Genomic DNA, 230,686 nt, shown 5'->3' on the forward strand with positions numbered 1-230,686 from the left:
ACCGGTGTCTGCCGGCTTCTCTGCTGCCGCCGGTGCCGGGCGCGGAGCGCCGGGCTTGGGCCCCGACGACGGTCGGGCACCGGGCTTTGCGCCGTCGGAGCGGCCACCCTTGGGAGCGCCGTCCTTGGCGGGGAACGATTCGCGGAGTCGACGGGCCACCGGGGCCTCGACGGTCGACGACGCGGATTTGACGAACTCGCCCTGATCCTTGAGTCGCTCGAGCACCTGCTTGCTCGTCACGCCCAGTTCTTTGGCCAGTTCATGCACGCGGGCCTTGCCTGCCACTGCTCTCCTCACTTGGAGGTCGAGCGGGGCTGCCCGCGCGACCTCGGTTTACGTCCGAAACGTGCTCATCGTGGGAACTTCACGGTGTGCTCATGTCTTCTGCTACCTGTTCTGGCCCGGGGACGGGCCTTCTCTGTCGGTGATCTCGCCGATCAACTCGGTGAGGTCGTCGGGCCGGACGGTCAGACCGGCGACCCGTAGTGCCGTCGCGAATGCCCTGCGCCGCACGGCCGCTGTCACGCATTCGGAGAGCGGGTGCAGCCAGGCACCTCGTCCCGGCATGGTTGTCGCGAGATCGACCACGATCGCCGGTCCGGAATCGCCGCCGACGGCGACCACCCGAACCAGTTCTGAAGCCTGTGCTCGCTGCCGACACCCGATACACATCCGGATCGGACCCGACGTCGCCGTGCCCTCTGTTCCAGAGGATTCGCCGTTGGTCGGAGCCGTACCGTTCCGGGTGGTCGACAGCTTTCGCTGAACCATCGATCAGTCTAGCGCGCCGGTGGCCCCGGACGACAACCGGCTGCTCACCCGGCGTGCCCGTCGGGATCGGCCTCGACGACCGCCGGCTCCTCGACGTCCGGCTGGGCGTCGGATCGGATGTCGATCCGCCACCCGGTCAGACGTGCCGCGAGACGCGCGTTCTGCCCCTCCTTGCCGATGGCGAGGGAGAGTTGGTAGTCGGGGACGACCACCCGCGCGGCCTTGGTCGCGGCGTCGACCACGGTCACCGACACGACCTTGGCGGGTGAGAGCGCATTGCCCACGAACACCGCGGGGTCGGTGTCGTAGTCGATGATGTCGATCTTCTCGCCCGCGAGTTCACTCATGACGTTGCGCACCCGCTGCCCCATCGGGCCGATGCAGGCGCCCTTGGCGTTGAGTCCGCCGACTCCGGTGTGGACCGCGATCTTGGAGCGGTGGCCGGCCTCACGCGCGACCGCGACGATCTCGACCGAACCGTCTTCGATCTCGGGCACCTCGAGGGAGAACAGTTTGCGCACCAGATTCGGGTGGGTCCGCGACAGCGTGATCTGCGGACCGCGCGCGCCACGTGCCACGCCGACCACATAGCACTTGATGCGGTCGCCGTGGGTGTAGCTCTCGCCCGGCACCTGCTCGGCGGGAGGGATGATGCCCTCTGCACTGTTGGCGTCGCTGCCGATCTGGACCACGATCATCCCGCGGGCATTGGCCCGAGCGTCCTGCTGCACCACTCCGCCGACGATCTCGCCCTCGTGGGTGACCAGGTCGCCGAAGTTCTTCTCGTTCTCTGCGTCGCGCAGACGCTGCAGGATCACCTGTCGTGCGGTCGTCGCAGCGATGCGGCCGAAGCCTTCCGGGGTGTCGTCGTACTCGTGCACGACCTCCCCGGTGTCGTCGACCTCCTGCGCCATCACGCGCACGGCACCGGTCTTGCGATTGACGTCGATGCGGGCGTGCGGGGCGAATCCGTCGGTGTGTCGGTAGGCGGTGATGAGGGCTGTCTCGATCGCGGTGATGACCGTGTCGATCGAGATCCCCTTGTCGGCCTCGATCATCCGCAGTGCGTTGATGTCGATGTTCATCTGGCGATGCTCCTATTCACTTGTCGACTCGTATTCTCTTGTCCCGCCGACTGTGTCATCACATCGGCGGAGTGGCCGCAGCGGCCATGATCGGTGGCGACCTCGGTCACTGTGCCGACTCCCGTCGGCGCGCGATCTCGTCGGCGTCCAGGCCGCATCGTTCGAGTTCGGCCGCACCGGGGCGACCGAACTCGATCTGCACGACCGCCGTGGCGATCGTGTCGAGGGCGATGTCGCGTTCGGAGATCCGCCCCTTGTCGGCGATCACGACGCGCACCTGCCCGTCGTCGACCTGCCCGACGCGACCGACGATCTGGCGAGCGCCGTCGTCGACGAGATCGATCGCTACGCGACGCCCCTGCGCCCGCCGCCAGTGCCGCGCGCGGGTCAGCGGCCGGTCGATACCCGGAGACGTCACCTCGAGGGTGTACGGCTCCTCGCCCAACGCATCGTCGGCGTCGAGCACCTCGGAGATCTCACGACTAAGGTCGGCCAGGACGTCCAGGTCGCCGCCACCGTCGCGGTCCACCACCACGGTCACGTCTCGTCGCTCTCCCGTACCGCTCAGCACCACGTCCTCGAGGTCGAAGCCGCGTGCCTCCACCACGGGGGCGACGAGGTCACTGACCTGCTCGGAACCGATGGGCATGTCGCTCTCCTCGTCTTCAGTTGTCCGGACACCCGTCGCCGGGCTGGCCCCTCGGGGATTGTCGAAGTTCTGGGCATACAGCCTAGAGGATCCGCGGACCCGTCCGCGCCACCGCGAATCCCCGCGCGTGCCCGCTCCGCCAGACGACTGGCATCATGGCTCGGGTGATCTCACCCCGCACCCCACTCGTGGACCGTCGGACGGTGCTCCAGGGCGGGCTCGTCGTGGCGACCGGCGTTCTCGGGTTGTCGCTCACCGGATGTGACAGTGGTCCCAGTGCCGAGCAGATCGCCGCCGAAGCACTTCTCCCCCTCGCCGACGCCGCACTGGCCGACGAGGAGACGGCCCGGACCCTCGGCCCCACGCTGCCCGAGTACTCCGCGGCACTGGGCGTGGTCGCCGAGCAGCGGGCACTACACGCCCGCTCTCTGCGTGAGGAGATCACCCGCCTCGATCAGGATGTGGCGGCACGGATCTCCGCGCCGGCATCGGCGTCTCCGACAGCGTCAGCACCGTCCGACACGAACGCGTCTCCGATCGACCTGGACGGATTCCGAACACGCCTGCGCGCCAACGCAGATGCCGCGGGTAGGGTCGCTGTCGACCTCGACGGCTACCGTGCCGGTCTGACCGGTTCGATCAGCGCGTCGGTGACCACACTGGTGGAGGTACAACTCGCATGAGTCCCACGACCGACGCGGTGGGGACGGCAGTCGACGCCGAGAACGCGGCGATCTTCACCTACGGGGTCACCACCGCGTTCACCACCGGGGCCACCCGGGCCCGCGTCGCCGAGTACATCGCCTCGCACCGCGCTCGCCGTGACGAGTTGAACCAGACACTGGTGAGTGCCGGAGCAGCCCAGCGGGATCCCGCACCCGGGTACACACTGCCGGTGTCCGTCGATGATGCACCGACGGCTCGGCGGGCAGCCCTCGCCGCCGAGACCGACTGCGCGGAGGCGTATCGCGCGATGCTGGAGACGGCCGACACACCTCAGGTCCGCAGACTGGCGCTCGACGGTCTGCGTGAGACCGCGGGACGCGCAGCGCAGTGGCGCCGCACGCTCGGGGTGCGGCCCACCACGGTCGCCTTTCCTGGCTCACCCCAGTGATCGTCGGGCTACCGCTCGGTCGGCCCGACACCGGTCAGCGAGTCGGGTCCGACTCGAGAGCTCCGGTCTCACCGGCGTCGACCGCAGCACCGACCCGGTCCACACCTGTCTGCACCAGACGGCCGTAGTCGTCGTCGGCGAGGACGCCCAGACGCTCTCTGGCCTGTGTCAGGTGCCGACGGGCAGTCTCGACGGCTCCGAGCCGCCGATGGTCGTCGGCGAGGTTGAGGTAGAGCGACGGATAGAAGCCGGCGACCCGGAGATCGTCGTGGTGATCACGCACCCGCGAATCGGTCAGCGAGTCCGCCGCGTCCAGTGCTCGCACATTCCACACCAGGGAGTCCGCGGGATGGTCCTGGAGGTCGGCGAGATGGTGCGCGACCGTGCAGCGGTGGAGCGCGTCGCCGTCCGGCCCGATCCGGGTCCAGATGTCGGTCAACGATGTTGCTGCGGAGTCGGTGTCGCCGGATCGGCCGACGGTCACCGCCTCCATGATCGCGGTCATCACCTGGTCTGCTCGGGATCGGTCGGTCATCGTGTGGTCCTCTCGTCGGAACGCGTGCGGTAGTGGTCAGTTGCTGTGCCCGATGGGCATGACGACGGTGGTGAGGTCGCCGGAATCGGCGGATGTGATCGTCAACGGTTGTGCGGCACCTCGGAATTCGAGCAGGACCTCGGCACCGGCCGTGGACACGAGTCCGGGGTGAACAGTGGTGATGTCGAACCAGATGTCGAGCGACGCACCGCTGGTCCGCGCTGACAATCGGTGCGCTGTCGCCGGGACAGAGTCACCCGCGACCACCAGTGTCGCTTCGTCCGTCCGCATCTGGATTCGCTCGGAGTCGATCGCCTCGACGGCGCGGACGAGCCGGGCCGCCTCCACGATCACGCTGGTCGTGACCGGCGCGAGGTCCGCCACCATCGCGCGGTAGTCGGGGAACGCGACATCGAGCAGACGGCAATCGAGTACCGCGCCGTTCGCGACACACAGTCGTGCCCGACGTTCGGCCACGCGTAGCTCGACACGTGCACTGCGTCGGAGCTGGGCGAGACCTGTCCGGAGATCCTCTGCGGCAAGTGTTCCCGACCAGGACCGGTGCACGCGATCCAGCACGGCCACAGTGCGGATGGCCAGGCGATAGCGGTCGGTTGCGGCCACCGTGATCTCGTCGTCGGCGACCGTCATGTGTACGGCGTCGAGCACCGGCAGTCCCTGGTCCCGGACGGTGGCCGATGCGACCTGATCCATCGCCGCGGCGAGCGCCGGGCCGCTGATCGTGACGACAGCGGTCTCGGCGAAGCCGTTCAGCGATTCGATGATGTCCGCCGACCTGACCCGCATCGCGAGGGTCGATTGTTCGACATCTCGGACATGCGCCTCGACGAGGCCGGCCGCGGTGACCGTCTCGGCGTCGAGGACCGCACGGGAATCGACGAGCGACACGCCGATCTCACGGAGTCGCCGCAGCAGGACTCCACGCTCGGTCTGGTCGGCGTCGTAGAACCGGTAGCCGGTGGCGTCATCGACGCGCACCGGCGTCAACAGGCCCGACTCGCCATAGAAGCGCAGTGCGCTGGGCGTCAACCCGGTCCGGCGCGCGAAGGCGCCGATGGGCATCTCGTCGTGGTCGCGCTCCTCGGATTCGCTCACCCCTTCATCGTGGACGTTCGAGCAGGGTGAAGGTCAACAGATGGCCGACGCTCAGGTGCCGCGGGCGGGCGCCGCACTGTGGGGGCTACGCCGTCAGGCGGCGCCGCAGAGGATGTCGAGCACCGGTTGCAGGCGGGTCACACCGTTGCTACCCAGGAAATGACCGGCGCCGGGGACCACACACACGGGTGCGCCCAGTGCCTCCGCGAACTCCTCGCTCTGCGCGGTGGACACGATCGGGTCGTCGTCGGAACGCATCACATGGGTGTGAACGGTCGCCGCTGCCACCGTCCGGAGGTCGACGTCGGTGAGGAAGGCGTCCAGACCGTCGGCGGTGAACGCGTCGAGGTCGGGCAGCCCCGACTCGGCGAGGGGGTCGGCGAACGGCGCGACGGCGACGAAGACACCGAGCCGGGCAGCCGGCACCGACCTCGCCAGCCGGAGGATCGCCTGCGCGGCGGTCACGCAACCCAGGCTGTGTGCGACCACCGCGGTCCGTTCGTCCAGATCGCCGATCGCTCGGGCGACGAGCGGGATCCAGGTCGCGGCATCGGGTCGGCTCGATGCCGGCAACTCGACGCGGTCGACGCGGTCGAGTCTGTCGGCCAACCAGGGAAACCAATGGTCGTCGATGCCGGCGCCGAAACCGTGGACGATGACGGTGCGCTCGATCTGCAGGCGGTCGGGATCGCGGTGGGTGTCTTCGGACGGCGTCATGCTCACGGGAACCGACACTAGGCGGTGACGCTAACGTGAAGGTCAACCCAGTGCCGAGCCATGGAGTCACAGGTCATGCAGATCACCGAGTTCGCCGATCGGGCCGGCGTGAGCCCCCGCGCGCTGCGTCACTACGAGGAGCAGGGGCTCCTCGCCCCGGATCGCACATCGTCGGGCTACCGCGTATACGCCGATGACGACCTGGTGACGGTGGCGCGTATCCGCATGATGATCGAGGCCGGACTCGGGACCGCGATCATCCGCCGGTACCTCGACTGCGTGCGTAGCGGTGTCGACGGCCTGGAGATCGAGATGTGCCCCGAGCTGCGTCGGGAGCTGGACGGCCTGGCCGCACGTCTCGACGACGAGGAAGCGGGCCTACACCGCCGCCGGAAGGCGCTCGAGCGGTTCTCGTCCGCGCCGCGACGCGTCGATCACACTCCCGTCTCCGTCGTGCGCTCCTGAGTCGCGGCCGCGTATCCGCCTTTCTGCGAACTCATTTCGCTCGCGCGACCTCAGCCGAGGTCGCGGAGACGAAGCGAGGTCGCGCCGACGGTCCGACAGCGCGTCCGGGCGTCAGCTCCGAACGGCGGCGACGACCTGGGCGACCGCGTCGCCGACGGGTACCTCGATCGCCTCGCCGCTGAAGCGGTCGCGGATCTCGACGGTTCCCGCGGCATAGCCGCGCCCGACGACGACCACCGTCGGCACACCCAGCAGCTCGGCGTCCTTGAACTTCACCCCCGGCGAGGCCTTTCGATCATCCAGGACCACGTCGAGTCCGGCCGAGTCGAGCTCCGCGGCGAGATCGTTGGCCCCGGTGACGGCGGCGTCGTCCTTGTTCGCGATCACCAGGTGAACGTCGAAGGGCGACACCGACTTCGGCCAGCGAAGCCCTTTGTCGTCGTGATGCTGCTCGGCGAGCACGGCGACGAGACGCGAGACGCCGACACCGTAGGAACCCATGGTGAGCCGGACCGGCTTGCCACTCTCCCCCAGCACGTCGACCTCGAAAGCCTCGGTGTACTTCTGACCGAGCTGGAAGATGTGGCCGATCTCGATTCCGCGCGCGGCGACCAGCGGCCCCTTGCCGTCCGGCGACGGATCACCGTCGACGACCTCAGCGGCCTCGATGGTCCCGTCCGGGGTGAAGTCGCGACCCGCGACCAGTCCGACTACGTGCCGACCCTGCTCGTCTGCGCCGGTTATCCACGACGTGCCGTCGGCCACCCGGGGATCCACCAGATAGCGAGCACCGTTGGCGGCCAGCGCCTTCGGTCCGATGTAGCCCTTGACCAGGAACGGGTTGGCAGCGAAGTCGGCGTCGGTCAGCAACTCGACCTCGGCCGGCTCCAACGACGCCTCGAGGCGCTTGAAATCGACCTCACGGCTACCCGGGACGCCGATGCCGGTGATCTGCCATTCGCCCCCCGGCTCACGCACCTTCACCAGCACGTTCTTCAGCGTGTCGGCCGCATCGTAGCTGCCGTCGAGGGTGGCGTTGGCCCAGGCGACCAGGGTCTCGATGGTCGGGGTGTCGGGGGTCTCGTGGACCACGGCCTCCGGCAGGTCGTCGAACGGCACCGGCTCGGGCGCAGGGGTCACGACCGCCTCGACGTTGGCGGCGTACCCGGACTCGATGCAGCGCACGTAGGTGTCCTCGCCCACCTCACTCTCGGCCAGGAATTCTTCCGATGCGCTGCCGCCCATCGCGCCGGACGTCGCCGCAACGATGACGTAGGCGACCTGCAGCCTGTCGAAGATGCGCTGGTAGGCCTCGCGATGTGCGTCGTAGGAGGCCTTCAGGCCGTCGTCGTCGAGGTCGAAGGAATACGAGTCCTTCATGACGAATTCGCGGCCGCGGAGGATTCCGGCGCGTGGCCGCTCCTCGTCGCGGTACTTCGTCTGGATCTGGTAGAGCGTGACCGGCAGATCCTTGTATGACGAGTACTCGCTCTTGACCAGCAACGAGAACAACTCCTCGTGCGTCGGACCGAGCAGCATGTCCACGCCCTTGCGGTCCTTGATCCGGAAGAGCGCGTCGCCGTATTCGGTCCATCGGCCGGTGGTGTCGTACGGCTCGCGCGGCAACAGGGCGGGCAGCAGGATCTCCTGACCGCCGATGGCGTTCATCTCCTCGCGCACGACCTTCTCGACCGCCTTGAGGACCCGCAGACCGAGCGGCAGCCAGGAGTACACGCCCGGCGCGGCTCGACGCACGTATCCGGCACGCACCAGTAACTTGTGGCTGGGCACCTCTGCGTCGGCCGGGTCGTCACGCAGCGTGCGCAGGAACAGGGTCGACATCCGAGTGATCACGAGAGGTCAGCTTAGTTGCCGCACCGTGGCGGGACACCAACGGCGTCGCCGACAACGGCGGACGGCCGCTCGAGTCGCCTGCCGAGTGGTCGATAGGGTGTGGCGGTGCTCGTTCTGCTGCCGCCTTCCGAGACCAAGGCCGACGGAGGTCGAGGTGCTCCGCTCGATCTCGACACACTCGCCTTCGGCGAACTCACGCCGATCCGCAAACAGGTCGCCGATGCAGTCGTAACGCTCGCCGCGGACCTCGACGCGAGCCGGGCAGCGCTCGGACTCGGACTCGGTCAGCTCGCCGAGATCGACCGCAACGCCGAACTCTGGGTCTCCCCCACGATGCCGGCGATACGTCGCTACACCGGCGTGCTCTACGACGCCCTCGACTTCACCTCGCTGACGCGCTCGGCCAAGGTCAAGGCCGGGGATCGACTCGCCATCGGGTCGGCGATGTTCGGCGTGGTGTCGGCGACCGACCTGATCCCCGCCTACCGTCTGTCCGGTGGCAGCAAACTTCCTGACCTGCCGACGCTCACCTCGCTGTGGAAGCCCGCGCTCACGCCCGCGCTGGCCGATCTCGACGATTTCATCGTCGACCTTCGCTCAGGCATCTACCAGCAGCTCGGCCCGGTACCCGGTGCCGTCACCGCCGGCGTGGTCAGCGAGGCACCTGACGGTTCACGAAAAGTCGTGAGTCACTTCAACAAGCATCACAAGGGCTTGATGGCTCGCGAGCTGGTGCAGACTCGTCGACGGGTGCGTGACATCAACGGTGTCGCGGCTGTGCTCGCCGATGCCGGGCAACGTGTGGAGATCACCTCACCCACCGAGATCGTGGTGGTCACCGACCAACCGGCGCCCGCACGTCGCTGACTGCGACCGCATCGGCACTACCCGACGGCGGGCGGATGAGCCGTCACTGCGGTCGGCGCGCGGTGTCCTCGACATCGAGAGTGGCGTTGGCCGCCTCCTGCGCGGCCTGCCCCTCGGCGACCTCTTCCGGCGTGAATCGCATGAACACGACCACGACCGCGGCCAGCACCGCGATCACGGCACACGAAGCGAATGCGAGGCCGTAGCCCTCCGCCAACGCGCTCAACTGCGCGTCGTTCATGTTCTCGACCGGGCCGGTGGTTCCGCCCGCGGACAGGGTGCGGGAGGTGACGAGCGCACCGACCGCCACCAGCCCGACGGCGCCGCCGAGGTTCTGTGCCACCTGGGCCAGCGCGGTCAGCGGCCCGATCTCGGTCGGCGCCACGCCCGCGACGACCGACAGCGTCAACGGGATCACGGCCAACCCCACACCGAAGCCGATCACGACGACCGGTAACCCGATGCTCGGGAAGTAGGCGGGTGAGGTCGTGGCGATCGACGCAGCGAACAGGCAACCGACCAGCAACACCGCACCACCGGCCAGGACCAGCCAGCGCGGTTGGATCATCAACGCGAGCTTGGAGGCGATGGCCGCGGCGATGCCCAGTCCGAAGGCGAACGGCACGACGGCCAACCCGCTCTGGATCGGCGAGTACTTGAGGATGCCCTGCAGGTACTGCGAGATGAACACCGCCATACACATCATGATCGCGCTGGCGAGCAGGATCGAGACGAGTGCAGCGACGCGATTCTTGTTGTCGAAGAGCACGAACGGGAGGATCGGATTGCTCGCGCGACGCTCGACCGCGACGAATGCGATCAGCGCGAGACCACCGAGCACGAAGGCGCTGATCACGAGGGGGCTGGCCCAGCCGTTCGGACCTTCGTTGACACCGAGGACCAGCAGCGTCGCACCTGCCGTCCCGAGCACTGCGCCCGGGATGTCGAGTGCCATCCGTTCACCCTGGGACTCCCTCAGCGCGGCGAAGGCGCCGAGCACCACGACCACGCCGATCGGCACGTTGATCAGGAACACCAGTCGCCAGGACACCTCGGTGAGGACGCCACCGAGGATCAGTCCGGCAACCGATCCGACACCGGTCATCGCGGCGTAGACGGCAAACGCCTGGCTACGGGCCTTGCCGGGAGCGAAGGTCGTCGCGACCAATGCCATCGCGGTCGGGGCGGCGATGGCGGCCGACGCACCCTGCAGGGCGCGGCCGATCACCAGACTGGCCTCGTTCCAGGCCAGACCGCACAGCAGAGAGGTGAGTGTGAAGGCGACGACACCGACGATGAACATGCGCTTGCGCCCGAACGTGTCCCCCAGTCGTCCGCCGAGGAGCATGAGCCCGCCGAACGCGAGAACGTAGGCACTGATGATCCAGTTGGCCCCGGATTCCGACAGTTCGAGGGCACCCCGGATGCGCGGAAGCGCCAGAGCCGCCACCGTGCCGTCGAGCACCAGCAGCAACTGCATGCCACTGATGACGAAGATCGCCGGCCCGAAGACCCGCTGCTGACCGCCGATGATCCCCTGCGCCGCGTCCGACGCTCCCGAAGTGGCCATAGGCAGCGACGGTACCGCCCACCGTTGCGAAGATGCCAATCTTCGTTGTCGAACCGGTGATGTCGATCCGGGTGAGCGACGGGTCGGTGTCAGGGCTGGTGAGCACGCTCGGCGTCGCTGAACCCGGCGACGTCGCCGATGACGACGATGGCCGGTGGCCGCAGGTTCTCCGCGGCCGCCACCTGCGCGGCCGAACCCAGGTCGGTCCGCAGGACGCGCTGGGTGGGCAGCGATCCGTTCTCGATCATCGCGACCGGGGTGTCGGCCGGGCGGCCACCGTCGAGCAGCGCCGACGTGAAGACGTCGACCCGTTCCACGGCCATCATCAGCACCAAGGTGCCACGCAGTCGGCCCAATGCCGGCCAGTCGATGAGCGAGTCGGGATGGTCGGGCGGGACGTGTCCGGAAGCGATGACGACCTCGTGGGTGACACCGCGGTGGGTGACCGGCACGCCCGCGGCGGCCGGGGCCGCGATGGCGCTGGTGACGCCGGGGACGACCGTGACCGGGACCCCGGCCTCGACACAGGCCTGCAGTTCCTCGAAACCGCGGCCGTAGACATACGGGTCGCCGCCCTTGAGGCGTACGACGAACTTGCCCTCCTGCGCGCGGTCGACGAGGACCTGGTTGATGGCCTCCTGCTTCATCGCTCGGCCGTAGGGGACCTTTGCGGCATCGATGATCTCGACCTGCGGACCGAGTGCAGCGAGCAGTTCCGGCGGCGCGAGGCGATCGGCGACCACCACGTCGGCGTCGGCCAGCAGACGCTGGCCCCGCACGGTGATCAGGTCGGGATCGCCGGGACCGCCACCGACGAGCGCGACTCCCGCCGCTCGGGGCGCGTCGTCCTCGACGGTCAGCGAACCGTCGGCGAGTGCCTTGCCGATCGCGGCGCGCATCGCTGCCGAGATGCGGTGGTCACCACTCGCGAGGACGCCGTACTGGACGTCACGATGACGTCCCGACGCCGGCGTGACCGCGGTACCGAACCGCGCGTCGTCGGCACGGACACAGAAGGTGTGTCGACGTTCGGCCTCGGCCACCACCGCCGCATTGACCTCGGGATCGTCGGTGCAGGCCATCGCGTACCAGGCGCCGTCGAGGTCACCGTCCCGGTATGCCCGTCGCGACACGGTGATCCCGGGAAACGACTCGACCGCAGGGGTCGGGTCGACTGCGATCACGTAGACGTCGGCGCCCGACGCCACCAGGTTCGGGAGTCGCCGTTGCGCGACGGAGCCCCCGCCGACGACCACCACTCGACGACCGTCGAGGTCGAGACCGACCAGGTAGTGACCGCGTGCCGCGGACGGCACCGATCGTGGATCGGGCTCGACGGGTTCGGTCGCCGGTGGCACATCGGACATGACCAACGAGCCTACCGAGCCTGCGGCATCGTGCAGGGTTCGGACGCCGGATGCTCGTTCCGTCGCACTGCACGAGCGCGTCAGAGCGCGAGATCGCCGGATCGTCGGACGCGGTCCCACATGTCGGCGACCGGCACACCGGCGCGGTGCGCGGCCGCCCGGACCGCGTCCGCGAGCAGCATCGACGCCGCATACTCGCCGACCGTCGGGTCAGCGGTGTGGGCACGGATCTCGTTCCACCAGCTGATGTTCCCGCATCCGGCGGCCTCGGCCATCGAGATGGCGGTGTCGAACCCCGGTAGTCGGGCGGCAGCCGACTGCCGAGCCTCCACACCGTGCTCACCTGCCCCCGTCAGGTCAGCCTGTGCGTTTCCGGCGGCCTCCCACACCACGGTCATCGGAGTCCCCCGTTGCGTTCGCCGCCGACGCCACGGGCGCGCTGACGGGCGAGCGCTCGCTCGCGCGACTCCTCGAACCGCACGACCGCGGCCGCCATGTCCTCGAGGTATGCGGCGAGTTCCTCGCGATGCTGCTCCCCCGTGGGCCCGAAGTCGTCGCGCTCGAAGATCCGCCACTTGCGCAGCACCGGCATCACCACCTCCGAGAGGTGTTGCGGTAGATCGTAGATCCCGCCCTTCGCGATGAGCACCGCGTTACGTCGGAAGTTCGGCATGGTGGCGCCCGGCATCTGGAAGTTGGCGACGATCGCATGGATGGCCGCCATGGCCTGATCGGGTACGAGGTCGAGGGCTCCGGCCACGATGTTCCGATAGAAGAGCATGTGCAGGTTCTCGTCGGCCGCGACCCGCTGAAGCATCCGATCGGCGATCGGATCACCACACGCCTTGCCGGTGTTGCGGTGACTGACCCGGGTCGCGAGTTCCTGGAAACTCACATAGGCGACCGCGCAGAGCATGTCGAGGCTGTGGTCACGCTGCCCGTCGTCGTCCGGCAGTGGGTCGAAGCCGGAAGTCATGTGCGCCATCCGCAGACGTTCGAGTTCCACCGGGTCGACCCCACGGGTCACCACCAGGTAGTCGCGCATCACCGTCGAATGCCGCATCTCCTCGGCGGTCCATCGACCGACCCAGAAGCCCCACGCGTCGTCGAGACTGAAGTTGTCGGCTATCACCCGGTGATACGACGGCAGATTGTCCTCGGTGAGCAGGTTCGTGATCATCGCGGCTCTCGCCGTCTCCGACAGTCGCGACTCGGCGGGGTCCCAGTCGTGTCCACCGAGGGCCGCGAAGTTGCGGCCGTCGTCCCACGGCACGTAGTCGTGCGGATGCCAGTCCTTGGTCATCCGCATGTGGCGGTCGACCTCGGTCTCGCACACCGGTAACAGTTCGGTCAGCAGATCCGACCCCGACATCGAGGGCAGCTCGGCATGTGGATCGACGAGCATCGTCATGGGTCTCTCCTGCTCAGAGGGTGTGAAGGTGATCTGAGTCCACTGTCGCCCCGGTCGTGTGCCTGCGGCATGGGCCGAAGGTCCCGATCTTGCGGGACGACGGTCACGTCCGCTGCGTGGCCGGCCCGGGCGGCGGTAGCGTTCGCGTCATGAGCTCCACCCAGCCCCCGACCGACCGGCCCGTCCGGGTATTCCTCGTCGACGACCACGAACTCGTACGCCGAGGACTCCGGGATCTGCTGGGCACGGCATCCGACGTCGAGGTGATCGGAGAGGCGGCGTCGGTCGCGGAGGCAGCGGTCGGAATCGGGGCGTCGGTCCCCGATGTGGCGGTTCTCGACGTCCGGCTCCCCGACGGCAACGGGGTCGAACTGTGCCGCGACGTGCGGGCGGCGCACCCAGAGGTGCGGTGTCTGATGTTGACCAGCTACGCAGACGACGAGGCCCTACTCGCCGCGGTACTCGCGGGTGCATCCGGATTCGTTCTCAAGCAGATCCTCGGCCAGGATCTCGTCGCTGCAGTCAGAACAGTCGGGCACGGCGGCTCTCTGCTCGACGATCGGAGCACTCGTGCGCTCCTGGATCGTCTGCGGGACAGCCAGAATCCGCGCACCGACCCCCTGGCGGAGCTGACCGACCAGGAGCGGCAGGTCTTCGAACTCATCGGCGAGGGGCTCACCAACCGACAGATCGCCGCGCGGATGTTTTTGGCGGAGAAAACGATCAAGAACTACGTGTCCCGCGTGCTGTCCAAACTCGACATGCAACGCCGCACCCAGGTCGCGGTTCTCGCCACCGAGCTGCGCGACGACCGGCGCTGAGCCGAGCGCGACTGCAGAGCGCGTGATCTTGTTCCCGTGCGTCAGTCGGCGGGTCCCCAACGCGCAAAGAGAGCCGGTTCGAGTTCTTCGGGATCGAGCCCCGTGATCGCCTGCCGCAGACCGATTGTGACGACCCTACGACGCTTTGTTTCGCGGTACCAGATCCGTACCGCTCATGCGCGCGAATGCAGATCGAGTCGTCATCGACGTGCAGTTCAAGCCGACAGCGATAACCGGCGCTGAACCCAGCACCTGCGCACAGCTAACCCGTCAACGGAATCGTCCAGGTGAGGGTGGTGCCCGACGGCCCGCGCCCACCTCGGGGCGTGGTCACCACGGTGAACGTGCCGTCGCACTGTTCTGCGCGCCGCGTGAGGTTGTCGAGGCCGCGATAGGTCACGTCGGGAGCGATCCCGACACCGTCGTCGCTGATCTCGATCACCAGTACGTCATCCGCGCTCACCGACACCTCGATGCGATCGGCGTCGGCATGCCGGAGCGCATTGCTCAGCCCCTCGCGGAGCACCGCGTCGACATGCGGACCGACCGAGGCGGGCACGAGCGTGTCGACCGGTCCTGCGAAAGCGACACCCGGCGCCGTCGGGGCATGGACGGCCAACTCGGCGACGATGTCGAGGACCCGGCGGCGCAGGGTTGCGGAGTCGGATCGGTCGGCGTCGGTCTGCAGGTCGAAGATCGACGTCCGGATCTGGGCGATCGTCCGATCGAGATCGCCTATGACCTGCTGCAGCCTCTCGGCGGCAGGTTCACCGATCGCTCCCGGCTCGGAGGCGGCCAGCACCGACTGGATCGACATCCCGACGGCGAACAACCGCTGGATCACGTGATCGTGCAGGTCGCGCGCGATCCGGTGGCGGTCCTCACCACGCTCCAGATCACGTGCGAGCTGCTGTTGTTCGGCGTAGGCGACGGCGAGTGAGGCCACCTCCGCGACACCCGCCAGCCCGGCGACGTCCTCGTCGTCCCAGCTGCGACGATCGCGGTGGGTCACCACGATCGCGCCGAAGGTTCCCGATGCCCGCTGCAGCGGGACGATCGTCGCCCATTCGGCCGACCTCCGGACGAGGATTTGGGGCACGCTGTCCGCGGGGACCACGGTCTGTCGGGTGATGCCCGGCAACGACAGGGGCTCCGCCGGCGCGGGCGGATCTCCGGTGTGCGCGCGGACCCGCAGATGATCGGGATCGCCGGTCAGGAGCATCACATCGACTGCGGACGTCAGCTCAGCGACGTCGATGCAGAGACGAGACACGGTGTCGTCCAACGAGATACCTGCGAGCGGCTCGGACCCGCGCCGGGCGAGTACCTGCATCCACCGATGCCGCGTGCGCGCACGCTCGAACAGCCGCGCGTTGTCGACCGCGATCCCCGCGGCGACGGCCAGCACACCGACCAGGGCCTCGTCCGATTCGCTGAACTCGACCCCGCCCCGCTTCTCGGTCAGGTAGATGCTGCCGAAGACATCGCCACGCACGATGATCGGAGCGCCCAGGAACGTCGTCATCGGCGGATGCCCCGCTGGGAAGCCCACCGATGCGGGATGCGCCGACAACTCCGGGATACGTTGCACCCGTGGCTGTTCGATGAGTTCACCGAGCACACCCCGCCCCACCGGGAGGTGACCCATCCGCGCGCGCTGCGCAGGTGTGATGCCGATGTGGACGAACGCGCTGAGGCCACCGTTGCGGCCACGGACCCCGAGAGCGCCGTACCGGGCGTCGAGGACACCCGCCGCCACCTCCACGATGCGTTGCAGCGCGTCGTCGAGTTCGAGGCCCTGCCCGACCACCAGGACCGCCTCGAGCAGGTCGGCAAGCACGGCCGGGTCCTCGACGCCGCGGGTCCGTAGGGCCGCGAGCGCCGAATGCAGATTTCGGGTGGTCATCGCCGGGTCGAGTCGACCGACGGAACCGGCGGTTCCGACGCCCGACCGGCAACGCGACCCCGTGCGACCTCGCGCGCCCGACGGACCAGCCGCAGGATCGCCCCCGGATGGGCTGCCGGATGAAGATGGAGATACGACGCGTGGACGCCCTCGGATACCGCCCCGTGTGTGCCCGACCGACCGGCATTGTCGCGCCACGCCCATGCCGGATTCGTGGGACCCCCTGACGCCGAGGGTGCCGGCTCGACCGTGCTGCGGTGGAACTCGTGACCTGTCGCCCGGGTTCCGACGTCGAACTCGACCGAGCCGGTGACCGCCACCGCGTCGCGATAACCGAGTGTCAGCGTCGAGCCGAACCGCCCGACGAGCGGGAGCACCCCGGTCATCTGGTGTCCGTCCAGTTCTCTGGTGAGATACAGCAGGCCTGCGCATTCGGCGTAGATCGGTCGTCCGCCCATCGCATGGGCCGAGATGTCCGCCCGCAGTCGGTCGTTCGCCGACAGTTCGGCTGCGTGCTCCTCTGGGAAGCCTCCACCGATCACCACGGCCCCCGTGTCCGGCGGCAGACGATCGGTCAGCGGATCGAATCCGACGACCGTGGCACCGGCTGCGGTCAGCAACTCGACGTGTTCGGCGTAGCCGAAGGTGAACGCGGCACCTCCTGCGACGGCCACCAGCGGCTCGCCGTCCTGCACCGATCCCGCTGTCGCGCCGACCGTTTCGACAGGTTCGCCGACGGCGTCCGCGGCCGACCATGCGGGTCCGTCCGGATGCCGCCGCCCGCGGGCAGCCGCGACGATGGCATCGAGGTCGAGGACGCCACCCACGGTGGCCGTCATCGCGTCCACGGCGCGGATGGCATCGGTGCTGCGTTCCGCGGCCGGGATCAGACCGAGATGGCGTGACGGGACCGTCAACGCCGGGTCACGCCGCAAGACGCCGAGGACCGGCAGACCCACCCGTGCGCAGGATTCCCGGAGCACCGACTCGTGACGCGGTGAACCGACCCGGTTGAGGATCACGCCGACTATCCGCACCGACGATTCGTAGGACAGGAAACCGTGTAGGAGTGCGGCGATGGACTGACTGTGGCCCGCGGCGTCGACGACCAGGACCACCGGTGCACCGAGCAGCCGGGCGACGTGAGCAGTCGATCCGAGACCGATGGGATCGGCATCGGGACCGCCGGCAGCGGGGTCGGCGTCGACGATCCGGCCGTCGAACAGTCCCATCACGCCCTCGACGACGGCGATGTCCGCGCCTGTCGAGCCGTGGGCGAACAGCGGTCGGATCAGGTCCTCGCCCACCAGGTTCGGGTCCAGGTTGCGGCCCACCCGACCGGCGGCGACGGCGTGATAACCGGGATCGATGTAGTCGGGACCGACCTTGAAGGGCGCCACACGATGCCCCGCCGAGCGCAGCGCGCCGATGAGACCGGTCGTCACCGTGGTCTTGCCGCTGCCCGACGAGGGCGCGGCGATGACCACGGTCGGGATGCCGCTCACCGCGATCTCATCCACGGGTTCGCACGTCTCGTCCCCATCGAGACGACATCGTTCGGCGTCACCACTCGATGCCCTTCTGACCCTTGCGGCCGGCATCCATCGGGTGGGCGACCTTGCGCATTTCGGTGACGAGGTCGGCCGCGGCGATCAGCTCGGACGGCGCTCGGCGCCCGGTGATGACGACATGTTGGCGGCCGGGACGGTCCCGCAGGGTCGCGACGACCTCGGCGGTGTCGACCCACCCCCAGTCCAACGGGTAGGTGAACTCGTCCAGAACGTAGAAGTCGTGTTGCTCGTCGGCGATCCGCCGACTGATCTCCGCCCACCCGGCTTGCGCCGCGGCGGCGTGGTCGTCGGCATGTTCGGCGTTGGCCCGCAACCACGACCAGCCCTGCCCCATCTTGTGCCATTCGACCGGGGCGCCGTTGCCGGTCTGCCGGTGGACCTCGTCCAGGGAGAGCATGACCGACTCCTCCCCCACCTTCCACTTGGCACTCTTGACGAACTGGAACACCGCCACCCGGAGCCCGGCGTTCCAGGCCCGCATCGCCATGCCGAACGCCGCCGTCGACTTGCCCTTGCCGTCACCGGTGTGGACTGCGAGCACCGGCTGATTGCGCCGCTGGCGGGTGGTCAACCCATCGGCGGGAACATTGTCCGGAACACCTTGCGGCACTGTCTCTCCTGCGGTTGTCGGCGACGGTCAGGCTGCGCGCCGCGGATCGGCGAGCGTGGCCGCCGACAGCTGCTCCATCGGCAGGCACGGCGCACCCAGTCGTGCGGCGAGCTCACCGGCCAGTCCGAGCCGGATCATGCCCTGCTCGCAGTCGACGACCACCGCATCCACGCCACGACGCCGCAGCGCGTCCGCGGCGTCGGCCGCACGTCGTGCGGGATCGGAACCGGCGGTGGCCCGACCGTCGGTGAGAATCACCAGCAGCGGACGCCGGGCAGGATCGCTGCGACGCGATCGTTCGATGAGATCGTGTGCGGCGACCAGCCCTTCGGCGAGCGGGGTCCGCCCACCGGTGCGGACGTCGGCGAGACGTCGGACGGCCACGTCGACCGACTTGGTCGGCGGCACGGCGACCTCCGCATCCGCGCCACGGGCACTGATCACGGCGACGCGATCGCGACGCGTATAGGAATCGCGCAGCAAGTCCACACAGATCTCGCTCACCGCGGCGAGCCGACGTCGTGCGGTCATCGAGCCGCTCAGGTCGACCAGGAACACGACGAGGTTCTGTTCCTGCGAGATCCGTTGCGCCGAGCGCAGATCCGGAATCGTCACCGCGACACCGGGGATGGTCGCGACATCGGTTGTCCGACCGGCAGCGGTCAGGACCGTCCCGAAGAGGTGCACCGGTCGGCCACGCTCGAAGGCGATCGCGTGCGTCGTCTGTCCGCGGCGGCTCCGTGCCGGCGATCGGCGACCGGGATCCCCGTCGCCGATGCCCGATACCCGGAGACGGCGGACGCGTCGCGCGGCACCCGATTCCGTCCGCCCGAACCGAGCACCGGGTACCGGCCCGGGCACGGCCTTCTCGTCGCCCTGTGCCGGGACCTCGCCGTCGGTCGCCGCGCCGGCGGCCTCGGACCGTGATCGGTCCGGCTGCGTCGCCTCGGACCGCTGATCTTCCGGAGCACGAGTCGCGTCCGGCTCGACGCCTCCCCCTGGACTGCCGTCGGGGCCGCCATCGTCCGGGCCCCCGTCATCCGGCCCGTCACCATCGGGGCCTTCGCCGTCCGGTCCCGCGTCGTCGGGGCCGCCGCCCTCAGGACCGTCGTCCGCGGAGGAGTCACCGGCCGAATCCGATTCCGCATCGGGAGTACTCTGCGCCGCTTCTTCGCCCGCGGCCATCGCCTCGTCGATCTGCTCGTCGGTGAGCCCGGAATCGTCGAACGGATTGCGTCGCCGACGATGAGGGAGGGCCAATTCCACCGCGACCCGCACATCGTCCGCCGAGATCTCGTCGGCCCCGCGCCACGCCGCATGGGCGGAAGCCGCTCGCGCGACGACGATGTCGCCGCGTAGTCCGTCGACGTCCAGATGTGCACAGACACCGGCGATCCGGCGGAGCTCCCGGACCGGGAGGCTCACGGCCGCGACGGCGTCCCGGGCCGCTGCTATCCGCTCGCGCAGGTCGACCTCGCCGGCAGCGTGCGCGGCGACGAAGCCCACCGGATCGGTGTCGAAGGCGATGCGCTGCGAGACGATGGAGACCCGCTCGTCGACGTCGCGTGCGGCGGAGACGTCCACGGCCAGTCCGAAACGGTCGAGCAGCTGCGGACGCAGTTCGCCTTCCTCGGGATTCATGGTGCCGACCAGGACGAAGTCGGCGGCCTGGGTGTGTGACACCCCGTCACGTTCGATGGTCACCCGACCACTCGCCGCGGCATCCAGCAGGACGTCGACGAGATGGTCGGCGAGCAGGTTGACCTCGTCGATGTACAGCACGCCGCCGTCCGCGCGGGCCAACAGACCGGGCGTGAACTCCGCGCGCCCGTCACGCAGGACGGCGGTGAGGTCGAGCGAGCCGATGACCCGGTCCTCGGTCGCACCGATCGGCAACTCGACCACACGTCCACGAGTGGACGACGGGTCTGCCGAGGTGCTGTCGTCCGGATCGACGAGCAGGGAGCCGAGACCACGGACGATCGTCGACTTCGCGGTGCCCTTCTCGCCTCGGATCAGCACTCCTCCGATGCCGGGCGAGATCGCGGAGAGGATGAGGGCGAGCTTCAACTGCTGCTGTCCGACGACAGCGCTGAACGGATAGCGGACGTCGGTCATCGCGTGGGTCCACCGCGTCGCATGGACACGTGCGGGATGCCGTCCTCCAGGTACTCGCCGCCATCGCTGCGGAAACCGAACTTGGCGTACATGTCCGTGAGGTACGCCTGCGCCTCGACCCGGCACTCACCGTCGCCGACCTCGGCGAGGGCTGCCTCCATCAACCGCTTGGTCAGTCCTTGACCGCGCGCGGACCGTTCGGTGCACACGCGACCTATCCGGAAGACCGTGGCCGACGAGCCGGGCTCGGCGTCCTCCAGCAGGCGCAGGGTCGCCAGGACCACCCCGTCGGCATCGGAGATCCAGAAGTGCCGGGTCGTCGACTCCAGATCGCGGCCGTCGAGTTCCGGGTACGGGCAGGCCTGCTCGACGACGAAGATGTCGACACGCAGGCGGAGGAGCTCGTAGACGGTCGCCGCATCGAGGTCGGCGGCCCAGCTGCGGTGCAGCTGACCAACCGAAGTCATGCTGTCGTGACTATCACACTGCCGACGCGGGTGCCAGATCCGCGGTGGTCGGCTGGACGGCCGAATGGTCACGGACGAGGTCGAGGCTGCGGTTGGTCCAGTCCCAGAGCTCGCGGAACAGATCGGGCTCGTCATTGAGCTTGCGACCGAACGACGGGATCAGCTCGGTGAGCTTCGACGACCATCCGGCGTACTCCTGCGGGAAGCACTTCTCGAGCACCTGCAGCATCGCGGGTACCGCGGTGGAGGCACCCGGCGACGCACCGAGCAGACCGGCGATCGTCCCGTCGGCAGCCGCGACGACCGCGGTACCGAACTCGAGCGAGCCGCCCACGCCGGTCTTCCGGATCACCTGCACCCGCTGGCCCGCGGTGATGAGCTCCCAGTCGCTGCCGAGCGCGCGCGGCACGAACTCCGAGAGTGTGGTCACGCGATCGGCGCGACTCGCGGCCAACTCGCTGATCAGATACTTGAGCAGCCCGAACTCCTGCGGCGCGATCGACAGCATCGGCAGGAGGTTGCCGGGCTTGACCGAGAACGGGAGATCGGTGACCTTGCCCGACTTGAGGAACTTGGGCGACCAGCCGGCGTACGGGCCGAACAGCAGGCCCGACTCGTGGTTGATTACGCGGGTGTCGAGGTGCGGCACCGACATCGGCGGCGCGCCGACTGCCGCCTGACCGTAGACCTTTGCCTGGTGTTCGCCGATCAGATCGGGGTTGGTGCACCGGAAGAACTCGCCGCTGACCGGGAATCCACCGAAGCCCTTGGCCTCCTTGATCCCCGACTTCTGCAGCAGGTGCAGCGCGCCGCCACCGGCACCGACGAACACGAACTTCGCATGGACGGTGAGCTTCTCCGCGGTGCGCTGGTTGCGGATCTTGACGATCCAGCTGCCGTCGGACTGCTTCGACAGGTTGGTGACCGAGTGGCCGAACCAGATGTCGCCGCCCTGGCCGACGAAGTTGAGCAACTGCTGCGTCAGCGCGCCGAAGTCGACGTCGGTGCCCTGGGTGTACCAATTGAGAGCGACGGGGTCGGAGAAGTCGCGACCGGCCGACATCAGGGGCAGACGCTCGGAGAACTCACCCGGGTCGGTGATGTACTCCATCCCTTCGAACAAGGTCTCTCGGGAGAGCTTGTCGTAGCGCTTGCGGAGGTAGTCGACCCCGGCGTCACCGTGGGTGAAGCTGACGTGCGGGATGGGGTTGATGAACTCGGACGGGTCGTCGAGGATGCCCTTGTCGACACTGTGCGCCCAGAACTGTCGCGACACCTGGAACTGTTCGTTGATGGTGATCGCCTTGTCGATGTTGACGTCACCGTCGGCCGTCTTCGGCGTGTAGTTCAACTCGCACAAGGCGGAGTGGCCGGTTCCCGCGTTGTTCCACGGGTCGCTGCTCTCGGCAGCGGCGGCATCGAGACGCTCGAACAAGCTGATCGACCAGTCGGGCTGCAACTGGCGCAGCAGAGCGCCCAGGGTGGCGCTCATGATGCCTGCGCCCACCAACGCCACGTCTGTCTTGATCACCGATTGAGACACGTAGAGCTCCACTTCAGGCTGGTCGGACGAACCTCGTCCCTCGTGTTCCACATTCTCCCTCATCGCACACCTGCATCAGGCATCGCCTCCGCCAAGTGTGCGCTGGGCGACAGTGCCACACCGACGGTCGAGTTCGGTCGACTGGGGCATCGCGATGCTCTCTAGAGTGGACGCGTGACCTCTTCAGCTGGGCAGGGCGCCGCCGACGGCGACCCGGGCCGACCCGACTGGCAACCGGACCGCTACCTCGAGACCTACGAGATGCTCACCCTCCCGCTGGCGCCCGACCCGGACGGCGAGGACCCGATCACCGCGACCCTGGTGCGCAAACGCGGATCGTTGACCGCCGGACGAGACGGGACCCCGCGGGCCGTGCTCTACGTGCACGGCTTCACCGACTACTTCTTCCACGAACCGCTCGCCGACTTCTTCCACGACCGCGGCTACGCGTTCTACGCGCTGGATCTGCGAAAGTGCGGCCGCTCGCTGCTGGCGGCGCACACTGCACACTTCGCGACCGACCTCGCCGTGTACGACGAAGAGCTCGGCCAGGCACTCGACGTGATCGTGGACGAGGTCGGCGGCGCATCGGGCGATCCCGACATCCTGGTGGCCGGACACTCGACCGGTGGCCTCATCACCACCCTGTGGCTGGATCGACTGCGATCAGCCGACCCGACCCGCCACGGCCGGGTGCGCGGGCTGCTCCTCAACAGTCCGTGGTTCGACCTCCAAGGCGATCGCGCGCTGCGGATGCCGCCGGCGAGTGCGCTGATCGAGACCCTCCGGCGGGTCCGTCCGTCGACGGTGATCCCCCAGGAGTTGTCGAGCGCCTACGGCGAGAGCCTGCACGACAGCGCCAACGGTGAATGGGACTACGACCTGGCGGTGAAGCCGCTGGGCGGATTCCCGGTCACCTTCGGCTTCCTGGGGGCGGTCCGGCGCGGCCACGCGCAGCTGCACCGCGGACTCGACGTCGGGATGCCGTCGCTGGTGCTGCGCTCGGACAAGACGGTCTTCGATCGCAGCTACCGCTCAACGCCCGACAACTCCGACGTCGTCCTCGACGTCCGGCAGATCGCCAGATGGAGTGGATGTGTCGGCGGCCGGGTGTCGGTCGTGCCGATCACCGACGCCCGACACGACGTGTTCCTGTCGGTTCCAAATGCCCGTGAGCAGGCCTACCGCGAGGTTGACCGCTGGTTGCGCCACACCGATGCCGAGCACGACAGCCCGGCGCAGGAGGTCTCGTCATGAGCCGCACCACCCATCAGGTCGATCTCGCCATCATCGGAAGCGGTAGCGGCAACTCGATCCCGGACGAGCGGTTCGACGACCGCAGCATCGCGATCTTCGAGGAGAGCACCTACGGCGGGACGTGCCTGAATGTCGGGTGCATTCCGACGAAGATGTTCGTCTACGCCGCCGAAGTGGCCGAAAAAGTCTCCGAGGCAGGCCGATACGGAGTCGACGCGACCCTGAACGGGGTGGACTGGCCCGCGATTGTCGGTCGCGTGTTCGGCCGCATCGACCCGATCTCGGCCGGCGGCCGCGAGTACCGCGTGGATCGCTGCCCGAACATCACCGTCTTCGAGTCCCATGTCGAGTTCGACGGACGCGACGCCGCGACCGGCCGATACCGCCTGGTGACCGCCGATGCCGAGGTGCTGGCGATCGAGGTGGTTCTGGCCGCCGGTTCGCGGTCGATCATCCCGCCCGACATCGCCTCCGGCGCAGCACCGTTCCACACCAGCGACGATGTGATGCGGCTGCCCGAACTGCCGGCCCGGATCACCATCGTCGGCGGCGGCTACATTGCAGCCGAGTTCGCGCACGTCTTCGGGTCCCTCGGGTCCGAGGTGACACTCGTCGTCCGCGGCCCGGCCCTGCTGCGCCATCACGACGAGGAGGTGTCACGCCGGTTCACCGAGTTGGCCCGTAAGAAGTGGAACGTCCGTCTGGACACCGAGGTGACCGCCACCAGCACGCTGGCAGACGGCACCGTGCGCCTCGGCCTGGACGACGGCACCACCCTCGACACCGACGCTCTGCTGGTGGCGACCGGACGCAAGCCAAACGGCGATCGGCTGAACCTGGGGTCGGTCGGCATCCACCTCGACGAACACGGTGCCGTCACCTGTGACGTCCACGGCCGCACACAGGCCGAACGGATCTGGACACTCGGTGACGTGAGCTCGCCGTACCAGCTCAAGCACGTCGCGAACCACGAGCAGCGCGTCGTCCAGGCCAACCTCGTGAAGGGTTGGGACGCAGATGATCTGGAGTCCTTCGATCATCGCTACGTACCGTCGGCGGTGTTCACCCACCCCCAGATCGCCACCGTCGGTCTGACGGAGGCCCAGGCCCGGGATGCGGGCACCCGCGTCACCGTGAAGGTGCAGGAGTACGGCGACGTCGCCTACGGCTGGGCCATGGAGGACACCACCGGCTTCTGCAAGATCGTGGCCGACGCCGACACCGGACTCATCGTCGGTGCACACATCATGGGTCCGCAGGCACCGACCGTCATCCAGCCCGTCATCCAGGCACTGTCGTTCGGTCAGACCGCGCGCGAGGTGGCCCGAGGACAGTACTGGATCCACCCCGGGATGCCGGAGGTCCTGGAGAACGCCTTGCTCGGCCTCGAATTCGACTGACCGGGGACGGAGCGGCGGCGATCCCGCCGCCGCTCAGAAGACGGCGGACCGCAACGAGATCTCACTGGCGAGAGCTGCGGCCGCCCGCTGCGGGATCCAATGGTCGACACCGTCCAGCTCGCAGAACCGGTAGTCGCCGTACACATATCGGCTGCTGAGCTCGGCCTGCTCCCGCCCCAGTGCGGCGTCGGCATTGCTCCACACCAGCGTCGTGGGCACCTCGATCGGCGGGCACGCCAGGTTCTTCTTGATGTCACCGGCGAAATTCGCTCGATACCAATTGAGGGCCGCGGTCAGCGCGCCAGGCTCTTTCAGGGGTTCCAGTTCTGCGGCGCTGACGCCTGCGTTGCGCAGCAGCGCTGCGTCGTCGGCGAGGAGGCGGTCCTCGGCTCCCTCGCTGAGGAAGTCCAGGATGTACGAGGACCGCTCTCGCTGATCGCCTGCCGCCAACGCCGCCTGCATCGCGGTCGGGTGGCCGGTGCTCGCGACCACGAGGCCGGTGAAGCGACCGAGATGCTTGCCGGCCAGATGCCAGGCGACGATGCCGCCCCAGTCGTGTCCGACCAGGAGTGCGTAGTGGATCTGCAGCGCGTCGAGCACGCCGATCACGTCGGCCACCAGGTGATCGAGCGTGTACTGGTCGACCTCTGTCGGACGCGCGCCGGCGCTGTAACCGCGCTGGTCGATGACCAGCGTCCGCAACCCGGCCTCGTGCAGCCGGGGCACGACCTCGTCGTAGCAGGAACTGTTGACGGGGAATCCGTGCAGCAGCACCACCCAGGGAGCGCCCGCCTGCCCGCCGATCCGGACGTCGAATGTGTGTTCCCCGACGGTGACCGCCCGCTGTTCAGTGTCCACGACGCCCAGCTTAGGTGAGACGGAGCCGGTACCGACGCGAGTGCGCGACGCGTCAGACCAACCGGTGGGTGATGACCGGCACGTCGGCGGCCACCCCCGTGCACACCACCTCGGCGAGCGCCTCGAGGTCCACGTGGGCCGTGACGAGATCGGCCATCAGGTCCACCTGTGCCGCCCGCACATCGTCGAATCGGATACCTGAATCCGCGATGAAGCCGCTGGTACCGACGGTGGCGGCGACCCACGTGAGAACCGAGCGCCGGAAATCATCGGATGCCAACAGACCGTGCCAATGGGTGCCACGGATCGCGCCACATGCGGCGCCTTCCGGGCCGGTCACATCGTCGGCGACCCACGGTGACTCGGTCGACTCCTCGACGCGGCCGTGATGGATCTCGTATCCGGTCACCCGGTGGCCGCCGGCCACGCCGTGAGCCGATCGGAGGACCTTCTCCGCATCGAACCGGACCCGAAGGTCGAGCAGACCGAGCCCGTCGACCGTGCCCACTGCGGACTCCACCGCGTCCTCGATGGACCGACCGAGCATCTGGAAGCCACCGCAGATCGCGATGATCGGCCGGCCTGCCTCGGCTCGGGCGACCACAGCATCGGCGAGTCCTCGACGTCGGAGCCAGTCGAGGTCGGCGACGGTCGCACGCGTTCCGGGGAGTACGACGAGGTCGGCCGCGGCCACCGCCGCCGGATCGTCCACCCACGTCACGTCGACGCCTGGTTCGCAGGCGAGCGCCTCGACGTCGGTGGAGTTCGAGATCCGCGGGAGCCGGATCGCGGCCACCGTGAGTCGCGGCCCCACCGCTCCCGCTCCCGCCGGTGGTCCGACGCGGCGACCGACCGGAACCGCAAGTGAGTCCTCGGCGTCGATCCAGAGCCCGTCGGCGAACGGGACCACACCGAGGGTCGGGCGTCCCGTGAGTTCGGCCAGGCGTCGGGTCCCCGGCTCGAGGATCGTCGGGTCACCGCGGAACTTGTTGATCACGTACCCGGCGATCCGACGCTGGTCGGCGTGATCGAGTATCGCGGTGGTCCCGAACAGGTGGGCCAGCGAACCCCCGCGGTCGATGTCGGTGACGAGAACCACCGGCAGGTCTGCCGCCTGCGCCAGCCCGAGATTCGCGATGTCGGTGTCGCGCAGATTGATCTCGGCGACCGAGCCGGCCCCCTCGCAGATGACGACATCGAACTCCTCGCGGAGAGCGGTGAGTTCGTCGGCGACCACCCCGGCCAGCGCCGACCGTCGTTCTAGGTAGTCTCGCGCCCCCACATCGCCGGCGGGACGACCGCGGACCACAACATGTGAACGACGATCTCCCCCGGGTTTGAGCAACACCGGATTGAACCGGGTGGAGGGCTCGAGACCGCAGGCATAGGCCTGGAGGGCCTGCGCACGTCCGATCTCGCCGCCGTCGGGGGTGACCACGGAGTTGTTGGACATGTTCTGCGCCTTGAACGGGGCCACGCGAACGCCTGCGCGGGCGAACGCCCGGCACAGTCCGGCCACGATCAGGCTCTTGCCCGCATCCGAACCGGTCCCCCCGACCAGCACGGCACCGCGCACATCACGCATCGGGTCGCGATCTCGTCCCTCGGCCGGTCGCGGCACAGGTTCTCCGGCCGTCAGGAGCCGGTGGGCAGCGTCAGGATCTCGGCACCGTCGTCGGTCACGACCAGCGTGTGCTCGAACTGTGCCGTCCACCGCTTGTCTGTGGTCGCCACCGTCCAACCGTCGTCCCAGATCTCGTAGCCGAGTCCGCCCAGGTTGATCATCGGCTCGATGGTGAAGACCATGCCCGGCTCCAGCACGGTGGTGACGTTCGGCTGGTCGTAGTGGAGCACCACCAGACCGTTGTGGAAGGTCTCGCCGATCCCGTGTCCGGTGAAATCGCGGACCACGTTGTACCCGAAGCGATTCGCGTACGCCTCGATGACGCGTCCCACCACGTTCAGCTCACGGCCCGGCCGCACCGCCTTGATCGCTCGGAGGGTCGCGGTGTGGGTGCGTTCGACCAGATCGGCGGCCTCGGAGTCCACGTCACCGGCGAGGAATGTCGCGTTCGTGTCGCCGTGTGCGCCGTCGATGTAGGCGGTCACGTCGATGTTGACGATGTCGCCGTCCTCGACGACAGTCGAGTCAGGGATGCCGTGGCAGATCACCTCGTTCAGCGAGGTGCAGCACGACTTGGGAAATCCCTTGTAGCCCAGCGTCGACGGATACGCACCGTGGTCGATCATGTACTCGTGTGCGATCCGGTCAAGTTCGTCGGTCGTCACGCCGGGCGCCACCGCCCGTCCGGCCTCGGCCAGCGCGTCGGCCGCGATCCGACTGGCGACCCGGACCTTCTCGATGGTCTCCGGGGTCTGCACCCACGGCTCCGACCCCTCGTTGACGGTCGCCTTCCAGGCGTATTCGGGACGCTCGATGGAATCGGGCACCGGACGTGTCGGCGACACGGTGCCGGGCCGGAGAGCAGCACGGACTGTCATGCCCTCCACTGTATGCCCGCCGCGCCCGCCGTCCCCCGCAGCCCGTGACCGTGCCGACCCGACCCTCGGGACTCATCGCGGGTCGACGAGGCCGCACAGATACGACGACTAAGGTGACACTGAGTTGCCGGAGAACTCGCACATCGGGACGGCACCCGCAGGAACGGAGGACCGGTGACACGCTTGCGACCGAGGGCGCGACTGCTGGGGCTGGTGGCGGGGGTACTCGCACTCGCGCTGATCGGAACCGGGTGCAGCACCGCCCCGATCGAGCAGCCCGGCGCCTCGTCGGCAGCCGCGTCACATCTCCGCGACGGCCCGTCGACCGCTGAACTCGATCGGCCCGACATCGTCCCGGTGACCTCGAATCCTGCGATCACCCTGCCCGCGACCGTGCCGTCGGTCGGTCAGCCGGACGTGACCGTGAGCGACGCGAGTCGGATCATCGCCGTCGACCGCAACGGGTCGCTGGGCACCATCGTCTTCTCTCTCGGGCTCGGCCCGAAGGTCGTCGGCCGCGACACCTCGACAGCCTTCCCGGCGGCGCGCTCCCTGCCGCTGGTCACCGACCGAGGTCACACGTTGAACGCCGAATCGGTGCTCGCGCTCCGACCGACGGTCGTCCTGGTGGACGAACAGACGATCCCCCCGCAGGCAGTCGACCAGATCCGCGCCTCCGACATCCCGGTGGTCGAGTTCTCGTCGAAGCGGACCATCGCAACGACACCTGCGCTGATCCGGTCGGTGGCAGCAGCCCTCGGGGTCCGGCCCGCAGGTGACGCCCTCGCGCAGCGGACCCTCGGCGAGATCGACGCAGCGAAGAAGCAGGTGCCCTCGCCATCTGGCGACCCCACCATCGCCTTCGTCTACATCCGCGGCCCGCGCCTGACACTGCTGGCCGGACCGAACTCGGGCGCCGACGATCTCATCGCCGCACTGGGTGGCCGCGATGCAGGGACCGCCGCCGGGTTGTCGGGAGCGTTCACCGCGATCAGCGCCGAGGCCATGGTGCGGGCAGACCCCGACGTGCTGTTGGTCATGACCGAAGGCGCCGAGTCGGTCGGCGGCATCGATGGAGTACTCGCGTTGCCCGGTATCGCCGAGACACAGGCCGGTCGGCATCGCCGGGTGGTCCAGATGGACCAGACCGAGGTCCTCGCATTCGGCCCTGACGTCGGACTCGTTCTCGGCGCGCTGGCGCGGTCGATCTACACATGACCACGATCGAACCGACTGCGCGACCGGCCACCCGCCGCCCGCCGCGACCGCGGCGAGCACGGGCCGCCCTCGTGGTGACGGTGATGCTCGCGCTCACCTTGCTCGTCGTGATCGCCTCCGCCGCACTCGGGCGCGTGGAGATCCCGCCGATCGAGGTGCTGGGCAGTCTCGCCCACCACTTCGGACTCGACGTCGGCCCGCTGCCCTCCCACCCGCAGGGCGAACACACGCTGTGGGTCATCCGGTTTCCGCGGATCGTGCTCGGACTCCTGGTGGGAGCGGCACTGGGCGCCGCGGGCTGCCTTCTCCAAGGCGTGCTCGCCAACCCATTGGCCGAGCCGGGCGTGATCGGGGTCTCGTCCGGCGCCGCCGTCGGCGCGTGCCTGATGATCGTCATCGGCGGTGTCGGCGTGAACGGTTGGGCTCTCGCCGGAGCCGCCTTTGTCTTCGGACTGATCACCGCCGCCGCCGTGTACGTGCTCTCCCTCCGGGACGGCGCATCATCGGCGATCATGTTGGTACTCACGGGTATCGCGGTCAACGCGTTCGCGCTGGGCATCATCGCGTATCTGACCTTCGTGGCCACCACGGCCGCGCGCGAGCAGATCGTCTTCTGGCAGTTGGGTTCACTCGCCGGCGCCACCTGGGGCGCGGTCTGGATCGTCCTACCGCTGGTGATCGCGGGAGTCGCCGCGGCGATGGTCCTCATCCACAAACTCGACCTCCTCGCGCTGGGCGAGATCCAGGCCGCCTCACTGGGAGTCAACGTCGAAACGGTACGGCGTCAGGTGATCGTCCTGGTGGCGATCCTCACGGCCGCCGCGGTCGCGTTCACCGGGATCATCATGTTCGTCGGCTTGGTGGTCCCCCACCTGATGCGGCTGATCGTCGGTCCCCGGCACTCGATCCTGCTGCCCACCAGCATCATCGGCGGTGCCATCGTGATCGCCGGCGCCGACCTCGCCGCCCGGACGGTGATGGGTGACGCCGATCTCCCGCTCGGGGTCTTCACCTCGCTGATCGGCGGCCCGGCCTTCTTCGTCCTGCTGCGACGCAGCCGACATGCCGGAGCCGGCTGGTGAGTGCCGCCGACGATCATAAGGGCATCTCCGCCGACGACATCCACGTCACACTCGGTGGTCGAGAAGTGGTCTCGGGTGTCTCGCTTAACGTTCCGCCGGGGACGCTGACGGCGTTGGTCGGTCCGAACGGGTGCGGGAAGACCACACTGCTGTCGGTGATCGCGGGTCTGCGTACGCCGGCATCCGGAGCGGTCACGATCGACGGCACTCCCCTCGCAGCGATGTCGTCGCGGCGCCTGGCTCGGCACCGGTCGGTGGTGACACAGCAGAACCGTTCCGACACACCGTTCACCGTCTACGAGGTCGTGGAGATGGGGCGCTACCCCTGGTTGCGGACACCGGCGGCCGCCGACTCGCCCGCCGTGATCGAAGCCGCCATCGCCGCATGCGATCTGGCGGAGATCGTCGATCGACCGTTCGCGCAGCTGTCGGGTGGTCAGCAGGCCCGGGTCTCGTTGGCGCGGGCGATCGCCCAGGACACGCCGGTGATGGTCCTCGACGAACCGACCGCGGCGCTCGACATCCATCACCAGGAAGCGGTCCTCGACATCCTGCGCCGCCATCGCGAGCGAGGACGTGCGATTCTCCTGGTGGTGCACGATCTCTCACTGGCTGCGGCCTACTCCGATCGGGTGGCACTGATGAAGGACGGACGTCTGCTCGCGGAGGGGCCCACGCGCGAGGTGTTCACCGCCGATCGGCTGTCGGCGACCTACGACCATCCGGTCGAGATCTGGGATCACCCCGACAGTGGTCAGCCGGTCGTCATCCCACGCCGGCGGTGAATCGACGCCCGACGCTCATTTGCGCTTGACCACCGCCGCGATGCCCGCGATGGTCAGCAGGATCCCGAACACCAGCGTCAGCCACAGGCCGATGCCGACCTTGAATCCGAAGAACTCGATGTCGCCGACATCGCTGATGTCGACGGCGGCGATGGCGATCACGATGAGTCCTGCGACGATCGCCACGATGCCTGCGATCAGGTGAAGGACCGATTGCTTGCGGATGATCGCGCTGGCTGCGGCGACACCTCCGGCGATCAGCGCGAGGACGAGCGTGATGATGCCGTCGGTCGCGCCGGTGTCCGACGTCCCGACCCCGTTGACCGTCACCGGACCGGTGACCCATGGCAGGAACGCCGAGATCAGGACCAGCACCGAGATGCCGACGATCGCCCAGGAGATGATCCCGACGATGGACGACACCGGCCCGGTGACACCCGCAGGTGCGCCGAAACCGCTCGCCGCGCCGTAGGGCTGTTGCTGCCCCGGCTGGCCGTATGCGGGAGTGCCGTATGGGGATCCGGGGGCCTGACCGTAGTGGTTCGCGCCGTAGGGATCCCCTTGCGCAGGCGCGCCGTATCCGGGTGCGCCCTGACCGGGGGTTCCATGAGCGCCGCCACTTGTCGGGGGCTGGCCCGGCTGTCCGTATTGCGGCGATCCGTAACCGGGGGCGCCGTATTGGGGTTGCCCCGGCTGGGCCTGACCGGGTTGGGACTGACCGGGTTGGGAGTGCTGACCGGGCTGGGCTCCGTAGTTCGGCGCTCCGGGCTGTTGGCTCTGCGGCGGGCCCTGAGGCTGGCCGTACCCGGGCGCACCCGGCGGCGGCGCGGGTTGACCGGGGCGATTGTAGGGATCTGGTTGCGTCATGGTGACCTCGTCACTGGATGCCGATGAGTAAAGCAACCATAAACTCCCGCCCGCCCGTGCACATCGAAATGTCTGCCGATTGATGCACGACGAGGGAATCGTCGCCGGGAGCCTACAAGCGTCGGCGGAACGAGGTGTGCGGGCGCAGGCGATGTCTCGGTCGGATTTCTGACACCTGAGCGGGTCTCGGTCGGGTATGTGCACACTCGGGTCCGCACACGTGTCAGTTGTCCGAGTACGAAGCTGTGCGGTCCAGTCGCGTCCCGAGCGGTCGGTGTCCTTCGCGATCGAATGCGCGGCTCGAGCAGCTCAGGGTGCTGCCGGGATGCCGTATCCGGGTGGCAGACCCGCGAAGAAGTCGCGCGTCACGGCGACCGCGTTGTTCGAGTCACCACCGCCGACGACGAGCGTCGCGAACGCCATGTCACCGCGATATCCGGCGAACCACGCATGCGAGCCGCCGGCGAACTCGGCCTCACCGGTCTTGCCGAGCACGTCGCCCTGTCCGGCGATGACGGTCGCCGTACCGCCCGTGACCACCGCACGCATCATCGGACGCAGCTGCGTCACGACCTCCGGGGGCAGCGCGGGGGTCGGGCCTGCGACGGTGGTCTTCTTGCCGAGGATCAGTTGGGGCACCGGCGCCTTGCCGTTGGCCACCGTTGCCGCGACCAAGGACAGCCCGAGCGGGCTCACCAGCACCTTGCCCTGACCGAAGCCGTCCTCGCTGCGCGCCACCAGCTCGGCGTCGATCGGAACCGAGCCGGACACGGCATCGATCCCCGGGATGGTGTACTGCTGGCCGACTCCCATCGCCGCAGCGGTGTGCGCGAGATCGGACGGCCCCATCCGGCTGGCCAGGCTGGCGAACGTGGTGTTGCACGAGTTGGCGAACGCCTCGAGCATCGGCACGGTCCCCAGCGAGAAGCGGTTGTAGTTGGGGACGAGCCGGGGGCCGATCTCGATCTCACCGGGACACGGCACCAGGGTGTCGGGGTGAGCGAGGTTGCGCGAGATCGCCGCCGCCGCGGTCACCATCTTGAAGGTCGATCCCGGCGGGTACAGGCCGGTGGTCGCGATGGGCCCCTGCCGATCGGCTGCGGGATTCTGTGCCACACCGAGGATTTTCCCCGTCGAGGGTTGGACCACCACCATCGCGATCTGGAATCTGTTGGTGGCGTCCACGGCCCGCTGCGCGGCGTTCTGCACCGCGCGCGACAAGCTCAACGAGACTGCCGGAGCCGGGTCCGGGTCATGGTCGGCGAGGACGTCGGCGTCGAGACCGTTCGGGTTCACCGTGACCACTCGCCAGCCCGAACGACCGTCGACCTCCGAGTTGACCACCTTCTTCACCTGCTGCAGCAGGGCGGGTGCGAAGGTCGGGTCCTTGGGCACCAGCTCGGCCTGTTCGTTGGTGACCACGCCGGGGATGGCGAGTTGATCGCGGAGCTGGTCGAAGTCGCGCTCGCTGATCCGCGTGATCGGATAGGGCGAATCGGTCGCGGTGGCCCCCTCGGCGATCGCCTGCGCGGAGAGTTTCGGGTCGTATCGACGGAGAACGTCGACGAGCCGGGTCACCGAATCGGCCACCGACCCCGACTCCGCTGCCTTGCGGGCGTCGAAGTTGATGCCGATCACCGAACCGTTGACCATGACCTCGGAGCCATCGGACTCGTTCACCGTGGCGCGAGGCGCTGCGAGACTGCGGAGCGAGAGCCGCTGGTTGGCACCGAGGTCGGGGTGGATGTCGGTGGTGGTCCAGCGGACCGCCCAGCCGGTGTCGGATCGCCCCAGCCGGATGGTGGCCGGATAGCTCCACTCCCGATCGCGCGGCAGACCCCATTTGTAGATGACGTCGATCTCGGCTGTGTCGCCGGTGACCCGTGCGCGCCCGGTGGAGGCCGACAACGTGGTCGCCGACAACCCGTCCCACGCCGCGGTGAGCCCTGTCTTCGCGTCGGACGGCGAATCGGTCAACGCAGCTGCGGCACCCATGTCCCGAGAGCCGAAAGCGGAGAGGAACTGCTCGACGGCAGTGCGTGGGCCGTCATCGACTGTCGAGCAGCCAGAAATCCCGATCGCGATCGCGGCCGCTGTCGTCACACCGACCACGCTGATCGCTCGCCGCCTCAACTGTCTCATCAGTGGCGATCATAGAACGGCGGCCGGCCTTCCGAAGTGCGCCACGCGCAGGGGTTTCGGTGAAAACTGCACGAGATCGCCGACGATGCGCGCCGCGAAAGCTGTTCCCGCAATGGCGCTCAGTCGACGAGCACGGTCGCGAATCGACCCACCTCGACGAAACCGGCTGTGCGGTAGGCGGCGCGTGCCGACGCGTTGAAATGGTTCACGTACAGGCTCGGCGTCCGTCCCTGCGCGAGGATCGCCGCAGCGACGGCGGCGGTCCCGCGGGTCCCCAGGCCCTCGCCACGCCGGGCGGGCGATACCCACACACCCTGGATCTGGCCGACACGTCGTGACAATGAACCGATCTCGGCCTTGAAGACGACCTCATCGCCGTCGAATCGGGCGAACACCCGCTCGGCGGAGATCAGTGACGACAGGCGACGCCGGTACGAACGGCCTCCGTCACCGGCACACGGGTCCACCCCGACCTCACCGATGAACATGTCGATCGCCGCAGGAAGGTAGGCGTCGAGATCATCGTGGGTGACCAGGCGGACGCGAGGATCGGGGGCGACCGCCGGCGGCCCGGACAGCGCCAGCAGCGGCTGATCGGCACGGACCTCACGCGCCGGCCCCCACGCGGCGGCGGCCCGATCCCAGAACGCACAGACGAGATCCGACCGTCCGACGATCGACGAACAGACCCGCGGCCCGGACGTCGCCCGGTCGGCGAAGTAGTCCATGTCGGCGAGCGAGCCGGTCAACGGGATCAGATTCGCACCGGAGAAACACAAGGAGGTCGACGGGTGGTCGGCGGTCCACAACTCACCGCCGAGCAGTCGGGGGTTGACGCCGTGCGTCTCGAAACGAGCAGCCACCATGCACATCGCCACCGGATCGGAGCCGAGGACGCGCTCTACCGCCGCGGCGTCGCGCGCGCCGAGTGGCTTGTCGCCCAACAGCTTCAGCATGAGCTGCTCCTCGATCCCACGGAGATTGTCACCGTCTGCAGCCGTCGGTGGCCACAGTCCGCGGGCGTCAGCCGACGGTCACCACCGGCGACCCCACTGCCGTGCCCTCTCCAGTTTCACCCGAGTCGTCCGCAATCCGCAGCGCTTCCTCGATCAGAGTCTCGACGATCTGCGCCTCAGGCACGGTCTTGATGACCTCTCCCTTGACGAAGATCTGCCCCTTGCCGTTGCCGGAGGCGACTCCGAGGTCGGCCTCGCGGGCTTCACCGGGACCGTTCACGACACAGCCCATGACCGCGACACGGAGCGGGACCTCCATGCCCTCGAGTCCGGCGGTGACCTCGTCGGCGAGCTTGTACACGTCGACCTGGGCGCGACCGCAAGACGGGCAGGACACGATCTCCAACTTCCGCGGGCGCAGGTTCAGCGACTGCAGGATCTGGTCGCCGACTTTGATCTCCTCGGCCGGAGGCGCCGACAACGAGACCCGGATGGTGTCTCCGATGCCCTGGGAGAGCAACGCTCCGAACGCGACCGACGACTTGATGGTGCCCTGGAATGCCGGGCCTGCCTCGGTGACCCCGAGGTGCAGCGGGTAGTCGCATTGCGCGGCGAGTTGGCGATACGCCTCGACCATGATCACCGGGTCGTTGTGTTTCACCGAGATCTTGATGTCGCCGAACCCGTGCTCCTCGAACAGGCTCGCCTCCCACAGCGCGGACTCGACCAGCGCCTCGGGGGTGGCCTTGCCGTACTTTTTGAGCAGCCGTGGATCCAGCGATCCGGCGTTGACGCCGATCCGGATCGGGATGCCGGCGTCCTTGGCGGCGAGCGCGACCTCCTTGACCCGACCGTCGAATTCCTTGATGTTGCCCGGGTTCACCCGGACGGCGGCACAGCCGGCGTCGATCGCGGCGAAGATGTACTTCGGCTGGAAGTGGATGTCGGCGATCACCGGGATCTTGCTCTTCTTCGCGATGATCGGCAGCGCCTCGGCGTCCTCGGGACGGGGGCACGCGACGCGCACGATGTCGCAGCCGGACGCGGTCAGCTCGGCGATCTGCTGGAGTGTCGCGTTGATGTCGTGGGTCTTGGTCGTCGTCATCGACTGGACCGAGATCGGGTGGTCGCTGCCGACGCCCACCGAACCGACCTGGATCTGGCGGGTCGTGCGGCGCGGTGCAAGCACCGGCGGCGGACCCGCGGGCATGCCGAGACCGACCGACACGCCGGCCGGACTGGGGCCTGCGGATGTCTGCGGGGCGTTCATCTCTTCACCTCGGTGTTCTGGGGCTGGACGGGAATCAGAAGATCTTGATGGGGTTCACGATGTCGGCGGTCAGGGTGAGGACCATGAAGCCGCCGAGCACGATGACCACCGCGTAGGTGACGGGCATCAGCTTCATGTAATCGACCGGGCCCGCGGCGGCGCGTCCGAACATCCGGCACAGCGCGTTACGAAGCCTCTCGTAGAGCGCGATGGCCATGTGCCCGCCATCCAAGGGTAGTAGCGGCACGAGGTTGAACAGTCCCAAGAAGAAGTTGACGCTGATCAACAGCAGGATGAACGAGTCCCAGTAGCCGCGCTCGACGGCCTCCCCGCCGAGCACCGATGCACCATAGACGCTCACCGGGGTGTCGGCCGCACGCTCACCACCGGTCACGGCGGTCCACAGCGCGCCGATCTTGCTGGGCAGCGAGAGCAGCGCGTTCCAGGTCTCCTGGGCGAGATGGCCGGTGAAGACGACCGCACCCGGGATGATGTCGAGGCCGTCGTAGTGCAGCACCGACGGCGGCGCGTCGTAGGTGATACCGACCATCTTGTAGTTCTCGGTCGCCGATGTTCCGTCGCTCTTGGTCTCGGTGACGCTCACGGGCTCGGGGGTCATCGTCAGGTCGAGCCGCTGCTCGCCGCGCTGGACCGTCAGGACGATGGGACCGGTGCTCTCACGGATGATCGGGGTCAGATCGGAAGCCTGCCCGACCGACTGGCCGTTGGCGGCCACGATGGTGTCACCGGGCTGGATACCCGCCCTGCCGGCGGGTCCGGTGCCCGAACACGGCGACTTGGTCTGACCGTCGGCCGAGCTGTAGGTGATCGACGACGAGACACAGTCGATCTGCGCGACTTTGGCCGGGGTGGGCGGTGCGGCGATGTTGGGAAGCCCCCAGACCAGGCCCGCGACGACGATCAGGACGAATCCGAGGATGAAGTTCTGGGCCGGACCGGCGAAGAGCACGACCAGCCGCTTCCAGGTGACCTGCTTGTACATCGCGCGCTCACGCTCGTCGGCCGTCAGCTCCTCGTAGGGCGTCATCCCGGCGATGTCGCAGAACCCGCCGAGCGGCAGTGCCTTCACGCCGTACTCGGTCTCACCGCGCCGGGTGGACCACAGCGTCGGCCCGAAGCCGACGAAGTAGCGGCGGACCTTCATGCCGGTCGCCTGTGCGGCCCACATGTGGCCACACTCGTGCCACGCGACCGACAACAGCAGCGCCGCGGCGAAAAGTGCGACACCGATCGCGAAACTCACGTACTCACTCCGTCCGCATGGGCCGCGACCAGCGAGGCCGCACGATCACGGGCCCACCGGTCGGCGGCGAAGACCTCTTCCACAGTACCCGGCGTCGTGCGCCACTGATCTGCCTCGGCGAGCACGTCGGCGATGATGCCCACTATCCGCGGGAAGGGGATGGCACCTGCGAAGAAGCCGTCGGCGGCCGCCTCGTTGGCGGCGTTGTAGACCGCCGTCAGACTGCCGCCCGCGGTGCCGGCCGCGCGCGCCAGCTCGATTGCCGGGAAGACCTGGTCGTCCACGGGCTCGAAGGTCCATTGCGCGGAGGTCGAGAAGTCGCAGGCGGTGGATGCGCCGGGTACGCGGTCGGGCCACCCCAGCGCCAGTGCGATGGGTAACTTCATCGACGGCGGTGAGGCTTTCGCCACGGTCGCGCCGTCGACGAACGTCACCATCGAGTGGACGATCGACTGGGGGTGCACGGTCACGTCGATGTGGTCGTAGGCGACGTCGAACAACAGGTGCGCCTCGATCACCTCCAGCGCCTTGTTCACCAGGGTCGCCGAGTTGAGGGTGATGAGCGGTCCCATCGACCACGTCGGGTGCTTACCCGCCTGTTCCGGGGTCACATGCTCGATCTGCTCGGCCGTCCAGCCGCGGAACGGACCGCCCGATGCAGTGAGGACCAGTCGGTCGACCTCGTCGGGGGTCCCCGAGCGCAGGCACTGCGCGATGGCCGAGTGCTCTGAGTCGACCGGGACGATCTGACCTGGCGCAGCGGCGTCGAGGACCAGCGCTCCCCCGGCGACCAGGGACTCCTTGTTGGCCAGGGCCAGACGCGCGCCGGACTCCAGCACCGCCAGGCTGGGCCGCAACCCGATCGACCCGACCACCGCGTTGAGGACCACGTCGGCGTCGGCCTCACCGATCAGTGCGCAGATCGCGTCCGGCCCACCGAGGACCGCACCGTCCAGACGGCGTCCCAGTACATCAGCGGCAGCGGCGTCGGCGACCGCGATGCGCGATGCAGGGACCGACCAGGTGCGGGCCTGCCTCTCGAGCACGTCGAGGTTGCCACCGCCGGCGGCCAGACCGACGAGCTCGAACCGCTCGGGATGTTCGGCGATGACCTCGAGGGCCTGGACCCCGATCGAGCCGGTCGACCCGAGGATGAGCACACGTGTCGTCACCGGTTCATTGTGGACCACCCGGCCGTCGGCGGACCGACGCCCCGATCCGCCGCGCCGCGGTCGTCGATGCCCGACACCACGTGTCGGGGCGATCGGTACGTCGCGTCGCGCGCATCCCGCCCGGTGCCGCCGACCCGCGCACGGGTTCGGGTTATGCTGATCCCGAACTACTACCGACTGTCAGACTTCTGACGTCCGCGCAGTGAGGAGCCATCGTGGCAAGCACCGAGGTCGAGCACCATGACGAGGTCGACACCGGATGGGTGCGCGAGCCCGCGGATGCACCGTCGGCGCGCTTCGGATGGCACGGCCAGGGCCGCAAGACCTTCGCGATCGCCGGCTGGTTCTGCGTTCTCGCCCTGCTCGGGATGCTGATCGGCAACCACATCGGCCATGTCGAGGACCTCTACCTCATCGGCGGCGCGATCGTGCTCGCCTACTTCCTGCTCAAGAACACGCTGCCCAAGCGCGGCAAGTGGCAGCACCGCTGAGGTGACCGCTGCGGCCGTGTCCGCAGCGAAGCACACCGCGGCCGAGGGCCGCAGCGACTCGATCCACCCGTGATCTCGCGGGTGGATTCGTCGTCTCACGGGCCCATCGTCATCACAGGTGTCCGAGTCGGGTGTTCCGCGACCCATTCTGCGCGCGCGCATTCCGACGTGCTCAGCCTGCGACGCGGGACAGGGCCCCATCGATCTGATCGGAGATCGCGCTCCGGAGGTCGTACCGTCCGGAGAAATCTGCCCAGTCCCGGATCATCGCCTGAATGGTGGGAACGTGGTCCAACTCGGTCGGATCGATCGATTCGAACCAGGACCGTTCGTCGGCAGCGCGTGCGGCAAGCGTGTGCTGCCACTGCAGTTCGGATGCGACCAGGTACCACACCGACCGCCATAGGCTCACCGCGGCGAGCTCGTCCAGTCCCGCTTCTGTGCCCGCGGTCAGGAACTGGTCTGCAAGAACGAGCGCGGGGGTCCCGATGTTGGTGCCCTGTCGCAGGATCGCGACGATCCAGGGGATCTCCCCCAGCTTCACGTACATGTCGACGGCGATGCCGACCATCCGATCACGAGGTTCGCCCGCCGGCGCCTGCCAGGGAATCCGGGAGGCGATCTCCGACAACGCCATCGACAGCAGCGCCGATTTGTTCGGGACGTAGTGGTACAGCGTCATCGGCTTGGACCCCAGTGCGGTGGCGAGCCGACGCATGCTGAGCCCGTCGACCCCGTCGCGCTCGAGGATCTCCACGGCGGTGTCGACGATCGTTGCGCGGTCGAGTGCGGGCACGGGAGGCATCCACCCATCATGCGGCACGTCACATCGGGTTGGCAGACGGGGTGTCGTACGCGTACGGTTTCGTACGCGTACGAATGCGAAAGGATCCGCATGACCACCACCGACATCTCGGCCGTCGCAGCACGGCGGGGCGCTCTGCTGACGACCGTCTTCGTCCTACAGTTCCTGGTCGCACTCGACATGTCGTTGCTCAACATCGCGCTGCCGGCCATCAGATCCGATCTCGGTTTCAGTGCCGCCGGCCTGCAATGGGTTGTCACGGCGTATCTGCTCACCTTTGCCGGATTCATGTTGCTCGGTGGACGCCTCGGCGACCTGTGGGGGCGCCGACCGGTGATCCTGGCAGGCCTGACGGTCTTCGGGATCGCCAGCATCGTCGGCGGATGTGCCACCACGCCATGGGTTCTCGTCACTGCACGCGCAGCTCAGGGCATCGCCGGGGCAATGCTCGCGCCGGTGTCGCTGGCGCTGGTCAGCGGCATCGAGGAACCCGCTGCGAAGAAGAAGGCGATGGGGATCTGGGGCGGTGCCGGTGCAGCGGGCGGCGCGGTCGGAGTCGTTCTCAGTGGCATCCTGACCGACTGGTTCAGCTGGCGCGCAGTGCTCTTCGTGAACCTTCCGATCGTCGCGATCGCCGTGGTCGCATGTCTTGCGGGGGTCGCATCCACCCGCCGTCGCACCGACGTGACCCTCGACATCTGGGGCGCCGCCCTCGTCACCACGGGTGTGGCGGCGCTCGTCTACGCAGTCACCTCCAGCACCGACAACGGGTGGTCCGCCCCGTCAACCATCATCGGGATCACCGTGGGCATCGTCCTGATCGCGGCCTTCGTCGTCGTCGAGCGGACGATCACACATCCGTTGATGCCGATGCGAGTGCTCGGGACGCGGAGCATAGTGGGCGCCAACGTCTTCGGATTCATGCTGTCCGCCGGCCAGCTGGCCGCGTTCTACTTCTGTTCGCTGTACATCCAGACCATCTGGGGTGTCGAACCCGTCATCGCAGGGGTGCTGTTCTTGCCGTTCTGCGCGTTCATCGTCCTCGGCATCATCATCGCCGGGAAACTCTCCGCCGCAATCGGGACGCGGGCGACCCTGACGCTGCTCGGGATCGTCGGTGCGGTCGGCCTGGCGCTGTTCGCCACGATGTCCTCGGAGTTCGACTTCTGGTTGGGAATCATCCTGCCCTCGATCTTCGCCGCCATCGGCATCGGCGGCTCACTCATGCTCATCGGCAGCGCCGGTACCAGCGGCGTCGCCCCAGCCGATGCCGGGGCAGCGTCAGGGGTGCTCAACAGTTCCCGACAGTTGGGTGGGTCGATCGGCCTGGCGGTCCTGGTCACCATCGCCGCCGCGTGCACCGACATTCGCACCGGCTATCAAGCGGCCTTCGCCGCCGGGGCGGCGCTTCTGGTGGTCGGGAGTCTGGCGGCGTGGCTGATCCTGCCACGGGTCTCCTCCACCGCGACGACAGCAACGGCAACGGGCTGAGTCAACCGCCGAGCACCGAGCGAGGCAGCGCCGTCAAACGAGTGGTGTCAGCGCTCCTCGGCGGCCAACTGGCCACACGCCGCGGCGATCTCCTGACCGCGGGTGTCGCGGACCGTGCACGAGACACCGGTCGCCTGGACCCGTCGGACGAACTCGCGTTCCACCGGCTTCGGGCTGGCATCCCACTCCGATCCCGGAGTCGGGTTGAGCGGGATCAGGTTGACGTGGACGAGGGAGCCCAGGGCTCGACGGAGCTTCTGCCCCAACATGTCCGCCCGCCACGGTTGGTCGTTGACGTCACGGATCAACGCGTACTCGATCGACACGCGACGTCCCGTGGTGTCGGCGTAATAGCGCGCCGCGTCGAGGACCTCCTGCACCGACCAACGGTTGTTCACCGGGACCAAGGTGTCCCGCAACTCGTCGTCGGGGGTGTGCAGTGACACCGCCAGGGTGACCGCCAGCCCTTCGTCCGCGAGGCGCCGGATGGCCGGTGCCAGTCCGACCGTCGACACGGTCACCGACCGAGCCGAGATGCCGAGACCGTCGGGAACCGGCGACGTGATCTGGCGCACGGCGTCGACCACCCGCTTGTAGTTGGCCAGCGGCTCTCCCATACCCATGAAGACCACATTGGACAGACGTCCCGGCGCACCGAACTCGCCGTCGCGGAGTACGCGGGCAGCGGCCCGCACCTGATCGACGATCTCGCCGGTCGAGAGGTTCCGATCGAGACCGCCCTGACCGGTCGCACAGAACGGGCACGCCATCCCACACCCTGCCTGGCTCGAGATGCACAGCGTCGCGCGGTCGGGGTAGCGCATCAGGACACTCTCCAAGAGAGTGCCGTCATGCAGTCGCCACAAGGTCTTCCGGGTGTCGCCGTCGTCGGCGGCGATGTGGCGCACCGGCGTGAGCAACGGCGGGAAGAGTCGAGCGCCGAGTTCGTCCCGCACCGAGGCGGGCACATCGCTCATCTCCGCGACGTCGCTGTTGAGTCGGCCGAAGTACTGCCGCGCCAGCTGATTCGCCCGGAACTTGGGCAGACCGAGTTCGGCGAGCGCGGCGATCCGCGCCTCCGCGTCGAGGTCTGCGAAGTGGGTCGGTGGACGGCCGCGTTTCGGCGCGTCGAACACCAGGGGCAATGACGGCATCAGACCATTGTGGCATGTCATGATGGCGTCATGACCACACCGGAACCGCAGCCGCACGACGCCACGGCCTCGCCCGTCGATCCCGCCGGCGCACCGGAGCACGATCCAGAGCACCGCAAGTTGCTCGCCGAGCGGAACGCCCTCCGCACCAAGGTCCGCGACATCGAGCACACGCGTACCCGCGCGACGTTCTTCGGACTCGTCATCGGTGCGTTGCTGATGATCCTGCTGCTGGTCTTCATCCTGCAGAACCTGCGGTCCGAGCAGATCATGCTCATCTTCTGGGAGGTCAACCTACCGCTCGGCGTCAGCCTGCTCATCGCGGCGATCGCCGGCGCGCTGATCACCGCGTTGGTCGGCGGCCTCCGGATGCTGCAGATGAGCCGCGCGCTGAAGAGGGCACGCAAATAGTCGCGCCCCGCTCCAGCGGTTCGCACCGGTCCGTCGGACCGGCCGTCACAGGAGGGCGGTCAGCACCGCCCACACGATGAGCGCCGACGGCAGCAGCGAGTCGAGCCGGTCCATGATGCCGCCGTGGCCGGGCAGCAGACTGCCCATGTCCTTGATGCCGAGATCGCGCTTCACCTGGGACTCGACCAGGTCGCCCAACGTGGCGCACACGACCAGGACCGGGCCGAGGATCGCGCCGATCCACCAGTGACTGCCGAGCAGGAACACGACGCAGCAGATCGCGCCGGTGGTTCCGACCACCAGCGAGCCGACCAGCCCCTCCCAGGACTTCTTCGGGCTGATCGCCGGGGCCATCGGATGCTTGCCGAAGAGGACTCCCGCGGCGTAACCGCCGACGTCCGAGCACACCACGACGACCATCAGCGTGGCGACGCGCGCGGCGCCGTGATCCTGGACCACCATGTGCGCACCGAATGATGCCAACAGCGGCAACCACGCCAACACCAGAACCGTCGCGGCCAGGTTGCGGAGATAGTTCTCCGGCGCGTTGCTGATCCCCTGCGCCAACAACTTCCAGACCATGGCCACCAGGACCGTCGCCGCGAAGGCGACCAGCACACCGGTCTGCCCCCACGGCCAGCTGGACCAGATGATCGCCTGTCCGCCGACGAGCAAGGGCCATAGCGCGATGTCGTAGCCACCGTCGCGCAAACGCTTGGCGACCTCCCAGGTCGCCACGGCGAAGGAGACCGCGACGACGGCGTACCAGACGGTCGGGACGAAGATCAGGATCAGGATGATGCCGATACCCAGCGAGCCACCGACGCCGATCGCGGCCGGCAGGTCACGCCCGGCGCGGGACTTCTTGGGTTCCGGCGACTTCTTGGCTTCCGGCGTTGCGGCGGCGCCGGCGCCGGACGAGGGGGCGGCAGGGGTCGACGAATCCCCCGGCTCGTCTGCCGGGGTCCGATCTGGGGGCGAATCGGTGGTCATCGTGTCCGAGGGTCGGGTGGGGTGCCGATCGGCACTCACACCTCGAGCAATTCGTTCTCTTTGTGCTTGACCAGCTCGTCGACCTGCGCGACATAGGTCGCCGTGGTCTTGTCCAGATCCTTCTCGGCCCGCGAGACCTCGTCCTCACCTGCCTCGCCGTCCTTCTGGATGCGCTTGAGTTCGTCGGCTGCCTTGCGCCGCACGTTGCGGATCGAGACCTTGGCGTCCTCGCCCTTGGACTTGGCCTGCTTGACCAGCTCCTTACGGCGATCCTCGGTCAGCTGAGGGATCGCGACACGGATGATGGTGCCGTCGTTGGTGGGGTTCACGCCCAGGTCCGAGTTGCGGATCGCGGTCTCGATGTCGCGGAGGCTGGAGGCCTCGTACGGCTTGATGACGACGAGACGCGCCTCAGGGGTGTTGATACTCGCGACCTGCGTGATCGGGGTCAGTGCGCCGTAATACTCGATGTGCACCTTGTTGAACATCGCCGGGTTCGCCCGGCCGGTGCGGATGGAGCCCATGTCGTCACGGGCGACGCCCACCGCCTTCTCCATCTTCTCTTCGGCATCGAGCAACGCGTCGTCGATCATGTTCGTCCTGTTTTCTCTCGCTCGCGAATGTGTGGTGCTGCGCTCCGAGGACACGCCGTCGGTCGGGCCGCTCGACCCCCGATGGCACGCGACCCTCGACCGTCAGGCGGTCATGTGCTGACCAGGGTGCCGATCTGCTCACCCGCGACCGCGCGGGCGATGTTGCCGTTCCTCAGGAGATTGAACACCAGCATGGGCATCTTGTTGTCCATACAGAGGCTGAACGCGGTCGCGTCGGCGACCTTGAGTTGTTTCTCCAGCACCTGCTGATGCGTGATCTCACGGAAGAGGGTCGCGTTCGGGTCGAGTCGCGGGTCGGCGCTGTAGACACCGTCGACGGCCTTCGCCATGAGTACGACCTCGGCCTTGATCTCGAGTGCGCGCTGGGCGGCGGTGGTGTCGGTCGAGAAGTACGGCATGCCCATGCCGGCGCCGAAGATGACGACGCGCCCCTTCTCGAGATGACGCTGTGCGCGCAACGGCAGGTACGGCTCGGCGACCTGACCCATCGTGATCGCCGTCTGCACCCGGGTGGAGACTCCGCGCTTCTCCAGGAAGTCTTGCAGCGCAAGGCAGTTCATCACGGTACCGAGCATTCCCATGTAGTCCGACCGCGCACGGTCGAGACCGTGTTGCTGCAGTTCGGCGCCGCGGAAGAAGTTACCACCACCGATCACGACCGCCACCTGGACACCGGTGGCGACCACCTCGGCGATCTGGTCGGCGACCGTCGCGACCACGTCGGGGTCCAGTCCGACACCACCGCCGCCGAACATCTCCCCGCCCAGCTTGAGGAGCACCCGGTGGAAGCCGGACCGGCTGGGTTGTTGCGTCTCGGGGGTTTCGCTCATCAACATCCTCATCCGTCGGTTCAGCCAACATCCTATGTCCCCGGGTGACCGGTCGATGGCAGCACATCACCGATCGCTTCCGAAGCGCAATGATGAGCCGCGTGTGCGAGCGCGGCACCGAGGCCCCGAGGGCCGATACGGCGACGAACCGAGCAGATACCTCAGTTGCTGGCGATGCGTACCGGGTCGACCAGCATCGAGTTCATCGCGGGCCGGTCCTCGACCGCCGGATACGAACGACGGAGTTGGTGACCGCCGTCCTCCATCACGAATTGGGTCAGCGGACTTCCGGAGTCCTCGATGCCCAGTCGGTCGAGCAATGTCGCGACGATCTGTCGGGACATCACGCCGAGTTCGTGAATCGGGCGGTTGCGGTGACGGCGGACCCCGAGGTTCACCTGGCCGATGGCGTCGATGCCGTGGCGTTTCACGGTGTCGACGACCAGACCGATCTCGACTCCGTAGCCGGAGGCGAACGGGACCGATGTCAGCAGCTCGCGCGTGCCCGCGTACTCCCCCGCGAGCGGCTGGATGACCCCGGAGAGATCGGGTCGCAGGGCCGCGACCAACGGACGGACCACCAACTCGGTCACGCGACCGCCTCCCGACGGCTCCACACCGGAGGTGCCGGTGAACGGTCTGCGGTAGTAACCCTTGACCAGGTGCAGGTCCGGATTGCTCAGCAGCGGACCGACCAGGTTCGGGACGTACATCGGGTCGGGGTCGATGAGGTCGCTGTCGACGAACACGATGATGTCGCCGGTCGTCGCGGCGAGTGAACGCCAGAGGACCTCACCCTTGCCGGGCCGGATGTCGACGCCGGGGAGCGCCGTCTCCCGGGTCTCGACCCGCGCACCCGCGGCGATCGCCTCGTCGATGGTGGCATCGGTCGAACCGGAATCGACCACGACGATCTCGTCGATCAGCGATCCAGACAGTGGTGCGATGCTCTCGACCACGGATCGGACGGTTGCTTCTTCGTTCAGCGCGGGGAGCACCACCGAGATGGTGCGCCCGCGCTTGGATGAGACGAGTTCGTCGATCGTCCAATCGGGACGATCCCAGGTGTTCGTCTCGAGCCAGGTCGCTGAGTCGGGCATCGACGCGATGGTCATGGAGCTACCTCCGTGATCTCGATGGGCCGGCCAGACCGCTGGACGTCGACGCTGTTGGGTCACCCCGCGAGCACCGCCCGGAACTGCGGCCAGGCCCGGTGCAATTCGTCCTGCCAGTAGGGCCACGCATGCGTGCCGCCCTGATACAGATGGAATGTCGCAGGCACCCCCTGCTGCGCCATCTTGCGCTGCAGGCTGCGGGTGCACTCGTTGGTCGCCTTCTCGATCACCGCTCCCACGGCGATCTGCTCGACCAGCTTGCTCCGGTTCCCCTCGATCCCGGGACCGTTGATGGTGTCGTAGCGACCGGGGTCGCCCGAACCGTTGGAGATGTAGATCGACTTACCGCGGAACTTCTCGACCTGCAGGTACGGATCGTTCGCCCGCCATTCGGGGTCGCTCGGCGGGCCCCACATGTTGACCGTGTTGCCGCCCCCGCGACCCTCCACGACCAGACGAACGGCAGCTTGCCCGGCCGGGTCGCTGGTCTGCGCGCACCCACTGAACGATCCGATGGCCTGATAGAGCTTCGGCGCACGGAGCGACAGCTGGAACACCGAAGTACCGGCCATCGAGATCCCCGCGATCGCATTGCGGCCGGTGGTCTCGAACCGACGGTTCACCACTGCCGGCAGTTCCTTGGTCAGGAACGTGGCCCACTTCTGCACACCGAGGTGTGGATCCGGTCGGCGCCAGTCGGTGAAGTAGCTCGCCGCACCACCGATCGGCACGACGACGTTCACGTTCTCCTTGGCGAAGAACGAGCGGATGTCGGTCTGGTCGAACCAACTGCTCCCACCGTCGCCACCGGCTGCGCCGTTGAGGAGATACAGAGTGGGCGCCGACGCCCCACCGGGCGCCGGGATCACCTTGACCGGGATCACGGTCCGCATCGACGAGGACCGCACGTTGAGATCGATCTCATGTTGTGTCACAACATGTTCGGAGACGATGCGGGCCGTCGGTGCAGCCTCTGCGCGCGCTGGTGCGAGCACGGTGGCGACAATGCCCACCACCGCCAGGAATCCCGCTCCCGTCGCCACGCGGACACCACGGCGACACCGCCGGTCGACAGCCGATCCCGGCACAGCCCAATCCATCCCACACTCCCCCATGCAGCCTGTCACCCCGGTCCCCGGATGGTCGGAGTCTGCCGTACGACGCAACCGCTTGTCCACCGTCCCGGCCGAGACCAAGTTGGACTATCGTCCAACTGAATCTATTCGCGAACAACGGTTTTCGATCACTAAACGGGTCCAATGACTGTTGCGCCACAACAGAAGTTACCGTACGGTAGCTTCCGCTGCGTGAACTGCCACGCATCCACGCGGTGAATGTCGGGGGGAGGTTCCGCTCGGCGTAACAGAGCGAAACGAGGTGGATTCATGGTCAGTTTCGGTCTCATCGACGAGTGGACCCCGCGCACCGGACGGCTGACGAGCTGGACCCTGTCGGACGACGCCAAGAAGGCGGGCGCACAGGCACCTGCTCATCCCGTGCCGGCCTCGCATCAGCAGGAGGAGTACCTCCGCGCAGCGCTCCGCAATCGTTCGGCAGGCTTCCGCTTCTCGCGACTGTGCTTGCAGGCGTTCGACTTTCAGGCTCCCCTCAATCATGAGGCGATGAGCACCGCGGTCACCCGGTTCCTGCGTCGGCACGACACGTTCACGTCCTGGTTCTCGGTGGAGAACGACGGGGCGATTGTGCGGCACGTCGTCGACCCCGAGATCATCGAGGTCAGCTACACCGAACACGGTGAGATGTCGACGCCTGCTCAGATCCGCGAACACGTACAGGACGAGACCCCCGGACCGTTCGAATGGAACTGCTTCACCTTCGGCGCGATCGAGTGGGAAGGCGGGTTCACGCTCTACAGTGCTGTAGATCACCTCGACACCGACGGCATCTCGCAGGCACTGACATGCGTCGAGTTGATGACGCTCTACATGAATGCCGCCTTCGGCCTCGACGGCGCACTGCCCGAGGTCGGCAGCTACATCGACTACTGCGGGCGTGAGCGCGGCATCTCCCGCGAGCTCACCCGGGAATCGGACGAGGTCCAGCGGTGGATCGAGCTGCTGTCGGAGCACGGCGGTCATCTCCCCCGCTTCCCGCTGCCACTCGGCAAGGAGTCCGAGGGACACACGCGTAGTGCGCACCTGTCACAGCAGGTGTTCGACGAGGCCGCGATGCAGCGGTTCGAGGACGTCTGCAAGGCCAACGGCTCGAATGTGACCGCCGGCCTGCTCACCGTCGCCGCACTCGTGTACGCGGAATTCACCGGCGAATCGGGCTACCTCGGCATGACGCCGAAGAGCACCCGGCGCCCCGGCCCCGAGCTGAGCTCGGTCGGTTGGTTCACCAGCCTGATCCCGGTACCGGTCACCGTCGATTCCGACACATCGTTCACCTCTGCCGTCAGCGAGGCGGCCCAGAGCTACGACGCAGGCAAGAAGCTCACCGATGTCTCGCTGCACCGTGTGCTGCAACTCGCACGTCCCGAGGACGGGCTGGACATCACCCCCGGCTGGTCGGTGCCGATGGTGTCGTTCGTCGACGTCCGGCGACTGCCGGGTGTGGACATGTTCGATGCGATCAACGGCTGCCTCTACGGCAACCGCGGGAGCAGCGAGGAGGTCTTCATGTGGATCAACCGCTTCAAGGACGTCACCTCGCTGACCTACCTATACCCCGACACCGAGGCCGGTCACACCGCACTTCGTGAGTACACCGACAAGTTCGTGGAGATCATCACGGCTGTCGCCGAGCAGGGCGATTACGCACCGGCGGTACCCGCTCTCACCCGATGACCGCCCCCGGCCCGACGGCCGACGACGTCCGGATCCCTTCAGGGGAGCCGGACGTCCGGTCGTCGCGCGCGGTGTGGGTGGCCCTTGCGGGCTGCCTGCTGGGCGTGTTCATGCAGATGCTGGACACGACGATCGTCAACATCGCACTGCCGGATCTGACGGTCGATCTCGGTGCGTCGACGGCGGAGCAGCTCTTCGTCCTCAGCGTCTACACCCTCGCCTTCGCCTGTTCGCTGCTCACCGCGGCGACCCTCGGTGGACGGTACGGACGACGACGGATCTTCGTGCTGGCGATGGTGGCCTTCACCATCACCTCCGTGCTGTGCGGCCTCGCGCAGACCCCGGCGGAGCTGATCGTCTTCCGCGCCACCCAAGGCGTCAGCGCCGCCTTCATGTCGGCACAGACCCTCGCGCTCATCGCCGGGCTGTTCCCGAAGTCGCGTCATCCGCTCGTGTTCGGGATCTACGGTGCGATCGCCGGGCTCGCCGCGATGCTGGGACCGGTACTCGGCGGCCTGCTGGTCACCGCCGACGTGTGGGGATGGGGCTGGCGGACGATCTTCTTCGTCAACGTGCCGCTGGCCGTCATCGCGACGGCAGCGGCGTGGCGACGACTCCCCCAGCTGCGAGATGACGATCCCGCCCGACCCGATCTGGTCGGCGTGGCGCTCTCGACATCGGGCTTGTTCCTACTTCTCTATCCACTCGCCGTCGGCCGGGAGCAGGGATGGCCGGTCCATCTGTGGGTGATGATGGCCGTGGCGGTGGTGTTGTTCGCCGCCTTCATCGTCGTCGAGCGTCGTCTGCTCGCACGGGGCGGGAGTCCTCTCCTGCGCACCGATCTGTTCGCGTCGCGGCGATTCGCCATCGGCCTGACGTTGTCGCTGCTGTTCTTCAGTGTGTTCGCGGGCTTCTTCTTCACGGTGTCGATCTCCGCGCAGTTCGGACTCGGCTATTCGGCTCTGCGGACGGGGCTGCTCGCGCTGCCGTTCGCGCTCGGCGCAGCGGTCGGTTCGGTGGTCTCACCGATCATCGTCCAGCGTCTCGCCGCACCGCGCACGTTGTGCCTGGCAGTGCTGACCGTGTCGGTAGGGTTCACCTGGCTGGGTTTCGCCCTCGCACCGGAGACCGGGACGATGTCGATCCCCGCTGTGATCGCGCCGCTGGTGGTCGGTGGGCTCGGTACCGGGATGTTCGTCGCACCGCTGCAGACCACCATCCTGTCGGACACCTCCGAGGAGAACATCGGTTCGGCATCGGGATGCGTTCCGACGGTTCAGCAGATCGGCGCCTCCATCGGCCTGGCCGTGGTGACCATCTTCTTCTTCGGCCAGGTGTCGGCGGAGGCGCACGACGCCGTGCCCCGCACGAAGGTGGAACTGTCCACGGCACTGGAGAACTCGACCGTCGAACCGCTGTTCCGCACGAGCGTCGCGGATCGGTTCGCCGACTGTGCAACCGCCCAGCTGACTTCACCGCATCCCGATCGACCGGCGCCCGGATGTGAGACCTCGTCGTCAGGTCAGACAGGCATAGCAGCACGCGTCGTGGAGCAGTCCCGTGACGACCTCGCGGTCGCCGGCCGTTCGGTTGCGGCACGGACGTTCCTCGGCGGGTTCCAGCACACCTCGTGGGCGCTGGCGGGCATCGGCGTCGTGATCGCTGCGCTGGCACTGGCATTGGGCTGGAACGGTCCCCGACGCCGCTGATCGGTCCGTCGACCGTGCGCCCCGATCCGCCGACCGTGCGCCCCGATCCGTCGATCGTGCGCTTCTCGACGTCGGCCGTTCATGGGTCACGGTGCGACGACGCACGGTCGATCGATTCGACTGCACGGTCGACGATTTCGAGCGCACGGTGGAAACGATCGATGGCTGACTCGGCTCGTGCGCCAGAGATCGCTTGTCCGACAACGGGTAGTGACGGACGCGAAACGGCCCCGCACCGCCTGCGTGGTACGGGGCCGTTCGTGACTGTTCGTCGTCAGATCAGGACTGACCGACCTCGAACCGAGTGAACCCGTTCACGGTCACGCCTGCCTCCTCGAGGATCGCCTTGACGGTCTTCTTGGAGTCCTGCACCGACGGCTGGTCGATGAGGACGACGTCCTTGAAGAAGCCGTTCACGCGGCCTTCGACGATCTTCGGCAGCGCCTGCTCCGGCTTGCCCTCTTCCTTCGCGGTCTGCTCGGCGATCCGACGCTCGTTCTCGACCACGTCGGCCGGCACCTCGTCGCGAGTGGTGTAGCGCGCCTTGAGTGCAGCGACCTGCATCGCGGCACCACGAGCGGCCTCGGCCGCGGCGTCGCCCTCACCCGTGTACGACACCAGCACGCCGACTGCCGGGGGCAGATCCGACGCACGCTTGTGCAGGTAGACGGCGACCGGTCCGTCGTAGTAGGCAACCCGACGCAGCTCGAGCTTCTCGCCGATCTTGGCCGAGAGCGCCTGAACCGCCTCGTCCACGGTGCCGTCGCCGAGGGCGGCGGCCTTGAGGACGTCGAGGTCGTTGGTCTTGGCTGCGACCGCAGCGTCGACGACCTTCTCGGCCAACTCTTGGAACTCGGCGTTCTTGGCGACGAAGTCCGTCTCGGAGTTCAGCTCGACGAGGACGCCGTCGCGCGCGGCGACGAGACCCTCGGCGGTCGAACGCTCGGCACGCTTGCCGACGTCCTTGGCGCCCTTGATCCGGAGCTCCTCGACTGCCTTGTCGAAGTCACCGTCGTTGTTGGCGAGGGCGTTCTTGCAGTCCAGCATTCCAGCGCCGGTGAGCTCACGAAGTCGCTTCACATCGGCAGCGGTGTAGTTCGCCATTCTCGGCGAGCCTCCTTCAGCGGGTTGTTGAGATGTCGGTGCGCGGTCGGCTACTGAGCCGGGTTGGCACCGGCGTCGGCGGGTGCGGTGGCCTGGGTGAGGAGCTCCTGCTCCCACTCCGCGAGCGGCTCGCCGCTGCCCGACTCCGGCTTGGCGTCGTCACCGGACTGGCCGGCACGTGCCTGCACGCCCTCGGCGACGGCCGAGGCCACCACGCGGGTCAGCAGTGCGGCACTGCGGATGGCGTCGTCGTTACCCGGGATCGGGTAGTCGACGAGGTCCGGATCGCAATTGGTGTCGAGGATGGCGATCACCGGGATGTTCAGCTTGCGCGCCTCACCCACAGCAATGTGCTCCTTGTTGGTGTCCACCACCCAAATGGCAGAAGGCACCTTGGCCATATCGCGGATACCGCCGAGTGTCCGCTCGAGCTTGTTCTTCTCGCGGGTCAGCATCAAGATCTCTTTCTTGGTGCGACCTTCGAAGCCACCGGTCTGCTCCATGGTCTCCAGCTCCTTCAGGCGCTGGAGGCGCTTGTGGACGGTGGAGAAGTTGGTGAGCATGCCACCCAGCCAGCGCTGGTTGACGTAGGGCATCCCGACGCGAGTCGCCTCACCGGCGATCGACTCCTGGGCCTGCTTCTTGGTGCCGACGAAGAGGATGGTGCCACCGTGGGCGACCGTCTCCTTGACGAACTCGTAGGCCTTGTCGATGTAGGTCAGCGTCTGCTGCAGGTCGATGATGTAGATGCCGTTGCGGTCGGTGAAGATGAACCGCTTCATCTTCGGGTTCCACCGCCGGGTCTGATGCCCGAAATGAGCGCCGCTGTCCAGCAGCTGCTTCATGGTCACGACTGCCATGTCGTCACTATCCTTTGTCGCAGTTGTCACCGGCATCGGTCGACGCCGGTCCTGGCACCCGTCACCACGTGGACCCGGTCTCCCGGGACCGCCACGCGGTGGTTGTGAAGTCGTCCTCTCCGCTCGGCGGAGTCGGCCTCGTACGGGCGCGCGAAGTCACTTCATCGCAGGGATGAAGTGCGTCGGCCAGTTTACGCCGGTCACAGGGGCAAAAACAAAATCGCCCCACACCGCGGGCGTCGGGAGCCGTCGAGCCCATCGCGGCGTCTGATCCTCATGGACATCCCCCGGCCTGTGCGGCTCGGACACTGGCTGCGCGTCGCAGCCCTCGAGATCGCGGTGACGATCGCCTTGTGTTGGGTACTGCCGGCCACGGTCGCATATGCCGCGCCCAGCGGGTTCGTCGCGCCCCTCGCGCCGACACCTACCGTGGTGACCGCCTTCGATCTGCCCGAGAAACGCTGGCAGTCGGGCCACCGCGGGGTCGACCTCGCCGGGCTTCCCGGAGTCGTCGTGCTCGCAGCCGGAGCCGGCACCATCCGATTCGCCGGCGAGGTCGCCGGCCGCCTGCTGGTGTCCATCAGTCATCCCGACGGACTCATCACGACCTACGAGCCGGTCCGACCGACCGTTCGCGTCGGCGACCCGGTGAGCAGGGGCGACCCGATCGGGACACTCGAGGCCGGACACCCGGGGTGCCCGGCCACGGCATGTCTGCACTGGGGTGCTCGCAGAGGTGCCGGACGGTCGGCAGCGTATCTCGATCCCCTCGCCCTACTCGGGGTCGTGCGGGTGCGCCTCAAGCCGATCGGTACGGGCCTGTGAACGCGATATGGCGCGGGAGCATCCCCTCATGCCCGGGGGTGCGCCTGGCGGTGAACCGCGCGGAGCCGCTCGACGCTGACGTGCGTGTAGATCTGCGTCGTCGCGAGCGACGAATGTCCGAGGAGCTCCTGCACGACCCTCAGGTCGGCGCCGCCCTCCAACAGATGGGTGGCGGCACTGTGACGAAGTCCGTGCGGCCCCATGTCCGGACCACCCGCCGCCGCCACCGCCGCGTGGACGACACGTCGAGCCATCCGTTGGTCGAGCCGTCCGCCCCGGGCTCCGAGCAAAAGAGCGTCACCCGACCTCGGAGTCGCGAGCTCACCACGTCCCGACCGCAGCCAGTCGTCGATCGCGCGCGCCGCCGGGGCGCCGTACGGGACCGACCGCTCCTTGTCTCCCTTGCCGACGACCCGCAACACCCGTCGGCCGCCATCGACATCGCCGACGTCGAGACCACAGAGCTCTCCCACGCGGATTCCGCTGGCGTACAACACCTCCAGGATGACGCGATCACGCAGCGCGATCGGATCATCGGAATCCACATGCGCCACAGACGCCACCGTCGACGTCGCCTGCTCGGGGGCAAGGACCGCCGGGAGCGTTCGGTGCGCCTTCGGTGCCTGCAATCGCGTGGCCGGGTTGACGCCGATACGACCATCACGGGCGGCCCACGCACAGAACGTCTTCGCCGACGACACCTGGCGCGCGACCGTCGTCCGGGCAGCGCCCTTCCGGGTCTGGGCCGCCAACCACGCTCGCAGGATGGCCAGATCGAGGTCGGCGATCGCGACCTGCCGAGCCCCTGCGAACGCGATCAGCTGCCTGACGTCACCGACATATGCGCGGATGGTGTGTTCACTGAGTCCACGCTCGTACCGCAGATGTGCGGTGAAGTCGTCGACGGCGCCCCCGTCGACCCCGTGGTCGCTCATCCGCCGAGCACACCGCCCATGACCGTCCGATGCAAGTGTCCACGCTGGGTGCCACCCCGATCGTTGCGATCAGAGACCGGCGCCGGCCTTCTCCTCGGCCTGACGAAGGTCGGACTTCCACTGGCGGAAGCCCTCCTCGGTCCGACCACGGCGCCAATAGCCGGAGATGGATGCGTTGCCCGCACTCACCCCGCGTTCCTTTCGAACGTATCGCCGCAGGTTGTGCATGACTGCCTGCGCTTCACCGTGGATGAACACCTGCGGCTCGCCGTCGAGCCACTCGGCCGAACGCACGGCCCCGACCAGGGGCGCGTTGTCGCCCGCACGGTCCTCGCCGACCTCGTCGGACCCGCCTCCGCGGTGCACCCAGACGATCTCCGCGGCCGGCGGCGCAACCAGCTCGATCTCGTCATCGGGTCCGGCGACTTCGATGAACACCTTTGCGACTGAGTCCACAGGCAAGGCCTCCAGCGCAGCGGCCACCGCGGGCAGCCCCGACTCGTCTGCCGCGAGCAGATGCCACGGAGCGTCGGCGCGTGGACGATAACCACTGCCCGGACCGAGGAACCGAACCTCGGTACCCGGCTCGACGGTCGCCGCCCACGGGCCCGCGATCCCTTCGGTGCCGTGCACGACGAAGTCGATCGCGAGTTCCTTGCGCTCGGCGTCGACTCGACGCACCGTGTAGGTGCGGAGGACCGGCTGCTGATCGGCGGGCAACGTCTCGCGGATGTGTTGCAGGTCGAACGGTTCGGGATACACGACTCCGGGAACGCCGAAGACGAGTTTCACGTACATGTCCGTGTCGTGGTCACCGACTCCGGTGCCGCCTGCGGGCGTGAAGTCGTCGAAGCCGTCTCCGCCGAGATGGACCCGGACGAAATGGGGACTCAGACGTTCGGTGCGCAGCACCGTCATCGTGTTCAACTGCTTGGCCATGGGCACTCCTTCCGTGTTCCACGGTACGCCTGCTCCTTAGGGCAACCTAAGTCGGCCGATCTGAGTCTCGCGCTCTGATGCCCAGGTGACACCGCTCGCCATCGTCGCGCACCAACCGTCCGACCGTTCTGGTCGACCAGTCGACTGCAATCTCTTTAATCCGGACCTTAAGATCGCTAAACTTCCGCGAATCGGGGTCGGGCCAGCAGGGAAAGGGTGGGGTATGCCGAACGCTTCGTCGTCGCGACGTGGTTCCCGACTCACCGTCGACGACTGGTTGGCAGCAGCTATGGAGTTGCTCGTCACGGAGGGGGTCGCGGCGATCAAGATCTCGCGCCTGTGCCAGCACCTCGGTGTGACCAAGGGCAGCTTCTACTGGCACTTCGCCGACATCGGCAGTCTGATGACCGCACTCGCCGAGCACTGCCGCCGCGCACAGGAGTCGGCGATGCAGACGCTCAGTGAGCTCGCCGACCTGCCGCCCGTCGACCGCATCGACGCAATGTCTCGCCTCGTGACCGACGACCGTCGCTGGAAGGTCGAGGCGGCGGTCCGGGCGTGGGCGGCGACCGACGAGACCATCGCGGAATCGGTGGCCGCGCTGGATCAGCGGGTGTTCGACGTCGCGTACCAGGCAATGATCGACCTGGGATTCTCGGAGACGGAGGCGCACGCCAGAGCCACCACTGCGCTCTACGCCGGCATCGGATTCCTGCACGGCCGCCGACAGCACGGAGTGCTGGCCGACGCCGACATCCGGATCTTCGTCGAGATGCTCACGCGGCGCTAGCCTCCCGGCACAACGGAGACGTCGCCTCGCTCGAACACGATGCGGATCAGCCGATCTCGTCCTCACGCAAACCCCAGGGCTGACCGTAGCCACCGTGCGACTCATCCGCCTGCATGAGCTCGAGAAACGGTTCCGACGGAAATGCCTCCGGTCCGAGAACGCCTGTGCCCGACCAGATCCCCTTTGCGAGCAGTTCGAGCGCGATGACGGGGCCGAGTGCGGTCTGCCACACCACACACTGCGTGCCGTAGTTCGCCATCGTCCATTCGTTGTCGCTGACGTGGTAGAGGTACACGCGGCGAGGGCGGCCGTCCTTGGTGCCGGTGACGAGCAGCCCGGCGCAGGTCTTACCCGTCATCACGGGTCCGATCGTCGCGGGGTCGGGCAGCGCAGCTGCCACCACGTCCCGCGGGGACACCCGGACCGGGCCGTCCGGCGACCTCACGGTCAACGGTGCGGTCGAGTCGAGTCCGAGCGTGTTGAGCGTCTTGAGGACTCCGATGAACTCGTCACCGAGTCCGTACTTGAACGTCACCCGCCGGGCGTCACACCACCGCGGCATCAGCAGCACTTCTTCGTGCTCGACGTTGACGCATTCAACCGGTCCGATACCTTCCGGAAAGTCGAAGACCTCGGGTTCGGAGAACGGCGGTGTGGTGAAGAATCCCCGGTCTTTCTCCCAGATCACCGGCGGGTTCAGGCATTCTTCGATGGTTGTCCAGATGCTGAATGACGGCGCGAAGATCTCGTCACCGTCCTGGTCGCGCACGACGAGGTTCGCACCGTCGCGGGTGCCGAGCTCGTCCACCTCGTCGAAGAGGTTGTCACAGGCGTAGCGCGCGAACACATCCGAGAGTCCGGGCTCCACACCCATGCCGACCAGGGCGAGCCGACCCGCCTGCTCCCACTCGGTGGCGCGGTCGAACTGCTCGTCGCCGAGCTTGACACCGGTCCGGGCGTAGGGCTCGGTCGGGTGACGCTCCGACAGACTCATCGCCATGTCGAGGTAGTCGGCGCCGGCGGCGATGGCTCCGGCGAAGATCGCCGGCACGAACTTCGGCTCGACCGCGTTCATCACGTGCGTAGCACCGTGTTCGACCACTGCGTCGCGCACGGAGTCCGAGTCGGAGGCGTCGATCGATGCGGCCGAGAACCGGCCGCTCACATCGGCGCCGTGCGCCGTGGCAATCGCGGCGACCGTTCGCTCCGCGCGGGTGACGTCGTAGTCGGTGACCACGAGGTGCTCGAAGAAGGTTCGGCGAGCGGCGATCTTGGCGATCGCATCACCGACCCCGCCGGCACCGACGAGCAGGATTCTCATTCGCCGAGACTAGCGACGGCGGCCGTGAACTGCGATGTATTCGGACAAAGAGGTCGTCACGGCAGGCGCCATCCACCGCTGTCCCCGACCACCACTCCGAGTACGTCCATCTCGGCCAGCGCCCGTCGTGCCTGCGCTGGGTCCATCCCGGCAGAGAACCCGATCTCCTCGATCGTCACGACACCTCGTGCAGGAATCGCGTCCCGGACCCGCCGTTGGTCTGCGCTCAATCTGTCGAGTCCGCGAACCGGACGGGGCAACTCGTCCCCGCGGCCGTCGGGGGCCGCCATCGCGACGATGTCGGCGGCGCACGTCACGAGGGTCGCGAGTTGGTCGGCGATCATGCGGTGACAGCCCACGGACGTCGCCGACGTCACCGGCCCGGGTACGGCTCCCAGCGGGCGTCCCAGCTTGCGTGCCCACGCGGCGGTGTTGGCCGCTCCCGATCGGCGACCCGCCTCGACCACCACCACCGCCTGTGAGAGTGCGGCGACCAGTCGATTCCGCGTCAGGAAGCGGTGTTTGGCCGCTGTTGTGCCCGGCGCGTACTCGCTGACCACCACCCCGGTCTCGGCGATCTCGGACAGCAGTCGGGAGTGCGCGGCCGGGTAGTCGCGGTCGATGCCGCAGGCGAGGACGGCGACGGTCGCGCCGCCTGCTGCCAGCGCCGCCCGGTGCGCTGAGCCGTCGATACCGAATGCCCCACCGGAGATCACGGTCCAGCCGTCCAGGACGAGTCCGGCCGCCAGTCGGCTGGTCACGTGCTCGCCGTAGGCCGACGCCGCACGAGAACCGACGAGTGCCGTCGACGCGGCGCACACATCGTCCAGGCGAGCCGGCCCACGCGCCCAGAGCGCGAGCGGTTCGCCACCACGGACTGCGGTGTCGGACTGTTCGAGAGCCAACAGCGACCATGCGGGCCACTCCGGATCGTCGGGCGTGATCAATCTGGCGCCGACCCGCGCTGCGGCGTCGAGGTCTGCGGCACCCGAGACCACTTCCCATCGGCCACTCGACGCGTCGAGCGCCGACTCGTGTCCGGCCGGCACCCTGCGCCTACCGATGGCCTGCGCTGCCTCGATCACTCCGATGGCGGCTATCAGCGCGCGGACGGCTGCAGACGGCGGCTCGGCGACACCGGACAGGTACGCCCACGCACGCTGCTCCTCCGTCGACGATGTCATCAGACGTCGCCCGATCGCCACGGTACCGAGTACTCGATCATCCGTTGGTCCCCCGATCCCGGTACAGAAGTGCTTGCGCTACATCGGATTCGTCCGGACTGTCGGCACCCCGGAGGTCGGCCATCGTCCAGGCGAGTCGTAGAGCGCGATCCGCCCCGCGAGCCGTCACCCGACCGTCTCGCAAGAACAGTTCCACCGGACGCAGCGCGGTCGGCGGCAGTCGGAACCTCTGTCGCAGCGCCGATCCGGGCACCTCGGCATTCGAGAGCCATCCGTTTCCCCGCCATCGCTCGATCGCCGCGTTTCGTGCACGGATCACCCGTGTCCGGATGTCGGCGCTGCTCTCCTCGGCCGACTCCATCAGCGCGGCGTTACCTGGTGGATTCATACGCACCCGGATGTCGATTCGATCCATCAGCGGGCCTGACAACTTGCCGAGGTAGCGACGTCGGACGACGGCGGTGCAGATGCAGTCGACGTCGTGGGCGGGAGCGCACGGGCAGGGGTTGGCGGCGAGGATCAGTTGGAATCTCGCCGGATAGGTCGCGACGCCGTCACGTCGGGTCACCCGGACTTCCCCTTCCTCGAGTGGTTGGCGCAGGGAGTCCAGCACTTTCGCGCTCATCTCGGGACACTCGTCGAGGAAGAGGACTCCGCGGTGGGCCCGCGAGACCGCGCCGGGACGGGCCATTCCCGTGCCACCACCGAGCAGCGCCGTAGTGGTGGTGCTGTGATGCGGTGCGATGAACGGCGCCTCGACGATCAACGGATGCCGCGGCGGCAGGGTGCCTGCGATCGAGTGGATCGCGGTGACCTCGAGCGACTCCTCGGCGGACAGCGACGGCAGGATGCCCGGCAACCGTCGCGCGAGCATCGTCTTACCGATGCCCGGCGACCCGGTCATCATCACGTGATGCGCACCCGCGGCGGCGATCTCGAGTGCATGCTTCGCCTCGGTCTGACCGACGACATCACACATGTCGGCGAAGGTCGGCGCGATCGCCTCGGCGTCGTTCTCGCCGACGGTGTCGAGGACGTGTTCGCCGGCCAACCAGCGCACGACCTCGCCCAGCGACAGCGCTCCCCCGATCTGCACATCGGACACCAGTGTCGCCTCGGCGACGTTCGCGAGAGGGACGACGACATGGGTGAATCCCGCGCGTCGGGCCTCGATCACTGCCGGCAGGACTCCCCTCACCGGGCGGAGTCGACCGTCGAGTGCGAGCTCACCCAGGAAGACGGTCCGCGGCAACATCGTCGTCGCCACCTGCTCGGTCGCCGCGAGGATGGAGAGCGCCATGCCGAGGTCGTGGCCGGACCCGGACTTCGGCAGATCGGCGGGAGCGAGGGCGACGGTGACCTTCATGTCGGGGAACTTGAACTCGCAGTTGCTGATCGCCGCCCGCACGCGGTCTCGTGCCTCACGTAGCGATCCATCCGCGCTACCGCTGACGGCGAAGCCGGGGAGCCCCTGACCGACATTGGCCTGGATCTCGACGATGCTGGCCTCGAAGGCGCTGAGTCCGACGGTGTGGACTCGTCCCATGGACATGGTGCCCGCCGCTCAGGCGAAGACGCCGGTATGGTGTCGGATCTCGGCGCGCGCGACATCGTCGGGAGTCGCGGAGTCGAGTTGTACTGCGACGACGTCGAATCGGATCTGACTCCAGCCGCGCTCCTGTTCCGACAGCCAGATCTGTGCGAGTCGACGCATTCGCGTCAGCTTGGTCGGCGTCACCGCGAGGGTCGGATCGCTGTACATCTGGCTGGCCCGCGTCTTGACCTCCACGATGACCAGGGTCGATCCGTCGGCTGCGATGATGTCGAGTTCGCCGTATCGGTTGCGCCAGTTGCGATGGAGGACCGTCCACCCGAGGCCCGTCAGATGGTCGGCGGCCAGGTCTTCACCCAGGCGTCCGATGTGAGCCCGCCGTGTCTGCGGCCGGTTGGTGTCCGTCATGCGGCCAGCCTGCTGGACGAATCGAGTTCGCGGGGTGGCGAGTTCGTCAGCTGTGGACAGAAGTCGGCTGTGGACAGTCGAGTTGACGGACGTCGATCAGTCTGCGGTGGGGCGCTGGACCTGTGGGGTCTCGGACTGAACGGGCTGGGTCTCGGTGGACTCAGACTCCGCAGCGGTCTCGGCCGGGGCCGGCGGCGCCCAGTCGCCGATCACCGGCGGACCGACCAGCGGCAGCGATCCGACGATCTCGACACCGTTGTCGCGGGTGTGGAGGTAGCTCGCCGGCTTGTGCTGCTCGTCATCGCCCTTGCGGGGACGCGCCCCACCGCCGTGCGGTGCGGGTCCGGCGCCCGAGGAGCGTGTCGGGGGGCCGCCGACAGGTGTCGACGATCCGGCTGTGCCCGGGGTGTTCGGCAACGAGCCCATGAGTCGGCGAGAGAGCGGCGTCTGTCCCGCAGGTGAGCCACCCACGCCGCCGGCGCCACCGCCGGCTGCGCGGCCGCCTCCTCCTGCTCCGCTCGACTGTCCCGTGCCGGCTCCGGGCAGGACGCCGCCCGGGAACTGTTGCTCGTTGCCCGCCGGATTAGCATTGCCGCCACGCTGTAGACCACCGGGACCGTCGCCGCTGCGGCCGGAGGTCGGCGACTCCCCCAGCGAGAGAGGCTTGTCGGGCGAGCCGCCGGCGAGGTTCGCGTTGGGCCGCCCCGACGTCGGGCCGGCGGCCGGAGTCACAGACGTCGGCGTACCGCCGCTGCCCGGATAGTCACCGGCATCGCTGACGCCGCCCGCCTGGGCCCGACCGGCCGCGTTGGAGGGGCCACTGCCGCCCCCGCCACCGTCGCCGCCGAACCCCGACATCGGCGACGAGATCTCCTGGGTTGCGTACTGCTCAGGCTGCGGGACCGAGCCGGCGGCGGCACTCATGGGCGGGTTATAGGTGCTGGTCATCCGCTCGCTCGCGCGTTGAATGGCCTGCGGAGCCTTTTCCGGTTCGTTGTCTATCTCGTCCTGCAGCGATTGCAAGAAAGGTGCTTGCGCGATTGCGGCACCTGCAGTCGCGATTCCCTGACCGAGCGCGCTGAGAGCTTCGGTCGCTATCGCAGTCTGGTTGACGATGTCGCGCGCAATCTGACGCGCTCGCTCTTCACTGGCACTGGCCGCTCGCCCCTGCATTCCGTCTTGACCGAAGTACATCAGCGTTGCGGCCGCGTCGTTGGCAGCGTTGATCGCGTTCATGAGCGCCTGCGCGTCGGCCGCGGCGCTCTCTGGCTTCATGGTTGCCAGCATCGAAAGGATCTGTCTGATCGGTCGATCCCAACTGGTCGATCCGCCGCCAGCACCGTCAGTGGACTGTCCCGCGCTGGTCTGCGCTTCGCGCGCGCCATCATCTGGCGGCATCAGCTCTCCCCCTCGAGACGGCGCTTCACTGCGAGCCGACGACGGCTCGCAGGTCGAACCGCTACCATACTTCGGAACTGTCCTACGCTGGGTTTGCGGGCGGGACTGTGCACAACGGTCGGGGGAACCAAGTCTTAGTCCCCCGCGTCTGACGAGTGTGGGGAGCTTGAGATGACCGGACCTGGAATCGGTGCCAGCGAGCACATAGGTGACGGACCCCGTGGGGCAGATTGGTTCCCGACCAACAAGCCACCCAATCTCGATGATTGGGGGAAGGGTGCGCCAGGCGGGCGAGTCGTTTCGACCTCGGAGGACTGGAAGACCCGCGCGAAGGTGGCAACAGACGCCGCGCAAGCGATCCGAGAAAGCATAGACCTCGCGCGCGGCATTCTCGGAACCAACTTCTTCGGGGCCGGATGTCCAGAAGGGGTCAATCTACAGGCGAAGCTAAGAGCAGCCCTCCTGGACAGTGGAGGGTGGGCTCAGAATCTGTCTCTACAGTTCACCGCACTTGAGAAGCTGTCGCAGACCGCCTCACAAACAGGTGAAGAATTCTCGGCGACCGATCAATCCGCTTCCAGACCTCTTACCAAGTGAAAGAGTTAGGCCGGGGGAATGCCGCTTCGGCAGCATTGGCGATCATTTTCGTAATCGCAGCTACGGCATGCGGAGTCGAAGTCACCGGGCAACCTCAGCCGCAATCTTCGGCCTTACGCCTGGAGCCAAGGCAGACTGATGACCAAGGACGAACCTTGCCATTTCGAACAAATTTCAAGCATCGCTGGAACTCTTCGAATAACGGTTCGACCTACGAACCGTGTACGTCGGTTACCAACGTTGTTCAATCAAAACTCGGCTTTATTCCGAACTCCGCTCGCGACTCTGCAACCGTCGACGGCCAAACTGCTCGCGGATGCCGCTGGCGCTATCCCGACTCTGCGTGGACAATCTCACAAGCGGTCGGCAACAGTCCAAGCCTCAGCAGCTACAAAGCACTCAACAGCACAGCCATCGATTGGCTAGCGGACATAGTTATTGACGGAAGACCGGTGGGCGTCGCAACTGACCCCAGCGCCGGCTGCACAACATATGTGCAGTCGGGAGGCGCCGGGGTTGTGACAGTTGCGAGTTATATTCGACTTCCGACAATACCAACGTCACAGATCTGCGGGCGAGCAATTAGCCTTACCGCGGCGACCATTTCTCAGATTCCAAGATAAGAATATAAATTGCCAAAGTCTGACAACGCGACCGCTCAGAATCAGGCAAAAAGACAGTATTTCCCACGGCTCGGATGATAATGCTTGCTTAACTTACGTCCAATCCCAAATCACTGGCCCGCCAAAATTTTGCGAAGATCATTCGACGACCACTGTCAACCTTGGAGCATAATTGCAGTTACGCGATTGGTTTGACAGTTCTCATGCGACCGCGAATTCCACAGTAAAGCCTGACATCCGTTTACCCTAAATGGCGGGCAGTCTCCGAATATGTAGCAGTTAGTCGCGAAATCCGCGTTGTGGTGTCTCGGGTCATCGCTGACACTTGTGTCTCGGGTCATCGCTGACAGTCATGCTGCCGGAAGTGGTTGTCGTTTGCCATGGGTGCCGGGGATTCGGCGTTGGCCTTGGTATCGGCGGGTGGGGTCGGCGTCGAATTCCCGGACGATGGTGGTGCCGCTGAAGATGACGATGTGGTTGTCGTCGCAGATGGCGTCGAGGGTGTGTCCCGCCCCATTGGTTGCCGACCTGGACGAAGTAGGGGCCGACGGTGATTTTGCCTTGTGTGGGGTTGACCTGTTGGTGGGTGGTGAACACCGGCGCCGGCAGTGGCCGGTCGACTGGTCGGGCGGGTTCGGTGGCGTCGAATGTTTCGGCCGGAGTTGCACCGTGTAGCGCCCGGTGTGGTCGATGGTGGTTGTAGTGACTGCGGAATCGGTCGAGCATCTCGTTGAGGTCGTCGAGGGTCGCTGGTGCGGGCTGGGTGTTCAGCCAGCGTTTGAGGGTTTGCCAGAACCGCTCGATCTTGCCGCAGGTCTGCGGGTGATCTGGGCGGGAGTTGATGGTGCGGGTACCCACCGCGCGGAGGTTCTTTTCCAGCGGTGTTTCGAATCCACGATGCTTGCCGGTGTAAACGAATCCGTTGTCGGTCAACGACATTGATGGGACTCCGCACTCGTCGATCGCGGCGAGCATCACCTGCCACACCAGTGTGGTGGTGCCATCACCAATGTCGGCGGCCAACGCGCACAGGTACCGGGAGTGGTCATCGATGGTGCCCGCGATCGCTACCGAGGTGCCATCGGCGAGATGCCATTCGGTCCAGTCCGACTGCCACAACTCGTTGGGGCGGTCGTAGTAGAACCGCCGAATCGAGGACTTCGGCCGTTTGCCCGGCTCGGCAACGATCAGCCCGTGACGGTGCAGAATTCGCCACACGGTAGAGCGTGAGGACCCCCTCACGCTGCAACGTCCACACGATCGACTGCGGGCCGTGATCGCAGCCTGCCGACTGCAAACGCCTGCGCGTGGCGACCGCCAGCGCCTCGACCTCATCGCCACTACGCCCCGGCGCTGTGTGCGGCCGTCGAGAGCGTGGCTCGAGCCCGGCCAACCCCTCAGCGGCGAAACGACGCCGCCACTTGTAGAACGTCTGCCGACTGACGTGGTGCTCCCGACAGAACTGGGCCACATTCTCAACCCCACCCGCCAACGCCGTAGCTGCACGAACGTCCATCGCCGTCACCTTCTGGGCCATGAACCATGCTGGCCACGCCCCCACCCAGGTGTCAGCGAAGACCCGAGACATCACCTGTCAGCGATGACCGGAGACACCACAACGCGGAAACCGCGACAAACTGCTACAAAATCGCGCGGGGCGGGCGGGGTCGCGCGAGCAGACACCTACCCCAACGGCCCGTCTTCGGGGAGCCGGAGCTCCGACTTCTCGAGTTCCTCGATGTTGACGTCCTTGAAGGTGATCACCCGGACCTGCTTGACGAAGCGGGCCGGACGGTACATGTCCCACACCCAGGCGTCACTCATGCGAAGCTCGAAGTAGACCTCGCCGTCGGCGTTGCGGGGCACCATCTCGACTGCGTTCGCCAGGTAGAAGCGCCGTTCGGTCTCCACCACGTAGGTGAACTGACCGACAATGTCCTTGTACTCGCGGTACAGGGAGAGTTCCATCTCGGTTTCGTACTTTTCGAGATCCTCAGCACTCATCTTGTAAGCCTATCGTGGTCGGTTCGGGGCTGGTCAGCACGCGCGCGCGGACGTTCCGGTACGACATGCGGTGCTGACGAGAGGGGCCGATGCGGTCGATGCAGGACATGTGGCGGGCGGTGCTGTAGCCCTTGTGGATGGCGAAGTCGTACCCGGGCAGCTCGGAGTCCATCGCGACCATGATGCGGTCTCGGGTGACCTTCGCGATGATGCTCGCCGCAGCGATGCAGGCCGCGGCGCCGTCACCGCCGATCACCGGGAGCGACGGGGCGGTCAGGCCGGGTACCGCGAACCCGTCGGACAGCACATAGCCGGGTGTCACGTCGAGGCCCGCGATGGCCCGGCGCATCCCCTCGATATTCGCCACGTGGATGCCGATGCGGTCGATCTCGCCGGCATCGATCACGATCGCACACCAGCTCTGCGCGTAGCGGGTGACCGCCTTGTAGAGGGTTTCCCGCGTCGCCTCCGACAGTCGCTTGGAATCGTCCAGGTCGGCGAGAGAGGTGAGCTGGGTCGGCTTGAGCACACAGGCGGCGACCACAAGCGGGCCCGCACAGGCACCACGTCCGGCCTCGTCGACGCCGGCAACCGGACCGAGACCGCTACGGTGCAAAGCGAATTCGAAGGTCCGTAGGCTCGCCGCCCTCCGGATGGGAAATCTCGGTGGCCACCGTCCCATCAGCACTCCCCCATCACTGCTGCGGGTTGCCCGAGGACACACCACCGATCCGCGAGAAGGGATAGATGACGGCGCGGACCTTGCCGCGGATGTCGCTGACGGGAACCGTACCGCGGTACTGGTCCTCCATGTGGAAGCGCGAATCCGCCGAGTTGGCGCGGTTGTCGCCCATCACCCAGACGTTGCCGTCGGGTACCTTCACCGGACCGAAGTCGGGGCCGTAGCAGCTCGCCACGCCACCGTTCTCGTCGGCGGCGGCCTCATTGCCCGCCGCGACGTCCTGCGACTGGAGGTTCTTGTCGATGTACGGCTCGACCAGTGGCTTGCCGTTCACCTTCACCCCGACGTTCTCGGAGTCGCGGCACTCGACGGTCTGCCCGCCGGTCGCGATCACGCGCTTGACGAGGTCGTTCTCGTCCGGCGGAGCGAAGCCGAACCACGACATCGCGTCCTGCAGGCGATGCACGACGGGGTTGTTCGAGCGAGGCGACATCCATCCGCCGTCCCACGACTCGCTGGGTGCGCGGAACACCACGACATCACCGGGTGTCGGGTCACCGAACCGGTAGCTGATCTTGTCGATCACGATGCGGTCGTTGGTGCATCCGCTGCAGCCGGTGAGCGTCGGCTCCATCGACTCCGACGGGATGACGTACTGGCGTCCGACAAAGGTCTGCAGCAACCAGGTCAGCAGCAGGACGCAGCCGACGATGATGACGACCTCACGCAGCAGGGAGCCACGCTTCTCCGGCTTGTCGTCCTTGGTTCGCCAAGGACGTTCGTCGGGGTGGTCGTCGTCGGAATCCCAGCCGTAGTCGGCGGGATCCGACGAACGGTGTCCACCCGAATCCGGGTCGCTGTCCGCGCGGTGAGTGTCGGCCACGTCGTCAGGGTAGACGCGTCAGCGCTTTTCCTTGATCTTCGCGGCCTTGCCACGCAGATCACGCAGGTAGTAGAGCTTCGCGCGACGCACGTCACCGCGGGTGACGACATCGACCTTCGCGATGTTCGGGCTGTGCACCGGGAAGGTGCGCTCCACGCCGACGCCGAAGGACACCTTGCGGACGGTGAAGGTCTCGCGCACGCCGCCACCCTGGCGACGGATCACGACACCCTTGAACACCTGCACGCGCTCCTTGGAGCCCTCGATGACCTTGACGTGGACGTCGAGGGTGTCACCGGGACCGAAGTCGGGGATGTCGTCGCGCAGCGACTGCTTGTCGAGGAAGTCGAGAGTGTTCATCGTTGGATGGTCCAATCTGGCGGTCGCGTGAACAGAGGAACCTGGCGGCCCGCACCACCGACCATCGAGATGGTCATGCGTGGGGTTCGACCGGTTCGTGCTCCGAGTCATCGGTTGTGCGCAAAGGACGTGGTCGAGAGAGACCGGCGTCGTCAGGCAACCCGACCATTGTGCCAGACAGACCCCGCCGCGGAGAAATCGTGGGTGGCGCCGGAGCAGGCCGGACGACCTCGTCGAGCCGGTCCTCGGTCGCCGCCCGGACGTGCGGCAGAACATCGGGCCGACCTGCGATGAGGTCCTGCACGAAGATCTTGGCCTGGACGAGAGGCCGGCGCAGTCGACGCTCGCGTCGGATGGCGCGTTCCATCTTCCCGGGACGCCGAACGTATCGCCAGCGCGCCCACGGCGAGGTCGGCCGCGCGAGGCGCAGCATCCCGACGATCAGCAGCGGCCACGCGAAGATCCCGATGAGCCCGGTCCACACCTTGCCCTTGAGGACCACGATCGCCGCGAGCAGGAAGTTCACGCCGGCGGCGACGACATCGACGATGACGGTGTGCTCCACCCGCAGGTCGCGCAGGGCATCGAAGTACAGGTCGAGAGGTCGGAAGCCCAGCAGGATCATCCCGGTGGCGGCGACGGCGACGAACACCGCGTCGACCGACGCCCGCCCCTCTTGACTCCAGTAGACGTCGCGCAGGTAGAAGATCAGGGCGAACTCGTCGAGGATCAGCGCGGCACCGACCCCGAACAGACCGGCGAGCACCGACATCGCGGTCTGGTCGCCGTTGATGGAGAAGGCGATCAGGCCCAGCCCGGACGAGAGCGTCAGGACGACACCGAACACCACGTGATGGATGTGGGTGTCGCCCGCAGTGACGTTCGAGAACCACCACCTCACGTCGGCCCGGATGAGCCGGACACTGACCCGGATCACGACGAAGCCGACGATGAGGCCGCAGAAGAAGACGAGCAGCGGGAGCAGACCGCGGTCGATGATGTCGTGTGACATCCAGTCCGAGGCACGCTGCGTCAACCAATGGGGCACATGGACCAGGCTAACCAGCGGGAACGGCCGTCACCGGCAGTTGCGACCGGACACCCTCGCCCGACTCAGCCCGCGTACTGGGTGACCACCCCGACCACACCGCTCTCGCCGCGGAGGGCGACGGTCGCCTCGTACGCGACCTCGCGCACGACGTCGCGACGATCGAGGGACGCCCCGCCGGTGGTCGCGCCGATCGCATACGCGAGGCAGCTGAGTGCCCGCGCCTGGAAGAAGGCCCGGTCACGGGCAGGTTCGTCGCCTCGGCGTGCGGCCGCGAACGCCCGATGTTCGGCCTGGGTGACCGCGGTCGCCATCTCGAGTCGCGTCGATCCCGACACCCGGCCGTGTTCGCGGAGAGCGGTCAGAGCTCGCGTCAAATCCGGATCGTCTCCCAGCCCGGTCGCCGTCATCGCGCTGATGGTCAGCAAGTAGACGCAGGCGTCGATGTCGGGATCGGGAACCCTGTCGACCAGCCCGGCGAGCTCGTACGACAGTGACTCGATGCGGTGCGTCATCGTCACTGATCTCCGGGATCACTGGCGTCCCACGACCACGCCGGATCGGACAGGTCGTCGGGTGCCAGGAGTTCGGCGTCGGTCTGTCCCAATGCCGCGATGGTCTCGGGTGCCATCGGGGTCGCCGCCGCGAAGGCCAGCGGCTCGACGCCGGACCTGGCCATCTGATCGGCGATGGCGAGCTCCGCGGACCGGCCGTTGCCGGCCAGGAACTCCGAGTCCCGCAGCGACAGCCCTTCGCGGAGATAGGGATACGGATCACTCGTCCCGACGATGACCACTCGTGCACCATCGGACAACTCTCCGAGGCCGACCGCCATCCGCACCCAGCCTGCCAACGACGGTGGGATGGACGACTGCAACTGCGCCGCCCGACGCTCCAGCCACTGCACGTCACCGGCGGCGATGCCGTCGGGCGTGTGCGCGTCAGTCGCCGACAGCGACGACGCCAGTGCTCCGACCCCTGCGGCAGCACCCCCCAGCGCGGCGAAGGGCATCATCCCGGCGCTCGCGGCAGGAGGAGGCATCGCGGAGTTCTGATCGTGGCCGTGCCGACCGTCGTCGGCCGACTGCTCGGTGTATTCGTCGCCTGCGGCAGTCAGTGCCAGGCGACCTCCGCTGGCGGCCATCACGCGTGCGGAGTCGTCACCGAGGAGTCCGAGCACCTCGCCGCGGAGCCGGTCGCGGTCGGCGATCGCTGCCATCACCGCGGTCTGTTCGTGTGCGAGACCGCTTGTGGCCGCGTACCTCTCGACCGCTTCGACCAGTGCCCACCCGGATGAGAGCGATCGTTGGGCCGCCGACGTGGCCGAGGTCGTCACCCTGTCGGCGTGATCGAGCATCGCTTGATGTGTCTGCCCCGCCCCGTCGGCGCCCCGCTGCGCGTGGCCGACGGCGGCCACCGCCTCCGACAATCGGGTCAGCAGCGTGCGGAGCCTACCGGCGGCCTCCATCAGCGCCCCGACATCGGCAGTCGGCCAGACGTCGGGCGCCAACGAGTCGGCGATGCGGCGCAAGCTGTCGAGATCTGTCCCGGCGATCGGGGTACTCACGTGTGCCAGACCTCCCCCGCGCGCGTGTCCCCGTCGAGCAGTTCGGCCCGCCCGTGGCGAAGCGCAGCCGAGTGCGCGGCGATCTCGTCGCGCGCCGAGCGGAGTCCGTCACCGGTGGCCTGCAGCAACGGCGCCACCGTCGCCCGGAACGCGTCGGCGGCCGGACCGACACCGATCGCGACGTCCACCTGCGCCGCGAGCCGGTCGAAGTCCTCGTGGAGTGCCGACACGACATCCGCGGCTGCCATCCAGCGTCCGGCGACGGAGTCGGCCGTCGCCGCGTCGAAGCGCACCCGGTCGGCACCGTCGGCAGCGTGATCGCTCATCGGTGTCCCCGTTCGTCGTCAGACCAGCCACCCGGCGTCGCCGCGGATGGTCGCGCCGCATCCGACGCGTCCATCCCGACCACGTCGTCGTAGCCCGGTACAGGTTGGACGGCCGCGGTGAGGAGTTCGTTCCGCGTGGCACGCAGTCGATCGTCGGCGTCGGACACCAGGGCCGTGATCGCAGCGGAGAGTTGGTCGGCCCGGTACCGCCGCAGCGCCGCGGGTTCGATGGCCAGATCGACGAGCAGGCCGCGAGCGTTGACCTCGACGGTGATGAGACGGTCGGTGCTGGTCGCGCGGGCCGTTAGCCCGGACACCGCAGTCGCGACGCGATCGAGTTCGGCCCGCTGACGCGCGAGCTCGTCGAGCATCTCCGCCCATCGTCCGGCCACGAGTCCCCCTCCCCGATCGCTCGAGGAGATCCTAACCGCCGTCGGGGTCGGCGGGAGCCGACGATGCCGGTGCGTCCGGTCGATCGAGGAGGTCCGGTCGCCTCTCGCGCGTACGTTCCAGTCCCTGTTCGTGCCGCCACCGCGCGATCTTCGCGTGGTCGCCGCTGCGCAGGACGTCGGGCACCGACAGATCGCGCCATGTGATCGGGCGGGTGTAGCTCGGACCTTCGAGCAGGCCGTCGGAGAACGAATCCTCTTGATGGGAACGAGGATTGCCGAGCACCCCGTCCAGGAGGCGGACGGTGGCCTCGATCATCGCCATAGCGGCGACCTCACCGCCGATCAGCACGAAGTCGCCGAGGGAGACCTCTTCGACCCGCACACGCCGGGCGGCATCGTCGAACACACGTTGATCGATCCCCTCGTAGCGGCCGCAGGCGAACACGAGATGATCCAGCCTGCTCCACCGCTGCGCTGTCGCCTGCGTGAACGGCACACCGGCCGGGCTCGGGACGACCAACGTCGCCTCATCCGGGCAGACGTCGTCCAGACACGGCCCCCAGACGTCGGGGCGCATCACCATCCCCGGCCCGCCGCCGTACGGCGAGTCGTCCACACTCCGGTGCACGTCACGCGTCCAGTCGCGGAGGTCGTGGACGTCGACGGAGATACGGCCGTTCTCGATCGCCTTGCCCAGCAACGCGACTCGCAACGGCACGAGGTACTCGGGGAAGATCGTGACGATGTCGAGTCGCACGGCGTCAGTTCTCCACGTCCAGCAGACCGTCCGGTGGGTCGATCTCGATGAGTTCCCGACCGACCGTCGGGACGATCTCCCGGACGAACGGGATCAGCACCTCTCGGCCGTCGGGGGTGCGGACGGCGAGGATCTCGCCCCCCGGCAGATGAAGCACCGACTCGACGGTTCCGACGGATTCGCCGCCGACCGTCGACACGGGAACGCCTTCGAGTTCATGGTCGTAGAACTCGTCCGGGTCGGTGCCCGAGTCGACGTCGGCGCTGTCGATGAGGAACAGCGTGCCCCGGAGCGCGTCGGCCGCCGAGCGATCGGCGACCTCCTCCAGTGACAGCAACAGCCGCCCGGAGTGCTCCCGGGCGGCTGTCACCGTCAATGTCTGTTCGCCTGCGCCCTTGGGCAGCCGACCGCGCAGCGACGATCCGGGCGCGAAACGCGCTTCGGGATCGTCGGTGCGGACGTCCACGACCACCTCGCCCCGGATTCCGTGTGACTTGACCACACGGCCGACCACGAGATCCATCGCGGGACCCGTGTCAGCGGTCGGTGTCGACGATGTCCACGCGGACACCCCGTCCACCGATACCGGTGACCAGGGTGCGCAGCGCGGTGGCGGTGCGACCGTTACGGCCGATCACCTTGCCGAGGTCCTCGGGGTTCACGTGGACCTCGACGAGCCGTCCGCGACGACCGGTGATCAGTTCCACCTGGACGTCGTCGGGGTTGGCGACGATTCCACGGACGAGATGTTCGACCGCGTCGGCGACGACTGCGCTCACGCGTCGGCCTTGGCGTCACCCTCGGCGGCCGGCGCGTCGGCGGCGGGTGCCTCGTCGGCCTTCTTGGCGGCCTTCTTCTTCGGGGTGGTGGCCTCGGCGACGGGCTCGCTGTCGGCAGCCGCCAGGGCCGCGTTGAAGAGATCCAGCTTGCTGGTCTTGGGCTCCTTGACCTTCAGGGTGCCCTCGGCGCCCGGCAGGCCCTTGAACTTCTGCCAGTCACCGGTCACCTTGAGGATCGCCGCGACCGGCTCGGTCGGCTGTGCACCGACGTTCAGCCAGTACTGGGCACGCTCGGAGTCGACCTCGATCAGGCTCGGCTCTTCCTTCGGGTGGTACTTGCCGATGGTCTCGATCACCCGGCCGTTGCGGCGGGTCCGAGCGTCGGCGACGACGATGCGGTACTGCGGGTTGCGGATCTTGCCGAGCCGCGTGAGCTTGATCTTGACAGCCATGTCTACAGTCTTTCCCTCTGTGGTCACTGCGCAATTCAGCGACCCGCCAGGTACGGCGAGCCCGGTTTTGCGATCTGTTCCGGTGTGACCGTCGGTCGGCCGTGGCCGGGTCCGACGAACCAGCGAGCCATTCTGCCAGATGGGGTCGAGGAACTCTAAATCCCCGAGATCTGCGACGACGCAGCGGATGAACGCGATGAGGTCGGACCAGGATCGAGAGGGACCCGAGAAGTTGTAGGGCTCGGCATGTGGTTACCCACCCCGCGAAAGGTAACCACATGCCGCGCGCACCCCGGCCCCACGACAACTCGCTACGCTTCGGCCGGTCGCGGTCCTCCCCTGACCCGGCGTTCCCGGCGGCATGGCGGCTGTTCGCCGTGAGAATCGGCGAGCCCGTGCAACGCTGTTGCTACATTACCTACGGGTAAGTTGTGGGACCAGATCACCAAAAGTGGGGTTGGTCACAGCACGTAACGCCCGGCACACACCACCGCGCGCGGGCGCCGCAGAGTCTGCAGATCGCGGGTCGGATCGTCGTCGAGGACCAGGAAGTCGGCCCGGTCGCCGTCGTCGAGGATGCCCGCACCGAGCCAGCTTCGAGGCCCATATGTGGCGGCCAGCAAGGCATCCCGCGCCGGGAAGCCGGCGGCAACCATCGCGGCGATCTCGTCCACGATGCGCCCGTGTTCGATGAAGCCGCCTGCATCGGTACCTGCGAACATCGTCACCCCGGCCTCGCGAGCGGCCGCGAACACGGCCGGCGCGCTGCGGTGCAGGGCACGCATGTGCGCCTGATATGTCGGGAAGCGGTCGGCACCGTCGGCGATACCGGGAAAGTTCTCCACCTGGATGAACGTGGGCACCAGTGCGATGGACTTCGCGACCATCGCGTCGATCAGGTCGTCGGTGAGTCCGGTGCCGTGCTCGATGCAGTCGAACCCGGCCGCGATGATGTCGGGCAGGGCGTCGGTGCCGAACACATGTGCCGTGATCCGGCCACCTTCTGCGTGCGCAGCGTGCACCGCCGCGTCCAACTGGTCCCGAGTCCACAGCGGTGCCAGGTCACCGACCTCGCGGTCGATCCAGTCGCCGACCAGCTTGACCCAGCCGTCGCCTGCCCTGGCCTGCCGGGTGACCTCGGCGGCCAGGTCGTCGGGGTCGTCGAGTTCGATGCCGTAGCCACGGAGGTACCGCTTGGTCCGGGCGATGTGCTTACCCGCGCGCACGAAGACCGGCCCGGTCGGATCGTCGTCGAGAGGGTGGGTGTCCAGGGGCGACCCGACCTCGCGGATGAGCAACGCGCCGGCGCGGACGTCCGCCTGCGCGAACGCCCGTGCCTGTTCGATGGTGACGCCGAGTCCCGGGGCGATCCCGACATGATTGTGTGCGTCGACGAGGCCGGGAACGATCCAGCCCCCGTCGGTCTCGGTGACCGCACCGGGTACCGACTCGCGTCGGATCACCCCGTTGTCGACCCACAGTTCGATCGGCTCACCCGTGAACGGGTCACGACCACAATGGTGCGCCACTCCGCCGGTAGCGCTCGGGGACCTCGAATCCGTCGACACCGTCGCCGACCACCTTCCGCGTCAGGACGCGGAGTTCCACCTCCGCGCCGGGGACGCTTCGATCGCGTCCGCGTGGACAGACGGGGCGGACCGATGGCGCCCCGCACGGCGCATCGTCAGTCGGTGCGCTTTTTCGGCTGGAACTGCGAGACGTCGATGCCCTCGAGCCCCGGGGGCAGCTGATCGAGCCCGGCGGGCATGCCCGACAGGTCCGGGAACCCGGCGGGCAGACCACCGGGGAAACCTCCCCGTGCGCCCTTCGGCGGAGTCGGGCCGCGGCCCTTCCCCTTGCCCTTCTTCCCCTTGCCCTTCTTGCGGTTGTTCTTGCGGTTGGTCACGCCGCCCATGCCCATCCGCCCCGACATCTGGGCCATCATCTTGCGGGCGTCGTAGAAGCGGTCGACGAGCTGGTTGACCTCGCTGACCGCAACGCCCGAACCGTTGGCGATGCGCAGCCGTCGCGAGGCGTTGATGATCTTGGGGTTGTCGCGCTCGGCGGGTGTCATGCCGCGGATGATGGCCTGCACGCGGTCGAGCTGTTTGTCGTCGACCTGCGACAGCGCATCCTTCATCTGACCGGCGCCCGGGAGCATCCCGAGGATGTTGCCGATGGGACCCATCTTGCGGATCATCAGCATCTGCTCGAGGAAGTCCTCGAGGGTCAGCTCACCCTGGGTGATCTTGGCGGCGGTGGCCTCGGCCTGCTGCGCGTCCCAATGCTGCTCCGCCTGCTCGATCAGGCTGAGGACGTCGCCCATGCCGAGGATCCGGCTGGCCATCCGGTCCGGGTGGAAGACGTCGAAATCCTCGAGCTTCTCGCCCGACGACGCGAACATGATCGGCCGACCGGTGATCTCCCGCACCGACAGCGCCGCGCCGCCCCGGGCGTCACCGTCCAGCTTGGTGAGGACCACACCGGTGAAGCCGACGCCCTCCTGGAAGGCCTCGGCGGTCGACACCGCGTCCTGACCGATCATCGCGTCGACCACGAACAGCACCTCGTCGGGCTGCGTGGCGTCGCGGATGTCGGAGGCCTGACGCATCAGTTCCTCGTCGATGCCCAGTCGTCCGGCGGTGTCGATGATGACCACGTCGTGTTGCAGACGCCGCGCTTCCTCGACGCCGGCCCGAGCGACCTCGACCGGGTCGCCGGAGCTGATCCCGAGTTCACCCTCGCCACCGACGCTGGTGCCCGCGTGCGGCGCGAATACCGGGACCCCGGCTCGCTCGCCGACGATCTGCAGCTGCGACACCGCACCAGGGCGCTGCAGGTCGCAGGCCACCAGGATCGGGGTGTGCCCCTGCTGCGAGAACCAGTTGCCGAGCTTCCCGGCGAGGGTCGTCTTACCGGCACCCTGCAGGCCGGCGAGCATGACGATCGTCGGCGGGTTCTTCGCGAACTGCACACGACGGGTCTCTCCGCCGAGGATCCCGACGAGCTCCTCGTTGACGATCTTGACGACCTGTTGGGCCGGGTTGAGGGCCGCCGACACCTCGGCGCCCTTGGACCGTTCCTTGATGCGGGCGATGAAGGTCCGCACCACGGGCAGGGACACATCGGCCTCGAGCAGGGCCAGCCGGATCTCCCGGCTGGTGCGGTCGATGTCGGCATCGGACAGACGACCCTTGCCGCGCAGGTCCTTCAGCGCACCGGTCAACCGGTCGGAGAGGGAATCGAACATTCACCCAGTCTTCCACGTTCGCGCACGGGTTCTCGCGTGCGGTGCCCGGCCGACGAGAATCTCCACGGGCCGGTGTCAGCTGATCGGGACGCCTGGCCGACCGGTACCGGTCTGCCCCTCGGTACCGCCCGGCCCCGATCCCGTCTCGCTGACGGGTTGCGGAGGCGGACAGACGGCCGTCACGGCATCGGCCAACGCAGCCCTCGCCTCAGGGGAGTCATCCGGGATGAACAGCGAGAACGTGTCGACCACGGTGCTGCCGAGAGTCGACACCTTCGCCCAGCGGACGTCGGCGCCACGGCGCTCGATGACCGAGCTCACCCGACTGAGCAGGCCGAGCCGATCGTCGGTACGCAACTCCATGAGGACGTCGTCGCCGCCGGTCTCCACCCAGATGACCCGTGGCGGGGCAACCGCGTACAGCGCGGGGACCGCGTTCTTCGGATGACCGGCGCCGTCGGTCTCCGGATCGGTGGAGCCGGCCGCCGCCGCGGCACCCAGGACCGATCCGGGACTCGACTCGATCGAGGCGATGGTCGGGATCGGTGACTCACGCTCGCGCACCTCGAGGCGAGCCAGCACGTCGATCCGTCCCTCGACCGCCGCGATCAACTGCTGTCGCATCAGCCCATCCTCCGGCGGGGTACCGAACACCGGTACGACGACGAACGTGTTGACCGCACTCCCGGCGTGGCTCTGGACGGTGGCCGAATGCGACCGCAGCCCGTTCAGCGCGAGCACACCCGCCATCTGCGAGAGCAGACCCGGCTGGTCCGGCGCGACCATGATGACCCGATAGGTGTGCAAACCGTCGGTCGGTTCGAGGCGCACGGCGAAGCCACCGCCCTCGGCCAGGGACACCTGGGCGTCGGTCAACGGCTCCGGCGTCGCGAGCCCGGCCCCGTCGATGAGACGCATACATCTCCGGACCAGGTCGCTGATCAGCGACGCCTTCCACTCCCCCCAGACACCCGGTCCGGTCGCGAGTGAGTCGGCCTCGGCCAGCGCCGCCAGCAACTCCAGGAGGTTCCGGTTGTGTCCGAGGGTCTCCACCACGCCCTGCGCGGTCGCCGGGTCGTCGAGGTCACGACGGGTCGCGACGGTGGGCAGCAACAGGTGATGACGCACCATCTCCGAGAGCACGGTGACGTCTTGCGGCCACAACCCGATCCGGCTGCCGACCTGGATGGCGAGTTCGGCCCCGACGATGCTGTGATCGGCGCCGCGGCCCTTGCCCAGGTCGTGAATGAGCGCGCCCAGCACCAACAGGTCGGGCCGGGCCACCCGGGTGGTCATCGACCCCGCGTGTGCGGTGGTCTCGACGAGGTGCCGGTCGACGGTCCAGGTGTGGATCGGGTCGCGGGGCGGGAGATCGCGCACCGCGCCCCACTCGGGGAGCAGACGCCCCCAGAGTCCGGTGCGGTCGAGTGCCTCGATCGGGTCGACCATGTGGTGTCCGGAACCGAGCAGGACCAGCAGATCGCTCAACGCCTCGGCCGGCCAGGGTTCACGCAGTTCGGGGGCATAGTCTCCCAGCCGACTCAACGTCGACGCGCTGATCGGCAGTCCGGTGCGGGCCGACGACGACGCGACCCGCAGGATCAGACCGGGATCCTTGCTGGGGATGGCGTTGCGCGCCAACACGATCTCACCGTTGTGCTCGACCACACCCTCGTCCAGCGGACGTCGGATGGGTGACCGTCGGAGTTTGGCGAGTCCGCGGCGGGGCAACGAGTTGCCCGCGGTCCGCAGTCCGACGTCGATGGAGTAGCTGACCGTGCGCGCAGCGTCGCTGATCACGCGGGCGAGATCGAATCGATCGCCGATACGCAGCGCCGCACCGATCTCGTCGGCGTCCTGCGCGCGGACCTGTTCGCGCGGCCGGCCGGCGATCCGATGCAACTCGGTGCGGATGTCGAGCAGTCGGCCGTAGGCTGCCTGCGGACCGGCTCCGCCGGGTGAGTCCGGTCGCAGGCTCGCCATGCCGTCGGACAGTTGCGCGATGGACAGCGCCCCCAGAAGCTGCACGTCGCGGAGTCCCCCGCGACCGTTCTTCAGGTCGGGTTCAGCCCTGTGCGCGATGTCGCCCGCGCGCCGCCAGCGGTCCTGCGCGTGCGACACGACCTCGGGGAAGCGGGTGCGGATCTCGGTGCGCCACTGCTGCCGGACGCCGCCGATCAGGAGCGACGAGAGATCGTCGTCGCCGGCGATGTGCCGTGCCTCGAGGAGTCCGAGGGCGGCGGTGACGTCGGAGCTCGCGACCTGGAGCGCCTGGGGCACCGTCCGCACCGAATGGTCGAGCGGGATGTTGGCGTCCCACAGCGGATACCAGAGTCCGTCGGCGACCTCGGCGACCCGATCGGGTGCCAGGTCGTCGTGCAGGAGGATGAGATCGAGATCGGAGTACGGCAGCAGTTCGCTGCGTCCGAGGCCGCCGACGGCGACGATGGCGAATCCGCTGCGTGAACGGATTCCGAGTTCGGCACCCTTGCTGGTGAGCCAGAACTCATGGAGGTCGACGAGCACCTGCCGCAGTCCGGCGGCGTCGAGCTTGCCGGACCGGCTCGACTGCAGCAATTGTCGGCGCGCTTGGGCGAGATCGGTTGCGGCCACTGCACTTCCGTCGGGGATCGGGTGGGATGAAGGGCGCGGCCCCGCGCCTGACTTGCCGTCAGACGCGGGGCCGTGCTGGGTGTTCAGAAAGGGCACGTGCAGCCGCTACAGTGCGTCGGCGCCGCGCTCACCGGTGCGGACCCGGACGACGGACTCGACCGCCGACACCCACACCTTGCCGTCTCCGATCTTGCCGGTCCGTGCCGCCTCGACGATGACGTCGACGACCTTGTCCACGGCCGCGTCGTCGACGACGACCTCGACCCGTACCTTCGGCACGAAGTCGACGGAGTACTCGGCGCCGCGGTAGACCTCGGTGTGGCCCTTCTGTCGGCCGTACCCCTGGACCTCGCTCACGGTCATGCCCAGGATCCCGGCCTGCTCGAGTCCCGCCTTCACGTCCTCAAGCGTGAACGGCTTGACGATTGCGGTGATCAGCTTCATCAGTTATCCCTCTCCACAGAGATCAGCGTAGTGGTCGACGTGCGGCTCATGCCGGTTCATACGCGGTCTCCGCGTGCTCGGCCTCGTCGATGCCGTTGTGCTCGTCCTCGGTACTGATACGCCAGCCGAGCGGCTTGAGGGCGAAGGCGATGACCGCGGTGAGGACACCGGTGAAGACGAGAGCGAACGCTGCGATCACGATCTGGACCACGAGCTGCTTGTAGTCGCCGCCCCAGAACAGGCCCACGTCCTTGGCGAGCAGGCCGACACCGATGGTGCCCCAGAGGCCCGCGACCAGGTGGACACCGACGACGTCGAGCGAGTCGTCGTAGCCGAACTTGTTCTTCAGTCCGATCGCCAGTGCCGACAGGACGCCTGCGATGACACCCAGGATCAGCGAGCCGACCGGGGTGAGAGCACCACATGCGGGGGTGATCGCGACCAGACCGGCAACGATGCCCGATGCGGCGCCGACGCTGGTGGCGTGCTTGTCGCGGATCTTCTCCACCGCGAGCCAGCCGATGGTCGCGGCAGCGGTGGCCGCCGTCGTGTTGACCCACACGAGACCCGCGGTGTTGTCGGCGGCGAGTTCGGAGCCCGCGTTGAAGCCGAACCATCCGAACCACAGCAGGGCCGCGCCCAGCATGACGAACGGGATGTTGTGCGGACGGTAGGCGGTGCGACCGAAGCCCGCACGCGAACCGACGATGAGCGCGAGGACCAGAGCGGCCACACCGGCGTTGATGTGCACCACTGTGCCGCCGGCGAAGTCGATCGGTGCGACGTTGGCCTTACCGTCGGTGGTGCCGAACATCCATGCGGCAAAACCGTTCTCGCCGCCGCCCATGATGCCGCCGCCGCCGACGAGTCCGCCCCACACCATGTGTGCGAGCGGGAAGTACACGACGGTCGACCAGATGACCGTGAACACGATCCACGTCGAGAACTTGACGCGCTCGGCGAGCGCGCCGCTGATCAGTGCGACCGTGATGACCGCGAATGTCAACTGGAAGCCCAGGAAGACGAACGCCGGGATCGTGAGGCCGGCGGTGACGACCTTGTCCTCACCCATCGTCGCCGACAGCTGGTCGGAACCGAACAGCGAGAACGGATTCGCGAAGATCCCCGCGATGTCGTCGTTGCCGGTGATCCCGTCGCTGAACGACATCGAGAAGCCCCAGAGCACGTAGACCACGCTGATCGCGGCCAGCGAGCCGAAGGACATCATCATCATGTTCAGGACCGACTTGCCCCGAGACAAACCCCCGTAGAAGAAGGCGAGACCCGGGGTCATCAGCAGGACCAGTCCCGCGGCGGCGAGCATCCACGCCGTGTTGCCGGGGTCGGCTACGCCGAACACCTCTTCTGGCAGTGCCAAAACCACTGTACGAAACCTCCTCGCAGTGCGCCGACGGCTCGGCGTCTGCAAAGACAATGTCGGTCAACGGTTTCAGCAGTGGTGCCCTGGTGTTTCTTCCGTGTGAACCGCTGGGCGATTGAGATTTCGTGGATGTAACGGCCCAGGTCGCGATTTCCGACCCTCACCGACGGGAGACGTGCGCTGTGAACCGATCGTCACAAGAGCGCGTCGACGAATGCCTCCGGCTCGAATGGTGCCAGATCATCGGCCCCCTCGCCGAGACCGACGAGTTTCACGGGTACACCGAGCTCGTTCTGCACGTGGAAGACGATGCCGCCCTTGGCGGTGCCGTCGAGTTTGGTCAGCACCACACCGGTGATGTCGACGACCTCGGCGAAGACGCGCGCCTGGGCGAGACCGTTCTGCCCGACGGTGGCGTCCAGGACGAGGAGAACCTCGTCGACCGGAGCCTTCTTCTCGACCACCCGCTTGACCTTGCCGAGCTCGTCCATCAGCCCGGTCTTGGTGTGCAGCCGGCCCGCGGTGTCGATCATCACGACGTCGACGCCGTCCTCGACTCCCCGGGCGACCGCGTCGAAGGCCACCGATGCCGGGTCGGCTTTCTCCTTGCCGCGGACCACGGCGGCGCCGACGCGCTCGCCCCAGGTCTGCAGCTGATCGGCGGCGGCTGCGCGGAAGGTGTCGGCCGCGCCCAGCAGCACCCGCCGACCGTCGGCGACCAGCACGCGGGCGAGCTTGCCGGTGGTGGTGGTCTTACCGGTGCCGTTCACACCGACGACGAGCACCACGGCGGGGCTGCCGGCATGCGGGAGAGCCCGGATCGAGCGATCGAGCTCGGGATGGAGCTGGTCCACGAGCACCCGCTTGAGGAGCGCGCGCGCCTGGTCGGCGGTGCGGATGTTCGACGTCGCGAGCTCGGTGCGTAGTCGCTCGACCACGGCTGTGGTCGCCGACGTACCCAGATCGGCCAGGACCAGCGTGTCCTCGATCTCCTCCCAGCTGTCCTCGTCGAGATCGCCCGCACCCAGCAGGCCGAGCACACCCTTGCCGATGGCGCCCTGGGATCGCGACAGACGCCCACGCAGACGTCCGAGGCGACCGGCGGTGGGAGCGATCTCCTCGCGAGACGTGGTCGGCGCGTCAGTGGACTCGTCGACGGTCGGGGCCTGCTCGGTGGGTACCGGGGTGGTCACCGGGGGTTTGATGACCTCGGTGGCGTCCGACACCTCGTCGGTGGTCGGCACGGTGTCGGTCGCCGGTGGCTCCACGGTCGGGGCCGGAGCGGCGGTGTCCGGGGCCGGAGCGGCAGTGTCCGGGGCCGGCGCGGCAGTGTCTCCGAGGGCCGCATCCGAGGTGGGCGTCTCGAGCGGGGCCGCGTCGGGCAGGGAGACGTCGGTGATCCCGCGCTGGGCCGAATCCCGCGGTACCGCTGCGTCGTCACCGACACCCGGCTGTCCGTCGACCTCGGTGCGTTCCGGGGTCGGGGTGATCGGTCCGGTGCCACGGCTGTCGGTGGGTCGGTCGACGGTCGCGGTGTCGCCCTGGCTGAAGGAGAACCCCGACCCCGCGCGATATCCACCGGATCGGTCGACCTCGCGTGTGGTGGTCCCCTCGACGGTCGGGGTCGTGTCGTCGGTGAGCGAGATGCGTCGTCGGCGCGCGACGATCAGCCCGGCCACGACGATCGCGAGCAGTACGACCACCGCGACGACGATCCCGATGATGATTCCGGTGTTCACTCAGATGTCCTTCGTCAGTAGGCGGGTGAAGATGCCGCTGGGATCGACAGGGACCGTGATCCCCGGTCCGCGGGCCTGCCTCGAGTCAATCAGAGAACAGTTGCTCGGCGGCGTCGGGCGTGGTCGCACCGATCCCCTTGGCGACCGGGATGTCGACACCGCGGAGGCGCTGGGAGATGACCGTGGTGATGCCGTCGCCGCGCATGCTGACGCCGTAGAGCGCGTCGGCCACCTCCATGGTCGGCTTCTGGTGGGTGATGACGATCAACTGCGAACGCTCGCGGAGCTGCTCGAACAGACTGATCAGCCTGCGCAGGTTGGTGTCGTCCAACGCCGCCTCGACCTCGTCCATCACGTAGAACGGCGACGGCCGGGCACGGAAGATCGCGACCAGCATGGCCACCGCGGTCAACGACTTCTCACCGCCGGACAGCAGCGACAAGCGCTTCACCTTCTTGCCCGGCGGGCGGGCCTCGACCTCGATGCCGGTGGTCAGCATGTCGTTGGGCTCGGTGAGCACCAGCCGGCCCTCGCCACCGGGGAACAGCGTCGAGAACACCTGCGAGAACTCGCGCTCGACATCGGCGTAGGCCTCGGTGAAGACCTGCAGGATGCGTGCGTCGACCTCGTCGACGACGTCGAGCAGGTCGCGACGCGCCGCCTTGACGTCCTCGAGCTGGGCAGAGAGGAAATTGTAGCGCTCCTCCAGGGCTGCGAACTCCTCGAGTGCCAGCGGGTTGACCTTGCCGAGCGTGGTCAGGTCCTTCTGCGCTTTCTTGGCGCGGGCCTCCTGGGTCGCACGGTCGAACGGCATCGGCGCGGGCGCGACCACCAACTCGCCGCGGGAGCGCGCGTCCTCGTACTCCGCGATCTCCAGCGCCGACGGCGGCATCGGCACATCGGGTCCGTACTCCGCCACGAGATCGTCGGGAGCGATCGAATACGACTCCAGGATCTGCTCCTCGAGCTGCTCGATGCGCAACGCCGCCTGGGCCCTGGCCATCTCGTCACGGTGGACGGAATCCTTCAGGGCGTTCAGCTGCGAGGTGAGTTCGGTGACGACCGTCTTGAGCTCGTCGAGTTGGGAGCTGCGCGAGACACGGATGGCCTCGAATTCGTCGCGGCCCGCCTGTGCGGTCGCGACGGTGTCCGCGAGACGACCGGCGATCTCCGACCCCGCACGCGCCACGGCCTCGGCCACCGACGCGGCGTGACGGCGTTGCTGATCCTGGCGGCGGGCGCGCTCACGCGCCTCGCGCTCGCGCTCGGCCGCACGACGCAACGAGTCGGCCCGGCCCCGGACGGACGCGAGCCGTTCCTCGGCGGTGCGCAACGCCAGGCGTGCCTCCATCTCCACCGCGCGGGTCTCCGCGACAGCGGTCGCGGCGGCAGAACGGTCGGTGTCGTCGGAGCCGGAGTCGGGCGAGACGGTCGAGTCGTCGTTGGCCAGACGGAGCCGCTCCTCGAGTTCGGCCAGCGATGCCAGCGTCTCCGTGCGTCCCTCCTCGGCCTTCTCGCGTTGCCGGGTCAGCCGCTCGGCCTCCCCGCGCGCAGCACGGAGTTCCTGGCCGAGACGGGCCATCTGCTCCAGTGCGCCACCGAGATTGGCGTCGGACTCGTGCAGCGCTGCCAGCGCCTCCTCAGCGGCCTCACGGCGTGCCTGTTGATCGGTGAGCGCACCATCGAGGGCTGCCTCGATCTCCTCGACCCGACGCCGCGCGGTGGCGAGGTCACCGGTCGCGGCGTCGATGGCCGACTGGACCTCCAGCGTCGACGGTCGGTGCGACGAACCGCCCTCCACCGACGCAGGCCCGATGCGGTCGCCGTCGCGGGTCACCGACCGCAGGCTGTGGTCGCGGGCGAGATCGAGACCGGTGTGCGGATCGTCGACGAGCACGGTATCGGCGAGTACGAGGTCGACGGCACCGCGGATCGACGGCGGGCAGGTCACCACCGACGATGCCCAGCGTGCGCCGTCCGGGAGGTCGACCTGCGGCGTGGTCGCGGTGTCGGGGAGACCACCGAGGATCAGGCTCGCCCGTCCTCCGTCACCGCTCTTCAGCGCCTCCAGGGCACGTACGGCGGCCAACGAGTCGACGGTGGCGATCGCGTCCACGGCCGGTCCGAGCGCGCCCGCGATCGCAGTCTCGTATCCGTTCTCGACGGTCAGCAGCTCCGACATCGGCGCGAGCAGACCGTCGGGGGCGTTGTCGAGCAGCCAGGCCCCGCCGTCGTTGCGTTCCAAGCCCACCGACAGCGCCTCGATCCGTGCGGTGAGCGACGCGATCCGCTGCTCGGCCTCACGCTCTTCGGTCTGCAGCGACGCGACGCGCTCGTTGGAGACGTTGAGTGCCGTGACGCTGCGTTCGTGGTGGTCGTCGAGGCCCTTCTCGGCTGCTTCGAGCTCGCCCAGACTTGCCGCGGTCGCGTCCTGATCGGCCTGCGCCTTGGCTGCTCGTTCGGTGCTGGCGGCGATGGCCGCGGTGATCCGGGCCGCCTCGGCGTCGACCGACTCTGCCCGCGTCCGCAGGTTGTCGACCTGGCCTTCGAGTCGGGCCAGTCCTTCGCGGCGGTCGGCGATCGCACGGACCGCGGCCATGTGGGCCTGCTCGGCAGCGGCGGCGACGGCCTCACGCTCGGACAATTCGTCCTGCGCTCCGGCGAGCCGCTCGGCCGCCTCGCCGACGCCTTCGGTCAGCTCGGCTTCGAGTTCGGCCGCCTCGAGTGCCTGCTCCTCGAGCTCCTCGGGGTCGGTGCCACCGGCCTCGGTCGTCGGCTCGGACAGGTAGCGACTGCGTTCGGCGGCGATCCGACAGGTCGCGTCGACCCGCTCGGCCAGCGCCGACAGTCGGTACCAGGCCTGGTTGGCAGCCGCGGCCGCCGGAGTGACCTCGGCGAGACCCTGCTCGTGCTCGGCCAGTTCGGCGGTCACGCGGTCGAGTTCCGCACCGACCTCGTCCTGCCGGCGGCGGACCTCGTCCTCGACTGCCGAGTGCTCTGCCATCTCCGACTGTCGGATGACCAGATCGTCGGCCGCCAGCCGCAACCGGGCATCGCGCAGGTCCGCCTGCACGGTCTGCGCGCGACGTGCCACCTCGGCCTGCCTGCCGAGCGGTTTGAGCTGCCGCCGCAGTTCGCCGGTGAGGTCGGTCAGTCGGGCGAGATTGGCCTGCATCGCATCGAGCTTGCGGACGGCCTTCTCTTTGCGCTTGCGGTGTTTGAGGACACCCGCGGCCTCTTCGATGAACGCGCGACGGTCCTCGGGACGGGATTCGAGGATCGCGGCCAATCGCCCCTGCCCGACGATGACGTGCATCTCACGCCCGATACCGGAGTCGCTCAACAGCTCCTGGACGTCCATCAGCCGGCAGGAGGTGCCGTTGATCTCGTACTCACCCGCGCCGTCGCGGAACATGCGGCGCGTGACGGAGACCTCGGAGTACTCGATCGGGAGGGCCCCGTCGCTGTTGTCGATGGTGAGCGTCACCTCGGCGCGGCCGAGGGGCGGTCGGCCGGATGTGCCGGCGAAGATGACGTCTTCCATCTTGCCGCCGCGCAGCGCCTTGGCGCCCTGCTCCCCCATCACCCAGGTGAGGGCGTCGACGACGTTCGACTTACCCGAGCCGTTGGGACCCACCACACATGTGATGCCGGGTTCGAATCGCAGCGTCGTGGCCGACGCAAACGACTTGAAACCCTTGAGGGTCAGGCTCTTGAGGTGCACGACGGTACAGAATACTCACCATCTCGACCGGATCGGTCGATACCACGGGCGGGACGCGGTCAGCGCTCGACGAAACCGCTGAGATCGCCCCGCGCAGAGTCGAACCGCTCCACCACGAGATCCACGTGGCCGGGTGTGTCGCCCGATCGCAGCGCGTCCAGAAGACGCTGAGCCGACACCTGGTCGCCTTCCGCGACGACCAGGACCCGACCGTCCTGCTGGTTCGCCGCATAACCCACCAGGCCGAGCTCGAGCGCACGCGACCTCGTCCACCAGCGGAATCCGACACCCTGCACCCGACCGTGCACATGCGCGGTCAGTCGGACGGGGTCGGCATCGCTCATTCGGTGTCGATCGTCAGGTTGACGGTGGTGCCCGCCTTCAGCGTGCGCCCCACGGTGCAGACCGCGTCGATGGCGCGCTCGACGACGACCAGCAGCCGCTGCGCCGCCTCCGGGTCCAGCTCGGACAGGTCGACCTCGAGGATCTCGTTCAGCTCGGGATAGCGCTCGTTCTCGCGGTCGGCCGCCCCGTTCACCCGCACGGTCGCGTCGTAGTCGTCGCCGAGACGGCGGGCCAGCGGACGATCCGACGACATGCCGGTGCACGCCGCGAGCGCGATCTTGAGCAGCTCTCCCGGGGTGAAGACACCCTCGACGTCTTCCGAGCCGACGAGCACCTCCGCGCCCCGCGAGCTCTTCCCGGTATAGCGGCGCACTCCGGTCCGCTCCACCCAGAGCTCGGTCGCGGGCGTGGCGTGCACGGTGGCGGATTGCTCGGTGGTGGCGCTGTGGGTCTCGGTCATGGGCGCTGGACGTCCCTTCTGTTCTGCGGGACACCGGGGTCGGTGTCGATCATGCGGTGGAAACGCGGACGGCGGGCGAATCCTTCCGCTGACACCGCGGGCAATAGTACGAGCTGCGGTTCATGAACTGATCCCGACGCATGATCTGGCCACAGCGTCGACACGGCTGCCCGGCGCGTCCGTAGGCGTTCAGGGACCGTTCGAAGTAGCCCGACTGCCCGTTGACGTTCACGTACAGCGCGTCGAACGACGTGCCGCCGACATCCAGGGCCGAGCGCATCACAGCACTCGCCGCGTCGATCAGCTCACCGAGTTTGCGTGCGCTGATGTTCTCGGCGACCCGGGTGCCGTGCAGCCGGGCTCGCCACAGCGCCTCGTCGGCGTAGATGTTGCCGACGCCGGAGATCACCGTCTGGTCCAGCAGGACCCGTTTGATCTCACTGTGTTTGGTGCGCATCCGGGCGACCACCGCCGCACGGTCGAAAGAATCGTCGAAGGGGTCCGGCGCGATGTGGACGATCGACGCAGGCAGGTCGGGTCCGCCCGCCGGATCGTCCGCGTACTCGTCGACGTGCCAGCCGCCGAAGGTGCGCTGGTCGACGAACCGGAGCTCGTTGCCGTCGTCGAGTCCGGCCCGGATCCGCAGGTGGGTGTGATCGGGTGCACCGGCGGTCGCGATCAGCATCTGTCCACTCATGCCCAGGTGAACGACCACCGGTGCGGTGTCGTCGCGGTCTCCGGTGTCGAGCCACAGGTACTTGCCGCGGCGCCGGACCCCGGTGATCTCCTTGCCACGCAGGCGGCCGACCAGGTCGACGGGTCCGCCCTCGTGGCGACGGACAGCGCGCGGGTGCAGCACGTCGACGCCGGTGATCGTGCGACCGACGATGTGGGTTGCCAGGCCATGACGAACCGTCTCGACCTCGGGTAGCTCAGGCACGACGGGGTCCCGTCACGAAGTGGCGGTGCGGTCGGAGAGTGCCTTCCACGCGTGCGCTGCAGCCTTCTGCTCGGCCTCTTTCTTGGTCCGACCGACACCGGTCCCGAGTTCTTCCCCCGCGATCACCGCGGTGGCCGTGAACTCCTTGTCGTGGTCGGGTCCGGTCGAGGCGATCTGATACTGCGGCGGGCCCTGTCCCTGTTCGGCGGACAGTTCCTGTAGCGACGTCTTCCAGTCCAGACCAGCGCCCAACAATCCAGCGCGATCGATGATCGGGTCGAAGAGACCGAGGACCACTCGCTGCGAGACGGCCAGTCCGTGGTCGAGGAAGACGGCGCCGAACAGCGATTCCAGGCCGTCGGCGAGGATGCTGGCCTTGTCGCGACCACCGGTCATCTCCTCGCCACGTCCCAGCAGCAGATGCTGGCCGAGACCGCCGGGACCCAGGTCGCGCGCGACGTCGGCGAGCGCGTGCATGTTCACCACGCTCGCACGGATCTTCGCCAACTCACCCTCGGGACGGTCGGGGTACGAGAGATACAGACGCTCGGTGATGACCACGCCGAGGACGGAGTCGCCGAGGAATTCGAGTCGTTCGTTCGTCGGCAGACCACCGTTCTCGTAGGCATACGAGCGATGGGTGAGCGCCAGGGTGAGCAGCTCGGGGGTGATGTCGACACCGAGCGCACGCACCAGTTCCGAGCGCGGAGCCGGCGCGTCCGCAGCGGGGGCGACGCCGTCCACGGGCTGGTCGGTCACGCAGGTTCCCGCCCGTCCGGTCCGTCGGCCGGCGGGGTCTCGTCGAGCGTCGCGAACTTGTCGGCCAGTCCGGCCCACCGCGGGTCGATGATGTCGTGACCGTGGCCGGGCTCGGCGGCCGCCAGACGGACACCACACACCTGGCACAGGCCGGGGCAGTCCGTGGTGCACAGCGGCGACATCGGCAGCTCCAGGCTCACGGCGTCGATGATCGACTGTTCGAGATCGAGTTTCTCGTCGACGATGCGATGCACCTCGTCGGAGTCCGTGGTCTGCTCGGTGGCGCTGTCGGGGTAGGCGAACAGCTCGGTGAGGAAGACGGTCACCGTGCCGTCGACCGGGTCGAGGCATCGGGAGCACTGCCCGGCGGTCTCGCCGCTCACCGTGCCGGTGACCAGCACGCCTTCGCTCACCGATTCCAGGCGGAGGTCGAGGTCGACGTCGGAACCGGCGGGGATGCCGACCATCTCGACGCCGAGGCGTTCCGGCGAGACCAGCGTCCGGTGGACCTCGGTCATGGTCCCGGCGCGACGGCCGAGCCTGCGCACGTCCAGCACGAAGGGTTCACGGGGCACCAAATGCGCCTGACCGCCCGTGGGAGAGCCGGCTCCAGAACGCGCATCCGCTTCGGTCACGGGTTGTTCAGCCACAAGCTCACGATACGCCCGAGATGCCGGGTCACGGACATCGCGACACCGCGCGCCCCGACACCGGCGCGTCAGCCTCGTCCGCGCACCTCACGACCTGCGCGGTCGACGCGCGCACAGGCCGCGAGACACGTTGTCGGCCGCGGCGTCGGAGACGACTCAGACCGCGAGTGGCGAGCCCTCGCCACGGTCGTACGCGGCACGATCGGCGGTGGCGCGATCACGTCCGGCGCGATGCGGGCCCGCGTCGTCGACGCCGCGCGGGTACTCGACGTAGTCGTGCATCCCGGCTCCTGTGCGCAGCTGGTGACGGCCCCGGTTGACCGAACGCAAAGTTCCGGTGAGGATCTCCTCGAATTCCGCCAACTTCTCGTCGACGTAGACGTCGCAGTCACCGCGGAGGCGGTCGGCCTCGGCGTGGGCCGCATCGATGATGCGCTCTGCTTCCGACTTGGACGCCGCGACGACCTCGGCTTCCGAGACGAGACGCTGCTGCTCGGCGATGCCGTCGGCGACCGACTTGTCATAGGTGTTGTTCGCGGCGTCGATCGTGCGCTGCGCCTCGGCACGCGCCCGGCCGGTCACAGCCTCGAACTCGCGGGCCGCGCTGGTGTTCAGGCGATGCGCCTCACCGGTGGCGTCCTCGACGAGCGAGGCGCCATGCGCCGACGCCTCGTCGACCATGCGGTCTGCCTGGGCCTTCGCCTCGGCCAGGATGCGGTCGGCCTCGGCGCGTGCGTGCGAGATCACCGATTCCGACTCCGAGTCGGCCTTGGAGATCGCGTTCTCGGCATGGTCGCGTGCGTTGCCGATCAGCGAGTCACGCTGATCGAGGACGTCCTGCGCGTCGTCGAGTTCACCAGGGATCGAGTCCTTGATGTCGTCGAGCAGTTCCAGCACGTCCCCGCGCGGAACAACGCAGCCCGCGGTCATCGGGACGCTGCGCGCCTCCTCGACGATCGCGGCGAGTTCGTCGAGCGCTTCAAATACCCGGTACACAGCTACTCCGATCCGGCGCTTGCCATTGATCCAGAACGGCCACGACGGCGCGACCGCTGATATCGATGTGACTATTGTGCCGAATGTTGCAAATGTGACGTGGGAGGCTGGCGTGGCGTGTCGGCTCAGATCGAGCGCTCGCCGGCCAGTCGGGCGAGAACCGCGGAGTGGATCACCGGGGACAGGAAGGGTGACACCTCACCGTCCAACTTCGCCACCTCTTTCACCAGCGAGCTCGAGACGTGCGCGAACCGCGGGTCGGTCAGCAGGAACACCGTCTCGACGTCGGCGAGTTCTCGGTTCATCTGCGCCATCGGCACCTCATAGTCGAAGTCCACAGCCGACCGGAGGCCTTTGACCACCGTGTCGATCGACTCCTGGCGCAGATAGTCGACGAGCAGACCGGTCCACCGGTCGACACGGACGTTCGACAGATCGGCGCAGTCCTCCCGGATGAGGTCGATGCGCTCATCGACGGAGAAGAGGCCCCGCTTGTTGGGGTTGACCACCACGGTGATCACCAGTTCGTCGAAACGCGCAGCCGCGCGCTCGACCACATAGCGGTGACCGAGGGTGAACGGATCGAAGGAGCCGGGGCACACAGCAGAGGTCATGGCATGAAACTACTGGGCAACCCCGGAAGCGCGGCCGAGCACGGTGACCCTGGTGTCGCCGTAGACCTTCTCCACCAGCACCGCCAGGTCGCCCGGCACCGCGACTGCAGGCGTCCGTGCACTTCGTTCCACCACGACGATCCCGTCGGCACCCAACCACCGACCGGCGACCACCTCGAGCTCAGCGGCCAGGACCTGCCCGTCGAGGTCGTACGGCGGGTCGACGAACACGACGTCGAAGATCTGGGCATCGCCGGCGAGATGGTCGGCGACGCGACGGGTGACGACCGATCCGACGTCCTGCGCACCCACGGTCGCCAGGTTCTTGGCGATCACCGCCGTGGCCCGACGACGCGCGTCCACCAGCGCCGCCGATGCCGCACCACGCGACAACGCCTCGATCCCCAACGCACCGGAACCCGCATAGAGATCCAGAACCCGCGCTCCGTCGAGATCGATCCGCGACTCCAGGATGTTGAACACGGCCTCGCGCACGCGATCGGATGTGGGCCGGGTGCCGTCGTCGGGGACGGCCAGCCGGCGGCCCCCGTGACGGCCGGCGATGATCCTTGTCATGGCGTCGATTCTGCGCCATCGCGGCCCAACAAGATGCACCAGACCTCGAGTCGGTGCAATACTTTGTGATCCACTTCACAAACAGTGCCTGATCAGGGGCAAGGCAGGTGTTTCGGGGACCTATTTCTGCTGGTACATGACATCGCCGACACGCGTTGTTAACTTCGAATGCGTCATGAGCCCGTCAAAAACAAGCACGGCCCAATCCACAACAACTCTCGCAATCGACTACCGGCAGCCGACCGTCGACGACGGCACCCGGCTGTGGGAAATCGCTTCTGACTCACAGGTTCTCGATGTCAACTCGAGCTACTCATATGTGCTCTGGTGCCACGACTTCGCGAACACCTCGATCGTCGCCGAAGTAGACGGTCGGGCAGTCGGATTCGTCACCGGATACCGTCGCCAGACGGACCCGTCCACCATCATGGTGTGGCAGGTCGCCGTCGATGACGCGTATCGCGGTCACGGGATCGCAGCGACGATGCTGCACCGTCTGCTCGATCGCACCCAGCGTCTCGGAGTGGTCGCGATGCACACCACCATCAGTCCGGACAACGTTGCGTCGCAACGACTCTTCGGCTCTGTCGCCTCCGCTCGCGGACTTCGTTTCGAGCGACGCGACCTGTTCGCCGTCGGAGATTTCCCGGACGCTCACGAGCCCGAGGACCTGTACATGCTCGAGCCCGAGCTCCAGGAGCCCTGAGCCCGAATCGCAGGCCGACGCGTGCAACACGCGCCATCGTCGCGGATCTAGAGGGTCTATCCCCCGTTGACGAATGATGCCTCACGGCAGCCCGTTTCGCTCTTGTCGAACTCTCTCGCGAGTCCGCGCAGCGATTTCCCCATGTCAGACATTCTCGAAAGATGAAGGAAGCACCATGCAACTTCTCGATCAGACCGTCGACGACTCTGTCTTCACCACTCACGAGTCCGAGGTCCGTAGCTACTGCCGCAGCTGGCCCACCGTCTTCACGCGTGCCCGCGGCTCGTACATCACCGACCAGAGCGGCCGCGAGTACCTCGACTTCTTCGCCGGTGCCGGGTCACTGAACTACGGCCACAACAACCCGGTGCTGAAGTCGGCACTCCTCGAGTACATCGAGAACGACGGCATCACCCATGGCCTCGACATGGCGACAGTTGCCAAGGGCAAGTTCCTGGAGGCCTTCCACGGCAAGATCCTGTCGCCGCGCGGACTGGACTACAAGGTCCAGTTCCCCGGCCCGACCGGAACCAACGCCGTCGAGTCCGCCCTCAAGCTGGCCCGAAAGGTCACCGGCCGCGAGTCGATCATCAGCTTCACCAACGCGTTCCACGGCATGACCCTGGGATCGCTGTCGGTGACCGGCAACTCGATGAAGCGTGCGGGCGCGGGCATCCCGCTGGTCCACGCGACCCCGATGCCGTTCGACAACTACATGGGCGGCGTGGTCGAGGACTTCAGCTGGTTCGAGCGTGTGCTCGACGACTCCGGTTCGGGACTGAACCGCCCCGCCGCCGTCATCGTCGAGACCGTCCAGGGTGAGGGTGGCGTGAACGTCGCCCGCGCCGAGTGGCTGCGGGCGCTCGAGGAGCTGTGCCGTCGTCGGGACATCCTGCTGATCGTCGACGACGTGCAGATGGGTTGTGGCCGAACGGGCAAGTTCTTCTCCTTCGAGGAGGCGGGCATCAAGCCGGACATCGTCACGCTGTCCAAATCGATCAGCGGGTACGGCCTGCCGTTCGCCCTGATGCTGATGCGGCCGGAACTCGACGTCTGGTCGCCGGGAGAGCACAACGGCACCTTCCGAGGCAACAACCCCGCCTTCGTGACCGCGACCAAGACGATCGAGCACTACTGGTCGGATGACGCGCTGGAGAAGGACACCTACGCCAAGGGCGACCGCATCGCGAAGGTCTTCGGAGACATCTCCGATCGCTTCGACGGCGTCTCCCACCGTGGCCGCGGCATGGTGCAGGGCCTCGTCTTCGAGGACTCCACCGCTGCCGGAAAGGTCTGCGCGGAGGCGTTCGAGGCGGGGCTGCTCGCCGAGACCTCGGGACCGTCGGATGAGGTCGTGAAGCTCCTGCCGCCGCTGACCATCAGCACCGACGACCTGGATCGCGGGCTGACCATTCTGACCGAGTCGACCGAGAAGGTGATCGGATGATCGTACGTACCACTGACGAGATCTCGGGGACCGAGCGCGAGGTCAAGGATCCAAAGGGCAACTGGGTCTCCAAGCGCATCGTCCTCGGCGGTGACGGAGTCGGTTTCTCCTACCACGAGACCGTCATCGACGCCGGTTCGGTCAACGAGTTCCACTACGCCAACCACATCGAAGCGGTGTGGCTGATCGAGGGCACGGGAACCCTCACCGATCGTGAGACCGGTGAGAAGTACCCCCTCGCCCCGGGCACGATGTATCTGCTGAACGGGCATGAGCGTCACACAGTCGAGGCCGACACCCAGCTGCGGATGTTCTGCGTGTTCAACCCCCCAGTCGTGGGCACCGAGGTTCATGACGAGAACGGTGTCTACCCGTTGGTGGCAGTTCCGCACCCGACCGGCAAGCACAGCAGCGAGAGCGGTGCCGACCCGGTCGACGCGACAAACTGACGCCGACATCCGGCTCGGCCGGGGCCTAACCTGGAGGGGATGCATACGCGACCTCAACAGGCTTGGGCCCCGGCCGAACCAACTCCCATCGACGATGACCTCGCCGAGCAGTTCACCCGCATGCGGGCGCTGCTCGGCGAGCGTCGTCTGGTGGCCCTGACCGGCGCGGGTATCTCGACCGATTCCGGAATCCCGGACTACCGCAGCCCCGGCGCCCCGGTCCGTACGCCGATGACCCTGGAGATGTTCCTCTCCTCCCCGGACTTCCGCCGGCACTACTGGGCGCGCAACCACCTCGGCTGGCGCCACATGGACGCCGCACGGCCCAACGACGCACATCGTGCGCTCACCGCACTGCAGCGCGAGGGACGTCTGCTGTCGGTCATCACCCAGAACGTGGACATGCTCCACACCAAGGCCGGAACCCGTCGGGTCAACGAGCTGCACGGCTGCTATGGGCGGGTGCGATGCCTGTCGTGCGACTGGCGGATCTCCCGACATCGCCTGGCCGAACTCCTGGACGACCTGAATCCGGGATTCGCCGAGCGCGTGCGCGGCGCCGGAGCCATCGAGGTCGCACCCGACGCCGACGCGATCTTGTCCGACACGGCCGACTTCCGGATGATCGACTGCCCGGATTGCGGCGGGATCGTCAAACCCGACATCGTGTACTTCGGCGAGTCGGTCCCGAGACATCGTGTGGCAGAGGCGTACTCGATGGTCGAGGAGGCCGAGGCACTACTGGTGGTCGGTTCGTCGCTGAGCGTGATGTCCGGGCTCCGGTTCGTCCGGCACGCGCACCGCATCGGCACGCCGGTCGTCATCGTCAACCGCGGCATTACCCGCGGCGACGACCGTGCGACGTTGAAGGTGGATCACCTGGCCGGGGTCGTACTGCCGATGCTGGCCGATTCGATCGGCAAGGGCGTCAGCTCGGCACTCGCGCACTGAACCGGAGCGCTCCCGGGGTCGTGTCGACCGAGACGTCGGTGAACCCGGCCTCGCTCAGACGGTCCGGCAGCGTGGCAGGCGGCATGGGGTTGTAGGTGTCCCCGATGTGCATCGCCGCGAACGGGAGCGTCGGCGAACCGTCGCCGCCGACGAAGACACCACCCGGTTCGAGCACGCGGAACGCCTCGGCGAACAGCGCATCCTGCAGCGCCGGGGTCGGCACGTGATGAAGCATCGCCATCGACACGACCGAGGAGAACCCGCGCGATGCCAGGCCGGTGTCGGTGCCGTCCCCCTCGATGACCCGGACACCGCCCGTGGAGGCGAAGCGTTTGCGCAGATGGTCGGCGTAGTCGGGATCGATCTCGACGGCGGTGACAGAACCTGCCCGCTCGTTGAGGTAATCGGTGTTGGCCCCGAATCCCGGACCGATCTCCACCGTCGAACGGCCCAGGTCTGCGTCGCCGAGCGCCCATGGGAGGAGCACCCGACGACTGAAGACCGACCACCCGGCCGAGCGGCAGCACCACTTGTGGAGCAGGTTCATCGACATGGACTTAGGGTAACCTAACCAGTCGGTGCTGTGCACCGTGCCACCTTGTCGGGGGACATTCTGGTGGTGCCCCGTCTCCGTCGACCGTGCGCTCGAAAACGTCGACCGTGCGCGCGAAAACGTCAATCGTGCGCCTCATTCCGTCCACCGTGCAGGCTCCTCCGTTGACCGTGCGCCCGAATTCGTCCATCGTGCGCGCGGCCGCACCGTCGACGCACTCCAGCGCACGATCGACGCATGCGAGTGCACGATCGACGTTCCCGAGCGCACGGTCGACGAGGTGTGGCGCGACCGGGTAATGTTGTCGGGCAATCAGATTCATGCACAGCGTTCAGTCACCCATCAACGGCCCACCACGACCGCACACCAACAACCGCCACCACCCCGACCGCGCACTCACACGCGCCCGACCACCTGACCCGGAGTGAACCGACATTCCCGAGCGAAAGCGAGAGAACGCGTCGACCGTGCGCGGCAGAACGTCGACCGTGCATACGCTGCCGGCAATTCGCCGATCAGGGGTCGTTGTGGACGCACGATGAACGATTTCCAGCGCACGGTCAACGCTGGCGCGGCGGGAGTTCGCCGCTTCAGACGGTGACGAGATCGTCGGCGTGGATCACCGGGCGCCGGAGGTCGGCCGGCAGGTCGGAGGTCGACCGCCCGACCATCGAGCGGACGTCGTCGGCCTCGTAGGCCACGACGCCGCGCGCATGGACCCGACCGTCGGCATCGACCACCTCGACCACGTCGCCGTCGAAGAACCGACCGTCGACACCGATCACGCCGGCGGCCAGCAACGAGCGTCGGCGACGGGCCACCGCGTCGACGGCACCGGCGTCGAGCACGATGCGCCCTCGCGCATCGGCCGCGTGACGCACCCAGAATCGTCGCGCGGAGAGCCGCTCGGATCTGGCCGCGAAGACGGTGCCGACCGCGGCCGCGGTGAGTGCCTGCGCCGCGTCAGAGGCTGCGGCCAGCAGGACCGGTACGCCGGCATCCGCCGACAGTCGGGCGGCGGCGAGCTTGGAGGCCATCCCCCCGGTGCCCAGCGCTCCCCCCGAGCCGGCGATCACGCCGTCGAGGTCCTCCGGCCCCGCGACCTCCGGGATGAGTCGGGCCGGACGTCCATCGGGGCCCGGGCGGCGCGGATCGCCGTCGTAGAGTCCGTCGACGTCCGACAACAACACGAGTGCGTCCGCCCCGGCGAGGTGGGCGACGAGCGCCGCGAGTCGGTCGTTGTCACCGAACCGGATCTCGGTGGTCGCCACCGTGTCGTTCTCGTTGACCACTGCCACCGCACCGAGCGATCGCAGACGGTCGAGTGTCCGTTGCGCATTGGCGTGATGCGCACGATTCGAGATGTCGTCGGCCGTGAGCAGCACCTGCCCGACGGTCCGTCCGTACCGCGCGAACGACGTGCCCCAGGCGTGCGCCAACGCCAGCTGCCCGACACTCGCCGCGGCCTGCTTGGTCGCCAGATCCACCGGACGCTTCTTCAGCCCGAGCGGCGCGATGCCCGCACCGATCGCACCGGATGACACCACGATGACATCCGTCCCGGCACGCATCCGAGCCTCGAGGGCATCGGCCAGTCGATCGAGACGGCCGGTGTCGAGGCCGTCGGCCAGGTCGGTCAGAGCCGACGACCCGATCTTGACGACGATGCTGCGTGCGCCCGCGATTCGCTCGCGGACATCGCTCACGACTGATCCTCGTCGAATTCGTCCTCGTGGAGACCTCGACGCAGGCGACGTGCTTCCTTCCGTTCGGCCGCGCCGATGCGATCGGAGCGATCGAGCCGGATGTCGGTGCCACGACCGGTCACCGGGACCTCGTCGCCCATCGGAGTGGTCGGCTCCCAGTCGAAGGTCACGGCGCCGATGGTCACGGGCGCACCTGGCTCGGCCCCCTGTCGCACCAACTCGTCCTCGACGCCGAGTCGGTTGAGTCGGTCGGCCAGGTAGCCGACGGCCTCGTCGTTGTCGAACTGGGTCTGCGCGATCCAGCGCTCCGGACGCGTGCCGCGGACGATGAAGCCGCCGGGTGATGCCGGGTCGGCGATCACGGTGAAGCCCGCGTCGTCCACGGCCTTCGGTCGGATCACCGGTCGACGCGCCTGCGGCTTGGGGTGCTGCTCGCGATAGTCACGCACCATCCGCGCCAGCGCGAAGGTGAGCTCACGAAGTCCTTCGTGGCTGACCGCAGAGATGCGGTGCACGGGCCAACCACGCTCTGCCACTTCGGCTTCCACGAGGTCGGCGAGGTCCGCGGCATCGGGGACGTCGATCTTGTTCAGGATGACCACGCGCGGCCGCTCGGCCAGGTCGCCCAGACCGTGGTCGGCGGTCAGCGCCGGCTGGTACGCCGCCAGTTCTGCCTCGAGCGCATCGATGTCGGAGATGGGGTCGCGTCCGGGTTCCAGTGTCGCGCAGTCGACGACGTGCGCGAGAACGGCGCAACGCTCGAGGTGGCGGAGGAACTCCAGTCCGAGACCGCGACCGGTGGAGGCGCCGGGAATGAGCCCGGGGACGTCGGCGATGGTGAACACCTCGCCCTCGGTCTGCACGACACCGAGATTGGGGACGAGGGTGGTGAACGGATAGTCGGCGATCTTGGGCTTGGCCGCCGAGAGCACCGACACGAGAGACGATTTGCCCGCCGACGGGAAGCCGACCAACCCGACGTCGGCGACCGATTTCAGTTCCAGGACCAGGTCCCGGGCCTGGCCTTCTTCGCCGAGCAGAGCGAACCCGGGAGCCTTGCGCGCCTTGGATGCCAGTGCCGCGTTGCCGAGCCCGCCACGGCCGCCCTGGGCCGCCTCGAAGGTCGTGCCGTCACCGACCAGGTCGGCGAGGATGCGACCGTCGGCGTCGAGGACCACCGTGCCGTCGGGAACCTTCAGCACCAGGTCCTCGCCGGTGGCGCCGTCGCGGTTGCCGCCCTGTCCGGGGCGCCCGTTGCCGGCCTTGGCGTGCGGACGGAAGTGGAAGTCGAGCAGCGTGTGCACCTGGGGGTCGACGACGAGGCGCACGCCACCGCCGTTACCGCCGTCACCACCGTCGGGTCCGCCAAGCGGTTTGAACTTCTCACGATGAACGGAGCTGCAACCGTGCCCGCCGTTGCCGGCCGCGACATGGATGGTCACGCGATCGACGAAGCGGGACATGGGAACTCCTCAGAGCGGGCCGGGCCGGATCAGCCGACCGTCGGCGGTGCAGTTGTTCTGTGTGCGAGTGGCGTGCGCGGAGACCTCGACATCACGCCACGTGGGGGAAAACGAACAGGGCGGGCCGGGTACGTGATGACCCTGGCCCGCCCTGTGTCGAGAGCTGTTGTCGGCGTCCGCTCGGGTCAGACCTGAGCGGTTTCCGGCACGATGTTGACGGTCTTGCGACCACGCTTGCTGCCGAACTCGACGGCACCGGCAGCGAGGGCGAACAGGGTGTCGTCGCCACCACGGCCGACGTTGACGCCCGGGTGGAAGTGGGTGCCGCGCTGACGGACGAGGATCTCGCCCGCGCTGACCTGCTGACCGCCGAAACGCTTCACACCCAGTCGCTGGGCATTGGAATCACGACCGTTGCGCGAACTGGACGCGCCCTTCTTGTGTGCCATCTCTGGAGTCCTCCTGTGACGTCTCGGGCCCGAGGCCTACTTGATACCGGTGACCTTGAGGACCGTCAGCTTCTGACGATGACCCTGGCGCTTGTGGTAGCCGGTCTTGTTCTTGAACTTGTGGATGCGGATCTTCGGGCCCTTGACGTGCTCGACGACCTCACCGGTCACCGACACCTTGGCCAGCTTGTCGGCGTCGGTGGTGAGCTTCGCGCCGTCGACCACCAGCGCCACCGGCAGGCTGACGGTGGTGCCGGGAGCGCCGTCGATCTTCTCGACCTTCACCAAGTCGCCCTCAGCGACCTTGTACTGCTTACCGCCGGTCTTGACGATCGCGTACGTTGCCATCGAAGCTGTCCTCTTACTCGTCTGTCGGGCTCGCGACGCGGGCGAACCGCACCGAAGCGTGTTGGTGGTGTCTGGCGTGTGCCGTCAGGCGTCCCGATACCGAGCCGGGCTGCCTCCGTGTCGCACCAGAGGGCCTGCCTGCGGGGCTCGACATGTGATCTCCGGACCCCGTCGGGCGGGATCGAGCATGTCGGACCCTTCGCGGAAGGCGACCTGTCAAGGTTACGGGACCGCCGTCTGTCCGGTCAAACCGGCGGACTCCCCCGCGACCTGCGGCAAGACCGATCGGAGCGACCCGGACCGTGCGGCCCGAGATCACTCGTCGACGGGCGGCCCCGCCGGACGTCCGGCGGCTCGGCGTCGAGGTCGCCGACGTACGGCCACCGCAGGTTCGGATGCCGGTGCCCCGATCGGACCCGACGTGGTCACCGGCGCCGAGTCGTCCGCCGACGTCGCGTCCGCGGTGACGATGACCGGGTCCGGCGCAGCCGTCGGCGCGGCGGCCCGACGGACGACCCGGCGGCGACGTCGTGCGCCGATCGCAGCGCCCGCCTCGTCGGCGGCAGCCGCGGTCGATGCCCCGTCCGTGACGGAGGAGGTGGCGGCCTCCGCATCGCTCGAGTCGTCCGCTGCCTGGTCGACAGCGGTCGCGTCAGAACCCGACTCGTCGGCGACACCCGCGTCGGCATCGCTCTCGGCGGTATCGCTCTCGCCGATGTCGCGCTCGTCGAGCTGCTCGTCGGTGGATCCGGCGGCTGCGTCGACTGCGGTCACGGCATCGTCATCGGGTGACGATTCCGAGTCGTCCGGCGTCGACTCCGCATCCGCACCGGCGGCCTGTTCCGTTGCGGTACCCGATGCAGCCTCGTCGGTCGCGGTCCGGGATTCCGGTGCACCTGCGCGCCGACGGCGCCGACGGCCCGCACTCCGGCGACCCGATGTCTCGACCTCAGACGAGTCGATGGTGCCGGCGGCGTTCTGCGCACTGTCGGCAGCAGACACGTCCTCGGTGGTCGTGGTGTCGGCGGCAGATGTCGCAGCGCCGTCACCCGATGCCGTGGACGCCTCGTCGGAGGCCCCCGCCGCAGCGTCGGCATCGTCGTCGTGCGTGTGTGCGGCCATCGCTCGGAACATCGGGTGCTCGGCCGGGTTGTGCGCTGCCGGCTTCGACTCGGGCGCGGTCTCACCCTTGCGGCGCCCACGTCGCGAACGCTTGGAGCCCGCCCCATCCGACTTGCCGGAGTCGTCCGAGCGGACCTCGACCGGACTCGAGTGGACGATGATCCCGCGTCCACCACACGTGGTGCACGTCGTCGAGAACGCCTCCAGCAGTCCGGTTCCCAGCCGCTTGCGGGTCATCTGCACCAGCCCCAGCGAGGTCACCTCGGACACCTGGTGGCGGGTGCGGTCACGGGCCAGCGCCTCGGTCAGGCGACGCAGCACCAGATCGCGGTTGGACTCGAGGACCATGTCGATGAAGTCGACGATGATCATGCCGCCGATGTCGCGCAGACGTGTCTGCCGGACGATCTCCTCGGCTGCCTCGAGGTTGTTGCGCGTGACGGTCTCCTCGAGGTTGCCGCCCGAACCGGTGAACTTGCCGGTGTTGACGTCGACGACCGTCATCGCCTCGGTGTGCTCGATGATGAGCGTGCCGCCGGAAGGCAACCAGACCTTGCGGTCGAGCGCCTTGGTGAGCTGCTCGTCGACGCGGTGCACGACGAACGAGTCCGGCGCATCCGCGTGGGCCTTCTGGAACTGCTCGACACGCTCCATCAGATCGGGTGCCACCGAGCTGACATAGCCCTCGACGAGCCGCCAGGCCTTCGGCCCCTCGACCACCAGCTTCTTGAAGTCCTCGTTGAAGAGGTCGCGGACCACACGGACCAACAGGTCGGGCTCTTCGTAGAGCGCTTGCGGCGCCGACGACCCCTTCTTGGTCTTCTGCACCGCTTCGTCGATGGTCTTCCATTGCGACTCGAGACGCGCGATGTCGGCGCCGAGCTCCTCGGCGCTGACGCCCTCGGATGCAGTGCGGATGATGACGCCTGCGCCCTCGGGGACGAGCTTGCCCAGGATCTGCTTGAGGCGCTTGCGCTCCACATCGGGCAACTTGCGGCTGATGCCGGTCGAGGAGCCACCCGGCACGTAGACCAGGTAACGGCCGGCCAGCGAGATCTGGGTCGTCAGACGGGCGCCCTTGTGCCCGACCGGATCCTTGCTGACCTGGACCAAGACGTTGTCGCCCGGCTTCAGGGCCTGCTCGATCTTGCGCGATCCGCCGTCGAGACCGGCTGCGTCCCAGTTGACCTCGCCGGCGTAGAGCACACCGTTGCGCCCGCGACCGATGTCGACGAAGGCGGCCTCCATACCGGGAAGTACGTTCTGCACGCGTCCGAGATAGATGTTGCCGACCATCGATGACGACGTGGCCGTGGTGACGAAGTGCTCGACCAGCACGCCGTCCTCGAGTACCGCGACCTGGGTGTAGTCCTCGACGACCTTGTGCTCGTGGTTGCCGTCGTCGTCGGTGATCACGGTGTTGGCGGAGCGTTCGCGCACCACCATCACGCGGTCGACGGCCTCCCGGCGGGCCAGGAACTCCGACTCGCTCAGGATCGGCGGTCGACGACGACCGGCGTCGCGGCCGTCACGACGTCGCTGACGCTTCGCCTCCAGACGGGTGGACCCCGAGATGCCCTGCACCTCGTCGCGCGCACGCTTGCTCCGCGGTTCACGCTCGTGGACGACCGTGTTCGGCGGATCGTCGGGTGAGGAGTCCTCGGAATCGCCGCCGCCCTTACGACGACGCCGCCGTCGACGACGCTTGGACGTCGAACCGTCCTCACCGGAATCGTCGGAGTCTGCGGACTCGTCACCGGTATCGCCATCGGTGTCGTCGTCGCCGTCCTGATCGGCGTTCTGCTTGGCCTTCTTGCCCTTCTTGCCCGAGGGACGTCCGGAGCGGCCGCCACGACTCGTGTCGGATCCCTTGTCCTCGGACTCGGCGTCCTTCTGCGTGCCGGAGCCGGAGTCCTGAGTGCCGGAGTCCTGAGTGCCCGAGTCCTGAGTGCCGAAGTTCTCGGTGTTCGGGTCGTTCGCGCCGGAGCCCTTGTCCTGACCTGCGTCCGTCGTGGCCCGCCCGGCATCGGACGACTCGTCGCCGCTGTCGGTGTCGTCGCCGTTCTGATCGCCGCGGCCACGGCCCCGGCCGCGGCGTCCCCGACGACGTCGGCGCGACGATCCGCGACCCGAATCGTCGTTGTCGTTGTCGTTGTCACCGGCGGCGCTGCCCGAGTCGGTGTCGGAGCGCTCATCGGCCACGTCGGCCGACTGGTCGTCGGATTCCCGTGCCGACGAGCCTGCCGACTTTGCGGCAGGGGCCGCGAACGGATCGACCGGAGTCGGCTGCAGGAACAGCGGGCCGGAGGCAACCGAGTCCGAGCCACCGACCACCGGTTGGTCATATTGCGAGGAGGCGGCCGAGAACAGGCTCGGGGTCTCGGTCCGGCGCTGCGCGCTCTCCTCCGATGCTGCCGTCTCTGGTGCTGCCGTCTCGGCAGCGGCAGGCTTGTCGCCGTCCTCGGTCGGCGCGGCACTCTCGGGGACGCCGCCCGCGGCGGGCGCGGACGGTTGTGTGTCACCGTCAGCGAGGTCGGACGCCGCGGACTCCGCAGCCGGTTCCGGCGCGGGGGCCGCTGACTCCACCTGGGCCGGCGCGGGCACCGCCGGGTCGTCGACTTCGGGTTCGGCAACGGTCGGCTCGTCGGCCGGTTCCGGCTGCGCTCCGACCGCGGTCTCCGCAGTCGCGGTCGCTCCGACGGCGCTGTCGGCGGCGACAGGATCGGCGACGACGGTCTCGTCGACCTCGACGTGTGCGCGCACACGATCGGCCACGGCCTGCGCGACCTCACGGTCGATACTCGACTGTGGGCTGCGTGTCTCCTGGCCCAACTCGGCCAGGTGCGCCAGAACCTGTCGGCTCGTCAGGCCCAGTGTTCGGGCCAGGGCGTGCACACGAAGTCTGCTGGGAAATTCATCCGCCGGGGTGGACGCATCGTTCGCGTCAGCCGGCGACCCGTTCTCGGTCACTCAGTCTCCTCGGACCCCCGGGCGCGTCGTCGGACGACGCGGCCACGCGGGGGCGTTTCTGTATGTGCCGGTCACGCGGACCGGTGTTGTGTGGTCTTCACGCCTTCGTCGCGAGTCGGTGTTGCCGCGTCGCGAATCGGCGTCTTGCGGTGATGCCCGATCCCACACCGCCGTCGCACGCCATCCGGGTACAGGCTCGTGGCCTGCGGTCTCGTCGTCCGGAGACGATTCGACACCGGATGGGGAGGCGGGTATCGGTACCGGCAACACGGTGTTGTGCACGCGGGTCACTGGTGCTGATGCTGGGCCGTCATCGGTGTCACCGGCGGCAAAGCGTGTCGCCGACAACTTTCCAAGTATCCCACACAGGGGGAGACGTCCCGCACACTATGAAGGTTTGACCCGCGTAGGCCCTGGTCAGGGCCTACGCGGGCATGTCAGAAGGTGGTCAGGCGCGCAGGTCGGGGAACCAGAGGGCGATCTCACGCTCCGCCGATTCCGGTGAGTCCGAACCGTGCACCAGATTGTTCTGGGTGCTCAGCGCGAAGTCCCCACGGATCGTTCCCGGGACGGCCTTCTCGACCGGGTCGGTACCACCGGCGATCTGGCGGAACGCCGCCACGGCGCGGGGTCCCTCGAGCACAGCCGCGACGAGCGGGCCCGACGTGATGAACTCCAGCAGCGAGGGATAGAAGGGCTTGCCCTCGTGTTCGGCGTAGTGACCGCGGGCGACCTCCTCGGTCGCCTGCTTCAGTTCGAGTGCGACAAGCGTGAGCCCCTTGCTCTCGACACGGCTGATGATGTCACCGACCAGGGCACGGGCGACGCCGTCGGGCTTGATGAGTACGAGTGTCCGTTCAGTCACGAGCACACTGTATCGACTCGACGGCAGTCCCCCGGGGTCCGATCAGGAGCAGAAGCGGCCTTCGACCGGGAAGAAGCCGTAATTGAACAGGTTGCCCGACCGCGATCGCGGGTCGACGACCACCTGTAGGCAGCCCCCCGGGGATGCGAGCGCCCCCTGGAGTGCGAGGTCGAACTGCTTGGCGAGGGCCAGGTTCGCGGGACGGTACTGGGCGGGCACCGGGAGGGAGGCGATTCCCTCGGCCGCCCGTTGCGACGCTGCGCGCTGGGTGACCGCATGTGTCGCCTGGAAGCTGATCTCGCTACCGCTGACCGGTACCGGTGCCCCGGCTTCCGGGACCTCGACGACGGCAGCGGGAGCCGGTTGCGGCGCCTTCTGAGGAGGCACCGCGGTGGCGACTCCGGCCGCGACACATGAACCGGCCGCGGTCACGACGATCGCGGTTCCCATCCGGCGTGTCAGGGCGGAGATGCTGGTCGGAGTCGAGATACGCACGGACAGAGATCCTCACTTCATCGGATGTGGTCGCCGGACGGCACGGACTCCCACGGAAGAAGCCACCGCCCCCCGACGAACGGGCCCCCGACATTCTGACAAGCCGATGCGCCGGTCGGTGGGAATTGGCGGTAACGGTCCCACAACACCTCTTGTGACGACCGAATCGAGGGTCGACGTTGTCGAATTGAACCCGGAATCGGCGAACGCCCCGATCAGATGCGTCGCCTCACTCCTCGATCGGTTCCTGACCTGCCAGCATGCCCCGTTCGATGCGCTTCTCGACATCTCGCTTCACATACACGATGTAGATCCACACGCAGCCGAAGATCACTCCGATGACAGCGATCGACCAGTGGAAGAAGCCGCCGAGGATCACCAGGACCTGGAGGCCCAGATCGATCTGCAATGCCTGCGGACGCTTCTGCACCCCGCAGGCGAGTATCAGCGCGATGAAGAGCAGTCCGAGGTAGCCGCCCGACATCCAGGTCACCCCGCCGGCGATCTTTGCCACGATCGGAAAGGCGAGGCCGACGACGATGGCTTCCAGGATGAGGATTCCCGACATCACGCCGCGGAGTCCCTTCCACGGGTCCGTGGCCGGCTCGGTGAATCGTCGGGGCTCGGTCATGAGGGCTCCTTGCCGAACAGGGTCCGACCGGCGCCCGCGGTGACCACCGATCCGGTGATCACCACGCCGGCACCGGCGACAGGCTCACCGTCGGACTCCTCGGCCAACGCGATGGCCTCGGTGACGGCGTCGGGCAGGAACGGCGTGACGAGCACCCGGTCCTCGCCGAAGATGGTGCGCGCGATCTCGGCCAGTCGTTCTGAATCGATGGCGCGCGGAGATCCGTTGTCGGTGATCACGACGTGGTCCAGCACAGGCTCCAACGCCTCCAGGAATCCGTCGGCATCCTTGTCGCCGAGCATCGCGATGACGCCGACGAGCCGTCGGAAGTCGAATTCCTCCGACAGCGCCTGCGCCAGAGCCGCTGCGCCGTGCGGATTGTGGGCTGCGTCGACGAACACGGTCGGCGCACTGCGTACCCGCTCCAGCCGACCGGGACTGGACACCGCCGCGAATCCCGCACGGACCGCGTCGATCTCGAGCTGCCGTCCGGGACCGGAGCCGAAGAACGCCTCCACGGCCGCCAACGCCAGGGAGGCGTTCGCGGCCTGATGCGCGCCGTGCAGTGGCAAGAAGATCTCGTCGTACGTGCCGCCCAACCCCTGCAGGGTCAGCAACTGTCCGCCGACGGCGGTGACGGATTCGATGACCGCGAACTCCGAGTTCTGCCGCGCGACAACGGCCCCGGACTCGACGGTCTGGCGCAGCAGGACGTCCATCGCCTCCGGTTCCTGCATGCCGATGACCGTGACCGGATCGACCGGTGAGAGATCGTCGGGCTCGGCCTTCTTGATGATCCCCGCCTTCTCCCCCGCGATCGCGGTGAGCGTGTCGCCCAGATAGTCGGCGTGGTCCATCGCGATCGGTGTGATCACCGTGACCCCGGCGTCGATGACGTTGGTCGCATCCCAGCGACCGCCCATGCCGGTCTCCACCACCGCGACGTCGACGGGCGCCTCCGCGAACACCGCATAGGCCATGGCCGTCAGCACCTCGAACTTGCTCATCCGCGGTCCACCCGCAGCGGTCGACGAATCGTCGACCATGGTGATGAACGGCTCGAGTTCACGGTAGGTGTCGACGTACGTGCGCGGACTGATCGGTACACCGTCGACCGAGATGCGTTCGGTGACCGTCTGCAGGTGGGGGCTGGTGATCCGACCGGTCCGCCGATGCAGGCTGGTCAGCAGCGCGTCGATGATGCGCGCCACCGACGTCTTGCCGTTGGTCCCGGCGATGTGTATCGCCGGATAGCTGCGCTGTGGGGACCCCAGCAGATCCATGAGTGCTGCGATCCGGGTGAGTGACGGCTCAATCCGGGTCTCCGGCCACCGGGTGTCCAGTTCGGCCTCGACCTCGACGAGTTCGGCCAGCGCCATCCGGGCGTCGGTCGCATCGCCGGTGATGTGCCCGGGTCCCGGCTCCTCGGCGTCGAGATCATCCTCGTCGAGTGCATCGGCCGGGATCTGGGCGTCGTCGGCACCGAATGCGAGCGCCCCGAGATCCACCGGTTCCGAGGCCGCCTGTTCGTCGGCCAGGTGCGCGAGGTCGATCTCGTCCAGCTCGACCGCACCGGGATCGGTGTCGTCCGCGCCACGCCGCCGCGCCGCCGACCGTCCCTCGTCCACGAACTCGGGATGTACGGCGTCCGGATCCTCGAACTGGTCAGGCTCGTACTCGTCCTCTCGACTCACGATCCTCCCAGCGCGGCGAGCTTGGCGCCCAGCCGTTCGACCTCTTCGGCGGCCAGTTCCCGGCGCGCGCGGATCTTGGCGACGACCTGGTCAGGAGCCTTGGACAGGAACTGGTCGTTGCCCAGCTTCGCCGACGTCTGCGCCAGTTCCTTCTCGGCCGCCGCGAGATCTTTGCCGACGCGTTTGCGCTCGGCTTCGACGTCGACGGTGCCCGAGGTGTCGATCCGCACGGTCACCGTCGCCGACGACAGACGGACGTCGATGGTCGCGGTCACGGTGAAGTCGTCGCCCGTCGGATCGAGGCGCGCGAGGGCGTCCAGATGGGGGCGCGACTCGGTGAGCCCGGCGGCGTCGAGGCCGTCGAGATCGGCAGCGACGCGCTGCCCCGGCCGCAGTCCCTGGTCGCTGCGGAATCGCCGGATCTCGGTGATGAGGCGTTGTAGATCGTCGACATGCCGTGCGGCGTCGGCGTCACGCTCGGCGCCCGACACCGTCGGCCACGGTGCGACCACCACCGACTCCTCGTGGGTGAGAGTCGTCCACAACACCTCGGTGACGAACGGGATGACCGGGGACAACGTGCGCAACAGGCCGTCGAGAACGGTTCCCAGGACCAGCGCAGTACTCTCCGACCGCACCGGATCATCTTCGGCGAACTGGACTTTCGCGAGTTCGAGATACCAGTCGCAGACCTCGTCCCACGCGAAGTGGTATAGCGACTCGCACGCCTTGGAGAACTCGTAGGCCTCGAAGCCTGCATCGGCCTCGGCGAGCACCTCGTCGAGTCGGTCGAGGATCCAGCGGTCCACCACGGTGAGGGAGGCACGGTCGGGCAGCTCGCCGACTCGTGCGCCGTTGAGCAGGGCGAACTTGGTCGCGTTGTAGAGCTTGGTCGCGAAGTTCCGCGACGACTGCGCATGGTCTTCGCCGACCGAGATGTCGCTGCCCGGGTTGGCTCCGCGGGCGAGGGTGAACCGCAGCGCGTCGGCGCCGAACCGCTCGACCCAGTCCAACGGATCGATCCCGTTGCCCTTCGACTTCGACATCTTGCGGCCGTGTTCGTCGCGCACCAGTCCGTGCAGGAAGAGATTGGTGAAGGGCACGGCGTTGCCGGGACCGAGATCCTTGCCGACGTAGGTGCCGAACATCATCATCCGCGCGACCCAGAAGAACAGGATGTCGTAGCCGGTCACCAGGACCGATGTGGGATAGAACTTCTCGAGGTCCTCGGTGCGCTCGGGCCAGCCGAGCGTGGAGAAGGGCCACAGACCCGAGGAGAACCAGGTGTCGAGGACGTCGGTCTCCTGGACGTACCCCTCGGGGGCGGTCTCGTCCGGTCCCGGGCACACGACCTCGCCGTCGGGGCCGTACCAGATCGGGATGCGATGGCCCCACCACAGCTGTCGCGAAATGCACCAGTCATGCATGTCGTCGACCCACGCGAACCAGCGCGACTCCATCGACTTCGGATGGATCACGGTGTCGCCGTTGCGGACCGCGTCACCCGCGCTGCGGGCGAGCGTGCTGACATCGATCCACCACTGCATCGACAGGCGCGGCTCGATCGGCTCACCGGTGCGCTCGGAGTGGCCGACGCTGTGCAGATACGGCCGGACCTCCTTGACGATGCGTCCCTGCTCGGCGAGCGCCTCGCGGACCTTGACGCGGGCCTCGAACCGGTCCATCCCGTCGAACTGCGTTCCGGTGTCGGCGATCCGGGCCTCGGCGTCCATGATCGTCGGCATCGGCAGCTCGTGGCGCTGCCCGATCGCGAAGTCGTTGGGATCGTGCGCGGGCGTGATCTTGACCGCGCCGCTGCCGAACTCGGGGTCGACGTAGTCGTCGGCGACGATCGGGATCCGCCGGTCCACGAACGGGTGCTCCAGCTCGGTGCCGATCAGGTGGCGGTATCGGTCGTCGTCGGGATGCACCGCGATCGCCGTGTCGCCCAACATCGTCTCGAGTCGGGTGGTGGCGACCACGATGTGCGGTTCGGCGTCGTCGAGAGAGCCGTAGCGGAAGCTGATGAGCTCGCCTTCGACGTCGGCGTAGGTCACCTCGATGTCGCTGATCGCCGTCTTCAGCACCGGCGACCAGTTGACCAGACGCTCGGCCTGGTAGATCAGGCCGTCGTCGAACATCTGCTTGAACACGGTGTGGACGGCACGGGAGAGCCCCTCGTCCATGGTGAACCGCTCGCGGCTCCAGTCGACGCTGTCTCCGAGCCGACGCATCTGACCACCGATCGTGCCGCTGATCTCGGCCTTCTCGGCCCACACCCGCTCGATGAACTTCTCGCGGCCGATGTCGTCGCGTGTGACGCCCTCGGCCGCGAGCTTGCGCTCGACCATGGTCTGCATCGCGATGGCCGCGTGGTCCATGCCGGGGAGCCACAGCACCTCGTGACCCTGCATACGACGTCGGCGACTCAGTGCATCCATCAGGACGTGTTCGTAGGCATGGCCCATGTGCAGCGAACCGTTGACGTTCGGCGGCGGGATCACGATGGAGAACGGCGGCTTCTCGCTGGACGCGTCAGCCGTGAAATAGCCCGCATCGACCCAGCCCTGATAGATCTCGGCCTCGTGCTCGGCCGGATCCCAGGACTTGGGGAGCTCGGTCGTCTGATCGGGGTTGGTCACCCCTCGATCTTAGGTAACCGCTATGCAACCGGCGAAAACGGTGGTCAGACCCGCAGGCGATGCACGTCCTCCGGCGCGTTGACGTTGGTCAGCCAGTCGAGGTCGCTGACGGTCACCCGATGGGTGCACACGGTCTCCAACGCGCCCAGCAGGCGCCGCTCGCCCGCCGCCACCAGCTCGTGGAGTCTGGGGGCGACCGCGGTCCGATACACACCGGCCAGCGGGTGATCCCGGGACGCATCGTGCGCGATCACCACGTCGGTGGACGGCGTGACCCCGTGAACGAGTTCGTCGATCAGCTCGGTGCCGATCAACGGCATGTCGGTGGCGCATACGAAGGCCAGTTCGGCACCGGCCGCGCCGGCCGCAGACAGGCCTGCCGCCAAGGCACCCAGCGGTCCCGTGTCGGGGACCTCGTCGGTGACCCACCGGGCGGCGGGGCCGCCGGAGCCGTAGAGCAGCCGATAGGCCGGCGACGACTCCGCGGCGACCACGAACACCTGCTCGCACCGCTCCCCGACCACCGACACGATCCGGCCGAGCATCGGTTGACCGTCCCAGTCGAGTGCTGCCTTGTCGCTTCCCATGCGGACCGACTGACCACCGGCCATCACGATCCCGGCGAGTGCTGATTCGTTGCTCTGTTCCGACATGGCACCAGTCTGTGCGACACGGCCCCGGGTTGGGAGCAAGATGGACATATGACGCACTCAGACCATGGGCACGACCACTCGATCGCCGAGCCGGAGGACGTCCACATCGGTCACGTCAAGCACTACGCCGCCGGGGTCCCGGCCGTCGCGGTGGCTCTCAAACGAGGCTTCGAACAGATGGGACCCGTTCGCACGACCCGCGCTCTGCTGAAGCTCAACCAGCGCGAGGGCTTCGATTGCCCGGGATGTGCATGGCCGGAGACACCCGGGCACCGCAAGCATGCCGAGTTCTGCGAGAACGGCGCCAAGGCCGTCGCCGAGGAGGCGACCACGCGTCAGGTCGGCCCGGACTTCTTCGCCGACCACGCGGTGGCCGACCTGCGGACCCGGTCGTCGTACTGGCTGTCTCAGCAGGGACGACTCACCCATCCGATGTATCTCGCTCCCGGCGACACCCACTACCGCCCGGTCGACTGGGACGAGGCCAATCGGCTCATCGCGGCCGAATTCGCGGCGATGACCACCCCCGACGAGGCGGTCTTCTACACCTCGGGGCGGACCAGCAACGAAGCCGCATTCCTCTACCAGCTCTTCGCCCGCAGCGTGGGCACCAACAACCTGCCCGACTGCTCCAACATGTGCCACGAATCGTCGGGCACCGCACTCGGTGACGCGATCGGAATCGGCAAAGGATCGGTCACCGTCCCCGACCTCGAGGTCGCCGATCTCATCATCATCGCCGGCCAGAACCCGGGCACCAATCACCCACGGATGTTGTCGACGCTGGAGAAGGCCAAGCACAACGGTGCGCGCATCGTCGCGGTCAACCCGCTCCCGGAGGCCGGTCTGATGCGGTTCAAGGACCCGCAGAAGGTCGGTGGGGTGGTCGGCCAGGGGACGCGCCTCGCCGACGACTTCCTGCAGATCCGCCTCGGCGGCGACATGGCGTTGTTCCGCGGTGTAGCCAAGCTGCTCCTCGATGCCGAGAACGCCTCTCCGGGAACGGTCTTCGATCACGACTTCCTGACCGCCCACTGCGCCGGACTCGACGAGTACCTCGACGTGCTCGCCGATGTCGACCTCGACGAGATCGTCACGGCCACCGGTCTGTCCCGGGCTCAGATCGAGGACCTGGCGACCGCGATCGCCACCTCGGATCGCGTGGTCCTGTGCTGGGCGATGGGACTCACACAGCATCGCCACGCGGTGGCGACGATCGCCGAGGGCACCAATGTCCTGCTGCTGCGCGGCATGATCGGCAAGCCCGGCGCAGGTCTGTGTCCGGTGCGCGGACACTCCAACGTCCAGGGTGACCGCACCATGGGCATCTGGGAGAAGATGCCGGAGTCGTTCCTCTCGGCACTCGACCGGGAATTCGGCATCGACAGTCCCCGCGACCACGGCCACGACACGGTGGCGTCGATCGAGGCGATGCAGCGCGGCGAGATCCGGCTGTTCGTGGCGATGGGCGGCAATTTCGTCTCGGCCGCACCGGATTCGGCCGCCACCGCCGCTGCGCTCGCGTCCTGCGCACTGACGGTCAACGTGAGCACCAAACTGAACGAGTCGCATCTGGCGACCGGCCGCGCCGCTCTCATCCTGCCGACCCTCGGTCGCACCGACCGCGACGTGACCGGCGGTGTCCGACAGCAGGTCTCGGTCGAGGACTCGATGTCGGTGGTTCACCTGTCCCGCGGATCGCTGAAGCCGGCGTCGACGGAGCTGCGCAGTGAGGTCGCCATCATCTGCGACCTGGCGACGGCAGTGCTCGGCACTTCTCACTCCGTCGACTGGCAGCGGTTACGCGGTGACTACGACGCGGTCCGAGACCACATCTCGCGGGTCGTCCCCGGATTCGAGGACTTCAACATCCGCGTGCGCCAATCGGACGGGTTCGTGCTTCCTCACCCGCCCCGGGACCGTCGGGAGTTCACCACCGCGAACGGCAAGGCGAATCTGTCCGCCGAACCACTCGACTGGGTCCGGACTCCGCCCGGACGTCTGGTTCTGCAGACCCTGCGCAGCCACGACCAGTACAACACCACGATCTACGGTCACGATGACCGATACCGGGGCATCTCGGGCGATCGACGGGTGGTGATGGTCAACGCGGCCGACATCGCCGCCCTGGGGTTCCTGGACCGGCAGCGGGTCGACATCATCTCCGAGTTCGACGGTCCGCGGGGCCGGGAGGAGCGGCGGGTCGACGGGTTCACGATCGTCGCCTACGACACCCCGACCGGCAACGCGGCCGCCTACTACCCGGAGACCAACCCGTTGGTTCCCCTGGGGGCCGTCGCGGCCCGGTCGAACACCCCGGTGTCCAAGGCGATCATCGTCCGCTTGGAACCCGCGGTCGACTGAACCGTCGCGGTCGGCCGATCACACCGACCGACGGCGAACGCGCACCCGCCCGGGGATGGGCGGATGCGCGTTCGCGATCGAGAACTGGGTGCGTCAGGCGCTCTTGTCGCGTCGCTCGTCGCGACGGTCCTTGCGCGGGACGATCGTCGGCAACACGTTGTCGCTGACGGTCTCCCCTGTCACGACGACCTTGGCGACGTCGTCACGGCTCGGGATGTCGTACATCACCGGGAGCAGGACTTCTTCCATGATGGCGCGCAAACCACGGGCACCGGTGCCACGATGGATCGCCTGGTCGGCGACCGCCTCGAGCGCGTCCTTGGTGAACTCGAGTTCGACATTGTCCATCTCGAAGAGCTTGGTGTACTGCTTCACCAGGGCGTTCTTCGGCTCGGACAGGATGCTCACAAGCGATTCCTTGTCCAGGTTGGTCACCGACGCGATCATCGGCAGTCGGCCGATGAACTCGGGGATCAGACCGAACTTGATCAGGTCCTCGGGCATCACCTCGGCGAAGTGGTCGACGACGTCCACCTCTTCCTTGCTGGCGACGTCGTTGCCGAAGCCGATTCCACGCTTGCCCACGCGATCAGAGACGATCTTCTCCAGCCCTGCAAAGGCGCCCGCCACGATGAACAGGACGTTCGTCGTGTCGATCTGGATGAACTCCTGGTGCGGGTGCTTACGTCCGCCCTGAGGCGGCACCGACGCCTGCGTTCCCTCGAGGATCTTCAGCAGCGCCTGCTGGACACCCTCACCGGACACGTCACGGGTGATCGAGGGGTTCTCGCTCTTGCGGGCGATCTTGTCGACCTCGTCGATGTAGATGATGCCGGTCTCGGCGCGCTTGACGTCGTAGTCGGCGGCCTGGATCAGCTTCAGCAGGATGTTCTCGACGTCCTCACCGACATAGCCGGCCTCGGTCAGCGCAGTGGCGTCGGCGATCGCGAAGGGCACGTTCAGCATCTTCGCCAACGTCTGCGCGAGGTAGGTCTTGCCACAGCCGGTCGGGCCGAGCATCAGGATGTTCGACTTGGCGAGCTCGACGGTCTCACCGGTCCGCGAGTCCTTCTTCTCCCCCGCCTGGATGCGCTTGTAGTGGTTGTAGACGGCGACCGCGAGGGTGCGCTTGGCGGTGTCCTGCCCGATGACGTAATTTTCGAGGAAGTCACGGATCTCGGCGGGCTTGGGCAGCTCGTCGAGCTTGACGTCGCCGGTCTCGGCGAGCTCCTCTTCGATGATCTCGTTGCACAGGTCGATGCACTCGTCGCAGATGTAGACCCCGGGGCCGGCGATGAGCTTCTTCACCTGCTTCTGGCTCTTGCCGCAGAAGGAGCACTTCAGCAGGTCGCCACCATCTCCGATACGTGCCATCGCGTGCTGTACCTACTTCCTAGTCGCCGGATCTGCCGAGTCGCCCGTTTCCTGACTCCTCGACCGTTCGATCTGCCGTCACCACCCCGGCCGCCCGCCGACCACGGGTGGCCGACCAACACCCGGATCGCCCAATAATCCGACGGTACCCGGGTGCCGCCCGATCTTCGACCGATAAGCCCAAATGTCGCGCGGCAGTTTCGTGCAACAGATCAGGGGTCAAGGATGACGGTTCCGGGCCCGCAACCGACGCAAGCGCGCTCGGCGTGTTCGGGCTCGGACACCGCCATCGGACGTCATGCCTTGCGGAAGGACTTCTTCCGGTATTCGAAGACCTCGTCCACGATTCCGTACTCCTTCGCGGCCTCGGCGGTGAGGATGTTGTCGCGGTCGGTGTCCTTCCGGATCTTCGCCGGCTCCTGACCGGTGTGGCGCGCGAGGATCTCGTCGAGACGGTTGCGGATGCGCTCGATCTCGGCGGCCTGGATCTCGAGATCGGAGACCTGCCCCTGATAGGCGCCACCGGTGCGGGGCTGGTGGATCAGGATGGTCGCGTTCGGCAGCGCCGCACGCTTGCCCGGGGTACCGCCGGCGAGCAGGATCGCTGCCGCCGAGGCCGCCTCGCCGAGGCAGACGGTCACGATGTCGCTGTGTACGTACTGCATCGTGTCGTAGATGGCCAGCATGTCGGGCACGCTGCCACCGGGCGAGTTGATGTACATGGTGATGTCGCGGTCGGGGTCCTGGGACTCCAACACCAGCAGCTGCGCCATCACGTCGTTGGCGACCGTCTGGTCGATCGGCGTCCCCACGAAGACGATGCGCTCCTCGAACAGCTTCGCGTAGGGGTCGTACTGACGCTGTCCGTTCGGCGTGTGCTCGATGAACTGCGGGAGGATGTAGCGCGCCTCGATGCTGCGCAGGGCGAGGGCCGATGCCGGGATTCCGGCGGCGACCTCGGGTGCCGTTCCGGCGGGAAGGGAAGTGCTCATCTGCTGCTCCGTGGGGTTGTGGGAACGTTCCGACGATCCGAGGTTGCTCACGGTCGGCTGATCACGTGGTCGACCAGGCCGTAGTCCTTGGCCTCCGATGCGGTGAACCACTTGTCGCGATCGGCGTCCGCCTCGATCTTCTCCAGGGGCTGCCCGCTGAACTCGGCGTTGAGCCGGTTCATCTCCTTCTTGGTGGCCGCGAACTGCTCGGCCTGGATCGCGATGTCGGCAGCCGTGCCACCGATGCCCGCCGAGGGCTGGTGCATCATGATCCGCGCGTGCGGCAGCGCATGCCGCTTGCCCTTTGCACCGGCGGCGAGCAGGAACTGCCCCATCGAGGCCGCCATACCCATCGCGTAGGTGGCGACATCGCACTCGGCGAGCTGCATGGTGTCGAAGATCGCCATGCCCGCGGTGACCGAACCACCCGGGGAGTTGATGTAGAGGTTGATGTCGCGAGTCGGGTCCTCGGCCGTGAGCAACAGGATCTGCGCGCACAGACGATTGGCGATGTCGTCGTCGACCTGGGTGCCGAGGAAGATGATGCGCTCGCGGAGAAGGCGCTCGAACACCGAGTCGGTCAGGTTCAGCCCGGCCACACCCGAACTCATCGTGGGTGTGTGGATGGTCGGCTCACTCACGGTTCCTACCTTTGCCTGTCGTGTTGACTGCATGTCGTGCTCTTGGGTGCGACCGTGATCGTGACGATCCGGTCGGCCACCGAGGTGCTGCCTCGTCCGGCAGCGATCATCGGTTGGTGATGTCCTCACCGACACTAACCAATGCCGGTGTCACCGCAGTCCCGATGACACCCCGCTTCGCTGAGAGCAGAACAGCCGGGCCGGGACTCCGGCACCGGCTGTCGGCTCGTCGGATCGCGGGTCTCGGCGACCCGCGGTCCGCGAAGGGGATCGTCAGTCGCCGGTCTCGTCGGTGGCCTCGGCCTCGCCGAAGAACTCGGCGGTGTCGACGGTGGCCCCCGACGAGTCGGTGACGCTCACGTCACCGACGATGCTCGCGAGCGCCTTGCCGCGGCGGACGTCGGCGTACACGGCGCCGACCTGTCCGGCGTTCTGCAACTGCTGGATGAACTCCTGCGGCTGCATGCCGTAGCGCTGCGCCTGGAAGAGGATCTGCTGGGTCAGCTCGTCCTGGCCGACCTCGGTCTCCTGCTGATCGGCGATCGCGTCGAGCAGGAGCTGGGTGCGCACCGACTTCTCGGCTTCCTCGCGGGCCTCGGCGTCCCACTCCTCGCGGGTCTTGCCCTGTGCCTCGAGGAACTTGGCGAGCTGCTCGTCGTCGTGACCGAGTGCGTGGATGATCTGGTGCTGCTGGCCCTCGATCTCGCCCTCGACGACCTTCTCCGGCAGCGGGATCTCGACGGTCTCGAGCAGCTTCTCGAGGACGGCGTCGCGGATCGCGTTGGCCTGCTCGACCTTCTTCGACTGCGCGACCCGCTCGGCGAGGCTCTCCTTGAGCTCGGCGACCGTGTCGAACTCGCTCGCCAGCTGCGCGAACTCGTCGTCGACCTCGGGCAGCTCGCGCTCCTTGACCGAGTGCACGGTCACCGAGACGTCCGCATCCTCACCGGCATGGTCGCCTGCGACGAGTTTGGTGGTGAACACCTTGCTCTCACCGGACTTCAGACCCACGAGTGCCTCGTCGAGGCCGTCGATCAGCTGACCGGAACCGACCTCGTGCGACAGGCCCTCGGTCGAGGCCTCCTCGACCGGCTGGCCGTCGATGGTCGCGCTCAGGTCGATCGACACGTGGTCGCCGTCCTGGGCACCGCGATCGACCCCGACCAAGGTGCCGAAACGCGCGCGCAGACCCTCGAGCTGCTCGTCGACGGCCGCTTCGTCGGCCTCGATGGCGTCGACCTCGACGGCCAACGTCGAGTAGTCGGGCAGCGTGACGTCGGGACGGACGTCGACCTCCGCGGTGAAGGTGATCGACTCACCGTAGGACAGCTCGGCCAGATCGATCTCGGGCTGGCCGATCGCCTTGATGTCGGCCTCGGTGACGGCCTCGGAGTACTTGCCCGGCAATGCGTCGTTGACGACCTGCGCGAGCACCGAGTCGCGGCCGACGCGGGCCTCGATGAGCTTGGCGGGCGCCTTGCCCGGACGGAAGCCCGGGATCCGGATCTGCTGGGCCAGCGACTTGTAGGCCCGGTCGAAGTCTCCGGACAGCTCCTCGAAGGGGACTTCCACATTGAGCTTCACTCGGGTCGGGCTCAGCTGCTCGACGGTGCTCTTCACGCCTCGTGCTCCTTATATCTGGGGGATCGGGTCCGAAAGTCTCCGGTCGTCTGCGGGACTTCTCGGGGTCGCCGGACGAGTCGGGATGACAGGATTTGAACCTGCGACCCTCCGCTCCCAAAGCGGATGCGCTACCAAGCTGCGCCACATCCCGTGGACCCGCCGCACGCTGCGCCACAGGGGCACACGGTCGCAGAGCAGGGCCAACGCCACATAGTACGTGGCTGCGTCGGCGTCACCCAACCGGGTACTCGACGCCCCCGATGCGCACTCGACGCGTCCGCCGAGCCCCGTCCACCGGGTCGCACCGGGCGATTTCTCCGATTGTCGGACCACCGGGTACAGTTCCGTGCTGCACGCGGAAAACCGATCTCACCGACCGGCTCGGCGCACACGCGGGTGTAGCTCAATGGTAGAGCCCTAGTCTTCCAAACTAGCTACGCGGGTTCGATTCCCGTCACCCGCTCCACAGGGTCAGCAGGCGTCACGCCGGCTGACCCTTTTGTGGTCTGCACGCCGCCGGGCGCGCCGGGGATTCGGAATCGCCTCCGCAACGACTGTGATCCACGCCACATCCGGCGTACCGTGGACCTCATGTCCACCAGCCTGTCCAAGAGCACCCGCAAGTGCCCCACCTGCGGCGCGAACCTGTACGTGCGCAAGGACGTCGCGGTCGCAGCCGCCGACGGTCCCGGGCGCGTCGACATCATGCTCGTCTGCCGCGACGAGTCGTGCGCCCAACCGGTGCGGCACCTCCGCACCGACCACCCCCTGCCCGCCTGAGCCGGGGGCACGGCGAGAGCGACCGACCCGCCATCCGGGCGCCGGCAGGACGACCTCTGCTCGTCCGCCAGGCGACCATGCGCCCTACGCCCTGGGAAGCAGCACGTTCGGATGAACATCCGATGACCTGCACAAGGTTCCCGGATCTGCATCGGTGGGTCGAAGTTGACACCACGGCGGGATGCCTCATCATATAAGCCGGGTTGGGAGGCTCATCCGCGCTCGTCTTCGAGCGCAGCCAGAACTGGGGGGTTGTGGTGTCGGTTCGACGTCCGCACATGAATCTGTCCACGGTACGGTCCACTACCGGCGTGCGCCGGCCGTGGCGACGTGCCGTCGTCGGCACAGCGATCGTCTCGCTGGTCGCCGGCCTCATCTCGGCCGCCGCGGGTACCGCGAGCGCCGACAACGTATCGCTGCCGACGCCGCTGCGCGATCGGTTCTACGATGCGCCGCGCAATCTCGACAAGCTCGAGAACGGCGACATCATCCGCGCACGGAACAAGCCGAATCCGCCGGCATTCGTCGGTGTCCGCACCTATCAGGTCGCCTTCCGGTCGACCGACTCGCAGGACAAGCCGATCGTCGGCGTGACGACGCTGCTGGTGCCGACCACCAAGAAGCCGAACGGACCGCTGCTGTCGTTCGAGCACATCGTCAACGCCACCGGGCTGCAATGCGCACCGTCGCAGGCGCTGTGGACCGAGGACCCGAACCTCGCGATCCGCGAGGCGCCGGCCCTCAACGTCGTCCTGCAGCAGGGCTGGACCATCGCGATCCCCGACCACCTCGGGCCGCGAAGTGCTTACGGCGCTGCGAAGTTGGGCGGCAAGGTCACGCTCGACGGCATCCGTGCCGCGCAGAAGTTCGCGCCCGCGGGCGTACGCAAGAGCAAGGTCGGCCTGGCCGGCTACTCCGGTGGCGGCATGGCCGCGGCCTGGGCCGCCGCGTTGGCCCCGAAGTACGCACCGGATGTGAACCTGGTGGGTGCCGCCTACGGAGGCGCCCCGATGAACCTCATCAAGATGGCCGAGGGGCTGGGTTACAACAATCCCCATCCCGCATTCGGCCTGGCCTTCGCCGCGGCGATCGGATTCTCCCGCGAGTACCCGAAGGAGATCCCGATCCAGAAGTACCTGTCCGGCCTCGGCCGGCAGATGTACCGCGAGCTGCGCAACGCATGCACCAACGACATCCTGCGAGTGGGCGCCGGACACAGCGCCAAGCAGGTGGCACTGGGCGGCGAGCAGATCTTCGAGAACAAAGAAGCCCGCCGGGTCGTGTCCGAGAACAGCCTGTCACTGTACCCGGGCATCCCGCGCGTGCCGATCTTCGAATGGCACAGCCCGACCGACGTGCTGATCCCGGTCTCGTCCATCACGTACACCATCAACCGGTACTGCCGGGCGGGTGCACGGGTGCAGACCCTGCTGACGCCGTCGCCGGACCATCTCAGCGCGGCGACCATCGGCGTGCTGCCGGCCCTGAACTTCCTCACGGACCGGTTCGAGGGACGTCCGGCACCCAGCAACTGCTGATCCGACGCACACCGACGACCACATCTGCTGCGAGATGGCACACCGTTCTTGATGGGCGGTTTGCCATCTCGCAGTTTTTTGTGACGCGACTCACAACGAGTTCACCACCACCCGCCACCTCGGCGTTAATGCCGACCGGTGAGACACCCGGCGAGAGTTGTCCGTTTGTTCGATCGCCGGTCTTTGGAGCGAAGGCAACGGTTGTGTAACGATGGTCGAGCGCATTCCGGGGGATGCGCATCGATTCATCAACTGCAAAGGTACGAACTCCTGTGCTGACAACTAAGCCCTCACGCCGCACGCGGCGTGGACCGGCACGTCTCCTCGCCACCATCTTCGGCGTCGTCGCCGTGATGGTGTCGCTGCCGTCCCTCGCGTCGGCCGCGCCGGTCACGGTCATCCCCGGCCTGCCTCCCGTCGAGGTGCCGCCGATCCCCGGTCTGCCCACTCCCCCGTCTCAGACGCCGTCGACGCCTTCGCCGACGCCGACTCCGGAGACCACCAAGGAGAAGCCTGCCGGCCCGCAGATCCCGAACGTGAAGACGTCGACCGGCTGGATCGCCCTCGCTGACGATCACACCCACCAGATCACCTGGTGGCACAACGGCAAGTACGCGCGGACGATGCCGATCTCGATGGGCTCGGACAACCACCCGACCCCCAACGGCGTGTACCACACCAAGGAGAAGTACCGCGACATGTACATGGACTCGTCCACGTACGGCGTCCCGGTCGACTCCCCCAACGGGTACCGCACGTACGTCGAGTACGCGACGCGGATGTCCTGGGACGGCATCTTCATCCACGCCGCACCGTGGTCGGTTGCCCAGCAGGGTCGCAGCAATGCGAGCCACGGCTGCATCAACGTCAACACCGAGAACGGCAAGTGGGTGTACGACAACATCCCGCGGGACACCCCGATCGTGGTGCGCAACACAATCGGCCCCAAGTACGTGCCCGGTAGCTGACACCAGCTTCTGACGACACCGATCGTCACGACGAAGCCCCGGACGGTTCTCCGTCCGGGGCTTCGTCGCTGTCAGGGGCGCCCTGTGCCGCGCTCGCGGGTGCCTGGTCCGGAGCCTTCGGTTCGGCGCCTCATGGGGCGGCCGTCTGCGGTCGGTCGACTCGGTGCCGGTCGGCACGGGGCGGGGTACTCGACCGACCGGTGATCAGGTGGACGGGACCGGGGCGGCCGAGTCCAGGTCGAGTGCGTTCCCGGTGGCCCGAACACGCGCGATCGCCCGCATCTTGTTCACCGCGTCGAGCGCCGCGACCTTGTATCCCTCGGCCAGCGTCGGGTAGTTGAACACCGCGTCCACCAGATAGTCCACCGACCCGCCGAGACCCATCACGGTCTGGCCGATGTGGACCAGTTCGGCAGCGTTGCTGCCGAAGGCGTGTACTCCGAGCAGCGTTCGGTCCTCGGCGTGGACGAGCAGCTTCAGCAGACCGTACGAGTCGCCCATGATGGCGCCTCGGGCGAGTTCGCGATAGCGGGCGACGCCGACCTCGAACGGGATGTTGTCCGCGGTCAGCTGATCCTCGGTCCGGCCGACGAAGCTGATCTCCGGGATCGCGTAGATACCGATGGGTTGCAGATCGACATCGGTGGCGCCGACCGGCTCGCCGAATGCGTGGTACGCCGCGCGACGTCCCTGTTCCATGGATGTCGCGGCCAGTGCCGGGAACCCGATGATGTCGCCGACGGCATAGATGTGGTCGACCTCCGTGCGGAAATGTTCGTCCACCGACAACCGGCCACGTCGGTCAGCGGTGAGGCCGGCCGCACTGACATCGAGCTCGTCCGAAACCCCCTGCCGCCCGGCGGAATACAGCACGGTGTCGGCGGGAATCCGTTTGCCGGAGGCGAGAAGCGTCAGCGTGCCCGACGGATGGCTCTCGACGGTCTCCACCGTCTCGCCGAAGCGGAAGGTCACCCCCCGTTCGCGGAGTTGGTACTGCAACGACTCGATGATCTCGCGATCGCAGAAGTCGAGCATCGACGGCCGCTGCTCGATCACCGTCACCTTCGACCCCAGCGCGGCGAACATCGACGCGTACTCGATACCGATGACGCCTGCACCGACCACCACCATCGATGCGGGCACCCGATCCATGCCCAGGATCTGGTCCGAGTCGACGACGGTGGCTCCGTCGAAGTCGACTGTCGACGGCCGAGCCGGACGGGTTCCGACCGCGATCACGAACTTGTCGGCGCTGATGTGCTTGAGGTCGCCGGTCGCATCCTCGATAACGATCTCCTCCGGGGCGACGAATCGCGCGCTCCCGATCAGCAGTGCAACCGAGTTACGTGCCAGCTGACTCTGGATGACGTCGATCTCCTTGCCGACGACATGCATGGTGCGAGCCGAGAGGTCGGTCACCGTGATGTCGCTCTTCAGGCGATACGACTGCCCGTACAGCTCGCGCTGATTGAGACCGGTGAGGTAGAGGACCGCCTCCCGCAGGGTCTTCGACGGGATGGTTCCCGTGTTGATGCAGACCCCGCCGACCATGTCGCGTCGCTCGACTACCGCCGCACGCTTCCCGAGTTTGGCCGCGGCGATCGCGGCCTTCTGTCCCGCCGGACCCGAACCGATCACGACGATGTCGTAGTGCTCCATGAGGATGTCTCCGATCAGAGAAGGTCCGCCCGAAAGGCCGCCGGTCGACCACCCCGGACGAACGGCATCCTCAGTGTCACCCAGGCCGGTGTCGCGCACGACTCGAAGCGTGGGTCACGGAGTCGATGCACCGAGGTCGCCCACCGACGGTCACACGCCGTTCACCTGGTCGCGCATCGACAGATCATCGACCAGACACCCGCTTGGCCGTCGGACCGAGGAGCCGCCTGGCGGGAGCAGATTGCTGCCCGCTCACACGCCACTTCGCGCCGCGCCATGACCGACTCCGGCCTAAGTTCGACAGCAGTGACGACCACACACTGTGATCCCGAGCAACGAGGTGTCGACATGGGACTGATCGCGATAGAAGAGCATTGGAATCACCCCGCTCTCACTGACGCGGTGCGCGCACTGCCTCTCGATGTCGGGGACCCGAGCATCGTGCTGGACGAGATGGGCGACAACCTCGAACGACTCGACGACATCGACGCGCGGCGGATCGACTACATGGACGCGCAGGGCGTCGAGATGCAGATCCTCTCGCTGGCTCCGCCCGGGGCGCATCCGCTGCCGAGAGAATCGGCCGTGCGGTTGAGTGCGATGGCGAACGATCTCGCTGCCGAATCGGTTCGTCGGCATCCCACGCGCTTCCGTGCACTGGCCTGCCTGCCCACCGCTGACCCGGCAGCCGCAGTGGCCGAACTCGAGCGAACGGTGGCGCAGGGATTCGTCGGGGCGATGGTGTACGGCCGCACCCGCGGGATCCCGTTCGACGACCGAGGATTCGACGATCTCTGTGCAGCGGCCGCTCATTTGCGCGCACCGATCTTCATCCATCCGCAGATACCGCCTGCCGTAGTGCGGACCGCGAGCTACTCAGGATTCGACGAGGTGACGGATCTGGGACTCGCCACGTTCGGTTGGGGCTGGCATCTCGAGGCAGCCCAGGCCGCGCTACGGCTGATCGTCGCGGGGACCTTCGATCGTCACCCCGATCTCCAGGTCATCCTCGGGCACTGGGGCGAACTGCTCCTGTTCTGGCGCAGCCGGATCGCCGGCCTGAGTCGGGTCGCAGGTCTCGAACGCCCGATGGACGACTACCTGCGCTCCAACATCCACGTCACCTGTTCTGGCATGCTCGATCCGGTGCTCCTGCGACACGTCCTCGATGTCACCACCCCGGATCGGTTGATGTTCTCGACCGACTATCCGTTCCAGCGTCCGACCCGCGACGACATCGCCGGTTTCCTGGCCTGCTTCGACGATCCCGCCGCACGTGAACTGTTCGTCGAGGGAAATGCTCGCCGCCTCTTCGGCATCAGCGTGCCCCCGGCCTCCGACTGACGAGCACGCGGCGCGACAGCCGATTCAGGCCCGACAGTAGCTCTTCGGGTGTGGCGCTTCGGCTGTGGCTCTTCGCCTGAGCCGGCCGGCTCAGGCAGCCAACCGGAAGGAGGCAGCGGATGTCGAGAAGGTCGCCTGGACCTGGATCCAGTGCGCGAGCACCTCGCAGCCAGTGGTCCCGGCATCCGTGACGGAGTCGGCGCGGTACTGCTCGACCGCGTAGGAGATGTGGCGTCCGCCTCCACGATTGCGCCAGCGGACGGTCCGCCAGGCCAGGACCGGCGGCAGATACCCGAGGACCTCACGCAGCGCTGACCGCAGTCGCCGCAGATCGCGACGCCACTGCCGCGGGCTGATCGCCGTTCGATGGGCGTTCTGGAAGTCGTTGCGGAACAGCGTCAGCACCATCGCGATCAACCAGTGTCCGAGCGCGGCGAAGGACAACGACCCGGTGAGATCGGCGATGTCGCGGATGAACGAGTCCGGCCGGGCATCACAGATCACGTCGCCGGGCACACCGATCCAGTGGACGGGGAGATCGTCCGGTAGATCGAGGCCGGGACCCGCGACTCCCCAACCGCTGCAACCGTCGACGGCGCCGGCAGGTTGGTGGGGGTCTGCGACGAGACCGACGGCGAGGATGTCGTCGACCCGCGCGTCGCCCTCGGCCACCAGCTGATGGATCGCGGTCCGGACCACCACCGCGCCTTGGGAGTAGGCGATCAACGCGATCGGACCGGGCGTCTCGGCCAAGGCCGCTCGCAGCCGCCGAGTGCCCTCGGCGACGCTGAGCGCGTAACTCATGCCACCCGGTCGAGGTGACGGGCCGTAACTGGCCGGGTAGCCGACCCACCGTGACCGGAACCGGTCGTCGAGGTCACGAGTGACCGCCGAGAGCATCCCGGTGACATGACGTCGACGATCCGCGCTCCAGGACTCGCCGGTGCCGCCGACCGCGAGCACGGTGATGACCTGCCTGCAGTCGGTACCCGACGAGGTGTCCTCGGTCGTGCGGTCGTCGTCCATGTCCCCAGGATGCGCCCGCGAGGTGAGAGCAGCACCGGTGCGACGCTGAGAGTTCACTGAGGTTGTCGCTTGGTCGCCACTGGTACGGTCGGCGGCCCGGGGCGGGACGGCCGCTCAGGTCTGGCAGACCGGGCACCAGTAGAGGTTGCGGCCTTCGAGGTCGGCCTGCCGGACCGTGGTCCCGCAGGTCCGGCACTCGTCACCGGCCCGGCGGTACACGTAGGTGCGGGGACGGTCGCGGGCATAGGAGCCGGGTCCGTGGTCGTCCTCGGGCCGGATGACGTGGATTCGGCCGCGGCGTACACCTATTCGCATCAGGGCGACCAGATCCGCCCACACCTCGTCGAACTCGTCGCGCGTCATCCGATCGCCGCGTCGATACGGATCGATACCGGCCCGGAACAGCACCTCGGCCCGGTACACGTTGCCGACACCTGCGATGACCTTCTGGTCCATCAGCAGCGACCCGATCGGTCGTTTCGACCGCGAGATGGCCTTCCAGGCGACGTCGGGATCGGCGTCGCGACGGAGTGGATCGGGTCCGAGCCGGGAGACGAGCGCCTCGAGATCAGCCGGGGTGAAGATCTCACACGCGGTCGGACCGCGCAGGTCCACCCCGGCGTCGGTTCCTTCGATACGCATCCGCACCTGACCGACGGGGGCCGGCATCGGCATCGGCACCTCGGTGAACGCCCCGTAGAGACCGAGATGCACATGGACGATCCGCTCGGACCGTGCCGGTCCGTATCGGTGGACGAGGTGCTTGCCCCACGCCTCTGCCGTGCGGAGCACCAGGCCGTCGATCTCGGCGGCGCCGTCGGCGAATCGGCCTTGAGGGCTGCTGACCCGCACCGTCTCGCCGCCGAAGATCCGCTGGTGTCGGCGGGCGAGCCGGTGGAGGGTATGCCCTTCGGGCACTGCTACGACCTACCGGTCAGGCCTGTTCCGGCAGTGCCGGGGCATCGCCGGTGCGCTCGTACTCGGCCAGGATGTCGATACGGCGCTGGTGACGGGCCTCGTCGGACCACGGCGTGGTGACAAAGGCATCGACGATCGCGAACGCTTCTTCGGGAGTGTGCATCCGGCCCCCGATGCCGATGAGCTGCGCGTTGTTGTGCTGACGAGCGAGCTGGGCGGTCTCGACGCTCCAGGCGAGGGCGCACCGCGCCCCGGGCACCTTGTTGGCGGCGATCTGCTCGCCGTTGCCGCTGCCGCCGAGCACGATCCCGAGGCTTCCGGGGTCGGCGACGGTGCGGCGAGCGGCCTCGATGCAGAAGGCCGGGTAGTCGTCGGCTGCGTCGTAGACGTGCGCCCCGACATCGACGACATCGTGGCCACCGGCCTTGAGGTGGTCGGCGATCTGGTTCTTCAATTCGAATCCGGCATGGTCGGCACCGAGGTAGACACGCATGGCGCCACTATAGATTGGACGCGTGGACGCCCGATCGCCGATACCGAATGTGCCCGGGGTCGCGGACCCGACCGGCCCCGCCCCCGACCAGCATGACGCCGTGGCCGGCCGTCACTGGCTGACGCCGGCACGGTTCGCCCAGGACCCCCATCGACACCCGTGGGAGATCCCCCTGTTGATCCTGGTCATCGCGATCACGGTGTTCGGGTACGTCGTGGTCATCGCGCTGGTCGCGTTCGGCGGTCTCAACCAGTTGTTCCTGGGGGTCCTGTTCGGGCCGCTGCTACTGCTGTTCATCCGCGGTGTCACGTACGCGACTCCGCGGACCAGTGGCGTACAGATGACGCCGAGTCAGTTCCCGGCCGGTCATCGGATGGTCGTCGAGGCGGCCGCGCGGTACGGACTCGAGTACGTCCCCGACGCCTACGTGGTGCTCGGCAACGGCCAGATCAACGCCTTCGCCTCCGGACACGGGTTCCGGCGGTACGTGGTCGTCTACTCGGATCTGTTCGAGATCGGTGGCGAGGCACGCGATCCCGACGCGCTGAGGTTCATCATCTCGCACGAGATCGGCCACATCGCCGCAGGTCACACGTCCTACTGGCGGCAACTCACCACGACGGTCGGGATGTACGTACCGCTCCTCGGCTCGGCATTGTCGCGGTCTCAGGAGTACACCGCCGACAACTTCGGCTACTACTCCCAGCCGTCGGGTTCGAGGGGCGCGATCGGGGTGTTGTCCGCCGGCAAGTACATGCTGTCGGCGATCGATTTCGATCAGTTCGCCGACCGCGCCACGCATGAGCGGGGCTTCTTCGTCTTCGTCGTCAACGCGCTGGCGACCCACCCCGTCCTGACGTGGCGGGCGGCAGCCCTGCGTGACCGCACCCGCGCGGGCGCGATGTTCCTGCGTCCCAAGCAGATCGTGCGCGGAGTCGGCAGCGGCAACGTGGTACCTATTCCGCCGCCACCGCATCCGGTCACCACCGCCCAGGGCAGCCTGCCGAACGGACTGGAGATGCCTCCCAAGTTCTGACGGCGCGCTCGACCATCCGGCGTCCGGGCGCCTCTCGACGGTCACCGCTGCCCGACGATGTCGGCCGCCCGGCGGTTCCGGGCGGCCGACGATCACCATCTCTTCGGTTGCAGGTCAGTCGAACTGCGGATCCTCGTTGCGACTGCGCTTGAGCTCGAAGAAGTGCGGGTACGACGACAACGCGACCGCACCGTCCCACACGGTTCCCGCCGTCTCGCCGCGCGGGATGCGAGACAGCACCGGACCGAAGAAGGCGACACCGTTGACGTGGATCGTCGGCGTGCCGACGTCGTCACCGACCTTGTCCATGCCCTCGTGATGACTCTTCCGGATCGCCTCGTCGAACTCCTCGGAGTCGGCTGCTGCCGCCAGTGACGGATCGAGATCCAGCTCGGCGAGTGACTCGCTGATCACCTGGTCGAGATCTTTGATGCCCTGGTTGTGGATACGCGTCCCGAACGCCGCATAGAGCGGGGCCAGGATCTCGTCACCCTTCGCAGCGGCTGCGGCGGCGATCACCCGGACCGGACGCCACGCCTGGGCCAGACCCTTGCGGTAGTCCTCGGGGATGTCTTTGCCCTCGTTGAGCACCGCGAGGCTCATGATGTGGAAGTTGACGTCGATGTCCCGGACCTGCTCGGCCTCCAGGATCCAGCGCGACGTGATCCAACACCAGGGGCACAGCGGGTCGAACCAGAAGTCCACGCGATCTCGTCGGGCCATCTCAACTGTCCTCTCGTCGGGGCCACGCGGCTGTGTGTTCGCCGGCCGCGCGATGGTCTGTTCGTCACCGTACCGCCGGACGACGGCGATGCGGTCCGCTGAGTACAACCGGCCGATGCCGCGGACATTCCCGCCGACGCCGAAGTGGATAAGCTGGCGCCGGACACCCGCCGATCGGCGGACACCATGGCAAACGAGAGGCGGGAAGACGCGACCGTGACTGCTCCCAATCTGACCCGAGACCAGGCCCGCGAACGTGCAGCCCTCATCGACGTCGAGTCCTACGTCATCGACCTGGACCTCACCGACGGAGCAGGCCACCCGGGGACCGACACCTTCCGATCGACCACGACGATCACCTTCACCGCCACCGCCGGGTCGCAGACTTTCGTCGACCTCGTCGCTCCGCGCGTGCATTCGGCAACCCTCAACGGAACCGAACTCGATGTCTCGACCTTCGACGAGTCGGTCGGTATCCCACTCCCCGACCTCGCCGAGCGCAACGAGCTCACGGTCGTCGCCGACGCCGCGTACTCGAACACCGGCGAGGGCCTCCACCGCTTCGTCGACCCCACCGACGACGCCGTGTATCTGTACTCGCAGTTCGAGACCGCCGACGCGAAGCGGATGTTCGCGTGCTTCGATCAGCCCGATCTCAAGTCGACCTACACGCTGACCGTCACGGCACCGACCGACTGGAAGGTCATCTCCAACTCGCCGGTCGTCAACGACCTGGCTGCCGAACCCGGTGTGCACCGCTTCCGCGAGACCCCGGTGCTGAGCACCTACCTCGTCGCACTCATCGCCGGGCCGTACGCCGAGTGGACGGACGCCTACACCGACGACCACGGCACCATCCCGCTCGGGATCTATTGCCGCGCATCGTTGGCCGAGCACATGGACGCCGATCGGCTGTTCACCGAGACCAAGCAGGGCTTCGGGTTCTATCACCAGAACTTCGGCGTCCCGTACGCCTTCGGCAAGTACGACCAGCTGTTCGTCCCCGAGTTCAACGCGGGCGCCATGGAGAACGCCGGGGCCGTGACCTTCCTCGAGGACTACGTGTTCCGTTCCCGGGTCACCAAGGCGCAGTACGAGCGTCGGGCCGAGACCGTGCTGCACGAGATGGCCCACATGTGGTTCGGCGACCTCGTCACCATGCAGTGGTGGGATGACCTGTGGCTCAACGAGTCCTTCGCGACCTTCGCCTCGGTCCTCTGCCAGTCCGAGGCCACCGAGTACACGAGCGCGTGGACGACCTTCGCCAACGTCGAGAAGTCATGGGCTTACCGCCAGGACCAGTTGCCGTCGACCCACCCGGTGGCCGCCGACATCCCCGACATCGCCGCTGTCGAGGTGAACTTCGACGGGATCACCTACGCCAAGGGCGCCTCGGTGCTCAAGCAGTTGGTGGCCTACGTCGGCCTCGAGCCCTTCCTGGCCGGTCTGCGCGACTACTTCGCCGCTCACAGCTTCGGCAACGCCACCTTCGGCGATCTCCTGTCGGCACTGGAGAAGGCATCCGGCCGGGATCTGTCCGACTGGGGCGATCAGTGGCTGAAGACCACCGGCATCAACGTGATCCGTCCGCACTTCGAGCTCGCCGAGGACGGCACGTTCACATCGTTCGACATCCTGCAGGACGGCGCTGCCCCCGGGGCCGGGGAGACGCGCGTCCATCGACTCCGCGTGGGTGTCTACGCCGACAACGGTTCGGGCGCCATCGAACTCGCGCACAGCGTGGAGCTCGACATCGAGGGCGAGCGCACCGAGGTGCCGGATCTGGTCGGTGTACACCGTGGCGACATCGTGGTGCTCAACGACGGCGATCTGACCTACGCATCGGTCCGACTCGATCCCGACTCACTGGCCACCGCGACCGCCCGCATCGGCGACATCACCGATCCGCTCCCGCGGACACTCATCTGGTCCGCGGCCTGGGAGATGACCCGTCAGGCCGAACTGCGCGCCCGTGACTTCGTCGAACTCGTCGCGCGCGGGATCGCCGCGGAGGCCGAGATCGGCGTGGTGCAGCGGGTGCTGATGCAGGCCACCACGGCGTTGGACGCCTACGCCGACCCCGAGTGGGCCACGACGACCGGTTGGCCGCAGTTCAGCGCCCGACTACTGGAACTGGCACGCGCGGCCGACGCGGGTTCGGACCATCAGCTCGCGTTCGTCAACACCCTGTTGGCCGGACGTCTCGCGGAGGCGGAGATCGCCGTCGTCACCGCGCTGCACGAGGGCTCCGACCCCGCCGACGTCGGGTTGCCGGGACTCACGGTCGACACCGATCTCCGCTGGAAGTTGGTGACCGCGTTGGCAACTGCGGGCAGCATCGACACCGACCCGTCCTCGACGCCGGTGATCGATGCCGAGGCGCAGCGGGACGCCACCTCCACCGGCGCGCGTATCGCCGCCGCGGCGCGTGCATCACGTCCGCTCCCCGAGGCCAAGGCCGACGCGTGGGCGCAGGCCGTGGACGACGACTCGCTGTCGAACATCTACACCCGCGCGGTGGTGGGGGGATTCGCCCGATCCGGACAGGGACACTTGCTCGATCCGTACCTGCAGAAGTATTTCGATGCGGTGCAGGGTGTCTGGGATCGTCGTTCCAGCGAGGTCGCGCAGACCGTCGTCATCGGTCTCTACCCGAGCTGGGCGATCAGCGAGGAGGGGCTGGCCGCGGCCGACCGTTTCCTCGCCGAGGACCATCCCTCGGCGCTGGCCCGACTGATCTCCGAGGGACGCGACTCGGTCGCGCGTTCCCTCCGGGCGCGGACGTTCGACGCTTCCGAGAGCTGACGCGGATTCCCTCAGGCGCGGGGACGATTCAGCGTCTCCGCCATCGGTAACGCACCTGCGGCCGGCCGGCCGAACCGTATTCGGTCGTCCGGTCGAGGGTGCCGTCGTCGGCGAGCCGCTCCAGGTATCGCCAGGCCGTCACACGCGAGGTGCCGACCTCGACCGCGACCTCCGATGCGGTACGGCCGGTTGCGCTGTCCCGCACCGCCCGTGCGACGGCGTCCTCCGTCTCGGGTGCGGCCCCTTTCTTGGCCGATCGCCGGATGTCGGCGGTCCGGAGTTCCGCCAGGGCACGATCGACGTCACGTTGACTGACCGCGTCGGTGCCCGCCGGTAACGCGTCCCGGTACCGCAGGTACTGCTCGATCTTCTCGCGGAAGGCCGCATAGGTGAACGGTTTGATCAGGTAGAGCAGGACGCCGCGGGACATCGCGCTGCGCACGGTCGCCAGATCCCGTTGCGCGGTGATCGCGATGATGTCGGGGTCGGGTCGTGTCCCGGAGAGAGCCGACGCGAGGTCGACACCGCGGGCGTCGGGCAGTCCGAGGTCGAGCAGGACCAGATCGACGGGATCGTCGCCCGCAGCGGCGGTCGTGACGACGCGCAGGGCCTCCTGCGCGGTACCCACGGCATCGACGACCTCGAATCCCCCGACGCGCTCGAGATAGGCCCGGTGGGCCTCGGCGATCAGCGGCTCGTCCTCGACGATCAGTACCCGGATCACCGTGGACTCCCCTGTCTGGTGTCCGGCGCCGGAACGGTCACCGTGATCACCGAGCCGTAGCTGTTCTCGGCGGTCAGGGTACCGCCGTGGCGTGCGACCACCTGCGCCACCAGGGCGAGCCCCAGCCCTCGCCCCGACCGGTCGCCGCCTCCTTTCGTCGACCACCCCCGCTCGAGGGCGCGGGTGAACAGTTCGCGGTCCATTCCTGGGCCACTGTCGGCCACCACGATCCGCAGCTCGCCAGGATGGCCGACCACGGTCACCTCGACCCAGGGGTCGGTCGGATCGCATGCGTCCATGGCGTTGTCGATCAGATTGCCCACCACCGTGATCACCTCCCCCGGTGTGAGCCCGTGCGTGGCGGCATCGTTCATCTGCGAGTCCTCGGTGAGGCTCAGCGAGACGCCCCGTTCCACCGCCTGCGCCGTCTTGCCGAGCAGCAGTGCCACCAGCGTTGGCTCCGACACCGCCTGCGTCATCCGGTCGACCAGATGCTGCGACAGTTCGAGTTCCGTGGTGGCGAGGCGGACCGCGTCGTCGCCGCGGCCCATCTCCACCAGTCCGACGATGGTGTGCAGGCGATTGGCGGTCTCGTGCGCCTGCGAGCGCAAGGTCTCGGCGAAGCGCGTCATGGAGTCGAGTTCGCCCATCGCTGCCGAGAGTTCGGTCCGGTCGCGGATGGTCACCACCGCCGACCGCGGCCGGTCCGGCACCGGTGATCGGTTGACCACGAGGATGCGGCCGTGCACGGCGTACAGGGTGTCGTCGATCGTGTCCGATCCGTCGGTCACGAACTCGGGAAGCGCGGCGTGGTCGGTGCGCCGATCGTCGTCGCTCGACCGGTCGGATGCGTCCAGGGCCAACAGGCGACGGGCTTCGTCGTTGATCATCACCGCCCGACCGGCCTCGGTCACGATGAGCCCCTCGCGGACGGCATGCAGCACGGCGTCGTGGTGTTCGTACATCACCCGTAACTCGTCCGGCGCCAAGCCACCGGTCTGGCGGATCAGACGACGTCGGAGGAACCAGAGACCCAGCAACGCCGTGCCCAGCGCCGCCGCCGCGATCGCGGCGATGAGCGGCAGCTGTGACCACCATCCATCGGAAAGTGATCGCTGTGTGATCCCGGCGGCCACCAACCCGACCACGCGACCGTCGGCCGCCCGCACCGGGGCCACCGTCCGGATCGAGGGTCCCAGGGTGCCGGTGTAGGTCTCGGTGAACACCTGGCCGCGCAACGCGGTGTCGACGTTGCCGATGTAGGGCTTGCCGATGAGAGTCGGGTCGGTGTGGGTGAAGCGAGTGCGGTCCGGCGCCATGATCGTGATGAAGGCGATGCCGGTGGTCGCCCGGACCTGCTCGGTCACCGGCTGCAGCACGGCCGCCGGATCGGGCGACGTCACGGCGGCGATGGTGGAAGGCGCGTCGGCCAGGCTCACCGCCACCGCGGTCACCTCGTTCCTGGCCGCACGATCGCCGTCGACGCGCGCGTCGACGGCCGCGAGCACGCTGCCCGCCACCACGATCGCGGCCACCACGGTCAACGCCAGAGCCACCGCCTGGCCGGCCAGCGTGCGCGGCACCGGACGCATCCGTGCTCCTCTCCCACGCCTCTGAACGAAATGAACTCAACCGTGACCCAGGTCACTAGTGTCGTCCACAATCCCTATCACCGCCTCCATGGCACACGACGAGAGGATGCTCGATGAACTTCCGACATCGGTCCGGCGACGAAACGTCTGCAGACGCGTCGTCGACGGACGGATCGACCGCCGCGACCCCTGATCGCCCGACGCCCGACGGCTCGTCGACCGACGACACTCGGAGGCGTCGGGACCGCACGCACTGGCTCTACATCGCGGTCATCGTGGCCGTCGTCGCCGGCGTGATCGTCGGCCTCGTCGCACCCGGCGTCGGCAAGGATCTCGCCGTGCTCGGCACCATGTTCATCAGCCTGATCAAGATGATGATCGCCCCGGTCATCTTCTGCACGATCGTGCTCGGCATCGGATCGGTCCGCAAGGCCGCGACCGTCGGCAAGGTGGGTGGCCTCGCCTTCGTCTACTTCTTGGTGATGTCGACGGTCGCCCTCGCGATCGGTCTGGTCGTCGGCAACGTGATCAAACCCGGTGACGGACTGAACATCACGTCGACTGCCGGTAAGGGCGCCGCGCTCGCCGACGAGGCCCACGAGGCCGGCGGCACACTCGACTTCATCCAGGGCATCATCCCGACATCGCTGGTGTCAGCGCTGACCGAGGGCAGTGTTCTGCAGGCTCTCTTCGTCGCGCTGCTGGTCGGCTTCGCGATCCAGGCGATGGGACGCACGGGAGAGCCGATCCTGACCGCGGTCTCGTACTTTCAGAAGCTGGTCTTCAAGATCCTCGCGATGGTGCTCTGGGTTGCGCCGATCGGTGCCTTCGGCGCGATCGCGAACGTCGTCGGTCAGACGGGATGGGCTGCGGTCCAACAGTTGCTGACGTTGATGCTGGCCTTCTACCTCACCTGCCTGGTGTTCGTCTTCGGCGTCCTCGGGGTGCTGCTGCGGACCATCGCCGGCGTCTCGATCTTCCGCCTGGTCCGCTACCTCGCTCGGGAGTACCTGCTGATCTTCGCGACGTCGTCGTCGGAGTCCGCGCTGCCCCGCCTCATCGCGAAGATGGAGCACCTGGGCGTGGAGAAGACGACGGTCGGCGTCGTCGTGCCGACGGGCTACTCGTTCAACCTCGACGGCACCGCCATCTACCTGACGATGGCGTCCATCTTCATCGCCGACGCCATGGGCGACCCGTTGTCGATCCCCGAGCAGATCGGTCTCCTCGCGTTCATGATCATCGCGTCCAAGGGCGCGGCAGGTGTGAGTGGTGCCGGTCTGGCGACTCTGGCCGGCGGTCTCCAGGCACACCGTCCGGAGATGCTCGACGGCGTCGGGTTGATCGTGGGCATCGACCGATTCATGTCGGAAGCCCGTGCGGTGACCAACTTCTCGGGCAACGCCGTGGCCACGCTGCTGGTCGGCTCCTGGACGCACACCGTCGACAACGGTCGTGTCGAGAAGGTCCTCTCGGGTGACGAGCCGTTCAACGAACAGGACATGGTCGACGACTCGGCGGTCGACGACCCGGCGACCGTCCGCGATCGCAGCCTCGCGTCGCACTGATCGACCCACAGCACGACGCCCGCACACCGAAAGGGTGTGCGGGCGTCGTGTCGTCGAGCAGGGAGCGGTCGCTCGAGGGCCGCGGATCGCTCGGATGAGCAGCGGGCCTACGTCCGAGCGGCCGCGGTGGAGACCACCCGCAGCGCGGCGATGAGGCCGTCGATGAGGTCGTCCTGGCGGAAGCTGGTCACCGCGGCGGTCACGCCGAGTTGGGCCACGCGGTCGTTGACGCGGTCGGCCACCGCCGACCCCGAGACGACCACGATGTCGCGGGTGTTGGGCGACACCGCGATCAGAGCCGCGTGCGCGGGCTCCGGAGCCTTGGCCAGGATCGCGCGGGCATCGGCGACGGCGTCGGTGCCGAGCTCACCGATGTAGACCGAGAAGCGGACGAGCGCCTTCTCGCTGGCCTCCTTCAGCGCATCGTCGAGCCCGATGAGCTCTTCGCGCGTGAACGGCGGCGTCGACGGGGCCTGCTCCGGATACCGTGCAGCCGACACACGGCCACTGTTGGTGATCACGGTGCCGACCGGGAGATCGGCGGGCGCGCTCGCGCGGCTGGGGGTCACGTTGTGACCGTGGGCCTCCGCGGCGGCGTCGGACTGGGTCACCTCACCACTTGCCACTGGCGGAGCCTCCTTCGACATCGGTCGGGGCGAAATGATGCCCGACTGTCATCGGCACGATCTCGGTGGCGCTGAACAGCAGCGGACCCGAGTCCCACTGCTGATCGAGGGTGTAGCGACCCGGCTTCGGGTACTTCACGCCCCAGGCGAAGGCCATCGCGACGACACAGGCCACCACGGAGATCACCGTGAGGATCGTGACCGGCACGCCGATGGCGACGATCAGGCTGTCCATGTCACCCTTTCGATCGGACTGCTACTCAGGCTGCGCGACCGGCCGCAGACGCACTCGGCGACGCTGGTCGTGAGAACAATCTAGCCCACCGACACGCCCCCGGAGTAGCCGGGACCTACAGCGCGTCGTAGACGCGTAGGAGACGTCGGGACATGCCCGACCCCGGCTCACTGCGGGTCGCGCGAGCGGTCGTGCTCAGGCGGCGTCGATGTACTGGGCCCACGACGGGTCGATCTCCTTGACCGTCGCCAGCAACCGCCAATGCCGCCCCTTGGGAGGACTCAGTTGAGTACGGAGAGTCCAGCCGAGCTCGCTCAACAGATGGTCGGCCTTGCGATGGTTGCAACTGGCGCAGCATGCGACGCAGTTCTCCCAGCTGTGACCGCCACCGCGACTCCGCGGGATGACGTGGTCGATGGTCGTCGCCTTGCTGCTGCAATAACCGCAGCGGAACCGGTCGCGGTGCATCAGCGCAGCCCTCGTCATCGGCACGACGGCCCGGTACGGCACCTTCACGAAGGTCCGCAGACGGATGACGGACGGCACCGGAAGGGTCGTCGTGGCCGAGTGGACCACCGGGACGGCCGCGTCCGCGTGCACCACGTCGGCCCGTTCGCGGAGGATCAGCACTATCGCCCGACGGATGGAGATGGCGGTCAACGGCTCGTAAGTGGCGTTGAGAAGCAGAACACGGCGGCGTCCCCACAGGACCGGGGTGCGCCCTCCACCCGCGGCGTCGGCGTGGTCGCGGCGGACACAGGGCAACGAGGTCACCGGTGAGTTCTGCTGTGCACTACGCGTCATACTGCCTCCCGCTCGCGGCCGGACGAGGTCAAGTGGATCACGGAATGCCACCGATTGCACGACAATTCTCAGTGTCGCCGCAGGTCATTTGTGTGAACAGCCGGTGGCAGTCCACCACCGCCCGACGTCGACTGCCCTCGGTTGAGACCGACCGGGGATGTCAGGACAATGGAGGTCGTGAGTGTGCCCGCCGGTCCGCAGCCCAACGACCCGACGACGCCGTCGACCTTCTACGACGAGGTCGGCGGTGCGGAGACCTTCCGTCGACTCACCGCTCGGTTCTACGAGGAGGTCGCCCACGACGAGGTGGTCCGCCCGCTGTATCCCGAGGAGGATCTCGGCCCGGCGGAACGTCGGATGCGGATGTTCCTGGAGCAGTACTGGGGCGGTCCGCGCACGTACTCCGACGAACGCGGTCACCCACGCCTGCGGATGAGACACAACCCGTTCCGCATCGGCCCACTCGAGCGGGACGCCTGGTTGCGGTGCATGCACACGGCGATCGCATCCATCGATGAGCAGACGCTCGACGCACCGCACCGCCGTGCACTCGTGGACTACATGGAGATGGCGGCCCAGTCGATGGTCAACTCACCGGTCTGAACGACCGTTCGCCGACGCTCGGCCCGCCTCCACAACACCTGTGTCACAAGTGTCCCGCGAACGGCGTGTCGGTATCCGACGCGCCGATGTGACCTGGATTTCTCGCCGAAAACACAGGTAGGGCACAATGACCACGGTGAGCGACGAGACATCAGATGTTGTCAACGCCGAGCCGGACCCCGACGGCGATGACCAGGCAGTTCTCACACCCGCCGGCGGTACCGACGACGCATCGGACACCGCGACGGCCGGGGGCAAGACGCCAGAGGTCACCGCTGCCGACGATGCACACCACACCGCATCCGCCGACGACGCGCCGAATGGACCGGTGGTCGCCGCGGCAGCGGTCGACGAGGCCGGCGACCACAGCGACTCCGACGACAGCGACGCCCAGGGCGCAGCGGACGAGGTGACCGTCTCCGACGAGGAGGTCGACGTACCGCTGGCCGTCGGCTCCCGCGTCGAGAGCACGCTCCATCCCGCCGACGCTGACCTGGCCGTCACGGACCCCGACGAGAACGTGGCTGCTGCGGTGGCGACAGAGGCCTCGGGCGGCGAGCCCGGCGCGACCGAGCCGGTCGAGCCTGCAGCAGCCGACCCGACCGCGGCCGCTGTGTCCGCGGACGAAGCGGACACCGGTGCGGAGGTCGAGGCCGCATCGGTGTCTGCGGACATCCCGGCACCGGCCGATGCAGGTCAACTCGACCCCGACGACGACGAGTGGTGGCGGTCGGCGATCTTCTACCAGATCTACCCGCGGTCGTTCTCCGACCTCGACGGCGACGGAGTCGGCGAACTCGCCGGCGTCATCGACAAACTCGGGTACCTGGAACTGCTCGGCGTGGACGCCCTCTGGCTGAGCCCGATCATGCGCTCGCCGATGGCCGATCACGGGTATGACGTCTCCGATCCGCGTGACATCGATCCGCTGTTCGGCGACCTGGCGACCTTCGACACATTGATCGCCGAGGCCCACGAGCGCGAGATCCGCGTGACGATGGACCTGGTCCCGAACCACACCTCGGACCAGCACGCCTGGTTCCAGGCGGCTCTGGCCGCGGAGCCGGGTAGTCGTGAGCGGGCGCGCTACATCTTCCGCGATGGTCGGGGAGCCGACGGCGCCGAGCCACCCAACAACTGGACCAGCATCTTCGGCGGTCCCGCGTGGACTCGCGTCACCGAGGCCGATGGTCAGCCCGGCCAGTGGTACCTGCACATCTTCGCCGCCGAGCAGCCCGATCTCGACTGGGAGAACCCCGAGGTCTTCGACGACCTCGCGCGCACGCTGCGGTTCTGGTTGGACCGTGGCGTCGACGGCTTCCGCATCGACGTCGCCCACGGGATGGCCAAGCCCGAGGGCCTGCCGGACATGAACCTCGAAGGCGTCGGACTGCTGGTCAACCGGGACGACGATCCCCGTTTCAACAATCCGGCTGTGCACGAGATCCACCGTCGCATCCGCAAGGTGCTCGACGAGTACCCGGGAGCTGCGAACGTCGGCGAGATCTGGGTCGAGGACAACACCAGGTTCGCCGAATATGTGCGTGCGGACGAGTTGCACCTGGGATTCAACTTCCGGCTCGCCAAGGCCGCATTCGAGCCCGAGGCGATCCGCGCCGCCATCGAGAACTCACTGGACGCGGTGATCTCGGTGCACGGAACACCGACGTGGACTCTGTCCAACCACGACGTCGAGCGTGAGGTCACCCGCTATTCGGGCGCGGTCAGCTCGGTCGAACCGACCTTCTCTGGCATCGCCGACGACGACTCCCTCGAGATCGGCATCCTGCGGGCACGGGCGATGCTGCTCGTCGAGTTGGCGCTGCCCGGCGCGGTATTCCTCTACAACGGAGCCGAACTCGGTCTCCCCAACGTCGATCTGCCGGACGAGGCGCTGCAGGACCCGGTCTGGGAACGCTCGGGGCACACCGAACGCGGACGCGACGGTTGCCGTGTCCCGATCCCGTGGGAGGGCTTCGAGCCGCCGTTCGGTTTCAGCACCAACCCCGACACCTGGCTGCCGATCCCGCCGTCGTGGACCAGGTTCACGGTCGAGGCACAGTTGGAGGACATCGACTCGACTCTGTCGCTCTACCGTCAGGCGATCGAATTCCGGTACGAGCGCGACGAGTTCGCGGGCGACACGGTCGAGTGGTACGGCGCCCCCGACGGTTGCCTGGCGTTCCGACGTTCGGAAGGGCACCTGATCTGCGCCCTCAACACCTCGGACGTATCGGTCGCGCTGCCGCCGGGCGAGGTCCTGCTGACCAGCTACCCGCTGATCGACGGACAGCTCGCGCCGAATTCGGCTGCCTGGTTGGTCTGATCAGGCCCGCAGAGAGGCGAGGTCGTCAGAGCGCGGTCACGTCGAGCGACCGGTGCCGCCGCTGGTACACCGATCCGTACCGCGCGTCCACGCGAATCCAGGTGGCAGACATCCGGATCCGGACCGGTTCATGTTCGTCGATGCGGTCCAGTGCGGACGTCTCGGTGATCTCGTGACCGTCGGTGTCGCGGACGAACCCCATCGCCGTCAGCGCGAACAATGAGCGCAACGAGACCTTCGCATGGTCGTCGGCGCCGGTCTCGTCGGCATCCGGCGCCGCGACGTCCAGGACGCTCTGATCGAGCAGACCGGTCGCCGGACCGTGTCCACTGCCCTCGGTGCGGGCGAGATGCGCTCCCCCACGCGACAACTCGACGACCGTGCGGGCAGGGACGTCATCGAGGTGGGTGAAGCCGGTCGACGGGGGCAGCGCGCCTCGCCACGCGCTGTCCAGGGAGAATCCGGGATCCACGATGGAACCCGGTTCGGCGGCCGACAGTCCGCTCCGCAGCGTCGCGGCGTCGCAGACGATGTCGGTCGGCGCGAGTTCGCCGAAGACCGAACGTGTCGCGAGCACCTCGAACCCGGTGTGCGACCACACACCGATCAGACCGTCGGGCCGTCGGGCGAGTCGGACCACGGCTGTGTCGTCCAGTCGGAGGGCCCGAGCGAGAAAAGCGAGCACATCGGCGCGGTCACCGGGGCCGGTGACCACCAGATGTCGGTCGGGAGAAGTCATCTCACCGCCCGGTACCCGACTCCGGGAGTCGGAACTCCTCCAGGTACCCCTTCTCTTCCGGGGAGAGCCGACGAAGCCGCTGGTTGTCGATGTCGAAGGCCACGAGTTGGGTCGTCGCCACCACCGACGGTCGCGAGGTCGGGTCGGCGCCCGCCGGCCGGACCTCGTATGCGACGACGAAGTCGACCGCACGGAGTCGCTCCACCCGCATGGTGACCTCGATGGGGCCCTCGTCGTGACGCACCTGTTCCTGGTACTTCACGTGGAGATCGGCGACCACGCATCCTTCACGCAACGACGCCGTCGGACGGCCGTCGTAGAACAGCCAGGGAATCCGGGCCTCCTCGAGGAGGGTCACCATCCGCGCATGGTTGATGTGGGCGAACACATCCATGTCCGACCACCGCACGGGCACCTTCACCAGGTAGCCACGTTCGGTCCGGACGCCCTCGTCCTCGTTCAGCATTCGTTCCCCTCACCGTTGCGGGCGCATCGCCGGGTGTCCCCCCGACAGGTCACCGGATGACACTACGCAACTGTCTCGCGGCGACCGACAGTGTGGCGAGGTCGAGCGTGCCCGACTCGTGGATCTCGTCGAGCGTCCCGCGCACCCGGGCCAGGCGAGACGAGTGCGAGCTCTCCCACTCGGCGATCTTCTCTGTCGCCGATTCCTCCGGCTCGCCGTCCTCGAGGATCTTCAGGGTGAGTGCACGCAGCGCACCGTGCATGTCGTCCCGTAGCGCCAGCCGGGCCAACGCATGCCAGCGGTCGCCGTAGTCGAGATCGGACACCGCGGTCAGCAACGGCTCAAGGCCGAAGCGCTCCATCACCGCGAAGTAGAGTTCGCCGACCTCAGCGGCGTCGCGGTCCGCGATCTCGGCGGCGTCGATGATGTCGAAGAGGCAGAAGCGGTGCAGGCTGACCGCCACCTCGTGCGCCAGTTCCGTCGGTGCACCGTGCGCCTCGTACCGTGCGCGGCGGTCGGCCACGTCCCGCGTCGAGGCCTCGCCCAACCAGTCGTCGATCCTCGTCGACAGTGTCGTCACCCGCTGGGTGTAGCGGGTGATCTCCGCGGCCATCGCAAGGGGTTGGGGACGGAAGCCCAGCAGCCACCGCGAGGCCCGGAACATGAGTCTCCGTGCGTAGAGCATCATCTCGTCGACACCGCGCACCGTCGCCGGCGCATGGGTGATCCGATCGAACAGGTCCGGTAGGCCGAAGACCTGGCCCGCGACCACGAATGCGCGCACCCCTTCCTCAGTGGTGGCGCCACTCCCCTCCTGCAGGCGGAACAGATGGGTGGTGCCCGCCCGATCGACGACGTCGTTGACCAGTGTGGTCGCCACGATCTGCCGACGCAGTCGATGCGTCGCGATCCCGCCCGCGAAGCGATCACGCACCGGGACCGGGAAATAGTCCGCCAGTCGGCGATCGAACACGTCGTTGTCCGGGAGATCGCTGGCGAGCAACTCCGACTTCGCCGCGAGTTTCACGTGCGCCATCAGGGTCGCCAACTCCGGTGAGGTGAGCCCTCGGTGCATGTCACCGTCGACGCGCTTGCGGAGTTCGTTCGGCGCGGGCAGAGCCTCGAGTTCGAGATCGACGCCGGAGCGCTCGAGTTCTCGCAGGAGTCGCGCGTGCACCTCGACACGTTCGAGGGCGAAGGTTCGCGAGAAGCCGAGTTCGGAGTTCTGCGAGATGTTGTCGGCCAGAACGAGATCGGCGACCTCATCGGTCATCGACTCCAACAGCGGGGTGCGCTCCGTCTCGGCCAGCTCACTCGCGGAGACAGCCGAGTCGAGCAGGATCTTGATGTTCACCTCGTGGTCGGAGCAGTCGACACCCGCCGAGTTGTCCAGGGCGTCGGTGTTGACCCGACCGCCCGCGAGGTCGAACTCGACCCGACCGCGTTCGGTGACACCGAGGTTTCCGCCCTCGCCGATCACCTTGACCCGCAGCGACTTCCCGTTGACCCGGATGGCGTCGTTCGCCTTGTCCCCGACGTCGGCATCCGATTCGTCGGATGCCTTCACGTAAGTGCCGATGCCGCCGTTCCACAGCAGGTCGACGGGGGCCAGGAGGATCGACCGGATCAGTTCCGGCGGGGCGAGTTCGGTGACTTCGGGTTGGAGTCCGAGCGCGGCCCGGATCTCGGCGCTGATCGGGATCGACTTCTGGTCACGCGGCCAGACGCCGCCACCAGAGCTGATCAGTTCGGTGTCGTAGTCGGCCCACGACGATCGCGGGAGCTCGAACAGTCGCCGTCGCTCGGTGATCGACCGTGCGGCGTCGGGGTCGGGGTCGATGAACACGTGCCGGTGGTCGAAGGCCGCCACCAACCGGATGTGCTCGGACAGCAACATCCCGTTGCCGAACACGTCACCACTCATGTCGCCGACGCCGACGACGGTGAAGTCCTCCGACTGGGTGTCGACACCGATCTCCCGGAAGTGCCGCTTCACCGACTCCCAGGCGCCACGGGCGGTGATCCCCATGGCCTTGTGGTCGTAGCCGGCGGAGCCTCCCGAGGCGAAGGCGTCACCGAGCCAGAAGCCGTAGTCGACCGACACCGCGTTGGCGATGTCGGAGAACGATGCGGTGCCCTTGTCGGCGGCGACCACCAGATAGGTGTCGTCGGCGTCGCGACGCACGACCGAGCGCGCCGGGATCACCGCGCCCGTCTCCCGGTCGATGTTGTCGGTGACGTCGAGGAGTCCCGCAATGAACTGTCGGTAACACGCGATCCCCTCGGCACGGTGCGCATCGCGGTCGGCGGCGACGTCCCCGGTCGGCGTGGGCGGCCGCTTGACGACGAATCCGCCTTTGGCCCCGAGCGGCACGATGACCGCGTTCTTCACCGCCTGCGCCTTCACGAGGCCCAGGATCTCGGTGCGGAAGTCCTCTCGACGATCCGACCAGCGGAGTCCACCGCGCGCGACCTGCCCGAACCGTAGATGAACACCTTCGATGCGCGGTGAGTAGACGAAGATCTCGTGCAGCGGGCGGGGCTGCGGGGTGAGCGGGATCTCGCGCGGTCGCAGCTTGAAGGACATGACCGGTCGGTTCCCGGATCCCTCGGTGCCGTCGACGAAGTAGTTGACCCGCGATGTCGCGGCGATGACGGATGCGAAGGCGGAGACCACGCGGTCGGCATCCAGGCTGATGATCGCGCCGATCTCCTCTCGGACGCTATCCAGTACTGCATCGCGTCGTGCCTCGTCGGCGACTTCGGGGTCGAACGACGCGCGGAACAGTTCGACGAGACCGCGGGTGACCGATCCGTGCGTACCGAGCACGCTCGCGACGTGTCCGGTGCTGTAGGAGAAGCCGCACTGACGCAGGTATCTGCTGTACGCGCGCAACATCGCGGCCGAACGCCAGTCCAGGCCGCATCGGATGACGAGCTCGTTGAACGCGTCGACCTCGGCCTCACCGCCCCAGATCCGACTGAAAGCCTCGGTGAACCGCGTCTCGAGATCGTCGAGAGCCGACTCGTCGACCGACATCCCGTCGGCCAGGGTGACGCCGAAATCGTATGCCCAGCAGGGATCTCCGTCAGCCCTCGTCAGCTGGTACGGGTGCTCTTCGAGCACGTCGAGACCCAGGCTGTGCAGCACCGGGAGCACATCGGTCAGCGTCGCCGACTCGCCGCACAGGTACAGCGTGAAGATCCATTGCGCCCGGCTCGGGACGTCGACTCCGGTGTGGTCGACGATGTGTGCGCGATAGCCGCCGTCGGCGGCCCGGAAGCGCACGGTCACGTCCCCCGGCCCCAGCGGGGCGATGTGGACGAGGTCGGCGAGCGCCGCATCGGGCGTGCGGAGTTCCTTGTATTCGTCGGAGAGCCCGGGCAACAGCCGGAGGATGCCGTCGAGTCCGTTCTCGGGCAGTCCGGTACCGGACTCGCCCCCGGCCCTGGCTAGTTCGCGGACGCGCTCGTCCCAGCTGCGGATCGTCTCGGCCAGGATTCGCTGCAACTCGTCCTGGTGTTCGCCGCCGGTGGCCACCGAGCCCAGCGACCGCGCCGCCGCAGGCTCGACGTGGATCAAGACCTGTAACAGCGCGAGCGGCATCTCGCTGACCCGGGCGGTGTACTCGACGCCCCCGCCACCGACATAGCGCGCCAACTCGTCCTGCAGGGTGAGCCGCGATCGGGTCGTGTAGCGGTCACGCGGCAGGTAGACCAGTGCGGAGGCGGTCTCACCGTCGGCGTCGACGCGCAGGAACACCCGCAACGAGCGCGTCGCCACCGCATCCAGCATCTCGTCGATGCGGCGCGACAACTCTGCTTCGGAGTTCGCGAACATCTCCACGATCGGATAGTTCTGCAGCAGTTCGATCATCGACTGCCCGACGTACGACTTCTCCTCGGCGCCCGAACGGTGCAGGACATCGGCGACCTTGCTGCGCAGGACCGGCACGTCGAGGACGGTCTGGTGCAGACCGGACGAGGTGAAGGTGCCGACGAACCGGTGTTCCCCGATGCGCGAGCCGTCGGCGTCGAAGGCAGGGATCCGGATCAGCGTCGGGTACTCGGAGCGCTGGATGCCGGTGACGAGGTGGACCCGGGAGACCGTCGGCAGCAGGACTGTCTCCGACTGCTGGGGGAACTCGGCGCGGACGTCGTCGGTGCGCCAGACACCCAGTCGCACGTCGGCGTAACCGGCGGCGCCGTTGGTCGCCGCATGGGCCTGCCCCACCGACTGTGCGGACGCCCCGGAGTCGTCGGTCGCCACGCGGGTGTAGCCGAGCGGGAGGAAGTGGTTGCCGGCAAACCAGTGCAGCAGTCGCGAGTACTCATAGCGATCGGTGGCCCCGACGCCGGCGGCCGCCCCGCGTACCGGGTCCGCGCACTCGTCGGCGAGCGTCGCCATCTGATCGCGCATGGCGTCACCATCGCGAGCGACGTCGGCCACCCGCCTAATCACGTCATCGAGCTCGAGCCGTAGCGCGGCGGTGTCGGTGTCGGGCTGGCGGGAGAGGCATACCACGTAGATCCAGGATTCGTCGGTGTGCACCTCGGATCCCAGCGGATCGGCGATCTCGCGGTCGCCGGGAGGTGCCCACCCCCCGACCGACGCCTGGGCGTCGACCGCGGTGAGCGTCCCCACGCGTGACAACTCGCCGTCGGCGCCCCGGACGACGGACAGGATCGGGTGATCGATGCGTGAGACCGACAGTTCGTAGGACTCGACGGTGGCCAGGACGGCCTCCACGAGCAGCGGCATGTCGTCGTTGACAACGACGACCTCGACTCCGCCGGAGCCGGTGGTGATGACATCGAGCGCAGCCTCGCCGGAGGTGCGGGTGGCCGCCACCTCGAGGTGCCGGGTGATGCGGTCGAGGTCCTCGGTGTCGAGGTCGTCTACCCCGACGCTGCCCGCAGGAGCAGGCGTTCGGTTCGGCTGTCCACTGAAGTAATACGGAATCGCTTGCGGAAGAAGCGATGTCACGTCGGTCAACGGTGCTCACCCTATCGCTGGAGGGGGTCCGAGGCCCGGAAGATCCGGGTTCTTTCCCTCTCCAGCGATGGTAGTGATCGCAGACCCTCCGGTCAGCCCTTGAGCGGGTTCTCAGTCACGGGTGAGCTTGCGGTGGGTCACCCGATGCGGACGTGCCGCGTCGGCGCCAAGACGTTCGACCTTGTTGGCCTCGTACGCCTCGAAGTTGCCCTCGAACCAGAACCACTGTCCCTCGTTCACGTTGCCCTCCCACGCCAGGATGTGGGTACAGGTCCGGTCGAGGAACCAGCGATCGTGCGAGATGACCACGGCGCAACCGGGGAACGTCTCCAGCGCGTTCTCGAGCGAACCCAGGGTCTCGACGTCGAGGTCGTTGGTCGGCTCGTCGAGCAGGATCAGGTTGCCGCCCTCCTTCAGCGTCAGCGCGAGGTTCAATCGGTTGCGCTCACCACCGGAGAGGACCTCGGCCCGCTTCTGCTGATCGGGCCCCTTGAAGCCGAAGGCGCTGACGTAGGCACGGGACGGCATCTCGTTCTGGCCGACCTCGATGAAGTCGAGACCGTCGGACACAACCTCCCAGACGTTCTTCTTGGGATCGATGTTGGCGCGGTTCTGGTCGACGTAACTCAGCTTGACCGTCTCGCCGACCTTGACGTTGCCGGAGTCGGGCTCCTCGAGACCGACGATGGTCTTGAACAGCGTGGTCTTACCGACGCCATTGGGGCCGATGACGCCGACGATGCCGTTGCGCGGCAACGAGAACGAGAGGTCCTTGATGAGGACGCGTCCATCGAACCCCTTGTCGAGGTTCTTCACCTCGACCACCACGTCGCCCAGACGCGGTGGGGTCGGGATCTGGATCTCCTCGAAGTCGAGCTTCCTCGTCTTCTCGGCCTCGGCAGCCATCTCCTCGTAGCGGGACAGACGTGCCTTGTTCTTCGTCTGGCGCGCCTTGGATCCGGAGCGGACCCAGGCCAGCTCCTCCTTCAGGCGACGCTGCAGCTTCTGGTCCTTCTTGCCCTGGACCTCGAGTCGCTCGGCCTTCTTCTCCAGGTAGGTCGAGTAATTGCCCTCGTACGGGTGCAGCTTGCCTCGGTCGACCTCACAGATCCAGCCTGCGACGTGGTCGAGGAAGTAGCGGTCGTGGGTCACGGCCAGGACCGCACCCGGGTAGCTCGCGAGGAACTGCTCGAGCCAGAGCACGCTCTCGGCGTCGAGGTGGTTGGTCGGCTCGTCGAGGAGCAGCAGGTCGGGCTTCTGCAGCAGCAACTTGCACAGCGCGACGCGGCGACGCTCACCACCGGAGAGGTGGGTGACCGGCGAGTCACCGGGCGGGCAGCGCAGCGCGTCCATGGCCTGCTCGAGCTGGGAGTCGAGATCCCAGGCGTCGTTGTTGTCCAGGTCTTCCTGGAGCTTGCCCATCTCCTCCATCAACTCGTCGGAGTAGTCGGTGGCGAGTTGCTCGGCGATCTCGTTGAAACGGTCGAGCTTGACCTTAATCTCGCCCATCCCCTCCTCGACGTTCTCCTTGACCGTCTTCTCCTCGTTGAGGGGCGGCTCCTGCAGGAGGATGCCGACGGTGGCGTCGGGGTCGAGGAAGGCCTCACCGTTGGACGGCTGGTCGAGACCGGCCATGATCTTCAGGATCGACGACTTACCCGCGCCGTTGGGCCCGACCACACCGATCTTGGCGCCCGGGTAGAACGACATGGTGACGTCATCGAGGATGACCTTGTCACCGTGCGCCTTCCGCACCTTCTTCATGGTGTAGATGAATTCAGCCACGCTCTGACCTCTCTAGCTGCATCGGCGGGTGTGTGGACCGTGACGACGTCCCGGCAGTCCACCTGGGACCGGGATCGGAGTTCTCGGGGCGAGCCCACGAGGGTCCATCCATGTCACAACAGGAGTCCAGTGTAGTCATCGACCACCTGGACGCCCGAGGTCACCATGCCGGGCCGCTCGGCCGGCCTCGGCATCCCCGTGGGTCGCGGGTTCACCGGTGGCGGGATCCCCTCCGTCCCGCCACCGGTGCGACCTCACGCCGCCGCGGGCGGACGCTGCTCCTCGACGATCGTCCCGGTGTCGGCGGAGTCGGACTCCGGCACCGCCTTCTCGGCCTGATCGGCGGGCTTGTCTTGCGCGGGCGTCCCGCGATAGGCCACCACGCACCGACTCAGGTCCAGACCGATGGAGTTGGCGGTCATCTCCAGGTCGGAGCGTCGGGAGCCGTCCGCGGCCTGGAACTCGTTGGTCTTGATCTGGCCGTGGGCGATGATCGGCCGCCCCTTCGCGATGGCCGCGCCGACACCGGTGAGCAACCGACGCCAGCAACTGACGGTGAGGTACAGCGTCGGGCCGTCCGTCCAGTGCTGTCGTTCTCGGTCGAGGCGCCGGCTCGTGCTGGCCACGCGGAAGGAGATCACCTCCTCACCGGTGGAGGTCGTGCGCCGGCGGGGCTCGGTCACCACGGTGCCGATGACGGTCGTGAAGGTCTCATACATGGGATCGACTCCTGTGCGGTCGGTGTGCTCTCGATGACCACGGTTGTCGTGGCTGCTGACAGCATCGATCACGCACAGGGCCGTCGACGGTCCGTCGAGGAGATCTGTGGACAGAATCCGAGAACTCAGCCGCGCTTGTTGAGAGAGCGCAGCATCTCGTTGTAGTTCTCCAGGTCGGCGTCGTGGTCCCGATCGGCCCGGCGATCGAACCTGCGCGCCTGCTTCATGTCCTGCTTCCGCCACTGGATGAGCAGCGCCAACATGATTATCACCAGCGGCACCTCGCCTGCGGCCCAAGCGATTCCACCTCCGACACGTTGGTCGTCGAAGAGACTGTAGTTCCACGGCAGGTGCAGGTTGCGATAGTACGTCTCCGCGATCACCGCGGAGGTCATCATCAGTGCGACGCCGAAGAACGCGTGGAAGGGCAACGATCCCCAGACGATCCCCAGCTTCGCGACCGGACTGACCTGGCGCGGTGCCGGATCGATGCCGATCACGATCCAGTAGAAGAGGTAGCCGCTCAGCAGGAAGTGCAGGTTCATCACGATGTGCGCGGCGTGGTACTGGATCACGCTGTCGAACAGTCCACCCAGGTAGAGGACGTAGAAGCTGCCGACGAACAACACGGCCGCGATCGCCGGGTGGGTGAGGAAGCGCGACACCGGGCTGTGGATCGCCGACTGGATCCATTCGCGTGGACCAGGCGGGTTGCCGCGGCCGGCCGGCGACAGCGCCCGGAGCGCCAACGTGACCGGTCCGCCCATCACCAGCAGCACCGGTACCAGCATCGACATCATCATGTGCGAGATCATGTGGATGCTGAACATGCCCGGCGAGTACCGGCCGAGCCCCGACGACGTCGCGAACAGCAGTGCGGCGCAACCGAGAACCCACGACACCGTCCGACCGATCGGCCACTCGTCGCCGCGCTTACGCAGGCGCAGGACCCCGCACAGGTAGACCGCGGCGAGCACGATGGCTGCGGTCCCGAAGAGCAGGTCGAATCGCCAGTCGCCGAGGATGCGACCGAAGGTCGGCGGCGCGTCGATGCGGTATCCCACCTGGCTCTCCACCGCGGTCAGGTCGGCCGACTCACCGGCGGGCGGCGGAGTACGCGACAGCCCGACCGCGATGCCGAAGGTGACCGCGAACACCAGAGCCTCGATGAGGCCGTACCGGACGAAGGCAGAGCGTCCGACGGAGTCGACATCGGCATCCAGCGACGCGATGGTCGACCGTCGATGCCAGGCACCGAGTGCGCCGAGCACGATCAGCGCGGCGAGTTTGGCGAGGACGAGTTGACCGTAGATGTCGGTGAAGAGGTCACCGAGCGGGACGCGGACCATCGAGTTGATGACACCGCTGATCCCGACCACCACGATGCACCAGAACGCGACCCGGGAGAACCGCCGCACCGCCAGCGCCCGCCACCGTCCACCCGCGAGCGCGTAGGTCAGGACGGCCACGAGTCCGCCGAGCCAGACGGTCGCGCCGACGATGTGCAGGATCAGGCTGTTGGTGGCGAGATCATGGTTGCCGCCGGTCGACGAGTGTCCGGCCAAGGCCATCGGCATGAGGCTGAGCACCGCGAAGAAGATGCCGACGAAGGTCATCCCCCAGCGCAGGGACACCCGGGTGGCCACGGCGGCCAGCACGGCGAAGAGCGCTGTCCACAGCCACGATCGCGCATCGGCGACCTGCCCGATCGAGGTGATCAGGTTGGACGGCGAGAGCGCGGACGTCAGCGGTTGTCCGCTGACGTTGGACACCGACAGCGGAACGAGCAGCACTGCGCAGGCCGCCCACACCAGCGCCGCGGTGGATGCGACGCGCATCGCGCGGTAACCGCCGACGTCCAGGAACCCGTCCTGCTGCGGTGGGACGAAGAACGCGGCGAAGATCGTCGCGCCGACGGCGATCGAGATGCTCACCTGTCCGATGGCCGTGACGATCGGGAGCCCGTAGGTGGTCGCGGCGCCCGGGTCGGGGACGCCGGCGAGCTCCAGCGCAGTACTCGCCGAGAGGACGGTCACACCGACCGCGACGATGGCCGCGAGCCACGTCAGCACCCACCCGAGACCGGCGACCACACCGGGCTGTTCGCGCATCGAGTCACGGCCGGGATCGGCCGGGGCTGTCGGCGTCGCGCTGGTCATGAACCCACTGTAGGACGGGATATACTCGCTCCCGCTGCCGCCCCGATGCGGTCGGCACGCCTCCGTAGCTCAGGTGGATAGAGCAAGGGCCTTCTAATCCCTAGGTCGCAGGTTCGAGTCCTGCCGGGGGCACTGTCGCATTCCTTGCCGACCTCTGGTCGGTGTGACACTCGGGCCCGGGCCACGGGCCGTCGACCGTATGCGCCGAATCCGACCGAACTGTGTGCGTACCTGGATCTCGCCGGCTCACTCCGTAGTCCGAGCCGACACGTCCTCGGTGCGGTCGGGGGTCACCGTTCCGCGCAGTCCACCGATCAGACGCATCGCGTGGTAGATCACCAGTGCGGCGAGCGCTCCGAGCGCGATGCCGCCGAAGTTGAGATCGCCGAGAACCCAGGTGAAGTCGGCGATGCCGATGACGAGCGGGATGGCCGCGGTGAACTGGTTGATCGGCTTCGCGAAGTCCACCTTGTTGCTCACCCAGATGTGCACACCGAGGACGCCGACCAGCCCGTAGAGAGCAGTCGTCACACCACCGAGCACACCGGCCGGGATGGACGCGATCACCGCTCCGACCTTCGGCGACATGCTCAACACGACTGCGGCGACACCGGCGACCCAGTACGCCGCCGTCGAGTAGACCTTGGTGGCGGCCATGACACCGATGTTCTCCGCGTAGGTGGTCGTCGCCGAACCACCGCCGCTGCCCGCGAGCACGGTCGCCAGACCGTCGGCGGCCAACGCCCGCCCGATGCGCTTGTCGTAGTCGATGCCCGTCATCGTGGTGATCGACTTGACGTGCCCGATGTTCTCGACCACCAGGACCAGGACCACCGGCAAGAACATCGGGATCACCGACAGGTGGAAGCTGGGGGCGTGGAAGTCGGGCAGCCCGACCCACGAGGCGGCCCCGATCGCATCCGTGTCGACCTCACCACGGACCAGCGCGAGCAGATAACCGAGCACCACGCTGGCCACGATGGCCAGTCGACCGAGAAGCCCTCGGAAGAGGACGAGGCACAGGATCAGCAGGACCAGCACGACCGTCGCCGTGATCGCGTCCTTCTCGAAGTTCGTCTTGGCGGTCGGCGCCAGGTTGAGGCCGATGAGGGCGACGATCGTGCCGGTGACCACCGGCGGCATCAGCGCCTCTATCCAGCCCGTGCCGGCAACGTGCACGACGATGCCGATCACGATCAGCAATGCGCCCACGACCACGATGCCACCCAACGCCGCACCCTGACCGTTGGAGGCGGTCGCGGCGAGCACCGGGGCGATGATCGCGAAGCTCGATCCGAGGTAACTCGGCAGTCGGTTGCGGGTGATCAGCAGGAACAGGATGGTGCCGACACCCGAGAAGAGCAGCGTGGTCGACGGTGGGAAGCCGGTGAGCACCGGTACCAGGAAGGTTGCCCCGAACATCGCCACCACATGCTGCAGCCCGATGCCGATGGTCCGCGGCCAGGTCAGGCGCTCACCGGGTGCGATGACCCCACCCGTCCCCACCGGCGTCCATCGGAACATCGATCCTGATTCCCGTTCCCGCGTCGTCATGGGGATCAGTGTGCGGCATGACCATTGGTCGTGCCGCACCTTGGGGCCCGAGAAGATCCCGGGGACTCGACGACGTCAGTCGCCCACCCCGCGCAGATCGACGATGCCGATCGCCGTCTCCTCGACGCCGCCGAGCGCGAGCACACCGTCGTGTTCGGCGACGGCCGTCACCATCCGGTACCCGGGCGCGTCGGTCTGGAGATCGACCCGGACCTCCCCGTCGAAGTCGATCGCCAGCGCCCACGCCTGGTCGGGTGGCTTGGGGGTCAGCGCGTGCGGGAGGGCGTGGATCAGTCGCCGCATCCACGGTGGTCGAGGCGCGAGCCTGTCCAGCAACGCATTCCGCGGCGCCGCCATGCCGATCCAGACGAGACCGTCGGAGCCGACCGACATGTTGTCGGGGAACCCGGGCAGGTTCTCGACGACCCGGTCGGTGGAGCCGGCGCGAGGGCCCGACAGCCACCGACGGGTGACGCGATACGCACCGGTCTCCGCCACCAGCACATGGCTCTCGTCGGGCGCGAGGACCACACCGTTGGCGAACTGCAGGTCGTCGAGGAGCACCTCGACCTGCCCGTCGACCCCACAGCGCAGCAACCTGCCCGTGCCGCTGTGCTCCATGATGTCGCCGAGCCAGTCGTCGAGGCCGTATCGCTGCGTCGAGGTACTGAAGACGAACGATCCGTCCTGCGCCACCGCGACGTTGCTGGCGAAATGCACACGGCGACCACCGACCTCGCCGACCAGCAACTCGGGTTCGGACAGGCCTGCCCGCCATCGCAGCACGCCCCGGTCGTGGTCGCAGATGTACAACCAACCGTCGGGCCCTCGGTCGAGACCCAGCGGCCGACCACCGGTCGAGGTCAGCACCTCGACATCGGAGGTGTGCGGGTCCACCGCCAGGATCGCCCCGTCGTCGGTGCCCGTGAGAACACGCCCGTCGTCTGACCAGATCACGTCCTCGGGCCCGTGGCGACCGACCTCGACACGCCGTACCGCCGGCATCGGCGGATCACTCCGGGGGCGGGCGGCCCGTTCCGGCGGGGTGGGCGGATTCCATCGAACAGCGCGCATTCCCCGATCATGCCCGCGCTCGGATCGTCTCGGTCCGAAACGACCGGAGAGCAAGGTCACCACCCCGACAGCCCATCGTTGCTAGCCTCGGAGGTGATCGACGACGATCACCGGACGAGCGGCACCGTACCCGGCCAGCGACAAGACGGAGCCAGGAGGTCCGTCATGTCCTGGGTCGTACTCGTCATCTCCGGTGTGCTGGAAGCCGTCTGGGCCACCGCACTCGGTCGTTCCGAGGGCTTCTCCCGTCTCACTCCGTCAATCGTCTTCGGCGTCGCGCTCGTTGCGTCGATGGCCGGACTCGCCTACGCGATGCGGGATCTGCCGACCGGCACCGCCTACGCGGTCTGGGTGGGTATCGGCGCGGCGCTCACTGTCACATATGCGATGGTCACCGGCACCGAAGCCGTCTCGCTGCTCAAGATCGGACTCATCCTCGTCATCGTCGGCGCGGTGGTCGGACTCAAACTGGCGCACTGATCTTCACCTCGGCTGGTGCCGGTGATTGACTGGTCGTCATGTCCGCCACCGCCGCTCTGGCCACCGCTGTCGTCTTCCTCTGGCTGGGCATGGTGGTGTCCATCTCGTTCATGGAGGCACCGCTCAAGTTCCGCGCGCCCGGTGTGACCGTGCCCATCGGACTCGGGATCGGCCGACTCGTCTTCCGAGGGCTCAACGCGCTGGAGTCGGTGGCCGCGATTGCCCTGGTCGGCGCGGTGATCGTCGGGTCATGGCCGAGTACAACGGTTCTCGTGGCCACTGGAGTCGCCGTCGGTGTGCTCGCCGCGCAGTTGCTCCTCATCCGTCCGGTGTTGACCCGACGCTCCGATGCCGTGCTGGCTGGGACGGACGACGGGAAACGGAGTCGGGCACACCTGGTGTACATCGCGGCCGAGGTCCTGAAGGTGGGCGCGCTGATCTGGGCCGGCGTCGCATTGTTGTCCTGACCAGTACGGTTCCGCTCTGACAGTCAACTGCCAGCGAAAGCCAAGGGCCTCACCAGTACCGGTCCATAACTTCTGTGGAGTCGGCATCGACGCCGACCGATACACAGGAGGAATTCCCTTGCCACAGCAGCCGAACCAGAACCGTCAGCAGCCCGGCGCCGCACCGCGTCAGCAGCGTCGCCGTCGCCGGGTGTGGCGCCCGCGCGAGCATCGCTGGGTCTGGGTCTGGAACTGATCACTCGCACCACACCCCCGACTGTTCCGGGGCCCGGGCCGGGCCCCGGAACAGTCGTCTCCAGCGATACGAGAGCCCCGATGACTGCGCCTGCCACCACCCCCATGACCTTCCTCGCCGCCTGGCGGCGGTTCCGCGTGCACCTGCAGGGTGAAGGCCGCCGCCTGGCCGTCGCCGCGGTTCTCCTGATCGCCGCCGCGGCCGGTCAGATCGTCGCGGTCTTCGTGCTCGCCGACGTCATCGACGGAACTCTCGCCGCGCACGGCATCGCAGCCTTTGCCACCGTCGCCGCCACCTGGATCGGGATCACCGCTCTCTCCACCGGAGCCGACTATCTCGGACAGGTGACCGCGGTCGGCGTCTCCGAGCGTGTCGTCCTCCGACTACGCGACAACCTCTTCCGGCATCTGCAGACACTGGCGCCCCTCACGCACCGCCGTTTCGGGGTCGGAGATCTCATCACTCGCTCCACCGGCGATCTGGAAGCAGTCGAGCATCTCATCGGCTCCGGATTGATGCAGCTGACGGTCGCGGCGTTGAGCACCATCGGTCTCGTGGCCGCCGCCCTCGTCATGAGTTGGCCGATGGCGGTCGTCGCTCTCTGCGCGGTGCCGATCCTGTGGGGCGTCTCCGCATTCTTCGGGCGCCGACAGTCGCGGGCCACTCGCGACGAGCGCGCAGCGATCAGTGACATCTCGGTCGCCGTCGGCTCGGCCATCACCGGCCACGAGACGGCGGCCGCCTACAACCAGCAGCCCCGCGAGCGGGACCGACTCCATCGACACGGGGTGCGCTGGCTGGTGGCGCGACTCATGCAGACCCGGATCGAGGTGGGCTTCGGCTCGGTCCTGGGCCTCGCCGAGGTCGTCGTCACGCTGGCGATCGCCGTGACCGGCGTCTGGCAGGTCCGTCAGGGCGCGCTCAGCGTCGGAGAACTGCTGGCCCTGACCGGCTATCTGGGCATGCTCTACCCGCGTATGCAGGAGATCGCCGATCTACGCCTCTCGGTCGCCTCGGCGTTGGTCAGCGCCGAGCGTCTGGCCGAGATCCTGGACAGCCCCACGTCGGACACCGACACCGAGGATGCTGTCGACCTCCTCCCCGGTCCCGGTCGAATCCACGTGCAGGAGGTCACCTTCCGGCGTGGGCAGACGACGATCCTCGATCGCGTGTCGCTCGACCTGAGGCCCGGTCGGGTCACGGCGCTCACCGGTCCGAGCGGCTCGGGCAAGTCGACGCTCGCGGCGTTGCTGACCGGCTTCGAGCACCCCGATGCGGGCGCGATCCACATCGACGGCACCGACCTCGAGTCGGTGACGCGGACCTCGTTGCGCGATCAGGTGACCCTTCTGCCCCAATCCCCCACCATCGCAGCCATGACGATCGCCGAGGCGATCTCCTACGGGCGGCCCGAGGCGACCAGGGCGCAGGTCGAGGACGCCGCGCGCGCCGCCGACGCGCACGAGTTCGTCGCGGCACTCCCGGAGGGATACGACACCCCGCTCAGCGACGACGGGCTGACCCTGTCGGGTGGTCAACGGCAGCGGCTCGCCATCGCCCGCGCGTTGCTGCGTGACTCCCCGATCGTCGTACTCGACGAGCCCACCGCCAACCTCGACGACGCGAGCGCGGCTCGTCTCATGTCCGCGATACGCGTGCGCTGTGCGGACCGCACCGTTCTGGTCATCACACACGATCGAACTGTCGCCGCAGGTGCCGACGACGTGTACGACCTCGTCGACGGGAGAGTTCACCGCGTGGCACCGGCTCCGCATCGCAACTCGTCGCCGGTGGCCGACACCACCATCCCGCACCACCGGTTCGCCGGCCGTTCGTTGTCCGCGGTGGGCCCGAACTGATGGTTACCCGTCGGGTCATGCACAACTGAGTGCATATGCACACTGTTGCACTGTGCGCAGATGCATTGGTATCGTCGCCGCATGGCGCTGGAGCACGCGATCATGGTGTCGCTGGCCGAGCGGCCGGGGACCGGCTACGAGATCGGCCGACAGTTCGACCGGTCGATCGGCCATTTCTGGTCGGCGACCCACCAGCAGATCTATCGGACGCTGAAGAAGCTCCACGTCGACGGCCTCGTCAGCTACGAACCCGTGGTCCAGGAGGGCCGGCCGGACAAGAAGGTCTACTCCCTGTCTCCCGCCGGGCGAGAAGCGCTGCGCGAGTGGGTGTCCACACCGACACCGATCCAGCAGCTGCGCGACGACCTCGGTGTCAAGCTGCGCGCCACCGAACACGGCGACCTCGCGGAGGTCGTCGCCGAGATGAAGCGTCACCGCGAGCTGCATGTCGCGCGCCTGCACCTCTACCAGGGCTTCGAGAAGGACGACTACCCCGATCCCGACCGACTGTCGGGTCGACGCCTGCACCAATACCTCGTCCTCCGCGGTGGCGTCCGCGTCGAGGAGGGGTTCATCGACTGGTGCGACGAGGTCATCGCCGCACTCCAGAAAGAACTGTCCGCCAGCCCATCCCACACCGACCGGTCATCCGACTGACCCGAGACGAGAGGTCATGCCCATGTCAGCCCCATCGGCGCAGCCCACCGCGAACCCGCACTATCCCCGATTGTTCGAACCACTCGAACTGGGTGGGACCACGCTGAAGAACCGCCTCGTCATGGGTTCCATGCACACCGGCCTCGAAGACCGGCTGTGGGACACCGACAAGCTCGCCGCGTACTACGCAGAACGGGCCAAAGGCGGTGTCGCCCTGATCATCACCGGCGGCTTCGCGCCGAGTCGCACCGGTCTGTTGTTGCCCTTCGCCGGCAAGATGACCAACATCGTCGACGTCCAGCGGCATCGCCGGATCACCAAGGCCGTCCACGACGCCGACGGCAAGATCGCCATGCAGCTCATCCACGCCGGTCGGTACGGCTACACCCCGTTCAAGGTCGCCGCAGGATCGGAGCCCTCGCCGATCCACCCGTTCAAGCACCTCAAGATGACCGAGGCGATCATCTGGCACGTCATCCGGTCGTTCGGCCGCTCGGCCAAACTGGCGCGCTCGGCAGGCTACGACGCCATCGAGATCATGGGCGGCGAAGGCTATCTCATCAACCAGTTCCTCTGCCCCCACACCAACGACCGCACCGACAAATGGGGCGGCAGCACCGAGAACCGGCAGCGCTTCCTGGTCGAGATCATCAAAGAGATCCGCAAGCGGGTGCCCCGCGACTTCCCGATCATCCTGCGCCAGTCGATCGCCGACTTCGTCCGCAAAGGGCAGACCTGGGACGAGATCGCGTTGCTCGCCCGCAGGGCCGAAGAACTGGGTGTCGACGCCATCAACACCGACATCGGGTGGCATGAGGCCGGCGTCCCGACCATCGTGACGTCGGTGCCGCGTGCCGCATTCGTCAAGTTCACCGAGCGGCTGCGCGACGAGGTGAGCATCCCGCTCATCGCCAGCAATCGGATCAACACCCCGGAGATCGCCGAGGAGATCCTCGAACGCGGGCGCGTCGATGCCATCTCGATGGCACGCCCCATGCTCTCCGACCCCGACTTCGCGAACAAGGCGGAGCAGGGACGGGCCGACGAGATCAACACCTGCATCGGCTGCAACCAGGCCTGCCTCGACCACGCCTTCGTCGGCAAGAAGGTCTCGTGCCTGCTCAATCCGCGGGCCGGGCGTGAGACCACGCTGACACTCGGACAGACCCGAAGGGCCAAGCGCGTCGCCGTCGTCGGGGCCGGACCCGCCGGGTTGTCGGCTGCGGTGTCGAGTGCGCAGCGCGGACACAAGGTGGACCTCTTCGAGGCAGGCGAACACATCGGCGGCCAGTTCTCCATCGCGGCCCGCATCCCGGGCAAGGAGGAGTTCACCGAGACCATCCGCTACTTCACCCGGCAGCTCGAGATCACCGGCGTGACGGTGCATCTCAACACCAAGGTGAGTGCCGAGGAGATCATCGACAAGAAGTTCGACGAGGTCATCGTCGCCACCGGTGTCACCCCACGTGTGCCGACCATCCCGGGTATCGACCACCCCATGGTCATGTCCTACGCCGACGCGGTGCTCGGACAGCGCGAGATCGGGAAGCGGGTCGCGGTGATCGGCGCCGGCGGCATCGGATTCGACATCACGGAGTTCCTGACCGTCGACGAATCGCCGACCCTCAACCTCAAGGAGTGGGAACAGGAGTGGGGCGTCAGCGAGGACCTGTCCAAGCCCGGCTTCGTCACCAAGCCGCGGCCGCTCCCCGCAGTGCGTGAGGTGTTCCTGGTCCAGCGCAAGTCCGGCCGCCAGGGCAAGGGGCTCGGCAAGACCACGGGATGGGTACACCGGGCGACCGTCAAGATGAAAGGTGTGGAACAGATCTCCGGCGCGTCCTACGACAAGATCGACGACCAGGGGTTGCATCTGAGCTTTCGGGACGATGACGGGAACGTCACCGAGACACGCATCCTCGAGGTCGACAACATCGTCGTGTGTGCGGGCCAGGAGTCGGTCCGCGAGCTGGTCGACCCCCTGACCGTCGCGGGTGTGACCACCCATGTGATCGGTGGCGCCGATCTCGCCGCCGAGCTCGATGCCAAGCGTGCGATCCGACAGGGCACCGAGGTCGCCGCGGGTATCGCCTGACCGTCGATCTGCAGCAGTCGGTGTCGGTGGTCGACACCGACTGCCTGGTGTTCGCCCGCCCCTTGTCGGTTCGACGGCGGAAGGGGACAATTCTCTGGTCTCGTCGAGCGCCGATGCACGGGCATCGGGTGAGGAGCGAAGCATGGTCTCGCCGTATCCCGATGTCCGCTGGGGCAACGAGTCGAATCCGCTGCGTCGCGGGGCAGTCGCCTTTGCGAGGACACCGATCGGCTCGTGGACCCTTCGCCACACCGCCGGACTCGACCGGGCGTTGCTGCGTGCCTCCCGCGGCCGCCTGACCGTTCTCGGTCCGATCGGCGCACCGACGGTGCTGGTCACGACCATCGGACGACACTCCGGCGAACGTCGGACGTCCCCGCTGCTCTACCACCGCGAGGACCCCGACATCTTCGTCGTGGGATCGAACTTCGGCCAGGGCCACCATCCGGCCTGGACGTGGAACCTTCTGTCCGACAGCCGATGCTGGGTCACCATCGGCGCCGTCGAGATCGCGTCACGCGCGAAATTGCTCGACGGCGCCGAACGCGAGCGGGTCTATGGGGCATTCGAGGAACTGGTGGACGTGTACACCACGTATCGGGGACGCACCGACCGGGAGATCCGCGTCTTCCGTCTGACCGCCGACTGATCCACCCCCGCTACGATCGGGGCATGCCAGTACCCGCGCCGTCCGAATCCTCCCGCGCCGTCGTCACCGGCGCCTCCTCCGGCATCGGGATGGCCCTGGCGCGGACCCTGGCCGCACGGGGACACTCGCTGATCCTGGTGGCCCGCCGCGGCGAGATCCTCGAAGAGCTGGCCCAAGAACTGCGCGGTCGGCACCGCGTCACCGCAGAGGTCCGGGCGGTCGATCTCTCCGAGCCCACCGACGTCGAGGTCCTGGCCGCCGAGCTGGCCGACCGGGAGATCTCGATCCTGTGCAACAACGCCGGCATCGCCACCTTCGGCCCGGTGGCCGAACTCGACTCCGACTACGAGCGCGCGCAGGTCCGACTCAACGTGACCGCGGTCCACGACCTCACCCTCGCGGTGCTCCCCCAGATGGTCGCGCGCCGGTCCGGCGGGATCCTGATGGTCGGGTCGGCAGCCGGGAACATGCCGATCCCCAACAACGCGACCTATGCCGCGACCAAGGCCTTCGTCAACACCTTCAGCGAGTCACTGCGCGGCGAGGTGTCCGGCCAGGGAGTGCACATCACCCTGCTGGCGCCCGGGCCGGTACGCACCGAGACCCCGGCTCCCGAGGACCAGTCGATCGTCGACAAGATGGTCCCCGACTTCCTCTGGCACTCCAGCGAGAAGGTGGCCGAGATGAGCCTCGACGCGTTGGCGCACAACAAGATGCGGGTCGTCCCCGGCGCGATGTCCAAGGCGATGTCGGTGGCCGGCGGGTACAGCCCGCGTGCCGTGGTCGCCCCGATCGTCGGCGGCTTCTATCGCAAACTCGGCGGCGAGTGACCATCCAGCGCGGTCACCGACCCCCTGCCGGCGTAGGCCGAGTCCGTACTTGACGCCATACCCGTACTCGACGCCATGTCCGTCCTGACGCCGAGTCCCACGCGCACCGCGGCCAGAACTAGACGCAGCCGCAGGCCTAGCGACGACGCTTGCGACCTGTACCGAAGATCGCCCGGCTGAACTCGCGCCCCGCTGCCGACGCCGCCGACCGCAGGAAGCTCTGCATCGGCTTGGACGTCAGCACCTCGGTGATGATGCCGGCTTCCTGGGGCTGCGACTGCGGAGTCGGGGCCGGCGCGGGAGCCGGTGCCTGCGTGGGGATCTCCGGCGCGGCCTCGGGCGGCGGGGCCGCCTTGGCCGTCAGGCGCTCGTAGGCAGAATCCCGATCGATGGTCTGGCCGTATTTGGCGTAGAGCGGACTCGCCTTCGCCGCAGCCGTGATGCCCTCGGCACCGAGTGCATCCATCGACGACCGCGGCGGTCGCACGACCGTCCATGCGACCGGTGTCGGTGCCCCCTTCTCCGAGAGCACCGTCACGATCGCCTCACCGGTTCCCAACGAGGTGAGCGCTTTCTCGATGTCGTAGACCTCCGATACCGGGTACGTCTTCACCGTCTTCAACAACGCCTTCTGATCGTCGGGGGTGAACGCCCGCAGTGCGTGCTGGATGCGGGCGCCCAGCTGCGACAGCACATCGTTGGGGATGTCGGTCGGCAGTTGCGAGCAGAAGAAGACGCCGACACCCTTCGAACGGATCAGCTTCACCGTCTGCACGACCTGCTCCTTGAACGCCTTCGACGCATCCGCGAACAGCAGGTGCGACTCGTCGAAGATGAAGACCAGCTTGGGCTTCTCGATGTCACCGACCTCGGGCAGGAACTGGAAGAGATCGGCCAGAATCCACATCAGGAACGTCGAGAACAGCGCGGGTCGCGACGACTGCGCGCCGAGCTCGAAGAGCGTGATGATGCCGCGTCCGTCGGTCGTCAGACGCAAGAGATCCGCCGGTTCGATCTCCGGCTCGCCGAAGAAGGTGTCACCACCGTCGCCTTCGAGGTTGGTCAACGCGCGCAGGATCACCCCGGCGGTCTGGCTCGAGACCCCACCGATCGCCTTCAACTCGGGTTTGCCCTCGTCGCTGGTCAGGTACTTGATGACCTCGCGCAGATCCTTGAGGTCCAGGAGTGGCAGCCCCTTGGCATCGGCCCAATGGAAGATCAGTCCGAGTGTCGACTCCTGGGTCTCGTTCAGCCCCAACACCTTGCTGAGCAGGATCGGCCCGAAGGACGTGATGGTGGCCCGGATCGGCACTCCGATGCCGGTGGAACCGAGCGAGACGAACTCGGTCGGGAACGCAGTCGGCTGCCAGTCGTCGCCGGTCTGTCTTGCGCGCTCGACGATCTTGTCGTTCGAGGTGCCCACCTGGCTGAGTCCGGAGAGGTCGCCCTTGATGTCGGCCATGACGACCGGCACCCCGTTCGCCGACAGCTGCTCGGCGATCCCCTGCAGCGTCTTGGTCTTGCCGGTGCCGGTCGCACCCGCGACCAGCCCGTGACGGTTCATCATCGCCAGCGGGATGCGCACGCGGGCGGTCGAGTCGACCTGGCCGTCGATCGACACGGTGCCGACCTCGAGTGCGGCACCGGAGAAGGCGTATCCGGCGGCGATCTGCTGCGCAGGCGTGGTCGGCGAGCTGTCGACGGGAGTTGGATCGGCGGAGGTCACGGACGAGTCCTCTCGAGGGGGTCGATGTCATGACGAGACTGCGACGACGGATGTGTGCAGCGCAGCGGGACGTCCCCCACTCGCCTGCAATGACAATAGCTGTCGGAGGGCGTTGGCTAAGGTTGTCGGGTGCAGGACAAACTGGTGTGGATCGATTGCGAGATGACCGGGTTGCGCCTCGAGTCGGACAAGCTGATCGAGATCGCAGCGCTCGTGACCGACAGTGAGCTCAACATCCTCGGCGACGGAGTGGACATCGTGATCCACGCATCCGACGAGGACCTGGCCTCGATGCCCGACGTGGTGACCAAGATGCATGCCGCATCCGGGCTCACCGAAGAGGTGCGTGCGTCGACGGTGACGGTGGCCGAGGCTGAGAAGGCAGTCCTCGACTACATCCGTACGCAGGTGAAGACCGCGGGCGCGGTGCCGTTGGCGGGCAACTCCATCGCGACCGACCGCGGGTTCATCGCCCGCGACATGCCGGAGCTCGACGCCTACCTCCATTACCGGATGGTCGACGTCAGCTCGATCAAGGAACTCACTCGCCGCTGGTACCCGAAGATCTACTACGGTCAGCCGGCGAAGGGCTTGGCACACCGGGCACTCGCCGACATCCGCGAGTCCATCCGGGAGCTCAAGTACTACCGTTCCGCAGCCTTCGTCGCGGCCCCCGGGCCCGATACCGACAAGCTCGCCACGATCGTCGACGATCTCGGACCTGCGTGAACACGCGCGGCCGTAACCGATTGGAGTTCCCCGGTACCGACCGGCTAGAGTAGGTTCCTGGCTCAGCGACCCGGTGTTCATCGCCTGGTCACCGACGCCGATGGTGGATGTAGTTCAGTTGGTAGAGCACCAGGTTGTGATCCTGGCTGTCGCGGGTTCGAGTCCCGTCATCCACCCCGAACACGATGCCCCCGACCACGCGGTCGGGGGCATCGTTCGTTGTTGGGTGGGGACATACCTGCTCGCTCACCGCGGCCCGAACGTGCATCCGCGGGTGATGCTTCACCCGCGAACGCTCGGCCGCCCCGCGTCGACGCCGGGGCGACACACCCGGAAATGGAACTCGCCGCCGCGACCGGAGTCGCGACGGCGAGGTATGGGGGCGGGTCGGTCAGACGTCGCCGCGGCGGAGCATGCGCCCCTTGGGGGTGGTGAAGTCCACGCGCTGACCGCGCACCCACGTGCCGGTGACCACACCGGCGAGGGCGCGGCCGTCGTACGGGCTAACCGGGTTCTTGTGGTGGAGTCGGTGCACATCGACGATCTGAGCCGACTCCGGCTCGAAGATGGCGAAGTCGGCGTCGCAGCCGAGGGCGATCCGCCCCTTGGTCGGCAGGCCGGCGAGATCTGCCGGACGCGAGGCCATCCACTCGAGGACCTGGGGCAGGCCGATGTCGCGCTTCTTGGCCTCGGACCAGATGAGCGAGAGGCCGAGCTGCAGGGAGGCCACGCCGCCCCACGCGATACCGAAATCGCCACCTTCGGGGTCCTTGAGTTCGGCGGTCGTGGGCGAGTGGTCGGAGACGATGCAGTCGATGGTGCCGTCGAGCAATCCCTCCCACAGCAGCTCGCGGTTGGCTGCCTCGCGGATCGGCGGACAGCACTTGAACGCGGTCGCACCGTTGGGCACCTCCTCGGCCAGCAGGGTGAGGTAGTGCGGGCACGTCTCGACGGTGATCTTGACGCCGTCACGCTTGGCGGTGGCCAGCATCGGCAGGGCGTCCGACGACGACAGATGCAGCACGTGCGCGCGCACGCCGGTCCACCGCGCACGCTCGATGACCTCGGCGATCGCCAGGTTCTCCGCACCACGAGGACGCGACGCCAGGAATCGGGTGTACTCGTCACCGTCTGCAGACGGCGCCTCGTCGATGGCCCTGGAGTCCTCGGCGTGCACGATCATCAGCGAGTCGAACTCGGCCAACTTCGCCATGTCGGCTTCCATCTCGTCGGCGGTGAGATGGGGGAACTCGTCGACACCGGAGTGGAGCAGGAAGCACTTGAATCCGAAGACGCCGGCGTCGTGCAGGCCGCGCAGGTCGTTCTCGTTACCCGGGATCGCGCCGCCCCAGAAACCGACGTCGATGTGGGTCTTGCCCTGCGCGGCAGCGCGCTTGGCTGCCAGCGCATCGACGTCGACGGTGGGTGGGATGGAATTGAGCGGCATGTCGATGAGGGTCGTGACACCACCGGCCGCGGCGGCGCGCGTCGCCGAGTCGAAGCCCTCCCACTCCGTGCGCCCCGGCTCGTTGACGTGCACGTGCGTGTCGACGAGCCCGGGGATCATCACCTGATCGTCGGCGAGCTCGATGACCTCGCTACCCGACAGTCCGCTCCCCAGCGGCTCGATGGCCACGACCCGACCGTCCCGGATGCCGATCTCCCGCGCGACGATCCCCGCGGTGGTCAGGGTCTGCTTGCCGCGGACCACCAGGTCGAAGGTCGCCGAAGTGGTGTCGTCGCCTACTGCGGGTGTCTGAGCACCGGTGTCGGAGGTCATGTGGCGGGGCTCCTTGCTGGTCGCCGTGTCCTGTCTGATGCCGAGCGTAACGCAAGGCATTCCTCATCATGGAATTTTAACCTGCTATTTCGGAACGTGACTCGCGAGTAGCGCCACCACATGCTATTGACAACCGGCTCGCCAGTGGTGCTAACTGTCACACACGCGGAAATCTGATTCCACATGACGGAACTCGCCGCCAGTGCAGGAGCGCGGTCATCGACCGTCCGACCGAAAGTGCAGAGATGAGCACTGAACCCCCCACCATCAGTCGCGGCGACGCCCCGTCGGCGTCTGGCACCCTCGTCGCCGATGCGGCAGCCGACAACGGCGTCACCGGAATCGTTCCCGCCGGGCTCAGCCCGCGGCTCTACAACAAGGATCTGGCCCCGACCAGCCGCGTCGGTCGCCGCTGGCGCAGCTACAACATCTTCACGTTGTGGGCCAACGACGTGCACAGCCTGGGCAATTACGCGTTCGCCATCGGCCTGTTCGCACTCGGACTCGGCGGCTGGCAGATCCTGACAGCTCTGGTACTCGGTGGCGTCTTCCTGTTCCTCCTGCTCAACCTGTCGGGATTCATGGGCGAGAAGACGGGCGTGCCGTTCCCGGTCATGAGTCGGATCTCGTTCGGTATCCGGGGCGCACAGATCCCGGCTGTGATCCGCGGCGGCGTGGCGATCGCCTGGTTCGGTATCCAGACCTACCTCGCATCCGTCGTCCTGCGGATCCTGTTGGTGGCGCTCTTCCCCTCGGCCGCCGACCTGGACACCAACCGCTTCCTCGGGCTGTCGACGCTCGGCTGGATCGCCTTCGTGTCGCTGTGGGTCATCCAGGTCATCATCGTCAGCTACGGCATGGAGATGATCCGCAAGTACGAGGCCTTCGCCGGCCCGGTCATCCTCATCACGATGGTCGCGCTCGCCATCTGGATGCTGAGCAAGTCCGACTGGAGCATCGCCTGGTCGACCCCGGACTCCAAGACCGGCGCCGACATGTGGCTGCACATCATCGGAGGGGCGAGCCTCTGGGTCGCCATCTACGGGACGTTCGTGCTCAACTTCTGCGACTTCACCCGCAACGCCGCATCGCGAAAGTCCATCGTGCGGGGCAACTTCTGGGGCATCCCACTCAACATGTTGCTCTTCGGCGGCATCGTGATCGTGCTCGCCGGAGCACAGTTCAAGATCAACGGCACGACCATCGAGTCGCCGTCGGACATCGTCAAGACCGTCCCCAACACCTTCCTGCTTGTGCTGGCGTGTCTCGCCCTGTTGATCTTGACCGTCGCGGTCAACCTGATGGCCAACTTCGTCGCACCGATCTACGCGCTGTCCAACCTCTTCCCGCGCTACCTCGACTTCCGGCGCGCGGGCCTGGTGGCCGCCGTCATCGGTCTGATCATCCTGCCCTGGAACCTCTACAACTCCCCCGCGGTGATCAACTACTTCCTCGGTGGACTCGGCGCCCTGCTCGGACCACTGTTCGGCATCGTGATGGCCGACTACTGGTTGGTCAAGCGATCCCGGATCGACGTGCCCGCTCTCTTCAGCGAGGCGGCCGACGGTGCATACCATTACTGGAACGGCGTGAACCTGAGGGCCATCGCGGCGTTGGTCCCGACCGCCGCGATCGCGTTGGTGATGGCGTTCGTCCCCGCCTTCGAAGTGGTCTCGGAGTTCTCCTGGTTCATCGGTGCAGGCCTCGGCGCAATCGTCTACCTTGTGATGGCCGATCGCCGTGGACCGTTCGCCGAGGTCTCCGGCGAAGAGATCTCCGTCGCCAGCACCCACTGACACACAGATAGCAGGCACATGCGCATCCTCGTCGCCAACGTCAACACGACCGCCTCGATGACCGAGGCCATCGCCGCCTCGGCGCGGTCGGTCGCCGCACCGGAAACCGAGATCGTCGGTATCACACCGCGATTCGGCGCGGACTCCTGCGAGGGAAATTTCGAGTCGTACCTCGCCGCCCTCGCCGTCATGGATGCGATACTCGCCTACCCCGAGCCCTACGATGCCGTCATCCAGGCCGGTTACGGCGAACACGGCCGCGAAGGCTTACAGGAGTTGCTCGAGGTGCCGGTCGTCGACATCACCGAAGCGGCAGCGTCCACGGCGATGTATCTGGGGCACCGCTTCTCGGTGGTGACGACGCTCGACCGCACCGTTCCGTTGATCGAGGACCGCCTCAAGCTCGCCGGGCTCGACCAGCGTTGTGCGTCGGTCCGCGCGTCGGGTCTCGGTGTGCTGGAGCTCGAATCGGAGCCCCGGCGTGCGGTCGAGGCGATCGTCGAGCAGTCCAAGCGGGCTGTCGCCGACGATCACGCCGAGGTGATCTGCCTCGGCTGCGGCGGGATGGCCGAGCTCGAGGAGCAGGTGCGCGCCGCGACCGGGGTACCGATCGTCGACGGCGTGCGGTCCGCGGTCACCATCGCCGAAGGGCTTGTGCGGATGGGCCTCTCGACATCCAAGGTGCGCACCTACGCACCGCCGCGCGAGAAGACGATCACCGGCTGGCCGTTCCGGACCTGAGGCCTGCGGTCGAGCCATGCCCGGTGAATACTCTCACCGGGTGCCGTTCGTTGCCACCGTCAGCCGTGACGGTCACTCTGCTTCGCAGAGGATCACCGTCACAACATGATCTGGCGGTTGACGTCCTTGTACAGCAGATAGCGGAAGTTCGACGGACCGCCGGCGTAGCAGGCCTGCGGACAGAAGGCCCGCAACGACATGTAATCGCCCTCCTGCACCTCCACCCAGTCCTCGTTCAGCCGGTAGACGGCCTTGCCCTCCAGTACGTACAGCCCGTGCTCCATGACGTGTGTCTCCGCGAACGGAATGGATGCGCCGGGCTCGAACGTGACGATGTTGACATGCATGTCGTAGGCGAGATCCTGCGGATCGAGCATCCGTGTGGTGCGCCACGCACCATCGGTGTCGGGCATCGCACTCGGCTCGATGTCGCGCTCGTTGCCGAACCTCGGCGACGGCACGTGGCCGACGAGCGGCTCGTAACGCTTGCGAATCCAGTGGAACGAGGCAGGGACGTCGCCGCGGTTGTGCGCCGACCACACGGTGCCCGAGGGGAGGTAACCGAAACCACCGTCGGTGAGGGTGTGCTCCTCCCCCGCCACGGTCACCGTCAGCGCGCCCGCGGTGACGAACACGAAACCCTCGACCTCCGACTGCGGCTCAGGCGCATCGGATCCACCGCCCGGCGCCACCTCGACGATCGCCTGCGCGAACGTGCCGGCGCCGCCGGGAACCGGACGGTTGAGCACCCACGCGCGCGTGTCGGTCCACTCCGGAAAGACCGAGGTGACGATGTCCCGGAGCACCCCGCGCGGGATCACCGTGTACGCCTCGGTGACCACAGCACGGTCGGTCAAGAGGTCGGTCTGCGGCGGGAGCCCGCCGTTCGGGGTGTAGTACGGGTTCGCGGTCATCGTGTCCTCTACAACTGTTTCGGTGGACTGGCTTGTCGGGCGGCCGATCTCGGCTCAGGCGTCGGTCGGCAGGGGCCGGTGCAGGGCAAGCGCGGAGATGGTGTCCATCGGGACCTCGGTGGCCGATTCGATCTCGGCGACGGTGAGTGCACCGCAGAGTTCGCCGCGCCGGATGAAGCCGGCCAATGCACGTGCGGTCGCCGGTTCGTCGAGCACGGCAGATTCGAGCCGATGCACGTAGTTGCGCAGACGCACCGCGGCGTCGTCGAATCCGTCGCGGTAGAAGGCGTAGGTGGCGAGAAAGCGGGTCACCAGCTGAGCAGGATGCAGATCCCACCCCTGATAGAAGCCACGCTCGAGGTGGCGCCGCACCAATCGCGCGTGGAGGGACCATCCGGCGCCGACGCGGTCGCCGATGGGCAGGATGTTGGTCGATCCGTCGGAGAGTCGCACCCCGGTGCCCGCCGCCGCGAGTTGCATGACCGCCTTGGCGTGGTCAGCCGCCGGATGTTCCATCGACTGATACGCGGCGGCGATGCCGAGGGATGCCGAGTAGTCGTAGGTGCCGTAGTGCAGTGCGGTGACCCGGCCGTCGCCCACATGGATCATCCGCGCCACGCTTGCCGATCCGTCGGCACCCAGGATCGCTTGCGGGGTCTCGATCTGGACCTCGAAGCCGATGCGCCGCTCCGCCAGACCGTGAACGCGCTCCAGTTCTCGTGCGACGCGCACCATCGCCTGGACCTGATCGACAGACGTGACCTTGGGCAGGGTCAGCGTCAGACCGGTCGGCAGCCCGCCGCCGGCCATCAGTCCGCCGACGAAGAGGTCGAGAGTGCGCAACCCGCGAGTGCGGACGTCGGCCTCGAAGGATTTGAATCGGATGCCGATGAATGGCGGTGAGCTGTCGGCACCGGCACGCATCGCGGCGATCGCGTCCGTGACAGCGGAGTCCTCCTCGGCGTCGGGCCGAACACCGTAGCCGTCCTCGAAGTCGATCCGCAGATCCTCGATCGGTTCGGTACGCAGCTTGTGTTCGACCAGCTCGGCCAGTCCGGTTGCAGCGGAGTCACTCTCGGCGACCGTCGATCGTGCGATGGCGTCGAGTCCGCCATGCGCGGCCGCGGCGTCCAACGCCGCGGCGCCCCACTCTCGGGACAGATCGGCGACGTGACGGTCAGCCGGCACGTAGACCGTGTGCACCGGTTGGCGACTGCCGTCGTCGCCCGGGTAGCGAGCTGCCAGTGCCGCATCAGAGGGAGCGAGCGTGTTCTCGAGGTCCGCGAGGAAGTCCGCGCCGAGATGGCCGCTCTGCACACTCACAATTGGCTCCCTGTCATCTCGTCATCGTGGAAGATTTATTCCGCAGAGTGGAGTTTACTGTAGAGCGACGTCGGACTTCCAGCCCCTTCGGCAAATGGATCGTCGTTGTGGTTTCGCATGATGGAACGTAGCGTCTGTCTCGACCAGTGGAGGTGGCGATGGCAGGGAACTCCGGCGGAGTGCAGTCGGTCGAGCGTGCGTTCGAGCTCATGGAGTTGATCGGGCGTGCGGGCGGCGAGTGTTCGCTGAGTCACCTGTCGGCGGAGTCCCCTCTCCCCCCGCCGACGATCCATCGGCTGTTGCGCACACTCGTCGGCATCGGCTACGTGCGGCAGTTGCCCGACCGCTCGTACGCCCTCGGTCCTCGCCTCATCCGCCTCGGCGAGGTCGCGAACCGGCAACTCGGGGCCGTCGCCGCCCCAGTGCTCGGATCACTGGTCGGCGAGTTGAGCGAGACCGCAAGTCTCGCGGTCCTCGACGGCGACATGGTCATCTACGTCGCCCAGGTCCCCTCCCCGCACAGCATGCGTACGAACAACGAGGTCGGCCGGCGCGTCACGATGCACAACACCGCGGTCGGCAAGGCCGTCCTCGCCGAACTCGACGACGCGCGGATCCTGAAGCACGTCACGCAGGCCGGGCTCACGGCCGCAACCGAGTGGAGCGTGACATCACTGTCCGGGGTGTTCGCCTCCGTCGAACAGGTTCGAGCCGACGGCTACGCCACCGACGAACAAGAACACGAGGTCGGGGTGTGCGGCATGGCGGTGTCGGTGCCCGGTGCACCGACGCCGATGGCGGTCGGGATCTCCGGCCCAGTCGCCCGATTCGACGTGGACCTGCGCACACGCGCGGTGAGCGCGTTGCGCGACGCCGCCGGAACGGTCTCCGAGGCGTTGATCGGATCACGCGAGTCGTGAGTGGGCGAGCGAACCCCGATCGACTCTCGGACGCGATGCCCGCACGCCCACGCGGGTGATGCTTCACCTGCGTGGGCGCGCGAGGTCCGCGTGGGCCGGACGACGCGCAGCGCCGACGTCGCTCGCGCCATGGCTGGTCGAGATCAGGTTCCCTTGACGTTCAGGATCTGCCGAAGGGTGTGCTCGATCTCCACCAGCGACTGCGCATCCCGCATCACCACGTCGATGTCCTTGTAGGCGTCCGGGATCTCGTCGACCCACTGGTCACCGTGGCGGTATTCGATACCGACCATCCGCGCGGCGAGGTCGTCGGCGGTGAATCGCTTCCGCGCCTCCTTCCGGGAGAACCGCCGGCCGGCTCCGTGCGGCGCCGAGCACAGACCACCCCGATCCCCCTTTCCACGAACCACATACGACCGCGTGCCCATCGAACCGGGGATCACGCCGCGAACACCGTCATGCGCGGCGATCGCCCCCTTGCGGGTGAGCCACACGTCCTTGCCCGCGTGACGCTCCTGCACGGTGTAGTTGTGGTGGCAGTTGATCCGGTCCGATTCGAGCGAATCGGCATCGACAGCCGCCCAGTGCTCGACGGCCCGCACGAATCGATCCATCATCTCCGCACGGTTCTCGAACGCGAATCGCTGTGCCCACGCCAGATCACGGAGGTACTTCGTGAACTCGGGCGTACCCGTCGGCAGATACGCGAGGTCGGGGTTGGGCAGACTGATCCACCACTGCTTGCAGAGGCGCTGGGCGATCGCGATGTGACGCTTGGCGATCTTGTTGCCCACACCCCGGGAGCCCGAGTGCAGGAACAGCCACACGCCATCGCCCTCGTCCAGGCACAGCTCGATGAAATGATTTCCACCGCCGAGCGAACCGAGCTGCTCCGGCCACTTCGGTGAATGCGCCAGGTCGACACCGGTGCGCTCTGCGAGGTCGCGCAACACCTCCAGCCGAGGCGCCGTGAAGTCGTAGCGGTCGACCGACCGGTTGTAGTTGCCCGGCGACAGCGGGATCGCCGACTCGATCGAGGACCGTAGCGACGAGAGCTCGAGGTGCGCGATGTCCTTGTGCCGCAGCGTCGTCTGCACCGCGATCATCCCGCAGCCGATGTCGACACCGACCGCGGCCGGGATCACCGCGTCGATCGTGGGGATCACGGTGCCGATCGCCGATCCCATACCGAGGTGGGCATCGGGCATCAGCGCGACATGCGGGTGCACGAACGGCATCGACGCGGTCTCCGTCGCCTGGGCGAGGGTGTTGTCATCGATGTGCGATGCGTAGTTGAGCACCTTGGGAGCGGACATCTCGGGCATGAGGAACGTTTCTACCAGCACACCCCTACCCGCCGCCGCCCATTTTTCCCGAGCTGCAACCGGATCGGCCGATCTGCCGCCCCTCAGCCGGGCAGCGCGGGCACCATGAGCGAGAACATTCGGCGCAGTCCGTGCGCCAGATCGAATTCCGTTCCGGCCAGCCATCTCTCGTGTGTGGCCGTCGAGGCAGCCAGGGCCGCGTGGGCGACCGCGGTCGCGTACACCTCATCGAGGCCGCGCCGCTCGGTGAGGTGCTCGAAGATGGCGCTCCGCCACAGCCGGTAGACCTCGCTCGCCTTCGCCTGCACCGCCGGCTCGGTCAGGATCAGTTGCGCGCGATGGCGGGCCCACTCGTCTTCGGTGCGATCGTGTACGAGTGAGGCGATGAACGCCTCCGTCACGGCCACCTCGGGTGCCACCGATGGCCCGCTCTCATCGAGCCGACGCCGGAACGCGGCCAATTCGGCATCCGACTCGACCCAGACCACGTCGGCCTTGGTCGAGAAGTACCGGAAGAACGTTCGACGGCTGACTCCCGCCGCTTCGGCGATCTCGCCCGCACTGGTGGTGTCGAAGCCGTTGGCGAGGAAGAGACGCTGTGCGTGGGCCGCGAGTTCGTGCGCGCTGGTCGATGCCGGGCGGCCCCCACGGTCGACCGGCTGCTCGGCCACCGACGCCTGACTGTTCTGCATGATTCCCATCGTCTCATCCGCGGATCCCTGTTACTCTTCCGTCACTTCAGGTCATCTGACCTGAAACGGTGGACAGCGTGGTTCCCCGGCATCGACGACCTGAGCGCCCCGCTCCCGACATGATCGGAATCCGCCATGGCTGCACCACTGTCCCGCCGAACGCTGCTCGCCGGAACCGCCGCGGTCGGTGCCGCGGCCGGCCTCTCGCGATTCGGCGCCGGGAGCGGCAGTGCAGCACCGGCATCAATGACTGCCGACGTGATCGTCGTCGGCGGTGGACTCTCCGGACTGTCGGCCGCGAAGACGCTGGTCGACGGCGGATCGTCGGTCATCGTGCTCGAAGCGCTTGAACGTGCCGGGGGGCGCGTGCACAACATCCGATCGCCGAAGCTGGGCGTCACCCTGGACGCGGGTGCCGAGTTCATCGGCCCGACGCAGGACCACATCGCCGCACTCGCCCGCGAATTCGACGTCCGCACCATCCCGACGTACAACCAGGGCGACAGTGTGTTCTGGAACGCCGGTCGTGGGAGTCGTATGTCGGCCGCGCTGCCGTTGCCGGTACAGGCAGAGACGCTGCAGGCCGGTGCGGGCCTCGCACGTGCTCAGCTCGACGCCCTCGCCGGATTCCCGGTCGGCGAGCCCTGGAAGCATCCGAACGCGCGGTACCTCGACTCCATCACCTGGGGCCAGTACAGCGCGCAGGTGGCAACGACCCCGACCGCCCGGACGCTGATGCAGGTGGCCATGTCCGCGCCCCTGTCCGTCCGACCGGACGAGGTCTCGGCGCTCTACTTCCTCAACTACATCGCGGCGTCCGGCGACGAGAACAATCCGGGCACGCTGATCCGCCTGCTCAGCACCGACGACGGTGCCCAGGAGCGACTCTTCGAGGGCGGGGCGGCCCTGATCCCGTTGCGGATGGCGCGTGCACTGGGGAGCCGGGTGGTCTACAACGCGCCCGTGCGGTCCATCGACTGGTCCGGTGGGACGGTCACCGTCTCCAGCGACGCGGGAACGTATCGGGCACGACGGGTGATCGTCGCGATGTCACCCGCGATCAGCGACCAGATCGACTATCGCCCGGGCCTTCCGGCGGGCCGGCAGGGGATCCATCGCGGCTATCACATGGGCGCTATCTGCAAGTTCGCCGCGGTGTACCGCCGGCCGTTCTGGCGCGACAAAGGACTGTCGGGCCAGGTGTACGGCAACGGACGACCCATCGACGTCACGTTCGAGAGTTACGCCGAGAACCGACACATCCTGATGGGGTTCATCAGTGCCGACGCCATGCGCAGGCTCGACCCCGCGCCGGAACGCCAGATCGTGTCCGAGTGCATCGAGAACTTCGTGGACTACTTCGGCACGGAGGCACGGCAATTCGTCGACTACGCCTTCCACAAGTGGGACGTCGAGCCGTGGTCGCGGGGCGGGCCGGTCGCGGTCAGCTCACCCGGCACGCTGACGCGATTCGGTCCGGCGCTGCGCGCACCGGTGGGCCCGATCCACTGGGCGGGAACCGAGACGTCCGACTACTGGACTGGCTACATGGACGGCGCCGTCCGCTCGGGGGCGCGCGCCGCCCGCGAGATCCTTGGCGCGCGCCGCTGACGCGGGACATCTGCCACTCATGGCCAGGATGCCCACCGAAACACGGCGGGAACTGCTGTTGGACGCCGCGTTCCGGGTGATCGCCCGTCACGGCGTCGGCGGTGCCACCACGCGCACCATCAGCGCAGAGGCCGGCGTGACACTGTCGACCTTTCACTACGTCTTCGATTCGCGCGCCGATCTGTTGGCGGCGCTGGTCGAGCGCGGTACCGACTCAGAGCTCGCGACGATCGCGGCCGCGCTCGATGTGGAGACCGGCGACCTCCGAGGCCGGGCCGGGATGTCGACGGTGTTGCGCGGCGCGCTGTCGGGATACCTCGAGGGCGTCATCGCCGACCCCGATCGGGAGCAGGCCATGATCTCGCTGAATCAATATGCGCGGCAGCAGGAGGGGCTCGAATCGCTGGGCGCCGACATGTATCGGCGTTACTACGCGCTCGTCGCCGACGGTTTGTCTGCCGCGGCCACGCGATGCGCCGTGTCCTGGGACCGACCGCCCGCCGACCTCGCCCCCCTGGTGGTTGCTGCCACCGACGGACTCACCCTCGCCTACCTCAACATCCGCGACCGAGGGGTCTGCGAACGCATCGTCGACGCAACGGTGACGCTTCTGCTCACCCGTGTCGTCGAATCATCTGTCACCGAAGGGAAGTGACCGTGGATCTGACCCGACGAGGTCTTCTGGCCGGAGCGGCCGCGACAGTCGGCGCCGGCGCCGCAACGGTGATCGCCGGAACCTCGGCATCGGCCGCACCCGACTCGCCGGGCACCGGTGGCCTCTTGGTGGGATGCGGGAGCGCCGACATGACCGGCGCGATCGCCGGCCAGGGAATGATGGGCTACTCCAACCCCGAACAGGTGGCGATGGGCCTCCTGCAACGGTGTTGGGCCAGAGCGTTCATCATCGTCGACCAGGCCACTCGCGAACGCGTCGTCTTCGTCACCTGCGACATCGCATGCGTCTTCGAGTCCCATCACATCGGGGTGCTCGCAGAACTGCGTCGACGTCTCGGTGGGCTGTACACCGATCGCAACGTCAACATCAACGCCACGCACAACCACGCATCGTGCGGCGGAACCGCCTGGGACTTCGCCTACTCGCTCGCCGCGTTCGGGTTCAAGAAGAACTCCTATCAGGCGGAGGTGGACGGCATCGTCGCTGCCATCGTGGCCGCCCACGACGATCTCGCGCCCGGCACGATCAGCGTCGGCCGCGGTGAACTCGGTGACGCCAGCCGCAACCGGTCGAAGGTGGCATTCGATCGCAATCCGGCGGCCGAACGGCGTCAGTTCCCCGATGCGATCGATCCGACCGTCACGGTCCTGCGTCTGCAGCGCGGCGGACGCGATGTCGGGGCGATCACCTGGTTCGCCACGCACGGGACATCGCTGGCAGACCACAACGTCCTGATCGCAGGCGACAACAAGGGCTATGCGAGCCATCGGTGGGAGTCCGACGAGCCCGGCATCGTGGCCGCATTCCCGCAGACCAATGCCGGCGACATGACCCCCAATCTGGACCTCGCCCGCTTTCGACCCAGCGGCCCCACCCGCGACAACAAACTCAACTGCGCACTGATCGGCGAACGTCAGTACCGCTCGGGCCGCGCGGCGTTCACACGTACCCGCCCGATGCGACGAGGCGGGGTCGACTCGATCGTGCACTATGTCGACATGTCGTCGGTGTCCATCGACGGTCGGTACACCCCCGAAGGACGCCCCGCGTCGACCACCCCGGCCATGATGGGCGTCGCGGCAGCGGCGACCAGCAGCGAGGACAACTACGAACAGCCGCTCCCCTTCCTCTCCGAGGGCACCACCAATCCGCTGGTCCGCGTACTGGGCGGCGATCGACGTCCGCCCGTCTCGCCGTGGATTCGAGACATGCAGGCGCCCAAGCTGATCGCCTTCCCACTCGGGATCATGCCGCCCGCGCCGTGGATTCCGCAGGTGGTCCCGCTGCAGATCCTGCGTATCGGCGACCTGGTGCTGGTCGCGGTGCCGGCCGAGGTCACCGTCGTCGCAGGCCTCCGTCTCCGTTCGGTGGTCGCCGACGCTCTCGGCGTCACGCTCGACGATGTCCTGCTGCAGGGCTACTCCAACAGCTACACGCAGTACGTGACCACGGAGCAGGAGTACGACGCCCAGCAATACGAAGGTGGCGAGACTCAGTTCGGTCGCTGGACGTTGTCGGCGTACCTGCAGGAGTTCGAACGCCTCGCCCGCGCGATGGCGACCGGCCGCTCCCTGGGCCGCGGCCCCGCGCGGCCCGACAAGTCCGGGTTCCAACCCGACCTCGTCCCTCCGGTACCGGCGGACCGACCGATCGCCGGACGTCGATACGGAGACGTGCTGCGACAGCCCACGTCCACGTATCGGCCGGGTCAGACCGTCGTCGCCGAGTTCGTCGGCGCCCACCCCAACAACGATTTCCGGCACGGCGGAACGTATCTCGAGGTGCAGCGTCGGGTCGGGACCGGCTGGGAGACGGTGGCCGACGACAACGACTGGTCGACCGAGTTCCACTGGTCCCGTCCGCCGGGCAGCCCCGACACCTCACGCGTACGGGTCGAGTGGACCGTCCCGCCACGCATGCGTGGACGCTTTCGAATCCGGTACCTGGGCGACAGTCGGGCACGGTCAGGGCGCCTGTCACCCATCGTCGGGACATCCGACGCCTTCACCATCGTCTGACCGGATGACAGCCTCCCGATCAAGCGCTCGGGACGATAGGCTGATGCGGGGCGTGTCAGATCAGCACGCTCGTCTCATTCGAACTCCGGGGGTTCTCCACATGACTCTGCTCCGACGCGCCGCGCTGGCGGTCTCCGCAGCAGCCATCACCACTGTCGCCATCGCGACCGGGACCGCACACGCGGCACCGGTCTCCGGTGCGGCACCGACCTACGTCTCGGCGGCGTCCGCCGACGGCGCCCACATCACCACCACGCTGCGCAACGCGACCTTCGCCGCAAAGCCTGCCGGACAGAGCCTCTCGATCCTGGATCGACACGGCCGGGTCGCCGAGAAGGTCGCACTCACCGTGCCGCTCAACGGTGTCTCCGTGCCGCTGCGGCCGGTCGTCAGCGCAGACCGGACGTCGGTGACCCTGACGCCGGTGCTCAGCCAGCAGGTGCGCGACCAGCTGAAGGCAGGCGTGCACCCGGTGGCAGGCAAGAAGGACCGCGCCTACCAGTCGATGATCGGCCACATCCAGAACGGCTGGAACCGTGGCGGCGCCGTCGCCACCGCCGTCGGCGCGCTGGCCGGCCTGATCATCGGCTGCATCGTCATCGTCGGCTGCATCTGGGGCGCCGGTGTCGGCGCCGCGATCGGTGCGGTGATCGGGATCAACAACGGCGATCCGCGTGCCGCACAGTCGGTGCTGGACTGGATCAACACGCCGTAGTCGGGCCATCTCCTCGCAGAACCGCCCACCGACCGATGTCGGTGGGCGGTTCTGTTGGTTCGGGTTGCGCGCGGGCCGCGGATCCGAAGCTCCTACGCCAGCCGCGACCGCAAGCCCTGGTCAAAAACTGCCGCCCAGCGGGGATGCGCGTGCACTATCCACGCGACACCTGGCAGCACGGCAGAATTTGGTCATCGCAAGAGGCGCGAACCCCCCCCCCGTCGTCGAAAGCAGTCCACGCCAGCCGCGACCACGCCCCCGGCCAAAAACTGGCGCCCAGCGACCAGCCGCGTGCAATATCCACTCGGCGCCCGCGTGGGCGGCAGATTTTGGTCATCGCGAGGAGCCGGCCAGAGGCGGTCGGAGGCGCTCCCAGCCCCCCCCGAGCGCGCGGACCCGGCCGTAGGCGCCCCTCAGCTGATCCGCGCGTGCATCAACGACACGTTGTACTCGGTCCAGGTCGACATCGTGAAGTAGAGATCGCGGGCACTCGACCACGGATGCAGGAAACCTCCGTAGAGCTGCGCATAGCGGTTCGAGCGGACGAGGTCGGTGCCGTCGGACCACGCGCCCTGCGGACTTCTCGCCGTGCGTAGGACGATCGCTCCACGGACCGTGTCGAGGTAACTGAGCTGCCATCGCTGAGCCGACTCGTCGTATCGCGCCGACAGTTCGCCGACCGGACCGGCGAACAACACCGACGCCACGTTCCCGTCGCGCGCCGGAACCCACCGACCGTCCCGCCAGTACTGATAGGCGGTCTTGTTGAGCACTTGATCTTTCCGGACGCGGGCCAGACCGACCGATCCGACGCGTGAGTTGGGGGTTCCGAACATGTAGACGTGATCGCCCTGCGGCACCATCGAACTCACCTGGAACTGCGATGTTCCGAAGATGTTGTCCCACCGCGTGTACGGGTCCTTCGACCACGTCGATCCGCCGTCGTCGGAGTAGGCCAGGCCGCCGTAGTTGGTGAGCCACACACCGGGGATCGGGCCCCAGGTACGCACCGACATGTAGCTCAGGAACTGACGGCTGCCGATCGCGAAGCCGGATGTCGGGATGGTGGTCATCTCGTAGCGGTCGATGTGGCGCGCGGAGAGGATCTGCGCCGCATGGCATCTGCTGTCCTGCACCATGGTGTCGATGGACATGCCGTCGGCGAGCTTCCGGTCGGAACTGAAGCCGAGCACGTTGCTCCGCCAGTCCCGGCCGTTGGCCCCCGGCGGGCGGAAGCCCTTGCCGAAGGTGTCGCCGAACGCAACGGCGACCTGCCCGGGCTTCGACTGCCACATGATGCCCAGGTCGGTGCCGTGGATCTGCCAGCGCTTGTCGGTTCGACTCGTCGAGCCCTTGCCGGTCAGCACCGACGCCCGACGCACCCACGACACCCGCGGCGCGTGCGGTCGTGCGGCGAGCGGGCCGGCATCGACGCCCGGTGCCACCGCGGCCGGTCGCGGTGGACGGGGCGCCGGATTCGGGTTGGGCACCGGGATCGGGATGTCGATGGGTCGCGGATCGAGGGTGATCTTCGGGAACTCGAGGCTCAACGCCTGAGAGGGCTTGCCTGGCCGCGGCTTCGGCGGATCGGTGATGTCCGGGCATGGGTCGCTGCACGGGTTCTTCGGAGGCTTCTGCGAAGGGATGCGGATCGGTTTCGACTCCGACTCCGGCTCGGGAACCGGCAGGACTCGTGGATACGGCAGCGGAATCCCGATGCGGTCCGGAAGACGCGGGATCAGATCGCGTGGGGTGAACGGCGTGGGCTTCGGCTTCGGTGGCAGGTCCTCCACGCAGCCGGAGCTGGGGAGCACGATGCCTGGACGGGCGGCCGCCTCACCCGCACCGACGGGCAGGCCAACGGCCATCGACGAAAGCGCAACGAGGAACGCGCACGTCAGCACCGATCCACGCCGCGCGGCTCGTGCCGACATCACGATCCTCCCTCGCGGCACCGAGTACCGCAGTCGTCCGGGACAGCAGGAATCTAGCACCGCCGTCCGTCCATCACCGGCTGATGCCACCGTTCTCCCCCGTCGCGACCGCACCACGATGTGGTCGCGGAACAATAACCACTCTGGTCTCGTGCGTAACTTCCGTTTACTTTCGTCACTGTGAAGATGACTCGTGGCGTCCGTGTGCCCGCATGCACCGACCACCGCCGGGCCGGTTGTCGACGGATGCTGACTGCGGTGACGACGATGCTGATCACCGCTGTCGCGGGCGCGCTCGTCGTCGCCGCACCGGCCGAGGCATCACCCCGCGGCGAGTTCAACCAGGCCGCCGCACAGTTCGGCGCGGGCAACTCCGCGGCCGCGATCGGCCACCTGAACAACGTCCTGCGAGCGAATCCGCGCGACGCCACCGCCCTCGCACTGCGTGCGATCTACGCCGACTACGGCTATGACATCCCGACCAAGATCGACTCGCTCACCCGCCTCAGCGGGGTCGACCACGGCAAGCGCATCCGGGTCGACACGTTGCTGAACGCGATCTTGTCCCAATCGCTGACCCCGCCTAATCCGTTGCCCGCGATGGTGGGCCCACAGACCGCGATCGTCGTGCTCGGCTACGGCCTCCTACCCGACGGTGCGATGCGTCCCGAACTCGTCGGCCGACTCTCGGCCGGGCTCATCCAGGCGTTCATGGCACCCGCATCGCCGGTCATCGTGACCGGTGGCAATCCACGTCGAGGCATCACCGAGGCCGCGGCGATGAAGACCTGGCTGATCCGGCACGGCATCCCGGCCGGCCGAATCCACGCCGAGCACAAGGCGACATCGACCGCAGGAAACGCGGTCCAGTCGGCCAAACTCATGCAATCGATCCGCGCGACCAGCGCGGTGATCGTCACCGATCCCGACCACATCCGCCGCGGCGTGGTCGACTTCATCACCGCGGGCGTCCCCGTGGTCGGTGCGATGGCGACGATCAACGGCTATATCAAGAGTGTGTGGCCGGTTCTGAGCAAGAAGCAGCAGTGGGCGATGTACCGCGACGGCATCTCGGTCCTCGGGCTGTAGCCTTCGGCGCACGATCAACGCGTCCGGGCGCACGATCAACGCGTCCGGGCGCACGATCGACGAGAAAGGCGCCACGATGCGGTGCATCGTGGCGCCTCTCGGATCAGTCGGCGATCCGCGGCGGGTGGCTCACAGCGACCGCGCGATGATCTCCTTCATGATCTCGTTGGTTCCCGCGTAGATCTTCTGGACACGGTTGTCGGCCCACATGCGTGCAATCGGGTACTCGTTCATGTAGCCGTAGCCGCCGAAGAGCTGCAGGCACTCGTCGGCGACGACCATGGCCCGGTCGCTGGTCCACCACTTCGCCATCGCGACGGTCGGGATGTCCAGTTCGCCCTCGAGATGCTTGGCGATGCAGTCGTCGACGAACACCCGCGCGATGCGGGTCTCGGTGGCGGCCTCGGCGAGTTTGAACTTGGTGTTCTGGAAGTTGAAGATCGAACGCCCGAAAGCGTTGCGGTCCTTGGTGTACTCGATGGTCTTGGCGACCGCGGTCTCCATCCCGGCCACCGAGGCGACGGCGATGATCAACCGCTCCTGTGGGAGCTGCTGCATCAGCTGGATGAAGCCCTGCCCCTCCTCGGTACCGAGCAGGTTGCTCGTCGGGACACGGACCCCGTCGAAGAACAGCTCCGATGTGTCCTGACCGCGCTGACCGATCTTGTCGAGCACCCGACCGCGTCGGTAGCCCTCACGATCGGCTTCCACCAGGATCAGCGAGATGCCCTTGGCTCCCTCACTGACGTCGGTCTTGGCGACGACGATGATGATGTCGGCCTGACCGCCGTTGGTGATGAAGGTCTTCGAGCCGTCGATGACGTACTCGTCGCCCTCCTTGATCGCCTTGGTCTTCACGTTCTGCAGGTCCGACCCGGTGCCCGGCTCGGTCATGGCGATGGCACCGACAGCTTCGCCACTGGCCATCTTGGGCAGCCAGGTCTTCTTCTGCTCCTCGCTGCCGTACTCGAGGATGTAGTGGGCGACGATCCCGTTGTGGAGGCTGGCGCCCCACGAGCTGTCGACAGCGCGGGCCTGTTCCTCGATCAGCACGGCCTCGTGAGCGAAGGTACCGCCACCGCCGCCGTACTCCTCGGGGATCGACATGCAGAGCAGGCCGAGTTCGCCGGCCTTGTTCCAGAGGTCTCGATCGACGTGATGCTGCTCGATGAACTTCTCGGTGTTCGGCGAGATCTCCTTCTCGCAGAAACTCCGGGCGAGATCGCGCAGAGCAGTGAGTTCCTCGGTTTCCCAAGGCGAACGGGGGTTGCCGGCCATGTTGTGCATACCAATCGACGAATGACAGTGTCACCCGCGATCGTAACAGTGGCGACTGTCAACGTCGCTGCGGCCCCAGCCCGGGGCGCAGGACCGTCGCTCAGGCGTTGCCCTTCGCCCAGGTCTTCCAGTCGACGTTCCAGTCACCCAGGCCGTCGGTACCCGACAGCGTGCCGCCGGTCGTGTTCTTCACGACCACGGGATCACCACGGAGCGTGTTCTCCATGACCCACAACGCGTTGTCGGGGCTGAGGTTGAGACAGCCGTGGCTGGTGTTGGTGTTGCCCTGCGCCCAGACCGACCACGGCGCCGAGTGGAAGAAGATGCCGCTGTAGGACATCCGCGTCGCGTAGTCGACCGGCGTGCGGTAGCCGTTGGCCGAGTTGGACGGGACGCCGTAGGTCGACGAGTCCATGATGATGTGATCGTGCTTGTCCGACACCAGGTAGACCCCGTTGTCGGTCTCGTCACCAGGCTTGCCCATCGAGGTCGGCATCGTCCGGATGACCTTGCCGTCACGCTCGAAGACCACCTGCTTGGTCTTGTCGTCGGCGGTGATCAGGAGCTTGCGCCCGACCTTGAAGTTGGTGCGGACGTTCTCCTGACCGAAGAGCCCGTCGCCGAGGTCGATGCCGTACGTGTTGACCGCGACGTTGACCTTGGTGCCGGTCTTCCAGAAGTTCTCCGGGCGCCAGCGCACCTCGGTGTCGCTGATCCAGTAGAAGGCACCCTCGGTCGGCGGATCGGTGGTGATCTTGATGGCGCGCTGAGCGGCCTTGCGATTCGGGATCGGTTCGTCGAACTTCACCGCGATCGGCTGTCCCACGCCGACCGTCTCGCCCGGATTCGGCGTCAGATATGCCTGGGTGAGGTTGTTGGGCGCGCGGGTGGTGAAGGAGACCTTCTTGGTGGCCGTGCCACCGATGCCCACGGCGTCGGCCTGCAGGGTGTAGTTGCGGTTGTAACCGAACGGCTCCGCGCTCGTCCAGGTGGTGCCGTCCTCGCTCAGCTCACCCTTGAGCGGCGAACCGTCGGCCTTGTTGACGCGCACACTGGTGATCGAGCCCTCGCTGGCGGCCACCTTGATCGGCGCTCCCGGCTGGACGCCGACGGCGCCCTCGGTCAGCGGCTTCTCGGCCCACTCGGTGACCTCGAGACCCGGCTTGAGCAGATCGTCGAACATGCTGGTGCTGTGCACGTCGTCGCTGTACGAGGCTTCCTGGGAGCACGAGGTCACGATTGCGACGGTGGCGAGCAGGACACCCCCGATCATCAGGTGCCGCCGACGCCGACTGTGGGTACGACCGATCCCCATCTCACTCCAACCTTGATGCGATGCGACCTGGTCCCCGCCGAGGTCGTCCGATGCCTGCGCACAGTGTACGAGAAATTCAGTGGACCGAAATGCCCGAGTCCGGACTTCCGGTCGATCACCCGACACGTCATGCGGCGAGAGAGACGCCCCGCGGTGCGGGACGTCTCTCTCGGGTGGTGCGCCATCAGGGACTCGAACCCCGAACCCGCTGATTAAGAGTCAGCTGCTCTGCCAATTGAGCTAATGGCGCTTGGCGGTGCGAGACGAAACCTTACATGCCGTGGCTACAGAAGTGAAATCGCCAGGAACACAGGGCATAGCCGCACCGAGGAGGCCTCCGGATCAGGCGTTGCCCTTGCTCCAGACCGACCACGGGACGTTCCAATCACCCAGTCCGTCGTCGCCTGGCAGCGGAGGGCCGTTGGTGTTCTTGGCCACCACGATGTCACCGCGAAGGCTGTTGTCCAGGAACCACTTCGCGTTCTCCGGACTCACGTTCAGGCAACCGTTGCTCACGTCTGTGTTGCCCTGGTCGCCCACCGACCACGGCGCGGAGTGCACATAGATACCGCTGAAGGAGATCCGTGTGGCGCTGTAGACGACCTCGCGATAACCCTCTGACGAGCTCACCGGCACGCCGTAGGTCGACGAGTCCATGATCACGCTGGGTACTCGTTCGGCGACGATGTAGATGCCGTTGTTCGTCGGCGACGAGTCCTTGCCCATCGACGTCGGCATGGTCTTGACGAGCTTGCCGTTCTCGTAGACCTGGATCGTCTTGCTGGTGTCGTCGGCGATCGCCACGAATCGGCGGCCGACGGTGAAGTCGGAGTCCAGATTGTTGTCGCCGAAGACGCCGTCACCCAGGTCGATGCCCTTGGTGCGCACCGCCACGTGCACCTTGGTGCCCGGCTTCCAGTAGTGCTGCGGACGCCAACGCACCATCGTGTCGCTGATCCAGTAGAACGCGCCGGCGACGGGCGGGTCGGTGGTGACCTTGATCGCGTTCTGCGCGTTGCGGCGATCCGTGACCGGCTGATCGAACGAGATGGCCACCGGTTGTCCGACACCGACCGTCTCGTTGTCCTCGGTGACCGTGGAGGCCGAGGCGAGCGACGACGCAGACGCCGTGCTGAACCCCACGCGCGCGGCACCTTCACCCTCGACGCCGCGGGCAGCCGCGGTGACGGTGTAGCTGGTGCCGAAGTCCAGGGTGTCGGCAGAGACCCACCGCGAGCCGTCCGAGGACGTGGTGCCCTTGACGGGCCCGTCGGGTCCGCTGACGACGACCGACGACAGACTCCCCTCGGCGGCAGTGACCGTTATCGGAGCACCCGGCTGCACCCCCACTGCGTGATCACGCAGGGGCTGGTCACGCCATCCCGTGACCGAGATGTGCGGGAGGCCCATGGTGTAGAGACTCGGGGCATCCGTCACCGAGTCGGAGTATTCCGGCGAGCCGGTGCAACCTGACAAAGCGGTCACCGTGAGGCCGGTCAGTAGCGTCGCAATCGCGGCTCTGACCTGCCGGCTGCGACGCCGCGTCATCGAATGATCTTCCGGATGACCAAGACCGCGACCACAGAGCCCACCCCGATGAGGGTGAACTTGACCGCAGGAGTGTTGACGATGCGCAGGGCGGTGCTCTTGGCGTCATCGGCCAACCGCTGCGGATTCGCCCGATCTGCGAGGGCGTCGAGGGTCTTCGCCAGATCCTCACGCGCTTGCGCGATCTCCTGCTCGATCCGTTCGGTGTCGCCGGCCACGTCCGTCCTCCCTGCTCGCGTCCCGCTCGCTTGTGATCCATCGCCGGGGCGTCGCTCGTGGGAGCGGACGCGGTCCGGCCATTTGAGAGTACGGCATCGCCGGCGACCGATCGTGTCGTGGCGCACGTCCGGCGCGACCGCGCCGGGAGCCCCGGATTACCGACACCTGAGCGCGTCGTCCTGTGCACTCTCCACCGCGGCTCCCGCTGGCCTGCCAAAAATCCGGGCCGCCGCCGGAGTGTGACCGGCCGACAGTCCGACAGTCTCCCCGCCGTGTCCGACTCGTCCCAGCCCCGGAATCGGATTACTGACACGCGAGCGAGCCGCGCTGTGCGCCATCCACAGCACACACCTGTCACGCGTCAGAAATCCGAAGATCCGCACGCCGACAAACCGGCCAGACCACAACCACACGTCGGGCGCCGACCGGACCGTCGATGCCCGATCGGACCGGCTCGGCGATCGACTAGCCTGTGCTCATGTCTGCGACCACGCGGTTGTCGGCCGGCGACCCGGCCCCGTCCTTCACACTCCCCGACGCCCAGGAGCGTCCGGTCTCGTTGTCGGACTATCGCGGCCGCAAGGTCATCGTGTACTTCTACCCCGCAGCGTCCACACCGGGATGCACCAAGCAGGCGTGCGACTTCCGCGACAACCTCGCGGAGTTCGGCGACGCGGGGATCGACGTCATCGGCATCTCGCCCGACAAGCCCGCCAAGCTGGCGAAGTTCGTCGAGGCCGAGGGGCTGACCTTCCCGCTCCTGTCCGACCCGGACAAGAACGTCCTCACCGAGTGGGGAGCCTTCGGCGAGAAGAAGATGTACGGCAAGACCGTGACGGGTGTGATCCGGTCGACCTTCCTCGTCGACGAGAAGGGCGTGATCGAGGTCGCGCAGTACAACGTCCGCGCCACCGGACACGTCGCGAAGTTGCGGCGGGATCTCTCCGTGTGAGACCGATTCGATGCCCGGACAGCGTGCCGAACCACTAGTACCGCGGAAGCGACCCACGCAGGAGCGCAGCCGACGCAAGTTCGAGGCCATGCTGACCTCGGCCCGCGATCTGTTGATCGACGTCGGATTCGAGTCACTCACCTGCGAGGAGATCGCCTCCCGCGCCGAGGTCCCGATCGGGACGCTCTACCAGTACTTCGCCAACAAGTACGTCATCGTCTGCGAACTCGACCGTCAGGACACCGTCGATGTCCGGGATGAGCTGGCCGCGTTCGCATCCGAGGTGCCGTCGCTGGAGTGGCCACGCCTACTGGAGAAGTTCCTCGACCACCTCGCCGCGCTGTGGCGCGACGATCCGTCACGCCGGGCGGTGTGGCTCGCGGTGCAGTCGACGCCCGCCACCCGCGCGACCGCGACCCTGAACGAACGCGAACTCGCCGCACTGGTGGCGCGAATCCTGGCTCCGCTCACGCCGACTCAGCGCGGACGCCGCGAGATGATGGCCCAGGTGCTGGTGCACACCGCGTACTCGCTGCTGAGCTTCTCCGTCCAAGACGGTCACGATCACCCCGAGACGGTCGCCGAACTCAAGCGGATGCTCGCCGGGTACCTCCTGCTCGAGGAGTCCACCAGCGACATCTGACCGTCGCCGGTGGGTCGGCTCCGCAGCCCGACTGTCAGTTCGGGTCCGACAGCGGCCCCTCGAGGATCGCGACGGCCGCCGCGGTGTCACCGTCGTGGGTCAGCGACACGTGCACCCGGGTGTCCTGCAGGTGGGTGCCGATCTCACCACCCAACCGGATGGCCGGACGACCCCACGTGTCGGTGACGACCTCGATGTCGCTGTGCCGGATCAGCGGCAGGAGAGGCGATCTGGAGAACCGGCTCACCGACCACGCCTTGATCACCGCCTCCTTGGCAGCCCATCGCGCGGCGAGATGCCGGGCCTCGTCACCGGTCCCCGACGCCGCGTCCCGGCGTTCGCCGACCGTGAACCGGTCGGCGAACGTCGTGCCTGGTTGACGCAGTTGTTCGGCGAACTCGGGTATCGACACCACGTCGATGCCGACACCGAGCACACCCACCGCCGTGGTCTCCGTCGTACCCGTCGACCCGGCCGTCACCGGCCGACCGGAGCGCTGATCGGGCAGCCGTAGCTACCACCGGAACCCAGTCGCGCGGCCGGATCCAGCAGCAACTCCGCCTCCGCGGTGTGCTCGTCACGGTCGGAGTCGAGACGACGGTTCGGCGGCCGCTGGTAGGCGGCGGCGCCTCCGTGCATCGCCTGCAGGAGACGGTGTCCGCCTGCGCGCAGCCGCTCGGCCGCCCGCTGCCGGTAGTCCTCGCGGGCCTCCGGGTCGAGCGTCGCGATGAACGCCTCGGGGTGCACGACAGCGATCAGACCCGACACGTGACCGAACCCGAGGCTGGTCAGCAGGCCCGCCTTGAGCGGGAACCGCTCGCCCAGCCGCAGCGTCTCGCGCGGCCACACCAGGTGCGGGTACTCCTTCATCTGCTCGTCGACACAGTCCAGGCTGCGGTTGGGCGGGATCACCCCGTCGCGGAGCAGCTGGCACAGTCCGATCAGCTGGAACGCCGCCGCGCCGCCCTTCGCGTGACCGGTCAGCGACTTCTGTGAGACCACGAACAACGGTGCGCCGTCGCCCCGACCGATCGCGCCCGCGAGTCGCTCGTGCAGCTCGGACTCGTTGGGATCGTTGGCGCGGGTGGACGTGTCGTGCTTGGACACGACAGCGACGTCGTCGGCGGAGACACCGAGTGACTCGAGCGCGTTGGCCAGCGGCGACGATGTCGCGCCGCGCGCGGCACCGAGTGCACCCAGCCCGGGAGCCGGGATCGACGTGTGCACGCCGTCGCCGAAACTCTGCGCCCACGCGACCACACCGAGGACCGGCAGGCCCATCTCGGCGGCCACGTCACCCCGGGCGAGCAGCACCGTGCCGCCACCCTGGGACTCCACGAAGCCACCGCGTCGGCGGTCGTTGGCGCGGGAGAACCGACGGTCGTCGATGCCACGAGCCGACATCGCGGCCGACTCCGCGGTCGCCGACATGTCGCCGAATCCGACCACGCCCTCGATGCCGAGGTCGTCGAAGCCACCGGCCACCGCGAAGAGCGCCTTGCCGAGGCGGATCTTGTCGGCGCCCTCCTCCACGGAGACCGCCGCCGTCGCACAGGCGGCGACCGGGTGGATCATCGCGCCGTAGCTGCCGACGTAGGACTGCACCACATGCGCGGCGACGATGTTCGGCAACGCCTCCTGCAGGATGTCGTTGGCCTTGGCCTCCCCCAGGAGCGTGTTGATGTACAGCTCCCGCATGGCGGTCATGCCACCCATGCCGGTGCCCTGCGTGTTGGCGACCAGACCCGGGTGCACCCACCGCATGAGCTCTTCGGGTGAGAAGCCGGACGACAGGAAGGCGTCGACGGTCGCGACGAGGTTCCACAGCGCCACCCGGTCGACGGACTCGACCATGTCGGGCGAGACGCCCCATCGGGTCGGGTCGAACCCGGTCGGGATCTGTCCGCCGACGGTGCGGCTCAACGCGAACTGTCGGGGTACGCGGATCTCGGTGCCCGCCAGGCGGGTCACCTGCCAGTCGCCGGTGTCGGCGACCTGCGCGACACGGGTCTTCTCCGGATTCGACGACGCGAAGGCACGCGCCTCGGCCTCGGACGTGACCGTGAAGGTGAGGTCCTCGTCGAGGAAGACCGACGTCAGCAGCGGGGCCGAGTTGTCGATCATCGCACCGTCGTCGGCGTAGCGACGGATGCCGCACCGTTCGACGACCACGTCGTGGTAGCGCTCGGCGATGGCGGCCTCGTCGACCGGGTCCCCGGACTCCGCGTCATACCAACCGGGTTTCGGGGCGTCGTCCCAGACGATCAGGCCGGTGTTCCAGGCCAGCTCGACAACGCCTGCCGCCGAGAGCTTCTCGTCGACCTCCATCTCGAAGCGGGTCCGCGCCGAACCATAGGGCCCGAGCTCGCCGGCACCGACGATCACCACGAGGTCCTCGGGGCGGGCGTCGATGGTCGGCCATGCGGGTGTCGACGAGTGCGGTGCGCGCGCCGGCGCAGGCAGAGCGGCCAGCGTGGTCGCCTGCTCCTCCTCGTCGGTCGCGGCATCCGAATCCGCCGCCGCATCGGTGGCCAGCGCCTTGAGGTCGATGGCCGACGGGTCGAGTCCGCCGGTGAAGTCCGCGATCAGCGGCTCGGTGCGAGCCGAGGCGCGCTGCTGCGGACCACACAGGCCGAGCAGGTTGTCGGCCATCTCCTCGGTGCTCCAGGTACGGACACCGGCGGCCTCGACCGCATCCACCAGGCCGTCGTTGTGGCCCATCAAACCCGTACCGCGCACCCATCCGATCAGCGCGTGCGCCAACGTCGTCGTACGGTTCCACGAGTCCTCCGCCGACCAGCGCGTGACCAGCGCGTCCAGCGCGGCCTTGCTCTCGCCGTAGGCGCCGTCGCCGCCGAACATGCCGCGGTTGGGCGATCCCGGGAGCACCACGTGGACGCGGGCGGCCAGGTCGTGGTCGGCGTGGATCTCGCCGAGACCGGCGATGAGCCGCTCGACCGACCAGAGCAGGACCTTCATCTCCAGCTCGGCCCGACCACCTGCGTCGGTGAGGTCACCGGCGACACGTGGTGCGGCGAACGGAAACAGCAGCGTCGGCTTGAGTACCGGCTTCACCACCGACGTGGTGCCGCCCAGGTTCTCCGTCTGCTCGCCACCGATCCACTCCACCAGGTCGTCGACATCGGTGTAGGAGGCCATGTTCGCCGGCGCGACCCAGAGCGCCGCGTCGTAGCGGGCGTGCTCACGGTAGAGCTTCTTGTAGAACGCGAGGCGGTCGGAGTTCAGCCGTGAGGTGGTCGCGACGACCGTCGCGCCGCCGGCCAGCAGCCCCGCGACCACACCGGCCGCGATCGACCCGGTGCTGGCACCGGTCACCACCGCGACGTCCCCCGACCAGCGGCCCGTACCCGGCACCTGCGCGGCATGGGCGATGGCCGAGAAGGTCCGGGCGTGCACACGGTTGCCCGCCGCCAGCGCCTTGCCCTCCCACCAGGTCGCCTGCTGGGCGATGGTGTCGCCTGCGCCGTCGAATCGCCCGACCACGGCGTCGAACTCGTCGTTCAGCTCTGGCTCGTCGGTGAGCCACAAGCGCACCAGATCCTCACGCGCGGTCGCCCATCGGTCGTCGACCAGGACGACCTTGGCGGCGTCGAATGCGGGTGCGACGGTGCGCGCCCAGTCCGAGCCCAGTTCCGCGCTCACCCGATCGGCGAGCGAGGTGTCGGTCTCAGGTGCCTCCTGCGTGCTCGCCTCGTCCGCCAATCCGAGCTTCTGCAGCACCGTGTAGGCCGCGGAGGCGAGTGCCCCGGACCGACCGGTGATCGTCTCGGTGAACTCGGCCAGCGCCGAGGCGTCCACGGTCGCGCCACCGCCGGACTCGGTAGCCGGCTTGCTCACGGCGACACCGCGTTCGGCGCCGACCGCCGCAACAGCACGATCGATGAGCGCGTCGAGCGCGTCGACCCCGGTGACGGGTCCGTCGATCAGGTGACCGAGGTCGCCACCGCGCACGCTGACACCGTCGCGGGTGCCGAGCGCCAGTGCGACGACGGTGTGCAGGCCCCACCCGCCGCCGAGCTGCCACACACCCGACACCCGGTCGGTGATGTAGGACTGTCGCTTGCCGACCGGTCCGAGGACCTTTCGGATCTGATCGGAGACGGCGTCGGTGAGGACCGCGCCGAGCGGTCGATAGCCACGGGCCAGGCTCTCGACCGTCGAGGCGAGGGCGACCATGTCGGCCTCGGCCGCACCGTCGATGGCGCCGAGCCCGAGCTCGCCGCCGATGTCGAGGAGCAGCTGGTTACGACGCGAGGAGACACCGTCGCACAGCGCCTCGATGGTGTCCGCGGAGCCGATCTGCTCCACGCCCATCTTGGTCCACAGCGCGATGACGGACTTGACCGCGTCGGCCGGACCGAACGAGATGTCGTCGGGGCGAGGACCTGCCGCTGCAGGCGCCGGGGCGGCCGCAGGTGCCGGTGTCGCAGGGGTCTGGGCTGCCGGGGCGGGGGTCGCGGCCTGGTCGGCCGGGGCCTCCGCCGACGCTGCGGGCTCCTCGTCCTCGATCTCGACGCCGGCGTCCTGCGCGAGGACCACGTCGGCATCGCGCTCGAGGTTGACCACCTCGGTGACCGCCGACGTGTAGTCGTCGAGCTTCAGTGTGTTCTTCGCGAGACCCGCCAGGGTCGGGGCGCCCTTCACACCGATCTCGACGAAGCGCTGGACGCCGAGCCCACCGCGCTCGGGACCGGTGAACAGCAGGTCCTGGGTCTCGATCCAGCGGACCGGGCTGGCGAACTGCCAGGCCAGCAGCTCGATCAGCACGACGCGGATGAGGCGCTGCTCGTCTGCGGCCCAGGTGTCCCAGTCGGCCAGCACGGTGTCGAGCGGATCGGAGGGCACCAGGGCCGCGATCTCCTCGACGAACGAACGGTCCAAGGTGAACAGACGCGGGACCAGGTTGGGGATGTAGTGCCCGACCAGGATGGCGGGATCGATGTGCTCGGGCAGGAGTTCGCCCAGCTTCGCCCGGAACTCCGGGACACCCGCGCGCAGCACGGTCGAATGGAACGGCACGTCGATGCCCGGGATCACGATGAACGCACGCTTGCCGCCGAACTCGGCACGGCGACGGTCGATCTCGGCTTCGAGGTGCTCGAGCCCGCGGACGGTGCCCGCGATCGCGTACTGCGACCCGAGCAGGTTGAGGTTGACCACCTCGAGGAACTCGCCCGCTGCCGCGCCGATACCGGAGACGAAGTCGGTGACGTCGCCGTCGGCGAGGCCGAACTGACTCGGACGGATGGCGGCCATCCGGTAGTCGCTGCGGCCCAGCTCGTCTCGCGGGACGAGGTGGTGCATGGCCTCGCCGCGCTGGAAGACGACCTCCAGGACGGCCTCGAGGGGCAGTACGCCGGCGCATGCGGCCAGCGCGTTGTACTCACCGACCGAGTGCCCGCAGGTGATCGCGCCCTCGACGAAGCCACCGGCCTCCTTGAGCTCTGCGATCTGCGCCACACCGAGGGTCGCCATCGCGACCTGGGTGAACTGCGTCAGGTACAGAACGCCGTCGGGGTGGTTGTAGGTGGTCCCGTTGGCGACCAGCGTGGTCGGGTTGTCGCGGACCACGGCCAGGATCGAGAAGCCCAGTGCCGCACGGGTGTGCTTGTCGGCGCGATCCCAGATGTCGCGGGCCGCCTTGGAGCGCGACCGCGCGTCGAGGCCCATGCCCTTGCTCTGGATGCCCTGGCCCGGGAAGGCGTAGACGGTGCGCGGCGCGGCCAGCAGACCGGTGGCACTCATGACGAGGGTGTCGCCGACCTTGGCGCTCACCTCGACGACCTCGCGGCCGTGATCGAGCCCGACACGGTCGACGCGGATCGCCACGGCATCCCCGGTGCGGACCATGCCCAGGTAGCGGGCGGTCCAGCCCAGCAGCGGACGCGGCGACGGCATGGGGTTGCGACCGTCGGTCGCGGTGACGACCTGCTGGGCAGCGGCGGACAGCCACATCCCGTGCACGATCGGCTCACCCAGCCCGGCGAGTTTGGCCGCCGACGCGTCGGTGTGGATCGGGTTGCGATCACCGGAGACGACCGCGAAGCCGTGCATCCGCGCGGGGGCGGTGATGGTCGCGGTGCGGAGCAGCTTGCGGGTCGCAGACCGTTCGTCGGTGAGTGCATCACCGGCGCGTGCGGGATCGGTCAGCTTGGCCTCGCCGAGTCGGCCGCGGATCGCGAACCGCTCGGTCAGCAGCGCCACGGGCAGACCCGGCGCGTCGGCACGGGTGATGTCGACGGTGACCTCCACGACACGACCGGCGTCGGTGTCGTGGACGTCGCCGGTGCGGGCGGTGACGGTCAGGTCGGTGGCATCGGCCGGGATGTCCCCGACCAGCTCGACGGCGTGGTCGAGGTGGACCAGGTCGAGCAGTCCTTCGACGACCGGCAGGCCCGATTCGGTACGCGCAGAGCCGATGACACTGAAAACGCTCGGCCATGCGGCGCCGACCAAGGTGTCGGGGACGGCGAACCCGGCCGGCTGCGACGGTGTCGTCGGGTGCAGGTGGGCGGGCAGGGTGTGACCGGTGACCGCCGCGTGATCGGCGACGCTGTCGGGATCCCACCGGACGGTGGTAACCGACGTGCCGTCCGTGACGTCGGCGAGACGTCCGCCTGCGGCGACGGTCAGGATCTCGGCCATCGCGGTCGCCGCGTCCTCGATCGCGATACGCGGGCTGCCGCCGTCGAACAGTGAGCCGTCGACGTGCAGCGGGATGCGGACCGACGACGCAGCGACCGGCACGACGAGATCGAATCGGACCGTTGCCGAGTCGGTTCCGGTCTCGATCCGCTCCAGGATCGCGCCCGACGGCTCGTGCTCGGCGCGATGGGTGTCGACCACCGACCAGCGATCACGCTCACCCAGGAGGGCGATGGGGCTGGGGACCAGTCGTCCGGCCCACTCGACGTCGTCTGCCTCGAGGACCGCGACAACGGTCCCGTCGCCGGCGACCACGCCGTCACGCTTACGGGCGTCGACCGCGACCGATTCGCCACCTGCGGTACGCAGGTCGGTGACGACCTGCGCCTCGAAGCGGTCGAGCAGTTCGCCGACCGGCTCGTCGACGCGCGTGATGCCCGCGACCGCGACCGGTCCCGGGATGATGCAGACCTGGTCGGCGCCGTAGCGCGCATCGTGCGCCTGCCACAGGGAGTCGCTGCGCCACCAGCGGCGCACGTCCTTGTCGATGACGGGGACGAAGTTCACCGGCTTACCGGGCGTCCGGCACAGGCCCAGGAAGAACGCGACGTCGGCGGGATGCAGGACGTCGGTGTCGATCTCGGGATAGACGGTGCCGAGCACGTCGATCGCGGCGTGCGGATCGTCGGTGGTCGACAGGTCGGCGAAGAGCGTCGGGAACTCGCCGCTGTCGAGCGGGTTCATCCGAGCCTCGGTGCGCTGCACCATCTCGGCGAAACGCTGCTGCCAGGAGATGTCGGCCCAGGGCAGCTGATCGCTGCGGCCATCGCCGACGGCGAGCGTCGCGTAGCGGTCCAGCCACTCTCGGTAGGTCATCTCGGCGACGTCACCGAAGTAGGGCTTGGCGGTGTCGGCCATCGCGGCGACGATCTCGTCGCGCCGGTCGGCGACGGCGTCGGCGTCCCCGGCGACCTCGTCGAGCAGACGGCCGCACCGCGACGCGGTGTTGTCCACCTCGTGGATGTCGGCGCCGAGCTGGCTGCGGCCCGACGCCATTCCGGCGGCCGCGTGTCCGGCCCCGATCCACTCCGGGTGGCCCACGGTGTCGACCAGGAGCTGCTTCACCTCGGGCGCGGTGGTCGCCTCGGCGGTGGCCATGGCCGCGGTGCCGACGAGGATGCCGTCCAATGGCATCGCCGGATGATCGTGGGCGGTCGACCAGGCGCCGGTCAGGTATTCGCTGGCCCGCTCGGGTGTGCCGATGCCGCCACCGACGCAGATCACCACGTTGGGGCGGGCGCGCAACTCACCGTAGGTGGCGAGCAGGAGGTCGTCGAGGTCTTCCCACGAGTGGTGACCGCCCGCACGACCGCCCTCGATCTGCACGATCACGGGGTGGTGGGGCACCTCTGCCGCGATCCGGACCACGGCACGGATCTGCTCGACGGTGCCGGGCTTGAAGGCGACGAATCGCAGTCCCGCCTCGACGAACTCGTCGACCAGTGCCACCGCGTCCTCGAGTTCGGGGATGCCCGCGGAGACGACGACGCCGTCGATCGGGGCGCCTTGGGCGCGGGCCTTCTGCACCAGCCGCTTGCCGCCGAGCTGCAGCTTCCACAGGTACGGGTCGAGGAAGAGGGCGTTGAACTGCGCCTGCCGCCCCGGCTCGAGCTGCTCGGTGAGGTCCGCGACGTTGCGGGTGAAGATCTCTTCGGTGACCTGGCCGCCACCGGCCAGCTCCGCCCAGTGACCGGCGTTGGCCGCGGCCGCGACGATGGCCGGGTCGACGGTGGTCGGGGTCATGCCCGCAAGCAGCATCGGCGACCGGCCGGTCAGCCGGGTGAAGGGGGTGTCGACGACGGTGCGCCCGTCGGGGAGTTCGACGAGTCGCGGCGCAAACTGCGACCACGGTGTGGCGACCTCGGGAATCCCGCCCGGACTGAAGAGGTTTCGCTGACCGACGCGCAGCGCGGCGGGCACCAGCCCCACCCCCTGTCCACGGACCAGCGACGAGGTCAGGCGGGTCGCGAGGTCACTCGGGCCGAGGTCGAGAATCCACCGCGCGCCCGACTCGATGACGCCGTCGATCGCGCCGACCCAGTCGACGGTGTCGACGAGCACGGCGGCGGCGTGCCGGGCGGCGAGCCCGGTGTCGATGCCGCACTCGCCGGCCCACTCCACGACCAGGTCGGCGGCCTCGGACATGGCCGGATGATGGAACGCGACACTGACCTCGAGCTGGTCGAACTTGGGCGCGAACGGTGCGCCACCGGTGAGCTTGCGCTTGCGGTCGTCGGCTTCCTGCGCGGCGATGCGCTCGCACCGGGCGACGAATGCCGCGAGATGGCGGGGGGCGCCCGACAGCACCAGCGAGCGACGGTTGTTGCGGATGGCCACCACCGGTGCGGTGACGAGGTCGGCATCGGTGAGCTCGGCGCGGTAGTCGGCGAGGATCGACTCGATCCGGGCAGGGACCACGTTGGAGATCGACACCATCGGGGTGCCGGCGGTGGTCACCGCCAGTCCGCGCCGACGTGCCACCAGGGCACCGGCGGCGGCGATGAGGTGCTCGACGGCCAGCAGCAGGCCCTGGCCCTCGGCGGCGTGTCCGTCGACGCCGACGGCGTCGGTCGCCACCGACCCCTGCGAGTGCCCGACGACGGCTGTCGGGACGATGGCCGCGGTGTCGAGGCCCTGCTTCTTCAGCGCCTCGATCGCAGCGAACTGTCCGAGCAGGACCCCGGGCCCCGACAGCGTGATGTCGGCGAGGTCGGCGTCGGACGGAACCGACTCCTCGGCGTTGAGCGCGCGGACCCAGGCAAGTGGGTGGAAGCCGTCGGAGCGGACGACCGTGATCCGGTCGGCGACCGGCTCGACCAGACGCTCGGAGGCCTCGACGATCGCGGCGATCCGGTGCTCGAGATCGGCGTCGACGACGAGTTCGGCCAACGTGGTGAGCCACGGCGAGCCCTGGCCGCCGAAACTGATGGCATAGGGCTCACCATCGGCCAGCCGTTCGATCAGCGTCGCGGTGGGGCGGTCGGAGCGAGCGGCGCCGTGTGCACCTGAGCGGAACTGATCAACGGTCACGGAATCTCCTAGGGGTCGGCAATGGCGCGCGCGTGCGCAGCCGGATGTCGGGGTGTGTTGTGTCGGGTTGTCACCGGTCGAACTGTCAGCGCGGCCCCGGGGCGGGCACACTGAACCGAACACACCTGCCGCACAACGTCTTCGGCAGCAGCAGAACTCAGCGGCGAGTCGTCATCGGCGTGAACGTGGAACCATCATGACACAGGAAGTTGAGGGTTCCCTCATGTTTGCCGACCACCTCGGGGCGACCCACGGGTATACCCGCCAGTAACCCCGCGGGTAACTTTCCGGACCCGGAGTCACCCCCACCGAGGCGTCGCGATAGCCGCTGATCAACGCGATTCCGCGAGCGCTCGGACGCCCCCGAACATTCGCTCGGTGCATCGTTATCTGATCGTTATGTGATCTGATACACGTTCTGCGTGGCGTCCGAGGCTCCCCTGCTCCCGACTCCTCGGGCGGCGGACCTCGGCCTCGGTAGGGTGACCACATGTCCTCGTGTGTGTTCTGCGAGATCGTCGACGGCACCGCACCAGCGCGGGTCGTCTACTCCGATGACGACGTGCTCGGATTCCTCGACATCCGACCGATCAAGCGCGGGCACACGCTGATCGTGCCGCGTACCCACTCCGCCGGGCTGGGTGACCTCGATCCGCACCTCGGCTCCCGGGTGTTCGCCGCGGGACAGGTACTCGCCGGCGCCATGCGCCGATCTGCGCTGTCGGCCGACGGTGTCAACCTGGCCGTCAACGACGGCCGGGCGGCCTTCCAGACCGTCTTCCACACCCACCTCCACGTGGTACCGCGTCACCACGGCGACAAACTGACCTTCGCGAAGGGACTGGTCGTGCGTCGCGATCCCGATCCAGACGAGACGGCCGAGATGATCCGCGCCGCACTCGACACGGTCTGAGCGATTGGTCCGGTGAACCGGTGAGCGGCGAGCGGGAACACGATCCGTACGGCACCGCGGAGCCGTACATCTCCCCGGCGGCGATCGAGGCAGTCCGTGCCGCCGAGTGGGTGACCGTGTTCTCCGGGGCCGGGATGTCCGCGGAGAGCGGCATCCCGACGTTCCGCGACGCTCAGACCGGGCTGTGGGAACGCTTCGACCCGGCGCAGCTCGCGACGCCGGAAGCGTGGTCCGGCGATCCTGCCCTGGTCTGGGGGTGGTACCAGTGGCGGGCACGGCTGGTACGCGACACCGAGCCGAATGCGGGCCATCGTGCCCTCACCGCGCTGGCCGCGGACCGATCTGTACTGGTGGTCACCCAGAACGTCGATGATCTGCACGAGCGCGCGGGCAACGAGGTCGTGGCACATCTGCACGGCAGCCTCTTCGCCCCGCGGTGCTCGCACTGCGAGACCCCGTACCGCGGTGTCGACGCCGACCCCGACAATGCCGTCGAGCAGGTCCGTGTCGAGCCGCCGACCTGTCCGATCTGCCTGTCTCCGGTGCGCCCCGGGGTGGTGTGGTTCGGCGAAGCCCTACCCGGCGACGCCTGGACCCGCGCCGAACAGGCCATCGCCGCCGCGCAGGTCGTGATCGTGGTGGGGACGAGCGGCATCGTCTACCCCGCTGCGTCGCTGCCCGAACGCGCTGCGGGGGCCGGGATCCCGGTGATCGAGGTCAATCCGGTAGCGTCCGCGCTCGACGATGTTGTCGCGCATCGCATCGCAGCACCGGCCGGTGTCGGTCTCCCCGCCCTCGTCCGCGCGGTCGCCGAGCGCCCGTGAGCCACCGGTCGCCGCGCGAGCCCGGAAGCTCTCGGGCGGTGACCAATCAGTCCACGTCGACCCGCGTCGGAAACTGTCAGTCGCCGGACGACAGGTCGATCGGTGCCCAGGGTGCCGTCGCCGCGGTCGCTTCGGAGTCGTCGGCGCCTGCGAGTGAGCCCGGACGGACACCCCGACGTTCCAACGCATCCCAGAGACCGACCAGCGCCCGGTCGGGGTCGAGCTCGAACTCGGACTCGCGAACGCGCCAGAACTCCCACCCGCACCGTCGGAGTTCGCGTTCGCGCTCCATGTCCGACCGCGCCTGTTCACCGGTGGTCCGGAATTCGTCGCCGTCACACTCGACTGCCATCCGCGCGTCAGCGCCGGTGACGACGAGGTCGATCGTGCGGTTGTTGACCGACACCTGAGGCGAGACGTGGTAACCACGGTCGGCGAGTCGCCGGAACACGCGCTGCTCGAAGAGACTCTCGAACGGCGACTGCCGCTGCGTCTCCGACACATCGGTCGGCATCGGGTCGGGGGGCGGCGCCTCCCCGGCCTGCACGTACGTGAGCAGTGACCGTCGGAGATCACTCGCCCGCAGGGCGTCCGCGTCGATGGAATGGACCAGCCAGAGTTGGTCCATCGCGCGCGACGCTGCCACGTTCACCCGGCGCTGGGACTCCGCGCGCGTCAACGGCGCGATGGCATCTGCGTCGGACACCACCATCGACACGAACACGATGTGCCGCTCGTCGCCCTGGAAGTCGGGCGGCGAGCCGATCCGGATCCGGCGCGTGCGCACTTCGTCCGCCCCCAGCGCCTCCCGCAGGCGACGGTCGATCTCGTCGATCTGCTTCTCCCCCTGCAGGACGATGATCCCGATGTCCAGACCGTCATGGGCCGGATCGCCGATGACTGCGACCACGGCGTCCACCACGGCCTGCGCCTCGGCCGGGTTGACCAGCGCCGCCCCCTGCCCCTGCGCGATGCCGTCGGCGACGCGGATGGACGCGAGCGGGCGCAGGCGATCGGAGCCGTACTGGCGCACCGGGATCAACGGATCGGCCCCGTAGAACTGTCGGGACGAGAACCCGATGATCTCCGGCATCGATCGGAAATGTTCACGCAACCGGATCAGATGACCGAACCGGCTGCGCAGCAGCGAGAACAGGCTCGATCTCGGTGTTAGGTTGTCCCGCAGATAGACCGGGACGTCGGGCAACTGTGTGTCGAGACGCGCGAATGCCTCGTCGAGGGAGGTGCCCACCAATGCTCCCGGGGCGCACTGCCGGTCGTCACCGACGACGATCACGCGCGGCGCGAGCCACAGCAGGAAGGAGCTGGTGATGTCGGCCTGGCTGGCCTCGTCGACGATGACCACGTCGAACGAGTTCTGGACCGGCGCAACGGTGTCCGCGACCTGCGAGATCGACATGATCCAGGCCGGCACGGCCGAACGTGCTTGCGACATGGCCTCCCGGGCCGCCGCACGAAACCGGTTGGCGTGTTTGCCCGACCCTTTGCCCAGGTTGATCATGTGATCGCGGTAGGACTGCAGTGCCTGCACCTGCTCGACTGTCATCCGCTCCAGGCAGGCTCGCCAGGCGTGGGTCGCCGCGAGTCGGGTGGTCAGTTGGGCGAGGTCGGCCTCGGCGTCGTCCAGGTCCTGCTGGAGACGTGCCTCGAGGTCCGGATCGCTGCGATCCTGCGCCCAGGTCAGTGCGCGTCGCCACGCCCAGGCGTCGGCCAGAGCATGCGCCCGCGCATCCCACTCGGGATCGGCGGCGGACTCCGCCAGCTGCGTGGCGAGGGTCGGCGCCTTCGCACGGAGCCGTAGGACGAGGAGATCGAGGGCGTTTTGCTCGTCCAACTCCCTTCGCGCGGTGGACCACTCGCGACGCGCTGCGGCGACCGCAGCACCGTCGGCCGCTCCGAGCGCCTCCATCAGCGCGTCGCCTTCCGGTGATGGTCCCTGATCGACCTCCACCGACACCCGGTGCGCTATCTCGGCCAACTCGCGCTCGGCAGACGCGGCGTCGTTGGTCGCGGCGATGGCGCCGGCCTGCTGGGCGACGGTGGCCAGATCGGCGACGCTGCGCGGGCGTGGGCCGCCCGGGCTGATCGCCTCCAGCTCGGCCACCAGTCGGTCGCGTCCGTGCAGGAGGTCGGACACCCGCGACAGCTGATCATCCAGCCGCACCAGGTGATTGAGCTGCGCGGACCGCGAACCGGATGTGTCGACCGGGACGTGCAGGTCCGCCAGTACCCGTTGGACGCTGTGCACTGCCTCGAGCACGGCGAGGTGATCGGCCACCAGTCGCAGCGATCGCGCATCGGAGGGTTCCCGACCGTCGACCGTCACGCTGATCCCGGACTCCTCGACGGCGCGCTGCTGAGGTGAGCGACGTAGGCGACCGCGCCAGCGGCCACCGTCGTCGAGATGGTCTGCGGCCGCATCGAACAGCGCGGCGTCGCCCGGCCGTGCTCCGTCGGCGATCACCGCGTGCGCCCCGAGATCTCGATCGCGGTGCGCGGCTTCGGCGATCACGGGTGCGGCGGTGCGGACCCGCGACCACAGGTGATCGGCCTGACCGGCGAGCAACCGGTCGGCCATGTCGACGACGGTCGGCGGGAACGCGGAGATCTCCGCGGTGAGTGGAGCCAGTTCGTCGCAGACGACCTTGATCCGGCCCAGACGATCGGTACCGACACCGGCGAGAATCGACAGCAGCGAACCGCTCCCGACCATCGGCTCGTGAGGGCGCGCGGCGATCCGGTTGCAGATCCGGTCCATCGTCACCGAGTCCGGCATCAGTTCGCCGAGGTCGGGAAGCCGCTGCCCCAGTCGATCTCGGGCGCCGCCGGTCATCCGGTACAGCTCCACCAACTGACCGAACTCGTCGGAGTCCAGCGGAGGGAAGGCGCCGTCGACCGGCCCAGGCAACCAGGAGTACCGCTCGGCATCGGCATTACAGGCTCGGACGATCTGTGCGGGTGTCCCCCGGTAGTCGCCGGCCACCCATTCGTGGACCTCGGTCTCGGCTTCGCGTATCCGCCACAGCTCGCGCAGCACCTCACCGCGACGGCGGGCGACCTGGTCGCGCCGCGCGGTCAAGTTGTCGATCTCGGCTGCGACGACTCGCGGCTGATGCGCTGACTTGCGGGTCGCGATCGCCTCCACGCCGGCGATGACCGCGGCCGCGTCGTCACGCCCGATGTCGGCGATGGACACTGCCAGGTCGCGGAGTTCGGTGGGCAGCATGTCGCGGAGCACTCCGAGCGCATGCACCTTCTCACTGACCACCAGGACGCGCTGCCCCTTGGCCAGCAGCGCGGCCACCAGGTTCGCGATGGTGTGGGTCTTCCCGGTTCCGGGCGGTCCCTCGACCACCACCCCGCTGTCGACGCCGAGTTGTGCGAGGACATCGCGTTGCTCGACGTTGGCGGGCAGTGGGTAGAGGGCATCGCCCACGAGCTCGTCGGCGGGCAGCGCTCCGGCCGCGGAGAGGGAGGTGATCCGATCGGTCACGTCGATCGGCGCCACCAGTTGCGCCAGCCCGGTCGGGACCGGCCGGGACTCGTCGCGCAGATCGGCGATGATGGCGTCGTAGAAGGCCAGGGCGGAGGCCACACCGCGGGTCCGGAGCACGAGGGCCGATCGCGTTTCGACACTCGCCTCGAGAGTGTCCGCGTCGACCTCGATCGCGTCGAACCAGTCGTCGAGCGCACCCGCGACGTCGGTGGCGACCGGACTCGACACCCGCGTCAGCGCTCGACGTGACTTGGTCGCCTCGGAGATGTCGACTCCCGAGACCCCGGCCAGCAGGTGGGTGTCGTCGACCGTCGGAACGGAGTCGGCGCCCAGCCGGACCGTGATGGTGCCCGTGTCGGCGTCGCGCTCAGCGACGACGGCCTGGGTCACGATGTGTTCGTGGACGAGTGGTGAATCGTCGGCCTCGGCCTCCGACACGGTGACCAGACCGGATGCGAGCACCAGCTCGAGCGTCTCGGGATTCTCGCCGAGGTCGTCGACGATGGCGGCCAGGTCGGCATGATCGGGGTGGTCGGCCGGGAGTTCGACGACCACCTGGCCGGGTCCGGCCGCGGACCGCACCGACACCCCGGTGCCCGCGCCCACCCACAGGTGGTCGGGATGGTCCTCGATCCGGCGGACGACCGACGATCGCGAGCGCACGAGGCCGCGGAGGAATTCGAGGAGCCGCAACACACGATCGCGATGATCGGCGTCGGCGGGCATGGTGCCTGGATTCTCGGTACCGGGATGTTCGGCGCCAGAATGCCCGACCTGGGCGCGATCGGATTGCGCGGCATCCCCATCGACCGCTTCCGGATCCGAGGCATGACCGTGTGCACCGGCCTCGACGCGAGAACCCGCGTCGTCGTGCTGGTCAGTCATCCGCCCGTCCCCTCCTCCGTCCGCCCGTCCGGCGTCGTCGGCTGGATTCACTGGCGTGGATATGGAACTGACGCTACCAATCGATGTGCGTCACACCGACGACGCGGTGCGCAGCGCGAAGAACCCGCCGTCGACGTAGCGGACGTTCGTGTAACCCAGAGCCGCGATCTGCTCTGCGATGCGCGCGGCCTCCGATCGCACCGAGACCACCGCGATCTCGGTGTCCAACTGACACTGGGCGAGTCGCTCGGCGGACCCCGGCGCGAAGGCGGCGCGGATCTCACCGGGCTCGACGACGTAGGCACCGGGGAGACTGCCCTGATGCCGGACGACCTGGGGTCGTGCGTCCACGACGACTCCGAAACCACTGTGGACGTGGTCCACGACGTCGGCTGCCGAGATCGAATCAACCACTGACACTGGTGACTCACCATTCCTGTTGCTCGCTTGCGGATGTACCCGGGAGTGTCGACACCGCGATCCGCGGAGAACCGAGATCCGCCGGGACACAACGCCATCGACGAACAACCGAACATCGATGACCATGTGTCGGGACCACGGTGCCCAGGCATCGGGGATGTGGTGCCGCATTACGCGGCTCCGAACCCTCCCGATGACCTTGTCGCTCCCCCTCCTACAAATGTTACGGAAGGATCTCGGAATGACAAGGTTCGTATCACTGTGCGGGAAACAGCCGAGGTCGGACGGCGCGGTCACGAGACGGGCGGTCACGAGACGGGCGGTCACGAGACGGGCGGCCACGAAACAGGCGGCCACGAGACGGGCGTGCCCGGCCGTCCGTGCGTCTCGCACGGTCGACCGGATACGTCGAGCAGTCGATGTCCGGGTCGGTCAGTCGGCCCGACGGCGACCGGCCACCCGCGGAGCCGGCCGCTTGCCGCTGCCACCGCGATCGTTGCGGCCCTGACCACGACTTCGGTGCGGCGGCGGTCCCCCGCGATTGCTGCCACCGCGACCGCGGGGCGGGCCCTGGTCGGGACGCAGGTCGATGGGGTATTTGCCGATCCGCGTGTTCCGCAGGAGTGCGAGGGTGTCGCGATCGAGGTCTTCGGGCAGCTCCACGAGACTGAAGTCGTCGCGAATGCTGATGTTGCCGAAGTCGCCGCGGGTCAGGCCGCCCTCGTTGGCGATGGCTCCGACGATCGCACCCGGATTGACCTTGTGCTTGCGGCCGACGGCGATCCGATAGGTCGCGTACCGCCCACCGCCACCTTTGGGTCCACGATCGGGGCGCTCCGAGCGCTCCGGCCGCTGCCCGGGCGGCGGATCGGGCGCCATCAGGAATCCGCCGTCGCGGGTCTCGAGCGCCAACGCGGCCGCGATGTCGGCCATCGCGACGTCGTTCTCCTGCGCGTAGTTCTCGATCAGCTGTCGGAACAGTGCCAGGTTGTCGGACCCGAGGTTCTCGGTGATCGAGTCGGCGAACTTCGAGACGCGCTGTGCGTTGACGTCCTCGGCCGACGGCAGTCCGATCTCGGTGAGCGACTGACGTGTGGCCCGCTCGATGGCGCGGAGCAGGTGACGCTCACGCGGTGAGACGAACAGCAGCGCGTTGCCCGACCGGCCGGCGCGACCGGTACGACCGATCCGATGCACATAGGACTCGGTGTCGTGCGGGATGTCGTAGTTGACCACATGCGAGATCCGGTCGACGTCGAGGCCGCGAGCGGCGACGTCGGTCGCGACGAGGATGTCGATGGCGCCGTTCTTCAGCTGGTTGATCGTCCGCTCACGCTGTGCCTGTGCGAGGTCACCGTTGATGGCCACGGCAGAGAATCCCCGGGCCCGCAGCTTCTCGGCGAGTTCCTCGGTGGCCTGCTTGGTGCGCACGAACACGATCATCGCGTCGAAGGTCTCGACCTCGAGGAATCGGGTGAGGGCGTCCAGCTTCCGCTGATGCGAGACCTGGATGTAGCGCTGCGTGATGTTCTGCGCGGTCGCCGTCTTCGACTTGACCGTGATCTCGTCGGGGTTCTTGAGGTACTTCTTCGCCAGTCGGCCGATCGCAGGCGGCATGGTCGCGGAGAACAGCGCGACCTGCTTGGAGTCGGGCGTCTCGGCCAGGATGCGCTCGACGTCCTCGGCGAAGCCCATCGTCAGCATCTCGTCGGCCTCGTCCAGGACGAGGAAGCCGAGCTCCGAGATGTCGAGAGTCCCGCGGTCGAGGTGGTCGATGACCCGGCCTGGGGTGCCGACGATCACCTGGGCGCCACGACGCAGGCCCGAGAGCTGGACGCTGTAGCTCTGACCGCCGTAGATGGGCAGTACGCGCACGTCGGACATGTGTGAGGAGTAGCGACCGAAGGCCTCGGAGACCTGCAGTGCCAGCTCGCGGGTCGGTGCGAGGATCAGCGCCTGCGGCTTCTTTGCCCCTGCGTCGAGCCGGGACAGGATCGGGACGGCAAAAGCTGCCGTCTTTCCGGTACCGGTCTGTGCCAGACCGACCACGTCGCGCCCGTCGAGGAGGGGTGGGATGGTGGCGGCCTGGATGGGCGACGGGGTCTCGTAGCCCACATCGGTGATCGCCTGCCGCACCCGCGGGTCGAGGTCGAGGTCGTCGAACGACCCTCCGGGTGAGGGTTCTGCGGTGTCGCTCATGCGAATGGTGTCTTCGTCATCACCAACAACTGTAAGGGGCGAGGCCCTCGTCCGAAGAATCCCGCCGGTTCCGACATGCCTCGATGCCGAATTCGTGACCTGGGCGGGAGGTGTCGCACACGCCCTGAGTAAAGGACCCCGCCCACTCGCTGCCGACCGTGTGATGACCTTCACTGATACTGGTACTGTCAGTCCCACTCAACTGGCGAGGATGACCCTGGAGCCGGGTCACCGATGCCCGTTATGTCCAACTTCGCGTGTGCAGGGGAGCCATTTATGGAGCAATATTCGACGCCATCGGATCTCACGATCGACGAGAAGGCGACGACCGTCGACTCGATCCTCCGATACCGCGCCGAACGTCCGACCTTGCCGCTGTTCCGCAAGCGGTCGGGGTCGCACTGGGTCACCGTGACGGCCAAGCACTTCGCCGACGAGGTCGACGCCGTGGCCAAGGGACTGATCGCCTCGGGCGTCAACCCCGGCGATCGGGTCGCCATCCTCTCGGGCACCCGGTACGAGTGGACCGTCCTCGACTACGCCATCTGGCGCGCAGGGGCCACGACCGTCGCGATCTACGAGACGTCGGCGCCCGACCAGGTCCAGTGGATTCTCGAGGACTCGGGCACCACGCTGCTGTTCGTCGAGAACCACGCTCAACACACCCGGCACATCAAGGTCATCGACGAGGCGCCGGCACTCAAGGAGACGCTGCTCATCGACGAGCACGCCCTCCCAACCCTCACCAAACGCGGCGCGAAGGTCGGTGACGACGAACTCGACCAGCGCCATGCCAACGCGCTCTCGTCCGACGCGGCGACGCTCATCTACACCTCGGGTACCACCGGCCGGCCCAAGGGAGTCGTCCTCACCCACGCGAACTTCCTGGCCGAGACGGCAGCCACCCGGGACGCCGTGGGCGCCGGGCTCGCCGAGGGCAAGTCGACGCTGCTGTTCCTGCCGCTGGCCCACGTGTTCGCGCGCGTGGTCGCGGTCGGCTGCGTGGAGAACGCGGTGATCCTGGGCCACACCAACGACATCCCGAACCTCATCGAGGACCTGGGCGAGTTCAAGCCCAACTACGTGCTCTCGGTGCCGCGCGTGTTCGAGAAGGTGTACAACTCCGCCAAGCAGAAGGCCTACGACGGCGGCAAGGGCAAGATCTTCGATCGAGCCGCCGACACCGCGATCGAGTACAGCAAGTCCCTCGATGCAGGCGGCCCCGGACTGGGTCTGAAGCTGAAGCACGCGCTCTTCGACCGGCTGGTCTACGGCAAGCTGCGCGCGGCTCTCGGCGACAACTGCGAGGGTGCGATCTCCGGTGGTGCCCCGCTCGGTGCCCGCCTCGGTCACTTCTTCCGCGGCGTCGGCATCCCCGTCTACGAGGGCTACGGCTTGTCGGAGACCACAGCTGCGGTCACCGCCAACAACGAGACCGACCAGCAGGTTGGCTCCGTCGGTCGACCGGTCCCCGGTGTCACCGTCGCCATCGCCGACGACGGTGAGGTCCTGCTGCAGGGTCCGGTCGTGTTCGGCGGCTACTGGAAGAACCAGCAGGCCACCGACGAGTCCATCAAGGACGGCTGGTTCCACACCGGCGACATCGGCAAGCTCGACAACGGCTTCCTGCACATCACCGGCCGCAAGAAGGAACTGATCGTCACCGCCGGCGGCAAGAACGTCTCCCCGGCCCAGCTCGAGGACGCCATCCGGGCGCATCCGCTGGTGAGCCAGTGCCTGGTGGTCGGCGACAACAAGCCGTTCATCGCCGCGCTGATCACCCTGGACGTGGAGGCGTTGCCCGGCTGGCTCGAGCGGCACCATCTGCCCGCCGACACCGCACTGGCCGACGTGGCGAAGAACGAGTCGCTGCTCGCCGAGATCGACGCGGCCGTCAAGGAGGCCAACACCAAGGTCTCCAAGGCAGAGGCGATCAAGAAGTTCTCCATCCTCGACACCGATTTCTCCATCGAGACCGGCGAACTGACGCCGACGCTGAAGCTCAAGCGCAATGTGATCCACGACGCCCACAAGGAAGCGATCGCCGACCTCTACACCTGACCGTCGCAGCGGACCTGCCCCGGGACCGGCCGCCCGCGCGTTTCGACGCGCCGGGCGGCCGGATTCGTCTGTGGACCGGTACCGGCATACCCTTAGGACCGCTATGAATCGGGACCTAGCGATCGACGCCACTCGTGGGCTGGCGATCTGGAGCATGATCAGCGCGCATTTCGCCTTCGGCACGCTGATCGAGGCCCCGACCCACAGTTTCCCGTATGTGGACGGGATGTCGGCGTTCGTGCTGCTCTCCGGCCTGATGCTCGGATTGGTCTACCGACGCTGGATCGAGCGCTTCTCGCTCGGCTACGCCTACTGGCGTCTCACCAAGCGCCTCGTCGTGCTCTACCTGTGCCAGTTGACGATCGCCCTGGTCGCGGTCGCAGCAGCCGTCGAGGGACACCGCTGGCTGACTCTGCTGCTGCCGATCGACGGTTGGTCGCACGGCCTCCGGCTCGTGTTGACGATGGACTACATCCCCAGCGGCGGCAACATCCTGCTGCTGTACATGCTCCTGATGGCGTCGGCCTTCGCGCTCTTCCCGCTGCTCCGGCTCGGGTGGTGGCTGCCGATCCTCGGTGCGTCGCTGGCGCTCTACGTCTTCTCCCAGGTCGCATCGCCGGACTGGTTCTACCTGAGTGCCTACATGCAGACGCCGCGCATCCAGAACTGGGCCGGCTGGCAGCTCATGTTCATCCCCGCCGTGGTGGTCGGCTGGAACTGGGAGATCTGGCGCATCACCGAGTTCGTCGACCGATGGCTCGTCGCAATCATCGGCGTCGCGGTGGCGGTCGGTGTCGTACTGCACTTCACCTTCCAGGACGGTCCACTGAAGGCACTCGAACCCGGTGTCGCCGACAAGCTGGAATTCGGTTGGGCCCGTGGGGTCGCGGCGTGGGTGGTCATCCCCGCCGTGTACGGGCTCTTCCGCGTGTTGTTGCGATGGTGGCATCGCGACTGGTTCCGCCCGCTGGTCATGACCGGGTCGCGCAGTCTCGACTCCTATGTGCTGCAGGCCATCGCACTGGTCCTGATCCCGATCCACGTGGCCCACCGTCCATGGAGCCTGGTCACCACGACTGCCGTCACGCTGATGGTGTTCGCGCTGTGCTGGCTGTGGGCGGAGTTCCGGCGGGCGATGCGCATCGACAAACTCCATCGGCTGCCGGTGATCGTGTACCGCCGCGTGGTCCGACGTCCGGTCACCCCGGAGCCCGAACCACTCGACGACCTCCCCACGCCGCCGGCAGCACCCACTCACCCCGAACCACAGCTCGCGCCCACGCACTGATCGACCGACCCCGCCACGACGTGCGCCGGCTCCATCGCGTCGGCTCCGTCACGTCGGACGCCGCGATCATTCCGCCTGATACAGGATTCCCCGCGTGATCGCCTCGCGGACGACCGGTAGCGCGGCCTCGGCGAGGGCGTCGGAGTCGACACCGTGGAACCCGGCGAGCAGGTCGATGAGCATCGCCAATGGCACCTCGCCCCGACATCCGGCGAACAACGCCCGGGACACCTCGTCGACCGCGACGGTGGCGCCCGGACCACCCGGCCGGTTCACCGAGGATGCGATCTCCTGCCACCCTTCAGGTCCCGGAAGCGACTGGGCGGTGAGCATCACCGGGGCGGTGCTCAGGCGGGCCGCCAGCAATTCCGCGTCGCTGGTGTCGCGAAGGTATGCACGACGCCTCAGGAATGCCGCCGCCTCGTGACCGGTCACCTCTTCACCGGCGGCCAGTATCTCCTCGAAGACCTGATCGGGACCGCGACTCCCGGCGACCTCCGGCAGCCGGACCGTGATGACACCCATCCCGATCCCGACGATGCCCTGGTCGGAGAACCATTGCAGCCAGCGACCTCCGCGCGCCGCGGACTGCTCGGCGGTCTCCCCCGCGTCCGACAGCCACAGCGAGACGTAGGACACCGGGTCGGCGAGTTCGCGTTGGACCACCCAGGCGTCGAGTCCGGTGTCCGCGAGCCATTCCCGCGGCCGAGCGGACCAGTCCTCCGGATCACGGACCACCCAGTTCGCCAGGATCTGCGCGGTGCCACCAGGATTCAGATGGTCGGCGAGACCGGCGACCAGCGCGGCGCAGATCGTGTCGCCCGCCATCCCGGAGTCGCGATAGATGTAGTCCTGCTCCCCCGCGCCCACCACGAACGGTGGATTCGAGACGATGAGGTCGAATCGTTCACCTGCCACCGGCTCGAACAGACTGCCGGGGCGCAGATCCCACTCCAGGCCGTTCAGCCGGGCAGTGGCCGCTGCGAGTGCGAGAGCACGGTCGTTGGTGTCGGTGGCGACCACCGTGTCGCAGTGCCCCGACAGATGCAACGCCTGGATTCCGCACCCGGTACCGAGGTCGAGAGCGCGACCGACGGGATCGCGGATCACTGCGCGCGCCAACGACACCGACGCCCCGCCGATGCCGAGCACATGGTCGTGGTGGACGGGTCCAGGCCGAAGGGCGGCATCCTGGTCGGAGATCACCAGGTAGTCGCGCTGATCGTCGGCGTGCGGCCGGATGTCGAGGATCGCGCGCACGCTGACCTGCCCGTCGCCCATCCCGTCCGCGTCGCCGACGATCTCGAGGACACCTTCCCGACGGAGTGCATCGAGTCCGACTCCCGGAAAGGCCTGGACCACCACCTCTTCCGGCTCGTCACTGCCGAGCAGGAACAGTCGGATCAGCACGGCCAACGACCGGCGTTCGGCGTCGACGTGCTCGGTGGCGTGGATGGCAGGCCACCAGACCCCGCGGCCCAGGGCCTCGTTCGCCTCGTCGCCGAGCACTGCTCCCACGCCGTCCGACGTGAAGCCGGCCGCGCGCAGGTCGACGCCCAGTGCATCGACGACGTCGCCGTCGGTGAGCGGTAGCCGCCTCGTGGCGCCGGTCGACTGCGACCCCGCCCGCTCGACGTCAGCCAACTTTTCGGTACTTCTTGTGCATCGCCTGCTTGGACACGCCGAGCAGGAGCCCGATCTCGGCCCACGACAATCCCGACAGTCGGGCCCGCCGCACCGCGACCTCTTCTTCGCGCGCGACCTCCTGTCGCAGCGACGCGATGCGCACCAACTGCTCGATCGGCGTCTCGTCGCCGTCGTCCACTCCGGTCTTCATCACCCCAGCGTGCCCGCCGATCGGACATTCGTCAACTCAGGTTGACGTTGGACGTCGGTCCTGCCCCGCGCCCCATGTTCTTCCGCCCCGAACTTCTTCTTCCGTCGCCTGCAGTCGGCGGAAGAAGAAGTTCGGGGCGGAGGAACGAGCGGAGGTCTGGGGCGGGTTCGCTTTACTCGCAGGCGATCCCGTCGCCATCGCGGTCGAGGTGACTGTCGTATCCGTCCTCGCCACGGCGGATCGGCGCCGCACCGGCGTCTCGTGCCGCGGTGCAGTTCTTGTAGTAGACGACCGGCGTCGGGGCCGGGGGCGCAGCAGCCACCGGCGCCGCCACGACGAGACCCGCCCCCATCAATCCTGCTACCGCGATCAGTCCCGCGAACCCACGGCGCCGTGTCGTCATGTCGTCATCCTTCGTCAATGTCCAGCCCCTGGTCAGGGTCGATAGATCATGCGCCCATCACATCGGGCCGGTGGCCACTTCGAAGCACATTCAGTCGAACGGACGAGCGTCACCACCGTCCTGGCCGGTGGATACTCAGTCGCCGCCGGTCTCTGCGGGCGGTACGCTGATCCCGCACACGCGCGAGTGGCGGAATTGGCAGACGCGCTGGATTTAGGTTCCAGTGTCCGATGGACGTGGGGGTTCAAGTCCCCCCTCGCGCACCATGGTCCCGGCGTTCGGCACTATCCCAGCCCCGGCACCGCCGACCTCGGGTCGGTCCCGGCGAAGGCGAGTCCGATGACCGCGCCGGCGAGTTCCTCGATCTGGCGAGCGCGGTCGAGCGGGCCGAGTACGTGGGCGGTGGCACCGACATCGCCGACCAGCCGACTCGTGAGCGCCAGCGCCCGGGCGTCGTCACCGGCGATGGGGACGACCACGCCGTCGGGCACATCGGCCCAGGTCGGTGCCGGGTAGACGTTGAAGGCCTTCACGACGTGCGCCGCCGGAATACGACTGGCGATGTGGTCGGCTGCCGACCCGGTCGGAAGGAGGTGGCTTCCCACCGCGTGGACGACCGGATTCGTCGGATCGATGATCGTCACACCGGCCAGATCGTCGCTCGACGATTCGGCGTCCGGCGACTCCGGATCTCGCGAGACGACCTCGTCGAGCACGGAGTCCACTGCAGCCCAGGGCAGGGCCACGACGACGGCATCGACACCGCGGGTGACTTCGGCGAACGAGCCCACGCTCACCCCCGGGCCTAGTGACTGTGCGAGATCGACTGCGGGGGTGCGTGATCGGCTGCTGACCGCGACGGAGTGGCCGGCGCGTGTCCACGCACCGGCGAGTGCGCGGGCGACGTTGCCGGCACCCCAGACGCCGATGCGCAGCGGACGATGGTGGCTTGTCGGAGAGTTCATGGTCGAGAACGTAGTGAGGACGATCCACACCGATCGGTGCATTACGGTTGATGCCATGGTCGCGACCAGCGCTGCACCGCCTCCGCCGTCGAACCGACCCGCGAGCGCGTCCCCGTCCCCGTCCCCGCCGCGCGACGAACTCGTCGCCGACTGCCGGGTGCGTGCCGCCACCGATCTGTTGATGCACCGCTGGGATCCGGTGGTCCTCGCCGCCCTCGACGAGAAGTCGCGCGATCGGTCGGCGCTGCGGGCCGCGATCGGCCAGATCTCCGACAAGGTGCTCGGCCAGACCCTCGACCGCCTCGAGGCGTCCGGCCTCATCACGCGGATGCGCACGAGGACGGCCCCGCCGCGCGCGGTCCTCTCCCTCACTCCGTTGGGCACGAGTTTCTGCCGCGGGCCGCTGCAGGCGCTCGGCGATTGGGCCGAGACCCACGGCGATGACCTTCTCGACGCGATGAGCGCAGGCGGCGATCACGCCGTGACCGCCGAGGCCGAGAACGGCGTGCGAGCCTATAGCGGTACCCCTCACCCCTCGGGATAGAACAGGAACAGCGTGCACCCGACCCGTGTCTGCGGCACGTGCCACGAGCCGGCCGGCGCATGCAGGAACGAACCCGCCGGATACTCCCGTGCACCGTCGTCGAAGACGCCGTCGACGACATAGACCTCTTCGGGGCCGGGTTCGTGGACATCCCGTCGCGGCCACCCGCTGCCGGCGTCCATCTCCAACACATTCGCGTGCGCACCGTTCGCACCGGTCCACAGTCGGCGGAGCCGGACACCCGGCAACACCTCCCGAGACGGAATGGTCGCGGCGTTCGACGACTCGTATCCGGGCTGGTCGAGGATCTCGCTGGTCATGTCCCGACCCTGGCATCGGAACCATCTCGGGCACGAGGTCGTCGGCGGCCGCGATGGGGTACTTTCGTGCCATGCATCGTGTGGTGACGCTGGTGCGATCGGTCCAGTCGACCTTCGAACTCGGATGCGCCGTCGAGGTCTTCGGCACCGAGCGGGCCGGCATCCCGACACATTACGAGCTGACCATGTGCACCGAGACCCCGGGTCGTGTCACGACAGCAGCCGGCTACTCCATCGATGTCCCGACGGGCCTCGATGCCCTCGAGACCGCGGACACGATCATCGTCCCCGGCTGGCTCCCCGTCGACGTCCCACCGACCCCGCGGGTGATCGCAGCGCTCCGCCGAGCGCACCACCGGGGCGCCCGGCTGGTCACCATCTGTTCCGGAGTCTTCGCGCTGGCCCACACCGGTCTGCTCGACGGAAGGTCGGCGACCACGCACGAGAGCCGAATCGGTCTGTTGCAGAAGATGTTCCCAGCGGTGCGTGTCGTCGAGACGTTGTTCGTCGACCACGGTGACGTGGCGACGAGCGCGGGCGCGGGCGCCGGGATCGAGTTGTGCCTGCATCTGGTCGAGCACGACCACGGTGCCGCCTACGCGGCCGCGATCGCGCGCAGCATGGTCGTCCCACGACGTGCGCGGCCGACCACGACTCGACCCGATGGACGGCCCGCATCGGGGATCGCGTCCGCTGAGGCCTGGATCGACGCGCACCTCCCCGACCGGCTCTCCGTCGCCGATCTCGCCACGCACCTCTCCGTGTCCCCGAGGACGCTGGCGCGTCGATGCGCCGACGAACTGGGAGTCGCTCCGGGTGAGTGGATCGTGTCGCGTCGAGTCCGGGCTGCGCAGGCGCTGCTCGAGCGCACCGACCTGACCGTGGACGCGATCGCCACCCGCGTCGGTCTCGGGTCGGCAGTGAACCTGCGACGCCGATTCCACACCCACGTCGGTGTCACGCCCAGCGACTATCGGCGGAGCATCCGCGCGGCCTGACGCCGGCGGACTGCCGCAATCGCTCACGGACGTGATCCCGACCACCCCCGCGAGCATCGAGGCACACCGCCGGCGAGCGCGTCGACGCTGGTCAGGTACCGTCGAGTCATGGCATCGGCACCCCTGCGACAGCGGCGCCACCGCCCGGCGCTGATCGCGCTGGTGGTGGTCGCAGCCGTGGCCTGCCTGGCATTGGCGTGGTGGCAGTGGAGTCGCTACGAGTCGGCGTCGGGAACGGGTCAGAACCTGGGGTACGCGCTGCAATGGCCGGCGTTCGCCGCCGCGGTGATCTACGCGTACCGCCGGTTCGTGGTCCTGGAGAGCGACCCGGACGAGGTCGAGAAGATCGCCCCGGGCTCCCGTGGCGCAACTGAGATCCCCGAGGGCATCCTCCCCGACCGGCCGACGACGCCGAGTGCTTCGTCGCTCACCTCCCCTCCGACGCCGGCCGAGGACGACAGCCTCACCGCGTACAACCGCTATCTGGCCGAGCTCGAAGCGCAGTCGATGGCCGAGGACGCTCGCGCGGGTGTCCGCCATACCGGCGGTGGCGGCCGCGCCCCAGTTCCCGACAGTGAGGACCCGACACCGTGACCGAAGCACGTACGCAGGCACCGACCACCCCCGTCGACAAGGTCCGGGGAGCCCTCCTGCGGTACCGGGTGCTGGCGTGGATCACCGGCCTGTGGCTGCTGCTGCTCGTCGTGGAACTCGTCATCAAGTACGGCTTCGGCAGCACGGCGCTGGACTTCGTGCCCTTCGTACACGGCTGGGTGTACTTCGTGTACCTGATCTTCGCGATCGACCTCGCCATCAAGGTCCGTTGGCCGCTGGGCAAGACCGTGCTCACGGCCATCGCGGGCACCATCCCCTTCCTCTCCTTCTGGGTGGAGCACATCCGCACCCGCGAGGTGAAAGCGGAATTCGGCCTCTGAGGCCGGGACCGGCAACCACCGGCCGACCACCAGCGCCCGTACATCCAAGCTCACGGCCCGGGAATTCATCGTCCTCATGGACGGGTGACACCTGAGGGGTGCCGTCTGTTCACGGCCTGCCGACAAGACTGTCGATCATGCGGATCGTGCAGCTCGCCAACTTCTACGGCTCGCGGTCCGGCGGGCTGCGTACCGCCGTCGACCGTTGGGGCGCAGGCTATGTCGCCGCCGGTCACGAAGTCGCCCTCGTGGTACCGGGCACCGAGGACCACGAGGAGGTCCTCGACAGCGGAGTTGTGCGAATCCGGGTCGCGGCCGGACGCCTCCCGTTCTCCGGTGGCTACCGACTCGCCCGACCCCATCGGGTCGCCGAGGCCGTCGCACATCTGGCCCCCGACGCCATCGAGGTCTCCGATCGACTGACCCTGCGCGGCTTCGGTCGCTGGGCCCGCGACCGGGACATCCACTCGACGATGGTGTCGCACGAACGACTGGATCGCCTGCTGGGCATGGTGATGCCGCGCTCGATCGCGCGCCTGGCGGCCGATCGCGCCAACTCCGCGACCGCAGCGTCGTACGACTCCATCGTGTGCACGACGCCGTTCGCGGCCGCGGAGTTCGACCGCATCGGCGCGGGCAACGTGGTGCGCGCGCCACTCGGCGTCGACCTCGACATCTTCGATCCGCGCCACGCCGACCGCACCCTCGCTGCACGCTGGGTCGACGACGAGACCACGCTGATCACCCACTGCGGCAGGCTCTCCCCGGAGAAGCGTCCGGATCGGAGCATCGCGGCGGTGGCCCGGCTGCACTCGGCACGGCGGCGCGTGCATCTGGTGATCGCCGGTGACGGTCCGCGGCGGCCGGCCCTGGAACGGGCGGCGCGCGGACTCCCGGTCACCTTTCTCGGGCACCTACCCGACCGAACCCAGGTGGCGACCCTGCTCGCGACCACCGAGATCTCCGTCGCGCCCGGACCGCACGAGACGTTCTGTCTGTCCGCACTGGAGTCCCTGGCCTCGGGGACGCCGGTGGTCGGGTCACGGTCGTCGGCGGTGGCCGGGATCGTCGACCCGAGTTGCGGTGCGCTCGCCGAGGACTCGACCACGGGGTTCGCCGACGCCATCGAGGACCTGCTCGCGCGGCCACGGCCGGCTCGCGAATCGGCCGCACGACGCCGTGCGATGTCGTTCCGGTGGTCGGACTCCATCGACCGCATGATCGGTGTGCATCGGGGTGCTCGGGTCTGACGGAGCGTCCCGGATGACGCGGGGTCAGCTCCGCGAGAGCTCGGTTCAGCCCCGCGCGAGCTCGGTCAGCGCCGGGACCAACTGTGCCAACGCTTTTCCACGGTGGCTCAGCGCGTCCTTCTCCTCGGGTGCCAGCTCCGACGATGACCGCCCACCTGCGGCCTCGTCGTCAGGGACGAACAGGGGGTCGTAGCCGAAACCGTGATCGCCCCTGGGCGCGCGCAGGATTCGACCACGCCATTCACCGCGCACCGTGGTCTCCACGCCGTCCGGGGCGACCAGTGCGCAGGCCGACACGAACGCCGCGCCCCGACGTTCGTCGGGCACATCCGAGATCTGCGCCAGCAGCAATTCGTTGTTCGCGGGATCGTCGCCGTGGCGGCCACTCCATCGTGCCGACAGCACCCCGGGCATCCCGTTGAGGGCGTCCACGGCGATCCCGGAGTCGTCGGCGAGGCACGGCAATCCGGTGGCCGCAGCACCCGATCTCGCCTTGATCAACGCGTTGTCCTCGAAGGTGGCGCCCGTCTCCGGTTCCTCCGGGTACTCGTGCACGTCGTCGAGACCGACGACCTCGAGGTCGCCCAGGCCCGCCGCGGCGACCACGCGCCGGAGTTCGGCCAGCTTCTTGGCGTTGCGACTGGCGAGCAGTAGCTGCGCGGCCATCAGTTGGCGCCCGGCAGCACGCCGGGATACGGCTCGGCGAGCACGGTCCGCTGCGCCTCGAACAGCTTCTCGGTGCCGACGGCGGCCATGTCGAGGAGCGCGTCGAGGGTCGCCCGCGGGAAGGTGGCGCCCTCGCCCGTCCCCTGCACCTCGACCAGGGTCCCGGCGTCGGTCGCGACGACGTTCATGTCGACCTCGGCTCGGGAGTCCTCCTCATAAGGCAGATCGAGGCGGACCCGACCGTCGACCACGCCGACGCTGACCGCCGCGATGGCACAGGACAGCGGCTGCGGATCGCTGAGTCGCTTGGCCGCCTTGAGATAGGTCACGGCGTCGGCCAGGGCCACATACGCACCGGAGATGGCGGCCGTACGGGTGCCACCGTCGGCCTGCAGAACGTCGCAGTCGAGGGCGATGGTGTTCTCCCCGAGTGCGGCGAGGTCGATGCAGGCGCGCAGCGAGCGGCCGATCAGTCGGCTGATCTCGTGGGTGCGACCGCCGATCTTGCCCTTCACCGATTCGCGCGAGGATCGCTCGTGGGTCGCGGCGGGCAGCATCGAGTACTCGGCGGTCAGCCACCCCAGACCGGACCCACGACGCCAGGGCGGCACGCCCTCGGTGACACTCGCGGTGCACATGACGCGGGTCTGACCGAACTCGACCAGTACCGAGCCGGCCGGGTGGGTGGTGAATCCGCGGGTGAAGGTGATCGGTCGGAGTTCGTCGTCGGCCCTGCCGTCTGCGCGTGTCGTCACGAGACAACTCTATCGACTCCCGACCCGGCGCCGAACCGCCTGCCAGGGTCAGGGCGCGAGGTCGAACACCTGACCGGATCGGACGACATCGACCGGCCCCGCGAAGGTGCTACGCGCCTCGGCGAGGACGTCCTCGGTGCTCGTCCAGGGCGCGATGTGGGTGAGGGCGAGCGAGCGGGCACCCGCCTTGGTGGCCGCCTCCCCTGCCTCGATCCCCGAGAGGTGCAGGTCGGCCGGACGGTCGGCCGGGGCGTGGGTCCACGAGGCCTCACAGAGGAAGATGTCGGCTCCTGCCGCGAGGTCGATGAGCTCGTCACACGCCCCGGTGTCGGCGCTGTAGGCGATCACCTGTCCCTGCGGACCCGTGATCCGCAGCCCGAATGTGGCCGGCGGATGGTTCATCCGCCGCGGCAGGATGCTCATCCCACCGAGTTGCACCTCTTCGCCGTCGACCCAGTCGTGCGTCGCGAAGGTGTCGGTGATGTCGTCGACGTCGCCGGGGATCTCGGCAGACGCGGCTCCGATGCGCAGCGGTGTGCCCGGCGGGCCGTAGAGCGGGGCCCGCCCGGTCGCCGGGGTGGGTGCGTACCGTCGCCAGACCAGCATCGCCGGTAGGTCGAGGCAATGGTCGGCGTGTAGATGACTGAGGACGACCGCCACCTCGTTGGGGTCGGCGACCCGCTGCAGTTCTCCGAGCACCCCCGGTCCGCAATCCATGAGTACGGGTTGTTCACCCGCGACCGTGAGCAGGTACCCGGAACACGCAGCGCCGGGCCCACCCACGCTCCCGGAACACCCCAGGACCGTCAGACGCATGGTGACCACCTTGCCACGTCCGCGACGCAGCCAGACAACGTATCGGTCACAACTCCCGGCGACCGCCGTTCATCTCGGTCAGAGGGGTTGCACCTGGCCCACCACCGGACCGAGGAAACGGCTGGAGAGTTTCGCGAACAACTCCGGGTCACCGGTGGAGCGGAACTCGCGGATTGCCGCCCGGTCGCTGTGCGGATGGAGCAGGTCGTTCTCGGTGAGGACCCGGAACAGGTCCTTGGCGGTCTCCTCCGCGCTCGAGACGAGGCTCACCTCGTCACCCATCGCGAGCTGGATCACGCCCGAGAGAAGCGGGTAGTGGGTGCAACCGAGCACCACGGTGTCGACGTCGGCGCGCTGCAGCGGTTCGAGGTACCCCTGTGCGAGCCCGAGGATCTGCCGACCACTGGTGACACCTCGTTCGACGAAGTCGACGAACCGAGGGCAGGGCACCGCGGTGATCACCGCGTCGCGGGCCGCGGCGAACGAGTCCTGGTAGGCGCGGGAAGCGATGGTCGCCTGTGTGCCGAGCACGCCGATCCGACCGGTGCGGGTGGCGTGGACCGCCCGGCGCACGGCGGGTAGCACGACTTCCACCACGGGGATTGGCGCGTAGCGTTCCCGCGCGTCCCGCAGACAGGCCGCCGACGCCGTGTTGCAGGCGATGACAATGGCTTTCACGCCGCGGGCCGCGAGGTCGTCGCCGATCGCGAGGGCGTGGCGCCGGATCTCGGGGATGGTCAGCGGCCCGTACGGACCGTTGGCGGTGTCGCCGATGTAGACGATGTCCTCGTCGGGCAGGAGGTCGATGATGGCGCGCGCCACCGTCAACCCGCCGACACCGGAGTCGAAGATCCCGATGGGTGCGTCGGCACCCGCGGGGAAACCGTTGGGCGCTATGACCGCACCTCCGCCGACGGGCTGCGTTTGCGGCGGTCACGATCGGAGAGGAACCACGCCGCGAGGACACCGCCGACCGCCCCGAAGAGGTGGCCTTGCCACGACACCTGCGGGTCCGACGGCAACACACCCCACAGCACCGAGCCGTACACGAGGAACAGCACGACGCCGATCAGGATCTGCCAGACGTTGCGGTTGAACAGCCCACGGATCAACAGGTACGTCAGCCAGCCGAAGATGACGCCCGAGGCGCCGACGGTGAACGAATACGACGGCGCGGTGAGCCAGACACCCACCCCCGAGACGATCCACACGATGGCGGTGACGATCAGGAACCGTCGCGCGAGCAGCAGCAGGAAACCGAGGATCGCACCGACGGTCACGTTGCCGATCAGGTGCGCCCAGTCGCTGTGCAGCAACGGCGCCCACGCGATGCCGTCGAGGCCGTCGACCTGACGCGGGATGATGCCGAACCGGTAGTCCATCCGGAAATCGCTCGCGGCGTCGATCGCCTCGATGACGAAGAGGGCGGCGACGATCGACACCATGATGGTGGCCGACCGCAGCCAGAGTGGGCGTTCGCGGCGCGCGGGCTGCGCTCCGGTCGGGACCGGATTCGTCGTCATGAGCGTCCTCGCTGGTGATCCGTACGCACGCCGTCGAATCGACAGCGGGTGGGCATCAGGCCCACAGCTGGCCCTCCAGGGCCGCTTCGGCGTCCTCCAAGCTACCCGCGTAGGCGCCGGTGGAGAGATACTTCCACCCCGCGTCGGGCACGACGAGACCGATGTCGGCGCGTTCGCCGTTCTTCAGCGCCCCGCGTGCCACGCCGCGCGCCGCCTGCAGGATCGCGCCGGTCGACACCCCGGCGAAGATGCCCTCCTGCTCGATGAGCTCCCGCACCCGGGCGACGGCGTCGACGCCCTGCACCGAGAAACGTCGGGTCAGCACCGAGTCGTCGTACAACTCGGGCACGAAGCCCTCGTCGATGTTGCGCAGACCATAGACCTCGTCGCCATAACGCGGCTCGGCGGCGACGATCTGGATGTCCGGATTCTGTTCGCGCAGATAGCGACCGACGCCCATCAGGGTCCCGGTGGTACCCAGGCCCGCGACGAAGTGGGTGATCTCGGGCAGGTCGGCGTAGAGCTCCGGGCCGGTCCCCTCGTAGTGCGCCGCGACATTCGCCTGGTTGCCGTACTGGTAGAGCATGACCCAGTCGGGATGCTCGGCGGCGATCTCCTTGGCCATCGCGACCGCGGTGTTCGATCCGCCCGCAGCCGGAGACGAGATGATCTGCGCACCGAACATCGTCAGCAGTGCACGTCGCTCCTCCGACGTGTTCTCCGGCATCACACAGATCAGCCGGTACCCCTTGAGTTTGGCGGCCATCGCCAGGGAGATCCCGGTGTTGCCGCTGGTCGGCTCGAGGATGGTGGAGCCGGGCGCCAGCAGTCCGTCACGCTCGGCCTGCTCGATCATCCGCAGCGCGGGCCGATCCTTGATGGAGCCGGTCGGGTTACGATCCTCGAGTTTCGCCCACAACCGCACATGCGGACCATCGGTGCCGTCGTCCCACCGCGGTGAGAGTCGTTGGAGCCCGATGAGCGGTGTGGACCCGACCGACTCGATCAGTGACGAGTACCGTGCCACCGCCGGTCAGCCACCCGCGACGGCGGGCAGGATGGTGACCTCGTCACCGTCGTCGATGCCGGTGTCCAGACCACCGGAGAAGCGTACGTCCTCGTCGTTGACGTAGACGTTGACGAATCGGTGCAGCTTGCCGTCGGCGACCAATCGCTCCTTGATCCCCGGGTTGGCGGCCTCGAGGTCGTCGATGACCTCCGCCAACGTGGTGCCGCCGGCGTCGACCCGCTTCGCACCGCCAGTGTGGGTGCGCAGGATGGTGGGGATGGACACGGTGACGGGCATGGGTCAGCTCCTGATCTCGATCAACTCTTCGGTCACGACGCCGTCGACGATGCGATAGCTCCGGATCTCGTCGACGTCGGGGTCCCTGGTGGACACCAGGACGTAATGGGCGGCGGGCTCGCCGGCGTAGGAGATGTCGGTGCGGCTCGGGTACGCCTCGGTGGCGGTGTGCGAGTGGTAGACGACGACCGGCTCCTCGTCGTTGCGGTCCATCTCTCGCCACACCTTCAGCTGCTCTCCGGCATCGAAGCGATAGAACGTCGGCGACCGCTCGGCGTTGAGCATGGCGACAAAGCGTTCCGGCCGGTCGGAGCCCTCGGGCCCGGCGATGATCCCGCATGCCTCGTCCGGGTGGTCGGCGCGTGCGTGCGCCACCATCGCGTCCACCAACTCGCGCCTGATCTGCAGCACCGACACATCCTCTCGCACGGCGCGGGAACCTCCCCGCATCGACCAGCCAGAACGCCGATCCCCGTGTGCATATTCCGGTCGTGCATCGGCGCGCAGGCCTGTCATCTGATTGAGCTACAGCCTATTCCACTGCGCTGACCTGCGTTGTTACTGTTCCGCCATCGTCATCCCGGTCGCGTCTCTCGCGACGGTTTCGCCTCATCGAATGTGGTCCACCGACCACGGAACGGAGTCCGTCTCGATGGACCGTCATCAGCGTGTGCTCACCGCACTGGTCTCCGCCGGCGTCGTCGCCGGTGTCCTGGCCGGATGCTCGTCGGAGTCGACCCCGGTCGGCGAATCGTCGTCGGCGTCGGCCGACCGGACGAGCGCCGCACGGACCGACGATCCCAAGGCTCTCCTGGACGCCGCGGCGAACTCGACCGCCGAACTCGACAGCGCCCACCTCCAGCTCGCAGTGACGGGCAAGGTCCCCGGACTCAAGGCCACCGCACTCGACGCCGACGTCGCGAAGTCTCCGAAGAACGCAGCCAAGGGTGACGCCACCGTGCTGGTCGGCACCGACGAGGTGAAGGCACCGTTCGTCTACAGCGACGGCAAGCTGTACGCGAACGTCGGCGGCGCGGGCTACCTGGACTACGGCGACGGGAAGTCGATCTACGACGTCACCGTGGTCCTGGACGACAAGCGCGGACTGCCGAACATCCTGCGTCAGATGGCCGCCGCCTCCCCGGCCACCCCGCCGTCGGCCGTGCCGGACCCGACCTCCGATGTCGATACCACCGCGGTCGCCGCGCAGGTCCCGCTGCAGGCACTCGCCCCGATCCTCGGCACCGTGCCACCCGAGCAGCAGAAGAAGGCCGTCCCGGTCACGGCGTGGATCGCGTCGGACTCACCGCAGCGATTGGTCCGACTGCAGGTCACCCCCGCACCCGGAGCCGCGGTCACCATCGACCTCTCGAAGTGGGACGAGCCGGTGACCGTCAGTGCCCCGCCGGCGGTGTCCCAGCCCAGCGAGAAGCCGACCGAGGAGCCCGAGCCCGGACAGCCCACAAGGGAGAAGGCCGATGGCTGAGCGAACCGACCACACTCATCGCACCGAGACGAGGACAGCCATGACCACGAACCCGACGACGAAGCGCACGTCGCTCCGCCGACGATTGGCGATCACCGCGTTGTCGGTGGCAGCCGTCGGAGGCGCGCTGGGCGGCACCGCGCTCGGCGATCCCGCTCCGGCGAACGCCGCCTACAACTACTACGGCGCGATCGCGCTGTCGCCGTCCACCGGCGCCACCGGCCGGGCCCTGGACGCGCCCAACGTGTTCTCTGCGCGCGGTGTGGCGATCCGCTATTGCGGATACGCCGACTGCCGGGTGGTGGCGACGTTCGTCAACGGCTGCGGTGCGATCGCCCGGTCGCCGTACTACTACGGCTACGGTCGCGCTCCCAGCCTCTACCGAGCGCAGATCAGCGCGCTCTACAACGCCGGCCCCGGTGCGCACATCCATGACTGGGCCTGCACGTCCAACCACTCCTGAGATGGCATCTCGGCGGGGCCGGCTCCACGAGTCGGCCCCGCCGACGGGTGTCCGGGAACGCTGCTCGGGTGGTTGCACGACCACGCGACGGTCGACGAATCCCCCGCCGACCGTCGGGTTCAGTGGGTGGCGCGCAGCGCGGACGGCACCACATCGCGGTAGCTCGGGACGCCGGCCACCGACTCGGCGGCCACCACGGCAGCCACGATCGCCCGACTCACCACCTCGGCGGCCACGACGCTGATCGCGGCGAGAGCGGCCACCGACGGGTTCATTCCGGGTGGGATCGGCACCGGCGACGGCGGCGGGGTGATAGCGCCAGTCGCGACCGCGAAGATCGTGTCGCCGTCGAGGGGCGAGTGCGCCGGTCGGATCGCCCGGCCCAGTCCGTCGTGTCCGGCCATCGCGACGCGTCGTGTGGATGCCGGGTCGAGCACAGCGTCGGTGGCGACCACACCGATCGTCGTGTTCAGCACCGTGCGCTTCGCCTCGAGTGCGGCCAGTGCCGCGATCTCGTCCGACCTCGGCTCCGACAGTCGGTGATAGGCGAGGTCGTCGGCGGTTGCGCCCCACGGCAACCCGGTACCGGGATCGATCACCGTGCCGACCGGGTTGGCGACCATCAACGCGCCGACCGTGACACCGGCCGCGGGACCGTCGGCGATGAGCATCGAGGCCGTCCCCACGCCGCCCTTGAGCGCTCCGGCACGGGCGCCCGCACCGGCTCCTACGCTCCCGACCTCGAAGTCACGCGCTGCAGAGGCCACCGCCCGGGCACCGAAGTCGGCGTCCGGACGTCGGGTCCAGCCGCCCACCGGTAGATCGAAGATCACGGCGCCGGGGACGATCGGGACGACATGACCGAAGGTGTCCATCGGGAGTCCGGTCCCGTCGGCCTCCAAGGTATGCATCACGCCGTCGGCCGCGGCCAATCCGTAGGCGCTGCCACCGGTCAGCAGGATCGCGTGGGCGGTCTGCACGGTGTTCACCGGATCGAGCAGGTCGGTCTCCCGCGTACCGGGTCCACCACCGCGGACGTCGACGGCAGCGGTGGCGGTGGGCATCCCGATCCGGGCCGGTCTGATCCGGACGACGGTCGAGCCGGTGGCCCATCCGGTGCCCTGGGTGGTCTCGTCTCCCTCGGTCGCATCGGCGTCGATGCGATGGTGATGCCCGACCTCGATACCGACGACGTCGGTGATGCGGTCACCCGCGACGCTCGCGATGCCCCTGGAATCCCGCTCGCTCAACCGTGGCCCCTTTCGATCAACCGTGATTCTCTCGACCTACGGAATCGGTGTCGATCATTCCTCTGATACCGGCACGAGGCGTCACATCAACGCCTCGACGAGCAGCTCCTGCATCACCGTGAGCCAGTGGTACACGTCCAGGTGCGCGGCGTGCGGGTGGTCGGCGGGCAGATGGTCGGGTGTGTCCTCGGAGACCCCGAGCATCGCGCCGAGCGCCAGCCGGATGTCGTTGAGGGCCGACAGCCACTGCGTCGCCTCGGCCTCGGTGAGGGCGAGTTCGCCACCGCCGTCGGGCAGGGTGTCGAGGACCACCTGCGCCGCCGACATCTTGGCGTCGATGATGTGCGGCTCGTGCACGCTGCGCAGCGCGCCGTTGATGTCGCCGGTCACCACCCCTGCGTCCAGGATCTCGTCCTGGTCCGGCCGGTGGAAGTCGGGCAGCAGGCGTCCCAACGTCGCATCCGTGGGTGGGGAGGTGTGGCCAACCGGGATGCCGGTCAGCGCGGAGAGGTCGTCGCTCGGCGCCGTCGACTCACGTTCGGCCAGCAGTTCTCGCATCGAGGTGACCATCGACGCGAGGAGTTCCGCCTCGTGCACGTCGAGTTGCGAGCAGATCCGCGTCGCCGACCCGCGGCCACGGCGTTTCCAGGTGCGCACGACGCCCAGGATGCCACGTCCGGCACGATGCAGGTGTCGGGCAGTGGTCAGGAATCGCGCTGCATGGTGGCCCACAGCCCCGCGGCGTGCAGCTTCGCGACGTCCTTCTCCACCTTGTCGCGATCGCCCGCCGACACCACGGCCTTGCCCTCGGTGTGGACCTGCATCATCAGCTGGTTCGCCCGACTCTCGGAATATCCGAAGATCTTCTGGAACACGAACGTCACGTAGCGCATCAAATTGACAGGGTCATCCCACACGATGGTGACCCAGGGCCGGTCGATCGCGACATCGCCGTCGGCGACATCGGGTTCGGCCACCGCGGTGCCGCCGGGGGTAGCCTCGTGCGCACGGCAGGTCATCGGGGTGCGCATCGAACCGCGCGCCTCGACCGGGCGAGGTCGGCGGTCCGCCGACACGCCCGCCGCGGGCGCGCGGAGGACAGTCTCGTCTGGCGCCATGACACATAGGGTAACGACTTGTGAGCATCCAGAACACCGCGCTGCTGACCGACCAGTACGAGTTGACGATGGTCGCCGCGGCACTGCGTCAACCGGTCGCGCACCGCCAGTGCACCTTCGAGGTGTTCGCCCGCCGGCTCCCCGACGGCCGCCGGTACGGCGTGGTCGCGGGCACCGGGCGCCTTCTCGACGAGCTGGAGCATTTCCGTTTCGGTGACGACGAACTCGCCGTGGTGAGCCGATTCCTGGACCCCGACACCGTGGACTGGTTGCGCGAGTACCGCTTCGGCGGGGAGATCGACGGTTACCGGGAGGGCGAGCTGTACTTCCCCGGCTCACCCATCCTGACCGTGCGCGCCGGCTTCGCCGAAGGGGTCCTGCTGGAGACGCTCGTCCTGTCGATCCTCAACCACGACAGCGCGATCGCGTCGGCGGCGGCCCGCATGGTGAGCGCCGCCGGCGTCCGACCGATCATCGAGATGGGGTCACGACGCACGCATGAGCGGGCAGCGGTGGCCAGCGCGCGTGCCGCCTACCTCGCCGGGGTGGCGGCCACGTCCAACCTCGAGGCCGCCCGCACCTACGGCGTTCCCAGCGCGGGTACCGCCGCACACGCGTTCACCCTGGGGTTCACCGGACCCGACGGTCCCGACGAGAAGGCGGCCTTCGCAGCGCAGATCGAGGCACTCGGCGTCGGGACCACCTTGCTGGTGGACACCTACGACATCACCCAGGGCGTCGCCAACGCCATCGAGGTGGCCGGCCCCGAACTCGGCGCGGTCCGTATCGACTCCGGCGACCTGGGCGTGCTGGCGCGCAAGGTGCGTGAGCAGCTGGACGACCTGGGCGCGCCGGACACCAAGATCGTCGTCTCCGGCGACCTGGACGAGTACGCGATCGCGTCGCTGCGTGCCGAACCGGTGGACACCTATGGCGTCGGAACATCACTGGTCACCGGCAGCGGCGCGCCGACGGCCGGGATGGTCTACAAACTCGTCGAGGTCGACGGCGTACCCGTCGCCAAGCGTGCCAGCCACAAGGAGTCCCGCGGCGGCGCGAAGTCCGCCGCACGGGCGGCCCGCGCGACCGGGACCATCGTCGAGGAGATCGTCTACCGCGCCGCGGAGCCGGTGCCGACCGTCGACGGGCTCCGAGTCCGACCGCTGCAGATCCCACTGGTGCGCGACGGCACCCCGGTCGCCGACCTCCCGACCCTCGAGGACGGTCGCCGACACCTGGCCGACGCGTTGGTCAGCCTGCCGTGGGAAGGTCTCGGCCTGTCGCACGGCGATCCGGCCGTTCCCACCCGCTACCAACTCTCCTGACCGACCCGACGAAGGAACCGCGATGAGCAGCCCATCCGGCACCGACCGCTCCCCTTCCGCGCACGACGCACTGATCGTCGTCGACGTCCAGAACGACTTCTGTGAGGGTGGCGCCCTCGGTGTGAACGGTGGCGCGGCGATCGCCGGCGCGATCTCCCGGCTCATCGGCGAGTACCAGACCGTCGTCGCCACCCGAGATCACCACATCGACCCCGGCGATCACTTCTCCACCGATCCGGACTTCGTCGACTCCTGGCCGCCGCATTGCCGAGTCGGCACCGATGGCATCGCCTTCCACCCCGGCCTGGACACATCCGCGGTGCAGGAGGTCTTCTCCAAGGGCCACTACAGCGCCGCGTATTCCGGTTTCGAGGGCACCAGCGACGACGGCACCACGCTGACGGCCTGGCTGACCGACCGCGGCATCACCTCCGTCGACATCGTCGGCATCGCCACCGATCACTGTGTGCGCGCCACCGCACTCGATGCCGCAGCCGCCGGTTTCACGGTCCGGGTACTGCTCAACTTCACCGCCGCCGTCGGCGCCGAGACATCGGCGGCCGCGCTGTCGGCGCTGCGCGATGCCGGCGTCGAACTGGTCGGCGACCTGCTCTACGCCGGAGCGGCACAGACCTGATGCCGACCTCCGAGAAGACACGGATCCCGGCGGCGGATCGCGCCGATCCGGAGACCGCGGCGGCGGTGACCGCACTGCTCGACGCGGCCGTCGCGTCACTCGGCGGCAAGCGCCGTGACGGTCAGGTGCGGATGGCGACCGCGGTCGCCAACGCCATCGACACCGGTGAGCATCTCGCCGTGCAGGCGGGAACGGGCACGGGCAAGTCGCTCGCGTACCTCGTGCCGTCGATCCGGCACGCCGTGGAGTCGGGCAAGACCGTCGTCGTCTCGACCGCGACCATCGCGCTGCAGCGGCAGCTCATCGAGCGCGACCTACCACGCTTCGCCGCCGCGCTCGCCCCGGGACTCGGCCGGGAGCCGACCTTCGCGATCCTCAAGGGGCGCGGGAACTATCTGTGCCTGAACAAGATCCACTCCGGTGTCGCCGACGAGCCGTCCACGGAGCTGTTCGACGCCTTCGAGCTCTCCCGGACCGGCCGCGAGGTGACCCGCCTGCGCGAGTGGTCCAGCGACACCGAGACCGGCGACCGGGACGATCTCACCCCCGGTGTCGGCGACCGCGCCTGGCGACAGGTCAGTGTCTCGGCCCGCGAATGCCTCGGGGCGGCCAACTGCTCCTACGCCGAGGACTGTTTCGCCGAGCGGGCTCGACGGTCGGCGGGACATGTCGACGTGGTCGTCACCAACCACGCGCTGCTCGCGATCGACGCGATGAGCCCGGCGACGATCCTCCCCGAGCACGACGTGGTGGTCATCGACGAGGCCCACGAGCTCGTCGACCGGATCACCGCCGTGTCCACCGCCGAGGTGTCCGCGGCAGCGGTGACCATGCTCGCCCGACGCTGCGGCAAGCTCATCGACGAGGAGACGGTCGACAACGTGGTCGGAGCGGGCGAACAGCTGGGCGAACTCCTCGCCGATCTGCCCGCGCGCCAGTGGACATCACTGCCGTCCGGATCGGCGCTCGTGCTGGCCGCGTTGCGCGACCGACTCTGGGCGGCGCACAGCGCGATCGGACCGGTGCGCAACCCGGGTTCGGGCGACGACAGCGCTGCCATCGCGGCGCGGTCGGCCGCCCTCACCGGCGTCGAGGAGATGCACGACACGGTCGTCCGCCTGCTCGGTGCGTTCGACGATCCCGACGAGTCGCGACGCCGGGACGTGGTGTGGGTCGCCGAGGAACGCGCCGGCCAGGACACCCGGATGGTGTTGCGTATCGCCCCCTTGTCGGTCGGCGGACTCTTGCGCAGCACGCTGTTCGCCCAGGCGACGGTCATCCTCACCTCTGCGACACTCACCGTCGGCGGGTCCTTCGACGCCCTCGCACGCACCTGGGGTCTGCCTGCCGGCGGGGGTGTCGAACCGGGACCGGCGACCGACTCGTCCGGATCGGCCGCCCCGACCGCGGCCACCCCCAGCACCGACGGCCCCGTCACCGACGTGCGCCACGTGACCGCGAACGGCGCGGCGGTGCCGTCGGATTCGTCGCCGCCCCGCTGGTCGGGCGTCGACGCCGGTTCCCCCTTCGACTACCCCCGGTCCGCGATCCTCTATGTGGCGCGCCATCTCCCCCGTCCCGGTCGTGACGCGATCGCCGAAGAAACGCTGACCGAACTCGCCGGGTTGATCGCCGCCGCCGACGGCCGGACCCTCGGTCTGTTCTCCTCGATGCGCGCAGCACGAGAGGCAGCGGACGCGATCCGCGAACGCACCGACCACCCGGTCCTCTGCCAGGGCGAGGACTCGACCTCCGCGTTGGTCAAGAAGTTCGCCGATGATCCGCACACCTGTCTGTTCGGCACCCTGTCGCTCTGGCAGGGCGTCGACGTGCCCGGTCCGTCGCTGAGCCTGGTCACCATCGACCGCATCCCCTTCCCGCGGCCCGACGACCCGCTGCTCACCGCTCGTCAACGCGCGGTGACCGCGCGCGGCGGCAACGGGTTCCTGACGGTCGCCGCCAATCACGCGGCACTGCTGCTCGCACAGGGCGCCGGACGTCTGTTGCGGTCGGTCGACGACCGTGGCGTGGTCGCGGTGCTCGACTCACGCCTGGCCACCGCGGGCTACGGCGGATACCTGGTGGCGTCCCTGCCGCCGTTCTGGCGCACCACCGATGGCGACCTGGTGCGTTCAGCGTTGGGCAGACTCGCCGCCATCCCCTACGGTTGAGTCGGGTGGGCCAACCACGCGGATCGACGTCGCGGTACTGCTGAGAGGAGGTCGCGAGTGATCGGTCGGATGGGTATCGACGACATCCAGCCTCTCGTCGCAGCCGGACAGTTCCCTGCCAAAGCCGTTGTGGGTGAACTCATCCCGATTCAGACCACCGCATGGCGCGAGGGTCACGACGCCCTCGGGGTGACCCTCCACGTGGAGACCCCGGACCGTCGGATCGCCGAGCACCGGATGGTCCCCGGCGACGTCGCCGACGTCTATAACGCCTCGTTCGTACCCGACGCGGTGGGGTTCTGGGTGTTCCGTATCGACGCGTGGAGCGATCCGTATTCCACGTGGCGGTCGGCGGTCGCCAAGAAACTCGATGCGGGCCAGGGTGCGGCCGATCTCGCCAACGACCTCGAGACCGGTGCGCGAATCCTGACTGATGCGCTGCAGACCGTGGCTCCGGATCGGCACGACGTCATCCGCGACGCGATCGCGTGGCTGCGCGAGAGCCGGCGCCGGGTGGAGAACCGGGTCAATCTGGCGCTGTCCGACGAGATCGCGGATCTGCTGGCCGCGGCACCGGTCCGGGAACTGGTGACCAAGAGCCGGTCGTACCGCATCTGGGCCGATCGCCGTCGCGCTCTGGTCGGGTCCTGGTACGAGTTCTTCCCGCGGTCGACCGGCGGCCGGGACGCCGACGGACGGCCGCTGCACGGCACCTTCCACACCGCCGCCGAGGACCTCCCCCGGATCGCCGACATGGGATTCGACGTCGTGTACCTCCCGCCGATCCATCCGATCGGTCAGATCAACCGCAAGGGTCCGGACAACACCCTGGTCGCAGGGCCCGACGATGTCGGTTCGCCCTGGGCGATCGGTTCGGCCGAGGGCGGCCACGACGCCATCCACCCACGGTTGGGCACCGAGGAGGACTTCGCGCACTTCGTCTCGCGCGCACGCGAACTCGATCTCGAGGTCGCGCTGGACCTGGCCCTGCAGTGCGCGCCCGACCACCCCTGGGCGACCGAACACCCCGACTGGTTCACCGTGCAGCCCGACGGCACCATCGCCTACGCCGAGAACCCGCCCAAGAAGTACCAGGACATCTACCCGCTCAACTTCGACGACGACCGGAACGGGATCTACCGGGCCGTGCTCAAGGTGGTCCTCCACTGGGTCTCACTCGGCGTCCGCATCTTCCGCGTCGACAACCCGCACACAAAACCGCCCAACTTCTGGGAGTGGCTGATCACCGAGGTCAAGAAGCGGGACCCGGACGTGCTCTTCCTCTCCGAATCGTTCACCCGTCCGGCCCGGCTCTACGGTCTCGCCCGCCTCGGTTTCACGCAGTCGTACACGTACTTCACATGGAAGACCACCAAGTGGGATCTCGAGGAGTTCGGCCGCGAGCTGGCCGCGC

205 protein-coding genes, 6 tRNA genes and 1 riboswitch (1 of these 212 cut by a window edge) are annotated in these 230,686 nt (G+C 67.9%); of the genes, 70 read left to right on the forward strand and 141 right to left on the reverse strand.

Annotation, left to right across the window (positions count from 1 at the left end; translation table 11 throughout):
- From GS4_RS13790 to rimP, 4 genes are all read right to left on the reverse strand, one after another.
- Positions 1 to 285, reverse strand: a 285-nt coding sequence (locus tag GS4_RS13790; RefSeq protein WP_007621511.1) for a translation initiation factor IF-2 N-terminal domain-containing protein, incomplete at its 3' end; no start/stop codon positions are given.
- Between the two features lie 102 nt (positions 286 to 387).
- Positions 388 to 771 carry a YlxR family protein gene (locus tag GS4_RS13795; protein WP_245555672.1) on the reverse strand — a complete coding sequence of 128 codons (384 nt, stop codon included), beginning with the start codon at positions 769 to 771 and terminating at the stop codon, positions 388 to 390.
- A gap of 44 nt (positions 772 to 815) precedes the next feature.
- Entirely contained in the window at positions 816 to 1,856 is a 1,041-nt protein-coding gene (nusA, locus tag GS4_RS13800) for a transcription termination factor NusA (protein WP_007621515.1), read from the reverse strand.
- A 106-nt stretch (positions 1,857 to 1,962) separates the two neighbouring features.
- Positions 1,963 to 2,505, reverse strand: a complete 543-nt coding sequence (rimP, locus tag GS4_RS13805) for a ribosome maturation factor RimP (RefSeq protein ID WP_007621517.1) — start codon at positions 2,503 to 2,505, stop codon at positions 1,963 to 1,965.
- A 155-nt stretch (positions 2,506 to 2,660) separates the two neighbouring features.
- Between rimP and GS4_RS13810 the strand changes: the two genes are divergently transcribed.
- Together GS4_RS13810 and GS4_RS13815 are read left to right on the forward strand one after the other, a co-directional pair.
- Positions 2,661 to 3,188: a hypothetical protein gene (locus GS4_RS13810; protein ID WP_007621519.1), complete on the forward strand. Its 528-nt coding sequence runs from the start codon at positions 2,661 to 2,663 to the stop codon at positions 3,186 to 3,188.
- On the forward strand, positions 3,185 to 3,619 hold the full coding sequence (locus tag GS4_RS13815) for a ferritin-like domain-containing protein (protein WP_007621522.1): 435 nt from the start codon (positions 3,185 to 3,187) through the stop codon (positions 3,617 to 3,619). The genes GS4_RS13810 and GS4_RS13815 overlap by 4 nt, the downstream gene beginning before the upstream one ends.
- Positions 3,620 to 3,653: 34 nt before the next feature.
- Here the strand turns inward: GS4_RS13815 and GS4_RS13820 are convergent, their stop codons facing one another.
- The 3 genes from GS4_RS13820 to GS4_RS13830 all read right to left on the reverse strand — a co-directional run bounded on the left by GS4_RS13820 (position 3,654) and on the right by GS4_RS13830 (position 5,987).
- The gene (locus GS4_RS13820) at positions 3,654 to 4,154 is read right to left on the reverse strand and encodes a hypothetical protein (RefSeq protein WP_007621523.1); all 501 of its coding nucleotides are present in this window, start codon (positions 4,152 to 4,154) and stop codon (positions 3,654 to 3,656) included.
- A 36-nt stretch (positions 4,155 to 4,190) separates the two neighbouring features.
- On the reverse strand, positions 4,191 to 5,270 hold the full coding sequence (locus tag GS4_RS13825) for a DNA polymerase III subunit beta family protein (protein WP_007621525.1): 1,080 nt from the start codon (positions 5,268 to 5,270) through the stop codon (positions 4,191 to 4,193).
- 93 nt (positions 5,271 to 5,363) lie between these two features.
- Positions 5,364 to 5,987: an RBBP9/YdeN family alpha/beta hydrolase gene (locus tag GS4_RS13830; protein WP_169331482.1), complete on the reverse strand. Its 624-nt coding sequence runs from the start codon at positions 5,985 to 5,987 to the stop codon at positions 5,364 to 5,366.
- 75 nt (positions 5,988 to 6,062) lie between these two features.
- Between GS4_RS13830 and GS4_RS13835 the strand changes: the two genes are divergently transcribed.
- Entirely contained in the window at positions 6,063 to 6,452 is a 390-nt protein-coding gene (locus GS4_RS13835) for a MerR family transcriptional regulator (protein ID WP_007621528.1), read from the forward strand.
- Between the two features lie 111 nt (positions 6,453 to 6,563).
- Here the strand turns inward: GS4_RS13835 and GS4_RS13840 are convergent, their stop codons facing one another.
- Positions 6,564 to 8,294, reverse strand: a complete 1,731-nt coding sequence (locus GS4_RS13840) for a proline--tRNA ligase (protein ID WP_040510540.1) — start codon at positions 8,292 to 8,294, stop codon at positions 6,564 to 6,566.
- 117 nt (positions 8,295 to 8,411) lie between these two features.
- Between GS4_RS13840 and yaaA the strand changes: the two genes are divergently transcribed.
- The gene (gene yaaA, locus GS4_RS13845; protein WP_007621532.1) at positions 8,412 to 9,173 is read left to right on the forward strand and encodes a peroxide stress protein YaaA; all 762 of its coding nucleotides are present in this window, start codon (positions 8,412 to 8,414) and stop codon (positions 9,171 to 9,173) included.
- A 43-nt stretch (positions 9,174 to 9,216) separates the two neighbouring features.
- Here the strand turns inward: yaaA and GS4_RS13850 are convergent, their stop codons facing one another.
- From GS4_RS13850 to GS4_RS13865, 4 genes are all read right to left on the reverse strand, one after another.
- Positions 9,217 to 10,743 carry a DHA2 family efflux MFS transporter permease subunit gene (locus GS4_RS13850; protein ID WP_007621534.1) on the reverse strand — a complete coding sequence of 509 codons (1,527 nt, stop codon included), beginning with the start codon at positions 10,741 to 10,743 and terminating at the stop codon, positions 9,217 to 9,219.
- Positions 10,744 to 10,832: 89 nt separating this feature from the next.
- Positions 10,833 to 12,110, reverse strand: a complete 1,278-nt coding sequence (cobA, locus tag GS4_RS13855) for a uroporphyrinogen-III C-methyltransferase (protein ID WP_007621536.1) — start codon at positions 12,108 to 12,110, stop codon at positions 10,833 to 10,835.
- A gap of 80 nt (positions 12,111 to 12,190) precedes the next feature.
- A complete protein-coding gene (locus GS4_RS13860; RefSeq protein ID WP_007621537.1) occupies positions 12,191 to 12,508 on the reverse strand; it encodes a hypothetical protein in 318 nt (105 codons plus the stop codon).
- Positions 12,505 to 13,521, reverse strand: a complete 1,017-nt coding sequence (locus tag GS4_RS13865; RefSeq protein ID WP_007621539.1) for an acyl-ACP desaturase — start codon at positions 13,519 to 13,521, stop codon at positions 12,505 to 12,507. Before GS4_RS13865 ends, GS4_RS13860 begins: the two co-directional genes overlap by 4 nt.
- Before the next feature lie 149 nt (positions 13,522 to 13,670).
- On the opposite strand from GS4_RS13865, the gene GS4_RS13870 reads away from it, so the two are divergent.
- Positions 13,671 to 14,342: a response regulator gene (locus GS4_RS13870; RefSeq protein WP_007621541.1), complete on the forward strand. Its 672-nt coding sequence runs from the start codon at positions 13,671 to 13,673 to the stop codon at positions 14,340 to 14,342.
- A gap of 262 nt (positions 14,343 to 14,604) precedes the next feature.
- On the opposite strand, the gene GS4_RS13875 is transcribed toward GS4_RS13870, so the two are convergent.
- The 6 genes from GS4_RS13875 to mqo are packed head-to-tail and all read right to left on the reverse strand — an operon-like array spanning position 14,605 to position 22,506.
- A complete protein-coding gene (locus GS4_RS13875; protein WP_007621543.1) occupies positions 14,605 to 16,248 on the reverse strand; it encodes a GAF domain-containing sensor histidine kinase in 1,644 nt (547 codons plus the stop codon).
- Positions 16,245 to 17,753: a cobyrinic acid a,c-diamide synthase CobB gene (locus tag GS4_RS13880; protein ID WP_007621545.1), complete on the reverse strand. Its 1,509-nt coding sequence runs from the start codon at positions 17,751 to 17,753 to the stop codon at positions 16,245 to 16,247. Before GS4_RS13880 ends, GS4_RS13875 begins: the two co-directional genes overlap by 4 nt.
- A 58-nt stretch (positions 17,754 to 17,811) precedes the next feature.
- Positions 17,812 to 18,429 (reverse strand): cob(I)yrinic acid a,c-diamide adenosyltransferase, encoded by a 618-nt coding sequence (gene cobO / locus GS4_RS13885; RefSeq protein WP_007621547.1) that lies wholly within the window; start codon positions 18,427 to 18,429, stop codon positions 17,812 to 17,814.
- A gap of 27 nt (positions 18,430 to 18,456) precedes the next feature.
- The gene (locus tag GS4_RS13890) at positions 18,457 to 20,547 is read right to left on the reverse strand and encodes a VWA domain-containing protein (RefSeq protein ID WP_007621549.1); all 2,091 of its coding nucleotides are present in this window, start codon (positions 20,545 to 20,547) and stop codon (positions 18,457 to 18,459) included.
- The gene (locus GS4_RS13895; protein ID WP_007621550.1) at positions 20,544 to 21,014 is read right to left on the reverse strand and encodes a GNAT family N-acetyltransferase; all 471 of its coding nucleotides are present in this window, start codon (positions 21,012 to 21,014) and stop codon (positions 20,544 to 20,546) included. The genes GS4_RS13890 and GS4_RS13895 overlap by 4 nt, the downstream gene beginning before the upstream one ends.
- A gap of 13 nt (positions 21,015 to 21,027) precedes the next feature.
- Complete coding sequence (gene mqo, locus GS4_RS13900) at positions 21,028 to 22,506, reverse strand: malate dehydrogenase (quinone) (RefSeq protein WP_439644623.1); 1,479 nt, start codon at positions 22,504 to 22,506, stop codon at positions 21,028 to 21,030.
- 225 nt (positions 22,507 to 22,731) lie between these two features.
- Here mqo and GS4_RS13905 point away from each other — a divergent pair, with 225 nt between their 5' ends.
- Both GS4_RS13905 and GS4_RS13910 read left to right on the forward strand, forming a co-directional pair.
- Positions 22,732 to 23,814, forward strand: coding sequence for an alpha/beta hydrolase (locus GS4_RS13905; protein WP_007621554.1), 1,083 nt, complete (start codon positions 22,732 to 22,734; stop codon positions 23,812 to 23,814).
- Positions 23,811 to 25,214, forward strand: a complete 1,404-nt coding sequence (locus tag GS4_RS13910; protein ID WP_007621555.1) for a mycothione reductase — start codon at positions 23,811 to 23,813, stop codon at positions 25,212 to 25,214. Before GS4_RS13905 ends, GS4_RS13910 begins: the two co-directional genes overlap by 4 nt.
- 33 nt (positions 25,215 to 25,247) lie before the next feature.
- Here the strand turns inward: GS4_RS13910 and GS4_RS13915 are convergent, their stop codons facing one another.
- From GS4_RS13915 to map, 3 genes are read right to left on the reverse strand one after another with little or no spacing between them, the layout of a single operon-like run.
- Positions 25,248 to 26,072, reverse strand: coding sequence for an alpha/beta fold hydrolase (locus tag GS4_RS13915; protein ID WP_007621556.1), 825 nt, complete (start codon positions 26,070 to 26,072; stop codon positions 25,248 to 25,250).
- Positions 26,073 to 26,124: 52 nt separating this feature from the next.
- Positions 26,125 to 27,657 (reverse strand): cobyric acid synthase, encoded by a 1,533-nt coding sequence (locus GS4_RS13920; RefSeq protein WP_007621557.1) that lies wholly within the window; start codon positions 27,655 to 27,657, stop codon positions 26,125 to 26,127.
- A 50-nt stretch (positions 27,658 to 27,707) separates the two neighbouring features.
- Positions 27,708 to 28,574 carry a type I methionyl aminopeptidase gene (gene map / locus GS4_RS13925; protein ID WP_007621558.1) on the reverse strand — a complete coding sequence of 289 codons (867 nt, stop codon included), beginning with the start codon at positions 28,572 to 28,574 and terminating at the stop codon, positions 27,708 to 27,710.
- Positions 28,575 to 28,757: 183 nt separating this feature from the next.
- Between map and GS4_RS13930 the strand changes: the two genes are divergently transcribed.
- From GS4_RS13930 to GS4_RS13940, 3 genes are read left to right on the forward strand one after another with little or no spacing between them, the layout of a single operon-like run.
- Complete coding sequence (locus tag GS4_RS13930) at positions 28,758 to 29,792, forward strand: heme/hemin ABC transporter substrate-binding protein (RefSeq protein WP_040510583.1); 1,035 nt, start codon at positions 28,758 to 28,760, stop codon at positions 29,790 to 29,792.
- The gene (locus GS4_RS13935) at positions 29,789 to 30,874 is read left to right on the forward strand and encodes a FecCD family ABC transporter permease (RefSeq protein ID WP_007621561.1); all 1,086 of its coding nucleotides are present in this window, start codon (positions 29,789 to 29,791) and stop codon (positions 30,872 to 30,874) included. Before GS4_RS13930 ends, GS4_RS13935 begins: the two co-directional genes overlap by 4 nt.
- A complete protein-coding gene (locus tag GS4_RS13940; RefSeq protein WP_007621564.1) occupies positions 30,871 to 31,659 on the forward strand; it encodes a heme ABC transporter ATP-binding protein in 789 nt (262 codons plus the stop codon). Before GS4_RS13935 ends, GS4_RS13940 begins: the two co-directional genes overlap by 4 nt.
- Positions 31,660 to 31,674: 15 nt before the next feature.
- Here the strand turns inward: GS4_RS13940 and GS4_RS25615 are convergent, their stop codons facing one another.
- The 6 genes from GS4_RS25615 to dxr all read right to left on the reverse strand — a co-directional run bounded on the left by GS4_RS25615 (position 31,675) and on the right by dxr (position 39,330).
- A complete protein-coding gene (locus tag GS4_RS25615; protein ID WP_007621565.1) occupies positions 31,675 to 32,526 on the reverse strand; it encodes a DUF5336 domain-containing protein in 852 nt (283 codons plus the stop codon).
- Positions 32,527 to 32,835: 309 nt separating this feature from the next.
- Positions 32,836 to 34,668: a penicillin-binding transpeptidase domain-containing protein gene (locus GS4_RS13950; protein WP_040510545.1), complete on the reverse strand. Its 1,833-nt coding sequence runs from the start codon at positions 34,666 to 34,668 to the stop codon at positions 32,836 to 32,838.
- 119 nt (positions 34,669 to 34,787) lie between these two features.
- A complete protein-coding gene (locus GS4_RS13955; protein ID WP_007621569.1) occupies positions 34,788 to 35,624 on the reverse strand; it encodes a GNAT family N-acetyltransferase in 837 nt (278 codons plus the stop codon).
- Between the two features lie 67 nt (positions 35,625 to 35,691).
- Positions 35,692 to 36,894 carry a flavodoxin-dependent (E)-4-hydroxy-3-methylbut-2-enyl-diphosphate synthase gene (gene ispG / locus GS4_RS13960; RefSeq protein WP_007621570.1) on the reverse strand — a complete coding sequence of 401 codons (1,203 nt, stop codon included), beginning with the start codon at positions 36,892 to 36,894 and terminating at the stop codon, positions 35,692 to 35,694.
- Positions 36,895 to 36,928: 34 nt separating this feature from the next.
- Positions 36,929 to 38,158 carry a M50 family metallopeptidase gene (locus tag GS4_RS13965; protein WP_007621571.1) on the reverse strand — a complete coding sequence of 410 codons (1,230 nt, stop codon included), beginning with the start codon at positions 38,156 to 38,158 and terminating at the stop codon, positions 36,929 to 36,931.
- Positions 38,155 to 39,330, reverse strand: a complete 1,176-nt coding sequence (gene dxr / locus GS4_RS13970) for a 1-deoxy-D-xylulose-5-phosphate reductoisomerase (protein ID WP_040510546.1) — start codon at positions 39,328 to 39,330, stop codon at positions 38,155 to 38,157. Before dxr ends, GS4_RS13965 begins: the two co-directional genes overlap by 4 nt.
- Positions 39,331 to 39,545: 215 nt before the next feature.
- On the opposite strand from dxr, the gene GS4_RS13980 reads away from it, so the two are divergent.
- Entirely contained in the window at positions 39,546 to 39,821 is a 276-nt protein-coding gene (locus GS4_RS13980) for a DUF2631 domain-containing protein (protein WP_007621576.1), read from the forward strand.
- A 172-nt stretch (positions 39,822 to 39,993) separates the two neighbouring features.
- Here GS4_RS13980 and GS4_RS13985 read toward each other — a convergent pair whose 3' ends face one another.
- Positions 39,994 to 40,626 carry a TetR/AcrR family transcriptional regulator gene (locus GS4_RS13985; RefSeq protein ID WP_007621578.1) on the reverse strand — a complete coding sequence of 211 codons (633 nt, stop codon included), beginning with the start codon at positions 40,624 to 40,626 and terminating at the stop codon, positions 39,994 to 39,996.
- 90 nt (positions 40,627 to 40,716) lie between these two features.
- On the opposite strand from GS4_RS13985, the gene GS4_RS13990 reads away from it, so the two are divergent.
- On the forward strand, positions 40,717 to 42,117 hold the full coding sequence (locus tag GS4_RS13990) for an MFS transporter (RefSeq protein WP_007621580.1): 1,401 nt from the start codon (positions 40,717 to 40,719) through the stop codon (positions 42,115 to 42,117).
- Between the two features lie 47 nt (positions 42,118 to 42,164).
- On the opposite strand, the gene rlmN is transcribed toward GS4_RS13990, so the two are convergent.
- Positions 42,165 to 43,271, reverse strand: coding sequence for a dual-specificity RNA methyltransferase RlmN (gene rlmN / locus GS4_RS13995; protein ID WP_040510585.1), 1,107 nt, complete (start codon positions 43,269 to 43,271; stop codon positions 42,165 to 42,167).
- A 30-nt stretch (positions 43,272 to 43,301) separates the two neighbouring features.
- Here rlmN and GS4_RS14000 point away from each other — a divergent pair, with 30 nt between their 5' ends.
- The gene (locus GS4_RS14000; protein WP_007621587.1) at positions 43,302 to 43,682 is read left to right on the forward strand and encodes a LapA family protein; all 381 of its coding nucleotides are present in this window, start codon (positions 43,302 to 43,304) and stop codon (positions 43,680 to 43,682) included.
- 45 nt (positions 43,683 to 43,727) lie between these two features.
- Here GS4_RS14000 and GS4_RS14005 read toward each other — a convergent pair whose 3' ends face one another.
- From GS4_RS14005 to GS4_RS14025, 5 genes are all read right to left on the reverse strand, one after another.
- Positions 43,728 to 44,675, reverse strand: a complete 948-nt coding sequence (locus GS4_RS14005) for a phosphatidate cytidylyltransferase (RefSeq protein ID WP_051989734.1) — start codon at positions 44,673 to 44,675, stop codon at positions 43,728 to 43,730.
- 35 nt (positions 44,676 to 44,710) lie between these two features.
- Positions 44,711 to 45,268, reverse strand: a complete 558-nt coding sequence (gene frr, locus GS4_RS14010) for a ribosome recycling factor (protein ID WP_007621593.1) — start codon at positions 45,266 to 45,268, stop codon at positions 44,711 to 44,713.
- 110 nt (positions 45,269 to 45,378) lie between these two features.
- Positions 45,379 to 46,119: a UMP kinase gene (pyrH, locus tag GS4_RS14015; protein WP_007621594.1), complete on the reverse strand. Its 741-nt coding sequence runs from the start codon at positions 46,117 to 46,119 to the stop codon at positions 45,379 to 45,381.
- Positions 46,120 to 46,280: 161 nt separating this feature from the next.
- The gene (locus tag GS4_RS14020; protein ID WP_007621595.1) at positions 46,281 to 47,234 is read right to left on the reverse strand and encodes a glucosyl-3-phosphoglycerate synthase; all 954 of its coding nucleotides are present in this window, start codon (positions 47,232 to 47,234) and stop codon (positions 46,281 to 46,283) included.
- A 59-nt stretch (positions 47,235 to 47,293) separates the two neighbouring features.
- Positions 47,294 to 48,334 (reverse strand): alpha/beta hydrolase, encoded by a 1,041-nt coding sequence (locus tag GS4_RS14025; RefSeq protein WP_040510550.1) that lies wholly within the window; start codon positions 48,332 to 48,334, stop codon positions 47,294 to 47,296.
- Positions 48,335 to 48,619: 285 nt separating this feature from the next.
- On the opposite strand from GS4_RS14025, the gene GS4_RS14030 reads away from it, so the two are divergent.
- Both GS4_RS14030 and GS4_RS14035 read left to right on the forward strand, forming a co-directional pair.
- Positions 48,620 to 50,044 carry a condensation domain-containing protein gene (locus GS4_RS14030; RefSeq protein WP_007621597.1) on the forward strand — a complete coding sequence of 475 codons (1,425 nt, stop codon included), beginning with the start codon at positions 48,620 to 48,622 and terminating at the stop codon, positions 50,042 to 50,044.
- Complete coding sequence (locus GS4_RS14035; RefSeq protein WP_007621601.1) at positions 50,041 to 51,753, forward strand: DHA2 family efflux MFS transporter permease subunit; 1,713 nt, start codon at positions 50,041 to 50,043, stop codon at positions 51,751 to 51,753. The genes GS4_RS14030 and GS4_RS14035 overlap by 4 nt, the downstream gene beginning before the upstream one ends.
- 279 nt (positions 51,754 to 52,032) lie before the next feature.
- Here the strand turns inward: GS4_RS14035 and tsf are convergent, their stop codons facing one another.
- Entirely contained in the window at positions 52,033 to 52,857 is an 825-nt protein-coding gene (gene tsf / locus GS4_RS14040; protein ID WP_007621602.1) for a translation elongation factor Ts, read from the reverse strand.
- Positions 52,858 to 52,907: 50 nt separating this feature from the next.
- Complete coding sequence (gene rpsB, locus GS4_RS14045; protein ID WP_007621604.1) at positions 52,908 to 53,717, reverse strand: 30S ribosomal protein S2; 810 nt, start codon at positions 53,715 to 53,717, stop codon at positions 52,908 to 52,910.
- 276 nt (positions 53,718 to 53,993) lie between these two features.
- Here rpsB and GS4_RS14050 point away from each other — a divergent pair, with 276 nt between their 5' ends.
- Positions 53,994 to 54,542 (forward strand): M23 family metallopeptidase, encoded by a 549-nt coding sequence (locus tag GS4_RS14050; protein ID WP_007621605.1) that lies wholly within the window; start codon positions 53,994 to 53,996, stop codon positions 54,540 to 54,542.
- Between the two features lie 26 nt (positions 54,543 to 54,568).
- Here the strand turns inward: GS4_RS14050 and GS4_RS14055 are convergent, their stop codons facing one another.
- Both GS4_RS14055 and GS4_RS14060 read right to left on the reverse strand, forming a co-directional pair.
- Positions 54,569 to 55,477: a tyrosine recombinase XerC gene (locus tag GS4_RS14055; protein WP_007621606.1), complete on the reverse strand. Its 909-nt coding sequence runs from the start codon at positions 55,475 to 55,477 to the stop codon at positions 54,569 to 54,571.
- Between the two features lie 69 nt (positions 55,478 to 55,546).
- The gene (locus GS4_RS14060) at positions 55,547 to 56,416 is read right to left on the reverse strand and encodes a siderophore-interacting protein (RefSeq protein ID WP_007621607.1); all 870 of its coding nucleotides are present in this window, start codon (positions 56,414 to 56,416) and stop codon (positions 55,547 to 55,549) included.
- 223 nt (positions 56,417 to 56,639) lie between these two features.
- On the opposite strand from GS4_RS14060, the gene GS4_RS14065 reads away from it, so the two are divergent.
- Positions 56,640 to 57,206 carry a TetR/AcrR family transcriptional regulator gene (locus tag GS4_RS14065; protein ID WP_040510551.1) on the forward strand — a complete coding sequence of 189 codons (567 nt, stop codon included), beginning with the start codon at positions 56,640 to 56,642 and terminating at the stop codon, positions 57,204 to 57,206.
- Positions 57,207 to 57,252: 46 nt separating this feature from the next.
- On the opposite strand, the gene GS4_RS14070 is transcribed toward GS4_RS14065, so the two are convergent.
- From GS4_RS14070 to GS4_RS14090, 5 genes are all read right to left on the reverse strand, one after another.
- Complete coding sequence (locus GS4_RS14070) at positions 57,253 to 58,527, reverse strand: saccharopine dehydrogenase family protein (protein ID WP_007621610.1); 1,275 nt, start codon at positions 58,525 to 58,527, stop codon at positions 57,253 to 57,255.
- 56 nt (positions 58,528 to 58,583) lie between these two features.
- A complete protein-coding gene (dprA, locus tag GS4_RS14075; RefSeq protein ID WP_040510587.1) occupies positions 58,584 to 59,711 on the reverse strand; it encodes a DNA-processing protein DprA in 1,128 nt (375 codons plus the stop codon).
- 37 nt (positions 59,712 to 59,748) lie between these two features.
- A complete protein-coding gene (locus tag GS4_RS14080) occupies positions 59,749 to 61,263 on the reverse strand; it encodes a YifB family Mg chelatase-like AAA ATPase (RefSeq protein WP_007621612.1) in 1,515 nt (504 codons plus the stop codon).
- Positions 61,264 to 61,275: 12 nt separating this feature from the next.
- Positions 61,276 to 61,671 carry a YraN family protein gene (locus GS4_RS14085; protein ID WP_007621613.1) on the reverse strand — a complete coding sequence of 132 codons (396 nt, stop codon included), beginning with the start codon at positions 61,669 to 61,671 and terminating at the stop codon, positions 61,276 to 61,278.
- 96 nt (positions 61,672 to 61,767) lie between these two features.
- The gene (locus tag GS4_RS14090) at positions 61,768 to 62,946 is read right to left on the reverse strand and encodes a hypothetical protein (protein WP_157226624.1); all 1,179 of its coding nucleotides are present in this window, start codon (positions 62,944 to 62,946) and stop codon (positions 61,768 to 61,770) included.
- 294 nt (positions 62,947 to 63,240) lie between these two features.
- Between GS4_RS14090 and GS4_RS25620 the strand changes: the two genes are divergently transcribed.
- Together GS4_RS25620 and GS4_RS26405 are read left to right on the forward strand one after the other, a co-directional pair.
- Complete coding sequence (locus tag GS4_RS25620) at positions 63,241 to 63,666, forward strand: hypothetical protein (RefSeq protein ID WP_007621620.1); 426 nt, start codon at positions 63,241 to 63,243, stop codon at positions 63,664 to 63,666.
- Positions 63,663 to 64,289 carry a DUF3558 domain-containing protein gene (locus GS4_RS26405; RefSeq protein ID WP_157226625.1) on the forward strand — a complete coding sequence of 209 codons (627 nt, stop codon included), beginning with the start codon at positions 63,663 to 63,665 and terminating at the stop codon, positions 64,287 to 64,289. Before GS4_RS25620 ends, GS4_RS26405 begins: the two co-directional genes overlap by 4 nt.
- Positions 64,290 to 64,601: 312 nt before the next feature.
- Here the strand turns inward: GS4_RS26405 and GS4_RS26210 are convergent, their stop codons facing one another.
- The 30 genes from GS4_RS26210 to rsmD all read right to left on the reverse strand — a co-directional run bounded on the left by GS4_RS26210 (position 64,602) and on the right by rsmD (position 92,030).
- Entirely contained in the window at positions 64,602 to 65,408 is an 807-nt protein-coding gene (locus GS4_RS26210) for an integrase core domain-containing protein (protein WP_245555674.1), read from the reverse strand.
- Positions 65,335 to 65,877 carry a helix-turn-helix domain-containing protein gene (locus tag GS4_RS26215; protein ID WP_439644622.1) on the reverse strand — a complete coding sequence of 181 codons (543 nt, stop codon included), beginning with the start codon at positions 65,875 to 65,877 and terminating at the stop codon, positions 65,335 to 65,337. Before GS4_RS26215 ends, GS4_RS26210 begins: the two co-directional genes overlap by 74 nt.
- Before the next feature lie 95 nt (positions 65,878 to 65,972).
- A complete protein-coding gene (locus GS4_RS14100; RefSeq protein ID WP_007621622.1) occupies positions 65,973 to 66,293 on the reverse strand; it encodes a DUF2469 domain-containing protein in 321 nt (106 codons plus the stop codon).
- On the reverse strand, positions 66,283 to 66,975 hold the full coding sequence (locus tag GS4_RS14105) for a ribonuclease HII (protein ID WP_040510553.1): 693 nt from the start codon (positions 66,973 to 66,975) through the stop codon (positions 66,283 to 66,285). The genes GS4_RS14100 and GS4_RS14105 overlap by 11 nt, the downstream gene beginning before the upstream one ends.
- A gap of 13 nt (positions 66,976 to 66,988) precedes the next feature.
- Entirely contained in the window at positions 66,989 to 67,858 is an 870-nt protein-coding gene (lepB, locus tag GS4_RS14110) for a signal peptidase I (protein WP_007621626.1), read from the reverse strand.
- An 18-nt stretch (positions 67,859 to 67,876) separates the two neighbouring features.
- A complete protein-coding gene (gene rplS, locus GS4_RS14115; protein ID WP_007621627.1) occupies positions 67,877 to 68,218 on the reverse strand; it encodes a 50S ribosomal protein L19 in 342 nt (113 codons plus the stop codon).
- Positions 68,219 to 68,291: 73 nt separating this feature from the next.
- Complete coding sequence (locus GS4_RS14120) at positions 68,292 to 69,230, reverse strand: hypothetical protein (RefSeq protein WP_040510555.1); 939 nt, start codon at positions 69,228 to 69,230, stop codon at positions 68,292 to 68,294.
- A gap of 101 nt (positions 69,231 to 69,331) precedes the next feature.
- On the reverse strand, positions 69,332 to 69,781 hold the full coding sequence (locus GS4_RS24825; RefSeq protein WP_007621632.1) for a hypothetical protein: 450 nt from the start codon (positions 69,779 to 69,781) through the stop codon (positions 69,332 to 69,334).
- 2 nt (positions 69,782 to 69,783) lie between these two features.
- Positions 69,784 to 70,833 carry a hypothetical protein gene (locus tag GS4_RS14130; RefSeq protein WP_007621636.1) on the reverse strand — a complete coding sequence of 350 codons (1,050 nt, stop codon included), beginning with the start codon at positions 70,831 to 70,833 and terminating at the stop codon, positions 69,784 to 69,786.
- Entirely contained in the window at positions 70,830 to 71,159 is a 330-nt protein-coding gene (locus GS4_RS14135; protein WP_007621637.1) for a hypothetical protein, read from the reverse strand. The genes GS4_RS14130 and GS4_RS14135 overlap by 4 nt, the downstream gene beginning before the upstream one ends.
- A complete protein-coding gene (locus GS4_RS14140) occupies positions 71,156 to 71,551 on the reverse strand; it encodes a YbaB/EbfC family nucleoid-associated protein (protein ID WP_007621638.1) in 396 nt (131 codons plus the stop codon). Before GS4_RS14140 ends, GS4_RS14135 begins: the two co-directional genes overlap by 4 nt.
- Positions 71,552 to 71,582: 31 nt before the next feature.
- A complete protein-coding gene (gene trmD, locus GS4_RS14145) occupies positions 71,583 to 72,308 on the reverse strand; it encodes a tRNA (guanosine(37)-N1)-methyltransferase TrmD (RefSeq protein ID WP_007621639.1) in 726 nt (241 codons plus the stop codon).
- Between the two features lie 4 nt (positions 72,309 to 72,312).
- Entirely contained in the window at positions 72,313 to 72,831 is a 519-nt protein-coding gene (rimM, locus tag GS4_RS14150) for a ribosome maturation factor RimM (protein ID WP_007621640.1), read from the reverse strand.
- Between the two features lie 13 nt (positions 72,832 to 72,844).
- On the reverse strand, positions 72,845 to 73,087 hold the full coding sequence (locus GS4_RS14155; RefSeq protein WP_007621641.1) for an RNA-binding protein: 243 nt from the start codon (positions 73,085 to 73,087) through the stop codon (positions 72,845 to 72,847).
- A complete protein-coding gene (rpsP, locus tag GS4_RS14160) occupies positions 73,084 to 73,539 on the reverse strand; it encodes a 30S ribosomal protein S16 (RefSeq protein ID WP_007621642.1) in 456 nt (151 codons plus the stop codon). Before rpsP ends, GS4_RS14155 begins: the two co-directional genes overlap by 4 nt.
- Before the next feature lie 461 nt (positions 73,540 to 74,000).
- A complete protein-coding gene (locus GS4_RS14165; protein WP_051989729.1) occupies positions 74,001 to 75,107 on the reverse strand; it encodes an amidohydrolase family protein in 1,107 nt (368 codons plus the stop codon).
- Positions 75,108 to 75,223: 116 nt separating this feature from the next.
- Positions 75,224 to 76,789: a signal recognition particle protein gene (gene ffh / locus GS4_RS14170; RefSeq protein WP_007621646.1), complete on the reverse strand. Its 1,566-nt coding sequence runs from the start codon at positions 76,787 to 76,789 to the stop codon at positions 75,224 to 75,226.
- A gap of 75 nt (positions 76,790 to 76,864) precedes the next feature.
- Positions 76,865 to 79,498 carry a [protein-PII] uridylyltransferase gene (locus GS4_RS14175; protein ID WP_007621648.1) on the reverse strand — a complete coding sequence of 878 codons (2,634 nt, stop codon included), beginning with the start codon at positions 79,496 to 79,498 and terminating at the stop codon, positions 76,865 to 76,867.
- Positions 79,499 to 79,507: 9 nt separating this feature from the next.
- Entirely contained in the window at positions 79,508 to 79,846 is a 339-nt protein-coding gene (locus GS4_RS14180; protein WP_007621649.1) for a P-II family nitrogen regulator, read from the reverse strand.
- Between the two features lie 46 nt (positions 79,847 to 79,892).
- The gene (locus GS4_RS14185; RefSeq protein ID WP_007621650.1) at positions 79,893 to 81,230 is read right to left on the reverse strand and encodes an ammonium transporter; all 1,338 of its coding nucleotides are present in this window, start codon (positions 81,228 to 81,230) and stop codon (positions 79,893 to 79,895) included.
- Positions 81,231 to 81,421: 191 nt separating this feature from the next.
- The gene (gene ftsY / locus GS4_RS14190; RefSeq protein ID WP_007621652.1) at positions 81,422 to 82,966 is read right to left on the reverse strand and encodes a signal recognition particle-docking protein FtsY; all 1,545 of its coding nucleotides are present in this window, start codon (positions 82,964 to 82,966) and stop codon (positions 81,422 to 81,424) included.
- An 85-nt stretch (positions 82,967 to 83,051) separates the two neighbouring features.
- On the reverse strand, positions 83,052 to 86,690 hold the full coding sequence (gene smc / locus GS4_RS14195; protein ID WP_007621656.1) for a chromosome segregation protein SMC: 3,639 nt from the start codon (positions 86,688 to 86,690) through the stop codon (positions 83,052 to 83,054).
- Between the two features lie 59 nt (positions 86,691 to 86,749).
- Positions 86,750 to 87,034, reverse strand: coding sequence for an acylphosphatase (locus GS4_RS14200; protein ID WP_007621663.1), 285 nt, complete (start codon positions 87,032 to 87,034; stop codon positions 86,750 to 86,752).
- Positions 87,031 to 87,495 (reverse strand): OsmC family protein, encoded by a 465-nt coding sequence (locus GS4_RS14205; protein WP_007621673.1) that lies wholly within the window; start codon positions 87,493 to 87,495, stop codon positions 87,031 to 87,033. The genes GS4_RS14200 and GS4_RS14205 overlap by 4 nt, the downstream gene beginning before the upstream one ends.
- Positions 87,496 to 87,544: 49 nt before the next feature.
- Positions 87,545 to 88,435 carry a bifunctional DNA-formamidopyrimidine glycosylase/DNA-(apurinic or apyrimidinic site) lyase gene (gene mutM, locus GS4_RS14210; RefSeq protein ID WP_007621680.1) on the reverse strand — a complete coding sequence of 297 codons (891 nt, stop codon included), beginning with the start codon at positions 88,433 to 88,435 and terminating at the stop codon, positions 87,545 to 87,547.
- A 12-nt stretch (positions 88,436 to 88,447) separates the two neighbouring features.
- Positions 88,448 to 89,179, reverse strand: a complete 732-nt coding sequence (gene rnc / locus GS4_RS14215; RefSeq protein ID WP_007621682.1) for a ribonuclease III — start codon at positions 89,177 to 89,179, stop codon at positions 88,448 to 88,450.
- Positions 89,180 to 89,190: 11 nt separating this feature from the next.
- Positions 89,191 to 89,712 carry a YceD family protein gene (locus tag GS4_RS14220; RefSeq protein ID WP_085947049.1) on the reverse strand — a complete coding sequence of 174 codons (522 nt, stop codon included), beginning with the start codon at positions 89,710 to 89,712 and terminating at the stop codon, positions 89,191 to 89,193.
- Positions 89,713 to 90,000: 288 nt separating this feature from the next.
- Positions 90,001 to 90,840 carry a DivIVA domain-containing protein gene (locus tag GS4_RS14225; protein ID WP_007621686.1) on the reverse strand — a complete coding sequence of 280 codons (840 nt, stop codon included), beginning with the start codon at positions 90,838 to 90,840 and terminating at the stop codon, positions 90,001 to 90,003.
- Between the two features lie 125 nt (positions 90,841 to 90,965).
- Positions 90,966 to 91,454: a pantetheine-phosphate adenylyltransferase gene (coaD, locus tag GS4_RS14230; protein WP_007621695.1), complete on the reverse strand. Its 489-nt coding sequence runs from the start codon at positions 91,452 to 91,454 to the stop codon at positions 90,966 to 90,968.
- Between the two features lie 9 nt (positions 91,455 to 91,463).
- Positions 91,464 to 92,030 carry a 16S rRNA (guanine(966)-N(2))-methyltransferase RsmD gene (gene rsmD / locus GS4_RS14235; RefSeq protein ID WP_007621697.1) on the reverse strand — a complete coding sequence of 189 codons (567 nt, stop codon included), beginning with the start codon at positions 92,028 to 92,030 and terminating at the stop codon, positions 91,464 to 91,466.
- Positions 92,031 to 92,205: 175 nt separating this feature from the next.
- Between rsmD and ectA the strand changes: the two genes are divergently transcribed.
- From ectA to GS4_RS14255, 4 genes are all read left to right on the forward strand, one after another.
- Entirely contained in the window at positions 92,206 to 92,736 is a 531-nt protein-coding gene (gene ectA, locus GS4_RS14240; protein WP_007621699.1) for a diaminobutyrate acetyltransferase, read from the forward strand.
- A gap of 175 nt (positions 92,737 to 92,911) precedes the next feature.
- On the forward strand, positions 92,912 to 94,183 hold the full coding sequence (gene ectB, locus GS4_RS14245; protein WP_007621700.1) for a diaminobutyrate--2-oxoglutarate transaminase: 1,272 nt from the start codon (positions 92,912 to 92,914) through the stop codon (positions 94,181 to 94,183).
- Positions 94,180 to 94,632: an ectoine synthase gene (locus tag GS4_RS14250; RefSeq protein ID WP_007621701.1), complete on the forward strand. Its 453-nt coding sequence runs from the start codon at positions 94,180 to 94,182 to the stop codon at positions 94,630 to 94,632. The genes ectB and GS4_RS14250 overlap by 4 nt, the downstream gene beginning before the upstream one ends.
- A gap of 39 nt (positions 94,633 to 94,671) precedes the next feature.
- Entirely contained in the window at positions 94,672 to 95,583 is a 912-nt protein-coding gene (locus GS4_RS14255; protein ID WP_007621702.1) for a Sir2 family NAD-dependent protein deacetylase, read from the forward strand.
- On the opposite strand, the gene GS4_RS14260 is transcribed toward GS4_RS14255, so the two are convergent.
- The 12 genes from GS4_RS14260 to GS4_RS14320 all read right to left on the reverse strand — a co-directional run bounded on the left by GS4_RS14260 (position 95,561) and on the right by GS4_RS14320 (position 111,174).
- The gene (locus GS4_RS14260) at positions 95,561 to 96,136 is read right to left on the reverse strand and encodes a class I SAM-dependent methyltransferase (protein WP_040510557.1); all 576 of its coding nucleotides are present in this window, start codon (positions 96,134 to 96,136) and stop codon (positions 95,561 to 95,563) included. The genes GS4_RS14255 and GS4_RS14260 overlap by 23 nt on opposite strands.
- Positions 96,137 to 96,726: 590 nt before the next feature.
- On the reverse strand, positions 96,727 to 97,842 hold the full coding sequence (gene proB / locus GS4_RS14270; protein ID WP_007621711.1) for a glutamate 5-kinase: 1,116 nt from the start codon (positions 97,840 to 97,842) through the stop codon (positions 96,727 to 96,729).
- On the reverse strand, positions 97,839 to 99,305 hold the full coding sequence (obgE, locus tag GS4_RS14275; protein ID WP_007621712.1) for a GTPase ObgE: 1,467 nt from the start codon (positions 99,303 to 99,305) through the stop codon (positions 97,839 to 97,841). The genes proB and obgE overlap by 4 nt, the downstream gene beginning before the upstream one ends.
- Before the next feature lie 185 nt (positions 99,306 to 99,490).
- On the reverse strand, positions 99,491 to 99,754 hold the full coding sequence (rpmA, locus tag GS4_RS14280; RefSeq protein ID WP_007621714.1) for a 50S ribosomal protein L27: 264 nt from the start codon (positions 99,752 to 99,754) through the stop codon (positions 99,491 to 99,493).
- Positions 99,755 to 99,790: 36 nt separating this feature from the next.
- Positions 99,791 to 100,102 (reverse strand): 50S ribosomal protein L21, encoded by a 312-nt coding sequence (gene rplU / locus GS4_RS14285; protein ID WP_007621716.1) that lies wholly within the window; start codon positions 100,100 to 100,102, stop codon positions 99,791 to 99,793.
- 315 nt (positions 100,103 to 100,417) lie between these two features.
- Positions 100,418 to 104,194: a translation initiation factor IF-2 N-terminal domain-containing protein gene (locus GS4_RS14290; RefSeq protein WP_007621718.1), complete on the reverse strand. Its 3,777-nt coding sequence runs from the start codon at positions 104,192 to 104,194 to the stop codon at positions 100,418 to 100,420.
- Positions 104,195 to 104,642: 448 nt separating this feature from the next.
- On the reverse strand, positions 104,643 to 105,059 hold the full coding sequence (gene ndk / locus GS4_RS14295) for a nucleoside-diphosphate kinase (RefSeq protein ID WP_040510597.1): 417 nt from the start codon (positions 105,057 to 105,059) through the stop codon (positions 104,643 to 104,645).
- Between the two features lie 42 nt (positions 105,060 to 105,101).
- Positions 105,102 to 105,554: a hypothetical protein gene (locus GS4_RS14300; protein ID WP_007621721.1), complete on the reverse strand. Its 453-nt coding sequence runs from the start codon at positions 105,552 to 105,554 to the stop codon at positions 105,102 to 105,104.
- A gap of 229 nt (positions 105,555 to 105,783) precedes the next feature.
- Positions 105,784 to 106,185 (reverse strand): DUF4233 domain-containing protein, encoded by a 402-nt coding sequence (locus GS4_RS14305; protein ID WP_007621724.1) that lies wholly within the window; start codon positions 106,183 to 106,185, stop codon positions 105,784 to 105,786.
- Positions 106,182 to 107,564 carry a bifunctional tetrahydrofolate synthase/dihydrofolate synthase gene (folC, locus tag GS4_RS14310; protein WP_169331483.1) on the reverse strand — a complete coding sequence of 461 codons (1,383 nt, stop codon included), beginning with the start codon at positions 107,562 to 107,564 and terminating at the stop codon, positions 106,182 to 106,184. Before folC ends, GS4_RS14305 begins: the two co-directional genes overlap by 4 nt.
- A gap of 311 nt (positions 107,565 to 107,875) precedes the next feature.
- Positions 107,876 to 110,521, reverse strand: a complete 2,646-nt coding sequence (locus tag GS4_RS14315) for a valine--tRNA ligase (protein ID WP_007621731.1) — start codon at positions 110,519 to 110,521, stop codon at positions 107,876 to 107,878.
- Between the two features lie 44 nt (positions 110,522 to 110,565).
- Positions 110,566 to 111,174, reverse strand: coding sequence for a molybdenum cofactor guanylyltransferase (locus GS4_RS14320; protein WP_007621733.1), 609 nt, complete (start codon positions 111,172 to 111,174; stop codon positions 110,566 to 110,568).
- 48 nt (positions 111,175 to 111,222) lie between these two features.
- Here GS4_RS14320 and GS4_RS14325 point away from each other — a divergent pair, with 48 nt between their 5' ends.
- Positions 111,223 to 113,538, forward strand: coding sequence for an FdhF/YdeP family oxidoreductase (locus GS4_RS14325; RefSeq protein ID WP_007621744.1), 2,316 nt, complete (start codon positions 111,223 to 111,225; stop codon positions 113,536 to 113,538).
- A 93-nt stretch (positions 113,539 to 113,631) separates the two neighbouring features.
- Here the strand turns inward: GS4_RS14325 and clpX are convergent, their stop codons facing one another.
- The 5 genes from clpX to GS4_RS14350 all read right to left on the reverse strand — a co-directional run bounded on the left by clpX (position 113,632) and on the right by GS4_RS14350 (position 118,319).
- Positions 113,632 to 114,912 (reverse strand): ATP-dependent Clp protease ATP-binding subunit ClpX, encoded by a 1,281-nt coding sequence (clpX, locus tag GS4_RS14330; protein WP_007621746.1) that lies wholly within the window; start codon positions 114,910 to 114,912, stop codon positions 113,632 to 113,634.
- Positions 114,913 to 115,208: 296 nt separating this feature from the next.
- On the reverse strand, positions 115,209 to 115,904 hold the full coding sequence (locus GS4_RS14335) for an ATP-dependent Clp protease proteolytic subunit (RefSeq protein WP_007621747.1): 696 nt from the start codon (positions 115,902 to 115,904) through the stop codon (positions 115,209 to 115,211).
- Positions 115,905 to 115,951: 47 nt separating this feature from the next.
- On the reverse strand, positions 115,952 to 116,545 hold the full coding sequence (locus GS4_RS14340; protein WP_007621748.1) for an ATP-dependent Clp protease proteolytic subunit: 594 nt from the start codon (positions 116,543 to 116,545) through the stop codon (positions 115,952 to 115,954).
- 273 nt (positions 116,546 to 116,818) lie between these two features.
- Positions 116,819 to 118,165, reverse strand: a complete 1,347-nt coding sequence (gene tig / locus GS4_RS14345) for a trigger factor (RefSeq protein ID WP_007621749.1) — start codon at positions 118,163 to 118,165, stop codon at positions 116,819 to 116,821.
- Positions 118,166 to 118,245: 80 nt separating this feature from the next.
- A tRNA-Pro gene (locus tag GS4_RS14350) sits at positions 118,246 to 118,319 on the reverse strand.
- 241 nt (positions 118,320 to 118,560) lie between these two features.
- On the opposite strand from GS4_RS14350, the gene GS4_RS14355 reads away from it, so the two are divergent.
- From GS4_RS14355 to GS4_RS14370, 4 genes are all read left to right on the forward strand, one after another.
- Positions 118,561 to 118,634, forward strand: a tRNA-Gly gene (locus GS4_RS14355).
- 125 nt (positions 118,635 to 118,759) lie between these two features.
- Positions 118,760 to 118,948, forward strand: coding sequence for a hypothetical protein (locus tag GS4_RS14360; protein ID WP_040510598.1), 189 nt, complete (start codon positions 118,760 to 118,762; stop codon positions 118,946 to 118,948).
- 278 nt (positions 118,949 to 119,226) lie between these two features.
- Complete coding sequence (locus GS4_RS14365; protein WP_007621756.1) at positions 119,227 to 120,486, forward strand: lipase family protein; 1,260 nt, start codon at positions 119,227 to 119,229, stop codon at positions 120,484 to 120,486.
- Between the two features lie 272 nt (positions 120,487 to 120,758).
- A complete protein-coding gene (locus tag GS4_RS14370) occupies positions 120,759 to 121,454 on the forward strand; it encodes a L,D-transpeptidase (RefSeq protein WP_007621757.1) in 696 nt (231 codons plus the stop codon).
- A gap of 204 nt (positions 121,455 to 121,658) precedes the next feature.
- Here the strand turns inward: GS4_RS14370 and sthA are convergent, their stop codons facing one another.
- The gene (gene sthA, locus GS4_RS14375; RefSeq protein WP_007621758.1) at positions 121,659 to 123,113 is read right to left on the reverse strand and encodes a Si-specific NAD(P)(+) transhydrogenase; all 1,455 of its coding nucleotides are present in this window, start codon (positions 123,111 to 123,113) and stop codon (positions 121,659 to 121,661) included.
- Positions 123,114 to 123,461: 348 nt separating this feature from the next.
- On the opposite strand from sthA, the gene GS4_RS14380 reads away from it, so the two are divergent.
- Positions 123,462 to 124,457, forward strand: coding sequence for an amidohydrolase family protein (locus GS4_RS14380; protein WP_007621760.1), 996 nt, complete (start codon positions 123,462 to 123,464; stop codon positions 124,455 to 124,457).
- 90 nt (positions 124,458 to 124,547) lie between these two features.
- Here the strand turns inward: GS4_RS14380 and GS4_RS14385 are convergent, their stop codons facing one another.
- The 3 genes from GS4_RS14385 to GS4_RS14395 all read right to left on the reverse strand — a co-directional run bounded on the left by GS4_RS14385 (position 124,548) and on the right by GS4_RS14395 (position 126,894).
- Entirely contained in the window at positions 124,548 to 125,483 is a 936-nt protein-coding gene (locus GS4_RS14385) for a PE-PPE domain-containing protein (RefSeq protein WP_007621761.1), read from the reverse strand.
- A 114-nt stretch (positions 125,484 to 125,597) separates the two neighbouring features.
- Positions 125,598 to 126,401, reverse strand: a complete 804-nt coding sequence (locus tag GS4_RS14390; protein ID WP_007621763.1) for an Fpg/Nei family DNA glycosylase — start codon at positions 126,399 to 126,401, stop codon at positions 125,598 to 125,600.
- 16 nt (positions 126,402 to 126,417) lie between these two features.
- Complete coding sequence (locus GS4_RS14395) at positions 126,418 to 126,894, reverse strand: ribose-5-phosphate isomerase (RefSeq protein ID WP_007621766.1); 477 nt, start codon at positions 126,892 to 126,894, stop codon at positions 126,418 to 126,420.
- A 22-nt stretch (positions 126,895 to 126,916) separates the two neighbouring features.
- Between GS4_RS14395 and GS4_RS14400 the strand changes: the two genes are divergently transcribed.
- Positions 126,917 to 127,930, forward strand: a complete 1,014-nt coding sequence (locus GS4_RS14400; RefSeq protein ID WP_007621768.1) for a M48 family metallopeptidase — start codon at positions 126,917 to 126,919, stop codon at positions 127,928 to 127,930.
- Between the two features lie 114 nt (positions 127,931 to 128,044).
- Here the strand turns inward: GS4_RS14400 and GS4_RS14405 are convergent, their stop codons facing one another.
- Positions 128,045 to 128,653, reverse strand: a complete 609-nt coding sequence (locus GS4_RS14405) for a mycothiol-dependent nitroreductase Rv2466c family protein (RefSeq protein ID WP_007621769.1) — start codon at positions 128,651 to 128,653, stop codon at positions 128,045 to 128,047.
- A 216-nt stretch (positions 128,654 to 128,869) separates the two neighbouring features.
- Here GS4_RS14405 and pepN point away from each other — a divergent pair, with 216 nt between their 5' ends.
- Positions 128,870 to 131,458, forward strand: coding sequence for an aminopeptidase N (gene pepN, locus GS4_RS14410; protein WP_040510601.1), 2,589 nt, complete (start codon positions 128,870 to 128,872; stop codon positions 131,456 to 131,458).
- A 28-nt stretch (positions 131,459 to 131,486) separates the two neighbouring features.
- Here pepN and GS4_RS14415 read toward each other — a convergent pair whose 3' ends face one another.
- Entirely contained in the window at positions 131,487 to 132,182 is a 696-nt protein-coding gene (locus GS4_RS14415; protein ID WP_007621771.1) for a response regulator, read from the reverse strand.
- Positions 132,179 to 133,774 carry a sensor histidine kinase gene (locus GS4_RS14420; RefSeq protein WP_007621772.1) on the reverse strand — a complete coding sequence of 532 codons (1,596 nt, stop codon included), beginning with the start codon at positions 133,772 to 133,774 and terminating at the stop codon, positions 132,179 to 132,181. Before GS4_RS14420 ends, GS4_RS14415 begins: the two co-directional genes overlap by 4 nt.
- A 113-nt stretch (positions 133,775 to 133,887) precedes the next feature.
- On the opposite strand from GS4_RS14420, the gene GS4_RS14425 reads away from it, so the two are divergent.
- The gene (locus GS4_RS14425) at positions 133,888 to 135,342 is read left to right on the forward strand and encodes a C4-dicarboxylate transporter DctA (RefSeq protein WP_007621773.1); all 1,455 of its coding nucleotides are present in this window, start codon (positions 133,888 to 133,890) and stop codon (positions 135,340 to 135,342) included.
- A 107-nt stretch (positions 135,343 to 135,449) separates the two neighbouring features.
- Here the strand turns inward: GS4_RS14425 and GS4_RS14430 are convergent, their stop codons facing one another.
- The 3 genes from GS4_RS14430 to GS4_RS14440 all read right to left on the reverse strand — a co-directional run bounded on the left by GS4_RS14430 (position 135,450) and on the right by GS4_RS14440 (position 137,007).
- Positions 135,450 to 135,968: a DUF5130 domain-containing protein gene (locus GS4_RS14430; RefSeq protein ID WP_007621774.1), complete on the reverse strand. Its 519-nt coding sequence runs from the start codon at positions 135,966 to 135,968 to the stop codon at positions 135,450 to 135,452.
- Positions 135,955 to 136,203: an aa3-type cytochrome oxidase subunit CtaJ gene (ctaJ, locus tag GS4_RS14435; protein WP_007621775.1), complete on the reverse strand. Its 249-nt coding sequence runs from the start codon at positions 136,201 to 136,203 to the stop codon at positions 135,955 to 135,957. Before ctaJ ends, GS4_RS14430 begins: the two co-directional genes overlap by 14 nt.
- Positions 136,204 to 136,398: 195 nt before the next feature.
- Positions 136,399 to 137,007, reverse strand: a complete 609-nt coding sequence (locus tag GS4_RS14440; RefSeq protein WP_007621776.1) for an HNH endonuclease — start codon at positions 137,005 to 137,007, stop codon at positions 136,399 to 136,401.
- 168 nt (positions 137,008 to 137,175) lie between these two features.
- Here GS4_RS14440 and GS4_RS14445 point away from each other — a divergent pair, with 168 nt between their 5' ends.
- Positions 137,176 to 137,610: a globin gene (locus tag GS4_RS14445; protein WP_007621777.1), complete on the forward strand. Its 435-nt coding sequence runs from the start codon at positions 137,176 to 137,178 to the stop codon at positions 137,608 to 137,610.
- A 532-nt stretch (positions 137,611 to 138,142) separates the two neighbouring features.
- On the forward strand, positions 138,143 to 139,936 hold the full coding sequence (locus tag GS4_RS14450; RefSeq protein ID WP_007621778.1) for a glycoside hydrolase family 13 protein: 1,794 nt from the start codon (positions 138,143 to 138,145) through the stop codon (positions 139,934 to 139,936).
- Positions 139,937 to 139,961: 25 nt separating this feature from the next.
- Here GS4_RS14450 and GS4_RS14455 read toward each other — a convergent pair whose 3' ends face one another.
- From GS4_RS14455 to GS4_RS14480, 6 genes are all read right to left on the reverse strand, one after another.
- Positions 139,962 to 140,675 carry a DUF8010 domain-containing protein gene (locus GS4_RS14455; protein WP_007621779.1) on the reverse strand — a complete coding sequence of 238 codons (714 nt, stop codon included), beginning with the start codon at positions 140,673 to 140,675 and terminating at the stop codon, positions 139,962 to 139,964.
- Position 140,676: 1 nt separating this feature from the next.
- Positions 140,677 to 141,141, reverse strand: a complete 465-nt coding sequence (locus tag GS4_RS14460; RefSeq protein ID WP_007621780.1) for an acyl-CoA thioesterase — start codon at positions 141,139 to 141,141, stop codon at positions 140,677 to 140,679.
- A 49-nt stretch (positions 141,142 to 141,190) separates the two neighbouring features.
- Positions 141,191 to 146,137, reverse strand: a complete 4,947-nt coding sequence (locus tag GS4_RS14465; RefSeq protein ID WP_007621786.1) for an NAD-glutamate dehydrogenase — start codon at positions 146,135 to 146,137, stop codon at positions 141,191 to 141,193.
- 111 nt (positions 146,138 to 146,248) lie between these two features.
- Positions 146,249 to 147,922 (reverse strand): energy-dependent translational throttle protein EttA, encoded by a 1,674-nt coding sequence (gene ettA, locus GS4_RS14470; protein WP_007621791.1) that lies wholly within the window; start codon positions 147,920 to 147,922, stop codon positions 146,249 to 146,251.
- Positions 147,923 to 148,176: 254 nt separating this feature from the next.
- Positions 148,177 to 148,641 carry a single-stranded DNA-binding protein gene (locus tag GS4_RS14475; RefSeq protein ID WP_007621793.1) on the reverse strand — a complete coding sequence of 155 codons (465 nt, stop codon included), beginning with the start codon at positions 148,639 to 148,641 and terminating at the stop codon, positions 148,177 to 148,179.
- Between the two features lie 125 nt (positions 148,642 to 148,766).
- A complete protein-coding gene (locus tag GS4_RS14480) occupies positions 148,767 to 150,800 on the reverse strand; it encodes a bifunctional copper resistance protein CopD/cytochrome c oxidase assembly protein (protein ID WP_007621794.1) in 2,034 nt (677 codons plus the stop codon).
- A 58-nt stretch (positions 150,801 to 150,858) separates the two neighbouring features.
- Here GS4_RS14480 and GS4_RS14485 point away from each other — a divergent pair.
- Positions 150,859 to 150,932: transfer RNA gene (locus tag GS4_RS14485), tRNA-Arg, on the forward strand.
- Positions 150,933 to 151,046: 114 nt separating this feature from the next.
- On the opposite strand, the gene GS4_RS14490 is transcribed toward GS4_RS14485, so the two are convergent.
- Positions 151,047 to 152,324 (reverse strand): uracil-xanthine permease family protein, encoded by a 1,278-nt coding sequence (locus GS4_RS14490; protein WP_007621796.1) that lies wholly within the window; start codon positions 152,322 to 152,324, stop codon positions 151,047 to 151,049.
- A gap of 105 nt (positions 152,325 to 152,429) precedes the next feature.
- On the reverse strand, positions 152,430 to 153,428 hold the full coding sequence (locus tag GS4_RS14495; RefSeq protein WP_245555676.1) for an SMP-30/gluconolactonase/LRE family protein: 999 nt from the start codon (positions 153,426 to 153,428) through the stop codon (positions 152,430 to 152,432).
- Between the two features lie 90 nt (positions 153,429 to 153,518).
- A riboswitch (guanidine-III (ykkC-III) riboswitch) is annotated at positions 153,519 to 153,583 on the forward strand.
- Positions 153,584 to 153,593: 10 nt separating this feature from the next.
- Between GS4_RS14495 and GS4_RS14500 the strand changes: the two genes are divergently transcribed.
- The 7 genes from GS4_RS14500 (at position 153,594) to cmrA (ending at position 160,697) form a co-directional block, all read left to right on the forward strand.
- Complete coding sequence (locus GS4_RS14500; RefSeq protein WP_007621800.1) at positions 153,594 to 153,908, forward strand: DMT family transporter; 315 nt, start codon at positions 153,594 to 153,596, stop codon at positions 153,906 to 153,908.
- A 38-nt stretch (positions 153,909 to 153,946) separates the two neighbouring features.
- Positions 153,947 to 154,375, forward strand: a complete 429-nt coding sequence (locus tag GS4_RS14505; protein ID WP_007621803.1) for a hypothetical protein — start codon at positions 153,947 to 153,949, stop codon at positions 154,373 to 154,375.
- A 315-nt stretch (positions 154,376 to 154,690) separates the two neighbouring features.
- Entirely contained in the window at positions 154,691 to 156,469 is a 1,779-nt protein-coding gene (locus GS4_RS14510; RefSeq protein WP_007621805.1) for an ABC transporter ATP-binding protein, read from the forward strand.
- 81 nt (positions 156,470 to 156,550) lie between these two features.
- Positions 156,551 to 157,126, forward strand: coding sequence for a PadR family transcriptional regulator (locus GS4_RS14515; RefSeq protein WP_007621806.1), 576 nt, complete (start codon positions 156,551 to 156,553; stop codon positions 157,124 to 157,126).
- A gap of 22 nt (positions 157,127 to 157,148) precedes the next feature.
- Positions 157,149 to 159,218: an NADPH-dependent 2,4-dienoyl-CoA reductase gene (locus tag GS4_RS14520; RefSeq protein ID WP_007621808.1), complete on the forward strand. Its 2,070-nt coding sequence runs from the start codon at positions 157,149 to 157,151 to the stop codon at positions 159,216 to 159,218.
- Positions 159,219 to 159,360: 142 nt separating this feature from the next.
- Positions 159,361 to 159,867, forward strand: a complete 507-nt coding sequence (locus GS4_RS14525) for a nitroreductase/quinone reductase family protein (RefSeq protein WP_007621810.1) — start codon at positions 159,361 to 159,363, stop codon at positions 159,865 to 159,867.
- A gap of 23 nt (positions 159,868 to 159,890) precedes the next feature.
- Positions 159,891 to 160,697: a mycolate reductase gene (gene cmrA, locus GS4_RS14530; protein ID WP_007621811.1), complete on the forward strand. Its 807-nt coding sequence runs from the start codon at positions 159,891 to 159,893 to the stop codon at positions 160,695 to 160,697.
- Positions 160,698 to 160,833: 136 nt separating this feature from the next.
- Here cmrA and GS4_RS14535 read toward each other — a convergent pair whose 3' ends face one another.
- Positions 160,834 to 162,423, reverse strand: a complete 1,590-nt coding sequence (locus GS4_RS14535; protein WP_007621812.1) for a helicase HerA-like domain-containing protein — start codon at positions 162,421 to 162,423, stop codon at positions 160,834 to 160,836.
- 129 nt (positions 162,424 to 162,552) lie between these two features.
- Between GS4_RS14535 and orn the strand changes: the two genes are divergently transcribed.
- Entirely contained in the window at positions 162,553 to 163,152 is a 600-nt protein-coding gene (gene orn / locus GS4_RS14540; RefSeq protein ID WP_007621813.1) for an oligoribonuclease, read from the forward strand.
- A gap of 103 nt (positions 163,153 to 163,255) precedes the next feature.
- Positions 163,256 to 163,328: transfer RNA gene (locus tag GS4_RS14545), tRNA-His, on the forward strand.
- A 215-nt stretch (positions 163,329 to 163,543) separates the two neighbouring features.
- Here GS4_RS14545 and allB read toward each other — a convergent pair.
- The gene (gene allB / locus GS4_RS14550; protein WP_007621814.1) at positions 163,544 to 164,932 is read right to left on the reverse strand and encodes an allantoinase AllB; all 1,389 of its coding nucleotides are present in this window, start codon (positions 164,930 to 164,932) and stop codon (positions 163,544 to 163,546) included.
- A 245-nt stretch (positions 164,933 to 165,177) separates the two neighbouring features.
- Between allB and GS4_RS14555 the strand changes: the two genes are divergently transcribed.
- Both GS4_RS14555 and GS4_RS14560 read left to right on the forward strand, forming a co-directional pair.
- Positions 165,178 to 166,728, forward strand: a complete 1,551-nt coding sequence (locus GS4_RS14555; RefSeq protein ID WP_007621815.1) for an NCS1 family nucleobase:cation symporter-1 — start codon at positions 165,178 to 165,180, stop codon at positions 166,726 to 166,728.
- A gap of 18 nt (positions 166,729 to 166,746) precedes the next feature.
- A complete protein-coding gene (locus GS4_RS14560) occupies positions 166,747 to 167,469 on the forward strand; it encodes an aspartate/glutamate racemase family protein (protein ID WP_007621818.1) in 723 nt (240 codons plus the stop codon).
- A gap of 98 nt (positions 167,470 to 167,567) precedes the next feature.
- Here GS4_RS14560 and GS4_RS14565 read toward each other — a convergent pair whose 3' ends face one another.
- Positions 167,568 to 168,383: a bifunctional allantoicase/(S)-ureidoglycine aminohydrolase gene (locus GS4_RS14565; RefSeq protein WP_007621820.1), complete on the reverse strand. Its 816-nt coding sequence runs from the start codon at positions 168,381 to 168,383 to the stop codon at positions 167,568 to 167,570.
- Between the two features lie 54 nt (positions 168,384 to 168,437).
- Positions 168,438 to 169,706 (reverse strand): DUF6986 family protein, encoded by a 1,269-nt coding sequence (locus GS4_RS14570; RefSeq protein WP_007621821.1) that lies wholly within the window; start codon positions 169,704 to 169,706, stop codon positions 168,438 to 168,440.
- 158 nt (positions 169,707 to 169,864) lie between these two features.
- Here GS4_RS14570 and GS4_RS14575 point away from each other — a divergent pair, with 158 nt between their 5' ends.
- Positions 169,865 to 170,626, forward strand: coding sequence for an IclR family transcriptional regulator (locus GS4_RS14575; protein WP_007621823.1), 762 nt, complete (start codon positions 169,865 to 169,867; stop codon positions 170,624 to 170,626).
- Positions 170,627 to 170,769: 143 nt separating this feature from the next.
- Here the strand turns inward: GS4_RS14575 and GS4_RS14580 are convergent, their stop codons facing one another.
- Together GS4_RS14580 and GS4_RS14585 are read right to left on the reverse strand one after the other, a co-directional pair.
- Entirely contained in the window at positions 170,770 to 171,951 is a 1,182-nt protein-coding gene (locus tag GS4_RS14580; protein ID WP_007621825.1) for an RtcB family protein, read from the reverse strand.
- Between the two features lie 83 nt (positions 171,952 to 172,034).
- The gene (locus GS4_RS14585) at positions 172,035 to 172,652 is read right to left on the reverse strand and encodes an acyl-CoA-like ligand-binding transcription factor (protein WP_007621827.1); all 618 of its coding nucleotides are present in this window, start codon (positions 172,650 to 172,652) and stop codon (positions 172,035 to 172,037) included.
- 126 nt (positions 172,653 to 172,778) lie between these two features.
- On the opposite strand from GS4_RS14585, the gene GS4_RS14590 reads away from it, so the two are divergent.
- The 4 genes from GS4_RS14590 to GS4_RS14605 all read left to right on the forward strand — a co-directional run bounded on the left by GS4_RS14590 (position 172,779) and on the right by GS4_RS14605 (position 177,663).
- Positions 172,779 to 174,254 (forward strand): flavin monoamine oxidase family protein, encoded by a 1,476-nt coding sequence (locus GS4_RS14590; protein ID WP_007621829.1) that lies wholly within the window; start codon positions 172,779 to 172,781, stop codon positions 174,252 to 174,254.
- Positions 174,255 to 174,273: 19 nt separating this feature from the next.
- A complete protein-coding gene (locus tag GS4_RS14595) occupies positions 174,274 to 174,909 on the forward strand; it encodes a TetR/AcrR family transcriptional regulator (protein WP_007621830.1) in 636 nt (211 codons plus the stop codon).
- A gap of 2 nt (positions 174,910 to 174,911) precedes the next feature.
- Entirely contained in the window at positions 174,912 to 176,948 is a 2,037-nt protein-coding gene (locus tag GS4_RS14600; protein ID WP_007621831.1) for a neutral/alkaline ceramidase, read from the forward strand.
- A 100-nt stretch (positions 176,949 to 177,048) separates the two neighbouring features.
- A complete protein-coding gene (locus GS4_RS14605; protein ID WP_007621832.1) occupies positions 177,049 to 177,663 on the forward strand; it encodes a DUF8020 domain-containing protein in 615 nt (204 codons plus the stop codon).
- 413 nt (positions 177,664 to 178,076) lie between these two features.
- On the opposite strand, the gene GS4_RS14610 is transcribed toward GS4_RS14605, so the two are convergent.
- Entirely contained in the window at positions 178,077 to 179,597 is a 1,521-nt protein-coding gene (locus GS4_RS14610) for a glycoside hydrolase family 183 protein (protein ID WP_007621833.1), read from the reverse strand.
- 267 nt (positions 179,598 to 179,864) lie between these two features.
- On the opposite strand from GS4_RS14610, the gene GS4_RS14615 reads away from it, so the two are divergent.
- Positions 179,865 to 180,686: a YdcF family protein gene (locus tag GS4_RS14615; RefSeq protein WP_245555683.1), complete on the forward strand. Its 822-nt coding sequence runs from the start codon at positions 179,865 to 179,867 to the stop codon at positions 180,684 to 180,686.
- 129 nt (positions 180,687 to 180,815) lie between these two features.
- Here GS4_RS14615 and GS4_RS14620 read toward each other — a convergent pair whose 3' ends face one another.
- From GS4_RS14620 to GS4_RS14640, 5 genes are all read right to left on the reverse strand, one after another.
- On the reverse strand, positions 180,816 to 181,973 hold the full coding sequence (locus GS4_RS14620) for an acyl-CoA dehydrogenase family protein (RefSeq protein ID WP_007621835.1): 1,158 nt from the start codon (positions 181,971 to 181,973) through the stop codon (positions 180,816 to 180,818).
- A 91-nt stretch (positions 181,974 to 182,064) separates the two neighbouring features.
- A complete protein-coding gene (locus GS4_RS14625; protein ID WP_007621836.1) occupies positions 182,065 to 183,279 on the reverse strand; it encodes a L,D-transpeptidase in 1,215 nt (404 codons plus the stop codon).
- A gap of 174 nt (positions 183,280 to 183,453) precedes the next feature.
- Positions 183,454 to 183,529 (reverse strand) — tRNA-Lys (locus GS4_RS14630).
- Between the two features lie 92 nt (positions 183,530 to 183,621).
- Positions 183,622 to 184,827, reverse strand: coding sequence for a L,D-transpeptidase (locus tag GS4_RS14635; RefSeq protein WP_007621837.1), 1,206 nt, complete (start codon positions 184,825 to 184,827; stop codon positions 183,622 to 183,624).
- A complete protein-coding gene (locus tag GS4_RS14640) occupies positions 184,824 to 185,045 on the reverse strand; it encodes a DUF3618 domain-containing protein (protein WP_007621838.1) in 222 nt (73 codons plus the stop codon). The genes GS4_RS14635 and GS4_RS14640 overlap by 4 nt, the downstream gene beginning before the upstream one ends.
- 479 nt (positions 185,046 to 185,524) lie before the next feature.
- Here GS4_RS14640 and bcp point away from each other — a divergent pair, with 479 nt between their 5' ends.
- Both bcp and GS4_RS14650 read left to right on the forward strand, forming a co-directional pair.
- A complete protein-coding gene (gene bcp, locus GS4_RS14645; RefSeq protein ID WP_040510611.1) occupies positions 185,525 to 185,998 on the forward strand; it encodes a thioredoxin-dependent thiol peroxidase in 474 nt (157 codons plus the stop codon).
- Positions 185,999 to 186,008: 10 nt separating this feature from the next.
- Entirely contained in the window at positions 186,009 to 186,641 is a 633-nt protein-coding gene (locus tag GS4_RS14650; RefSeq protein WP_007621840.1) for a TetR/AcrR family transcriptional regulator, read from the forward strand.
- Between the two features lie 34 nt (positions 186,642 to 186,675).
- Here GS4_RS14650 and acpS read toward each other — a convergent pair whose 3' ends face one another.
- Both acpS and GS4_RS14660 read right to left on the reverse strand, forming a co-directional pair.
- Complete coding sequence (gene acpS, locus GS4_RS14655) at positions 186,676 to 187,083, reverse strand: holo-ACP synthase AcpS (protein ID WP_040510612.1); 408 nt, start codon at positions 187,081 to 187,083, stop codon at positions 186,676 to 186,678.
- Between the two features lie 35 nt (positions 187,084 to 187,118).
- On the reverse strand, positions 187,119 to 196,397 hold the full coding sequence (locus GS4_RS14660; RefSeq protein WP_007621842.1) for a type I polyketide synthase: 9,279 nt from the start codon (positions 196,395 to 196,397) through the stop codon (positions 187,119 to 187,121).
- Between the two features lie 490 nt (positions 196,398 to 196,887).
- On the opposite strand from GS4_RS14660, the gene GS4_RS14665 reads away from it, so the two are divergent.
- Together GS4_RS14665 and GS4_RS14670 are read left to right on the forward strand one after the other, a co-directional pair.
- Positions 196,888 to 197,310 (forward strand): HIT family protein, encoded by a 423-nt coding sequence (locus tag GS4_RS14665; RefSeq protein ID WP_007621843.1) that lies wholly within the window; start codon positions 196,888 to 196,890, stop codon positions 197,308 to 197,310.
- Positions 197,311 to 197,330: 20 nt separating this feature from the next.
- A complete protein-coding gene (locus GS4_RS14670; RefSeq protein ID WP_007621844.1) occupies positions 197,331 to 198,134 on the forward strand; it encodes an SIR2 family NAD-dependent protein deacylase in 804 nt (267 codons plus the stop codon).
- A 76-nt stretch (positions 198,135 to 198,210) separates the two neighbouring features.
- On the opposite strand, the gene GS4_RS14675 is transcribed toward GS4_RS14670, so the two are convergent.
- The 3 genes from GS4_RS14675 to GS4_RS14685 all read right to left on the reverse strand — a co-directional run bounded on the left by GS4_RS14675 (position 198,211) and on the right by GS4_RS14685 (position 205,155).
- The gene (locus GS4_RS14675) at positions 198,211 to 202,536 is read right to left on the reverse strand and encodes a PDDEXK-like endonuclease domain-containing protein (RefSeq protein ID WP_007621845.1); all 4,326 of its coding nucleotides are present in this window, start codon (positions 202,534 to 202,536) and stop codon (positions 198,211 to 198,213) included.
- 90 nt (positions 202,537 to 202,626) lie between these two features.
- Complete coding sequence (locus tag GS4_RS14680; RefSeq protein ID WP_007621846.1) at positions 202,627 to 202,956, reverse strand: rhodanese-like domain-containing protein; 330 nt, start codon at positions 202,954 to 202,956, stop codon at positions 202,627 to 202,629.
- Positions 202,957 to 203,388: 432 nt separating this feature from the next.
- Positions 203,389 to 205,155: a DEAD/DEAH box helicase gene (locus GS4_RS14685; RefSeq protein WP_007621847.1), complete on the reverse strand. Its 1,767-nt coding sequence runs from the start codon at positions 205,153 to 205,155 to the stop codon at positions 203,389 to 203,391.
- Between the two features lie 276 nt (positions 205,156 to 205,431).
- Between GS4_RS14685 and GS4_RS14690 the strand changes: the two genes are divergently transcribed.
- Positions 205,432 to 207,216: an AMP-dependent synthetase/ligase gene (locus tag GS4_RS14690; protein WP_007621848.1), complete on the forward strand. Its 1,785-nt coding sequence runs from the start codon at positions 205,432 to 205,434 to the stop codon at positions 207,214 to 207,216.
- 103 nt (positions 207,217 to 207,319) lie between these two features.
- A complete protein-coding gene (opgC, locus tag GS4_RS14695; protein WP_007621849.1) occupies positions 207,320 to 208,504 on the forward strand; it encodes an OpgC domain-containing protein in 1,185 nt (394 codons plus the stop codon).
- Positions 208,505 to 208,570: 66 nt separating this feature from the next.
- Here opgC and GS4_RS14700 read toward each other — a convergent pair whose 3' ends face one another.
- From GS4_RS14700 to GS4_RS14710, 3 genes are all read right to left on the reverse strand, one after another.
- Positions 208,571 to 210,148, reverse strand: coding sequence for a DUF7782 domain-containing protein (locus tag GS4_RS14700; protein WP_007621850.1), 1,578 nt, complete (start codon positions 210,146 to 210,148; stop codon positions 208,571 to 208,573).
- The gene (locus GS4_RS14705) at positions 210,141 to 210,341 is read right to left on the reverse strand and encodes a hypothetical protein (RefSeq protein WP_040510570.1); all 201 of its coding nucleotides are present in this window, start codon (positions 210,339 to 210,341) and stop codon (positions 210,141 to 210,143) included. The genes GS4_RS14700 and GS4_RS14705 overlap by 8 nt, the downstream gene beginning before the upstream one ends.
- A 172-nt stretch (positions 210,342 to 210,513) precedes the next feature.
- On the reverse strand, positions 210,514 to 210,744 hold the full coding sequence (locus GS4_RS14710; RefSeq protein WP_157226627.1) for an excalibur calcium-binding domain-containing protein: 231 nt from the start codon (positions 210,742 to 210,744) through the stop codon (positions 210,514 to 210,516).
- Positions 210,745 to 210,924: 180 nt separating this feature from the next.
- Here GS4_RS14710 and GS4_RS14715 point away from each other — a divergent pair.
- A tRNA-Leu gene (locus GS4_RS14715) sits at positions 210,925 to 211,010 on the forward strand.
- Positions 211,011 to 211,028: 18 nt separating this feature from the next.
- Here the strand turns inward: GS4_RS14715 and GS4_RS14720 are convergent.
- Positions 211,029 to 211,709 (reverse strand): NADPH-dependent F420 reductase, encoded by a 681-nt coding sequence (locus tag GS4_RS14720; protein WP_007621854.1) that lies wholly within the window; start codon positions 211,707 to 211,709, stop codon positions 211,029 to 211,031.
- 55 nt (positions 211,710 to 211,764) lie between these two features.
- On the opposite strand from GS4_RS14720, the gene GS4_RS25220 reads away from it, so the two are divergent.
- Positions 211,765 to 212,253: a winged helix-turn-helix transcriptional regulator gene (locus GS4_RS25220; RefSeq protein ID WP_007621855.1), complete on the forward strand. Its 489-nt coding sequence runs from the start codon at positions 211,765 to 211,767 to the stop codon at positions 212,251 to 212,253.
- Here GS4_RS25220 and GS4_RS14730 read toward each other — a convergent pair.
- The gene (locus GS4_RS14730; RefSeq protein WP_007621856.1) at positions 212,238 to 212,573 is read right to left on the reverse strand and encodes a cupin domain-containing protein; all 336 of its coding nucleotides are present in this window, start codon (positions 212,571 to 212,573) and stop codon (positions 212,238 to 212,240) included. The genes GS4_RS25220 and GS4_RS14730 overlap by 16 nt on opposite strands.
- Positions 212,574 to 212,644: 71 nt before the next feature.
- Between GS4_RS14730 and GS4_RS14735 the strand changes: the two genes are divergently transcribed.
- The 4 genes from GS4_RS14735 (at position 212,645) to GS4_RS14750 (ending at position 215,756) form a co-directional block, all read left to right on the forward strand.
- A complete protein-coding gene (locus GS4_RS14735; protein ID WP_007621857.1) occupies positions 212,645 to 213,571 on the forward strand; it encodes a GlxA family transcriptional regulator in 927 nt (308 codons plus the stop codon).
- 108 nt (positions 213,572 to 213,679) lie between these two features.
- Positions 213,680 to 214,165, forward strand: coding sequence for a hypothetical protein (locus GS4_RS14740; RefSeq protein WP_007621858.1), 486 nt, complete (start codon positions 213,680 to 213,682; stop codon positions 214,163 to 214,165).
- Positions 214,162 to 214,506 (forward strand): DUF3817 domain-containing protein, encoded by a 345-nt coding sequence (locus tag GS4_RS14745; protein WP_007621859.1) that lies wholly within the window; start codon positions 214,162 to 214,164, stop codon positions 214,504 to 214,506. The genes GS4_RS14740 and GS4_RS14745 overlap by 4 nt, the downstream gene beginning before the upstream one ends.
- A 137-nt stretch (positions 214,507 to 214,643) precedes the next feature.
- Positions 214,644 to 215,756: a glycosyltransferase gene (locus GS4_RS14750; protein WP_007621861.1), complete on the forward strand. Its 1,113-nt coding sequence runs from the start codon at positions 214,644 to 214,646 to the stop codon at positions 215,754 to 215,756.
- Positions 215,757 to 215,801: 45 nt separating this feature from the next.
- On the opposite strand, the gene rdgB is transcribed toward GS4_RS14750, so the two are convergent.
- The 8 genes from rdgB to GS4_RS14790 all read right to left on the reverse strand — a co-directional run bounded on the left by rdgB (position 215,802) and on the right by GS4_RS14790 (position 221,233).
- A complete protein-coding gene (gene rdgB, locus GS4_RS14755) occupies positions 215,802 to 216,422 on the reverse strand; it encodes an RdgB/HAM1 family non-canonical purine NTP pyrophosphatase (protein ID WP_007621863.1) in 621 nt (206 codons plus the stop codon).
- A complete protein-coding gene (gene rph, locus GS4_RS14760) occupies positions 216,422 to 217,177 on the reverse strand; it encodes a ribonuclease PH (RefSeq protein WP_007621864.1) in 756 nt (251 codons plus the stop codon). The genes rdgB and rph overlap by 1 nt, the downstream gene beginning before the upstream one ends.
- Positions 217,178 to 217,225: 48 nt before the next feature.
- Complete coding sequence (locus GS4_RS14765) at positions 217,226 to 217,993, reverse strand: cyclic nucleotide-degrading phosphodiesterase (protein ID WP_040510624.1); 768 nt, start codon at positions 217,991 to 217,993, stop codon at positions 217,226 to 217,228.
- A gap of 78 nt (positions 217,994 to 218,071) precedes the next feature.
- Positions 218,072 to 218,890 carry a glutamate racemase gene (gene murI / locus GS4_RS14770; protein WP_083862726.1) on the reverse strand — a complete coding sequence of 273 codons (819 nt, stop codon included), beginning with the start codon at positions 218,888 to 218,890 and terminating at the stop codon, positions 218,072 to 218,074.
- On the reverse strand, positions 218,887 to 219,516 hold the full coding sequence (locus GS4_RS14775) for a rhomboid family intramembrane serine protease (RefSeq protein WP_007621869.1): 630 nt from the start codon (positions 219,514 to 219,516) through the stop codon (positions 218,887 to 218,889). The genes murI and GS4_RS14775 overlap by 4 nt, the downstream gene beginning before the upstream one ends.
- 55 nt (positions 219,517 to 219,571) lie before the next feature.
- Positions 219,572 to 220,543 (reverse strand): PLP-dependent cysteine synthase family protein, encoded by a 972-nt coding sequence (locus GS4_RS14780; RefSeq protein WP_007621870.1) that lies wholly within the window; start codon positions 220,541 to 220,543, stop codon positions 219,572 to 219,574.
- 6 nt (positions 220,544 to 220,549) lie between these two features.
- On the reverse strand, positions 220,550 to 220,822 hold the full coding sequence (locus GS4_RS14785; protein WP_007621871.1) for a MoaD/ThiS family protein: 273 nt from the start codon (positions 220,820 to 220,822) through the stop codon (positions 220,550 to 220,552).
- A 3-nt stretch (positions 220,823 to 220,825) separates the two neighbouring features.
- Positions 220,826 to 221,233, reverse strand: a complete 408-nt coding sequence (locus tag GS4_RS14790) for a M67 family metallopeptidase (RefSeq protein WP_040510626.1) — start codon at positions 221,231 to 221,233, stop codon at positions 220,826 to 220,828.
- Between the two features lie 241 nt (positions 221,234 to 221,474).
- Between GS4_RS14790 and GS4_RS14795 the strand changes: the two genes are divergently transcribed.
- Positions 221,475 to 222,308, forward strand: coding sequence for an LppX_LprAFG lipoprotein (locus tag GS4_RS14795; protein WP_007621873.1), 834 nt, complete (start codon positions 221,475 to 221,477; stop codon positions 222,306 to 222,308).
- 40 nt (positions 222,309 to 222,348) lie between these two features.
- Positions 222,349 to 222,771: a DUF4189 domain-containing protein gene (locus tag GS4_RS14800; protein ID WP_040510573.1), complete on the forward strand. Its 423-nt coding sequence runs from the start codon at positions 222,349 to 222,351 to the stop codon at positions 222,769 to 222,771.
- Between the two features lie 119 nt (positions 222,772 to 222,890).
- Here the strand turns inward: GS4_RS14800 and GS4_RS14805 are convergent, their stop codons facing one another.
- The 3 genes from GS4_RS14805 to clpS all read right to left on the reverse strand — a co-directional run bounded on the left by GS4_RS14805 (position 222,891) and on the right by clpS (position 225,052).
- Positions 222,891 to 224,021, reverse strand: coding sequence for a P1 family peptidase (locus GS4_RS14805; protein WP_007621875.1), 1,131 nt, complete (start codon positions 224,019 to 224,021; stop codon positions 222,891 to 222,893).
- 81 nt (positions 224,022 to 224,102) lie between these two features.
- Entirely contained in the window at positions 224,103 to 224,678 is a 576-nt protein-coding gene (gene aosR, locus GS4_RS14810) for an oxidative stress transcriptional regulator AosR (RefSeq protein WP_007621876.1), read from the reverse strand.
- Between the two features lie 47 nt (positions 224,679 to 224,725).
- Positions 224,726 to 225,052: an ATP-dependent Clp protease adapter ClpS gene (gene clpS, locus GS4_RS14815; protein WP_007621877.1), complete on the reverse strand. Its 327-nt coding sequence runs from the start codon at positions 225,050 to 225,052 to the stop codon at positions 224,726 to 224,728.
- A gap of 107 nt (positions 225,053 to 225,159) precedes the next feature.
- Here clpS and GS4_RS14820 point away from each other — a divergent pair, with 107 nt between their 5' ends.
- The 4 genes in view from GS4_RS14820 to GS4_RS14835 are tightly spaced (at most 57 nt apart) and all read left to right on the forward strand, a layout consistent with a single transcriptional unit that may run on beyond the window.
- Complete coding sequence (locus GS4_RS14820) at positions 225,160 to 226,464, forward strand: nicotinate phosphoribosyltransferase (RefSeq protein WP_007621878.1); 1,305 nt, start codon at positions 225,160 to 225,162, stop codon at positions 226,462 to 226,464.
- 22 nt (positions 226,465 to 226,486) lie between these two features.
- Positions 226,487 to 227,101: an isochorismatase family protein gene (locus GS4_RS14825; RefSeq protein WP_007621879.1), complete on the forward strand. Its 615-nt coding sequence runs from the start codon at positions 226,487 to 226,489 to the stop codon at positions 227,099 to 227,101.
- On the forward strand, positions 227,101 to 229,272 hold the full coding sequence (locus GS4_RS14830; protein WP_007621881.1) for an ATP-dependent DNA helicase: 2,172 nt from the start codon (positions 227,101 to 227,103) through the stop codon (positions 229,270 to 229,272). The genes GS4_RS14825 and GS4_RS14830 overlap by 1 nt, the downstream gene beginning before the upstream one ends.
- 57 nt (positions 229,273 to 229,329) lie before the next feature.
- Positions 229,330 to 230,686: the 5' portion of a maltotransferase domain-containing protein gene (locus tag GS4_RS14835; RefSeq protein ID WP_007621883.1), read on the forward strand. The gene runs 644 nt beyond the window's last position; the window shows 1,357 of its 2,001 coding nt (coding positions 1-1,357); the start codon lies at positions 229,330 to 229,332; the stop codon falls past the right edge of the window.

Origin of the sequence: Gordonia soli NBRC 108243 (assembly GCF_000334455.1) — a bacterium.
In the GTDB taxonomy this organism is placed as follows: Bacteria; Actinomycetota; Actinomycetes; order Mycobacteriales; family Mycobacteriaceae; genus Gordonia; species Gordonia soli.

Excerpts from the sequence above, each read along its gene's own strand:
- GS4_RS13795 (WP_245555672.1), bottom strand. The coding sequence starts at position 771 with ATGGTTCAGCGAAAGCTGTCGACCACCCGGAACGGTACGGCTCCGACC.
- nusA (WP_007621515.1), bottom strand. The coding sequence starts at position 1,856 with ATGAACATCGACATCAACGCACTGCGGATGATCGAGGCCGACAAGGGG.
- rimP (WP_007621517.1), bottom strand. The coding sequence starts at position 2,505 with ATGCCCATCGGTTCCGAGCAGGTCAGTGACCTCGTCGCCCCCGTGGTG.
- GS4_RS13810 (WP_007621519.1), top strand. The coding sequence starts at position 2,661 with ATGGCTCGGGTGATCTCACCCCGCACCCCACTCGTGGACCGTCGGACG.
- GS4_RS13815 (WP_007621522.1), top strand. The coding sequence starts at position 3,185 with ATGAGTCCCACGACCGACGCGGTGGGGACGGCAGTCGACGCCGAGAAC.
- GS4_RS13820 (WP_007621523.1), bottom strand. The coding sequence starts at position 4,154 with ATGACCGACCGATCCCGAGCAGACCAGGTGATGACCGCGATCATGGAG.
- GS4_RS13830 (WP_169331482.1), bottom strand. The coding sequence starts at position 5,987 with ATGACGCCGTCCGAAGACACCCACCGCGATCCCGACCGCCTGCAGATC.
- GS4_RS13835 (WP_007621528.1), top strand. The coding sequence starts at position 6,063 with ATGCAGATCACCGAGTTCGCCGATCGGGCCGGCGTGAGCCCCCGCGCG.
- GS4_RS13840 (WP_040510540.1), bottom strand. The coding sequence starts at position 8,294 with ATGTCGACCCTGTTCCTGCGCACGCTGCGTGACGACCCGGCCGACGCA.
- GS4_RS13850 (WP_007621534.1), bottom strand. The coding sequence starts at position 10,743 with ATGGCCACTTCGGGAGCGTCGGACGCGGCGCAGGGGATCATCGGCGGT.
- cobA (WP_007621536.1), bottom strand. The coding sequence starts at position 12,110 with ATGTCCGATGTGCCACCGGCGACCGAACCCGTCGAGCCCGATCCACGA.
- GS4_RS13860 (WP_007621537.1), bottom strand. The coding sequence starts at position 12,508 with ATGACCGTGGTGTGGGAGGCCGCCGGAAACGCACAGGCTGACCTGACG.
- GS4_RS13865 (WP_007621539.1), bottom strand. The coding sequence starts at position 13,521 with ATGACGATGCTCGTCGATCCACATGCCGAGCTGCCCTCGATGTCGGGG.
- GS4_RS13870 (WP_007621541.1), top strand. The coding sequence starts at position 13,671 with ATGAGCTCCACCCAGCCCCCGACCGACCGGCCCGTCCGGGTATTCCTC.
- GS4_RS13875 (WP_007621543.1), bottom strand. The coding sequence starts at position 16,248 with ATGACCACCCGAAATCTGCATTCGGCGCTCGCGGCCCTACGGACCCGC.
- GS4_RS13890 (WP_007621549.1), bottom strand. The coding sequence starts at position 20,547 with ATGACCGACGTCCGCTATCCGTTCAGCGCTGTCGTCGGACAGCAGCAG.
- GS4_RS13895 (WP_007621550.1), bottom strand. The coding sequence starts at position 21,014 with ATGACTTCGGTTGGTCAGCTGCACCGCAGCTGGGCCGCCGACCTCGAT.
- mqo (WP_439644623.1), bottom strand. The coding sequence starts at position 22,506 with ATGAGCGCCACCCTGGGCGCTCTGCTGCGCCAGTTGCAGCCCGACTGG.
- GS4_RS13910 (WP_007621555.1), top strand. The coding sequence starts at position 23,811 with ATGAGCCGCACCACCCATCAGGTCGATCTCGCCATCATCGGAAGCGGT.
- GS4_RS13920 (WP_007621557.1), bottom strand. The coding sequence starts at position 27,657 with ATGCGTGATGTGCGCGGTGCCGTGCTGGTCGGGGGGACCGGTTCGGAT.
- map (WP_007621558.1), bottom strand. The coding sequence starts at position 28,574 with ATGACAGTCCGTGCTGCTCTCCGGCCCGGCACCGTGTCGCCGACACGT.
- GS4_RS13935 (WP_007621561.1), top strand. The coding sequence starts at position 29,789 with ATGACCACGATCGAACCGACTGCGCGACCGGCCACCCGCCGCCCGCCG.
- GS4_RS25615 (WP_007621565.1), bottom strand. The coding sequence starts at position 32,526 with ATGACGCAACCAGATCCCTACAATCGCCCCGGTCAACCCGCGCCGCCG.
- GS4_RS13950 (WP_040510545.1), bottom strand. The coding sequence starts at position 34,668 with ATGAGACAGTTGAGGCGGCGAGCGATCAGCGTGGTCGGTGTGACGACA.
- GS4_RS13955 (WP_007621569.1), bottom strand. The coding sequence starts at position 35,624 with ATGCTGAAGCTGTTGGGCGACAAGCCACTCGGCGCGCGCGACGCCGCG.
- ispG (WP_007621570.1), bottom strand. The coding sequence starts at position 36,894 with ATGAACGCCCCGCAGACATCCGCAGGCCCCAGTCCGGCCGGCGTGTCG.
- GS4_RS13985 (WP_007621578.1), bottom strand. The coding sequence starts at position 40,626 with ATGCCTCCCGTGCCCGCACTCGACCGCGCAACGATCGTCGACACCGCC.
- GS4_RS13990 (WP_007621580.1), top strand. The coding sequence starts at position 40,717 with ATGACCACCACCGACATCTCGGCCGTCGCAGCACGGCGGGGCGCTCTG.
- rlmN (WP_040510585.1), bottom strand. The coding sequence starts at position 43,271 with ATGCCGTCATTGCCCCTGGTGTTCGACGCGCCGAAACGCGGCCGTCCA.
- GS4_RS14000 (WP_007621587.1), top strand. The coding sequence starts at position 43,302 with ATGACCACACCGGAACCGCAGCCGCACGACGCCACGGCCTCGCCCGTC.
- GS4_RS14005 (WP_051989734.1), bottom strand. The coding sequence starts at position 44,675 with ATGACCACCGATTCGCCCCCAGATCGGACCCCGGCAGACGAGCCGGGG.
- frr (WP_007621593.1), bottom strand. The coding sequence starts at position 45,268 with ATGATCGACGACGCGTTGCTCGATGCCGAAGAGAAGATGGAGAAGGCG.
- pyrH (WP_007621594.1), bottom strand. The coding sequence starts at position 46,119 with ATGAGCGAAACCCCCGAGACGCAACAACCCAGCCGGTCCGGCTTCCAC.
- GS4_RS14020 (WP_007621595.1), bottom strand. The coding sequence starts at position 47,234 with ATGACCATCGCGTCGATGCCCGACTCAGCGACCTGGCTCGAGACGAAC.
- GS4_RS14025 (WP_040510550.1), bottom strand. The coding sequence starts at position 48,334 with ATGGATTGGGCTGTGCCGGGATCGGCTGTCGACCGGCGGTGTCGCCGT.
- GS4_RS14030 (WP_007621597.1), top strand. The coding sequence starts at position 48,620 with ATGGTCAGTTTCGGTCTCATCGACGAGTGGACCCCGCGCACCGGACGG.
- GS4_RS14035 (WP_007621601.1), top strand. The coding sequence starts at position 50,041 with ATGACCGCCCCCGGCCCGACGGCCGACGACGTCCGGATCCCTTCAGGG.
- tsf (WP_007621602.1), bottom strand. The coding sequence starts at position 52,857 with ATGGCGAACTACACCGCTGCCGATGTGAAGCGACTTCGTGAGCTCACC.
- rpsB (WP_007621604.1), bottom strand. The coding sequence starts at position 53,717 with ATGGCAGTCGTGACCATGAAGCAGCTGCTGGACAGCGGCGCTCATTTC.
- GS4_RS14050 (WP_007621605.1), top strand. The coding sequence starts at position 53,994 with ATGGACATCCCCCGGCCTGTGCGGCTCGGACACTGGCTGCGCGTCGCA.
- GS4_RS14055 (WP_007621606.1), bottom strand. The coding sequence starts at position 55,477 with ATGAGCGACCACGGGGTCGACGGGGGCGCCGTCGACGACTTCACCGCA.
- GS4_RS14060 (WP_007621607.1), bottom strand. The coding sequence starts at position 56,416 with ATGGCCAAGCAGTTGAACACGATGACGGTGCTGCGCACCGAACGTCTG.
- GS4_RS14065 (WP_040510551.1), top strand. The coding sequence starts at position 56,640 with ATGCCGAACGCTTCGTCGTCGCGACGTGGTTCCCGACTCACCGTCGAC.
- GS4_RS14070 (WP_007621610.1), bottom strand. The coding sequence starts at position 58,527 with ATGAGAATCCTGCTCGTCGGTGCCGGCGGGGTCGGTGATGCGATCGCC.
- dprA (WP_040510587.1), bottom strand. The coding sequence starts at position 59,711 with ATGACATCGTCGACGGAGGAGCAGCGTGCGTGGGCGTACCTGTCCGGT.
- GS4_RS14080 (WP_007621612.1), bottom strand. The coding sequence starts at position 61,263 with ATGTCCATGGGACGAGTCCACACCGTCGGACTCAGCGCCTTCGAGGCC.
- GS4_RS14085 (WP_007621613.1), bottom strand. The coding sequence starts at position 61,671 with ATGACGGACACCAACCGGCCGCAGACACGGCGGGCTCACATCGGACGC.
- GS4_RS14090 (WP_157226624.1), bottom strand. The coding sequence starts at position 62,946 with ATGAAGCCAGAGAGCGCCGCGGCCGACGCGCAGGCGCTCATGAACGCG.
- GS4_RS25620 (WP_007621620.1), top strand. The coding sequence starts at position 63,241 with ATGACCGGACCTGGAATCGGTGCCAGCGAGCACATAGGTGACGGACCC.
- GS4_RS26215 (WP_439644622.1), bottom strand. The coding sequence starts at position 65,877 with ATGTCTCGGGTCTTCGCTGACACCTGGGTGGGGGCGTGGCCAGCATGG.
- GS4_RS14100 (WP_007621622.1), bottom strand. The coding sequence starts at position 66,293 with ATGAGTGCTGAGGATCTCGAAAAGTACGAAACCGAGATGGAACTCTCC.
- GS4_RS14105 (WP_040510553.1), bottom strand. The coding sequence starts at position 66,975 with ATGGGACGGTGGCCACCGAGATTTCCCATCCGGAGGGCGGCGAGCCTA.
- rplS (WP_007621627.1), bottom strand. The coding sequence starts at position 68,218 with ATGAACACTCTCGACTTCCTCGACAAGCAGTCGCTGCGCGACGACATC.
- GS4_RS14120 (WP_040510555.1), bottom strand. The coding sequence starts at position 69,230 with ATGTCACACGACATCATCGACCGCGGTCTGCTCCCGCTGCTCGTCTTC.
- GS4_RS24825 (WP_007621632.1), bottom strand. The coding sequence starts at position 69,781 with ATGACGCACCGCATCGAGTCACTGTCGTACGAGCTCGCCGGGCTGGTC.
- GS4_RS14135 (WP_007621637.1), bottom strand. The coding sequence starts at position 71,159 with ATGAGCGATCACGCTGCCGACGGTGCCGACCGGGTGCGCTTCGACGCG.
- rimM (WP_007621640.1), bottom strand. The coding sequence starts at position 72,831 with ATGGATCTCGTGGTCGGCCGTGTGGTCAAGTCACACGGAATCCGGGGC.
- rpsP (WP_007621642.1), bottom strand. The coding sequence starts at position 73,539 with ATGGCTGTCAAGATCAAGCTCACGCGGCTCGGCAAGATCCGCAACCCG.
- ffh (WP_007621646.1), bottom strand. The coding sequence starts at position 76,789 with ATGTTCGATTCCCTCTCCGACCGGTTGACCGGTGCGCTGAAGGACCTG.
- GS4_RS14180 (WP_007621649.1), bottom strand. The coding sequence starts at position 79,846 with ATGAAGCTGATCACCGCAATCGTCAAGCCGTTCACGCTTGAGGACGTG.
- GS4_RS14200 (WP_007621663.1), bottom strand. The coding sequence starts at position 87,034 with ATGAGCGATGCCGACCCCGTCCGACTGACCGCGCATGTGCACGGTCGG.
- GS4_RS14205 (WP_007621673.1), bottom strand. The coding sequence starts at position 87,495 with ATGACCGAGACCCACAGCGCCACCACCGAGCAATCCGCCACCGTGCAC.
- GS4_RS14220 (WP_085947049.1), bottom strand. The coding sequence starts at position 89,712 with ATGACCGAGGTCCACCGGACGCTGGTCTCGCCGGAACGCCTCGGCGTC.
- coaD (WP_007621695.1), bottom strand. The coding sequence starts at position 91,454 with ATGACCTCTGCTGTGTGCCCCGGCTCCTTCGATCCGTTCACCCTCGGT.
- rsmD (WP_007621697.1), bottom strand. The coding sequence starts at position 92,030 with ATGACAAGGATCATCGCCGGCCGTCACGGGGGCCGCCGGCTGGCCGTC.
- ectA (WP_007621699.1), top strand. The coding sequence starts at position 92,206 with ATGAGCCCGTCAAAAACAAGCACGGCCCAATCCACAACAACTCTCGCA.
- ectB (WP_007621700.1), top strand. The coding sequence starts at position 92,912 with ATGCAACTTCTCGATCAGACCGTCGACGACTCTGTCTTCACCACTCAC.
- GS4_RS14250 (WP_007621701.1), top strand. The coding sequence starts at position 94,180 with ATGATCGTACGTACCACTGACGAGATCTCGGGGACCGAGCGCGAGGTC.
- GS4_RS14255 (WP_007621702.1), top strand. The coding sequence starts at position 94,672 with ATGCATACGCGACCTCAACAGGCTTGGGCCCCGGCCGAACCAACTCCC.
- GS4_RS14260 (WP_040510557.1), bottom strand. The coding sequence starts at position 96,136 with ATGTCGATGAACCTGCTCCACAAGTGGTGCTGCCGCTCGGCCGGGTGG.
- obgE (WP_007621712.1), bottom strand. The coding sequence starts at position 99,305 with ATGTCCCGCTTCGTCGATCGCGTGACCATCCATGTCGCGGCCGGCAAC.
- rpmA (WP_007621714.1), bottom strand. The coding sequence starts at position 99,754 with ATGGCACACAAGAAGGGCGCGTCCAGTTCGCGCAACGGTCGTGATTCC.
- rplU (WP_007621716.1), bottom strand. The coding sequence starts at position 100,102 with ATGGCAACGTACGCGATCGTCAAGACCGGCGGTAAGCAGTACAAGGTC.
- GS4_RS14305 (WP_007621724.1), bottom strand. The coding sequence starts at position 106,185 with ATGACCGAGCCCCGACGATTCACCGAGCCGGCCACGGACCCGTGGAAG.
- folC (WP_169331483.1), bottom strand. The coding sequence starts at position 107,564 with ATGGCGCTGGCCGAACTCGTCGAGGTCGAGGCCGAACTGGACACCCGG.
- GS4_RS14320 (WP_007621733.1), bottom strand. The coding sequence starts at position 111,174 with ATGTCGGAACAGAGCAACGAATCAGCACTCGCCGGGATCGTGATGGCC.
- GS4_RS14325 (WP_007621744.1), top strand. The coding sequence starts at position 111,223 with ATGACGCACTCAGACCATGGGCACGACCACTCGATCGCCGAGCCGGAG.
- clpX (WP_007621746.1), bottom strand. The coding sequence starts at position 114,912 with ATGGCACGTATCGGAGATGGTGGCGACCTGCTGAAGTGCTCCTTCTGC.
- GS4_RS14335 (WP_007621747.1), bottom strand. The coding sequence starts at position 115,904 with ATGAGCACTTCCCTTCCCGCCGGAACGGCACCCGAGGTCGCCGCCGGA.
- GS4_RS14360 (WP_040510598.1), top strand. The coding sequence starts at position 118,760 with ATGTCCACCAGCCTGTCCAAGAGCACCCGCAAGTGCCCCACCTGCGGC.
- GS4_RS14365 (WP_007621756.1), top strand. The coding sequence starts at position 119,227 with ATGAATCTGTCCACGGTACGGTCCACTACCGGCGTGCGCCGGCCGTGG.
- sthA (WP_007621758.1), bottom strand. The coding sequence starts at position 123,113 with ATGGAGCACTACGACATCGTCGTGATCGGTTCGGGTCCGGCGGGACAG.
- GS4_RS14380 (WP_007621760.1), top strand. The coding sequence starts at position 123,462 with ATGGGACTGATCGCGATAGAAGAGCATTGGAATCACCCCGCTCTCACT.
- GS4_RS14385 (WP_007621761.1), bottom strand. The coding sequence starts at position 125,483 with ATGGACGACGACCGCACGACCGAGGACACCTCGTCGGGTACCGACTGC.
- GS4_RS14395 (WP_007621766.1), bottom strand. The coding sequence starts at position 126,894 with ATGCGTGTCTACCTCGGTGCCGACCATGCCGGATTCGAATTGAAGAAC.
- GS4_RS14405 (WP_007621769.1), bottom strand. The coding sequence starts at position 128,653 with ATGGCCCGACGAGATCGCGTGGACTTCTGGTTCGACCCGCTGTGCCCC.
- GS4_RS14420 (WP_007621772.1), bottom strand. The coding sequence starts at position 133,774 with ATGCGTCCGGTGCCGCGCACGCTGGCCGGCCAGGCGGTGGCTCTGGCG.
- GS4_RS14425 (WP_007621773.1), top strand. The coding sequence starts at position 133,888 with ATGAACTTCCGACATCGGTCCGGCGACGAAACGTCTGCAGACGCGTCG.
- ctaJ (WP_007621775.1), bottom strand. The coding sequence starts at position 136,203 with ATGGACAGCCTGATCGTCGCCATCGGCGTGCCGGTCACGATCCTCACG.
- GS4_RS14440 (WP_007621776.1), bottom strand. The coding sequence starts at position 137,007 with ATGACGCGTAGTGCACAGCAGAACTCACCGGTGACCTCGTTGCCCTGT.
- GS4_RS14445 (WP_007621777.1), top strand. The coding sequence starts at position 137,176 with ATGGAGGTCGTGAGTGTGCCCGCCGGTCCGCAGCCCAACGACCCGACG.
- GS4_RS14455 (WP_007621779.1), bottom strand. The coding sequence starts at position 140,675 with ATGACTTCTCCCGACCGACATCTGGTGGTCACCGGCCCCGGTGACCGC.
- GS4_RS14460 (WP_007621780.1), bottom strand. The coding sequence starts at position 141,141 with ATGCTGAACGAGGACGAGGGCGTCCGGACCGAACGTGGCTACCTGGTG.
- GS4_RS14475 (WP_007621793.1), bottom strand. The coding sequence starts at position 148,641 with ATGTATGAGACCTTCACGACCGTCATCGGCACCGTGGTGACCGAGCCC.
- GS4_RS14480 (WP_007621794.1), bottom strand. The coding sequence starts at position 150,800 with ATGACCAGCGCGACGCCGACAGCCCCGGCCGATCCCGGCCGTGACTCG.
- GS4_RS14490 (WP_007621796.1), bottom strand. The coding sequence starts at position 152,324 with ATGTTCCGATGGACGCCGGTGGGGACGGGTGGGGTCATCGCACCCGGT.
- GS4_RS14495 (WP_245555676.1), bottom strand. The coding sequence starts at position 153,428 with ATGCGCGCTGTTCGATGGAATCCGCCCACCCCGCCGGAACGGGCCGCC.
- GS4_RS14500 (WP_007621800.1), top strand. The coding sequence starts at position 153,594 with ATGTCCTGGGTCGTACTCGTCATCTCCGGTGTGCTGGAAGCCGTCTGG.
- GS4_RS14505 (WP_007621803.1), top strand. The coding sequence starts at position 153,947 with ATGTCCGCCACCGCCGCTCTGGCCACCGCTGTCGTCTTCCTCTGGCTG.
- GS4_RS14510 (WP_007621805.1), top strand. The coding sequence starts at position 154,691 with ATGACTGCGCCTGCCACCACCCCCATGACCTTCCTCGCCGCCTGGCGG.
- GS4_RS14515 (WP_007621806.1), top strand. The coding sequence starts at position 156,551 with ATGGCGCTGGAGCACGCGATCATGGTGTCGCTGGCCGAGCGGCCGGGG.
- GS4_RS14520 (WP_007621808.1), top strand. The coding sequence starts at position 157,149 with ATGTCAGCCCCATCGGCGCAGCCCACCGCGAACCCGCACTATCCCCGA.
- GS4_RS14525 (WP_007621810.1), top strand. The coding sequence starts at position 159,361 with ATGGTCTCGCCGTATCCCGATGTCCGCTGGGGCAACGAGTCGAATCCG.
- cmrA (WP_007621811.1), top strand. The coding sequence starts at position 159,891 with ATGCCAGTACCCGCGCCGTCCGAATCCTCCCGCGCCGTCGTCACCGGC.
- allB (WP_007621814.1), bottom strand. The coding sequence starts at position 164,932 with ATGACCTCCGACACCGGTGCTCAGACACCCGCAGTAGGCGACGACACC.
- GS4_RS14555 (WP_007621815.1), top strand. The coding sequence starts at position 165,178 with ATGAGCACTGAACCCCCCACCATCAGTCGCGGCGACGCCCCGTCGGCG.
- GS4_RS14560 (WP_007621818.1), top strand. The coding sequence starts at position 166,747 with ATGCGCATCCTCGTCGCCAACGTCAACACGACCGCCTCGATGACCGAG.
- GS4_RS14565 (WP_007621820.1), bottom strand. The coding sequence starts at position 168,383 with ATGACCGCGAACCCGTACTACACCCCGAACGGCGGGCTCCCGCCGCAG.
- GS4_RS14575 (WP_007621823.1), top strand. The coding sequence starts at position 169,865 with ATGGCAGGGAACTCCGGCGGAGTGCAGTCGGTCGAGCGTGCGTTCGAG.
- GS4_RS14580 (WP_007621825.1), bottom strand. The coding sequence starts at position 171,951 with ATGCCCGAGATGTCCGCTCCCAAGGTGCTCAACTACGCATCGCACATC.
- GS4_RS14585 (WP_007621827.1), bottom strand. The coding sequence starts at position 172,652 with ATGGGAATCATGCAGAACAGTCAGGCGTCGGTGGCCGAGCAGCCGGTC.
- GS4_RS14590 (WP_007621829.1), top strand. The coding sequence starts at position 172,779 with ATGGCTGCACCACTGTCCCGCCGAACGCTGCTCGCCGGAACCGCCGCG.
- GS4_RS14595 (WP_007621830.1), top strand. The coding sequence starts at position 174,274 with ATGGCCAGGATGCCCACCGAAACACGGCGGGAACTGCTGTTGGACGCC.
- GS4_RS14605 (WP_007621832.1), top strand. The coding sequence starts at position 177,049 with ATGACTCTGCTCCGACGCGCCGCGCTGGCGGTCTCCGCAGCAGCCATC.
- GS4_RS14610 (WP_007621833.1), bottom strand. The coding sequence starts at position 179,597 with ATGTCGGCACGAGCCGCGCGGCGTGGATCGGTGCTGACGTGCGCGTTC.
- GS4_RS14615 (WP_245555683.1), top strand. The coding sequence starts at position 179,865 with ATGCTGATCACCGCTGTCGCGGGCGCGCTCGTCGTCGCCGCACCGGCC.
- GS4_RS14620 (WP_007621835.1), bottom strand. The coding sequence starts at position 181,973 with ATGCACAACATGGCCGGCAACCCCCGTTCGCCTTGGGAAACCGAGGAA.
- GS4_RS14625 (WP_007621836.1), bottom strand. The coding sequence starts at position 183,279 with ATGGGGATCGGTCGTACCCACAGTCGGCGTCGGCGGCACCTGATGATC.
- GS4_RS14635 (WP_007621837.1), bottom strand. The coding sequence starts at position 184,827 with ATGACGCGGCGTCGCAGCCGGCAGGTCAGAGCCGCGATTGCGACGCTA.
- bcp (WP_040510611.1), top strand. The coding sequence starts at position 185,525 with ATGTCTGCGACCACGCGGTTGTCGGCCGGCGACCCGGCCCCGTCCTTC.
- GS4_RS14650 (WP_007621840.1), top strand. The coding sequence starts at position 186,009 with ATGCCCGGACAGCGTGCCGAACCACTAGTACCGCGGAAGCGACCCACG.
- GS4_RS14665 (WP_007621843.1), top strand. The coding sequence starts at position 196,888 with ATGTCCTCGTGTGTGTTCTGCGAGATCGTCGACGGCACCGCACCAGCG.
- GS4_RS14675 (WP_007621845.1), bottom strand. The coding sequence starts at position 202,536 with ATGACTGACCAGCACGACGACGCGGGTTCTCGCGTCGAGGCCGGTGCA.
- GS4_RS14685 (WP_007621847.1), bottom strand. The coding sequence starts at position 205,155 with ATGAGCGACACCGCAGAACCCTCACCCGGAGGGTCGTTCGACGACCTC.
- GS4_RS14690 (WP_007621848.1), top strand. The coding sequence starts at position 205,432 with ATGGAGCAATATTCGACGCCATCGGATCTCACGATCGACGAGAAGGCG.
- opgC (WP_007621849.1), top strand. The coding sequence starts at position 207,320 with ATGAATCGGGACCTAGCGATCGACGCCACTCGTGGGCTGGCGATCTGG.
- GS4_RS14705 (WP_040510570.1), bottom strand. The coding sequence starts at position 210,341 with ATGAAGACCGGAGTGGACGACGGCGACGAGACGCCGATCGAGCAGTTG.
- GS4_RS14710 (WP_157226627.1), bottom strand. The coding sequence starts at position 210,744 with ATGACGACACGGCGCCGTGGGTTCGCGGGACTGATCGCGGTAGCAGGA.
- GS4_RS14720 (WP_007621854.1), bottom strand. The coding sequence starts at position 211,709 with ATGAACTCTCCGACAAGCCACCATCGTCCGCTGCGCATCGGCGTCTGG.
- GS4_RS25220 (WP_007621855.1), top strand. The coding sequence starts at position 211,765 with ATGGTCGCGACCAGCGCTGCACCGCCTCCGCCGTCGAACCGACCCGCG.
- GS4_RS14730 (WP_007621856.1), bottom strand. The coding sequence starts at position 212,573 with ATGACCAGCGAGATCCTCGACCAGCCCGGATACGAGTCGTCGAACGCC.
- GS4_RS14735 (WP_007621857.1), top strand. The coding sequence starts at position 212,645 with ATGCATCGTGTGGTGACGCTGGTGCGATCGGTCCAGTCGACCTTCGAA.
- GS4_RS14740 (WP_007621858.1), top strand. The coding sequence starts at position 213,680 with ATGGCATCGGCACCCCTGCGACAGCGGCGCCACCGCCCGGCGCTGATC.
- GS4_RS14750 (WP_007621861.1), top strand. The coding sequence starts at position 214,644 with ATGCGGATCGTGCAGCTCGCCAACTTCTACGGCTCGCGGTCCGGCGGG.
- rdgB (WP_007621863.1), bottom strand. The coding sequence starts at position 216,422 with ATGGCCGCGCAGCTACTGCTCGCCAGTCGCAACGCCAAGAAGCTGGCC.
- GS4_RS14765 (WP_040510624.1), bottom strand. The coding sequence starts at position 217,993 with ATGCGTCTGACGGTCCTGGGGTGTTCCGGGAGCGTGGGTGGGCCCGGC.
- GS4_RS14775 (WP_007621869.1), bottom strand. The coding sequence starts at position 219,516 with ATGACGACGAATCCGGTCCCGACCGGAGCGCAGCCCGCGCGCCGCGAA.
- GS4_RS14785 (WP_007621871.1), bottom strand. The coding sequence starts at position 220,822 with ATGCCCGTCACCGTGTCCATCCCCACCATCCTGCGCACCCACACTGGC.
- GS4_RS14795 (WP_007621873.1), top strand. The coding sequence starts at position 221,475 with ATGGACCGTCATCAGCGTGTGCTCACCGCACTGGTCTCCGCCGGCGTC.
- GS4_RS14800 (WP_040510573.1), top strand. The coding sequence starts at position 222,349 with ATGACCACGAACCCGACGACGAAGCGCACGTCGCTCCGCCGACGATTG.
- clpS (WP_007621877.1), bottom strand. The coding sequence starts at position 225,052 with ATGCGCACCCCGATGACCTGCCGTGCGCACGAGGCTACCCCCGGCGGC.
- GS4_RS14825 (WP_007621879.1), top strand. The coding sequence starts at position 226,487 with ATGAGCAGCCCATCCGGCACCGACCGCTCCCCTTCCGCGCACGACGCA.
- GS4_RS14830 (WP_007621881.1), top strand. The coding sequence starts at position 227,101 with ATGCCGACCTCCGAGAAGACACGGATCCCGGCGGCGGATCGCGCCGAT.